This window comes from Streptomyces sp. NPDC006368 (assembly GCF_040612535.1).
Lineage (GTDB): Bacteria > Actinomycetota > Actinomycetes > Streptomycetales > Streptomycetaceae > Streptomyces.
The window spans coordinates 111,201-336,377 of sequence record NZ_JBEXQK010000001.1 but is presented as its reverse complement, the minus strand read 5'-3'; the positions used below and the strand labels follow the sequence as shown (position 1 = coordinate 336,377).

The 225,177-nt window shown below is 71.7% G+C and carries 213 protein-coding genes, 4 tRNA genes, 2 pseudogenes and 2 riboswitches (2 of these 221 running past the window's edge); of the genes and pseudogenes, 72 read left to right on the top strand and 147 right to left on the bottom strand.

Going from position 1 to position 225,177, the window contains the following annotated elements; translation table 11 throughout:
* The 6 genes from sdhA to ABZZ38_RS01615 form a co-directional block, all read left to right on the top strand.
* Positions 1–1,521, top strand: partial view of a succinate dehydrogenase flavoprotein subunit gene (sdhA, locus tag ABZZ38_RS01640; RefSeq protein WP_356734556.1) — the 3' portion only. 234 nt of this gene lie to the left of the window's left edge; only the last 1,521 of its 1,755 coding nucleotides appear in the window; the start codon falls outside the window, past its left edge; it ends in the stop codon at positions 1,519–1,521.
* A complete protein-coding gene (locus ABZZ38_RS01635) occupies positions 1,521–2,279 on the top strand; it encodes a succinate dehydrogenase iron-sulfur subunit (RefSeq protein ID WP_356734554.1) in 759 nt (252 codons plus the stop codon). The genes sdhA and ABZZ38_RS01635 overlap by 1 nt, the downstream gene beginning before the upstream one ends.
* A gap of 96 nt (positions 2,280–2,375) precedes the next feature.
* A complete protein-coding gene (locus ABZZ38_RS01630; protein ID WP_356734552.1) occupies positions 2,376–2,861 on the top strand; it encodes a hypothetical protein in 486 nt (161 codons plus the stop codon).
* Positions 2,862–3,047: 186 nt separating this feature from the next.
* Positions 3,048–4,238 carry a cytochrome P450 gene (locus ABZZ38_RS01625; RefSeq protein ID WP_356734550.1) on the top strand — a complete coding sequence of 397 codons (1,191 nt, stop codon included), beginning with the start codon at positions 3,048–3,050 and terminating at the stop codon, positions 4,236–4,238.
* 13 nt (positions 4,239–4,251) lie between these two features.
* Positions 4,252–4,446 (top strand): ferredoxin, encoded by a 195-nt coding sequence (locus tag ABZZ38_RS01620; RefSeq protein WP_356734647.1) that lies wholly within the window; start codon positions 4,252–4,254, stop codon positions 4,444–4,446.
* A 25-nt stretch (positions 4,447–4,471) separates the two neighbouring features.
* Positions 4,472–5,215, top strand: coding sequence for a TetR family transcriptional regulator (locus ABZZ38_RS01615; RefSeq protein ID WP_356734548.1), 744 nt, complete (start codon positions 4,472–4,474; stop codon positions 5,213–5,215).
* Between the two features lie 9 nt (positions 5,216–5,224).
* Here ABZZ38_RS01615 and ABZZ38_RS01610 read toward each other — a convergent pair whose 3' ends face one another.
* Positions 5,225–6,580 (bottom strand): metallophosphoesterase, encoded by a 1,356-nt coding sequence (locus ABZZ38_RS01610; protein WP_356734645.1) that lies wholly within the window; start codon positions 6,578–6,580, stop codon positions 5,225–5,227.
* A gap of 20 nt (positions 6,581–6,600) precedes the next feature.
* A complete protein-coding gene (locus ABZZ38_RS01605) occupies positions 6,601–6,849 on the bottom strand; it encodes a hypothetical protein (RefSeq protein WP_356734546.1) in 249 nt (82 codons plus the stop codon).
* A gap of 91 nt (positions 6,850–6,940) precedes the next feature.
* On the opposite strand from ABZZ38_RS01605, the gene ABZZ38_RS01600 reads away from it, so the two are divergent.
* Complete coding sequence (locus tag ABZZ38_RS01600) at positions 6,941–8,176, top strand: D-alanyl-D-alanine carboxypeptidase (RefSeq protein WP_356734544.1); 1,236 nt, start codon at positions 6,941–6,943, stop codon at positions 8,174–8,176.
* Here ABZZ38_RS01600 and ABZZ38_RS01595 read toward each other — a convergent pair.
* Genes ABZZ38_RS01595 through ABZZ38_RS01580 form a run of 4 tightly spaced genes read right to left on the bottom strand, consistent with a single transcriptional unit; the run spans position 8,115 to position 10,893 of the window.
* A complete protein-coding gene (locus ABZZ38_RS01595) occupies positions 8,115–9,014 on the bottom strand; it encodes a YihY/virulence factor BrkB family protein (RefSeq protein WP_356734542.1) in 900 nt (299 codons plus the stop codon). The two genes, ABZZ38_RS01600 and ABZZ38_RS01595, sit on opposite strands and share 62 nt — an antisense overlap.
* A gap of 9 nt (positions 9,015–9,023) precedes the next feature.
* Entirely contained in the window at positions 9,024–9,449 is a 426-nt protein-coding gene (locus tag ABZZ38_RS01590) for a GtrA family protein (RefSeq protein ID WP_356734540.1), read from the bottom strand.
* The gene (locus ABZZ38_RS01585) at positions 9,410–10,330 is read right to left on the bottom strand and encodes a decaprenyl-phosphate phosphoribosyltransferase (protein WP_356734538.1); all 921 of its coding nucleotides are present in this window, start codon (positions 10,328–10,330) and stop codon (positions 9,410–9,412) included. Before ABZZ38_RS01585 ends, ABZZ38_RS01590 begins: the two co-directional genes overlap by 40 nt.
* 56 nt (positions 10,331–10,386) lie before the next feature.
* Positions 10,387–10,893, bottom strand: a complete 507-nt coding sequence (locus ABZZ38_RS01580) for a phosphatase PAP2 family protein (RefSeq protein WP_356734536.1) — start codon at positions 10,891–10,893, stop codon at positions 10,387–10,389.
* 150 nt (positions 10,894–11,043) lie between these two features.
* Between ABZZ38_RS01580 and ABZZ38_RS01575 the strand changes: the two genes are divergently transcribed.
* A complete protein-coding gene (locus ABZZ38_RS01575) occupies positions 11,044–12,390 on the top strand; it encodes an FAD-binding oxidoreductase (RefSeq protein WP_356734534.1) in 1,347 nt (448 codons plus the stop codon).
* Positions 12,391–12,402: 12 nt separating this feature from the next.
* On the top strand, positions 12,403–13,158 hold the full coding sequence (locus ABZZ38_RS01570; RefSeq protein ID WP_356734532.1) for a decaprenylphospho-beta-D-erythro-pentofuranosid-2-ulose 2-reductase: 756 nt from the start codon (positions 12,403–12,405) through the stop codon (positions 13,156–13,158).
* Positions 13,159–13,393: 235 nt separating this feature from the next.
* Here the strand turns inward: ABZZ38_RS01570 and ABZZ38_RS01565 are convergent, their stop codons facing one another.
* From ABZZ38_RS01565 to glyA, 3 genes are all read right to left on the bottom strand, one after another.
* Positions 13,394–13,984 carry a 2'-5' RNA ligase family protein gene (locus ABZZ38_RS01565; protein ID WP_356734530.1) on the bottom strand — a complete coding sequence of 197 codons (591 nt, stop codon included), beginning with the start codon at positions 13,982–13,984 and terminating at the stop codon, positions 13,394–13,396.
* A 100-nt stretch (positions 13,985–14,084) separates the two neighbouring features.
* Complete coding sequence (gene trpS, locus ABZZ38_RS01560; protein ID WP_356734528.1) at positions 14,085–15,095, bottom strand: tryptophan--tRNA ligase; 1,011 nt, start codon at positions 15,093–15,095, stop codon at positions 14,085–14,087.
* A 221-nt stretch (positions 15,096–15,316) separates the two neighbouring features.
* On the bottom strand, positions 15,317–16,594 hold the full coding sequence (gene glyA / locus ABZZ38_RS01555) for a serine hydroxymethyltransferase (protein WP_356734526.1): 1,278 nt from the start codon (positions 16,592–16,594) through the stop codon (positions 15,317–15,319).
* A 99-nt stretch (positions 16,595–16,693) separates the two neighbouring features.
* Positions 16,694–16,784: riboswitch (ZMP/ZTP riboswitch) on the bottom strand.
* 106 nt (positions 16,785–16,890) lie between these two features.
* Here glyA and rocD point away from each other — a divergent pair.
* Positions 16,891–18,093 (top strand): ornithine--oxo-acid transaminase, encoded by a 1,203-nt coding sequence (gene rocD, locus ABZZ38_RS01550; protein ID WP_356734524.1) that lies wholly within the window; start codon positions 16,891–16,893, stop codon positions 18,091–18,093.
* Positions 18,094–18,121: 28 nt separating this feature from the next.
* Here the strand turns inward: rocD and ABZZ38_RS01545 are convergent, their stop codons facing one another.
* From ABZZ38_RS01545 to ABZZ38_RS01535, 3 genes are all read right to left on the bottom strand, one after another.
* Complete coding sequence (locus ABZZ38_RS01545) at positions 18,122–19,309, bottom strand: glutathionylspermidine synthase family protein (protein WP_356734522.1); 1,188 nt, start codon at positions 19,307–19,309, stop codon at positions 18,122–18,124.
* Positions 19,310–19,327: 18 nt separating this feature from the next.
* On the bottom strand, positions 19,328–19,615 hold the full coding sequence (locus ABZZ38_RS01540; RefSeq protein ID WP_356734520.1) for a hypothetical protein: 288 nt from the start codon (positions 19,613–19,615) through the stop codon (positions 19,328–19,330).
* Positions 19,616–19,778: 163 nt separating this feature from the next.
* On the bottom strand, positions 19,779–21,341 hold the full coding sequence (locus ABZZ38_RS01535; RefSeq protein ID WP_356734518.1) for a PLP-dependent aminotransferase family protein: 1,563 nt from the start codon (positions 21,339–21,341) through the stop codon (positions 19,779–19,781).
* A 47-nt stretch (positions 21,342–21,388) separates the two neighbouring features.
* On the opposite strand from ABZZ38_RS01535, the gene ABZZ38_RS01530 reads away from it, so the two are divergent.
* Both ABZZ38_RS01530 and ABZZ38_RS01525 read left to right on the top strand, forming a co-directional pair.
* On the top strand, positions 21,389–21,898 hold the full coding sequence (locus ABZZ38_RS01530) for a carboxymuconolactone decarboxylase family protein (RefSeq protein ID WP_356734516.1): 510 nt from the start codon (positions 21,389–21,391) through the stop codon (positions 21,896–21,898).
* Between the two features lie 61 nt (positions 21,899–21,959).
* Positions 21,960–22,694 carry an isocitrate lyase/phosphoenolpyruvate mutase family protein gene (locus ABZZ38_RS01525; RefSeq protein ID WP_356734514.1) on the top strand — a complete coding sequence of 245 codons (735 nt, stop codon included), beginning with the start codon at positions 21,960–21,962 and terminating at the stop codon, positions 22,692–22,694.
* 121 nt (positions 22,695–22,815) lie between these two features.
* Here ABZZ38_RS01525 and ABZZ38_RS01520 read toward each other — a convergent pair whose 3' ends face one another.
* Positions 22,816–23,370 carry a GNAT family N-acetyltransferase gene (locus tag ABZZ38_RS01520; protein WP_356734512.1) on the bottom strand — a complete coding sequence of 185 codons (555 nt, stop codon included), beginning with the start codon at positions 23,368–23,370 and terminating at the stop codon, positions 22,816–22,818.
* Between the two features lie 51 nt (positions 23,371–23,421).
* Between ABZZ38_RS01520 and ABZZ38_RS01515 the strand changes: the two genes are divergently transcribed.
* The 3 genes from ABZZ38_RS01515 to ABZZ38_RS01505 all read left to right on the top strand — a co-directional run bounded on the left by ABZZ38_RS01515 (position 23,422) and on the right by ABZZ38_RS01505 (position 29,581).
* Positions 23,422–23,931, top strand: a complete 510-nt coding sequence (locus tag ABZZ38_RS01515; RefSeq protein ID WP_356734510.1) for a DinB family protein — start codon at positions 23,422–23,424, stop codon at positions 23,929–23,931.
* Between the two features lie 187 nt (positions 23,932–24,118).
* On the top strand, positions 24,119–27,106 hold the full coding sequence (locus ABZZ38_RS01510) for a SpoIIE family protein phosphatase (RefSeq protein WP_356734508.1): 2,988 nt from the start codon (positions 24,119–24,121) through the stop codon (positions 27,104–27,106).
* Between the two features lie 360 nt (positions 27,107–27,466).
* Positions 27,467–29,581: a SpoIIE family protein phosphatase gene (locus ABZZ38_RS01505; RefSeq protein ID WP_356734643.1), complete on the top strand. Its 2,115-nt coding sequence runs from the start codon at positions 27,467–27,469 to the stop codon at positions 29,579–29,581.
* A gap of 10 nt (positions 29,582–29,591) precedes the next feature.
* Here ABZZ38_RS01505 and ABZZ38_RS01500 read toward each other — a convergent pair whose 3' ends face one another.
* From ABZZ38_RS01500 to ABZZ38_RS01470, 7 genes are all read right to left on the bottom strand, one after another.
* Entirely contained in the window at positions 29,592–30,551 is a 960-nt protein-coding gene (locus tag ABZZ38_RS01500; protein WP_356734506.1) for an ABC transporter substrate-binding protein, read from the bottom strand.
* Position 30,552: 1 nt separating this feature from the next.
* Positions 30,553–32,454 carry an ABC transporter permease subunit gene (locus ABZZ38_RS01495; protein ID WP_356734504.1) on the bottom strand — a complete coding sequence of 634 codons (1,902 nt, stop codon included), beginning with the start codon at positions 32,452–32,454 and terminating at the stop codon, positions 30,553–30,555.
* On the bottom strand, positions 32,451–33,545 hold the full coding sequence (locus ABZZ38_RS01490; protein ID WP_356734502.1) for a glycine betaine/L-proline ABC transporter ATP-binding protein: 1,095 nt from the start codon (positions 33,543–33,545) through the stop codon (positions 32,451–32,453). The genes ABZZ38_RS01495 and ABZZ38_RS01490 overlap by 4 nt, the downstream gene beginning before the upstream one ends.
* Positions 33,545–35,083: a GMC oxidoreductase gene (locus ABZZ38_RS01485; protein WP_356734500.1), complete on the bottom strand. Its 1,539-nt coding sequence runs from the start codon at positions 35,081–35,083 to the stop codon at positions 33,545–33,547. Before ABZZ38_RS01485 ends, ABZZ38_RS01490 begins: the two co-directional genes overlap by 1 nt.
* A 15-nt stretch (positions 35,084–35,098) precedes the next feature.
* Positions 35,099–36,595, bottom strand: a complete 1,497-nt coding sequence (locus ABZZ38_RS01480; protein ID WP_356734498.1) for an aldehyde dehydrogenase family protein — start codon at positions 36,593–36,595, stop codon at positions 35,099–35,101.
* Positions 36,596–36,713: 118 nt separating this feature from the next.
* Complete coding sequence (locus ABZZ38_RS01475; protein WP_356734496.1) at positions 36,714–37,229, bottom strand: hypothetical protein; 516 nt, start codon at positions 37,227–37,229, stop codon at positions 36,714–36,716.
* Positions 37,230–37,231: 2 nt separating this feature from the next.
* On the bottom strand, positions 37,232–37,486 hold the full coding sequence (locus ABZZ38_RS01470; RefSeq protein WP_356734494.1) for a helix-turn-helix transcriptional regulator: 255 nt from the start codon (positions 37,484–37,486) through the stop codon (positions 37,232–37,234).
* 106 nt (positions 37,487–37,592) lie between these two features.
* Here ABZZ38_RS01470 and ABZZ38_RS01465 point away from each other — a divergent pair, with 106 nt between their 5' ends.
* Positions 37,593–38,750: an acyltransferase gene (locus ABZZ38_RS01465; RefSeq protein ID WP_356734492.1), complete on the top strand. Its 1,158-nt coding sequence runs from the start codon at positions 37,593–37,595 to the stop codon at positions 38,748–38,750.
* Between the two features lie 40 nt (positions 38,751–38,790).
* Here ABZZ38_RS01465 and ABZZ38_RS01460 read toward each other — a convergent pair whose 3' ends face one another.
* From ABZZ38_RS01460 to ABZZ38_RS01445, 4 genes are all read right to left on the bottom strand, one after another.
* Positions 38,791–39,780 carry a malate dehydrogenase gene (locus tag ABZZ38_RS01460; protein WP_356734490.1) on the bottom strand — a complete coding sequence of 330 codons (990 nt, stop codon included), beginning with the start codon at positions 39,778–39,780 and terminating at the stop codon, positions 38,791–38,793.
* Positions 39,781–40,071: 291 nt separating this feature from the next.
* On the bottom strand, positions 40,072–41,055 hold the full coding sequence (locus ABZZ38_RS01455; RefSeq protein WP_356734488.1) for a DUF2690 domain-containing protein: 984 nt from the start codon (positions 41,053–41,055) through the stop codon (positions 40,072–40,074).
* Positions 41,056–41,389: 334 nt separating this feature from the next.
* Complete coding sequence (locus ABZZ38_RS01450; RefSeq protein ID WP_356734486.1) at positions 41,390–42,166, bottom strand: DUF3017 domain-containing protein; 777 nt, start codon at positions 42,164–42,166, stop codon at positions 41,390–41,392.
* Between the two features lie 23 nt (positions 42,167–42,189).
* Positions 42,190–43,056, bottom strand: coding sequence for a bifunctional methylenetetrahydrofolate dehydrogenase/methenyltetrahydrofolate cyclohydrolase (locus ABZZ38_RS01445; RefSeq protein ID WP_356734484.1), 867 nt, complete (start codon positions 43,054–43,056; stop codon positions 42,190–42,192).
* 247 nt (positions 43,057–43,303) lie between these two features.
* Here ABZZ38_RS01445 and ABZZ38_RS01440 point away from each other — a divergent pair, with 247 nt between their 5' ends.
* A complete protein-coding gene (locus ABZZ38_RS01440) occupies positions 43,304–43,879 on the top strand; it encodes a hypothetical protein (RefSeq protein ID WP_356734482.1) in 576 nt (191 codons plus the stop codon).
* A 132-nt stretch (positions 43,880–44,011) separates the two neighbouring features.
* Here the strand turns inward: ABZZ38_RS01440 and purH are convergent, their stop codons facing one another.
* Positions 44,012–45,565: a bifunctional phosphoribosylaminoimidazolecarboxamide formyltransferase/IMP cyclohydrolase gene (purH, locus tag ABZZ38_RS01435; protein ID WP_356734480.1), complete on the bottom strand. Its 1,554-nt coding sequence runs from the start codon at positions 45,563–45,565 to the stop codon at positions 44,012–44,014.
* The gene (gene purN / locus ABZZ38_RS01430; RefSeq protein WP_356734478.1) at positions 45,552–46,169 is read right to left on the bottom strand and encodes a phosphoribosylglycinamide formyltransferase; all 618 of its coding nucleotides are present in this window, start codon (positions 46,167–46,169) and stop codon (positions 45,552–45,554) included. The genes purH and purN overlap by 14 nt, the downstream gene beginning before the upstream one ends.
* 230 nt (positions 46,170–46,399) lie before the next feature.
* Between purN and ABZZ38_RS01425 the strand changes: the two genes are divergently transcribed.
* The gene (locus tag ABZZ38_RS01425; protein WP_356734476.1) at positions 46,400–47,149 is read left to right on the top strand and encodes a hypothetical protein; all 750 of its coding nucleotides are present in this window, start codon (positions 46,400–46,402) and stop codon (positions 47,147–47,149) included.
* Positions 47,150–47,184: 35 nt separating this feature from the next.
* On the opposite strand, the gene ABZZ38_RS01420 is transcribed toward ABZZ38_RS01425, so the two are convergent.
* Positions 47,185–48,807, bottom strand: a complete 1,623-nt coding sequence (locus ABZZ38_RS01420; RefSeq protein WP_356734474.1) for a DUF6350 family protein — start codon at positions 48,805–48,807, stop codon at positions 47,185–47,187.
* Positions 48,808–48,923: 116 nt separating this feature from the next.
* Between ABZZ38_RS01420 and ABZZ38_RS01415 the strand changes: the two genes are divergently transcribed.
* Positions 48,924–50,333: a helix-turn-helix domain-containing protein gene (locus ABZZ38_RS01415; RefSeq protein ID WP_356734472.1), complete on the top strand. Its 1,410-nt coding sequence runs from the start codon at positions 48,924–48,926 to the stop codon at positions 50,331–50,333.
* A gap of 88 nt (positions 50,334–50,421) precedes the next feature.
* On the opposite strand, the gene sucD is transcribed toward ABZZ38_RS01415, so the two are convergent.
* The 8 genes from sucD to ABZZ38_RS01375 all read right to left on the bottom strand — a co-directional run bounded on the left by sucD (position 50,422) and on the right by ABZZ38_RS01375 (position 60,238).
* On the bottom strand, positions 50,422–51,306 hold the full coding sequence (gene sucD / locus ABZZ38_RS01410) for a succinate--CoA ligase subunit alpha (RefSeq protein WP_356734470.1): 885 nt from the start codon (positions 51,304–51,306) through the stop codon (positions 50,422–50,424).
* A 20-nt stretch (positions 51,307–51,326) separates the two neighbouring features.
* Positions 51,327–52,505: an ADP-forming succinate--CoA ligase subunit beta gene (gene sucC, locus ABZZ38_RS01405; protein WP_356734468.1), complete on the bottom strand. Its 1,179-nt coding sequence runs from the start codon at positions 52,503–52,505 to the stop codon at positions 51,327–51,329.
* 313 nt (positions 52,506–52,818) lie between these two features.
* Positions 52,819–53,778, bottom strand: a complete 960-nt coding sequence (locus ABZZ38_RS01400; protein WP_356734466.1) for a hypothetical protein — start codon at positions 53,776–53,778, stop codon at positions 52,819–52,821.
* 108 nt (positions 53,779–53,886) lie between these two features.
* Positions 53,887–54,918, bottom strand: coding sequence for a hypothetical protein (locus tag ABZZ38_RS01395; RefSeq protein ID WP_356734464.1), 1,032 nt, complete (start codon positions 54,916–54,918; stop codon positions 53,887–53,889).
* A gap of 100 nt (positions 54,919–55,018) precedes the next feature.
* Positions 55,019–56,182: a VWA domain-containing protein gene (locus ABZZ38_RS01390; RefSeq protein WP_356734462.1), complete on the bottom strand. Its 1,164-nt coding sequence runs from the start codon at positions 56,180–56,182 to the stop codon at positions 55,019–55,021.
* Positions 56,179–58,539, bottom strand: coding sequence for a DUF5682 family protein (locus ABZZ38_RS01385; protein ID WP_356734460.1), 2,361 nt, complete (start codon positions 58,537–58,539; stop codon positions 56,179–56,181). The genes ABZZ38_RS01390 and ABZZ38_RS01385 overlap by 4 nt, the downstream gene beginning before the upstream one ends.
* A complete protein-coding gene (locus ABZZ38_RS01380; RefSeq protein ID WP_356734458.1) occupies positions 58,536–59,702 on the bottom strand; it encodes an AAA family ATPase in 1,167 nt (388 codons plus the stop codon). The genes ABZZ38_RS01385 and ABZZ38_RS01380 overlap by 4 nt, the downstream gene beginning before the upstream one ends.
* Positions 59,703–59,815: 113 nt before the next feature.
* The gene (locus ABZZ38_RS01375; RefSeq protein WP_356734456.1) at positions 59,816–60,238 is read right to left on the bottom strand and encodes an MmpS family transport accessory protein; all 423 of its coding nucleotides are present in this window, start codon (positions 60,236–60,238) and stop codon (positions 59,816–59,818) included.
* Positions 60,239–60,368: 130 nt separating this feature from the next.
* Between ABZZ38_RS01375 and ABZZ38_RS01370 the strand changes: the two genes are divergently transcribed.
* Entirely contained in the window at positions 60,369–61,727 is a 1,359-nt protein-coding gene (locus ABZZ38_RS01370; protein WP_356734454.1) for an SWIM zinc finger family protein, read from the top strand.
* Between the two features lie 15 nt (positions 61,728–61,742).
* A complete protein-coding gene (locus ABZZ38_RS01365) occupies positions 61,743–63,332 on the top strand; it encodes a DUF5691 domain-containing protein (RefSeq protein ID WP_356734452.1) in 1,590 nt (529 codons plus the stop codon).
* A 461-nt stretch (positions 63,333–63,793) separates the two neighbouring features.
* On the opposite strand, the gene ABZZ38_RS01360 is transcribed toward ABZZ38_RS01365, so the two are convergent.
* Positions 63,794–64,207, bottom strand: coding sequence for a cobalamin B12-binding domain-containing protein (locus ABZZ38_RS01360; RefSeq protein WP_356734450.1), 414 nt, complete (start codon positions 64,205–64,207; stop codon positions 63,794–63,796).
* A gap of 291 nt (positions 64,208–64,498) precedes the next feature.
* Between ABZZ38_RS01360 and ABZZ38_RS01355 the strand changes: the two genes are divergently transcribed.
* Together ABZZ38_RS01355 and ABZZ38_RS01350 are read left to right on the top strand one after the other, a co-directional pair.
* Positions 64,499–65,254 carry an alpha/beta fold hydrolase gene (locus ABZZ38_RS01355; RefSeq protein WP_356734448.1) on the top strand — a complete coding sequence of 252 codons (756 nt, stop codon included), beginning with the start codon at positions 64,499–64,501 and terminating at the stop codon, positions 65,252–65,254.
* A 228-nt stretch (positions 65,255–65,482) separates the two neighbouring features.
* Positions 65,483–66,913, top strand: a complete 1,431-nt coding sequence (locus tag ABZZ38_RS01350; protein WP_356734446.1) for a M23 family metallopeptidase — start codon at positions 65,483–65,485, stop codon at positions 66,911–66,913.
* A 25-nt stretch (positions 66,914–66,938) separates the two neighbouring features.
* On the opposite strand, the gene pcrA is transcribed toward ABZZ38_RS01350, so the two are convergent.
* Entirely contained in the window at positions 66,939–69,395 is a 2,457-nt protein-coding gene (gene pcrA / locus ABZZ38_RS01345; protein WP_356734444.1) for a DNA helicase PcrA, read from the bottom strand.
* 199 nt (positions 69,396–69,594) lie between these two features.
* A riboswitch (cyclic di-AMP (ydaO/yuaA leader) is annotated at positions 69,595–69,752 on the top strand.
* On the opposite strand from pcrA, the gene ABZZ38_RS01340 reads away from it, so the two are divergent.
* Positions 69,751–71,001 carry an NlpC/P60 family protein gene (locus tag ABZZ38_RS01340; protein WP_356734442.1) on the top strand — a complete coding sequence of 417 codons (1,251 nt, stop codon included), beginning with the start codon at positions 69,751–69,753 and terminating at the stop codon, positions 70,999–71,001. Its footprint overlaps the riboswitch before it by 2 nt.
* Before the next feature lie 13 nt (positions 71,002–71,014).
* Here the strand turns inward: ABZZ38_RS01340 and ABZZ38_RS01335 are convergent, their stop codons facing one another.
* Positions 71,015–71,368, bottom strand: a complete 354-nt coding sequence (locus ABZZ38_RS01335; protein WP_356734440.1) for a hypothetical protein — start codon at positions 71,366–71,368, stop codon at positions 71,015–71,017.
* Between the two features lie 288 nt (positions 71,369–71,656).
* On the opposite strand from ABZZ38_RS01335, the gene ABZZ38_RS01330 reads away from it, so the two are divergent.
* Positions 71,657–72,733: an NlpC/P60 family protein gene (locus ABZZ38_RS01330; protein WP_356734641.1), complete on the top strand. Its 1,077-nt coding sequence runs from the start codon at positions 71,657–71,659 to the stop codon at positions 72,731–72,733.
* Positions 72,734–73,007: 274 nt separating this feature from the next.
* Here the strand turns inward: ABZZ38_RS01330 and ABZZ38_RS01325 are convergent, their stop codons facing one another.
* Together ABZZ38_RS01325 and ABZZ38_RS01320 are read right to left on the bottom strand one after the other, a co-directional pair.
* Positions 73,008–73,703, bottom strand: coding sequence for a response regulator transcription factor (locus ABZZ38_RS01325; protein WP_356734438.1), 696 nt, complete (start codon positions 73,701–73,703; stop codon positions 73,008–73,010).
* On the bottom strand, positions 73,700–74,971 hold the full coding sequence (locus ABZZ38_RS01320; RefSeq protein ID WP_356734436.1) for a PspC domain-containing protein: 1,272 nt from the start codon (positions 74,969–74,971) through the stop codon (positions 73,700–73,702). Before ABZZ38_RS01320 ends, ABZZ38_RS01325 begins: the two co-directional genes overlap by 4 nt.
* Positions 74,972–75,135: 164 nt before the next feature.
* Here ABZZ38_RS01320 and ABZZ38_RS01315 point away from each other — a divergent pair, with 164 nt between their 5' ends.
* Both ABZZ38_RS01315 and ABZZ38_RS01310 read left to right on the top strand, forming a co-directional pair.
* Positions 75,136–76,509 carry a PspC domain-containing protein gene (locus ABZZ38_RS01315; RefSeq protein WP_356734435.1) on the top strand — a complete coding sequence of 458 codons (1,374 nt, stop codon included), beginning with the start codon at positions 75,136–75,138 and terminating at the stop codon, positions 76,507–76,509.
* Positions 76,496–76,756 (top strand): hypothetical protein, encoded by a 261-nt coding sequence (locus tag ABZZ38_RS01310; protein ID WP_356734433.1) that lies wholly within the window; start codon positions 76,496–76,498, stop codon positions 76,754–76,756. Before ABZZ38_RS01315 ends, ABZZ38_RS01310 begins: the two co-directional genes overlap by 14 nt.
* On the opposite strand, the gene ABZZ38_RS01305 is transcribed toward ABZZ38_RS01310, so the two are convergent.
* Positions 76,666–77,190: a DoxX family membrane protein gene (locus ABZZ38_RS01305; RefSeq protein WP_356734431.1), complete on the bottom strand. Its 525-nt coding sequence runs from the start codon at positions 77,188–77,190 to the stop codon at positions 76,666–76,668. The genes ABZZ38_RS01310 and ABZZ38_RS01305 overlap by 91 nt on opposite strands.
* 139 nt (positions 77,191–77,329) lie before the next feature.
* On the opposite strand from ABZZ38_RS01305, the gene ABZZ38_RS01300 reads away from it, so the two are divergent.
* Positions 77,330–77,782, top strand: coding sequence for a cupin domain-containing protein (locus tag ABZZ38_RS01300; protein WP_356734429.1), 453 nt, complete (start codon positions 77,330–77,332; stop codon positions 77,780–77,782).
* 64 nt (positions 77,783–77,846) lie between these two features.
* Here the strand turns inward: ABZZ38_RS01300 and guaA are convergent, their stop codons facing one another.
* Positions 77,847–79,430, bottom strand: a complete 1,584-nt coding sequence (gene guaA, locus ABZZ38_RS01295; protein WP_356734427.1) for a glutamine-hydrolyzing GMP synthase — start codon at positions 79,428–79,430, stop codon at positions 77,847–77,849.
* 304 nt (positions 79,431–79,734) lie between these two features.
* Here guaA and ABZZ38_RS01290 point away from each other — a divergent pair, with 304 nt between their 5' ends.
* Both ABZZ38_RS01290 and ABZZ38_RS01285 read left to right on the top strand, forming a co-directional pair.
* On the top strand, positions 79,735–80,055 hold the full coding sequence (locus tag ABZZ38_RS01290; RefSeq protein WP_356734425.1) for a chorismate mutase: 321 nt from the start codon (positions 79,735–79,737) through the stop codon (positions 80,053–80,055).
* 626 nt (positions 80,056–80,681) lie between these two features.
* Positions 80,682–81,791: an LPXTG cell wall anchor domain-containing protein gene (locus ABZZ38_RS01285; protein ID WP_356734423.1), complete on the top strand. Its 1,110-nt coding sequence runs from the start codon at positions 80,682–80,684 to the stop codon at positions 81,789–81,791.
* A gap of 70 nt (positions 81,792–81,861) precedes the next feature.
* On the opposite strand, the gene ABZZ38_RS01280 is transcribed toward ABZZ38_RS01285, so the two are convergent.
* The 6 genes from ABZZ38_RS01280 to ABZZ38_RS01255 all read right to left on the bottom strand — a co-directional run bounded on the left by ABZZ38_RS01280 (position 81,862) and on the right by ABZZ38_RS01255 (position 94,198).
* Positions 81,862–83,664: a GMC family oxidoreductase gene (locus ABZZ38_RS01280; protein ID WP_356734422.1), complete on the bottom strand. Its 1,803-nt coding sequence runs from the start codon at positions 83,662–83,664 to the stop codon at positions 81,862–81,864.
* A 39-nt stretch (positions 83,665–83,703) separates the two neighbouring features.
* Positions 83,704–85,341: a succinic semialdehyde dehydrogenase gene (locus ABZZ38_RS01275; RefSeq protein ID WP_356734421.1), complete on the bottom strand. Its 1,638-nt coding sequence runs from the start codon at positions 85,339–85,341 to the stop codon at positions 83,704–83,706.
* Between the two features lie 103 nt (positions 85,342–85,444).
* Positions 85,445–87,127 (bottom strand): serine/threonine-protein kinase, encoded by a 1,683-nt coding sequence (locus ABZZ38_RS01270; RefSeq protein ID WP_356734420.1) that lies wholly within the window; start codon positions 87,125–87,127, stop codon positions 85,445–85,447.
* A gap of 27 nt (positions 87,128–87,154) precedes the next feature.
* Entirely contained in the window at positions 87,155–88,852 is a 1,698-nt protein-coding gene (locus ABZZ38_RS01265; protein WP_356734419.1) for a protein kinase, read from the bottom strand.
* 118 nt (positions 88,853–88,970) lie between these two features.
* Positions 88,971–91,532, bottom strand: a complete 2,562-nt coding sequence (locus tag ABZZ38_RS01260) for a protein kinase (RefSeq protein WP_356734418.1) — start codon at positions 91,530–91,532, stop codon at positions 88,971–88,973.
* 134 nt (positions 91,533–91,666) lie between these two features.
* A complete protein-coding gene (locus ABZZ38_RS01255; protein WP_356734417.1) occupies positions 91,667–94,198 on the bottom strand; it encodes a serine/threonine-protein kinase in 2,532 nt (843 codons plus the stop codon).
* 160 nt (positions 94,199–94,358) lie between these two features.
* On the opposite strand from ABZZ38_RS01255, the gene ABZZ38_RS01250 reads away from it, so the two are divergent.
* Positions 94,359–95,537: a serine hydrolase domain-containing protein gene (locus tag ABZZ38_RS01250; protein WP_356734416.1), complete on the top strand. Its 1,179-nt coding sequence runs from the start codon at positions 94,359–94,361 to the stop codon at positions 95,535–95,537.
* On the opposite strand, the gene ABZZ38_RS01245 is transcribed toward ABZZ38_RS01250, so the two are convergent.
* Positions 95,534–97,240: a glycerol-3-phosphate dehydrogenase/oxidase gene (locus ABZZ38_RS01245; protein WP_356734415.1), complete on the bottom strand. Its 1,707-nt coding sequence runs from the start codon at positions 97,238–97,240 to the stop codon at positions 95,534–95,536. The two genes, ABZZ38_RS01250 and ABZZ38_RS01245, sit on opposite strands and share 4 nt — an antisense overlap.
* Before the next feature lie 224 nt (positions 97,241–97,464).
* Here ABZZ38_RS01245 and ABZZ38_RS01240 point away from each other — a divergent pair, with 224 nt between their 5' ends.
* Entirely contained in the window at positions 97,465–98,706 is a 1,242-nt protein-coding gene (locus ABZZ38_RS01240; RefSeq protein WP_356734414.1) for a nucleotide sugar dehydrogenase, read from the top strand.
* A gap of 156 nt (positions 98,707–98,862) precedes the next feature.
* Positions 98,863–99,342, top strand: a complete 480-nt coding sequence (locus ABZZ38_RS01235; RefSeq protein WP_356734413.1) for a hypothetical protein — start codon at positions 98,863–98,865, stop codon at positions 99,340–99,342.
* A 73-nt stretch (positions 99,343–99,415) separates the two neighbouring features.
* Here the strand turns inward: ABZZ38_RS01235 and ABZZ38_RS01230 are convergent, their stop codons facing one another.
* From ABZZ38_RS01230 to ABZZ38_RS01215, 4 genes are all read right to left on the bottom strand, one after another.
* Positions 99,416–100,540, bottom strand: coding sequence for a GuaB3 family IMP dehydrogenase-related protein (locus ABZZ38_RS01230; RefSeq protein WP_356734412.1), 1,125 nt, complete (start codon positions 100,538–100,540; stop codon positions 99,416–99,418).
* A gap of 114 nt (positions 100,541–100,654) precedes the next feature.
* Entirely contained in the window at positions 100,655–102,160 is a 1,506-nt protein-coding gene (guaB, locus tag ABZZ38_RS01225) for an IMP dehydrogenase (protein ID WP_356734411.1), read from the bottom strand.
* A 161-nt stretch (positions 102,161–102,321) separates the two neighbouring features.
* Entirely contained in the window at positions 102,322–102,930 is a 609-nt protein-coding gene (locus ABZZ38_RS01220; protein WP_356734410.1) for a sigma-70 family RNA polymerase sigma factor, read from the bottom strand.
* 233 nt (positions 102,931–103,163) lie between these two features.
* A complete protein-coding gene (locus ABZZ38_RS01215) occupies positions 103,164–103,775 on the bottom strand; it encodes a response regulator transcription factor (protein ID WP_003948568.1) in 612 nt (203 codons plus the stop codon).
* Positions 103,776–104,190: 415 nt separating this feature from the next.
* Here ABZZ38_RS01215 and ABZZ38_RS01210 point away from each other — a divergent pair, with 415 nt between their 5' ends.
* Positions 104,191–104,529: a WhiB family transcriptional regulator gene (locus ABZZ38_RS01210; protein WP_356734409.1), complete on the top strand. Its 339-nt coding sequence runs from the start codon at positions 104,191–104,193 to the stop codon at positions 104,527–104,529.
* A gap of 182 nt (positions 104,530–104,711) precedes the next feature.
* On the opposite strand, the gene ABZZ38_RS01205 is transcribed toward ABZZ38_RS01210, so the two are convergent.
* A complete protein-coding gene (locus ABZZ38_RS01205) occupies positions 104,712–105,605 on the bottom strand; it encodes a LysR family transcriptional regulator (protein WP_356734408.1) in 894 nt (297 codons plus the stop codon).
* Between the two features lie 80 nt (positions 105,606–105,685).
* Here ABZZ38_RS01205 and ABZZ38_RS01200 point away from each other — a divergent pair, with 80 nt between their 5' ends.
* The 7 genes from ABZZ38_RS01200 to ABZZ38_RS01170 all read left to right on the top strand — a co-directional run bounded on the left by ABZZ38_RS01200 (position 105,686) and on the right by ABZZ38_RS01170 (position 113,154).
* Positions 105,686–106,354, top strand: coding sequence for an MOSC domain-containing protein (locus tag ABZZ38_RS01200; protein ID WP_356734407.1), 669 nt, complete (start codon positions 105,686–105,688; stop codon positions 106,352–106,354).
* A gap of 70 nt (positions 106,355–106,424) precedes the next feature.
* A complete protein-coding gene (locus ABZZ38_RS01195; protein ID WP_356734406.1) occupies positions 106,425–107,198 on the top strand; it encodes an SDR family oxidoreductase in 774 nt (257 codons plus the stop codon).
* Positions 107,199–107,585: 387 nt separating this feature from the next.
* Positions 107,586–108,713 carry a substrate-binding domain-containing protein gene (locus tag ABZZ38_RS01190; RefSeq protein ID WP_356734405.1) on the top strand — a complete coding sequence of 376 codons (1,128 nt, stop codon included), beginning with the start codon at positions 107,586–107,588 and terminating at the stop codon, positions 108,711–108,713.
* 239 nt (positions 108,714–108,952) lie between these two features.
* Positions 108,953–110,284, top strand: coding sequence for a sugar ABC transporter substrate-binding protein (locus ABZZ38_RS01185; RefSeq protein ID WP_356734404.1), 1,332 nt, complete (start codon positions 108,953–108,955; stop codon positions 110,282–110,284).
* A gap of 5 nt (positions 110,285–110,289) precedes the next feature.
* Positions 110,290–111,276: a sugar ABC transporter permease gene (locus ABZZ38_RS01180; RefSeq protein ID WP_356734403.1), complete on the top strand. Its 987-nt coding sequence runs from the start codon at positions 110,290–110,292 to the stop codon at positions 111,274–111,276.
* On the top strand, positions 111,273–112,109 hold the full coding sequence (locus ABZZ38_RS01175) for a carbohydrate ABC transporter permease (protein WP_356734402.1): 837 nt from the start codon (positions 111,273–111,275) through the stop codon (positions 112,107–112,109). Before ABZZ38_RS01180 ends, ABZZ38_RS01175 begins: the two co-directional genes overlap by 4 nt.
* Before the next feature lie 16 nt (positions 112,110–112,125).
* Positions 112,126–113,154: a hydroxyacid dehydrogenase gene (locus tag ABZZ38_RS01170; protein ID WP_356734401.1), complete on the top strand. Its 1,029-nt coding sequence runs from the start codon at positions 112,126–112,128 to the stop codon at positions 113,152–113,154.
* Between the two features lie 73 nt (positions 113,155–113,227).
* Here the strand turns inward: ABZZ38_RS01170 and groL are convergent, their stop codons facing one another.
* The 3 genes from groL to ABZZ38_RS01155 all read right to left on the bottom strand — a co-directional run bounded on the left by groL (position 113,228) and on the right by ABZZ38_RS01155 (position 116,507).
* Positions 113,228–114,856 (bottom strand): chaperonin GroEL, encoded by a 1,629-nt coding sequence (groL, locus tag ABZZ38_RS01165; RefSeq protein WP_356734400.1) that lies wholly within the window; start codon positions 114,854–114,856, stop codon positions 113,228–113,230.
* 152 nt (positions 114,857–115,008) lie between these two features.
* The gene (gene groES, locus ABZZ38_RS01160) at positions 115,009–115,317 is read right to left on the bottom strand and encodes a co-chaperone GroES (RefSeq protein ID WP_189529651.1); all 309 of its coding nucleotides are present in this window, start codon (positions 115,315–115,317) and stop codon (positions 115,009–115,011) included.
* Positions 115,318–115,586: 269 nt separating this feature from the next.
* Positions 115,587–116,507 (bottom strand): polysaccharide deacetylase family protein, encoded by a 921-nt coding sequence (locus ABZZ38_RS01155; RefSeq protein ID WP_356734399.1) that lies wholly within the window; start codon positions 116,505–116,507, stop codon positions 115,587–115,589.
* Positions 116,508–116,616: 109 nt separating this feature from the next.
* Here ABZZ38_RS01155 and ABZZ38_RS01150 point away from each other — a divergent pair, with 109 nt between their 5' ends.
* Positions 116,617–117,795 carry a methyltransferase domain-containing protein gene (locus ABZZ38_RS01150; RefSeq protein WP_356734639.1) on the top strand — a complete coding sequence of 393 codons (1,179 nt, stop codon included), beginning with the start codon at positions 116,617–116,619 and terminating at the stop codon, positions 117,793–117,795.
* A 12-nt stretch (positions 117,796–117,807) separates the two neighbouring features.
* Here the strand turns inward: ABZZ38_RS01150 and ABZZ38_RS01145 are convergent, their stop codons facing one another.
* The 6 genes from ABZZ38_RS01145 to tsaB all read right to left on the bottom strand — a co-directional run bounded on the left by ABZZ38_RS01145 (position 117,808) and on the right by tsaB (position 122,180).
* Positions 117,808–117,942, bottom strand: a complete 135-nt coding sequence (locus ABZZ38_RS01145) for a hypothetical protein (RefSeq protein ID WP_356734398.1) — start codon at positions 117,940–117,942, stop codon at positions 117,808–117,810.
* A 797-nt stretch (positions 117,943–118,739) separates the two neighbouring features.
* Positions 118,740–119,573, bottom strand: a complete 834-nt coding sequence (locus ABZZ38_RS01140) for a polysaccharide deacetylase family protein (protein WP_356734397.1) — start codon at positions 119,571–119,573, stop codon at positions 118,740–118,742.
* 70 nt (positions 119,574–119,643) lie between these two features.
* A complete protein-coding gene (locus ABZZ38_RS01135) occupies positions 119,644–119,898 on the bottom strand; it encodes a hypothetical protein (protein ID WP_356734396.1) in 255 nt (84 codons plus the stop codon).
* The gene (gene tsaD / locus ABZZ38_RS01130; protein WP_356734395.1) at positions 119,895–120,998 is read right to left on the bottom strand and encodes a tRNA (adenosine(37)-N6)-threonylcarbamoyltransferase complex transferase subunit TsaD; all 1,104 of its coding nucleotides are present in this window, start codon (positions 120,996–120,998) and stop codon (positions 119,895–119,897) included. Before tsaD ends, ABZZ38_RS01135 begins: the two co-directional genes overlap by 4 nt.
* A complete protein-coding gene (gene rimI / locus ABZZ38_RS01125) occupies positions 120,991–121,479 on the bottom strand; it encodes a ribosomal protein S18-alanine N-acetyltransferase (protein ID WP_356734637.1) in 489 nt (162 codons plus the stop codon). The genes tsaD and rimI overlap by 8 nt, the downstream gene beginning before the upstream one ends.
* Positions 121,480–121,523: 44 nt before the next feature.
* Complete coding sequence (gene tsaB / locus ABZZ38_RS01120) at positions 121,524–122,180, bottom strand: tRNA (adenosine(37)-N6)-threonylcarbamoyltransferase complex dimerization subunit type 1 TsaB (protein WP_356734394.1); 657 nt, start codon at positions 122,178–122,180, stop codon at positions 121,524–121,526.
* A 105-nt stretch (positions 122,181–122,285) separates the two neighbouring features.
* Here tsaB and ABZZ38_RS01115 point away from each other — a divergent pair, with 105 nt between their 5' ends.
* Positions 122,286–122,849, top strand: coding sequence for a hypothetical protein (locus tag ABZZ38_RS01115; RefSeq protein WP_356734393.1), 564 nt, complete (start codon positions 122,286–122,288; stop codon positions 122,847–122,849).
* Positions 122,850–122,871: 22 nt separating this feature from the next.
* Here ABZZ38_RS01115 and ABZZ38_RS01110 read toward each other — a convergent pair whose 3' ends face one another.
* The 9 genes from ABZZ38_RS01110 to ABZZ38_RS01070 all read right to left on the bottom strand — a co-directional run bounded on the left by ABZZ38_RS01110 (position 122,872) and on the right by ABZZ38_RS01070 (position 131,794).
* Positions 122,872–123,057: a hypothetical protein gene (locus ABZZ38_RS01110; protein ID WP_356734392.1), complete on the bottom strand. Its 186-nt coding sequence runs from the start codon at positions 123,055–123,057 to the stop codon at positions 122,872–122,874.
* 129 nt (positions 123,058–123,186) lie between these two features.
* The gene (gene tsaE / locus ABZZ38_RS01105; protein ID WP_356734391.1) at positions 123,187–123,702 is read right to left on the bottom strand and encodes a tRNA (adenosine(37)-N6)-threonylcarbamoyltransferase complex ATPase subunit type 1 TsaE; all 516 of its coding nucleotides are present in this window, start codon (positions 123,700–123,702) and stop codon (positions 123,187–123,189) included.
* A complete protein-coding gene (locus ABZZ38_RS01100; RefSeq protein WP_356734390.1) occupies positions 123,674–124,900 on the bottom strand; it encodes an alpha/beta hydrolase in 1,227 nt (408 codons plus the stop codon). The genes tsaE and ABZZ38_RS01100 overlap by 29 nt, the downstream gene beginning before the upstream one ends.
* 19 nt (positions 124,901–124,919) lie before the next feature.
* A complete protein-coding gene (gene alr / locus ABZZ38_RS01095; protein ID WP_356734389.1) occupies positions 124,920–126,113 on the bottom strand; it encodes an alanine racemase in 1,194 nt (397 codons plus the stop codon).
* A 108-nt stretch (positions 126,114–126,221) separates the two neighbouring features.
* Positions 126,222–127,643: an NAD(P)H-hydrate dehydratase gene (locus tag ABZZ38_RS01090; RefSeq protein ID WP_356734388.1), complete on the bottom strand. Its 1,422-nt coding sequence runs from the start codon at positions 127,641–127,643 to the stop codon at positions 126,222–126,224.
* Positions 127,644–127,647: 4 nt separating this feature from the next.
* Positions 127,648–128,016, bottom strand: a complete 369-nt coding sequence (locus tag ABZZ38_RS01085) for a holo-ACP synthase (RefSeq protein ID WP_356734387.1) — start codon at positions 128,014–128,016, stop codon at positions 127,648–127,650.
* Positions 128,017–128,026: 10 nt separating this feature from the next.
* Positions 128,027–129,874, bottom strand: a complete 1,848-nt coding sequence (gene glmS, locus ABZZ38_RS01080; protein WP_356734386.1) for a glutamine--fructose-6-phosphate transaminase (isomerizing) — start codon at positions 129,872–129,874, stop codon at positions 128,027–128,029.
* Positions 129,875–129,980: 106 nt separating this feature from the next.
* Entirely contained in the window at positions 129,981–130,793 is an 813-nt protein-coding gene (locus ABZZ38_RS01075) for an ABC transporter permease (protein WP_356734385.1), read from the bottom strand.
* The gene (locus ABZZ38_RS01070; RefSeq protein WP_356734384.1) at positions 130,790–131,794 is read right to left on the bottom strand and encodes an ATP-binding cassette domain-containing protein; all 1,005 of its coding nucleotides are present in this window, start codon (positions 131,792–131,794) and stop codon (positions 130,790–130,792) included. Before ABZZ38_RS01070 ends, ABZZ38_RS01075 begins: the two co-directional genes overlap by 4 nt.
* 162 nt (positions 131,795–131,956) lie before the next feature.
* Between ABZZ38_RS01070 and coaA the strand changes: the two genes are divergently transcribed.
* A complete protein-coding gene (gene coaA, locus ABZZ38_RS01065; protein WP_356734383.1) occupies positions 131,957–132,949 on the top strand; it encodes a type I pantothenate kinase in 993 nt (330 codons plus the stop codon).
* Positions 132,950–132,973: 24 nt separating this feature from the next.
* Positions 132,974–133,912 (top strand): DUF389 domain-containing protein, encoded by a 939-nt coding sequence (locus ABZZ38_RS01060; protein WP_356734382.1) that lies wholly within the window; start codon positions 132,974–132,976, stop codon positions 133,910–133,912.
* A gap of 64 nt (positions 133,913–133,976) precedes the next feature.
* On the opposite strand, the gene glmM is transcribed toward ABZZ38_RS01060, so the two are convergent.
* The 9 genes from glmM to ABZZ38_RS01015 form a co-directional block, all read right to left on the bottom strand.
* The gene (glmM, locus tag ABZZ38_RS01055; RefSeq protein ID WP_356734381.1) at positions 133,977–135,335 is read right to left on the bottom strand and encodes a phosphoglucosamine mutase; all 1,359 of its coding nucleotides are present in this window, start codon (positions 135,333–135,335) and stop codon (positions 133,977–133,979) included.
* A gap of 108 nt (positions 135,336–135,443) precedes the next feature.
* Entirely contained in the window at positions 135,444–135,962 is a 519-nt protein-coding gene (rpsI, locus tag ABZZ38_RS01050; protein ID WP_356734380.1) for a 30S ribosomal protein S9, read from the bottom strand.
* A gap of 41 nt (positions 135,963–136,003) precedes the next feature.
* Positions 136,004–136,447 (bottom strand): 50S ribosomal protein L13, encoded by a 444-nt coding sequence (gene rplM, locus ABZZ38_RS01045; RefSeq protein ID WP_105868316.1) that lies wholly within the window; start codon positions 136,445–136,447, stop codon positions 136,004–136,006.
* Positions 136,448–136,800: 353 nt separating this feature from the next.
* Entirely contained in the window at positions 136,801–138,096 is a 1,296-nt protein-coding gene (locus ABZZ38_RS01040) for an ATP-grasp domain-containing protein (RefSeq protein WP_356734379.1), read from the bottom strand.
* Positions 138,097–138,107: 11 nt separating this feature from the next.
* Entirely contained in the window at positions 138,108–139,070 is a 963-nt protein-coding gene (locus tag ABZZ38_RS01035) for a quinone oxidoreductase (RefSeq protein ID WP_356734378.1), read from the bottom strand.
* A 54-nt stretch (positions 139,071–139,124) separates the two neighbouring features.
* On the bottom strand, positions 139,125–140,501 hold the full coding sequence (locus ABZZ38_RS01030; RefSeq protein ID WP_356734377.1) for a methylaspartate mutase: 1,377 nt from the start codon (positions 140,499–140,501) through the stop codon (positions 139,125–139,127).
* The gene (locus ABZZ38_RS01025; RefSeq protein ID WP_356734376.1) at positions 140,498–140,953 is read right to left on the bottom strand and encodes a cobalamin-dependent protein; all 456 of its coding nucleotides are present in this window, start codon (positions 140,951–140,953) and stop codon (positions 140,498–140,500) included. The genes ABZZ38_RS01030 and ABZZ38_RS01025 overlap by 4 nt, the downstream gene beginning before the upstream one ends.
* A 58-nt stretch (positions 140,954–141,011) precedes the next feature.
* A complete protein-coding gene (locus tag ABZZ38_RS01020; RefSeq protein ID WP_356734375.1) occupies positions 141,012–142,160 on the bottom strand; it encodes a stearoyl-CoA 9-desaturase in 1,149 nt (382 codons plus the stop codon).
* A 262-nt stretch (positions 142,161–142,422) separates the two neighbouring features.
* Positions 142,423–143,688 (bottom strand): MFS transporter, encoded by a 1,266-nt coding sequence (locus ABZZ38_RS01015; protein WP_356734374.1) that lies wholly within the window; start codon positions 143,686–143,688, stop codon positions 142,423–142,425.
* Between the two features lie 561 nt (positions 143,689–144,249).
* On the opposite strand from ABZZ38_RS01015, the gene ABZZ38_RS01010 reads away from it, so the two are divergent.
* The 10 genes from ABZZ38_RS01010 to ABZZ38_RS00965 all read left to right on the top strand — a co-directional run bounded on the left by ABZZ38_RS01010 (position 144,250) and on the right by ABZZ38_RS00965 (position 154,556).
* Positions 144,250–144,996: an SDR family oxidoreductase gene (locus ABZZ38_RS01010; protein WP_356734373.1), complete on the top strand. Its 747-nt coding sequence runs from the start codon at positions 144,250–144,252 to the stop codon at positions 144,994–144,996.
* A gap of 46 nt (positions 144,997–145,042) precedes the next feature.
* Positions 145,043–145,369, top strand: coding sequence for a YciI family protein (locus ABZZ38_RS01005; RefSeq protein WP_356734372.1), 327 nt, complete (start codon positions 145,043–145,045; stop codon positions 145,367–145,369).
* Between the two features lie 61 nt (positions 145,370–145,430).
* Complete coding sequence (locus ABZZ38_RS01000; protein ID WP_356734371.1) at positions 145,431–146,681, top strand: PLP-dependent aminotransferase family protein; 1,251 nt, start codon at positions 145,431–145,433, stop codon at positions 146,679–146,681.
* On the top strand, positions 146,678–147,964 hold the full coding sequence (locus tag ABZZ38_RS00995) for an ATP-grasp domain-containing protein (protein ID WP_356734370.1): 1,287 nt from the start codon (positions 146,678–146,680) through the stop codon (positions 147,962–147,964). The genes ABZZ38_RS01000 and ABZZ38_RS00995 overlap by 4 nt, the downstream gene beginning before the upstream one ends.
* A gap of 51 nt (positions 147,965–148,015) precedes the next feature.
* Complete coding sequence (locus tag ABZZ38_RS00990) at positions 148,016–149,128, top strand: LLM class flavin-dependent oxidoreductase (protein WP_356734369.1); 1,113 nt, start codon at positions 148,016–148,018, stop codon at positions 149,126–149,128.
* 155 nt (positions 149,129–149,283) lie between these two features.
* Complete coding sequence (locus ABZZ38_RS00985) at positions 149,284–149,787, top strand: flavin reductase family protein (protein ID WP_356734368.1); 504 nt, start codon at positions 149,284–149,286, stop codon at positions 149,785–149,787.
* A gap of 90 nt (positions 149,788–149,877) precedes the next feature.
* Positions 149,878–151,566, top strand: a complete 1,689-nt coding sequence (locus ABZZ38_RS00980; protein WP_356734367.1) for a GH3 auxin-responsive promoter family protein — start codon at positions 149,878–149,880, stop codon at positions 151,564–151,566.
* Positions 151,563–152,459: an alpha/beta fold hydrolase gene (locus ABZZ38_RS00975; protein ID WP_356734366.1), complete on the top strand. Its 897-nt coding sequence runs from the start codon at positions 151,563–151,565 to the stop codon at positions 152,457–152,459. The genes ABZZ38_RS00980 and ABZZ38_RS00975 overlap by 4 nt, the downstream gene beginning before the upstream one ends.
* Positions 152,452–153,705, top strand: coding sequence for an enolase C-terminal domain-like protein (locus ABZZ38_RS00970; protein WP_356734365.1), 1,254 nt, complete (start codon positions 152,452–152,454; stop codon positions 153,703–153,705). The genes ABZZ38_RS00975 and ABZZ38_RS00970 overlap by 8 nt, the downstream gene beginning before the upstream one ends.
* Positions 153,702–154,556: an FAH family protein gene (locus ABZZ38_RS00965; RefSeq protein ID WP_356734364.1), complete on the top strand. Its 855-nt coding sequence runs from the start codon at positions 153,702–153,704 to the stop codon at positions 154,554–154,556. Before ABZZ38_RS00970 ends, ABZZ38_RS00965 begins: the two co-directional genes overlap by 4 nt.
* A gap of 42 nt (positions 154,557–154,598) precedes the next feature.
* Here the strand turns inward: ABZZ38_RS00965 and ABZZ38_RS00960 are convergent, their stop codons facing one another.
* Positions 154,599–156,221: an ATP-binding cassette domain-containing protein gene (locus ABZZ38_RS00960; RefSeq protein ID WP_356734363.1), complete on the bottom strand. Its 1,623-nt coding sequence runs from the start codon at positions 156,219–156,221 to the stop codon at positions 154,599–154,601.
* Between the two features lie 55 nt (positions 156,222–156,276).
* Between ABZZ38_RS00960 and ABZZ38_RS00955 the strand changes: the two genes are divergently transcribed.
* Complete coding sequence (locus ABZZ38_RS00955; protein ID WP_356734362.1) at positions 156,277–157,143, top strand: hypothetical protein; 867 nt, start codon at positions 156,277–156,279, stop codon at positions 157,141–157,143.
* On the opposite strand, the gene truA is transcribed toward ABZZ38_RS00955, so the two are convergent.
* From truA to rpsJ, 31 genes are all read right to left on the bottom strand, one after another.
* Entirely contained in the window at positions 157,117–157,971 is an 855-nt protein-coding gene (gene truA / locus ABZZ38_RS00950) for a tRNA pseudouridine(38-40) synthase TruA (RefSeq protein ID WP_356734361.1), read from the bottom strand. The genes ABZZ38_RS00955 and truA overlap by 27 nt on opposite strands.
* A 97-nt stretch (positions 157,972–158,068) precedes the next feature.
* Entirely contained in the window at positions 158,069–158,581 is a 513-nt protein-coding gene (gene rplQ, locus ABZZ38_RS00945) for a 50S ribosomal protein L17 (protein ID WP_290111863.1), read from the bottom strand.
* Positions 158,582–158,670: 89 nt separating this feature from the next.
* On the bottom strand, positions 158,671–159,693 hold the full coding sequence (locus ABZZ38_RS00940; protein ID WP_003956430.1) for a DNA-directed RNA polymerase subunit alpha: 1,023 nt from the start codon (positions 159,691–159,693) through the stop codon (positions 158,671–158,673).
* Between the two features lie 118 nt (positions 159,694–159,811).
* The gene (gene rpsK / locus ABZZ38_RS00935; RefSeq protein ID WP_003956432.1) at positions 159,812–160,216 is read right to left on the bottom strand and encodes a 30S ribosomal protein S11; all 405 of its coding nucleotides are present in this window, start codon (positions 160,214–160,216) and stop codon (positions 159,812–159,814) included.
* 65 nt (positions 160,217–160,281) lie between these two features.
* Complete coding sequence (gene rpsM, locus ABZZ38_RS00930) at positions 160,282–160,662, bottom strand: 30S ribosomal protein S13 (RefSeq protein ID WP_031076692.1); 381 nt, start codon at positions 160,660–160,662, stop codon at positions 160,282–160,284.
* Between the two features lie 184 nt (positions 160,663–160,846).
* Entirely contained in the window at positions 160,847–160,960 is a 114-nt protein-coding gene (gene rpmJ / locus ABZZ38_RS00925; RefSeq protein WP_003956441.1) for a 50S ribosomal protein L36, read from the bottom strand.
* A gap of 62 nt (positions 160,961–161,022) precedes the next feature.
* Positions 161,023–161,244, bottom strand: a complete 222-nt coding sequence (infA, locus tag ABZZ38_RS00920) for a translation initiation factor IF-1 (protein WP_003956442.1) — start codon at positions 161,242–161,244, stop codon at positions 161,023–161,025.
* 235 nt (positions 161,245–161,479) lie between these two features.
* The gene (map, locus tag ABZZ38_RS00915; RefSeq protein ID WP_356734360.1) at positions 161,480–162,316 is read right to left on the bottom strand and encodes a type I methionyl aminopeptidase; all 837 of its coding nucleotides are present in this window, start codon (positions 162,314–162,316) and stop codon (positions 161,480–161,482) included.
* A 117-nt stretch (positions 162,317–162,433) separates the two neighbouring features.
* Positions 162,434–163,099: an adenylate kinase gene (locus ABZZ38_RS00910; RefSeq protein ID WP_356734359.1), complete on the bottom strand. Its 666-nt coding sequence runs from the start codon at positions 163,097–163,099 to the stop codon at positions 162,434–162,436.
* Positions 163,099–164,418 carry a preprotein translocase subunit SecY gene (gene secY / locus ABZZ38_RS00905; RefSeq protein ID WP_356734358.1) on the bottom strand — a complete coding sequence of 440 codons (1,320 nt, stop codon included), beginning with the start codon at positions 164,416–164,418 and terminating at the stop codon, positions 163,099–163,101. Before secY ends, ABZZ38_RS00910 begins: the two co-directional genes overlap by 1 nt.
* A gap of 280 nt (positions 164,419–164,698) precedes the next feature.
* Complete coding sequence (gene rplO, locus ABZZ38_RS00900; RefSeq protein WP_356734357.1) at positions 164,699–165,154, bottom strand: 50S ribosomal protein L15; 456 nt, start codon at positions 165,152–165,154, stop codon at positions 164,699–164,701.
* 1 nt (position 165,155) lies between these two features.
* Complete coding sequence (rpmD, locus tag ABZZ38_RS00895) at positions 165,156–165,338, bottom strand: 50S ribosomal protein L30 (RefSeq protein ID WP_010473936.1); 183 nt, start codon at positions 165,336–165,338, stop codon at positions 165,156–165,158.
* On the bottom strand, positions 165,338–165,943 hold the full coding sequence (gene rpsE / locus ABZZ38_RS00890; RefSeq protein ID WP_290111857.1) for a 30S ribosomal protein S5: 606 nt from the start codon (positions 165,941–165,943) through the stop codon (positions 165,338–165,340). Before rpsE ends, rpmD begins: the two co-directional genes overlap by 1 nt.
* A gap of 40 nt (positions 165,944–165,983) precedes the next feature.
* Entirely contained in the window at positions 165,984–166,367 is a 384-nt protein-coding gene (gene rplR / locus ABZZ38_RS00885) for a 50S ribosomal protein L18 (protein WP_356734356.1), read from the bottom strand.
* Between the two features lie 2 nt (positions 166,368–166,369).
* Positions 166,370–166,909, bottom strand: a complete 540-nt coding sequence (rplF, locus tag ABZZ38_RS00880) for a 50S ribosomal protein L6 (protein ID WP_356734355.1) — start codon at positions 166,907–166,909, stop codon at positions 166,370–166,372.
* Between the two features lie 21 nt (positions 166,910–166,930).
* The gene (rpsH, locus tag ABZZ38_RS00875; protein WP_031076677.1) at positions 166,931–167,329 is read right to left on the bottom strand and encodes a 30S ribosomal protein S8; all 399 of its coding nucleotides are present in this window, start codon (positions 167,327–167,329) and stop codon (positions 166,931–166,933) included.
* Between the two features lie 208 nt (positions 167,330–167,537).
* A complete protein-coding gene (locus ABZZ38_RS00870; RefSeq protein WP_003956452.1) occupies positions 167,538–167,723 on the bottom strand; it encodes a type Z 30S ribosomal protein S14 in 186 nt (61 codons plus the stop codon).
* A 5-nt stretch (positions 167,724–167,728) separates the two neighbouring features.
* Positions 167,729–168,286, bottom strand: coding sequence for a 50S ribosomal protein L5 (gene rplE, locus ABZZ38_RS00865; RefSeq protein WP_004984522.1), 558 nt, complete (start codon positions 168,284–168,286; stop codon positions 167,729–167,731).
* Positions 168,286–168,609 (bottom strand): 50S ribosomal protein L24, encoded by a 324-nt coding sequence (rplX, locus tag ABZZ38_RS00860; RefSeq protein ID WP_031076675.1) that lies wholly within the window; start codon positions 168,607–168,609, stop codon positions 168,286–168,288. The genes rplE and rplX overlap by 1 nt, the downstream gene beginning before the upstream one ends.
* Before the next feature lie 2 nt (positions 168,610–168,611).
* Positions 168,612–168,980 carry a 50S ribosomal protein L14 gene (gene rplN / locus ABZZ38_RS00855; RefSeq protein ID WP_003956455.1) on the bottom strand — a complete coding sequence of 123 codons (369 nt, stop codon included), beginning with the start codon at positions 168,978–168,980 and terminating at the stop codon, positions 168,612–168,614.
* 97 nt (positions 168,981–169,077) lie between these two features.
* Positions 169,078–169,386 carry a 30S ribosomal protein S17 gene (rpsQ, locus tag ABZZ38_RS00850; RefSeq protein WP_356734354.1) on the bottom strand — a complete coding sequence of 103 codons (309 nt, stop codon included), beginning with the start codon at positions 169,384–169,386 and terminating at the stop codon, positions 169,078–169,080.
* Positions 169,386–169,610 (bottom strand): 50S ribosomal protein L29, encoded by a 225-nt coding sequence (rpmC, locus tag ABZZ38_RS00845; RefSeq protein ID WP_067163159.1) that lies wholly within the window; start codon positions 169,608–169,610, stop codon positions 169,386–169,388. The genes rpsQ and rpmC overlap by 1 nt, the downstream gene beginning before the upstream one ends.
* Complete coding sequence (gene rplP / locus ABZZ38_RS00840; RefSeq protein WP_017949658.1) at positions 169,610–170,029, bottom strand: 50S ribosomal protein L16; 420 nt, start codon at positions 170,027–170,029, stop codon at positions 169,610–169,612. The genes rpmC and rplP overlap by 1 nt, the downstream gene beginning before the upstream one ends.
* A 5-nt stretch (positions 170,030–170,034) precedes the next feature.
* A complete protein-coding gene (rpsC, locus tag ABZZ38_RS00835) occupies positions 170,035–170,871 on the bottom strand; it encodes a 30S ribosomal protein S3 (protein ID WP_356734353.1) in 837 nt (278 codons plus the stop codon).
* Complete coding sequence (rplV, locus tag ABZZ38_RS00830) at positions 170,871–171,218, bottom strand: 50S ribosomal protein L22 (protein ID WP_030685471.1); 348 nt, start codon at positions 171,216–171,218, stop codon at positions 170,871–170,873. The genes rpsC and rplV overlap by 1 nt, the downstream gene beginning before the upstream one ends.
* A gap of 49 nt (positions 171,219–171,267) precedes the next feature.
* Entirely contained in the window at positions 171,268–171,549 is a 282-nt protein-coding gene (gene rpsS, locus ABZZ38_RS00825) for a 30S ribosomal protein S19 (protein ID WP_031076666.1), read from the bottom strand.
* Between the two features lie 12 nt (positions 171,550–171,561).
* Complete coding sequence (rplB, locus tag ABZZ38_RS00820; RefSeq protein ID WP_356734352.1) at positions 171,562–172,398, bottom strand: 50S ribosomal protein L2; 837 nt, start codon at positions 172,396–172,398, stop codon at positions 171,562–171,564.
* Positions 172,399–172,439: 41 nt separating this feature from the next.
* Entirely contained in the window at positions 172,440–172,757 is a 318-nt protein-coding gene (gene rplW, locus ABZZ38_RS00815; RefSeq protein ID WP_356734351.1) for a 50S ribosomal protein L23, read from the bottom strand.
* A complete protein-coding gene (gene rplD / locus ABZZ38_RS00810) occupies positions 172,757–173,407 on the bottom strand; it encodes a 50S ribosomal protein L4 (protein WP_356734350.1) in 651 nt (216 codons plus the stop codon). The genes rplW and rplD overlap by 1 nt, the downstream gene beginning before the upstream one ends.
* Positions 173,408–173,414: 7 nt before the next feature.
* The gene (gene rplC / locus ABZZ38_RS00805) at positions 173,415–174,059 is read right to left on the bottom strand and encodes a 50S ribosomal protein L3 (RefSeq protein ID WP_058942728.1); all 645 of its coding nucleotides are present in this window, start codon (positions 174,057–174,059) and stop codon (positions 173,415–173,417) included.
* A gap of 13 nt (positions 174,060–174,072) precedes the next feature.
* Positions 174,073–174,381, bottom strand: coding sequence for a 30S ribosomal protein S10 (rpsJ, locus tag ABZZ38_RS00800; protein WP_003948644.1), 309 nt, complete (start codon positions 174,379–174,381; stop codon positions 174,073–174,075).
* Positions 174,382–175,032: 651 nt separating this feature from the next.
* On the opposite strand from rpsJ, the gene ABZZ38_RS00795 reads away from it, so the two are divergent.
* Positions 175,033–175,737, top strand: a complete 705-nt coding sequence (locus tag ABZZ38_RS00795) for a DUF5819 family protein (RefSeq protein WP_356734349.1) — start codon at positions 175,033–175,035, stop codon at positions 175,735–175,737.
* Here the strand turns inward: ABZZ38_RS00795 and ABZZ38_RS00790 are convergent.
* On the bottom strand, positions 175,722–176,696 hold the full coding sequence (locus tag ABZZ38_RS00790) for a TetR/AcrR family transcriptional regulator C-terminal domain-containing protein (RefSeq protein WP_356734348.1): 975 nt from the start codon (positions 176,694–176,696) through the stop codon (positions 175,722–175,724). The two genes, ABZZ38_RS00795 and ABZZ38_RS00790, sit on opposite strands and share 16 nt — an antisense overlap.
* 161 nt (positions 176,697–176,857) lie before the next feature.
* Here ABZZ38_RS00790 and ABZZ38_RS00785 point away from each other — a divergent pair, with 161 nt between their 5' ends.
* The 5 genes and pseudogenes from ABZZ38_RS00785 to ABZZ38_RS00765 all read left to right on the top strand — a co-directional run bounded on the left by ABZZ38_RS00785 (position 176,858) and on the right by ABZZ38_RS00765 (position 182,462).
* Entirely contained in the window at positions 176,858–178,009 is a 1,152-nt protein-coding gene (locus ABZZ38_RS00785) for an FAD-dependent monooxygenase (RefSeq protein WP_356734347.1), read from the top strand.
* Positions 178,010–178,184: 175 nt separating this feature from the next.
* A pseudogene (locus tag ABZZ38_RS00780) lies at positions 178,185–178,733 on the top strand (polynucleotide adenylyltransferase); the annotation flags it as partial.
* 152 nt (positions 178,734–178,885) lie between these two features.
* Positions 178,886–179,794, top strand: coding sequence for a hypothetical protein (locus ABZZ38_RS00775; protein WP_356734635.1), 909 nt, complete (start codon positions 178,886–178,888; stop codon positions 179,792–179,794).
* 89 nt (positions 179,795–179,883) lie between these two features.
* On the top strand, positions 179,884–180,147 hold the full coding sequence (locus ABZZ38_RS00770; protein ID WP_356734346.1) for a hypothetical protein: 264 nt from the start codon (positions 179,884–179,886) through the stop codon (positions 180,145–180,147).
* 239 nt (positions 180,148–180,386) lie between these two features.
* Positions 180,387–182,462 (top strand): PIG-L family deacetylase, encoded by a 2,076-nt coding sequence (locus tag ABZZ38_RS00765; protein WP_356734633.1) that lies wholly within the window; start codon positions 180,387–180,389, stop codon positions 182,460–182,462.
* Between the two features lie 113 nt (positions 182,463–182,575).
* Here the strand turns inward: ABZZ38_RS00765 and tuf are convergent, their stop codons facing one another.
* The 4 genes from tuf to rpsL all read right to left on the bottom strand — a co-directional run bounded on the left by tuf (position 182,576) and on the right by rpsL (position 186,929).
* Complete coding sequence (gene tuf / locus ABZZ38_RS00760; protein ID WP_356734345.1) at positions 182,576–183,769, bottom strand: elongation factor Tu; 1,194 nt, start codon at positions 183,767–183,769, stop codon at positions 182,576–182,578.
* 150 nt (positions 183,770–183,919) lie between these two features.
* Positions 183,920–186,046, bottom strand: coding sequence for an elongation factor G (fusA, locus tag ABZZ38_RS00755; protein WP_356734344.1), 2,127 nt, complete (start codon positions 186,044–186,046; stop codon positions 183,920–183,922).
* Between the two features lie 38 nt (positions 186,047–186,084).
* Positions 186,085–186,555: a 30S ribosomal protein S7 gene (gene rpsG / locus ABZZ38_RS00750; RefSeq protein WP_031076642.1), complete on the bottom strand. Its 471-nt coding sequence runs from the start codon at positions 186,553–186,555 to the stop codon at positions 186,085–186,087.
* A gap of 2 nt (positions 186,556–186,557) precedes the next feature.
* Positions 186,558–186,929, bottom strand: coding sequence for a 30S ribosomal protein S12 (gene rpsL, locus ABZZ38_RS00745; RefSeq protein WP_003948652.1), 372 nt, complete (start codon positions 186,927–186,929; stop codon positions 186,558–186,560).
* Between the two features lie 1,230 nt (positions 186,930–188,159).
* Here rpsL and ABZZ38_RS00740 point away from each other — a divergent pair.
* Positions 188,160–188,460: pseudogene (locus ABZZ38_RS00740) on the top strand (hypothetical protein).
* Between the two features lie 63 nt (positions 188,461–188,523).
* Here the strand turns inward: ABZZ38_RS00740 and ABZZ38_RS00735 are convergent.
* The 9 genes from ABZZ38_RS00735 to ABZZ38_RS00695 form a co-directional block, all read right to left on the bottom strand.
* Positions 188,524–192,438, bottom strand: coding sequence for a DNA-directed RNA polymerase subunit beta' (locus tag ABZZ38_RS00735; RefSeq protein ID WP_356734343.1), 3,915 nt, complete (start codon positions 192,436–192,438; stop codon positions 188,524–188,526).
* Between the two features lie 128 nt (positions 192,439–192,566).
* Positions 192,567–196,052, bottom strand: a complete 3,486-nt coding sequence (rpoB, locus tag ABZZ38_RS00730; protein ID WP_356734342.1) for a DNA-directed RNA polymerase subunit beta — start codon at positions 196,050–196,052, stop codon at positions 192,567–192,569.
* Between the two features lie 528 nt (positions 196,053–196,580).
* Positions 196,581–196,964 (bottom strand): 50S ribosomal protein L7/L12, encoded by a 384-nt coding sequence (gene rplL / locus ABZZ38_RS00725; RefSeq protein ID WP_356734341.1) that lies wholly within the window; start codon positions 196,962–196,964, stop codon positions 196,581–196,583.
* Positions 196,965–197,077: 113 nt separating this feature from the next.
* Entirely contained in the window at positions 197,078–197,608 is a 531-nt protein-coding gene (rplJ, locus tag ABZZ38_RS00720; protein WP_351809052.1) for a 50S ribosomal protein L10, read from the bottom strand.
* Positions 197,609–198,200: 592 nt separating this feature from the next.
* Complete coding sequence (rplA, locus tag ABZZ38_RS00715; RefSeq protein WP_356734340.1) at positions 198,201–198,923, bottom strand: 50S ribosomal protein L1; 723 nt, start codon at positions 198,921–198,923, stop codon at positions 198,201–198,203.
* Positions 198,924–199,002: 79 nt separating this feature from the next.
* Positions 199,003–199,437 (bottom strand): 50S ribosomal protein L11, encoded by a 435-nt coding sequence (rplK, locus tag ABZZ38_RS00710; protein ID WP_064069966.1) that lies wholly within the window; start codon positions 199,435–199,437, stop codon positions 199,003–199,005.
* A 159-nt stretch (positions 199,438–199,596) separates the two neighbouring features.
* A complete protein-coding gene (nusG, locus tag ABZZ38_RS00705; RefSeq protein ID WP_356734339.1) occupies positions 199,597–200,544 on the bottom strand; it encodes a transcription termination/antitermination protein NusG in 948 nt (315 codons plus the stop codon).
* 38 nt (positions 200,545–200,582) lie between these two features.
* Positions 200,583–200,861, bottom strand: coding sequence for a preprotein translocase subunit SecE (gene secE, locus ABZZ38_RS00700; protein ID WP_356734338.1), 279 nt, complete (start codon positions 200,859–200,861; stop codon positions 200,583–200,585).
* Between the two features lie 102 nt (positions 200,862–200,963).
* Positions 200,964–201,036: transfer RNA gene (locus ABZZ38_RS00695), tRNA-Trp, on the bottom strand.
* A 216-nt stretch (positions 201,037–201,252) separates the two neighbouring features.
* On the opposite strand from ABZZ38_RS00695, the gene ABZZ38_RS00690 reads away from it, so the two are divergent.
* Complete coding sequence (locus ABZZ38_RS00690; RefSeq protein ID WP_356734337.1) at positions 201,253–202,479, top strand: pyridoxal phosphate-dependent aminotransferase; 1,227 nt, start codon at positions 201,253–201,255, stop codon at positions 202,477–202,479.
* A gap of 162 nt (positions 202,480–202,641) precedes the next feature.
* Entirely contained in the window at positions 202,642–203,706 is a 1,065-nt protein-coding gene (locus ABZZ38_RS00685) for an adenosine deaminase (RefSeq protein ID WP_356734336.1), read from the top strand.
* A gap of 76 nt (positions 203,707–203,782) precedes the next feature.
* Here the strand turns inward: ABZZ38_RS00685 and ABZZ38_RS00680 are convergent, their stop codons facing one another.
* From ABZZ38_RS00680 to ABZZ38_RS00655, 6 genes are all read right to left on the bottom strand, one after another.
* Complete coding sequence (locus ABZZ38_RS00680; protein WP_356734335.1) at positions 203,783–204,838, bottom strand: UDP-N-acetylmuramate dehydrogenase; 1,056 nt, start codon at positions 204,836–204,838, stop codon at positions 203,783–203,785.
* A gap of 423 nt (positions 204,839–205,261) precedes the next feature.
* Positions 205,262–205,690, bottom strand: a complete 429-nt coding sequence (locus ABZZ38_RS00675; protein ID WP_356734334.1) for a MaoC family dehydratase — start codon at positions 205,688–205,690, stop codon at positions 205,262–205,264.
* Positions 205,691–205,694: 4 nt separating this feature from the next.
* Positions 205,695–206,147, bottom strand: a complete 453-nt coding sequence (locus ABZZ38_RS00670) for a MaoC family dehydratase N-terminal domain-containing protein (protein WP_356734333.1) — start codon at positions 206,145–206,147, stop codon at positions 205,695–205,697.
* A 140-nt stretch (positions 206,148–206,287) separates the two neighbouring features.
* Positions 206,288–206,452 (bottom strand): 50S ribosomal protein L33, encoded by a 165-nt coding sequence (gene rpmG / locus ABZZ38_RS00665; protein ID WP_003948671.1) that lies wholly within the window; start codon positions 206,450–206,452, stop codon positions 206,288–206,290.
* Between the two features lie 93 nt (positions 206,453–206,545).
* Positions 206,546–206,618 (bottom strand) — tRNA-Met (locus ABZZ38_RS00660).
* Positions 206,619–206,664: 46 nt separating this feature from the next.
* A tRNA-Thr gene (locus ABZZ38_RS00655) sits at positions 206,665–206,737 on the bottom strand.
* Between the two features lie 316 nt (positions 206,738–207,053).
* On the opposite strand from ABZZ38_RS00655, the gene ABZZ38_RS00650 reads away from it, so the two are divergent.
* The 3 genes from ABZZ38_RS00650 to ABZZ38_RS00640 all read left to right on the top strand — a co-directional run bounded on the left by ABZZ38_RS00650 (position 207,054) and on the right by ABZZ38_RS00640 (position 209,543).
* Positions 207,054–208,286, top strand: coding sequence for an amidohydrolase family protein (locus ABZZ38_RS00650; RefSeq protein ID WP_356734332.1), 1,233 nt, complete (start codon positions 207,054–207,056; stop codon positions 208,284–208,286).
* 103 nt (positions 208,287–208,389) lie between these two features.
* Positions 208,390–209,046 (top strand): SDR family oxidoreductase, encoded by a 657-nt coding sequence (locus ABZZ38_RS00645; RefSeq protein WP_356734331.1) that lies wholly within the window; start codon positions 208,390–208,392, stop codon positions 209,044–209,046.
* Positions 209,046–209,543, top strand: a complete 498-nt coding sequence (locus ABZZ38_RS00640; protein ID WP_356734330.1) for a GyrI-like domain-containing protein — start codon at positions 209,046–209,048, stop codon at positions 209,541–209,543. The genes ABZZ38_RS00645 and ABZZ38_RS00640 overlap by 1 nt, the downstream gene beginning before the upstream one ends.
* 705 nt (positions 209,544–210,248) lie before the next feature.
* On the opposite strand, the gene ABZZ38_RS00635 is transcribed toward ABZZ38_RS00640, so the two are convergent.
* Positions 210,249–210,330: transfer RNA gene (locus ABZZ38_RS00635), tRNA-Tyr, on the bottom strand.
* A 213-nt stretch (positions 210,331–210,543) separates the two neighbouring features.
* Between ABZZ38_RS00635 and ABZZ38_RS00630 the strand changes: the two genes are divergently transcribed.
* The 3 genes from ABZZ38_RS00630 to ABZZ38_RS00620 all read left to right on the top strand — a co-directional run bounded on the left by ABZZ38_RS00630 (position 210,544) and on the right by ABZZ38_RS00620 (position 212,417).
* A complete protein-coding gene (locus tag ABZZ38_RS00630; protein WP_356734329.1) occupies positions 210,544–211,032 on the top strand; it encodes a YajQ family cyclic di-GMP-binding protein in 489 nt (162 codons plus the stop codon).
* 225 nt (positions 211,033–211,257) lie between these two features.
* Positions 211,258–211,764 (top strand): methylated-DNA--[protein]-cysteine S-methyltransferase, encoded by a 507-nt coding sequence (locus ABZZ38_RS00625; protein ID WP_356734328.1) that lies wholly within the window; start codon positions 211,258–211,260, stop codon positions 211,762–211,764.
* The gene (locus ABZZ38_RS00620) at positions 211,761–212,417 is read left to right on the top strand and encodes an alpha-ketoglutarate-dependent dioxygenase AlkB (RefSeq protein ID WP_356734327.1); all 657 of its coding nucleotides are present in this window, start codon (positions 211,761–211,763) and stop codon (positions 212,415–212,417) included. Before ABZZ38_RS00625 ends, ABZZ38_RS00620 begins: the two co-directional genes overlap by 4 nt.
* 39 nt (positions 212,418–212,456) lie before the next feature.
* On the opposite strand, the gene ABZZ38_RS00615 is transcribed toward ABZZ38_RS00620, so the two are convergent.
* Positions 212,457–212,726 carry a GlsB/YeaQ/YmgE family stress response membrane protein gene (locus ABZZ38_RS00615; RefSeq protein WP_356734326.1) on the bottom strand — a complete coding sequence of 90 codons (270 nt, stop codon included), beginning with the start codon at positions 212,724–212,726 and terminating at the stop codon, positions 212,457–212,459.
* Between the two features lie 85 nt (positions 212,727–212,811).
* On the opposite strand from ABZZ38_RS00615, the gene ABZZ38_RS00610 reads away from it, so the two are divergent.
* The gene (locus ABZZ38_RS00610) at positions 212,812–214,026 is read left to right on the top strand and encodes an amino acid permease (RefSeq protein ID WP_356734325.1); all 1,215 of its coding nucleotides are present in this window, start codon (positions 212,812–212,814) and stop codon (positions 214,024–214,026) included.
* A gap of 188 nt (positions 214,027–214,214) precedes the next feature.
* Here the strand turns inward: ABZZ38_RS00610 and ABZZ38_RS00605 are convergent, their stop codons facing one another.
* From ABZZ38_RS00605 to ABZZ38_RS00550, 12 genes are all read right to left on the bottom strand, one after another.
* Positions 214,215–214,607 carry a YccF domain-containing protein gene (locus ABZZ38_RS00605; protein WP_356734324.1) on the bottom strand — a complete coding sequence of 131 codons (393 nt, stop codon included), beginning with the start codon at positions 214,605–214,607 and terminating at the stop codon, positions 214,215–214,217.
* On the bottom strand, positions 214,604–215,467 hold the full coding sequence (gene htpX / locus ABZZ38_RS00600; protein ID WP_356734323.1) for a zinc metalloprotease HtpX: 864 nt from the start codon (positions 215,465–215,467) through the stop codon (positions 214,604–214,606). Before htpX ends, ABZZ38_RS00605 begins: the two co-directional genes overlap by 4 nt.
* 157 nt (positions 215,468–215,624) lie before the next feature.
* Entirely contained in the window at positions 215,625–216,083 is a 459-nt protein-coding gene (locus tag ABZZ38_RS00595) for an MscL family protein (RefSeq protein WP_356734322.1), read from the bottom strand.
* Between the two features lie 58 nt (positions 216,084–216,141).
* Positions 216,142–217,665, bottom strand: coding sequence for an NADH-quinone oxidoreductase subunit N (locus tag ABZZ38_RS00590; protein WP_356734321.1), 1,524 nt, complete (start codon positions 217,663–217,665; stop codon positions 216,142–216,144).
* Entirely contained in the window at positions 217,662–219,239 is a 1,578-nt protein-coding gene (locus tag ABZZ38_RS00585) for an NADH-quinone oxidoreductase subunit M (RefSeq protein ID WP_356734320.1), read from the bottom strand. The genes ABZZ38_RS00590 and ABZZ38_RS00585 overlap by 4 nt, the downstream gene beginning before the upstream one ends.
* 3 nt (positions 219,240–219,242) lie before the next feature.
* On the bottom strand, positions 219,243–221,243 hold the full coding sequence (locus ABZZ38_RS00580; RefSeq protein ID WP_356734319.1) for an NADH-quinone oxidoreductase subunit L: 2,001 nt from the start codon (positions 221,241–221,243) through the stop codon (positions 219,243–219,245).
* On the bottom strand, positions 221,240–221,581 hold the full coding sequence (gene nuoK, locus ABZZ38_RS00575) for an NADH-quinone oxidoreductase subunit NuoK (RefSeq protein ID WP_356734318.1): 342 nt from the start codon (positions 221,579–221,581) through the stop codon (positions 221,240–221,242). Before nuoK ends, ABZZ38_RS00580 begins: the two co-directional genes overlap by 4 nt.
* On the bottom strand, positions 221,581–222,135 hold the full coding sequence (locus ABZZ38_RS00570; RefSeq protein ID WP_356734317.1) for an NADH-quinone oxidoreductase subunit J: 555 nt from the start codon (positions 222,133–222,135) through the stop codon (positions 221,581–221,583). Before ABZZ38_RS00570 ends, nuoK begins: the two co-directional genes overlap by 1 nt.
* Positions 222,132–222,728: an NADH-quinone oxidoreductase subunit I gene (locus ABZZ38_RS00565; protein ID WP_356734316.1), complete on the bottom strand. Its 597-nt coding sequence runs from the start codon at positions 222,726–222,728 to the stop codon at positions 222,132–222,134. Before ABZZ38_RS00565 ends, ABZZ38_RS00570 begins: the two co-directional genes overlap by 4 nt.
* The gene (locus tag ABZZ38_RS00560) at positions 222,728–223,696 is read right to left on the bottom strand and encodes a complex I subunit 1 family protein (RefSeq protein ID WP_356734315.1); all 969 of its coding nucleotides are present in this window, start codon (positions 223,694–223,696) and stop codon (positions 222,728–222,730) included. Before ABZZ38_RS00560 ends, ABZZ38_RS00565 begins: the two co-directional genes overlap by 1 nt.
* Positions 223,693–224,784: an NADH-quinone oxidoreductase subunit C gene (locus ABZZ38_RS00555; RefSeq protein ID WP_356734314.1), complete on the bottom strand. Its 1,092-nt coding sequence runs from the start codon at positions 224,782–224,784 to the stop codon at positions 223,693–223,695. The genes ABZZ38_RS00560 and ABZZ38_RS00555 overlap by 4 nt, the downstream gene beginning before the upstream one ends.
* On the bottom strand, positions 224,781–225,177 hold the 3' portion of the coding sequence (locus ABZZ38_RS00550; RefSeq protein ID WP_356734313.1) for an NADH-quinone oxidoreductase subunit B family protein. 260 nt of this gene lie beyond the right edge of the window; only the last 397 of its 657 coding nucleotides appear in the window; the start codon falls outside the window, past its right edge; it ends in the stop codon at positions 224,781–224,783. Before ABZZ38_RS00550 ends, ABZZ38_RS00555 begins: the two co-directional genes overlap by 4 nt.

The window sequence follows — 225,177 nt, the reverse complement described above, 5'->3', positions numbered from 1 at the left end:
CAGGACGCCGCCGAGATCCTGGCGAAGGAGGCCATCGACGCCGTCCTCGACCTGGAGAAGATGGGCCTGCCGTTCAACCGGACCCCGGACGGCACCATCGACCAGCGCCGCTTCGGCGGTCACTCCCGCAACCACGGCGAGGCCCCGGTCCGCCGGTCCTGCTACGCCGCGGACCGCACCGGTCACATGATCCTCCAGACGCTGTACCAGAACTGCGTCAAGGAGGGCGTGGAGTTCTTCAACGAGTTCTACGTCCTGGACCAGCTGATCACCGAGATCGACGGCGTGCGCACGTCCGCCGGTGTGGTCGCCTACGAGCTGGCCACCGGCGAGATCCACGTCTTCCAGGCGAAGGCCGTGATCTACGCGTCCGGCGGCACCGGCAAGTTCTTCAAGGTGACCTCCAACGCGCACACCCTGACCGGTGACGGCCAGGCCGCCTGCTACCGGCGCGGTCTGCCGCTGGAGGACATGGAGTTCTTCCAGTTCCACCCGACGGGCATCTGGCGCATGGGCATCCTGCTGACGGAGGGCGCCCGTGGTGAGGGCGGCATCCTCCGCAACAAGGACGGCGAGCGCTTCATGGAGAAGTACGCGCCCGTCATGAAGGACCTGGCGTCGCGTGACGTCGTCTCGCGCTCCATCTACACAGAGATCCGCGAGGGCCGCGGCTGCGGCCCCGAGGGCGACCACGTCTACCTCGACCTCACCCACCTGCCGCCGGAGCAGCTGGACGCGAAGCTCCCGGACATCACCGAGTTCGCGCGGACGTACCTGGGCATCGAGCCCTACACGGACCCGATCCCGATCCAGCCCACCGCGCACTACGCCATGGGCGGCATCCCGACCAACGTCATGGGTGAGGTCCTCGCGGACAACACCACCGTCGTGCCGGGTCTGTACGCCGCCGGTGAGGTCGCCTGCGTGTCGGTGCACGGCGCCAACCGCCTGGGCACCAACTCGCTGCTCGACATCAACGTCTTCGGCAAGCGGGCCGGTATCGCCGCCGCCGAGTACTCGGCCACGGCCGACTACGTCGAGCTGCCGGACGACCCGGCCTCCTTCGTCCGGGCGCAGGTCGAGCGGCTGCGCAACTCCACCGGCACCGAGCGGGTGGCCGAGCTGCGCCGCGAGCTGCAGGAGACGATGGACGCCAACGTGATGGTGTTCCGCACCGAGCAGACGATCAAGACCGCGGTCGAGAAGATCGCGGAGCTGCGCGAGCGGTACCGGAACGTGGCCATCCAGGACAAGGGCAAGCGCTACAACACGGACCTGCTGGAGGCCATCGAGCTGGGCAACCTGCTCGACCTGGCCGAGGTCATGGCCGTCTCCGCCCTGGCCCGCAAGGAGTCGCGCGGCGGTCACTACCGCGAGGACTACCCGAACCGCGACGACGTCAACTTCATGCGCCACACCATGGCGTACCGCGAGGTCGGCGACGACGGCACCGAGACCGTCCGCCTCGACTACAAGCCGGTCGTCCAGACCCGCTACCAGCCGATGGAGCGTAAGTACTGATGGCTACCCCCGTACTGGAAAAGGCCGAGGCGGGCTTCGCCGACTCGCCGTACATCACGGTCACCTTCCGGATCCGCCGGTTCAACCCGGAGATCTCGGACGAGGCGACCTGGCAGGACTTCCAGATCGAGATCGACCCGAAGGAGCGCGTGCTCGACGGTCTCCACAAGATCAAGTGGGACGTCGACGGCTCGCTCACCTTCCGGCGCTCGTGCGCGCACGGCATCTGCGGCTCCGACGCGATGCGGATCAACGGCAAGAACAGGCTCGCCTGCAAGACGCTGATCAAGGACATCAACCCGGAGAAGCCGATCACGATCGAGGCCATAAAGGGCCTGACGGTCCTCAAGGACCTGGTCGTGGACATGGAGCCGTTCTTCCAGGCCTACCGCGATGTGATGCCCTTCCTGATCACCAAGGGCAACGAGCCCACGCGTGAGCGGCTGCAGTCCGCCGAGGACCGCGAGCGGTTCGACGACACCACCAAGTGCATCCTGTGCGCCGCGTGCACGTCGTCCTGCCCGGTCTTCTGGAACGACGGCCAGTACTTCGGCCCGGCCGCGATCGTCAACGCGCACCGCTTCATCTTCGACTCGCGCGACGAGGCCGGGGAGCAGCGGCTGGAGATCCTCAACGACAAGGACGGTGTGTGGCGCTGCCGCACCACGTTCAACTGCACGGATGCCTGCCCGCGCGGTATCGAGATCACCAAGGCGATCCAGGAAGTGAAGCGCGCGCTCATCACGCGCCGCTACTGATACGCCTGACGCTTTCTCAGAAGGCCCGCTTCTGTACGCTCACCCGTACAGGAGCGGGCCTTCGCCCCTTCACACGCGAACCTGAGGACGGGGAAGATGAGCGAGCCGAATCCGTACGCGGACGGGGAGTACACGTGGGGCCCGGCACAGCCTCCGGGAGCGGGGTACGGATACCCGGGCGGCGCCCCGGGCCACGGCTACCCGCAGCACTACCCGCCGGTCCCGACGGGCGGCGCCGGGACGCCGCTCGTGGCCATCGGTGACATCACCGTGCTGCCGGACTCCATCGTCACGCCCGCCGGCACGATGCCGCTCAAGGGCGCGGTGTGGAACGCCACCGACATGTCGCGCACGGAGGAGAAGATGCCCACCCACGCGATCGTGCTGGCGGTCGTCTTCTTCGTGTTCTGCTTCCTGGGACTGCTCTTCCTGCTGATGAAGGAGAAGACCACGACGGGCTTCATCCAGGTCACCGTCACCAGCGGCGGACGCCACCACTCGACGATGATTCCGGCCACCGGCCCGGACACGTTCCACATGGTGATGGGGCAGATCAACTACGCCCGTTCGCTGAGCGTGTAGGCGTACCAGCCCTCCCGGACCCCCTCTTTCGGGTACGACCGATCCGGGTGCGTCCCGTCCGGTACGTCCCTTCCGGTGGTTTGGCCGAACTGCGCGTAGACCGGATGCGTGTGACGGGCATGTAGTGGAGCTCGGCACGACCGATTACGGCCGCTGCGTCGCCGATTCGTCGCCTGTGAGGCCACCATGACGGAAACCGTCGCGTTCCCCCAGGACCGTACCTGCCCCTACCACCCGCCCACCGCCTACGACCCCTTGCGCGACAAGCGGCCACTGTCCCGGGTCACGCTGTACGACGGCCGCTCGGTGTGGATCGTCACCGGGCACGGCGCCGCGCGCCGGCTCCTGTCCGACCAGCGGCTGTCCACGGACACCACCCATGAGGCGTTCCCGCTCCCCACGGAGCGGTTCGCCGCCGTACGCAACCGCCGCCGGGCCGCCCTGCTCGGCTGGGACGACCCCGAGCACAACGTCCAGCGGCGGATGCTGATCCCGAGCTTCTCGCTCAAGCGCACGGCCGACCTGCGCCCGCGCATCCAGCGGACCGTGGACCAGCTGCTCGACGCGATGGTCGAGCGGGGGTCGCCGGCCGAGCTGGTGTCGGCGTTCGCGCTGCCCGTGCCGTCCGTCGTGATCTGCGATCTGCTCGGGGTGCCGTACGCCGACCACGACTTCTTCGAGCTCCAGTCGCGCCGGCTCCTGCGCGGCCCGACGGCCCGGGACACCGAGGACGCCCGCGACCGGCTGGAGGGCTACCTCGGCGATCTGATCGAGTCCAAACGCGACAAGCCCGGGGACGGCGTACTCGACGACCTGATCGCCCAGCAGCTCGCCCACGGCCACATCGACAAGCAGGAGCTCATCGAGCTGGCCACGATCCTGCTCGTCGCCGGTCACGAGACCACGGCGAACATGATCTCGCTGGGAACGTTCACGCTGCTCCAGCACCCGGAGCAGCTCGCGGAGCTGAAGGCCGACCCGGCGCTGATGCCCGCCGCCGTCGAGGAGCTGCTGCGGTTCCTGTCGATCGCCGACGGAATGCTCCGGCTGGCGAAAGAGGACATCGACATCGCCGGGACGGTGATCCGGGCGGGTGACGGGGTCGTCTTCTCGACCTCCATCATCAACCGGGACACGGCCGCCTACGCCGACCCCGACACGCTCGACTGGCACCGGTCGGCCCGCCACCATGTCGCGTTCGGCTTCGGCATCCACCAGTGCCTGGGGCAGAACCTGGCCCGGGCGGAGATGGAGATCGCCCTGCGCACGCTCTTCGACCGGCTGCCGGGGCTGCGGCTGGCGGCACCGCCCGAGGAGATCCCCTTCAAGCCGGGCGACACGATCCAGGGGATGCTGGAACTCCCCGTGGCCTGGTGAGTTGATGTCCGGTATGCGAATCACGATCAACAGGGATGCCTGTATCGGCGCCGGACAGTGCGCGCTGACCGCACCCGGTGTCTTCACCCAGGACGACGACGGCTTCAGCGAGGTGCTTCCGGGGCGGGAGGACGGGGGCGGTGACCCGCTGCTACGGGAAGCGGCACGCTCCTGCCCGGTGAGCGCCATCTCCGTGGCGGAGGACTAGAAGGCCCCGGTTAGGCTCGGGCACCGTGAAGGACGAGACGGCCGACCCCGGGCCCAAGACCGCGAGGACCTCCAGAGCCGCCAGGACCTCCAGGAGCGAGCACACCCGCGCCCTCATCCTCGAAACCGCGCTCCGCCTGTTCCAGGAGCGCGGTTACGACAGGACGACGATGCGGGCCATCGCCCAGGAGGCGGGCGTCTCCGTCGGCAACGCGTACTACTACTACTCGTCCAAGGAGCACCTGGTCCAGGGCTTCTACGACCGGCTGGCCGCCGAGCACGAGGCGGCGGTCCAGCCGGTCCTGGCCGGCGACAGGGACCTCGCCGTCCGCGTCCGGGGCGCCCTCATGACGTGGCTGGACGTGGCGGAGCCGTACCACCGGTTCGCCACGCAGTTCTTCAAGAACGCCGCGGACCCCGAGAGCCCGCTCAGTCCCTTCTCACCCGAATCGGCAGCCGCGCGCGAGGCCGCGATCTCCATCCAGGAGCGGGTGCTCCACGGCTCGGACACCAGGGCCGCGCCCGAACTGTCCGACCAGCTCCCGCACCTGATGTGGCTGATGCAGATGGGGCTCGTGCTGTTCTGGGTGTACGACCGGACGGAGGGCACCGAGCGCAGCCGCCGCCTGGTCGAGCGCACCGCGCCCCTCGTGGCCCGCGCCATCGCGCTCTCCCGCTTCCGGCTGCTGCGCCCCTTGGTGCGCCAGGTGCACGAAGTGCTGGAGGAGTTCCTGCCGGGCGCGGCGGCGACCCGGGCGACGCGGGTGTAGCTCCGCGGGCTAGGCGTTCTTCGAGGCGAGCTCGACGACCGTGATGTCCGAGGGGGCGCCGACCCGGACCGGGGGTCCCCAGGCGCCGGCGCCGCGTGACACGTACAACTGGGTGTCGCCGTACCGCTCCAGGCCCGCGAGGGTCGGGTTGGCGAGGTCCGCGATGAGGTTGCCGGGCCAGAGCTGGCCGCCGTGGGTGTGGCCGGACAGCTGGAGGTCGACCCCGTGGCGTACGGCGTCGTGGATGACGACCGGCTGGTGCGCGAGCAGGACGGCGGCCCGGCCGCGGTCGCGGTCGCCGAGGGCACGGGCGAAGTCGGGGCCGTCGTCGTGCGCGGTGCCGGCGACGTCGTTGACCCCGGCGAGGTCGAACCCGGCGATCTCGACGCGCTGGTTGCGCAGCGGGTGGAGGCCCAGCTCACGGACGTGGTCGACCCACTCCTCGGCGCCGGAGAAGTACTCGTGGTTGCCGGTGACGAAGTACGCGCCGTCGCGGGCGCGGAGCCGGGCGAGCGGCTCGGCGGCCGGGCCGAGGTTCTCGACGCTGCCGTCGACCAGGTCGCCGACGACTGCGATGAGATCGGGCTGGGTGGCGTTGATCGTGTCGACGATCCGCTGGGTGTGACCGCGCCCGAGGATGGGTCCGAGGTGGATGTCGCTCACCACGGCGATCCGGTACCCGTGCGCGCCGCGCGCCAGCTTGGCCAGCGGCACGGTGACCCGCTTGACGCGGGGGCCGCTCAGCACGCCGTACGTCCCGTACCCGACGGTCCCGAGCGCGACGGCGGCCGCGGTGCCGCCGACGACGCGGGAGACGAAGAGCCGCCGCGAGACGTCGCCGCCGGACGGGGCGGGGGCGCCGGGTGCCGTGTGGTCGTTTCCGGGTGCCGTGGGGTCGGGCTCCGTCGGGAGGGCGGTCACCGCGGCGGGTGCGGCCCCGGCGGGGCGTGCCCCGGCCGGTTCGGGCACCCCGGCGACCGCGGCCGGGACGGGGTCCCTCGTCGTATCAGGCACCCCGGCGGTCCCGGCCGGCTCCCCCGCCGCCGCCCGCCGTGCCGCCAGGCGGCGCAGCACGGGCCGTACCGCCTCGCCCGCCACCAGGGCCAGCACGACGTACAGCAGCAGGGCCAGCCACAGGAAGCCCGGCCAGGCCAGCACCCGCTGGAGCCAGAAGGGCGCCCCCGAGCGGCCGGCCGTCAGCGCGCCGAGCGACAGCAGTGGCAGGACGATCAGGATGACCGTGCCCGCTCGCCGGGCCACGCTCCCGGGCAGCGTCACATCGCGCACCAGGCGCCGCCACACGTACCAGTGCACACCACCCAGCAGGCCGATGACGGCGACGAGCACCAGCAGGACGAGCACCACGGACCCCACGACCCAACCCCTTACGGACGGCGCGAGCCGCGCAGCGCGCGTACACCACGCAACCCGATGACGCCCACCACCGTCCCCAGAACAAAGGACACCACCGCGAGCAGCAGATGAACCCAGAAGTACGCCGTCGGGTCACCCGCGTCGTCGAAGGCGAGACCGCTCGCGTCGTTCCACAGATTCTTGACGAAAGTGATCCAGATGACCCAGCTCCACACCCCGAAGGCGAGCAAGAACCAGGAGGCGGAGCGGCTGAGCTTCATGCAGCCAGTATCACCGCCGCCGGTGGCACGTCACGCGCCGGGTCGGGTGTGGATGTCTCCATCCTCGGACAGTCCCTGTACGTTCTCGATCGTGTCTGCACTGAAAAAGACCGCATTGACGGTCGCTGCCGTCGCATTGCTGCCCCTCCTGTCCACCACGCCCGCGTCGGCGGACTCCAGGGAGGACAAGCAGCCGAAGCCGCCGGCCCTCATGTCGACCGTCGGCGGGAAGGCGCTCGGCAGGCCGGGCACCCAGGTGAATCTGGCGGCCGGAGTACCGGTGCTGCCCAAGGAGGTGACGGGCCGCTCCTGGATCGTCGCGGACGCGGAGAGCGGCGACGTGCTGGCGTCGCACAACGCGCACTGGCGGCTGCCCCCCGCGTCCACCCTCAAGATGCTCTTCGCGGACACGCTCCTGCCGAAGCTGCCCCGGACGCGGTCGCACCTCGTGGTCCCCCAGGAGCTGGCGAAGGTCGGCCCGGGCTCCAGCCTGGTGGGGGTCAAGGAGAAGCAGACGTACACCGTCCACGACCTGTGGCTGGGTGTGTTCCTTCGCTCCGGCAACGACGCCGTGCACGTCCTGTCCCACCTGAACGGCGGCATCGAGAAGACCGTCAAGGACATGAACGACCGCGCCGCCGAGCTCCAGGCGCTCGACACCCACGTCGTCTCACCGGACGGCTACGACGCCCAGGGCCAGGTGTCGTCCGCGTACGACCTCACGCTCATCGCGCGCAGCGGCATGCAGAACAAGGACTTCCGGGAGTACTGCTCGACACCCCGGGCGACGTTCCCCGGCGAGCTGAAGCCCGGCGGCAAGAAGCGCGAGTCGTTCGAGATCCAGAACACCAACCGGCTGCTGACGGGGGCCCTGGGCATCACGCCGTACCAGGGCATCGCGGGCGTGAAGAACGGCAGCACGACGCACGCCGGTTCCACCTTCACCGGCGTCGCCGAGCGGAACGGCAAGGTGCTGCTGGTGACGGTCATGAACCCGTCGTCGAAGGAGGGCCACGCCGTCTACAAGGAGGCGGCGCGGCTGCTGGACTGGGGCTTCGCGGCGGCGGGGAAGGTGAAGCCGGTCGGTGAGCTGGTGCCGCCGAGGTCCGCGCGCACGGGGGGCGACACGACGAAGCAGATCGAGACGGGCAACGGCGAGGCGACCAAGGCGCCGGTCGCCGCGTCGCACGCCGGTGGCGGCGCCGGGACCGCGCTGGCGGTGGCCGGCGGGGTGCTGCTGCTGCTGGTGGGTGCGGGCTACCTGGTCAACCGGCGCTGGCCGCTGCCGGAACTGGGACGTCGCCGACGTCAGCCTCCCGCCGCCTAGTCGCCGTCCACGCGGCGCAGAAGAGCAGCAGCCTGGCGGTGAGGTTGATCCACAGCATCAGGGCGACCGGCACGCCGAACGCCCCGTACATCGACTTCGACGCCACCCCGCTCATATAGCCGCCGAGCAGCAGCTTCAGCGCCTCGAAGCCGACCGCGCCGATCAGCCCGGCGACGACGAGGTGGCGGCGGTGCGGGTGCACACCGGGCAGCAGGGTGAGGACGTACAGCAGGATCACGAAGTCGGCGAGGACGGCGGCCACGAGGGCGCCGGCCTGGAGGAGGACGCCACCGGCGCCGTCGCCGGGGATGCCGAGCCGTCCGGCCGCCCAGTCGATGGCGGTGGAGCCGAAGGCGGAGGCGGCGAGCGAGACGAGGCCGGTCACACCGAGGCCGGCGAGGACGACGGCGTCCTTGCCCTTGCGTACGAAGGGGTTGCCGTCGTCGCCGTCGTCGCACTCCCAGACGGCGCGCAGGCACTCCCGCATGGAGCCGACCCACCCGACCCCGGTGAGGAGCAGCAGCGCTCCGGCGACGACGCCGACCGTACCGGCGTTGGCGACGAGACCGGTGATGTCGAGCTGGTCGGAGATGCCGGGGACCTGCTCGGCGAGCCTGTTCTCGATGGTGCGCAGCTGCCCGTCGCTCAGGAGCGCGGCGCCGACGGCGGCGGTGAGGGTGATCAGCGGGAAGAGCGCGAGGAAGCTCAGGAACGTGATCGCGGCGGCGAGACGGGTCCAGTGGACGCGGTCGAGGGTCTCGTACGAGCGCCACACGTGCGTGCGCATGAGGCGGGCGGCCCAGGGGCCGATGAGGGGCAGCTTCGTCAGCCAGTCCATGGGCTGCGCCTACCCCCGGAAGACCAGGGTGCTCGTCCCCCAGAAGCGCAGACAGGTCGCGAGGACCATGCCGACGCCGAGACCGGAGACGGTGTCCGCGCGGGCGGACGTCAGCCCCAGCCCGTAGTGCGACACGCCGAGGCAGGCCATCTGCACGGCGGCGCCCGCCAGATTGACGCCGAAGAAGGCGGCGTACTCGCGCAGCGTCACCGCCCTGCGGCGATAGGTCGCCAGGGCGTTGCCGAGGTAGGCGACGGTGCAGCCGGCGAGGAACGCGAGGGCCTTGGCGGGAAGCGGGTCGACGGCGCCCCGGAGGGCGAGGAAGAGGGCGAGGTCGGCTCCGTACGCGACGCTCCCGACGGCGAGGAAGCCGGCGAGCTCGCGTCCGCGCCCGCTCACAGGTCGGCGACCGCCATCCCGTACATCGCCGTCCATACGACTCCGATGACGGCGAGCGGCCGGTCGCGCAGGACGACGTCCTCGGGGGCACCGGCGGTGCCCCGGTCGGCGAAGACGGCGTAGCGCAGGACGGCGAGGATGAACGCGACCATGGAGAGCTGGCGCCAGGGGAGGGACGAGCCGTTGGGGGCGGAGCCGCTCTCCAGCGCCCACAGGCAGTAGCCGAGCACGGCCACACCGGCGGCGAGCTGCCACACGAAACGCAGGTACCCGGTCGTGTACTCGGTGAGCAGGACGCGCGTCTCGCCCTTCCGCCCCGCCATCTGCACCGCCTCCGAATACCGCTTCGCGGAGACCATGAACAGGGCGCCGAAGCCGGTGGTGATGAGGAACCAGCGCGAGAGCGGAATGGAGAGGGCGACACCGCCGATCATGGCGCGCATCAGGAAACCCGTCGTGACGACGGCGAGGTCGACGACGAGGACGTGCTTGAGGCGCAGGCAGTACGCGAACTGCATGGCGAGGTACGCGGCGAGGAGCGCGGCGGTCATGGCGTTGCACAGCGCGGCCCCGCCGACCACGGCCGCGAGCGCGAGAACGCCGCCGGCGCCGTACGCCACGGACACGGGCACCTCGCCGGCGGCCACCGGACGGCGGCACTTGACGGGGTGCGCGCGGTCCGCTTCGACGTCGAGGGCGTCGTTGACCAGGTACACCGCCGACGCGGCGGCGGTGAACAGCAGGAAGACGACGCCGAGCCGGAGGGCGGTGTGCAGGGACACGAGCTCCCCGGCGGCGGCGGGGGCGGCGACGACGAGCACGTTCTTGACCCACTGCCGCGGTCGCGCGGCCCGCAGCACACCGAGCCCGAACCCCCGCGGCAGCACCTCCACCACGAGCACGGAACGCTCACCCACGGCACGCCCCCCGCCCCGCGCGCGGCGTCGTCCCGGGCGCGCCGCCCGGATGGTCCTCACGCATCGCCTCGCACCGCCCAGCGCGTGCCCGCCGTGGCCGTGGCCGCGCCGAGGAGGGCGCCGGCCGCGATGTCCGTGGGGTAGTGGACGCCCAGCACCAGACGGGAGAGGCACATCGCGGCGGCGACCGGCGCGGCCAGGTGGCGCGCCGGAGGGCGCAGCGCGCCGAAGAGCACCGCCGCGGCGGTCGCCGAGGTGGCGTGGGAGCTGGGGAAGGAGTGCCGCCCCACGGGGTACGCCGACGCCGAGCCGTCCGGCCGGGGGCGCCGCACCACCCGCTTCACGCCCATGCTCGCGAGGTGCGCCGCACCGATCAGCGCCGTGGTCCGCAGCCACGCCGCGCGCCGGGCGGGGTCGGACACCGCGCCCGCGAGGCCGGCCGCGAGCCACAGCGCACCGTGCTCACCGCTGAACGACAACGCCCGCGCGGCCGCCGCCACTCCCGGCCCACGGCGCCCGCAGTCGCGCGCGGCGGCCAGCAGGCGGTGGTCGACGTATCGCATCTGCCACCCCTTTCTGCACCAGAGGCGACTCTCACCCGACGCGCGTCCCGTCGCACGGCAATCTTTCCTGACACTCGTTTAATCACCCATTTCGGCGAGTCAGCCAGAAAACCCCATCAACCGGACCTTTGCGTGGTTACCGTCGACCCCATGCCCATCGAGCCCCTGACCGGCTGGGGCCGTACCGCCCCCACCGTCGCCCGCGTCGTACGCCCCCGCAGTTACGACGAGGCCGCCGCCGCCGTCCGCGGCTGCGGAGCGCGCGGCGGCATCGCCCGCGGCCTCGGCCGGGCGTACGGCGACGCCGCGCAGAACGCCGGTGGCGCCGTCCTCGACATGACCTCCCTCGACCGGGTCCGCCGCATCGACGCGGAGGCGGGGGTCGTCGTCTGCGACGCGGGCGTGAGCCTGCACCGCCTGATGGAGGTCCTCCTCCCGCTCGGCTGGTTCGTCCCGGTCACCCCCGGCACCCGCTACGTCACCGTCGGCGGGGCCGTCGGCGCCGACATCCACGGCAAGAATCACCACGTCTCCGGGTCCTTCACCCGCCACGTGCACGCCCTGGACCTGCTCACCGCCGACGGCGGCATCCGTACCGTCCGGCCCGGCGACGACCTCTTCGACGCCACGGCCGGCGGCATGGGCCTCACCGGCGTGGTCCTCGCGGCGACCATCGGCCTGCTGCCCGTTGAGACGTCCCTGATGTCCGTCGACACCGAGCGGGCCACCGACCTCGACGACCTCATGGCGCGGCTGACCGCCACCGACCACCGCCACCGCTACTCCGTCGCCTGGATCGACCTGCTCGCGCGCGGCGCCGCGACCGGCCGCGCCGTCATGACCCGCGGCGACCACGCCCCGTACGACGCCCTCCCGGCAGGGCCGCGACGCGACCCGCTCGCCTTCCGCACCGGGCAGCTCCCCCCGGCGCCCCGTCTCGTCCCCGAGGGGCTGCTCAACCGCTCCACCGTCCGCGCGTTCAACGAGCTCTGGTACCGCAAGGCCCCCCGCCGGCCCCGCACGGGACAGCTGCAGAAGATCTCCACCTTCTTCCACCCCCTCGACGGCGTCCCCCACTGGAACCGCGTCTACGGTCGCGCCGGGTTCGTCCAGTACCAGTTCGTCGTCCCGTACGGGCAGGAGGACGCCCTGCGCCGCATCGTGCGCCGGATCTCCCGCCGGGGCTGCCCGTCCTTCCTCGCCGTCCTCAAACGGTTCGGCGAGGCCGACCCCGGCTGGCTGTCCTTCCCCATGCCGGGCTGGACGCTGGCGCTCGACATCCCCGCCGGGCTGCCCGGCCTGGGCGCGTTCCTCGACGCGCTCGACGAGGAGGTGGCGGGGGCGGGCGGCCGGGTGTACCTCGCCAAGGACTCCCGGCTGCGTCCGGACACCCTGCGCGCCATGTACCCCCGGCTGCCCGCGTTCCTCGCCCTGCGGGCCGAGCTGGACCCGCGCTCCGTCTTCACCTCGGACCTCGCCCGCCGCCTCGCGCTCTAGGAGTACGCCCCCATGAAGGACGCCTTCGGCATCCCCCAGTCCCTCCTCGTCCTCGGCGGTACGTCCGAGATCGCCCTGGCCACCGCGCGGCGCCTGGTCGCCCGCCGCACCCGTACCGTCCACCTGGCCGGCCGCCCCTCCCCCGCCCTGGAGGCCGCCGCCGCGTCCCTGCGGGACCTCGGGGCACAGGCCGGCACCGTGCCGTTCGACGCGCTCGACACCGCCGCGCACGAGGAGACGCTGGGCAAGCTGTTCGCGGAGGGCGACATCGACATGGTGCTGCTGGCCTTCGGCGTGCTGGGCGACCAGGCCCACGACGAGGCCACGCCCTCCGCGGCCGTCCGGGTCGCCCAGACGAACTACACCGGCGCCGTCTCAGCCGGGCTGACCTGCGGGAACGCGCTGCGGGCGCAGGGACACGGCTCGCTCGTCGTCCTGTCGTCCGTCGCCGCCGAACGCGCCCGCCGCGCCAACTTCGTCTACGGCTCCAGCAAGGCCGGGCTGGACGCCTTCGCCCAGGGCCTGGGGGACGCCCTGCACGGGACGGGCGTGCACGTCATGGTCGTCCGGCCCGGCTTCGTACGGACGAGGATGACGGCGGGCCTCCCCGAGGCGCCGCTCGCCACGACCCCGGAGGCCGTGGCGCACGCGATCGAGCAGGGGCTGCGGCGCCGCACGGAGACCGTCTGGGTGCCGGGCGCCCTGCGTCCCGTCATGTCGGTGCTGCGGCACCTGCCGCGCCCGCTGTTCCGCCGGCTGCCGGTCTAGGGCCCGTCTTCTGGATCGGGCCGGATCAGGGAGCGGGGTCCGGTGCCGTGGATCGCGAGGCGGAGGAGGGAGTCACCGCGGTGGGGGCACCCTTGTGCCCGAAGGGCTACGGGGGACATCGGCGACCGACGACAACGCCGCGAGGCGCGGGTGCCGGGGCACGCGAGCCCGGCAGGATCCGAAAGACAGGCGCGGGGGGGGCCGCCCGGCCGCCGTGTCCCCGGTGGGCCGTGGCTCAGCCGCGGGAGGTGGCCGGTTCGTCGACGGGTGAGCCCTGCGCGGGCACGCCCTTCGCCGCCCGGCCGACGCCGAACTCGTACTCGGACAGCTTGCGCCACACGCCGTCCGCGCCCTGCTCGTAGAGGGCGAAGGAGCCCACGGTCCACTGCGCCTCGAAGCGGGCCAGCTCCTCGAACGCCCGGTCCATCGCCTCCTCGGCGATGCCGTGCGCCACCGTGACGTGCGGGTGGTACGGGAAGGCCAGCTCCCGCACGAGCGGCCCCGACGGGTCCCGCACCTGCTGCTGGAGCCAGGAGCATGCCGACGCGCCCTCGACGACCCGGACGTACACGACGGGTGACAGCGGGCGGAACGTGCCCGTGCCGCTCAGCCGCATCGTGAAGGCGCGCCCGGCCGCGGCGACGGCGGCGAGATGGGCCCGGACGGCGGGCAGCCGCGCCGTCTCGACCTCGGTCGGCGGGAGCAGGGTGACGTGCGTGGGGATGCCGTGCGCGGCGGGATCCCCGAAGCCGGCGCGCCGCTCCTGGAGCAGGCTGCCGTAGGGCTCCGGGACCGCGATCGAAACGCCGAGCGTTACGGTCCCCACGTCGTTCTCCTCATCAGTCGTCCGGTGCAGCGCCAGTGTGGCGGCTGTACCCACCGCATGGCCAGGGTCTTCGGACCCGGCCGTCCGGTCCGTACGGTGCTCAGTGCTTGGCGGGCAGGAAGCCCACCTTCTCGTAGGTTCGCGCGAGTGTCTCGCCGGCGACCGCCCGCGCCTTCTCCGCGCCCTTGGCCAGGATCGAGTCCAGCGTCTCCGGGTCGTCCAGATATTCCTGCGTGCGGGCCCTGAACGGAGTGACGAATTCCACCATGACCTCGGCGAGGTCGGTCTTCAGGGCGCCGTACATCTTGCCCTCGTACGACCGCTCCAGGTCGGTGACGGAGGTGCCCGTGAGGGTGGACATGATGGTCAGCAGGTTGCTGACGCCCGGCTTGTCCGCCGGGTCGAAGCGGATCACGGTGTCGGTGTCGGTCACCGCGCTCTTGACCTTCTTCGCGGTGGTCTTCGGCTCGTCGAGCAGGTTGATCAGTCCCTTCGGCGTGGACGCCGACTTGCTCATCTTGATCGACGGGTCCTGGAGGTCGTAGATCTTCGCCGTCTCTTTGAGGATGTACGGAGCGGGGACCGTGAACGTCTCACCGAAGCGGGTGTTGAACCGCTCGGCCAGGTCGCGCGTCAGCTCGATGTGCTGGCGCTGGTCCTCACCGACCGGGACCTGATGGGCCTGGTAGAGGAGGATGTCCGCCACCTGAAGGATCGGGTAGGTGAAGAGGCCGACGGTGGCGCGGTCGGCGCCCTGCTTGGCGGCCTTGTCCTTGAACTGCGTCATCCGGCCGGCCTCCCCGAAGCCGGTGAGGCAGTTCATCACCCAGCCGAGCTGCGCGTGCTCGGGGACGTGGCTCTGGACGAAGAGGGTGCAGCGCTCGGGGTCGAGACCGGCGGCGAGCAGCTGGGCGGCGGCGAGCCGGGTGTTGGCGCGCAGCTCGGCGGGGTCCTGCGGGACGGTGATCGCGTGCAGGTCGACGACCATGTAGAAGGCGTCGTGGCTCTCCTGGAGGGCGACCCACTGGCGGACCGCGCCGAGGTAGTTGCCGAGGTGGAACGAGCCCGCGGTGGGCTGGATTCCGGAGAGCACACGAGGACGACGCTGCATGGACGAGCCATTCCCCTGAGGGTCGTGGTGGGCGGCGGGCGCGCGATCGGAGGCCATGTCCCTCATTCTCTCAGGTGCCGCCGACAGCTCGGGAACGGATGCGGTGTGAGGGGGTCGACGGGGTGGGCCCCGGAACACCGCGCGCTCCGGCGCCCGGTCGGCGCGCTCCGGGGACCCGGACCCGCGCCGACCGTGCGGGGGCGCGCGTGCGGCCGGAGGGGCTAGACCGGGAGACCCGGCGCGGGGTGGGCGGCCATCAGGTCGGCGACCTCCGCGCGGATCTTGGCCAGGGTGTCCTCGTCGCCGGTGCGGGCCGCGGTGACGCCCCGGTCGATCCACTCGGCGACGAGCGGCATGTGCCGCGTACCGAGGCCGCGGGAGGTGAGCGACGGGGTGCCGATGCGGATGCCCGAGGGGTCGAAGGGCTTCCTCGGGTCGTAGGGGACGGTGTTGTGGTTGACCACGATCCCGGCCCGGTCGAGCGCCTTCGCGGCGACCTTGCCCGGCACGTCCTTGCGGGTGAGGTCGATGAGGATCAGGTGATTGTCGGTGCCGCCGGAGACCAGGTCGAAGCCACGGGCGAGCAGCTCGGCCGCCAGGGCCCCGGCGTTGGCGACGACCGCGTGGGCGTAGTCGCGGAAGGACGGCTGGGCGGCCTCGTGGAGGGCCACGGCGATGGCGGCGGTGGTCTGGTTGTGGGGGCCTCCCTGGAGGCCGGGGAAGACCGCCTTGTCGATGGCCTTGGCGTGCTCCTCGCGGCACATCAGCATCGCGCCGCGCGGTCCGCGCAGCGTCTTGTGGGTGGTCGTGGAGATCACGTCGGCGTACGGGGTGGGCGACGGGTGGGCGCCGCCCGCGATCAGGCCGGCGATGTGGGCGACGTCGGCGACGAGCACGGCGCCGGCCTCGCGGGCGACCTCCGCGAAGGCGGCGAAGTCGATGGTGCGGGGCAGGGCGGTACCGCCGCAGAAAATGATCCTGGGGCGCTCGGTGAGGGCGAGGTCACGCACCTGGTCGAAGTCGATCAGCCCGGTGTCGCGCCGTACGCCGTACTGCACGCCGCGGAACCACTTCCCGGTCGCCGAGACGCCCCAGCCGTGGGTGAGGTGGCCGCCCATCGGGAGGGCCATGCCCATCACGGTGTCACCGGGTTCGGCGAAGGCGAGGTGGACGGCGAGGTTGGCCGGGGAGCCGGAGTAGGGCTGGACGTTGGCGTGGTCGACGCCGAAGAGCGCCTTGGCCCGGCCCACGGCGAGCAGCTCGACCCGGTCGATGTTCTGCTGGCCCTCGTAGTAGCGGCGGCCGGCGTAACCCTCGCTGTACTTGTTCTGCAGGACGGTGCCGGAGGCTTCCAGGACGGCGTGCGAGACGTAGTTCTCGCTGGGGATCAGGCGCAGGGTGTCGGCCTGCAGGCGCTCCTCGGCCCCGACGAGCGCGGCGAGTTCGGGGTCGGCGGCGCTGAGAGCGGGGTGGTGCGCGGGAAGGGGCGGGGTGGTCATGGCGTCCTCCGGGGGGCCGGCAGCGGTCGTCTCGTCCGAGGTGCTGCCGGGCGTCCCCGCCGCAGGGCGGGGGGAGGGCGGCACCCACACGGTGTGTGTGCGAAGTGCCCAGGCGGGCGGCACCTCGTGCGGTCTGCCGCGCACGGCTTCCCCGGGGTTGTCTCCCCGTGCGCCAGTCGCCGCGCGTACGGACCACCTTAACGGGCGGGCCCGTCGGAGGTTTCCCCGTCCGCATCCCGAGCGACGATAGAGAAGGGTCCACCCCCGGCCCCGGCCGCAGGACGAACGGAGATCCCGTGTCGAGAACGCAAGACGCGATCGCATCCGCCGAGGCGCGCAGCGCGCACAACTACCACCCCTTGCCCGTCGTCGTCTCCTCGGCGGAGGGCGCGTGGATGACCGATGTCGAGGGGCGCCGCTACCTGGACATGCTCGCCGGGTACTCGGCGCTCAACTTCGGGCACGGCAACCGCCGGCTGATCGAGGCCGCCAAGGCCCAGCTGGAGCGGGTGACGCTGACCTCCCGCGCCTTCCACCACGACCGGTTCGCGGACTTCTGCGAGCGGTTGGCGGAGCTGTGCGGCATGGAGATGGTGCTTCCGATGAACACGGGGGCGGAGGCGGTGGAGACCGCCGTGAAGACCGCCCGCAAGTGGGGCTATCGCGTCAAGGGCGTCCCGGACGGCGCGGCCGAGATCATCGTGGCGGCGGGCAACTTCCACGGCCGGACGACCACGATCGTCAGCTTCTCGACCGACCCGGAGGCCCGGGCGGACTACGGCCCGTACACGCCGGGCTTCAGGATCGTCCCGTACGGCGACCCGGCCGCCGTCGAGGAGGCGATGACGGACCACACGGTGGCCGTGCTGCTGGAGCCGATCCAGGGCGAGGCGGGGGTGCTCGTGCCGCCGCCCGGCTATCTCGCCGGTGTCCGGGAGCTGACCCGTGAGCGGGGCGTGCTGTTCATCGCGGACGAGATCCAGTCGGGTCTGGGGCGCACCGGACGCACGTTCGCGTGCGAGCACGAGGGTGTCGTGCCCGACATGTACGTGCTGGGCAAGGCGCTGGGCGGCGGTGTGGTTCCGGTGTCGGCCGTCGTGTCGAGTACGGCGGTGCTCGGCGTCCACCGGCCGGGCGAGCACGGCTCGACGTTCGGCGGGAACCCCCTCGCCTGCGCCGTGGCGCTGGAGGTGATCGCGATGCTGCGCGACGGCGAGTACCAGCAGCGGGCGGCCGAGCTGGGCGACCACCTCCACCACGAGCTGGGGCTCATGGTGGGCGGCGGCGCCGTGGAGGAGGTCCGGGGGCGGGGCCTGTGGGCGGGCGTCGACATCGTCCCGGCCCTCGGCACCGGCCGGGAGATCTCGGAGAAGCTGATGGAACGCGGCGTCCTGGTGAAGGACACGCACGGCTCGACCATCCGGATCGCCCCACCCCTGGTGATCAGCAAGGAGGACCTGGACTGGGGCCTGGAGCAGCTGCGCCAGGTGCTGCGGTGACCGCCCGCGGGTGCGCGGGAGGGCGGGCTCAGAGGATGACGTGCGGCACGAAGCGGGCGTACTCGTCCGTGACCAGTCCCGCCGACTCCCGGATGCCGAGCCCCGCCGCCTCGTCCTCGACGACCCACGCGCCGAGCACCACGTGGTTGCCCTCGAAGGCGGGCAGTGGGGCCAGTTGCTGGTAGCAGCACCGTTCGTCCCGGATCACGGGAGCGGCGCCGGGCTCATGGAGGGTGACCCCGGCGCCCTCCCGGCCGAGGAGCGGCTTGGCGACATAGCCGGGGCCGGGGGCGTCGGCCAGTTCGCGCGGGCCGTCGAGGTAGGCGGGGAGCAGGTTGGGGTGCCCGGGGTAGAGCTCCCACAGGACGGCAAGCAGGGCCTTGTTGGACAGGAGCATCTTCCAGGCGGGTTCGATCCAGCAGGTGGTGCCGGTGCCGCCGCCGTTGTCGAGGGTGTCGATGACGTGCGGGCCGAAGGGGTCGGTGGTCAGCCACTCCCACGGGTAGAGCTTGAAGCAGCTGCGGATGAAGCGCAGCCGGTCGTCGACGAAGCGGCCGGACAGCCGGTCCCAGCCGATCCGCTCCACCGACAGCGCCTCGGTGACCAGCCCGGCCTGCTGCGCGGTCTCCCGCAGGTACGCGACGGTCATCAGGTCCTCGCCGAGTTCGTCGCCGTCGGAGTGCACGAAGTGCAGCGGGCCGGGCGGCAGCAGCGCGGCCTGCCGCTTCCAGGCGTCGACGAGCCGCTCGTGGAGGGAGTTCCACTGGTCGGCGCCGGGGAAGCGTTCCTCCATCCAGAACCACTGGGGGCTGGCGGCCTCCACGAGGGAGGTGGGGGTGTCGGCGTTGTACTCCAGCATCTTGGCCGGGCCCGTGCCGTCGTAGCGCAGGTCGAACCGTCCGTAGAGGGAGGGCAGTTCGGCGCGGCGCCGCCAGGACTCGGCGACGCGCGCGGCGAGCCCCGGGTCGGTGATGCCGAGGTCGGCGAACCGGTCGTGCGCGACGATGTGCTCGGCCGCCGCCAGGCACATGGCGTGCAGCTCCTCGACGGTCTCCTCCAGCGCCTCGACCTCGGGCAGCGAGAAGACGTAGTAGGCGCTCTCGTCCCAGTAGGGGCGCAGTGAGCCGTCCGGGAAGCGGGTGAGCGGGTAGACGAGCCCCTGCTCCTCGACGGTCCGCTGCCAGTGGGGGCGGGGCTCGATGGTGTGACGCCGCATCGGTGACCCTCGTCCGGCTCAGCCGCCGCCGGAGCCGGACGACGAGCAGCCGAAGCCGCCGCGCTCGACGGCCGACTTGTCGAAACTGCCGCCGGAGACCTTGCCGTTGCTGACGCTGCCGCCGTAGTAGTACGTGCCGCGGGCGGTGCCGCCGCCACTGCCGCCGTCGCACTCGTAGCTGGGGAGCTTGTCGCGCGTGACGGGGTCGACGCAGCGCCTGTCCGGCTCGGAGCCGCAGGACGTGATCGTCGCCGCGAGCACCCCCATGCCGCCGAGCACCACCGTGCTCGACCTCAGCCTGCGCATGCGCTCACCCTCCCGTCGACCCTCCGGACCATGGACGGCACAGACTAGATGCCCGCCCCGGCCACCCGTACGCCCGGGCCGTCGCGCGTCCCGTTCGCCTGACTTTCCCGCCGTTTCGGCACCGCTCAGGCGCCGCGGCCGCGGTGCCCCGCTCACGCGCCGCTCACGAGTCCTGGGGGAGGACCCGGCACAGGGCGTCCAGCGCGCCCGCCCAGGCACTGTCGGTCGGGGTGCCGTACCCGACGACCAGCCCGTCGCGTCCGCGCCCCACATCGGGGTGTCGGAAACGGTCCAGGCCCTGGACGGCGAGGCCCTGCCAGGCGGCGGCCTGGATGACGGACCGTTCGGTGCCGGGCGGCAGTTCCAGTACGGCGTGCAGGCCGGCCGCGATGCCGCTGACGCGGATGTGCGGCGCCCGTTCGGCGAGCGCCGCCACGAGCTGGTCGCGGCGCCTGCGGTAGCGCAGCCGCATGGAGCGTACGTGCCGGTCGTACGCGCCCGAGGCGATGAACTCGGCCAGCGTCAGCTGGTCCAGCGCGCTGGACACCCAGTCGACGGAGCCCTTGGCCGCCACCACCTCGTCCACCAGGTCCTCCGGGACGACCATCCACGCCAGCCGCAGCCCGGGGGTCAGGGACTTGCTCGCCGTCCCCAGGTACACCACGCGCCCGGGGTCCAGGCCCTGGAGGGCGCCCACCGGCTGCCGGTCGTAGCGGAACTCACCGTCGTAGTCGTCCTCCAGGACCAGCCCGCCGGTGCGGCGCGCCCAGTCGACGACGGCCGTCCGCCGCTCCGGCGGCAGCGCCCCGCCGAGCGGGAACTGGTGCGCGGGCGTCAGCAGCGCCGCGCCCTGGCGGCGCAACGCGCCGGTGTGCGTGCCGTGTTCGTCGAGCGGCAGGGGCGGGGTGCGCAGGCCGGCCTCGGTCAGGAGGTTCCAGTGGACGTCGAGGCCGTACGACTCGACGGCGACGTCCCGTACGCGGCGGGCCCACAGCACCTTGCCCAGCAGCATCAGGCCGTGGACGAAGCCGGAGCAGATCACGATCCGGCCGGGGTCCGCGTGGACGCCGCGCGCCCGGGCGAGGTAGTCGGCCAGGACGGTGCGCAGCTCGGGGCGGCCCCGGGGATGGCCGTAGCCGAACGCCTCGTGCGGGGCGGTCGACAGGGCGCGGCGGGCCGCCTTGAGCCACTCGCCGCGCGGGAACGAGCCGAGGTCGGGCGTGCCGGGGTGCAGGCTGTGCGCGGCGGGCCGGCGGAGGCGCGGGGCGGGGCGTGGTGCGGGGCGCGCGGCACGGGCCTGGAGGGCGCCCCGGCGGACCGGTGCGGCGCCGGGGGCGGGGGACGGGGTGGCGCCGGGGACGCGGGCGGGGGCGGCGCCCGAGGTGGGGACCGGTGCGGCGCGCGCGGTGCGGGTCGGGGTGGCGCGCGCGGCGGGTGGGGGTGGCAGCGGGCGCGGGGCGGCGGCGCGGCGGGCCACGCGCGTGCCGGAGCCCTGGCGGGCGGTGAGCCAGCCCTCGGCGACGAGCTCGGCGTACGCGTCGGCGACGGTGTTGCGGGCGACGCCCAGGTCGGCGGCGAGCGAGCGGGAGGACGGCAACCGGGTGCCGGGAGCGAGCCGCCCGCTCCGTACGGCCTCGCGCAGGGCCTCCATGAGACCGGCGCGCAGCCCCGGGCCGCGTATCTCCAGATGCAGGTCGGCACCGAAAGTGGCCCAGGAATCCGTCATGGAAGTGGACCATACCCGTGCGCCACGCGCCCCGTACGGTCGAAGCCATGACGACGACGAACGAGCACACCTCCCGCGAACTCTGCCCCGAGCACACGCCCCGCCTCGCCTGGTCGACGCACGCGCCCCAGGTCTACAAGGCCATGATCACGCTGGACGCGGCATCCCGTCAGGGCCTCGACCCGGTCCTCCTCGAACTGGTCAAGATCCGCGCCTCGCAGCTCAACCACTGCGCCTTCTGCCTCGACATGCACACCAAGGACGCGCTGGCGGCGGGCGAGTCGGTGGAGCGGATCATCCAGCTCGCCGCCTGGGAGGAGTCGCGGCACTTCTACACCGAGCGGGAGGCGGCGGCGATCGAACTGACCGAGGCCATCACGGTGCTGACGGACGGTTTCGTCCCGGACGAGGTGTACGAGAAGGCCGCGAAGAACTTCGACGAGAAGGAACTGGCCCAGCTGATCGCCGCGATCACGGTCATCAACGCCTGGAACCGCTTCGGTGTGGCGACCCGCATGGTGGCGGGCCACTACACGCCCGGCCAGTTCAAGCACTGACGGGCACTCACCGGACCATGACGTCCCGCACCCCGCTCCGTACCCGTCCCGGAGGCCCCGTATGGCGCTGACGCCCGTCGCCACCTTCCGCGCACTGCACCACGGGCGCCCGCCCGGGGACCCCCTGGTCCTGCCCGGACCGTGGGACGCCGCGAGCGCCCGCGCCTTCGAGGCCGCCGGGTTCCCCGCCCTGGCGACGCCGAGCGCGGGGGTGTCGGCGTCGCTCGGGTACGAGGACGGCGCGACGCCGGCGGACGAGATGTTCGCCGCCGTGGCCCGTATCGCCCGGTCGGTGTCCGTCCCGGTCTCGGCGGACGTGGAGGGCGGCTACGGCCTGGCGCCGAAGGAGCTGGTGGCGCGCGTCCTGGAGACCGGTGCCGTCGGCGTGAACCTGGAGGACTCCGAGGCGGGCGCGCTGAAGGACCCGCGCCGGCACGCCGACTGGCTCGCGGAGGTACGGGCGGAGGCGGGCGACGCCCTCTTCGTCAACGCCCGCGTCGACACGTACCTGCGCGGCGTGAGGGAGGTGTCCGAGACGATCGGCCGGTGCCGCCTGTACGTGGAGGCGGGCGCCGACTGCGTCTATCCGATCACCATCCCGCCCGAGCACCTTCCGCTCCTGCGCGCGCGGTTCGCGGCCCCCGTCAACGTGGCCCCCCTTCCCGGCGGCCCGCCGATCGCGGACCTCGCCCGCCTGGGCGCCACCCGTGTCACCTTCGGCCCCGGCCTCCTGCACCGCGCGCTGGCGGCGGTACGGGACATCGCCGATGAGGTACGGGGCGCGGCCGGGGGGTAGCAGGGGGCAAGGCCCGCATCGGGGTCGTGGCCGGGGTCGCGCGGCTGGGGTCCGGGGCGGCTCCGGGCGGGAGCGCGAGTGGGGCGGAGGGCCGGAACCCGAGGCGGGTGCCGACACCGGCTTACGGGCCTGCGGGCTCGGGGGTCGGCGCGGGCTCGGGGGTCGGCGCGGGCTCGGGGGTCGGCGCGGGCTCGGGCGCCGCGTAACAGTGCACGGTCACCGTGCGGCCGGGGCCCCACTCCTGGTCGGCGGTGGTCAGCCGCTCCCAGCCCAGCCGTTCGTAGAGCGCCCGGGCCGCCGTGTCGGTGGCGAGGACGTCGAGGACCGGCCGCAGCCCGCGCGCCCGCGCCTCCCGGACGGCGTGCTCGACCAGCCGCGCGCCGAGCCCGTTGCCGCGCGCGCCGGGGGCGACGAACAGCCGCCCGACGACGGCGGCACGCCCGGCGGTGACGAACGCGGGCGCGACGTCCCCGGCCCCGGCCCGCGACAGGGCGATGTGCCCGGCGATCCGTCCGTCCGACACGGCGACCCACGCCCCGATGAGCGCCTGCGGGGTCAGCCAACGGGCAGGATCCGCAGGCCAGTCGGCCGGATACCCGTCCCTCTCGTGCACCGCGGCGAGGACGTGGACACAGGCGTCGATATCCGCTGGGTCGCGTGGCCCGAGGTGATCCATCCTGGGATCAAAACACGGCACGCCGCCCCCACCGAAGGGATTTTCCCCGCCATGACCACCGAGCGCCCGGACCCGCCGCTCGTCGGCGACGAGCGCGCCATGCTGCGCGCCTTCCTCGACCACCACCGCGCCACCCTCGCGATGAAGTGCGACGGTCTCTCCGACGAGGATCTGCGCCGCCGGTCGATGCCGCCGTCGACGCTGTCGCTCCTCGGTCTGGTCCGCCACATGGCCGAGGTCGAACGCGCCTGGTTCCGCCGGACCATCAACGGCGAGGAGGACATCCCGCTCGTCTGGTCGCCGGACGGCGACTACCAGGCGGCGTACGACGCCACGGGGTCGACCCGCTCGGAGGCGTTCGCCGCCTGGCAGGCGGAGGTCGAGGAGTCGCGCCGTATCGAGCGCGAGGCCCCGTCCCTGGACGTGACCGGTCACAACAGGCGGTGGGACGTGGAGGTCTCGTTGCGCCACGTCATGCTGCACCTGATCCACGAGTACGCCCGCCACAACGGCCACGCCGACTTCCTCCGCGAGGGCGTCGACGGCACGGTGGGGGCGTAACGGGCATTCCCCGTCGGCGCGTGACGCCGCTCAGGCCGGGGCGGAAGCCGGGTGCGGGCGTGGGGAGCCGGGTGCGGGCGCGCGCCGCGCCCAGGTGCTCGGCCACGGTGTCCCGGTGGCGGGTCCCCGGCGTGATCGAACCCGCCCCGGCAGGTGAATGACCCTTTTGTCCCATTATCCTGGTTTCGTGGATGCGTATCCAACGCCTGCGGGGGCCGATCCCGGCGGGCAGCCGCGCGGCGCGGGCGTGCGTGCGGAGATCCTCGCCTCGTGGCAGCGTTCGGTGTCGCTCGGCGTCGCCAGCGAGGGTGTCGCACTGCCCATCGACTACGACGTCGACCCGGACTCGCGACTGATCAGGGCCGCCGCGCCGGTGCTGGAGCGGCTGTGCCACCGGTTCTCCGGCGTGCCGGTCACCGTGACGCTGACCGACGCGCGGGCGAACATCGTGGACCGGCGGGGCACCCCGGTGGGGCTGGAGCTGATGGACGCCGCCTCTCTGGTGCCGGGCGCCAACGTCGACGAGCGGTACATGGGCACCAGCAGCGTCAGCATGGTGCTGAGCACCAGGGCGCCGTTCGTGGTCGTCGGCCATGAGCACTTCCTGCACAACCTCAAGGCGCTGACCTGCATGGCCGCCCCGGTGCGCGACCCCGTGGGCGGCACCGTGCAGGGCGCCGTCAACCTCTCCGTACCCGAGGGGCTCGCCGAGCCCGGCATGGCGCTCGTGCTCCAGGACGCCACCGAGCGCATCGGCCGGCGTCTGCTGGAGCTGAGCTCGGCCCGGGAGAAGGACCTGGTGAGCTCCTTCCTGCGGGACAGGGCGCGCGGCGGGCACGCCGAGCTGGACCTCGGCTCCGGCGAGCTGGCCCACCCCCGGGGGCAGGCGCCCCGGCTGTCCCGTCAGGAGCGGCTGGCGCTGCTGGAGGCCGCGGTCGGGCTGATCTCCTCGAACGAGGAGTCCTTCGCCGAGGTGCCGCTGGGGGGCGGGCGGGTGGCGTCGCTGCGCCGCAAGCAGCTGCGCCACGGCGACGCGGAGGGCGCGGCCGTCGAGGTCAGCTTCCGGGAGTCCCGGGGCACCCCCTGGATGAGTACGGCGAGCAGGGCGAGTACGGCGAGCGCGGACGCGGCGACGAGCGGCGGGGCGACGGCGGCCCCGACCAGGGTGACCGCCCCCGACGGCCGGGAGGTACCGCTGCTGCGCCGTCCGCCCGGCCCGGCCGCCACGGAGCCGCCGGCCCTGCCGGAGCCGGAGGGCGCGCCGGAGCCGCATGCCGTACCGGCGCCGCACGCCACGCGTGACGACGACGCGCCGGACGCCACCGACCCGGACGGGCGGCCCGACGCGTGGCTGCTGCTGGTGGGCGAGCCGGGTGTCGGCCGCCTCGCCGCCGAGGCGCGCGGGCGACTGTCCCTGCTGAACGAGGCGGGCGTACGCGTCGGCACCACGCTGGACATGCGGCGCACCGCCGAGGAGCTCGCGGAGATCGCCGTACCGCGCTTCGCCGATCTCGTCGTGGTGGACCTGCTCGACAGCGTCCTGGCGGGCGACGAGCCGCTGCCGGGACGGCTGGCCGCCGACGCCACGCTGCGCCGGGTCGCCGCCCGGCCGGACGAGCCCCGGCCCCCTGATCACCGGCCCCACGGCGACCCGCCCAGCGGCGTCGGCGGCCCCGTCTCCTACCCCGCCGGGACCCCCCAGGCCCGGTGCCTCGGCGGCGGGCAGCCGGTCGCCGACTCCGTCTCCGTCGTGACCGGCGCCCTGGCGCCCCCGGCCCTCGAAGGCGTCCACCCGGTGGAGCTGCTCGGCGCGGGCGAGCACTCCTACCTCGGCGCCCCGCTGTGCGCCAGGGGCGCGATCCTGGGGCTGGCCGGTTTCTACCGGCGCGGCCGGGCCAAGCCGTACGAGCAGGACGACCTCACCCTGGCGGGCGAACTGGCGGCCCGGGCCGCGATCAGCGTGGACAACGCCCGCCGCTTCAGCCGGGAGCGCCACGCCTCGCTCACCCTCCAGCGCAGCCTGCTGCCGCGCGAGATGCCCCGGCTCACCGGGGTCGACCTCGCCTCCCGCTACCTGCCCGCCGACGCCGGAACCGGCGTGGGCGTGGGCGGTGACTGGTTCGACGCGATCCCGCTCTCCGGCCTGCGGGTGGCGCTGGTCGTCGGGGACGTGGCGGGCCACGGTCTGCAGGCCGCGGCCACCATGGGCCGGCTGCGTACGGCGGTGCGCACCCTGGCCGGGCTCGACCTGATGCCCGAGGAGGTCCTGGCCCACCTGGACGACCTCGTGGGCCGCGCCTCCGACGCCCCGGTCGCCGAGCAGGACCCGGCCACCGCGGCGACCTGCCTGTACGCGGTGTACGACCCGGTGTCCTGCCGCTGTACGGCCGCCCGCGCCGGCCACCCGCCCCCGGCGGTGGTGCCGCCCGGCGGCGCGGCGCGGCTGATCGACCTGCCGGCCGGCCCGCCGCTCGGGCTCGGCGGGGTCCAGCCGTACGAGTCCGCGACCGTCGAGCTGGACCCGGGCAGCCTGCTGGCCCTGTACACCGACGGCCTGCTGAAGGAAGGACGCGGTTACGGCTCCGGCGACGCGCGGACCGGGCAGTTGCTGGCGGCGCTGGGCGGAGGCGACGGCACGCCGCTGGAGGGCATCTGCGACCGGGTCACCGGCGCCCTGGCGCCCGGCGGCGCGCGCGACGACGTGGCCCTGCTGCTGGCCCGCGTGCACGCGCTGCCCGAGGACAGGGTGGCGTCCTGGGAGCTGCCGTCCGACCCGTCGGTGGTCGCCCGGGCGCGGGCGCTGGTGCGGCGGCAACTCGCCGACTGGGACCTGATGGAGCTGGAGTTCACCACCGGCCTGGTGGTCAGCGAGCTGGTCACCAACGCCGTCCGGTACGGCGGCCAGGGGCCGGTGAGCCTGCGGATGCTGCGCGACGGTGCGCTGATCTGCGAGGTGTCCGACCGCAGCAACAGCTCCCCGCGCATCCGTCGCGCGGCCACGACCGAGGAGGGCGGACGCGGTCTGTTCCTGGTGGCGCAGTTCACCAGGAGCTGGGGCGCCCGCTACATGCCGCAGGGCAAGACGGTGTGGGCGGAGCAGGTGCCGCACGCCCCGCGGCAGACGCCGGAGGCGGACGAGGGTGCCCTGCTGGCCATGTTCGACGACCTGGGCTGACCGGCCCCGGGCCGAACCACCCCGCGCCGGCCGCCGGCCGGCCGGCCCGCCCCGCCGCGCGGGGGACGGTCACCGGGCCGTTCCGCCAGGCCCCTCCGCGCCACGCCCGGCCCCGGCCGGTCGGCCACCGCCACGCCCGGCCCCACCCCGTTTGTCGCCCTCCCGCCCGGTCCCCGCCCGCTCCGTCCGCCGGCATGCGACCGGCCCCGGGCGGGCGTACCGTCCCGGTATGCGCGAGGGCGGCCGGGCCCGGTGCGGAGCGTCGCCGCCAGGGCCGAGGGACGGCAGGAGGACCCTCCGGTGACCGGCGTCGACGACCGGGTGCGCGCCGGAGGTCTGGACGCGGCGCTGCGCGACACGATGCGCCGCACCGGCGCGTCCGTCGGCGCCTTCTACCTGCTGCTCCCGGAGGAGCGACTGCTGCGCCTCGTGGTGATCGGCGGGGTTCCCTCCAGGCTCGCCGCGCCGTGGGCGCGGGTCCCCCTGTCCGCCCCGGCTCCCGTGGCGGACGCGGTCCGCGACAACCGCCTCGTCTGGGTCAGCCGCCAGGAGGAGCTGGCCCGTACGTACCCTCGGGCGGCCGTCGCGCTGCCCTACCCGCTCGCACTGGCCGCCGTCCCCGTCACCGGGGAGCGTCGCTGGGGCGCCCTGCTCCTGCTGTGGCCGGGCACCCATCCCCCGCGTACGACCCGGCGGCAGCGCGGCAACATCGCCCTCAGCAGCCGGCGGCTGGCCCGGCTGCTGGACGAGGCCGTCCACGCGGGACGGCCCGTGACGCCACCCGAGGAACCGCTCGTACTGGCCGCGGAGACGGCCGCCCGGCCGCCGTCGCCCGCGTCGCAGACCGCCCTGGCCGCCGCCGATTTCACCGAGCGGCTCCCCGAGGGCTGCTGCGGGCTGGACCTCCAGGGGCGGATCACCTTCCTGAACGCCCGGGGCGCCGCACTGCTCGGCCGCGCCGCCGACGAACTGCTGGGCACACAGCCGTGGCTCGCCCTGCCGTGGCTGGACGACCCGGTCCACGAGGACCGCTACCGCGCCGCGCTCCTCAGCCGCCGGCCCGTGTCGTTCACCGCCTGCCGCCCGCCCGACCGGTGGCTGGACTTCCGGCTGTACCCCGACGCGAGCGGCATCAGCGTGCGCATCACCCCGGCCGGCACCGGGATGCGTCCCCCCGCGAACCCCGCCACGGACACCGCCCCGCTCCCCTCCACGGACCGGGAGCCCGGCCCGGACCAGCCGCTGCCCACCCCCGCACCGGCGCGGGCCGGGCAGCTGTACCAGCTGATGCACCTGGCCGCCGCGCTCACCGAGGCCGTCGGGGTGCGGGACGTGGTGGACATGGTCGCCGACCAGATCATGCCGGCGTTCGGGGCCCAGGGTCTGGTGCTGTCCGCCGCCGAGGCCGGGCGGCTGCGGATCACCGGCTCGCGCGGGTACCCCCCGCACGTCGTCGAACGCCTCGACGGGCTGCCACTGGACACGGGGTTCACACCCGCCGGGCAGGCCCTCGCCGGCGGTGTCCCCGCGTTCTTCACGCACCCCGAGGAGATGGCGCGGATCTATCCAGAAGCCCCGCTGATCAGCGGGAAGCAGGCGTGGGCGTTCCTGCCGCTGGTGATCTCCGGGCGGCCGGTCGGCTGCTGCGTCCTGTCGTACGACCGCCCCCGCGCCTTCCCCGCCGAGGAACGCGCCGTCCTGACCTCGCTCGCCGGTCTCATCGCCCAGGCCCTGGACCGCGCCCGGCTGTACGACGCCAAGCACCAGCTCGCCCACGGGCTCCAGCAGGCCCTGCTGCCCCACCGCCTCCCCGCCGTCACCGGTCTCCAGGTCGCCGCCCGCTATCTGCCCGCCACCCTGGGCATGGACATCGGCGGCGACTTCTACGACCTCATCCGCCTCGACGCCACCACCGCGGCGGCGGTGATCGGCGACGTCCAGGGCCACAACGTCGCCGCCGCGGCCCTCATGGGCCAGGTCCGTACCGCCGTCCACACCCACGCGACCGCCGGCGCGACGCCCGACCAGGTGCTCACCCGCACCAACCGCTTCCTGCTGGACCTCGATCCGGGTCTGTTCACCACCTGCCTGTACGTCCGCATCGACCTCGCCGGCCACCGCGCGCGCCTCGTCAGCGCGGGCCACCCACCGCCGCTGGTACGGCCTCCCGGCCGGCGGGCCCGGCCCGTCGACGTGACGCCCGGCCCGGTCCTGGGCGTGGACCCGCGCGCCGCGTACCCCGTGACCGAGATCCCCCTGCCCGCCGGCGCGGTGCTCGCCCTCTACACCGACGGGCTCGTCGAAAGCGCCGGCACGGACATCGAGGAGGCCATCGCCGGCCTCGCCGATCACCTGTCGGACGCCGGCGAGGACGACCTCGACCTCCTCCTGGAGTCCGTACTGCGCCGGGGCCGCCCCGCGGATCAGCGCACGGACGACATCGCGCTCCTCCTGCTCCGGCCCACGCCGCCCTGACCGGTCCGGCTCAGGACGGGATCCAGGGCCGCCAGGTCGACTCGTTGGCCTTGACCCACTTCTCGGCGGCCTCCCGCGGGGAGAGCTTCTGCTCGGCGATCATCAGCGCGACGTCGTTCTGCGCCTCGGTCGTCCACCGGAAGTTCTTCAGGAAGGCGGCGGCCTTCCCGCCCTTCTCCGCGAAGTCCGCGTTGAGGAACTTCTGGAGCGGGGTGTGCGGGTAGGCGCAGGCGACCTTCTCCGGGTCGGCGTCGCAGCCCTCCTTGTACGCGGGCAGTTTCACCTCCGTCATCGGCACCTTCTCGAAGAGCCACTGCGGCTTGTACCAGTACGTCAGGAACGGTTTGCGCTCCTTGGCGAACTGCTTGATCTGGGTGATCTGCGCCGCCTCGGACCCCGCGAAGACGACCTGGTAGTCGAGGTCGAGGTTCTTCACGAGCGCCTTGTCGTTGGTGACGTAGGACGGGGAGCCGTCGAGCAGTTGGCCCTTGCCGCCGCTCTCCGCGGTGCGAAGCCGGTCCGCGTACGTGTTGAGGTTCTTCCAGTCCGTGACGTCCGGGTGGGCCTCGGCGAAGTACGTGGGGACGAACCAGCCGATGTGGCCGGTCACGCCCAGGCCCCCGCCCCGGATGATCGTCTTCTTGTCGTCGACGTACCGCTTCTCCTGCTCCGGGTGGCCCCAGTCCTCCAGGAGGGCGTCCACCCGGCCCTGGCTGAGCGCGTCCCAGGCGGGGACCTCGTCGATCTGCACGGTGTCGACGCGGTAGCCCAGCTCGTGTTCCAGCAGGTACTGCGCCACGGCCACATTGGCCTGCGCGCCCACCCACGACTGGACGGAGAGCGTGACCGTCTTCGCGCCCTGGGCGGCGGCGTACGGGGACGCCTGCCTGGTCATGTCGGCCGCGCCGCAGCCGGTGAGGGCCAGCAGGGCGAGGGCCGCCGCCGCGGCGGTGACACGGGTCGTACGCATGTCAGGCCTTCTTTCCGGTCGGCTGGGTCACCCGGTCGAGCATCAGGCCCAGGCAGACGATCGCGGCGCCCGCGACGAGCCCGGTGGCCAGGTCGCCCTGCGCGAGGCCGAACACCACGTCGTAGCCGAGCGCACCGCCGCCGACCAGGCCGCCGATGATGACGACGGCGAGGACCAGGACGACCGCCTGGTTGACGGCGAGCAGCAGCGCGGGCCGGGCGAGCGGCACCTGGACCTGGCGGAGTTGCTGCCAGCCCGTGGCGCCGAGCGACCGGGCGGACTCCAGCGCCACCGGGTCGACGCCCCGCAGGCCCTGCGTGGTGATGCGGACGACGGCGGGCAGCGCGTACACCACGGCGGCGGCGACCGCCGGGGCGCGGCCCACGCCGAACAGCGCGACGACGGGGATCAGGTACACGAACTGCGGCATGGTCTGGAAGACGTCGAGGACGGGCCGCAGTGCGCGCTCCACACGGGTGGAGCGCGCCGCCGCCACCGCGATGGAGAAGCCCAGCGCCAGCGTGACCGCGACGGCGGCCAGCACCTGCGAGAGGGTGTCGAGGGACGCGTCCCACACGCCGAGGACGCCGATGGCGGCCATCGCCGCGACGGCCGTCAGCGCCGTGCGCCAGGTGCCGACGAGCAGCGCGAGCGCGCCGACCACCAGCAGCAGCGCCCACCAGGGCAGCGCCTGGAGGCCGCCGCGCACCGGGTCGAGCACCCACCGGGTGAAGCCCGCGGCCCAGTCGCCGGTGCCGCCGATGACGGGGACGCCGGAGTAGAGGTGGGCGGTCATCCAGTCGACGGCGCGGTTCACCGGCTCGGCGATGTTCACGTGCCAGGCCTCGGGCCAGCTGAGCGCGCCGGTCAGGCGGCCGGTCACGGCGGCGGCGACCACGGCGACACCACAGGCGGCCCAGCCGCGGGCCGAACCGGCGCGCGTCCGCGCGCCCGTCGCGGTGCGGTCCAGCACCACCGCGAGCAGCACGATCGGGATGCCGGCGGCGAGTGCCGCGCCCACGTCGACCGAGGCGAGAGCCTGGTAGACCCGGTCGCCGAGGCCGCCCGCGCCGATGACGGAGGCGATGACGGCCATCGACAGCGCCATCATGATCGACTGGTTGACGCCGAGGAGGAGTTCCTTGCGGGCCAGCGGGAGGCGCGCGGTCAGCAGCCGCTGCCCGCCCGTCGCGCCGAGGGAGGATGCGGCCTCCAGGACGCCGGGGTCGGCGCCGCGCAGGCCGAGCGCGGTGAGGCGGGCCATGGGCGGCGCGGCGTAGACGACGGTGGCGAGGACGGCCGCGGGGACACCGATGCCGAAGATCAGCACCACGGGGAGCAGGTACGCGAAGGCGGGCAGCACCTGCATGGTGTCGAGCACGGGCCGCAGCGCCCGGTACGTACGGTCGGAGAGCCCGGCGGCGAGGCCGAGCACCGCCCCGAGCAGGACGGACGCGGCCACCGCGACGGCCATGAGGGCGAGGGTCTGCATGGTGGGGACCCACATCCCGAGCAGCCCGCACACGGCGAAGGAGGCGAGGGCGGTGAGCGCGAGGCGCGGGCCCGCGACGCGCCAGGCGATCAGCCCGGCGGCGGCGGTGACGCCGGCCCATCCGGCGGCGAGGAGCAGCAGGTAGACGCCGCGCACCGCGAGCACGACGGCGTTGCTGATGTGCCCGAAGAAGTACAGGAACAGCGGGTGGCTGTCCCGGTGGTCGATGATCCAGTCGCCGGTGGCACCGAGCGGTCCGGTCAGGTCGACGGAGAGCGCGGCGGGCCAGCTGCCGCCGCCGGCGACGAGGAAGCCGACCGGGATGAGCGCGAGGGCGGCGGCCACCGGCCAGTACCTGCGCGCGGCGGCCGGCAGACGGGGCTGTACGGGGGCGGTGACGGCTGCGGTCATGCCGCCGCCTTCCCGGCCGGGACGCCGGCGACGACCGACAGCAGGCTCTCGTGGTCCACGACGCCGACCCACCGCCCGCCGTCGACGACACGCACCGGGCCGCCGGTGCGGGCGACGGCCTCGATGGCCTCGGACACGGTCGCGCCGGGGGCGACCGCCGGCCCGGCCGCGGCGTCGCCGTCCGCGTCGCAAGGGGGCCGCATGGCGGTGCGGACCGTGATGACCTGCTCGCGGGGCACGTCGCGCACGAAGTCGCGGACGTAGTCGTCGGCGGGCGCGCCGACGATCTCCTCCGGTGTGCCGAGCTGCACGATCCGCCCGTCCCGCATCAGCGCGATGCGGTCGCCGAGGCGCAGGGCCTCGTTGAGGTCATGGGTGATGAAGATCATCGTGCGGCCCTCCTCGCGGTGGAGCCGGATGACCTCCTCCTGCATGTCGCGCCGGATGAGCGGGTCGAGCGCGCTGAACGGCTCGTCGAACAGGAGCACTTCGGGGTCGACGGCGAGGGCCCGGGCGAGGCCGACGCGCTGCTGCTGGCCGCCGGAGAGCTGACCGGGCCTTCGGTCCTCCATGCCTTCCAGGCCGACCTTGGCGACCATCTCGGCGGCTCGGGCGCGGCGCTCGGCGCGGCCCATGCCCTGGATCTCCAGCCCGTAGGCGACGTTGTCGACGACGGAGCGGTGCGGGAGCAGGCCGAAGTGCTGGAAGACCATGGCGGCGCGGTGGCGGCGCAGTTCGCGCAGCCGGCCCTTGTCCATGGACAGGACGTCCTCGCCGTCGATGGCGACGGTGCCGGAGGTCGGTTCGATGAGCCGGGTCAGGCAGCGGACGAGGGTGGACTTGCCGGAACCGGACAGGCCCATGACGACGAAGACCTCGCCCTTGCGCACGTCGAAGGAGACGTCGCGGACGGCGGCGGTGCAGCCGGTGCGCTCGCGCAGCTCGGTCGCGGGGAGGTCCGCGAGCTCGGAGCCGGGGACGCGGCCGGCCTTGGGGCCGAAGACCTTCCACAGGCCGTCCACGGAGAAGACGGGGGGATCGGCGGGTGCGCTCACGGAGGTCTGTACGGGCGTACTCACAGGGGTGCTCATCAGGCACCGCCTCCCAGTAGGTCGGCGGCCTTCTCACCGACCATGAGCACCCCGATCATGGGGTTCACGGCGGGGATGGTCGGGAAGACGGACGCGTCGGCGATGCGGATGCCCTGAAGGCCCCGCACGGTCAGGTCGGGGGCGACGACGGCCCGCTCGTCGTCGGCGGCGCCCATGCGGCAGGTGCCGGCCGGGTGGTAGACGGTGTGGGCGACCTTGCGGGCGTACTCGCTCAGCTCCTCGTCGCCGGTGACGTCCGGGCCGGGGCAGACCTCGCGCTTGAGCCAGCCGGCGAGCGGCTCGGCCTTGGCGATCTCGCGGGCGATGCGGATGCCGTCGACGAGCGTGCGGCCGTCGTAGTCGTCCTCGTCCGTGAAGTAGCGGAAGTCGAGGGCGGGCTTGACGTCCGGGTCGGCGCTGGTCAGGTAGAGGCGGCCGCGGCTGCGGGGCTTGGGTATGTTCGGCGTCATCGACACGCCGTGCGCGGGCCGTTCGTAGCCCAGCCGCTCGGGGTTGTCGGTGAACGGGATCTGGTAGAAGTGGAACATCAGGTCCGGACCGGGTGAGTCCGGGTCGCGGCGCACGAAGAGTCCCGCGTCGCTGTCCATCGCGGAGTTCTCGGGGATCGGTCCGTGGGTCTCCCAGACGATGACCGACTCGGGGTGGTCGAGCAGGTTCTCGCCGACGCCCGGCAGGTCGTGGACGACCGGGATGCCCAGCTTCTCCAGGTCCGCCTTGGGGCCGATGCCGGAGTGCAGCAGCAGCCGGGGCGTGTCGACGGCGCCCGCGCAGACGACGACTTCGCGCCGCGCCGTGACGAGCCGCTCCTCGCCGTCCTTCGTACGGACGTGGACGCCGCGCGCCCGGGTCCCGTCGAGCTCCAGCCGGTACGCCCAGGTCTCCAGCATCAGACGCAGGTTGGGCCGCTGATCCATGATCGGGTGGAGGTACGCGACCGAGGCGGACGAGCGCTTGTTGTCCTCCGGGTGGTACGCGAGGTCGAAGAAGCCGACGCCCTCGTGGAACGGCTCGCTGTTGAAGCCCTCGACGCGCGGGACGCCGAGCGCGGCCTGCGCCGCGTCGACGAAGTCGCGGGCGATGGCGTTCCGGTCCTTCTCGTCGACGGAGACGATGTTGTTGAGGAGCCTGTCGAAGTACGGGTCCATGGTGGCCGCGTTCCAGCCCTCGGCCCCGGCCTCCTCCCACTCGTCCCAGTCGGACGGCAGGGGCTTGAAGGAGATGAGGGTGTTGTGCGAGGAGCAGCCGCCCAGCACCCGGGCGCGGCTGTGCCGGATGTGCGAGTTGCCGCGCGGCTGTTCGGTCGTGGGGTAGTCGTAGTCGAGGTCGCCGCCGAGCAGGCCCATCCAGCGGCGCAGCGTCAGGACGTCGGGGCGGTCGACGTCGGACGGCCCGCCTTCGATGACGGCGACGGTGACGTCGGGGTCGGCGGTGAGGCGGTGGGCGATGACGGACCCGGCGGTGCCGCCTCCGACGACGACATAGTCGTACTCGTGCTCGAGCGCGTAGTCGGTGTTCACAGGTTCCTCTCCTCGTCAGCCCGCGAACCAGCGCACGGCGCGCGGGGCGAGGTTCTGGTAGACGTGCTTGGTCTCGCGGTACTCGGCGAGCCCGGAGGGGCCCAGTTCGCGGCCGATGCCGCTCTTGCCGAAGCCACCCCACTCCGCCTGCGGCAGGTAGGGGTGGAAGTCGTTGATCCAGACGGTGCCGTGGCGCAGCCGTCCGGCGACGCGCCGCGCGCGGCCCGGGTCGGCGGACCAGACGCCGCCGGCCAGGCCGTACTCGGTGTCGTTGGCGAGGGCGACGGCCTCGTCCTCCGTGCGGAACGTCTCGACGGTCAGGACCGGGCCGAAGACCTCTTCGCGCACGACGCGCATGGTGCGGTGGCAGTGGTCGAGGACGGTCGGGCGGTAGAAGTAGCCGTTCGCGTACTGCGGGCCTTCGGGACGTTCGCCGCCGGCGCGCAGGACGGCGCCTTCGGCGAGGGCGGAGGCGACGTACTCCTCGGTGCGGGCGAGCTGCCGGGCGGAGACGAGAGGGCCGCACTCGACGCCCTGGTCGGTGCCGCGGCCGATACGGATCCTCTCGGCGCGGCGGGCGAGTTCGGCGACGAACCGCTCGCGCAGGGACTCCTCGACGATCAGGCGGGAGCCGGCCGAGCACACCTGGCCGCTGTGGATGAACGCGGCGTTGAGCGCCTGGTCGACGGCGGTGTCGAAGCCCTCTTCGGTGGCGCAGGCGTCGGCGAAGACGACGTTGGGGTTCTTGCCGCCGAGTTCCAGGGCGACCTTCTTGACGGTGTCGGCGGCGGCGCGCATCACCTTCGTACCGCTGACGAGTCCGCCGGTGAAGGACACCAGGTCGACGTCGGGGTGTTCGGCCATGCGCGCGCCGACGGGGTCGCCGGGGCCGGTGACGAGGTTGGCGACGCCGGCCGGGAGGCCCGCCTCCACCAGCAGGTCGATGAGCGCGACCGTGGTCAGCGGGGTGATCTCGCTCGGCTTGATCACCAGCGTGTTGCCCGCCGCCAGCGCCGGGGCGATCTTCCAACTGGCCTGGAGCAGCGGGTAGTTCCACGGCGTGATCAGGGCGCAGACCCCGACGGGCTCGTGGACGACGACGCTGTGGATGTCGGGCGATCCGGCGTCGACGACCCGGCCGCCGCTCTCGTTCACGACGAGGTCGGCGAAGTAGCGGAACGCGTCGGTGACGCAGTCGACGTCGACGCGGCCCTCTTCGAGTGTCTTCCCGGCGTCGCGGCTCTCCAGCAGGCCGAGCTTCTCGCGGTCGCGCTGGAGCAGGTCGGCGACGCGGCGCAGCAGTGCGGCCCGTTCGGCGACGGGGGTGCGCGGCCAGGGCCCCTCGTCGAAGGCCGTACGGGCGGCGGCGACGGCGGCGTCGGTGTCCTCTGCCCCGCCCTCCGCCACGACGGCGAGGGTCGTGGCGTCGGCCGGGTCCAGGATGTCTCGCGTGGCTCCGGAGGCGGCGGCTCGCCACTCTCCGCCCACGTGGATGGTGTGTTGTTCCGCCACGGTCGCGTTCTGCCTTCCGTTCCCGATTCGATCGTCGTCACCGACGGTGGTCGACGACCGGGGACCCTGCCCGGAGGGACGGAAAGCATGCGTAACGCGTGACCGAAAGTGGGTTTAGTCACTCACGAACGGGGTCCTCGGAGGGGTCGTCCTGTACGCGGAGACCGGCCACCCACAGCGGCATCAGCCAGTGCAGCACCAGGGCCGTGAACAGGGCGGAGAAGACCATGCCCCCGGTGAGGCGGACGTCCCCCAGCCAGCCGGCCGCGCCCGTCCCGGCGGCTCCGGCGGCCAGCACGCCGGTGGTGATCCGGTGGGCCAGCGCGCGCACCCGGTCACGCTCCGTGAGCTGCCGCTCGTCCAGCATGCGCCCGCGCAGTTCGAGCAGGCCGCGGGTGGCGGCGTTGAGGGTGCCGGTGGCGAACATCCACGGGAGGAGCAGGGAGACCATCGCGAAGAGGGTCCCGAACCCGTCGCCGTGGATCGTGCCGAGCCAGGCCGCCGCCGCGGCGACGGTGAGCACGACATGGACGGCGACCACCGCGCGCCTGCGCGCCGCGGTGGCGTACAGGGCCCTCCCTTCACGCCTGTTCATGATCGCGTACATCCGCCGGTCGTACCGCGTCGCGGTCATCGTCACCGCTTCCTCCCGTTTGCCCCGTAGACCTCATCGGTGAGCGGCTGGAACGGCTCCAGCGAGAACAGCGCCTCCACGGGCAGCCCGAAGTGACGGGCCGCCTTCAACGCCAGGTCGAGGCTCGGGTTGTACTGCCCCCGCTCGATGTAGCCGATGGTCTGGTAGTGGACCCCCAGGGCTTCGGCGAGTGCCTGACGCGACACCTTCCGCTCCGCCCGGACCACGGCCAGCCTGTTGTGAACCTGCTCGCTCATGTATAAGAAGTACTACATCTCTTAGTACTTTCGCAATGATCCGAATGGATGGTCGGTGCGGGCGTCGCTCCCCGTCCCGGCGCCCGCACCGGCCTAGGGTGCGTCCATGCGCAGCAGCGACGACCGCGTCTACCTCGCCCCCGTCGACCATCTGCGGGCCGTCGCCGCCGCGCTGGTCGTGCTCTACCACGGGTGCCAGCTGATCGGCGCGCGCGCCGAGGGACGGCGCTTCGTCCCGGTGACGGACTGGCTGTACTCGGCGAACCCCGCCGCCACCCTCGTCCTCGAAGGGCACACCGGCGTGGCCCTCTTCATGGTCCTGTCCGGCTTCATCCTCACCGTCGGCGCGCACGGCAGGCCCGTCCGCTACGGCCGCTTCCTGACCAACCGGCTGCTGCGCGTCTACCCGCTCTACCTCGTCGTTGCCGTCCTCGGGCTCGCCACCCACGTCTCCCTGCCGGCCTTCCCGGACCTGCTGCGCATCCTGACGTTCGCGACACCGAGCCAGCCGTACGGGGGCGTCTTCTGGACGCTCTGCGTCGAGATGCAGTTCTATCTCGTCTTCCCGCTGCTCAACCGGCTCCTGACGGAGCGTGGACCGGGTGCCCTGCTGCGGCTGCTGGCCGCCGTCTGCCTGCTGCGGGCGCTGGTCTGGCTGAGCAGCCCGGCGCCCGAGCCGCACACGGCGGCGCTCTACCTGGGCCTGGCCGGGCGCATCGACCAGTTCCTGCTCGGCATGCTGGCCGCCTGGGTGTACCTGCGCCACCGGGACCGGCTGCGCGCCCGATGGCTGCTCCCGGTGGCGCTGGGCGCCGCCCTGGGCGCCCTCTGGACGTACAACCAGCTCCACGGCTTCGTCTCCGACAGCCCGCTGAAGCTGGTGTGGAGCGGCACGGAGGGGGCCGTCTGGGCGCTGGTGGTGGTCGCGTACGCGGCGGCCGGTCCGGCCGAGGGCCTGCTGTCGCGGGGGCTGGCCCGGCTCGGGGAGGTCAGCTTCTCGGTGTACCTGACGCACTTCATGGTGCTGACGGTGCTCTGCGAGTGGTACGGCGCGTGGACCCTGCCCCCGGCGCTGCCGCCGGTGTGGGGCGCCTTCCTCGTCACGCTGCTGGTGGCGCTGCCGCTGACGGTCGCGGTCTCCTTGGTGACGTACCACGCCATCGAACTGCCGTTCCTGAGGCTGCGGCGCCCGTACGTGGAGGCCGTGGTCCCGGTCGCGGAAACACCGCGCCCCCGGCAGCGGGAGAGCTACCGGGGGCGCTGACGCCGTACGCCGTACGCCGTACGGGCAGATCGGGTGGGGGTCAGATCAGGCCGAGACCGCGGACCGCGTCGCGCTCCTCGGCGAGCTCCTGCACCGACGCGTCGATGCGCGTACGCGAGAACTCGTTGATGTCCAGGCCCTGGACGATCTCGTACTTGCCGTCCTTGCAGGTGACCGGGAAGGACGAGATGAGGCCCTCCGGCACGCCGTAGGAGCCGTCCGACGGGATGCCCATGGAGGTCCAGTCGCCCTCGGCGGTGCCGTTCACCCAGGTGTGGACGTGGTCGATCGCGGCGTTGGCGGCGGAGGCGGCCGAGGACGCGCCCCGCGCCTCGATGATCGCGGCACCGCGCTTGGCGACGGTCGGGATGAAGGTGTCGGCCAGCCACTGCTGGTCGTCCACGACCTCGGCGGCGTTCTTGCCCGCGATCTCCGCGTGGAAGATGTCCGGGTACTGGGTCGCCGAGTGGTTGCCCCAGATGGTGAGGCGCTTGATGTCGGTGACCGGAGCGCCGGTCTTCTTCGCGAGCTGCGAGATCGCGCGGTTGTGGTCGAGGCGGGTCATCGCGGTGAAGCGCTCGGCCGGTACGTCCGGCGCGGCGGCCTGGGCGATGAGCGCGTTGGTGTTGGCCGGGTTGCCGACGACGAGGACCTTGATGTCGTCCGCGGCGTTGTCGTTGATGGCCTTGCCCTGCGGCTTGAAGATGCCGCCGTTGGCCTCCAGCAGGTCGCCGCGCTCCATGCCCTTGGTACGGGGGCGGGCGCCGACGAGGAGGGCGACGTTGGCGCCGTCGAAGGCGACATTCGGGTCGTCGGTGATCTCGATGCCGCGCAGCAGCGGGAACGCGCAGTCGTCGAGCTCCATGGCGGTGCCCTCGGCGGCCTTGAGACCCTGCGGGATCTCCAGGAGGCGGAGCTTGACCGGCACGTCCGCGCCGAGCAGGTGGCCGGAGGCGATGCGGAAGAGCAGCGCGTAACCGATCTGGCCGGCCGCGCCGGTCACGGTGACATTCACGGGAGTGCGGGTCATGGCGATCTCCGTAAGACAGCTGGCGGTGGGGGTCCCTGCCCCTGGTGCTGGACATCCCCTGTGATCGATCGGTGTCTCGACGTGAAGAGATATCCGCGGTCAGGCTATCCGACCCGGCCCCCCACGAACCCCCGCCCCCTTGTGTCGCGCCTCACTGCCCCCGGCGCCCGCGCGCGCCACGGTTCCCCACTGCGGCGCGGGCGCGGGGGCGTGGGGTGCGGGGGCGTGGGGTGCGGCGCCGTGGGGTGCGGGGGCGTGGGGTGCGGCGCCGTGGGGCGGGCCGGCGCGGCGTCAGTTCGGCGTGGTGCAGCCCTCGGTGCCCGACGTCAGCGTGGCGCACGCCCTCGCGGCGCCCGCGGCGGTGGGCGCGGGGAGCATCGGGGTGTAGGCGTCCTCGTCGGTCTGCACCGCGCCGTCCCGGGTCGCGGCGCCGGACGTTATCCGGACGGTGTCCCCGGCGGCGGCCCGCGTGATGCGGGCCCAGACGGCGCCGCACGTCTCGCTGTACCGCACTTCGACCGTGGCGGTGCCGACGGTCGCGGAGGAGACGGTCGTGGCGTACGGGCCGCCGCAGCCCATGGCTTCCGGGTCCCGGCCGTCGCAGTCCGCGCCGCTGCACCTCACGCCCGCGGGTAGTCCCTGCGGGGCGCTGGTGGAAGGCGCGGCGGCCGGCGACTGCGCCACGGCCCCGCCGCCCCCGCCACCGCCCCCGCCGAAGTCGGTGAGACCGGTGGGGTCGGTGAGCAGGACGGCCGCGGCGACCACCAGCAGCGCGCCGACGACGCCCGCGACGAACAGGGTGGCCCTGCGCCTGCCACGGGGTGGCGCCTGCCGTTGCGGTACGGGCGGCGGGAGGGCGGCGGCCGGGGACGGCGGCGCTCCCGGGCCCTGGCGCGGGCCCCGGGGGGCGGGGCCGTTCGGTCCGCCGTCGGGCGGGATGACCGGTGGACGAGCGGCGCCCCGGCCGCCTGCGCCCCGGCCCGGGAGCGCCGCGCGGGACGTGGACGCGCGGTTCCAGGCGCGTTCCGCGAGCTCCCACATGGTGGTGAGGTGCACCGGGTTCGTCCCGGTCACCTCGGCGAGCGCGACGATCGCCCCCTTGGGCGCGAGGAGCCGACCGCTGAGAAAGCGCTCCCAGGACGTCTTGTTGTACCCGGTGCGGTCCGCGACCGCGGTGATGCTCAGTCCGCTGCGGTCGACCAGCCGGCGCAGTTGCTCCGCGAACTCCTTGACCTGCGGGTCGAGCTCGTCCGGTAACGCCTTCCAACGAGGCATTGCCTCCCCCTCGTCCCCCGTGTGTGCCTGCCCCCGCGCCGCCCCCTTCCCCCGGGGACGCGCGTCGTCAGGATCTCAGCTCCTCGGGCGGGGGCGCACGGGCGGGATCGGGACAGGGACGCGCCCCTCGCGCCGGGCCCGGCTGAACACCACCGCGGCGCACATCCGTTGCGGGCCGATCACACCATGCCGGAATGGTCACTTCCGCGCTACAGGGAACGGACATGCCTTGATCGCCCTTGGCGCGTGCATGACTCTTTACGCAGGTGGTGGCGCCCGTCCTGCTCGGGGGAGGGGACGGTCGCCGCCACCGCGTTCCCCCCGCCGGCTTCCTCTACCGCACCGCGAACCGGACGGCCTTCTCCAGGAACGGGATCTCCAGCCAGGGATTGGGCTGGGTCATCAGCGCGAGCAGCACGATGACCACGCCGAGCAGGCCGTACGTGAGCATGTCGGTGAACCGGGACCGTACGGCGAGCATTCCCACGGACGGTACGACGCGGCGCAGGGTGGCGCCCGTGAGCAGGGCGACACCGATGAGGATGACGCCGATGCGGGACGCCTGCGGGAAGGGATCGATCCCGACGACGACCAGCCCGAGGGCGACGATCCCGAGGACGGTCAGCAGCGGCCACTGGCGGGCGGGGGCGGGCGCGTCCCCGGGCGCGGCCCGGCCGCCACCCTCGGGGCGCGCGGTGTCCCGGGTCACGGTGGGCGGGCGCCGGGAGGTGCGCGTGGTCCGGTCGTCGCCGCCGGCGCTCCGTCCGGACGAGGCCCGCGCATGCCCGGCCGCGGCGCGCGCGACGGGGTCGGCGGGAACGGCGGGCGGGGCGGGCGCGGTTGCCCCGGCGGAGGGCGCGGGCTCCGGCCCGGACGCGTCCTCGCGGGCGGGTGCGTCGGCGGGTGCGCCCTCGTGGGTGGGCGCGGCACCGCCCGACGGCTCGGCGGCGTCCTCCGGGGGACCCGACGGGTCACCGTCCGCCGCACGGGCACCCTCATCAGGGGCACCCTCGTCGACGGCGCGCGTGCCGTCGACGCGCGTGCCGTCGGCGTCGGTCGCGCCGCCCGCGTTCGTCGTGGTCAGCGGGTCGTCGTCCGCCCGTACGCCCATGGGGTCGCCCTTTCCGGTCCGGCTCAGCTCGCGGTGGCGCCGACGGCGCGCTCGGCCGCCTCGACGACGTTGACCAGCAGCTGCGCGCGGGTCATCGGGCCCACGCCGCCCGGGTTCGGGGCGCGCCAGCCGGCCACCTCGTTGACGCCCGGGTGGACGTCGCCGACGATCTTGCCGCTCTCGTCGCGGCTGACGCCCACGTCCAGCACGGCGGCGCCCGGCTTGACGTCCTCGGGCTTGATCAGGTGCGGCACGCCCGCCGCGGCCACGATGATGTCCGCGCGCCGCAGATGCGCGGCGAGGTCCCGCGTACCCGTGTGGCACTGGGTGACCGTGGCGTTCTCGGACTTGCGGGTGAGCAGCAGCGGCATCGGGCGCCCGATGGTCGTGCCCCGGCCGACGACCACGACCTCCGCGCCGCCGATCTCGACACCGTGCGCGCGCAGCAGCGTGATGATGCCGTTCGGCGTGCAGGGCAGGGGGGCGGGCTCGTTGAGGACGAGGCGCCCGAGGTTCATCGGGTGCAGGCCGTCCGCGTCCTTGGCCGGGTCCATCAGCTCCAGGATGCGGTTCTCGTCGATGCCCTTGGGCAGCGGCAGCTGCACGATGTAGCCCGTGCAGGCGGGGTCCTCGTTCAGTTCGCGCACGACCGCCTCGATCTCGTCCTGCGTGGCGGTGGCGGGCAGTTCGCGCTGGATGGAGGCGATGCCGACCTCGGCGCAGTCGCGGTGCTTGCCCGCGACGTACTTCTGGCTGCCGGGGTCGTCACCGACCAGGATGGTGCCGAGGCCGGGCGTGACGCCCTTGGCCTTCAGGGCCGCCACGCGGGCGGTCAGGTCGGACTTGATCGCGGCTGCGGTGGCCTTGCCATCGAGAATCTGGGCGGTCATGGGCCCATCCTCGCGGATGACCCCTCCCCTGTTCCAATTCGCGGGCACCGGGCGGTGCGACACGCGTCACCCCAGGTTGCACTTGCACAACGCATAGGGAATCCGACTGGACAAAAAGTCGACGATACGACCACGATGAGCCGCGCAGTGCCGCGGGCAGTGCCGGGGGGCCAAACCGCTTGCATACATGTGAAAGTTCCTCCGCGCGGACCGCGTCGTCCCCGCACCACCAACGGAGGAACAAGCCATGAGTTTCGGCGACCCGAACAACCCCTACGGGCAGCCCCAGGGCGGCCAGCAGCAGCCGGGCTACGGCTACCCGCAGCAGCAGGGCCAGCAGCCGGGCTACGGCTACCCGCAGGCGCCGCCCGTCCAGCCCTACAGCGGCTACCCGGCCGGCCCGCAGGAGATGCCGGGTGGCGTCAAGGCCGCCCGCGTCATGATGTGGGTGATCGCCGGTCTCCAGGTGGTGGGCATCGTCCTGCTCGGCCTGGGCGTGGCCGCCGTCAGCAAGCTCAAGGAGGACCCGGAACTGCAGACCGAGGGCTTCGACGCCTTCGCGGACTTCTCCTCCGGCGTGCTCTACGCGCTCATCGCGCTGGCCATCGTCTACCTGGTCGCGTCCATCGCGCTGGCGCTGCAGTGCGGCAAGGGCGGCAGCGGCGCCCGCATCGGCATCATCGTCTACGCGTCGATCGGTCTGCTGCTGAGCATCTACCCGTTCTTCCCGCTCAGCATCGTCCACATCGTGCTGCTCATCCTGATCATCGTCTTCGTCGCGAAGCAGGACGGCACCGCCTGGTTCAAGCGCCCGCGCCACTGAGCCCCCGGGTAGCCCTCGGGTAGCCCTCGGGTAGCCCTCGCGTACGCGAAACGGCTGCGGCCCCACCGCCGGTGAGCGGTGGGGCCGCAGCCGTTTCGTCGTCAGCCGCCGTCAGTCGTCAGCCGTCAGCCGTCAGTGGAAGAAGTGGCGCGTGCCGGTGAAGTACATCGTCACGCCCGCCTTCTTCGCCGCCTCGACGACCAGCTCGTCGCGGACCGAACCGCCCGGCTGCACCACGGCCTTGACGCCGGCCGCGGTGAGGATCTCCAGACCGTCGGGGAACGGGAAGAACGCGTCGGACGCGGCGTACGAGCCGCGCGCCCGCTCCTCGCCGGCGCGCTCGACGGCCAGCTTGGCGGAGTCGACCCGGTTGACCTGGCCCATGCCGACGCCGACGCTCGCGCCGTCCTTGGCGAGCAGGATGGCGTTGGACTTGACGGCGCGGCAGGCCCGCCAGGCGAAGGCCAGCTCGGCGAGCTCCGCCCCGGACAGCGCCTCACCGGTGGCGAGGGTCCAGCCGGCCGGGTCGTCACCGTCCGCCTGGAGGCGGTCGGTGACCTGGAGCAGCGCGCCGCCGTCGACCGGCTTGACCTCGACCGGGGCGGAGGGGGCGCCGGGGGCGCGCAGGACGCGGATGTTCTTCTTGCGGGCCAGGACCTCGACCGCGCCGTCCTCGTAGTCGGGGGCGACGATGACCTCGGTGAAGATCTCCGCGACCTGCTCGGCCATCGCCACCGACACCGGGCGGTTGACGGCGATCACACCGCCGAAGGCGGACAGCGGGTCGCAGGCGTGCGCCTTGCGGTGCGCCTCGGCGACGTCGGCGCCGATCGCGATGCCGCACGGGTTGGCGTGCTTGATGATCGCGACGCAGGGCTCGGTGTGGTCGTACGCGGCCCGGCGCGCGGCGTCGGTGTCCGTGTAGTTGTTGTACGACATCTCCTTGCCGTGCAGCTGCTCGGCCTCGGCGAGGCCGCCCGTGCCGTCGACGTAGAGCGCGGCGCCCTGATGCGGGTTCTCGCCGTAGCGCAGGACGTTCTGGCGCGTGTAGGTGGTGCCGAGGAAGTCCGGGAAGCCGCTCTCGTCGGCCGCGGCGTAGTCGTCCGCGAACCAGGACGCGACGGCGACGTCGTACGCGGCGGTGTGCCGGAACGCCTCGGCGGCCAGGCGCTTGCGGGCGGTCAGGTCGAAGCCGCCCGCCCCGACCGCGTCGAGGACGTCGCCGTACCGGGCCGGGGAGGTGACGACGGCGACCGAGGGGTGGTTCTTGGCGGCGGCGCGGACCATCGACGGGCCGCCGATGTCGATCTGCTCGACGCACTCGTCGGGGGTGGCGCCGGAGGCGACCGTCTCCCGGAACGGGTACAGGTTCACGACGACCAGCTCGAACGGCTCCACGCCCAGCTCGGCGAGCTGCTCGCGGTGCGCGTCGAGCCGCAGGTCGGCGAGGATTCCCGCGTGCACGCGCGGGTGCAGCGTCTTGACGCGGCCGTCCAGGCACTCGGGGAAGCCGGTGAGCTCCTCGACCTTGGTGACCGGGACCCCGGCGGCGGCGATCCTCGCGGCGGTGGAGCCGGTGGAGACCAGCTCGACGCCGCCCTCGTGCAGCCCGCGGGCGAGCTCCTCCAGCCCCGTCTTGTCGTAGACACTGATCAACGCGCGACGGATGGGCTTATTCACCGACATGAACCTTTCGTCCCTCAATGCGGTAGCCGTGTCGGGCCAGGCGCCCCACGACCTCGACGAGCAGCGTGCGCTCGACTTCCTTGATGCGCTCATGGAGAGCGGCTTCGTCGTCCTCGTCCCGCACCTCGACCACGCCCTGGGCGATGATCGGGCCGGTGTCGACGCCGTCGTCGACGAAGTGGACGGTGCATCCGGTGACCTTCGCGCCGTACGCCAGCGCGTCCCGCACTCCGTGGGCACCGGGAAAACTGGGCAGCAGGGCCGGGTGCGTGTTCACGGTCCGCCCGCCGAAGCGCGCCAGGAACTCCTTGCCGACGATCTTCATGAACCCGGCCGAGACGACGAGGTCCGGCTCGTACGCGGCCGTCGCCTCGGTGAGCGCGCGGTCCCACTCGTCGCGGGTGGCGTAGTCCTTGACCTTGCGCACGAAGGTGGGCAGCCCGGCACGCTCGGCCCGCTCCAGCCCGGCGATGTTGTCACGGTCGGCACCGACGGCGACGACCCGCGCGCCGAAGCCTTCCGGATCGTCACCGATGGCGTCGAGCAGAGCTTGCAGGTTCGTCCCCGATCCGGAGACCAGGACGACGAGGCGGGCGGCAGCCACGGGGGGAGACTCCTTGCTTGTGTGGTCCTACGAACGAATCGCGCCCCTCGATACGGGGAACTCTACGAAGGAGCCGACCGTCAGCAACGATACCGGCACACCGAACCGCCCCCACGGGACGGGGGCGGAGCCGGGGGGTAGCGTCTGGGGACGGAGCCGTCCCCGACGGACGGACACGACGACACAAGACCCCCGCACGCACACGGGTCTGAGGGGAAGACGTTCACCAGATGCCGGACCGCCGCCAGTCCACGGAGTCCACGGACGAGAACAATCCGTTCGCCCCGCCGCCCGAGGGACGGCCGGACCAGCCGTGGCAGCCGCGCCGCCCCGAGAACGGCGACGACGACTCCCCCGGGTCCCCGGACTCGGGCTCCCCGGGCCGGGAGCGCCCGGCCTGGGGCAGCCAGTGGAGCCCGAAGCAGCCGGGGCGCTCCTCCGGCCCCTTCGGCACCCGCCCCGGCGGGGAGCAGCAGGGCCCCGGCAAGGGCGACCAGCAGGGCCCCGGCCTGCGCTGGGACCCGACCGACCCGGCCCAGCGGCGCGCCCGCTACGCGCTGCTGTCGGGCATGTGGGGCTTCTTCTTCGCGATCTTCGACTTCCCGGAGATCGCCCTTCTCCTGGGCGCCCTGGCGCTGTACTGGGGCATCAGTTCGCTGCGCGCCAAGCCCTCCGCGCCGCGCGACGGGGCCGCGACGGCCGCCACCGCTCCGGCGAACGCCTCGGCGAACACCCCGCCGGCGGGCACCGCGCCGGTGAACGCGGCGCCGGCGAACGCCCGCCCGCAGCGCACGGCGGCGGTGAGCGGTCTGGTGACGGCGGGGCTGGCGCTGGTGATCGTGGCGGCGACGTTCTCGGTCCAGCTGGTCTACCGGGACTACTACACGTGCGTGGACGACGCCCTGACGAAGACGGGCCAGCTCTCCTGCAACGAACTGCTCCCGGCCCCGCTGCGCGGCGTGTTCGGCGTCCAGGAGTAGGGGGCCGGCCTGACCGCCACCTCCGTGCGCGCGCCTCAGTCGGCGGAGGCCGGCTTCGGGTCGCCGGAGGTGCGGGGCGCGGCGTCGGGCGGCTCCGGGAAGGCCGGGAGCGGCGGGACGGGCGGGAGGGGCGGCGTGGGCGGGACGGACGGGGCGGGGGGAAAGCCACCCGGCCCGGTCGCCCCGGAGGGCGCCGCGGCCTCCCAGGTCGCCGGCAGCGCGTCGTACGGATCGAAGGCCGCCCCGTCGTCCACGGACCGCCCCGGCTCGGCCGGCTCCCCCAGGTCCAGCGGCTCGACGCTCCACCCGGGAACCGGCCCCACGGGCCCGAACGGGACCGCCGGAGCGGCCGGACCGGCCGGGCCCACCAGTCCCGCCGCGACCGGCTCCGGGGCGGGTTGCGGCACCGCGACCGCGGGCGTACCGCGCAGCCGCCACGCCCGCAGCGCCAGCGCCCCCGGCACGCCCACCACCGCGGTCCACGCCAGGGCCGCCGCACCCGTACGCCACCACACCGGCCCGAACTCCGTCAGCCGCCCCACCCCCAGCGGGCCGCCCGCGGCAGCCGCCAGCGCCCCGGCGCCCACCCCGCACAGCACCGCCGCCGCACACGCGGTCAGCGCCGTCTCACCCGCGCCCCCCAGAGCCTTCGCCCGCCCGGCGAACCACGCGACGACCGCCCCCGCCACCACGGGCACCCCCAGCGCCGCCCAGGTCGGCCAATCGCCACGCCCGCCCGCCGGAACCGCGGCGAGCAGCGGGAAGACCGGCACCGCCGGGTCGCCCGCCACCGCGAACGGGGTGGCCACCGCCCCCGTACCGAGGGAGAAGCCCGGGCCGAGCCCGTAGGACGCGCCCCACACCACCGCGTTCGGCACCAGCGCGAGCGCCAGCAGCAGGACCGCGGCGCGCCCCGGCCAGGCGCCGGACAGCCCGAGGAACGCCTGCCGCACCGCGCCCCCGTGCCACGCCAGTGAGACCGCCACCAGCAGCGCTCCCCCGGCCAGGAGCGTGGCGAGGGCGGCCCCCGCCGCGCGCGCCGCGACGCCCGTCCGGGAGCGGGCCGACTCCACCCGGAGCCGCTCCGGCAGCCACTCCGGCAGCCACTCCGGCAGTGGCCCGGCCGGGCGGCCGTTCGCCGTCCACGCCCCGGCCGCCGCCGCGAGCGCGACGACGAGCGGCAGGTGGAGCGCCGCGCTGAGCGGCTGGGGGGCGAGGGGACCGCCGAGCGCGTACGCCACCGCCCCGGCGCCGACGACCGCGTACCCCACGGTCACCCCGCCGACGACGCTGCCGCTGCCCGCGGTGTCCGGTGACGGGGCGGGGGACGCGTCCGGTGACGGGTCGGGGGGCGCGTCGCGTGCGGTGCGGTACGTCAGCCAGGCCGGCAGGGCGATGAGCAGCAGCGGGACGACGCCGAGCGGCACCGGGGACGCCCCGGGCGTCGGGCCGGGGCGCAGCAGCTCCGTGCCGTGGGCCAGCAGCCAGACGCCGGCGGCGACGCGCAGGGCTCCCTCCGGACCCCGGTCCGGATACGGGGAAGCGATCCACATCACCATGACGACGACGGTGACGGAACCCAGCCCGAGGCCCGCGGCGAGCGCGCCGCGCACGCAGCACGCGATGAACCTGGTGGTCATGGCAGTCGCGTGAGTCACGGCGCCATGCTGCCAACGACACGCGCTTTCTCTGCGTAACAGGCGAATACCGGCTGTGTCGCTCAATATACGGTTATGTACTTTTTCGTCGAGTGCAGCGCCGCGGGGGACAGCCCATGACCCAGAGCACGACCACCCGCTCCGCGCCGCCGCTTCCCTCACCCAAGGAGCGGCGGCGACTGCGCGAGGCGAGAGCGTTGAGCGAGAGCCAGGTCGCGGAGGTACTCGGGGTGACCCGGGCGACCGTGCGCTCCTGGGAGACGGGGCGCGCGAGCCCGCGGGGGCGCAAGCGCGAGGCGTACGTCAAGCTGCTGAACGCCGCACCGCCGAAGTCGACGCAGAAGACCGCGCCCAAGGGGCCGAAGGGCAGGCCCCGGCCACGCGCGAAGACCCCCCAGGGCCCCGCCCCCGCTCCCGCCCCCGCTCCCGACACGCAGGAACAGGCACCGCAGGCGCCGGAGGACGCCCCGAGCGCCGGGAGCGCCGACACCGGCGACAGCGGCGGCAATGGCGACGTCATCGAGCGCACCGGGAGCAGCGGGAGCGCCGAGAGCAACGAGGGCAGCGCCGAAGGCGACGCCGAGAGCAGCCCCGAAAGCCGCACCGAGGCCGCCCAGGAGACCGCCCCCCAGGACACCGAGGGCACCACCAGCACCACAGGCACCCCCGCCCCCAACGCCACCGTCGGCCCCAGCGCCGCCCCCGGCCCCAGGAAGCCCGGAAGACCCGAGACCGCCACCGACGCGTTCGACGCCCTGTACACGTGCGTCGCCCCCGCCCTCGTCCAGCAGGCCTATCTGCTCACCGGGCGGCGCCGGCTGGCCCGTGAGGCGGTCGAGTACGCCTTCCACCGGGCCTGGGAATGCTGGCCGCAGGTCGCCGTCGACCGCGACCCCGCCGGGTGGGTGCGGGCGGCGGCACACGAGTACGCCCTGTCGCCCTGGCACCGGCTGCGCCCCTCCCACCGGCACCCCGACCCGCCGACGACCGAACGCGCCGCTCAGGCCCTGCGCGGTGCCGTGCTGGACCTGCCACCACCGCATCGCCGCGCGCTGCTGCTGTACGACGGCCTCGGCATCGACCTGCCGGAGACCGCCGCCGAACTGGAGGCGTCCACCCCCGCCGCCGCCGGCCGTGTCATGCACGCCCGCGCGGCCGTCACCGAACGGCTCCCGGAGCTGACCGACCCGGCCGCGCTGCACGAGCGGCTGGCGGAGCTGCTCGCCAGGGGCCCGACGATGGTGCTGGCCACGGCCCGTACCGTCCGCACCGGCAGCGAGCGCCGCGCCAGGTTCCTGACCAGGGCGGCCATCGCGCTGACGACGGTCATCGTCGGGGCGACCGCGTTCACGCTGTCGACCGCGCCGACCCGGTACGAGCCGCCGCTCGCGCCGGGCGAGGCGATCGGCGGCGTACCGGTCCTGAGCGGCCCGCAGCGGCTGACCGCCCAGGACGAGGCGCTGCGCGACACCCTGCGGTCCAAGCCGTTCACCGGCCCGCCGCGCCTCGTACCCGACACCCGCTGAGCGGCCCGCGCGGACGCCGATGGGCCCGCCCCCGGACGTGAATCCGGGGGCGGGCCCATCCGCCTGTGCGGCTGCTTCGGGAAGCCGATCAGCCCGCGAGGATCGCGCGCGCCAGCTTGGCCGTCTCGGTCGGCGTCTTGCCGACCTTGACGCCCGCGGCCTCGAGGGCCTCCTTCTTCGCCTGCGCGGTGCCGGACGAACCGGACACGATCGCACCGGCGTGGCCCATCGTCTTGCCCTCGGGGGCGGTGAAGCCCGCGACGTAGCCGACGACCGGCTTGGTGACGTTCTTGGCGATGAAGTCGGCGGCCCGCTCCTCCGCGTCGCCACCGATCTCACCGATCATCACGATCAGCTCGGTCTCGGGGTCGGCCTCGAAGGCCGCGAGCGCGTCGATGTGGGTGGTGCCGATGACCGGGTCGCCACCGATGCCGACGGCAGAGGAGAAGCCGATGTCGCGCAGCTCGTACATCATCTGGTAGGTCAGCGTGCCCGACTTGGACACCAGACCGATCTTGCCGGGCTTGGTGATGTCGCCCGGGATGATGCCGGCGTTGGACTGGCCCGGCGTGATGAGGCCGGGGCAGTTCGGGCCGATGATCCGGGTCTTGTTGCCCTTCTCGACCGCGTACGCGTAGAAGGCGGCGGAGTCGTGGACCGCGATGCCCTCGGTGATGACGACGGCCAGCGGGATCTCGGCGTCGATGGCCTCGACGACGGCGGACTTGGCGAAGGCCGGCGGTACGAAGAGGACGGAGACGTCGGCGCCCGTCTTCTCCATCGCCTCCTTGACGGAGCCGAAGACGGGTACCTCGGTGCCGTCGAAGTCGACGGACGTGCCCGCCTTGCGGGGGTTCACGCCACCGACGATGTTGGTGCCGTCGCCCAGCATGAGCTTGGTGTGCTTCATGCCCGTGGCACCGGTCATGCCCTGGACGATGACCTTGGATTCCTTGGTCAGGAAGATAGCCATGGTGTTTCTGACCTCGTCCCTTACTTCGCAGCCGCGAGCTCGGCGGCCTTGTCGGCCGCGCCGTCCATGGTGTCCACGCGCTGCACGAGCGGGTGGTTGGCGTCGGACAGGATCTTGCGACCCAGCTCCGCGTTGTTGCCGTCGAGGCGCACGACCAGCGGCTTGGTGACCTCTTCGCCGCGCGAGGACAGCAGGTTCAGGGCCTGGACGATGCCGTTGGCGACCTCGTCGCAGGCGGTGATGCCGCCGAAGACGTTGACGAAGACGGACTTGACGTCCGGGTCCCCGAGGATGATCTCGAGGCCGTTCGCCATGACCTCGGCGGAGGCACCGCCACCGATGTCGAGGAAGTTGGCGGGCTTGACACCACCGTGCGCCTCACCGGCGTACGCGACGACGTCCAGGGTCGACATGACCAGGCCGGCGCCGTTGCCGATGATGCCGACCTCGCCGTCCAGCTTGACGTAGTTGAGGTTCTTGGCCTTGGCGGCAGCCTCGAGCGGGTTGGCTGCGGCCTTGTCCTCCAGCGCCTCGTGGTCGGGGTGGCGGAAGTCGGCGTTGGCGTCCAGGGACACCTTGCCGTCGAGGGCGATGACGCGGCCGTCGGCGACCTTGGCCAGCGGGTTGACCTCGACGAGGAGGGCGTCCTCGGCGACGAAGGTCTTCCACAGGGTCACGAGGATCTCGGCGACCTGGTCCTTGACCTCGGCCGGGAACTTCGCGGCCTCGACGATCTCGCGGGCCTTCGCCTCGGTGACACCCTCGTTGGCGTCGACGGGGATCTTCGCCAGGGCCTCGGGCTTGGTGGCCGCGACCTCCTCGATGTCCATGCCGCCCTCGACGGACGCCATGGCCAGGAAGGTGCGGTTGGTGCGGTCGAGGAGGTACGAGACGTAGTACTCCTCGGCGATCTCGGGCGCGGTCTCGGCGATCATCACCTTGTGGACCGTGTGGCCCTTGATGTCCATGCCGAGGATGTCCGTCGCGCGGGCGACGGCCTCGTCCGGGGTGGCGGCCAGCTTGACACCGCCGGCCTTGCCACGGCCGCCGACCTTGACCTGCGCCTTGACGACCGAACGGCCGCCCAGTCGCTCGGTCGCCTCGCGCGCCGCCTCAGGCGTGTCGATGACTTCACCGGCCAGCACCGGTACACCGTGCTTGGCGAAGAGGTCCCTCGCCTGGTACTCGAACAGGTCCACGCGCGTCCGTCCCTTTTCTGGTGATCGCGGTTGCGTTGTCTGCGTGGGCGTGCCGCGCGCCCGTCAGACGGGCGGAGGGCAACGTGACTGCGCTGTCACAAGGGAGGCGTACACGGTGTCCGTGGACGCGGCATGTCCGTCTCGCAGGTTATCCCCGGGAGAGCTGGGTCCCTAAATCACAGATCACACCGGAGCGGTGATACCTGTCACAGACACGGACCTCAAACGGGCGGCCCCACCGGATGTGAGACCGCCCGTAGCTACGGATTTCGTACCGAGGTATGGCGCACCGGCGTGACCGGTGCGTGACCGGTCAGCCGCCGTAAGGCAGGTAATCCGGGGTGACCGCGCCGACCGTGCCCTGGACGCCGGTGACGGCGTTGGTGGTCAGCGGCTGGACATCGCCGGTGAGGTGGGACGCCACGGCCTGCCCGAACGACTGCGCGTCGCCCGTCACCCCGTACGCGAACGGCTGCACCTCACCCGTCACGCCGTGCGCCAGACCGGTGGCGCTGCCGCCGACGCCCTGGGCGACCGGCTCGACCTGGTCCACGACGGCCTGGACGAGCGGCTGCACGGCGCCGGTGACCCCGTGCGCGAACGGCTGCACCTCACCCGTCACGCCGTACGCCAGCGGCTGGACGTCGGAGACCACGCCGTGCGCGAAGGGCTGGACGTCGGAGACGACGCCCTGGGCGAGGTACCCGGCGTCACCGGCGGCCTGGCCGGCGACCGGGAGGACTCCGGCGACGGCCCGGGCGGCGAGGGGCGGCAGGACGTCCTGGGCGACGCCGTGCACGACCGGGGCCGCGGTGCCGGCCGGGTCGCCGTGGAGGTCGTGCGCGAAGGCGGAGAGCGGGCCGAAGAGGTAGTCGACCTCGTCCCCGGCGGTCTGCGTGGCGGTGTCCACGGCCGGGGCGGCGACGCCCTGGACGTACCGGACATCGGCCTGGGCGTCCTGCGTGACGCCCTGGACGGTGTGCTGGGCGGTGCCCTGAACGGTGCTCTGCGCCTGGCCCGTGACGGTGGCCGCGTCGGCGGTGACGTCCTGCGTGACCTCCCGCGCGACATCCTGGGTGGCCTTCCGGGCGTCCTGCGTCACGTCGGAGACCGTGTCGTGGGCCGTGTCCTCGACCGCGTCGACGACCTTGTCGGGCGTCGACAGCGGCACCGAGACGTGCACCTCGGTAGCGCTCGCGGCGGCCGTGCCGATCGCCCACATGCCGGTGGCGGTGGCGGCGACGGCTATGGAACGGCGGATGTTCTTGTTCATGCGTGCGTCAGATCCTTCGAATTCACGTGTGTGGTTCACCTGAGTGGTGACGGCGGGCAGACCTGTCCCGCCCCCGCGCGGCAGGTCATGAGCGGGGGAAGGACTGCCCTAGCCGGGGAATTCGAGGACGTCGTGCGGTCGGTCGTGGGTGGGCGCGGCGGTCGCGGGCAGCCCGGCGCCGCGTACCGGTGCGGGATGCGGGACCGCCGCGGAGGCGACGGCGCACTGATCGCCCGCCGAGCGCTGCGAACCGCTGTCACCGGCACCCGCCGCGGAGTGACGGCACGCACCGCCACCGCACGGCTCGGGGGCCGCGGGCGGTGACACGGGAAGCGCGACGGCCGGGCGGAACGCGTCGTCCGTACGGTCGAAGCCGGAGCCCTCGTGGGCGTACGGCCACGCGGCGACGGCGGCGACGGCGATACGCGGCTGAGCGGCGTCCGCCTCCGCGGCACCGTCCGTCCGCGCGCCGGTGCCGAGGGCGCCGGTGTTGTGCGCGCCGGTGTTGTGCGCGCCGGTGTTGTGCGCGCCGGCGCCGTGGCCGGTCGGGTCGTCGGTTCCGGCCGTCCCGGTCGCCGCGGGCCGCGGCAGAGCGGGCGGCGCGGGCGGCGCGGGGACCTGAGGCGTGGCGGGCAGCCCGGGCGTCGTGGGAGCTCGGCCCGGCAGTTCGCCCGGGAGCCCCGCCGGCGCCGGGAGCTCTCCGGCGACCCGGCGTACCTCGTCGGTGACGCCGCCGGCGGTGGTGCCGGCCGTCTCGTGGAGCGGTTCGGCGACGTCCCGCACGGTTGCCGGTCCGGTTGCCGGTCTCGTGACGGGAGCGCCGGTGTGCGGGCCGGTGTCGGTGACACCGCGCAGCCGAGGGGCGGCGGGGGCGGCGGCCGGGTCGGCGAGCGTGTCACCCGCGGTGCCCCCGAGCCGCTCGGCGGTGACCGCCGGGGCCGTCCGTTCGGCCGGGTCCGTGCGCTCGGCGGCGTACGCCTGGCCGCCGCACAGGATACCGAGGGCCAGCAGGCCGCCCAGGAACAGGGCGACGCCCAGTGCCCGGGGGTGCGGCGCGTGGTGCCGCGGCGCATGCCGCCGGGCCGCTTCGCGCATCCTGCGCAAGGCGGCACCAGGCCGGGCAACTGCTGCGGCGGTCACGGTGTGCGGAGTCCTCCCAGATCGCTGCGTTCGACGTTCGAACGCCGCGTACGGCGGGCTGATGCTTGCACGAGCCTCCGGGGGTTGCGCAAGTCGCGCGTTACTGATGGGTCACCATGTCCGGTATGGGCAGTGGTCGTTTCTCGATCGCGGCCGCCATCACCTCCGGGAAGTGGTCGGGGGTGCAGGCGAACGCCGGCGCGCCGAGCGCCGCGAGCGCCGCCGCGTGGTCGCGGTCGTACGCCGGCGCCCCCTCGTCGGACAGCGCGAGCAGTGCCACGAACTGCACGCCCGACGCCTTCATCGCCGCCACCCGCTTGAGCATCTCGTCGCGTATGCCGCCCTCGTAGAGGTCGCTGATCAGGACGACGACGGTGTCGGCGGGGCGGGTGATCCGCGACTGGCAGTACGCCAGTGCCCGGTTGATGTCCGTGCCGCCGCCCAGCTGGGTGCCGAAGAGGACGTCGACGGGGTCGTCGAGCTGGTCGGTGAGGTCGACGACGGCGGTGTCGAAGACGACGAGCCGGGTGGCGATGGACCGCATCGACGCCAGCACCGCGCCGAAGACGGAGGCGTACACCACGGACGCCGCCATCGACCCGGACTGGTCGACGCACAGCACCACGTCCTTCTTCACGGACTGCGAGGCGCGGCCGTACCCGATGAGCCGTTCGGGCACCACGGTGCCGTACTCCGGCAGGTAGTTCTTCAGGTTCGTCCGGATCGTCCGGTTCCAGTCGATGTCGTGGTGGCGCGGCCGGCTGACGCGCGCGCTGCGGTCGAGGGCGCCGGTCAGCGTGGCGCGGGTGCGGGAGGCGAGCCGCTTCTCCAGGTCATCGACGACCTTGCGCACGACGGCCCGTGCCGTCTCCTTGGTCGTCTCGGGCATCGCCTTGTTGAGCGACAGGAGCGTGCCGACGAGGTGGACGTCCGCCTCGACCGCCTCGAGCATCTCCGGCTCCAGCAGCAGCGTCGACAGGCCGAGGCGGTCGATCGCGTCGCGCTGCATGACCTGGACGACGGAGCTCGGGAAGTACGTCCGGATGTCACCGAGCCAGCGGGCGACGGACGGTGCCGACGCCCCGAGGCCCGCCGCGCGGTCCCGCCCGGCCCGCCCCCGGCCCCCGCTCTCGCCGTACAGGGCGCCCAGGGCGCCGTCCATCGCGGCATCGGTGCCGTCGAGGGCGCGGCCGGTGCCGTCGGCCGCTCCCCCGCCGAGCACCAGCCGCCAGCGCCGCAGCCGCTCGTCGTCGCGCTCGCTCATCGCCCCGCCCCCACCAGGTTGTCGTCGTCCTCGTCCCGCGTCCCGAGCAGCAGCCGCACCAGCGGCACCACCGCGTCCGCCCGCGCCTCGTCGAGCCCCGGCCCGAAGCCGGGCGCGCCGGGCTCCCCGCCGCCACCCGCCCCCGGGACGCCCGCCGACGGGCCGCGCCGCACGAGCTCCCCCAGCGTGCGCCGTACACCCGGCTCGTACGCGGCGAACGTGCGGCGCAGCAGCGGCAGTACGTCGGTGAACGCGTCCGCGGGGACGCCGGTCAGCCAGGCGTCGACCAGGGCGAGGAGCCGCTCGTCGTGGACGAGCAGCATGCCGTCGCCGGAGGAGCCGGAGGCTCCCGGGCCACCACCGACGAACCCCTCGATCCAGGCCGCCGCGTCGGCGGGCGGGGTGCCGGGCGAGAGCGCGAGGCCCATCAGCCGGGCGGCCTCGTCCTCGGGGAGCCGCCCGTCGTCCAGCAGGAGCCGGGAGGCCCGGCCGCGGAGCACGCCCGGGGTGCTGTCCCGGCCGGCCAGCCCGCGCAGGACGGCGGCCCACCGGGCGGTTACCTCGTCGGCGTCCGGAAGGAGCCGGACGGCGCTGTGGACGCCGTCGAGGTGGCCGCGCATCTCGGCGGCGCCGTCCGCGTCGAGCCCCGTGCAGGCGGGCGGCAGGCCCACGCATATGCGCAGGGCCAGACCGGTCGCCACCTCGCCCAGGGCGGCGGTGTCCGTGGACCGTACGTCGCCGTACCGCAGGGAGCGGGCCAGTGCGGGCAGCGCCTGGGCGAGGTGGCCGACGTCCGCGTCGAGCGCGGCGCGGTCGGCGAGCGCCTTCATCACCACCGGCAGCGCGTCGGGCAGGGCGGCCAGCAGGCACCGCTCGGCGAGGGCGGTGACCTCGGCGAGCGTGGTCGCGGACACGGCCCGCGACTCGGCCTTGGCGGTTGCGGCGGCGAGCACGGTGGTGCCCCAGACCCCGGCCTCGGCGATCCGCACGTGCAGTTCCGGCTGCCAGCGCAGCCGCCAGCTCTCCCGGAACGTGCCGGTGCCGGTGCGCCCGGCGGCCGGCTCCCCCCAGTCGACGCCGAGCAGCCGCAGGCGGTGGAGCAGTCGGCTGCGGGCCGCGTCGGTCTCCTTGCGCAGGTCCAGGTCCAGTTCGCGGGCGAACGCCTCCGGCTTGAGGCGCAGGGTGCGCTGAAGTCGGGTCAGGTCGCGCTGAAGGGGCACGGCGGGAGCGCTGTCCGGCACCTCACCGAGCACATCGCCGACGATGAGCCGGTCCCTGATGAGGTCGAGCGGTACGTCGGAGCCGTCGCACATGACCGCCCGCACGGCGTCCATCGTCTCGGTCAGCCCCGCGAGGGGGCGGCCCCGCATGGCGGCGAGGGTCGCGGCGAGCCGTACGGCCTCGATCACGTGCGCGGAGGAGACGATGCGGTCCTCCGCGCGCAGCAGCCCGGCGATCCTGGTCATCCAGCGCTCGACGGGCCGGTCCGGTGCGGCGAACAGGTGCCCGTACCAGCCGGGTGAGTCGATGCCCGCGCCGTAGCCGGTGCGCCGGGCGAGGCGGCGGTGCGTCCAGGGCACCCAGGTGATGTCGGCCTTGACCTTGGGGAGGCCCTTGAGGAGGGCCCGGTCGGCGGTGGCGGTGGACTTCGCAGCGAGTGCGGGGACGTGCCAGGCCCCGCAGACGACGGCCACGCCGTCTCCGTACGTCTTGCGCGCGGCCCGCAGTTGGAGCCGCATGTACGCCTCGCGGATCGGGTCACGGCGGTGTCCGCCGTGCCCGTACGCCTCGCGCAGGGCGGTCATGGCCTCCGCGAGCCCGTCGAACACGGCGACCGGGTCGGTGCCCGCGGTGTCGCCCGGTGGGCCGTGGCGCGCCGAGACCACGGCCGTCCGGTGTTCGACGACGTCCTCCCACCACCGCTCGGGGTCGTCGTATCCGGCGGTCCCGGCGAGCACGGCGATGGGGTCGATCCGTACGCCGTCGACCTCGTCCTCCTCACCGTCGCCCCAGGTGGGATCGGATGCCATGGCCAGCGAGTGGGTGGCGGGCAGGTCGATGAGGCGGACGGCGGCGCCGTGGTCGAGCGCCCAGCGCAGGGCGACCCACTCCGGCGAGAACTCCGCCAGCGGCCAGAACGCTGCGCGTCCCGGATCGTCCACGGCGTGGGCGAGGAGGGCGACGGGCGGGCGCATCCGCTCGTCGGCGGCGAGCGGCAGCAGCGCGTCCGCCTCGGGCGGCCCCTCGATCAGTACGGCCGGGGGCTTGGCGGCGTCGAGCGCGGCCCTCACCGCGCGGGCCGATCCGGGGCCGTGGTGGCGTACGCCGAGCAGCAGGGGCCCTTCGCGTCCCGTCATGCCGACACCTCCCGGCACGCGCGGTAGAAGTCCTTCCAGCCGTCGCGCTCGCGGACGACCGTTTCGAGGTACTCCTGCCAGATGACACGGTCGGCCGCCGGGTCGCGGACGACCGCGCCGAGGATGCCGGCGGCCACGTCACCGGGCCGCAGCACTCCGTCACCGAAGTGGGCGGCCAGGGCGAGGCCGTTGGTGACGACGGAGATCGCCTCGGCCGTGGAGAGCGTCCCCGAGGGGGACTTGAGCTTGGTGCGGCCGTCGGTGGTGACGCCGTCGCGCAGTTCGCGGAAGACGGTGACGACCCGGCGGATCTCGTCGATGCCCTCGGGCGTGGCGGGCAGGTCGAGCGAGCGCCCTATCTGGTCGACGCGCCGCGAGACGATGTCCACCTCGGCGTCCGGTGTCGCGGGCAGGGGGAGGACGACGGTGTTGAAGCGGCGGCGCAGGGCGCTGGACAGGTCGTTGACGCCGCGGTCGCGGTCGTTGGCGGTGGCGATCAGGTTGAACCCCCGCACCGCCTGCACCTCCTGTCCCAGCTCCGGGATGGGCAGGGTCTTCTCGGACAGGATCGTGATCAGCGTGTCCTGCACGTCGGCCGGGATGCGGGTGAGCTCCTCGACCCGGGCGGTCATGCCGTCGGCCATGGCCCGCATCACCGGGCTGGGCACCAGCGCGTCCCGGCTGGGCCCGTGGGCGAGAAGCCGCGCGTAGTTCCAGCCGTACCGGATGGCCTCCTCGGGGGTGCCGGCCGTGCCCTGCACGAGCAGGGTGGAGTCACCGCTCACGGCCGCGGCGAGGTGTTCGGACACCCACGTCTTGGCGGTGCCGGGGACGCCGAGGAGGAGCAGGGCGCGGTCGGTGGCCAGCGTGGTGACGGCGACCTCGACGATGCGGCGCGGCCCGACGTACTTCGGTGTGATGACGGTGCCGTCGGCGAGGGTGCCGCCGAGCAGATAGGTGGCGACGGCCCACGGCGAGAGCCGCCAGCGGGCGGGGCGCGGCCGGTCGTCGGCCGCCGCGAGCGCCGTGAGCTCGTCGGCGAACGCGTCCTCGGCATGCGGCCGCAGGGCCTCTGTGCCGGTGGACGCGGCGGGCGCGACGGGCGCGATGTCGCCGGCGGAGCCGGTGGCTCGGGTGGCTTCGGTGGTTTCGGGCACGGTCATGGATCCCCCTCCAGATCGTGTTCGACCGGGTGTGGAACCAACCGTGCACCATGCCACTGACAATCGGCCGTCTCCGCGGGTGAGAAGCGGAAACGGCCGACGTCGGGCGGGACTCAGCCGGCGATCGGCGAGAGCGCGTTGCAGCCGGCCGCGGCGGCGACGCCCTTGCCGGTCTTCTCGTCGAGGACCTTGCCCTCGTGCGTGATCTTGCAGGTGATCTCGGCGCCGTTGACGTCGACGGCCACCGGCGTGACCAGCGGGGCCTCGATACCGCGCAGCTTCACCGTCTTCTTCCACGGCAGCGTCGGGTTGTCGACCGACTCGATCTTCGGGTTGGTCGCGTCACCGCCGCCGGCGTTGAACTGGATGGAGTCGATGCCCTTGCCGCTGACCTCGTACGTGACCTCGTACTCCTCGTTCACGGCCTTGTCGACCTGCTTGGTCGCCTCGTCCGCGACCTGCGAGCAGGCGCCGAGACCGAGCGCGAGCCCGCCGGCGATGAGCGTCGAGACGACGGTGCGGCTGATGCGGTTCATGCGTACCCCCCGGGCGAATGGACTGAACAAGCGCAGAGAACAGTAAAAGGAGAGCAAAGTCAACTCCTTGCCCTTCCAGCGAAATAGCAGGTCAGAGCGATTGTCAGTGGTGGGTCGTACCGTCGTTCCCATGAATCAGCAGGGGGTGCGCTGGACGGCGGAACAGGTGCTGGCTCTGGCTCCTGACGATGCCTCACGCAAGGCGGCGAGCAGACTCGGCACGCCGGGGACGTGGTCGGACACCGGCGGCAGCGGCGGGGGGGCCGTCTGGGGCCGGTGCAAGGGCAGTGGGAGCAGGCCGTACCAGACGGTCGTGGACATCACCGGCCCGGCGTACACGTGCAGTTGCCCGAGCCGGAAGTTCCCGTGCAAGCACGCGCTGGGGCTGCTGCTGCTCTGGGCGTCGGACGAGCGGGCCGTACCCGCCACCGGTGAGGCCGATGTGCCGGACTGGGCCGGGCAGTGGCTGGCGGGGCGGAGCGCACGGGCCGCCGGTGAAGGCGAAGGGGAGGGGGCCGGAGGGGCCGCGAGGACCGGTGACCCGCAGGCGGCGCGGCGCCGGGCGGAGCGCAGGTCCGCGCGGATCACCGCGGGCGCGCGGGAGTTGGAGCAGCGCCTTGCCGACCTGGTGCGCGGCGGGCTGGCCTCCGCCGAACAATCGGGGTACGGCCTGTGGGAGGAGACGGCGGCCCGGATGGTCGACGCGCAGGCGCCCGGGCTGGCGGGCCGGGTCAGGGAGCTGGGCGCGATACCGGCGTCGGGGCCCGGCTGGCCGGTGCGGCTGCTGGAGGAGTGCGCGCTGACACACCTCCTCGACCGGGCGTGGCTGAACATCGAGCGGCTGCCGGAGCCGCTGGCCGCGACGGTCCGTACCCGCGTCGGACTGACCGCCCCCGCCGACGGGCCGGCGGTGCGCGACCGCTGGACGGTGCTCGCGCGGTACGACACGTCGGACGGCAGGCTGACCACGCGCCGCGTCTGGTTGTACGGGCACGGCAGCGGGCGGACGGCGCTGCTGCTGTCCTTCGGGGCGGCCGGGCGGGCACCGCAGGTGGCGCTGCCCGTGGGCGTGGTCATCGACGCGCGGCTGACACCGCACACGGGCGCGGGACAGCTGCGCGCGGAGCTGGGCGAGCAGTTCTCGCCGCCGGTCCCGGCCGAGGGCCCACCGCCCGGCGGGACCGTGGCCGACGCGCTGACCGCGTACGGGCTCGCCCTGCGCGAGGACCCGTGGCTGGACGCGTGGCCGGTGACGCTGACCGACGTCATACCGGTGCCGTTGCCGGACGGCGGCTGGCAACTGGCCTCGGCCGACGGCCGGTCCGCGCTGCCCGTGGCCCCGGCCACGCCGGCCCGGGCCGGGCTGTGGCGACTGGTCGCCCTGTCCGGCGGCGGACCGGTCACCGTCTTCGGCGAGTGCGGGCACCGCGGTGTCACCCCGCTCACGGCCTGGTCGGCCCAGACACCCGAGACGGTTCAGCTCACCTGACGCACGGAGGACGCCATGACCACCACCACATCCTGGGACGACCTCGTGACCTCGGCGCTGCTGGGCACCGAGCGGCGGGCACCGGGCGCCGACGTCATGGCGGCCGGGCAGGACGCGCCGGTCGCGCTGCTGGACGCCGCCGCGCTCCAGACCGTACGGCGCCGGGCGGGCCTGCTTCCCGCGCCCGCCGCCGCCCCGCCCGAACCGGCGCCGCACGACGACCGGCCGCCCCTGCCCGAAGCGGCCCGGCGCCGGCTCGCCCAACTGCTGGCCGACCGGGCCGGACCGGCACAGGGCGGCGGGCGGCGCGGCGCGGTCCCCGACCTGACAGAGCTGCTGCCCCAGTGGCTGACGGCGGCGAACGAGCAGGGGTACCGGGCTCCGGCGTCCGTGCTGCCCGCGCTGCTGGACGCCGCCCGCGCCCGCACCGACCTGCGGCCCCTGGCGCTGACGTTCGCCGGGCCCCGCGGGCTGTGGCTCGCCCGCCTCAACCCGGAGTGGAGGTTCGCCCTGCGCGGCGCCTCCGGGAGCGCCGCGCTTCCCGCGCCGGACGACGCGGAGGGCGTGCGGCTGCTGTGGGAGGAGGGCCTGTTCGCCGAGCGGGTCGCCCTCCTGGGCGCCGTACGCGCCCACGACCCGGGCGCCGCGTTGACGTTGCTGTCCTCCACCTGGTCCACGGAGCGGGCCGAGGACCGGCTGATGTTCCTCGACTCGCTGCGCGCCGGGCTCCGCGCCGCGGACGAGCCGTTTCTGGAGCAGGCGCTCTCCGACCGCAGCCGCAACGTCCGGTCCACGGCCGCCGAACTGCTCTCCGCGCTGCCGCACTCGGCGCTGGCCCGCCGCATGGCCGGCCGCGCCTCGTCCTGCGTCGGCCTCGACCGTACGGGCGACGTCCCGACGATCTCCGTCGAAGCGCCGCACGAGTGCGACGCGGCCATGCAGCGCGACGGTGTCCTGCCCCACCCACCGGCGGGGCGCGGCGAGCGCTCCTGGTGGCTCGGCCAGCTCGTGGAGGCCGCACCGCTCTCCGTGTGGAGCACGCGGCTCGGCGGACGCACGCCCGACGAGATAGTCGCGCTGCCCGTCGCGGACGACTGGCGCGACGAGCTGCACGCGGCCTGGTGCCGGGCGGCGGTCCGGCAGCACGACGCGGCGTGGTCCCGGGCGCTGCTCGGGCCGCCGGCGACACCACCGGATTCGCTGGCCGAGCGGTCCAGGCTGCTGTCCACCCTGCCCGCGGACGAACGGGCCGTCTGGGTCGCCGACTTCATCGCCGCGCACGGTTTGTCGGAGGCGTTCCAGCTTCTCGGCGTCTGCGCGGTGCCGTGGTCGGAGCCGCTGGGCCGCGCGGTGGTCGACGCGCTCGACATCGCCCGCGACGCGGGGAGCTACCCGTGGAGCTTCAGCGGTGTGATGGGCCTGGCGGAACGCTGCCTCGACCCGGCGGAAGCGGCCCGCCTCGAAGTCCTGACGGCTGTCCCCGACGAACCGGAGGGCGCGTCGCCCGGCGCGGGCGGCTACTGGTCGGAAGCCTTCCAGCGCCTGGTCGCCACGCTCCGGCTCCGCGCGGCGATGCGCGCGGAACTCACCCCGGTGAGCACATGACGCAGGACCTGAGACCCGGGTGCGTGTGCCGACGCGACGGCGGCGTCGTCGCCGCGCGCCGGAGGTTGTCGGCGACGTCGGCGGCGGTCGTCCCGCCACCCTGGGCGGACGCGGAGGCCGTGCCCTGAGACGGCGTGGCGGCGTCCTGGCCCCGGCCGACGGGCGGAGCCGGAGCGCCCGCGCGGCCGGCGCGCGCACCGCGCGGCGACTCGACTCCGTACCCCGCGCGTGATCTTTCGCCGTACGGCCCGCGCCACGGGCTCTCGGCCGAGCGCATCGGCGCCGGTGCCTGACCGGGCCGGTGGCCTCCCGGGGCGGCCGGCCGCGCCCCGGGGCGCCTCGCCTCCGGGCACGGAGCATCAGCCCGCCCGCCCCCTGCGGCGGACCGCGTCAAAGGGGGCGGGAGGGGCGGAACGAAGCGAGGGGACGGAGCCGCCCCCCCGGCTCAACGGCTGGGGCTGCTACGCGCCGCTCGCCACGCGGACGTTGGCGTTGACCCAGTCGACGATCGACGCCGTCGTCGCGCCCGGCGTGAAGATCTCGGCGACACCCTTCTCCTTGAGCGGCGCGATGTCCGCGTCGGGGATGATGCCGCCGCCGAAGACCTTGATGTCCTCCGCCTCCCGCTCCTTCAGCAGCTCCAGCACCTTCGCGAACAGCGTGTTGTGCGCGCCCGAGAGGATCGAGAGGCCGATCGCGTCCGCGTCCTCCTGGATCGCGGTGTCCACGATCTGCTCCGGCGTCTGGTGCAGGCCGGTGTAGATGACCTCCATACCTGCGTCACGGAGCGCCCGCGCGATCACCTTCGCCCCGCGATCGTGGCCGTCGAGACCCGGCTTGGCCACCACCACGCGGATCGGACCGGTCACACCCATCACTGCCTCCACATGCGTCCCCCGTACCTGATTTCCGGGGAGGTGAACGAACGTTATCGACAGCATCCCGCAACCAGCCGTTTCACGGTGAATACCGAGGGGGAAATCACACGTGGGACATGTTCGTCACGCGCCGTACCCGTCCCGGGGGCGGCCCACCGGCCTCGTCGGCCCGTCACCGTGCCGACGAGGCCGCGATCGCCACGGCAGCCGCGCGAGGACACACGCACCAGGGCAAGCGGGGGGACCGAGCCGCGCCTTGCCTGCCGGTTCGGGAGGTCGAGGTCGGCCATGAGGGTCATCACGCTGTTCAAGGCCACCGCCCTGGAGCTGGCCATCCTCACCTGCCACCTGTTCCTCTATCCCACAGGTGTCGCGCAGGAGCGGCGCACCGCCCGGGCTCCGGCCGGGCGCGGCATCCCCGTCGTGCTGTTGCACGGGTTCATCGACAACCGCTCCGTCTTCATCCTGCTGCGCCGCTCCCTCACCCGGCACGGCCGGCGGCATCTGGAATCGCTCAACTATTCGCCGCTCACCTGCGATCTCCGGGGCGCCGCCGGGCTGCTCGGCCGCCATGTCGAGGACATCTGCGCCCGTACCGGACACGACCGGGTCGACATCGTCGGGCACAGCCTCGGCGGCCTCATCGCCCGGTACTACGTCCAGCGGCTCGGCGGCGACCAGCGGGTGCGCACCCTGGTCACGCTCGGCACGCCGCACTCCGGCACCACCGTCGCCCCGCTCGCCGGCGCGCATCCCCTGGTCCGCCAGATGCGCCCGGGGTCGGCGGTACTGCGCGAGCTGAGCGAGCCGGCACCCCACTGCCGCACCCGCTTCGTGAGCTTCTGGAGCGATCTCGACCGGCTGATGGTCCCGGTCGAGGCGGCGCGCCTGGACCATCCGGACCTGATCACGCGGAACATCCGCGTCACCGGCATCGGTCATCTCGCGCTTCCCGTCCACCCGGCCGTCGCGGCGGAGATCCGTCAGGTGCTCGACTCCGAGGATCCGGCGGCCGGAACGATCGGTTCCACCTCAGCGGCCTGACCGGAACACCCCTACGCTCGAACGCATTTCGAACGTAGGGCCAAGGCTCTGTGTGCGCTCCGCCGAAAGACGGCCGAATGCCCCTTTCAACCGGAACCAAAACTCCCGGAAGATTGTCGCTCGCGCGTACCGCCGGGTACAGTCGCGCCCACTGCTTTCCCCTCTGGGGTTCCCCTTCCGGGGGTCGCGCCCAGACCTGGTCCTGCTGCCGAGGCGAGAGAGAAGTTGGTGAACGACCAGCACCCCCACGCCGGGTACGTCGGAGACGACGCCTACACCACGGGCAGCCTCGGCACTGGCACGCACACCACCGGCGCGTACGACACCGGCAGTTACGGCACCAGCGGCTACGAGACCAACGGTCACGAGACCGGCAGCTTCGCGAACGACCCGCTCTTCGGCGCATTCCCGGGAACCGCCTCCGGTACACACGACAGCGGCCACCAAGGCGGTTACGAGGCCGGGCACAGCGGCCAGTACGACGCCACCCAGTGGGCCGGCGCCACGACCACGACGGCGACCACGCCGGCCGGCACCGCGGCCACCGCCACGCAGCAGTGGGACACCACCGGATACGTCGAGTACTCCGAGTACACCGGCCAGTGGGACGCCTCCGCGTGGAACGATCAAGCCCGGTTCGACACCGGCGCCCACGACGCCACCGCCTGGCACTATGCCCCCACCGAGACCTTCGTCCCGCAGCAGTTCGACTACGCGGCGGCGGACGCGCGGCAGTCCGAAGCCGAATCCGCGACCGAGCCGGAAGCGATGCCGGACGTCACGGCGGACACCGAGCCGGAGGTGCTCCCGGACGTGGAGTCGGCGCCCGACCCGGCGCGCCCGGAGACCGGAGCAGTGACCGGATCCGCGACCCTCACCCCTCGCTCCGCCCGCCGCTCCGGCGGGGGCGGCACCCGTGGCCGTCGCCGTACCCCTGCCAAACGGTCCGCTCTCCTCACCGTCGCCGTGCCGTCCGCCTGTGTGATGGGCGTCGCCGGTATCGCGGCCGCCTCCGTCAGCGGCCTCACCGAGGCCGACGAGAAGCCGACCGCCAAGCCGGTGACCGCCGCCGACACGCCCACCGTCAAGGCCGTCGCCGCCAACAGCGCGCTGGACACCCAGCTCGCCGCGCTGAGCGCCGAGGCCCGCGACTTCGGTGACCGCGCCAGCCGCACCCAGGAGCGCCTCGACCTCAAGGCCCGCCAGGAGGCGGAGCGCAAGAAGCGCGAGGCGGAGGCCGCGCGCAAGGAGGCGCTGCGCCCCAAGTTCGCACTCCCCGTCGAACTGCACCAGCTCAGCGCGTACTACGGGCAGGCGGGCGTCAACTGGATGTCCCTGCACAGCGGTATCGACTTCCCCGTGCAGTACGGCACGCCCGTGATGGCCGCCACCGACGGCACCGTGCGCACCCAGTGGAACAGCGCCTACGGGAACATGGCGATCGTGACCGCCAAGGACGGCACCGAGACCTGGTACTGCCACCTCAGCAGCACCAAGATCCGGTCCGGCGAGGTCAAGGCCGGGGACGTCATCGCGTACTCCGGCAACTCCGGCAACTCCACCGGACCGCACCTGCACTTCGAGGTACGGCCCGGCGGCGGCGCCGCGATCGACCCGCTGCCGTGGCTGCGCAGCCACGGCCTGAACCCCACGGGCTGACCGCCACGGCCGGGTCCCCCGGCGGCTACAGCTTCTCGACCGGCGCGTACCGCAGGAGCAGCCGCTTCGGCTTCTCGTCCCCGAAGTCGATCGTCGCCTGTGCGTCCGCGCCCACTCCGGTCACCGCCATCACGGTCCCCAGCCCGAACTGGTCGTGCGTGACCCGGTCCCCGACCGTGAGCGAGATCACCGGCTTGTCCGTGGTCCGCCGGGTGGCGAAGCCCGAAGGGCCGGAGCGGGAACGCGACGACGACAGCGAGGACGTGATCCCGGCGGTCGGACCGGCCGGAGCGGCCATCGGGCCCGTGCGCCGCCACTCCACGTACTGGCCCGGGATCTCCTCCAGGAACCGCGACGGCGGGTTGTACGAAGGCTGCCCCCAGGCGCTGCGCATCGACGACCGGGTCAGATAGAGCCGCTCACGGGCGCGCGTGATGCCGACGTACGCCAGGCGCCGCTCCTCCTCCAGCTCCTTGGTCTGGCCGAGGGCCCGCATGTGCGGGAAGACGCCGTCCTCCATGCCCGTCAGGAAGACGACCGGGAACTCCAGGCCCTTGGCGGTGTGCAGCGTCATCAGCGTGATGACGCCGGAGCCCTCCTCGTCCTCGTCCGGGATCTGGTCGGAGTCGGCGACGAGCGCGACCTGCTCCAGGAACTCCGCGAGGGTGCCGGGCTCCTCGCCCCGCTCCTGCTCGAACTCCAGGGCCACGGCGGCGAGCTCCTGCAGGTTCTCGATGCGGGTCTCGTCCTGCGGGTCGGTGGACGCCTGCAGCTCCGCCAGATAGCCCGTGCGCTCCAGGACCGCTTCGAGGACGACCGCCGGACCGGCGCCCGAGTCGGCGATCGTGCGCAACTCCTCCATCAGCGTGTTGAACCGCTTCACGGCGTTCGCGGACCGCGCCGCCATGCCGTACGCCTCGTCCACGCGCCGCAGCGCCTGCGGGAAGGTGATCTTCTCGCGCAGGGCCAGGGCCTCGATCATCGCCTCGGCGCGGTCACCGATGCCGCGCTTGGGCACGTTGAGAATGCGGCGCAGCGGGACGCTGTCCTCCGGGTTGGCGAGGACGCGCAGGTACGCCAGGACGTCCCGCACCTCCTTGCGCTCGTAGAAGCGCACACCGCCGACGACCTTGTACGGCAGGCCGACGCGGATGAAGATCTCCTCGAAGACGCGGGACTGGGCGTTCGTGCGGTAGAAGACGGCGACGTCGCCGGCCTTCGCGTCGCCCGCGTCCGTCAGCCGGTCGATCTCGTCGGCGACGAACTGCGCCTCGTCGTGCTCGGTGTCCGCGACGTACCCGATGATCCTGGAGCCCTCGCCGGCGTTGGTCCACAGGTTCTTGGGGCGGCGGCTCTCGTTGCGCTCGATCACCGCGTTGGCGGCCGACAGGATGGTCTGCGTGGAGCGGTAGTTCTGCTCCAGCAGGATCGTGGTGGCGTCCGGGTAGTCCTCCTCGAACTGGAGGATGTTGCGGATGGTCGCGCCGCGGAAGGCGTAGATCGACTGGTCGGCGTCACCGACGACGCACAGCTCGGCCGGGTCCAGGTCCTCGTACCCCGTGCCGACCAGCTCGCGTACGAGGGTGTACTGGGCGTGGTTGGTGTCCTGGTACTCGTCGACGAGGACGTGGCGGAAGCGGCGGCGGTAGTGCTCGGCGACGTCCGGGAACGCCTGGAGCAGGTGGACCGTCGTCATGATGATGTCGTCGAAGTCCAGGGCGTTGGCCTCGCGCAGCCGCGCCTGGTACATCCGGTACGCCTCGGCGAGCGTCTTCTCGAAACCGTCGGCGGCCTGGTCGGCGAAGGCCTCCTCGTCGATCAGCTCGTTCTTCAGGTTCGAGATCTTGGCGCTGAACGACTTCGGCGGGAAGCGCTTCGGGTCCAGGTCCAGGTCACGGCAGACCAGCGCCATGAGCCGCTTGGAGTCGGCGGCGTCGTAGATCGAGAACGACGACGTGAAGCCGAGCTTCTTCGACTCGCGGCGCAGGATGCGCACGCAGGCGCTGTGGAAGGTCATGACCCACATGGCGTTGGCGCGCGGGCCGACGAGCTGCTCGACGCGCTCCTTCATCTCGCCGGCGGCCTTGTTGGTGAAGGTGATCGCCAGTATCTGGCCGGGATGCACGTGGCGCGTGGCCAGCAGGTGGGCGATGCGGTGGGTGAGGACCCGGGTCTTGCCGGACCCGGCACCGGCGACGATGAGCAGCGGCGAGCCGGTGTGCGCGACGGCGGCGCGCTGCTGCTCGTTCAACCCCTCCAGCAGCGCGGCGGCGTCCACGACGGGGCGCGGGGCGCCGTCGCGGTAGTACGCGTCTGCCGCCTCCCGGGCCGGGGGCACGTCGAAGTGGTCCCCGAAGAGGTCATGCGGGACCTCCTCCGCGACCGGGGTGTGGTCATCGGAGTCCTCGGGCGGGGGCGGGGGCTCCTCGGAACCGTGGTTCCGGAGGCCCGCCAGGAAGCTGTCGTCAAAGAGGCTGCTCATCGCCTATCGAGTCTAGGCCGCCCCACCGACAGCCGTGGCCGAACCGGCTTCACCACCTCTTGCGTTCAGGACAACGCGGAGCGTCAAGGTCACGAAAATGTATCGGGCATATCGCACATCATCCTTCACAGCACCGCCACAGGTTGGCTAGCGTGCCTGCCCAAGCGGACCGTTCCCTCATCGGCGAACCACGCCGATCGGACCGCTCCCGCCGAATCCGGCCTCCCGCTCGGGGAGTTCGGAACCGGGGACCCACGTGCGTCATGGGGTGAATCGACCGTATCCGCGGGTCGTAGGGCACCTTCCGTTCCGCCCGAACCCGACAGCTAACCCGGTAGGCGGCCCATGGAAGGAGATGCCGGCCTTGGCGTCGCATCGCAAGCCGCGCAGCCGCACCACCCGCACGTTCGGTACGCACTCCCCCGCCGTCGGGGTCACGACGGCAGCCCTCGCCTCCGTCACGACCCTGCTGTCCTCGCAGTCCGCCGGCGCTTCCGTGCCCGTGCAGCCGACCGTCGAGGAGGTACAGCGGAAAGTCGACGATCTCTACCGGCAGGCGGGCAACACGGCGACGCAGCAGTACACCAAGGCCAACGAAGCCACCGACCGGCAGCGGCGCACGGTCGACGGGATATTCGACGGGGCCGCCGGACGCGCGCAGGCGGTGAACGAGACGCGCCGCGCCCTCGGTGATCACACGGCGGCACCGTCCCGGCCGGGAACGGCAGGAACGGCAGGGGCGTCAAGGGCGTCAGGAACGGCAGGGGCGCCAGGAACGCCGGGAACGCCGGGAACGCCGCGGACGATCGGCCCGGCCGCGGCGCTGGTCTTCGCGGACGACCCGCGGTCGTTCACCGACCGGACGCAGGTGAGGGACCGGATCGCCGAGCAGCGGCACCAGGCGTTCACCGACCTGCCGACGCAGCGGGTCGCGGCGGCCGAGCTGCGCGTCGAGGCGGCGAAGGGCTCGGAGTCGCTCGCCGCCTCCCCGGCATCCCTGCGGAGCAGCAAGCAGGCGGTGCAGCGCAAGCTGGCCGAGGCGCGCGCCCTGCTGTCACAGCTGACGGCGGAGGAGAGGGCGCGCCCGGAGGTGCCGACGCAGCGCGAGGCGGAGGCGGGGACGGGGGAACAGACGCAGGTCCGGGCCGTGGTGGAAGCGGCCTGCGGGCCGCGGCAGCGGGAGGCGCGAGAGCAGGAGCAGCGGGGCCGGAGGGAGGCCCGGCCGCCGGGGGAAGGCGGCCACGACGGCGCCTCCACCACCAAGGCGGACAAGGTGGTGGCCTTCGCCCGGGCCCAGATCGGCAAGCCGTACGTCCGGGGGGCGACCGGTCCGAGCTCGTACGACTGCTCCGGCCTCACCCAGGCGGCCTGGAAGGCGGCGGGCGTCGACCTGCCGCGCACCACGTGGGAGCAGGCCGAGGTCGGCACCCGGGTCCCGACCGATGAGCTGCGCCGCGGCGACCTGGTGTTCTTCCACGACGACAGCAGCCATGTCGGCATCTACCAGGGCGACGGCATGATGATCCACGCCTCGAAGCCGGGCACGAACGTGCGCGAGGAATCGATCTTCTTCATGCCGATCCACGGCGTCGTCCGCCCGGCCTGACGGGCGGCGGAGGTCAGGTCCAGAGCGTGGCGATGAAGATGTTCGCGACGGTCAGGCCGCCGACGGCGCCGAAGAGCGCCTTGTCGGCCCTCTCCTCGTCGCGCTTGACGTAGACCAGACCGAGGATGACGACCAGGACGGCCAGCTTCACACCGATCTTGATGTTGTTCACGGTCTGGTCGTCGGCCTGGTTGAGGCCGACCAGGGCCACACCCGTGACCAGCATGGTCAGCGCGCCGTGCAGCATCGCGGGCGTGAAGCGCGCCGTACCCGCGCCCATCGCCTTCATCTGGGCCAGGAACCCGCCCAGCAGGGAGGCGATGCCGATGATGTGCAACGCGACGAAGACATTGATGAGTACGTCCATGGGGCGGAGCCTAACCGGGGCCATATCACCGGCCGCCGGGCGGGGTTGTCTCATTCGCCGCATCGGTCACAGCTGATACGGAATGACGGATTCCGGCGGCATCGGCGCCAAAGAAACCGGGCCTCGAACTCTCACCTGCGACCAATAACGGTCACACCGTCTCCCCCTCCTGACCCACGCGTTTAGCGTCCTTCCGCAGGTGGCCGGCTCTCCCCACCGCCGCCCGGACTCCCGGGCGGCAGCCGGCCACCCCGCAGCAGGCTCAAGGGAAGGGAAGTGACCGCCCTCGTGGCAGCGCACCGGAAGCCCAGGCGACGGCCGCTGAGCGGATCGGCGGCCGGCCGCACCGCCGCCACGCTCGCCCTCGCCGGGGCCGCGACCGTCTCCCTCTTCGAGGGCGCCGGCCACGCCGAGCCCCGGCTCTCCCCCGCCGAGGTCAAGGCCAGGGTCGACCGGCTGTACCAGGAGGCCGAGGTGGCCACCGAGCGGTACAACGGCGCCAAGGAACAGGCGGACACCGCCCGCGCCGCCCTGGACGCCCTCCGCGACGAGGCCGCCCGCCGCACCCAGCGGCTCAACACCACCCGCAACGCCCTCGGCTCGGTGGCCACCGCCCAGTACCGCCAGGGCGGCCTCGACCCCGCCCTCCAGCTCGCGCTCTCCAGCGACCCCGACGCGTACCTCGAAGGCGCCGCCCTCGCCGACCGGGCCGGCGCCCGCCAGGCCGACACGATCAACGCCCTCCAGCGGCAGCTCACGGAGTTACGGCAACTGCGCGCCGAAGCCGACGGCCGGCTCCGCGAGCTCACGGCCCGGCAGGCCGAGCTCAGCCGCCACAAATCCACCGTCCGGCACAAGCTCGCCGCCGCCGAGCGGCTGCTCGACCGGCTCACCGCCGCCCAGCGCGCCCGGTACGACGACGCCGGGGGGAGCGCCGACCGCACCCCCTCACGCGGCACGGCCGCCACCGCGACCGCCACCGACGACCCCGGCCCGCGCGGCGTCCGGGCGCCCGGCGCCCGCGCCGCACAGGCCGTGGCGTACGCGTACGGAGCCCTCGGCAAGCCCTATGTGTGGGGCGCGACCGGGCCGTCGGCCTTCGACTGCTCCGGCCTCACCCAGGCCGCGTGGCGCTCCGCCGGAGTCTTTCTGCCGCGCACGACCTACACCCAGATCAACGCCGGACAGCGCGTCTCCCGGTCCCGGCTGGCCCCCGGTGACCTGGTGTTCTTCTACTCCGGGATCAGCCACGTCGGGCTCTACATCGGCGACGGCAGGATGATTCACGCGCCCCGGCCCGGCGCGCCCGTACGGATCGCGCCGATCGACGACATGCCGTGGGCGGGGGCGACCCGGGTCGCGTAGCGGTCGGCGCCGGCGGACCAGCCGGTGCCGGGGCCGGTGCCGGGACCCGGCTCAGGGCCGGTGCCGGGCTCGGTGCCGGGACCACACCAGCAGCGGCAGCACCACCGCGATCACGGCCAGCACGATCGCGGTCACGAGGAAGGGCGTACCCGTCAGGCTCATCACGCCCTGGAGGAGGGGCCCTCCGCGCGCGGGTTGCCACGGTTATGTACCGGTTACCTCACGAATGGCCGACAAAGCCTGCCACGGAGGTCACCCGAGGCTCGGACGAGGCTCAGACGAGGCGGCGTGCGGTGGCCCAGCGCGTCAGCTCGTGCCGGTTGGACAGCTGGAGCTTCCGGAGCACGGCCGAGACGTGCGACTCGACGGTCTTCACCGAGATGAACAGCTGCTTGGCGATCTCCTTGTACGCGTACCCGCGCGCGATCAGCCGCAGTACCTCCCGTTCCCGCTGCGTGAGCCGGTCCAGGTCCTCGTCGACCGGTGGCGCGTCCGTCGACGCGAAGGCGTCCAGCACGAACCCGGCCAGCCGGGGCGAGAACACCGCGTCGCCCTCCTGGACCCGGAAGATCGAGTCGACGAGGTCCGCGCCTGTGATCGTCTTGGTGACGTACCCGCGGGCGCCGCCCCGGATGACCCCGATGACGTCCTCGGCGGCGTCCGAGACGGACAGGGCCAGGAAGCGGACCGGGTGGTCGGCGTCCGCCATCAGGGGCGCGCAGCGGCGCAGCACCTCGACGCCGCCGCCGCCGGGGAGGTGGACGTCGAGGAGGACCACCTCGGGGCGGGTGGCGGTGATCACGGTGACGGCCTGGTCGACGTCGGCGGCCTCACCGACCACCTCCACGCCGGTCGTCTCGGTCCGGCCGATCTCGGCCTGCACGCCGGTGCGGAACATCCGGTGGTCGTCGACGAGCACCACCCGTGCGCGCCGTCCGCTGTCCGGCGCCGCCGTCGTCTCCTCGGTCATCCGTCCGCCCTCTCCATCTCGAGCTCCACTTCGGTGCCGTCACCGGGCACCGACCGCAGCCGCGCGGTGCCGCCGTTGCGCCGCATCCGGCCGATGATCGATTCTCGTACGCCCATCCGGTCGGCGGGTACGGAGTCGAGGTCGAAGCCCGGTCCCCGGTCCCGTACGGACACGAAGACCGTGCGACCCTCGACCTCCGCGTACACCTGAACGGCCCCGCCCTCGCCACCGTACTTGGCGGCGTTGACCATCGCCTCGCGCGCGGCCTGGAGCTGCGCGGTCAGCTTCTCGTCGAGCGGGCAGTCGCCGACGACCACGACCTCCAGGGGGACGCCGTGCTTGTCCTCGACCTCGGCGGCGGTCTTCTTGACGGCCTCGGCGAGGGTGTCGGGCTCCTCGTCCGCGTCCTTGCCGGTGCCTTCCGGTTTGTACAGCCAGTTGCGCAGCTCGCGCTCCTGGGCGCGGGCGAGGCGGCGGACCTCGCCCGGGTCGCCGGCGTTGCGCTGTATCAGGGTGAGGGTGTGCAGGACGGAGTCGTGGACGTGGGCGGCGACCTCGGCCCGCTCCTGGGCGCGGATGCGCATGGTGCGCTCCTCGGACAGGTCCTGGGACATCCGTACGAGCCAGGGTCCGGCGAGCAGTGTCATGCCGGCGAGCACGGCTATCGCGGCGGTGAGCGCGGTGCCGAGCTGGGCGGCCGAGCCGCGCACCACCATGAAGACGGTCAGGCCCATGCCGACGAGCGCGACGCCGGCGAGGCCGCGGGCGAGCTGGAAGAACCGCTTGCGGCGGCCGGGCTCGGTCCAGCGGGCGCGCCGCGCGTTGTCCACCTGCCGCCACACCAGGACGACGCCGACGGCGACGAGGAGGATCGGCCACACGTAGCGGTTGGCATCGCTGCCCGGGTTGACGTTGCCGACGAAGACGGCGGCGCCGATCATCAGCGCGATGAGCGCGACGACCTGGCCCCGGTCGGGCTTGCGGAGCCGGCGCCGCCCGTCGGGGGTGGTCTCGAAGACCGAACGCGGCTCGGCGGTCCTGCCGCCGACGCCCAGCGGGACGACGATCCAGAAGACGGCGTAGAGCAGCACGCCCAGGCCGTCGGCCATGAACAGGGCGAAGAAGACCAGCCGTACCCAGATGACGGGCAGCCCCAGGTGCCCGGCGAGCCCGCGCGCGACGCCACCCAGCATCCGCCCGTCGGCGCTGCGGTACAGCTTGCGCACGGGCGGTTCGTCGGTCTCGGGCGGACGGGCGGCGACGGGCATGCTCAGATCGTCACACGGCCCACCGGGCCCCGACATCAGGGGCGGCCCCCACGCGTCCCTTACTCGCCCCCGAGGGCCACCCCATGGGCAGGGCGGCCAATATCAGGGAACGGCCAGGGTCGGCCCGGGTGCCGCGGGGGAACGCGGCCCGCCACCATGGAGGTATGACGCGCAAGACCCCCGCCTCGCCCCCTCCCGAGGACGCTTCCGGGGACGCTCCCGCGGCGCCCCGGGACGCGGCTTCCAACCCTGCCGCGGCTTCCGGTGACCCGGCTGCCGGCCACCACCTTGTGCCGCTGCGGCGGTCGCCGCGGCACAAGGTGGTGGCCGGGGTGTGCGGCGGGCTCGGCCGCCACTTCGACCTCGACCCGGTGATCTTCCGGGTCGCGCTCGGTGTGCTCGCCGTGACCGGCGGCCTCGGCCTGCTCTTCTACGGGTTCGTCTGGCTGGCGATCCCCGCGGAGGGCGAGGAGGAGAACGAGGCCCGGCGGCTGCTGGCGGGCCGCGTCGACGGCGCCTCGCTCACCGCCGTGCTCATGGCGCTCGTCGGCTGCGGGCTGTTCCTGTCCATGCTGGGCAGCAGTGGCACGATCACCTTCTCCATGCTGCTGGTCATAGCGGTGTGCGGCGCGGCCGTGTGGTCGCAGCGCCGCCGGATGGCCGTCGACGCCGAGGTGCCGCTCGATCCGGCGGCGGCGCACGCGGTGGCGGAGGCGCCACCCGAGACGAAGGCCCCGCCCCCGCCCGCGGCCCCGTCCTGGTGGCGGGACCCGATCATCAAGGACGGTACGACGGGGCCGATCGCGCTCGGCTACCTGTGGGGGCCGGCGGACGGCGTCGGCGCGGAGGACGCGGTGCTCCGCCGTCCGGTCAAGAGCGCCTGGGCGCCGCCCGCCGAGACCCGCGGCCCGCGCTCCATCGGCGGCATGGTCCTGCTGCTGGCCCTGGCGGCCGGGGCGTTCGGCACGGGCCTGTCCTGGGGTTCGCAGCCGCTGGGCGTCTGTCTGCAGACCGGGCTGGCGTGCGCGCTGGCCGTCTTCGGGCTCGGCCTTGCGGCCAGTTCCTTCCTCGGCCGGACCGGCTTCGGCACGATCCTCATGACGGTGGTCACGGCCCTGCTGCTGGCGGGCGCGTCCCTGGTCCCCCGGCAGATCGACACGGAGTGGATACGCACCGACTGGAGCCCGGCCACCGTCGCCGACGTACGGCCCCGGTACGAACTGGGCACCGGCGTCGCCACCCTCGACCTGTCCCGGCTGGCCGTGCCGCCCGGGCGGTCCGTGCGCACCGCCGCCGAGGTGGGCGCCGGCCGGCTGGCGGTCGTCGTACCGAAGGACGTGACCGTGACGCTGCGCGCCGAGGTGGGCCTGGGCGACCTGCGGCTGCCGGGCGACCCGGCGGGCGACGTCGACGTCGCGCCGGGCCGTGAGGCGACCCGTACGATCGCCCCGCCCCAGGGCGCTCTCCCGGCGGGCACCCTGGACCTCACGCTGGAGACGGCCCTCGGACAGGTGGAGGTCACGCGTGCTGCTTCATGAGTTCCGCCCCGGTCGGCTGATCGCGGGCGCCACCGGCCTGGCCATCGCCGCCGTGTACGCGGGCGACGCCGCCGGCTCCTGGGACGCGCCCTGGTACGCGGTGCTGCCGCTGCTGTCGGCGGGCCTGTTCCTGGCGGGCGCGGCGACCTGGGTCGGCTACCGGCTGCGCCGCCGCCGCGCGAGGGCGGCGTCGACGGAGAGCACGGACGCGCCGGCGAGCACCAGCGGCAGCCACGCCATCAGATAGGCGAGGTCATTGCCGTAGTAGTACGGGTCGGACTGCCAGCTCACGGTGAGCCACAGGCTCAGCGAGATGAGCGCCCCACCGGCGGCCGCGAGCCGCGCGAGCAGCCCGATGAGCGTCCCTACGCCGACGGCCAGCTCGCCGAAGGCGATCGCGTACCCGAACGCCTCGGGGTTCTTCAGGGCCTGGTCGACCAGCCAGGGCACGGCGGAGGAGTCGCGGACGGACCGCATGAGCTCCCCGAGCGAGCCGGTGCCGGACGCGGCCAGGAAGCGGTCGTCGGTGAGCTTGTCCAGACCCGCGTAGACGAAGGTCACACCGAGGAAGAGCCGCAGCGGGAGGAGGGCGTACCGCGACGCGACCGCCCTCCGGCCGCGACGCGGTTCGCCGCCGGCACCCCCGTGGCCCGCCGCCGTCCGATACCTGTGCCCGCCCATCGCCGGCCCGCCTCTCCACCACATGGCTGTCCCCGGAGCCGATGGTCCTCGGCCCCCACACAGAGGGATACGCGCCGCGTGGGAGCCCGGTTCAGCACATCGGCGCCCGCCCGGCGGTCCCGCCGAGCAGAATGCGCGTATGACCGACACCTCACCGCTCGTCGCGCTCCTCGGCCTCGAACCCCATATCGAGGGCGGCTGGTTCAGGGAGACCTGGAGGACGGCGGGCTCCACCACCCCCGACGGCTACCCGGGCCCGCGCCCCTACGCGACCGGCATCCACTTCCTGCTCCACCCCGGTGAGACGTCCCGCTGGCACCGGGTGCGCTCCGACGAGCTGTGGCTCTGGCACCGCGGCGGTCCGCTGCGGCTGTCCCTGGGCGGTACGGACGCGTCCCCGTCCGCCGAGCCCGAGCGACTGCTCCTCGGACCGGCGGTCGAGTCGGGTGAGCGGCCGCAGCTGCTGGTCCCGGCCGGCTGCTGGCAGTCGGCGGAGCCGGCCGGCGACGAACCCGTCCTGGTCTCCTGCGTCGTCGCGCCGGGCTTCCACTACGACGACTTCACGCTCGAAGCCGCCGCCCACGAGAAGTGAGCGACGGCTTCGGTCAGACGTGCGGGGGAATCACTTCCGCTCGGGGGTCACTCCCGCTCGGGGGTCACTCCCACTCGATGGTGCCCGGCGGCTTGCTCGTCACGTCGAGCACGACCCGGTTGACGTCCTTCACCTCGTTGGTGATCCGCGTCGAGATCTTCGCCAGTACGTCGTACGGCATCCGCGTCCAGTCCGCGGTCATCGCGTCCTCGGACGAGACGGGGCGCAGGACGATCGGGTGTCCGTACGTGCGCCCGTCACCCTGCACACCCACCGATCGCACATCGGCGAGCAGGACGACCGGGCACTGCCAGATCTGGCCGTCCAGACCGGCCGCGGTGAGCTCCTCGCGGGCGATCGCGTCGGCTTCGCGCAGCAGGTCCAGGCGTTCCTTGGTGACCTCGCCGACGATACGGATGCCGAGGCCCGGGCCCGGGAACGGCTGGCGCTGGACGATCTCCTCCGGCAGGCCGAGCTCCTGGCCGACCATCCGGACCTCGTCCTTGAACAGCTTGCGCAGCGGCTCGATCAGCTTGAACTCGAGGTCCTCGGGGAGCCCGCCCACGTTGTGGTGGGACTTGATGTTGGCGGTGCCGGTGCCGCCGCCCGACTCGACCACGTCCGGGTAGAGCGTGCCCTGGACGAGGAACTCGACCGGGTGGTCGCCCGGGGCCTCGGCCACGATCTCCGCCTGGGCCTGCTCGAAGACGCGGATGAACTCACGGCCGATGATCTTCCGCTTCTCCTCGGGGTCGGACACCCCGGCGAGCGCCTTGAGGAACCGCTCCTGCGCGTCGACGACCTTCAGCTGCACGCCGGTCGCGGCCACGAAGTCCTTCTCGACCTGCTCGGTCTCACCCTTGCGCATCAGGCCGTGGTCGACGTACACGCAGGTCAGCTGGGAGCCGATGGCCTTCTGGACGAGGGCTGCGGCCACCGCCGAGTCGACGCCGCCGGACAGACCGCAGATCGCGCGCTTCTCGCCGACCTGCGCGCGGATGGCCTCGATCTGCTCCTCGATCACGTTGCCGGTGGTCCAGTCGGGACGGAGGCCGGCGCCGCGGTAGAGGAAGTGCTCCAGGATCTGCTGGCCGTGCGTGGAGTGCATCACCTCGGGGTGGTACTGCACGCCGTACAGCTTCTTCTCGTCGTTCTCGAAGGCGGCGACCGGCACGACGTCCGTGGACGCGGTGACGGTGAAGCCCTCCGGCGCGGCGGAGCAGGCGTCGCCGTGGGACATCCACACCGGCTGCTCGGCCGGGGTGCCCTCGAAGAGGGTGGAGGACGTCTTGGAGACGTGCAGCGGCGTGCGGCCGTACTCGCGGGCGCCGGTGTTGTCGACGGTGCCGCCGAGGGCCGTGGCCATCAGCTGGAAGCCGTAGCACATGCCGAAGACGGGGACACCGGCCTCGAAGAGCTCACGGTCGATCCGCGGGGCGCCGTCCTCGTACACGGAGGAGGGACCACCGGACAGGATGATCGCCTTGGGGTTCCTGGCCAGCATCTCGGCCACCGGCATGGTGGACGGGACGATCTCGCTGTAGACCCGGGCCTCACGGACGCGACGGGCGATGAGCTGGGCGTACTGCGCGCCGAAGTCGACGACGAGTACGGCGTCGGGCGCGGCAGCGGGATTCGCTGATGACACTACGGCGGCCTTCCGGCGGGAGGAGTCTGTATATCCGATTCTACCGGCGCCCCGGACCGACGGTTCGTCTCACCATCCGAACCCGTCCTCGTCCGCTGGGCGGATGGTCCATACTGGCCGCATGCACAAGCTCTCGACCTTCGTCTTTACCTATGGCACCGGGCCCGTCCGGCTGCCATGGTCGTGCTGCTTGAGCCACTGACAAGCAACTTCCCAGGCGCCCCGGGCCGACAAGGCCCGGGGCGTCTGTCGTTTCCGGGCCATGCCGATCCGGGGCAACGCTCACCGCATGAGGAGCCCCGCCATGACCGCCACCGCCACCACCTCCGCCGCCACGGCCACGGCCACGGCCACCGAGAAGACCGGCGCCCGCACCGACGACGCCGCGCAGGTGATCACGGGCGCGCGCGAACGCATCGACGCGCTCGACGACCGCATCATCGGCCTCATCCAGGAACGCATGGCGGTCTCGGCCGTCATCCAGGAGGCGCGGATCTCCTCCGGCGGCCGACGCGTGAACCTGGCCCGCGAGATGGAGGTCCTGGCCCACTACAGGGCGGCCCTCGGCAGGCCGGGCACGTCGCTGGCGATGACGATGCTGGAGCTGTGCCGGGGCCGTATCTGAGTTCGGTCACCGTCTCACCCGTACGGCGCGTGACCGCACCGGCCCGGGCTTCGTTGGTCCGGTTGTCCGTGTCATCCAGGGGCGGGCCGAGAAAACCACGCGTGGCTCCGCTGGGGCGTGTGGCGTACCCGCTGGGTACGTCGTGGGACCTCGCTCCAGCGTGCGTGACCGGACGGCAGGGGACAGCAACCCGGTCACCCGAAAAGGCGGTCGGCTCCGGGGACGCCCGGAGCCGACCGCACAGGGGTCCGGACCGTCCCGTTCGCACCCCGCTTCCCCACCTCCACCCCCACCCCGCCACCGTGCGGCGCTCCCCCTCCCCCGGCGCCGCCACCTCCGGCACGGCGCACCCTGACGCCACTGCCGACGACACGCAAGGGCCCCGCGGTACGGGACTACCGCGGGGCCCTTGTGGTGCGCCCGGACGCCCGGGTCGGCCGGCCCGAGGGCGCGACGGTCGAACATGTGACGCAGGCCACATAAGTTTTCTGTGAGTGATCGTGCAACCAATCCCACTGGTCACAGGTCATGCATGCGAAACAACGGCCACACCCGTGATACCCCCACCTCGGGAGGCCCCCAGACTCCGTGCCGTGTGACGCGGCACGCCAGACCCTGAGGTCTCAATGAACCTTCGCCGCGCCATGGCGGTCGCCGCCGCGACCGCTGTCATCGCCCCTGCCGCCTTCCTGGCGGCTCCGGCCGCGTACGCGACGGAAGACAACACCACCGGCACGACCTCGTCCGGCACCACCGGAGACCAGAACACCACCACGCCGGACACGGACGCGGGCGCGGACACGGCGGACGACACGACGACGCCGGACACGACGACCCCGGACACGGCGGACGACACCAAGCCGGGCGCCGACACGAAGCCCGCGGACGACACCGTGAAGCCGGGCACCGACACCAAGCCCGCGGAGGACACGGCGAAGGAGGGCGACAAGCCCGCCAAGGACACGGCGAAGGAGGGCGACAAGCCCGCCAAGGCCGAGGACCAGGAGCCGGCCGAGGGCGAGGGTGCCGAGGAGTGCCCGACCAACGAGGACGGCATCGACCTCGACAACAAGCTGGAGCTCGGCCTGAAGGGCCTGCCCGGCAAAATCACCGCGGGCAGCGGCTGGCACGAGTTCACGCTGCGTGCCACCAACTCCTCCGACAAGGCGCTGGGCACCGTCCAGTGGGCGCTCTTCGTGGACAACTACTCGGAGAGCGACAAGGAGAAGGACTGGCTGAGCGAGTACGCCAAGATCCAGTTCAAGAACGAGCACGGTAAGTGGGAGTCGATGGCCGATCTCGTCGGCAACGGCGCCTACTTCGGTGAGACGAACCTGGGCGCCAAGGCCTACGTCGACCTTGAGCTGCGGCTGAACATCACCGCCAAGGCCCCGGCCGGCGAGGGCTACGCCCTGGGTCTCGGTGCCTACCTGGACGCCGACAAGAACTGCTACCACGCCGCCTACTCGGACTGGACGTTCGAGGTGCTGAAGGCGGGCAGCGGCAACGAGGAGCCGGGTGAGGCCAAGCCGGGCAAGGGTGAGAAGCCGGACAGCAACGACGGCGGCACCAAGCCGCAGGGCGAGGCCAAGCCCATCCCCGTCACCGGGAACCTCGCCGAGACCGGTTCTTCGTCGATGCTGCCGACCATCGGGATCGCCGGTGGCATCGCCATCGTCGCCGGTGCCGGTGTCGTCTTCGCGCTGAAGCGGCGTAACAGCGGTGCCACCGCGTAACACGCGTACCGCATAGAGCAAGAGAGGCGCTGCACTCGGAGGGGGGTGCAGCGCCTCTCTCATGGCGTCGTCAGGGTTTGGGCGGGACCGTCGGCATGCCCAGGAACGGGAGCCTCAGGGCGCCGAAGGCCTCCGCCGGGACCGTCGGGGACTTCGGTTCGACGGGGGTCAGGCGTTCGTACGCGGCGCCCTGGGCCGGGCGGGGATCGGCCTCGCCCTTGTTGGGCCAGAAGGACATGGCGCGTTCCGCCTGGGCGGTGATGGTGAGGGACGGGTTCACGCCGAGGTTCGCGGAGACGGCCGCGCCGTCGACGACCGAGATGCCCGGGTGGCCGTAGAGGCGGTGGTACGGGTCGATGACGCCCTCCTCCGCGGAGGCGCCGATCACGCAGCCGCCCAGGAAGTGGGCGGTGAGCGGGGTGCCCATGAGTTCGCCGACGTTCGAGCCGGCGAAGCCGTTGATCTCCTCGGCGAGCAGCGAGGCGGCGCGCGTGCCCTCGGCGATCTGCTTGGGGTTGGGGGCGCCGTGGCCCTGGCGGGCGGTCAGGAGGCCCTTTCCGAGTCCGTAGCGCTTGCGGTACGTGGTGAGGGAGTTGTCCAGGGACTGCATGACCAGGCCGATGATGGTCCGCTCCGACCAGCGGCGGTTGGAGAGGGAGCGCAGCGCCTGGACGGGGTGGCGGGCGACGTTGCCGAGCCAGGCCGCCACCCGGCGCTCGGCGTAGGGCACCTGGAGGATGGACAGGGACCCCATGGCGTTGGAGCCCTTGCCGTAGCGGACCGGTTCGATGTGGGTGTTGGCGTCCGGGTGGATGGACGAGGTGATGGCGACACCCCGCGTGAAGTCGGCGCGGCGGTGGCCGTGGCGCTTGCGGTAGCGGCGGTCGGTGGTCTGGGAGCCGACCAGCGCCTCGGAGTTGGTACGGGTCAGCTCGCCGAGGCGGGAGGAGACGCGGGGGAGCTTCCCCTCGTCCCTCATCCGGTGCAGCAGGGTCTGGGTGCCGTACGTGCCGGCCGCGATGACGACGTACCGGGCGCGCAGGGTGCGCGGCGTGGCCTTGCGGCGGCGGTGCGTGGGGACGGTGGTGACGAGGTAGCCGTCGCCGGACGGGGCGTCGGTGACGGCGGTGACCGTGGTCATGGGGTGGATGACGGCGCCGGCCTTCTCGGCGAGGTGGAGGTAGTTCTCGGTGAGGGTGTTCTTGGCGCCGTGCCGGCAGCCGGTCATGCACTCGCCGCACTCGGCGCAGGCGCGGCGGTCCGGTCCCGCGCCGCCGAAGTAGGGGTCGGGGACCTTCCCGCCGGGGCGCGCCTTCGCCGTACCGTCGGCGTCCTCGCCGTCGCCGAAGAAGACGCCGACGGGGGCGAGGTGGAAGGTGTCGCCGACGCCCATGGCCTGGGCCGCCGCCTTGAGGTGGATGTCGGAGGGCGTCATGGTCGGGTTGAGGCGGACGCCGAGCATGCGCTTGGCCTGGTCGTAGTACGGGGCCAGCTCCGCCTGCCAGTCGGTTATGGACGCCCACTGCTTGTCCTGGAAGAAGGGCGCGGGCGGTACGTAGAGGGTGTTGGCGTAGTTGAGGGAGCCGCCGCCCACCCCGGCGCCTGCCAGGACCATGACATTGCCGAGCAGGTGGATGCGCTGGATGCCGAAGAGACCGAGGGCGGGGGCCCACAGGTAGTTCTTCACGTCCCAGGAGTTCTTGGGGAGCGTCTCGGGGGTGAAGCGGCGGCCCGCCTCCAGGACGCCGACCCGGTAGCCCTTCTCGGTCAGGCGCAGGGCGGAGACCGAGCCGCCGAAGCCGGAGCCGACGACGATGACGTCGTAGTCGAGGGCCGGTTCGTCCGCGTTCCGGGCAGGGGGGACCTGGGGCATGGGCTCTCCTCGTGCCAAAAAGGTGGGGTGAAGGGGTGTCTAGCGGAAGCGCAGCGCCTTCATCAGCCGCAGGCTGCGGCTCATGAACTCCGCGTACTTCTCGTCGTCCATGCCGAAGGACGGTGCGAGCGGGATCAGCCGCTGCTGTGCCACCGTCTGGGCCTCGGTGTACTTGAGGATGCCCTCGGAGCCGTGGCGGCGTCCGAGCCCGGAGTCCTTCATGCCGCCCATCGGGGACTGGACGCTGCCGTACGCGGGGCCGTACCCCTCGTTGATGTTGACCGTGCCGGTGCGCAGGCGGGCGGCGACCGCGTGGCCGCGGCGGCCGTCCTTGGTCCAGACGCTGGCGTTGAGCCCGTACGCGGTGGCGTTGGCGCGTTCGATGACCTCGTCCTCGTCCGTGAAGCGGTAGAGGGAGACGACGGGGCCGAAGGTCTCCTCGGAGCAGACCGCCATGGGCTCCTGCACGCCGTCGAGGATGGTCGGCTCGTAGAAGAGCGGGCCGATGTCGGGGCGGGCGACGCCGCCCGCGACGAGCGTGGCGCCCTTGGCGACGGCCTCCTCGACGTGCCGGGTGACGGTTTGGAGCTGGCGTTCGCCGACGAGTGAGCCCATGTCGGCGCCGTACGCGAGGGAGTTGCCGAGCCGCATGGCCTTCGTACGGGTGGCGAAGCGGTCGATGAAGTCATCGGCGATCGACTCGTGGACGTACAAGCGCTCGATGGAGATGCACAGTTGGCCGGCGGAGGAGAAGCAGGCGCGGATGGCGCCCGCCGCGGCCTTCTCGACGTCCGCGTCGTGGAGGACCAGCATGGCGTTCTTGCCGCCCAGTTCGAGGGAGACGCCGACGAGCCGGGCCGCCGCGCCCTGGGCGACCTCGCGGCCGGTGCGGGTGGAGCCGGTGAAGGAGACGTAGTCGGCGTGCTTGACGACCTCGGGGCCGACGACCGGGCCGTCGCCGAGCACCACCTGGAAGACCTCGGCCGGCAGCCCCGCCTCGACGAGCAGGTCACGCGCCCACAGGGCGGTCAGCGCCGTCTCCGTGTCGGGCTTCATCACGACCGCGTTGCCCGAGACGAACGCGGGCAGCGCGTCGCCGACGGACAGCTCCAGGGGGTAGTTCCAGGGCGCGATCTGGCCGACGACACCGCGCGGCTGGCGCAGCTCGGTCACCTTGGTGAGGGCCGGTACGACGCCGGTGTGTCGCTTGGGCTTGAGGTACGCGGCGGCGCGGCGGCCGTAGTGGCGGGCCGCGACGGCGACGGCCTGCACCTCCTCGTGGGCGTGCAGCCGCGCCTTGCCGGTCTCCAGCTGGATCAGGTCGAGGACCTCGGCCTGCCGCTCCAGGACCAGGTCGTGGAAGCGGAGGAGGACGGCGGCGCGGGCACGGACGGGGGTGGCGGCCCACACGGGCTGGGCGACGCGGGCGCGCGCGAACGCCTCGGCGACGTCCTCGGGGGTCGACTCGGGGAGTTCCGCGAGCCGCTCCCCCGTGAAGGGGCTGTGGTTGGCGGTGCGTCCGGAACCGACGACTCCGCGGGTGAGCTGGGCGACCACTTCGGGTGTGACCACGTCGGCGGCGGTCCGCGCACCGGTCGGGGCGGGGGCCACCGGGTTCGTGCCGAGGGGCGTGGCGGGAGCCTGCGTGTCCGTCGTGGAGCCGGTCGTGTCCGTCATGGGGGCGAGGGTATGCGGAATGGGACCGCCGCGGTACCCGCCGGTAACAGCTTTTCGCCGGACCCTCACACCGCGCCAGTGATCACTGGCACATAAGCCCTGATCAGGTGTGGCGTACCCGGAAGGAATCCAGAACGGTGTCGAAGTGGCGCTTCAGCTCGTCCAGGCGCGGCACCGGCGCCGACACCCACACGTTGTACATCCGGCCGCCTTCGTCCCAGCAGATGTCGTACGACCGCCGGGGCCCCGGCCCGCCCGGGAATCCGTCCCAGGTGAACTCGCGGAGGGCGGCGGGCAGGCCGTTGTGCGTGGTGGGGGTCACCTTGGCGTCGCGGTAGCCGGGCGTGCTGCCCGGCCCGTCGGCGTCGGCGCGGCGCATGGCCGCCAGCGGGCCGCCGTCGACGGGCTGCCGGACCCGGATACCGATCCGGAACGCCCGGTCGGGCGACATGTAGTACACCCGCTTGTCGTCGCTGCTGCGGACGTACCCCGCGGGGACGATCAGTGAGAAGCCGCCGGGGTCGGACACGGCGCGGTACCCGGCCGGTACGGGGGCGGACTGCGCGGGAGCGGGCGCCGACGGGGCGGGGCGGGTGGGGCCGTGGCCGGAGGGGGCCGGCCCCGTCGGGGTGGGGCCCGCCGGCGTGGGGCTCGGCCCGTCCTGGGGTGTGGCGGTCACCGTGGTCACGGGCGGTGGGCCACTACCGCCGCCCTCGCCGGGGTCGTCGTGCAGCAGGAGCATGCCTGCCGCGCCCGCCCCGGCGAGGGCGGCGGCGACCACGGCGGCGGCGACCACGGGCGTACGGGCGGGACGGTGCGGGGTGCGGCCGGGCGCCGGCGTGATCGGGGCCGTGAGGTCCCCGGCCGGGGCGTACGGGGAGGGCGGGGCGGCGTGCGGGGGGTGGAGCCGGGTACGCGGGCGGCGGGACGCGGTGCGCGGGCCGGGCGCGGGCTCGTACCGTTCGTACAGCGGGGTCGTCCCCGTCACGACGTACGCCTCCAGCAGCCGCTCCGCCTCCGCCGCGCCCATCCTGCGCTCCGGGTCGCGCTCCAGCAGCCCGCGTACGACCGGAAGCAGCGGCCCGGCCGCCTCGGGCGGTCTGACCTCCTCCTCCACGACCGCGTGCAGCACCCCGCCCAACGAGTCGCGGTGGAACGGGGACTGGCCGGTCAGCGCCGCGCACAGCAGCGCCCCCAGCGACCACAGGTCGGTCTCCGGCCCCGCCTGAGCGCCCTGCATCCTCTCGGGCGCGGTGTACTCGGGGGAGCCGACGAACATGCCCCTCTCGGTGAGGGTCGTGGACCCGGCGAGCTGCGCGATGCCGAAGTCGGTGAGGACGACGCGCCCGGTGCCGTCCTCCAGCAGGACGTTCGCGGGTTTCAGGTCCCGGTGCAGCACCCCCAGGGCGTGCGCGGCGCGCAGCGCGCCCAGCAGCGCGAGCCCGATGCGCGCCGCCTCGGCGGCGTCGACCGGGCCGTGCACCGCGAGCAGTTCGGCGAGCGAGACGCCCTCGACGAGCTCCATCACGATGTACGGGGTGCCGTCCTCCTCGACCACGTCGTGGACGCAGATGACGTGCGGATGGTGCACGCGCGCCACGGCACGCGCCTCACGCAGCGAGGAGTGAGGGGTGGTGCCGGCGTCGACGTGGATCTCCTTGACGGCGACGCGGCGGCCGAGCAGCTCGTCGTACGCCTTCCAGACCGTGCCCATGCCGCCCCGGCCGAGCCGGGCCTCCAACCGGTAGCGACCGGCGACCCGCCGCTGCTGCCCAAGTCCGGACACGGCACATCCCCTCTGCTCGCGCCGAGGTCACTCCTCGGCGGGACGCCAGCCGCGCAGCACGATGTCGAACTGCTCCCGTGTGGTGGCCCAGTCCTCGGCGGGAGACGACATGTACAGCGCGTACTCGGTTCCGTCGTCCGCGAAATACACCTGGTCGATGGCGTGTCGCTCCCCCGGGTTGTTCTTGGTCTCCGCCCAGGTGAACTCCCACAGACAGGATTCCAGTTGATCACGGAACGTGTTCGTCCGCAGCTGCTTCCGTGCATACTGCGGCAGCCGTTTCCGCAAACCTTTCTCGATGTCGCGCATGTGCGTGCACGGGCTTTCGAAGTCCGGTGAGGGATCGACGCTGATCCGGATGTGGTGGCGGCCGTTGTCCGGGGTGTAGTCGATCTGGTTGCCATCCATGCGGCGCTCCCACCCCACGGGCACGAAAAGGCTGAAACCCTCCGGGTCCTTGACGCGTTCCCAGCCGTCCGGGACGACCGCGACGCCGTGCGCGGAGGAGGAGGAGGAGGGCGACGCCGCGCGCGCCCCGCCGTCCGCGTACCGCATCACGGCGAAGCCCGCCGCGCTGCCGACGACGGCGGCGAGGACGACGACGAGGGCTGCCGCACGCCAGCGGCGGCCCATGGGCCCGTCCGGGGGCGCGGGGGCGGTCGTGGTGGGCCGGTCGGCCTCCACCTGCCAAGCGCGCGCTCCTGGTGCCTCCGGTGCCTTTGATGCCCTGAGCGACTCCGGCGCTGCCTGGGCGCGGTTCCGGCGGTCGTGCGGGGGGTGCGGGTCGCGCTCGTCGCGCGGGCGGGGCAGGGACTTCGTCGCGGCCGTACGGTCGGCCTCGTCGACGCGCTGCGTGGGGACGTACGCCTGGGCGGAGGCGGGCGTACGCCCCTCCATGGCCTCCAGCAGCATGTGTTCGGCCTCGACCGCGTCCGGACGGTCGGCGGGGTCCTTGCGCAGCAGCGCGGTGATGACGGGCGCGAGCGGACCGGCGTGCTCGGCGGGCGACGGCTCCTCGGTGACCACGGCCTGCATGGTGCTGATCGGGGACGTACGGCGGAAGGGTGACGTGCCCTCGACGGCCGTGTACAGCGTGGCGCCCAGCGACCACAGGTCGGAGGCCGGTCCGGGGGAACCGCCCCGGACCCGCTCGGGCGCCAGATAGTCGATGGAGCCGACGAGTTCCCCGGTCCGGGTGATGGTGGAGTCGCCCTCGATGGCGGCGATACCGAAGTCGGTGAGCAGCACGCGGCCGTCGCGGGCCAGCAGCACGTTGCCGGGCTTGACGTCACGGTGCAGCACTCCGGCGGCGTGCGCGGCGCGCAGGGCGCTCAGCACGTGCAGGCCGATGCGGGCCGCTTCCCGCGCCTCGATACGGCGGTTTTCGGCCTCCTTGGCGGCGTCCGCGAGGGAGGGCCCGTCGACGTACTGCATCACGATCCAGGGGCGGGCGTCGTGCTCCAGCACGTCGTGGACGGTGACGACGCCGGGGTGGGTGATGCGGGCGGCGGCGCGCGCCTCCTTCTGCGTACGGGCGTGCAGGACGCTCCGGTCCGCCTCGGAGACGTACTTACCCGCCGTCAACTCCTTGACCGCCACGATCCGGTGCAGCACCTCGTCATGGGCCCGCCATACCTTGCCCATGCCGCCGCGACCGATGGTTTCGGCCAGTCGGTAGCGCCCGGCCAGCACCTGACCCGCGCCCGTGTCCTCAGAATGTTCCACTTGCCCCCGCCCGTTGCTTCACCCGGCCAAGGTTACGGAGGGTGGTGGCCGGGGCGGAACCTCGGGGCCGTCACGGAGACCGCACTGTGATGCGGCACAGGGCGGTGGGGGCGGGGGTTCAGCGGGTCGCGCGGTAGGCGGTGACGGCCTGCTGGTAGATCTCGGTGACCTTGTCGCGCCGGTCGTCCGGGCCGATGACCTGGATGACGTGGTAGCGGTCGCCGATGATGAGGGCGAGGTTGCGGACGTACACCTCACGGCCGTTGCTGTCCTGCCAGGTGAACTGGCCCTCCGCCATGGCCTGGCGGCCGACGTCGATGCGGCGCATGCCCGTGACGGACGCCCAGGAGGAGTCACGCCAGGGCTGGAGCTCGCGCTCCTTGCCCCGCTGGTACTCCAGGGGATCGCTGCCGTTGGCCCGGACGGTGTCGCGGCCGGGGACGACGATCAGGGTGTAGTCACCACCGGCGTAGCGGACCTGGCCGACGTCGTTGATGGGGCTGCGGCGCCACGACTTGTCCACGGCGATCCGGAAGCCCTCCGGGTCGTCACGCACGGTGTACCCGGCGGCGACCACGGGTGGCGTGGGGGTGACGGTGTTGGGGGACGGGGCCGGGGTGGTGGGGGTCGGGGCGGTGCCGGACGGGTCGCCGCTGGTGGGCGGGTTCCCGCTGGTGGGCTGCGCGCTGCGCCGGGGCGCGCTCGCGCCGCCCTGCGGCTCGGACTCGGGCAGGAACAGCATGGCGTACGCGATGGCGGCGGCCAGCGCCAGCAGGATCACGAGCAGCAGGAGACGGCCCAGTGCCCGAGGGCTGCCGGAGCCGGTACGGGCGGGCCTGGCCGGTCCGGCACGCTCGCGGCGGTGGCGGGGGCGGCCGTGGGCCCGGCCGGGGGAGCCGGCGCGGCGCTTGCGCACGAGCTCGCCGCGGCGGCGCACGACGGGCAGGCGGGTCTCGTCGACGGACGGCATCGGGACGACCGCGAGACCCGCCTCCGGCTCGGGCGCGGACCGGATGAGGGAGCGCAGCCAGCCGCGCAGCTCCTCGAAGTCCGGGCGCTCCGTGGGGTCCTGGCGCAGCAACGACTCGACGACCGGGCGCAGGGGGCCGCACTCCTCGGCGAACGCGGGCGGCTCGGCGCACACCATCTGGACCAGCTCGGCGGCGCTCTCCTCGGGGTACGGGGCGTGGCCCTGGACCGCGCGGTAGAGCAGCGCGCCGAGGGCCCACAGGTCGGTGGCGGGCCCGATCGGTGGCGCAAGCTGCCAGGTGTCGTGGACGGGGCCCGCCTGTTCGGGCGCCCACCGCTCCGTCACGGCGCCGACGACGGCGATCCGGGCCTGGCGGGCGCGCTCGGCGGCCAGCGGGGTGGAGGGGCCCCGGTACGCGGCGGGCGGGCGGCTGCCCGCGACGGCCTCGTCCCAGTGTCCGGCGGTCCGCGGGGTGGCGTCGGGGGTGCGCTCGGAGGCGGGCCGGGGCACGCGCGTGTGGCGCCGGGTGTCGGCGCTCAGGGCGGCGGGGAAGGTGGGGTCGGGGCGGCGGGCGGCACCGCCCGGGCCCCCGGCCGCGCCTCCGCCGCCTGCCGGGACATGACCGGATCCCTGGCCGGGTCCGTCGTGCCAGGTGCCGGTCAGCAGGGCGCGCGGCGCCTCACCGCCGTGGTCGTCCTCGTGGAAGCCGTCGTCGAAACCGTCGTGGGAGTCGCCGACGTGATCGTCGTCCTCGTCGCCGTACAGGGTGTCATGGGCGCCGGCGACGGGCAGCCGGCTCCGGTCGGGCTCGTACCCGGGTGGCAGGGTCCCGCCGGGCGGCAGCGCCGCGGCGGCACCGGCCTCGTCGGCTCGGGCGGCGGCGCGCGCCCCGGCCCGGTACGCGGCGATGGCCCCGGACCTGACGGCTTGTGTCCGCAACGCGGGCGGCTCGTCCGGAGCCGTACGGAACGCCTGCTCGGGCACCCTGGGCGGCGAGGCCGGGGCGGGCGGCGCGGGCGGCGACGGCTCGGGGTGTGCGGAGGGTGAGGGCTCGTAGGGCGGCGAGGGGCCGTCCTCGTCGTCCGGCGGCGGCACCGGCGCGTACCCGCACAGCGCCTCCTCCGCCACGCCGGCCGCGAGGCCGGTCAGCACGACGCGCCCGTCGTCGCAGACGAGCACCGTGCGGGCGGTGATGTTGCGGTGGGTCCATCCGTGCGCGTGCAGGGCGCGCAGCGCCGTGAGTACGTCCGAGCCGATCTCGGCCGCCCGGTAGGGGTTCAGGGGCCGCTCGGCGAGCAGCGCCGCCAGGGGCCGGGCGGCGATCAGTTCACTCACTATCCAGAGCGATCCCGCCTCCGCGAACACGTCGAAGACCTGGTCGAGCCGCGGGTGGTCGGGGATTTGCGCCGCTGCCTGGGCGGCCTCGACGGCTCGCCGTACGGCCGGGTCGGCGGGCCGGCGGGTGGTCCGGCCGGACGCTCCGCGTGACGCCCCGGGGCTGCCCGGGGAACCGGCCGTACGCCCTGCCGCGGCCCCGTCGGAGTCGAGCACTTCGGCGTCGACGACCTCCGGCAGCGGCAGTTGCCGGACCAGGACCTCCTGCCCGCTGTACGTGTCAAAGGCGCGCGTCTCGACGAGTTCGTACTCCTCCGAGGGCGGCAAGGGCAGGCGGTAGCGGTCGGCGAGCACCCTTCCCGCGTAGTCGTCCACGACGCCTCCCCACGAGCACGCTGTCCCCCCGGTTCCGCGGGACGTCCGAAACCGTCAATTCCGCTGGGGACCCGTACCGTTCCTCACCGTTCCCGCTTCGTACGGTCCACGAACTCTCACGATACGTGCCCCGGTCAGTCCTTGGGCGTGAACGTCGCGAACGCCGTCTTCCGCAGCGTCACGCACTCCGCGCCGTTCCACTCGGACGACTTGCAGGTGATCATGATCGCGTAGCCGCGCCCGGCGTCGACCTTGAAACCCCTGTTGAGCACCCGTACCCGCTGACCGCCCTCATTGCGCTCGAACTCCCAGTCGGCGACGGTCGGGTAGCCGTTGTAGTCGACCTTCTTGATGCCGTGGTGCTGGTAGCCGTTGCTGGACGCCGACACCGCGCCGACCGCGGCGGCCCAGGCGGCGACGGCGTCGTCCTTCGGGCTGCTGCCGAAGTCGACCTGGATGCGCGGGTACCCGCCGTTGGCGCTGAATATCCCGCCGGAGTTCTGTCCCGCTATGCGGGTCAGGCGGAAGTTCGACGGCATGGCCATGGAGAAGTGGAACCGGTCGTTGGTGACGACCGTGTACCCGGCCGGGAGCACCGCCCCCGTGTCCGGTGTCCCGGACGGCTTTCCGCTGCCGCCGTCCTGCTGCCCGGTGGTGCCCTGGCCCCCCTGGTTGCCGGTGCCGGGCTGCTCGGTGCCCTGGTCGCCGTCGGGCTGGTCGCCGCTGCCGCCGGTGGAGTCGGTGGCACCGGCGGACGCCGTCCTGTCGCCGCCCTGGGGGCGGTCCTGCCCGTTGGTGCCCGGCTCGTCGTCACCGCTCAGCGCGAAGGCCAGGACGGCGACGAGAACCACGACGACGGCCACCGCGATGAGGACGAGCGTGCGGCGCGGTACCACATCGGTGAGCGGTGCCCGCACCGGCGCCTGGGGCCCGGCCGCCGTCTGCGGCTTGGGCTTCGGGTCGGGCCTGGCAGCGGCGTTCCGCACCGAGCGCAGCGCGCCGCGCATCCGCTCCGCCGCCGCGTCGGCCGTCTCCTTGGCCTTCTCGGTGGGGGCCGGGGGCAGCGGCACCACGCGCGTCGCCTCCGGCGACGGCTCGGGCACCGGCGGCGCGACGGCCGGCTCCGGCGCGTGGATGACGTCGTTGAGCAGCGCCCGCGCGCCGGCCTCGTCGAGCCGCTTCTCCGGGTTCTTGTGCAGCAGGCCGTAGATGACCTCCCCGAGCGGACCCGCGTTCCTCGGCGGGTCGAGCTGCTCGGTCATCACGGCGGTCAGCGTCGCGATGGCGGAGCCCTTGTCGTACGGCGGACAGCCCTCCACGCACGCGTAGAGCAGGCCCCCCAGCGACCACATGTCCGCGGCCGGGCCGGGCTTGTGGCCCCGGGCCCGCTCCGGGGAGATGTACGAGGGGGCGCCGACGAGCATGCCCGTCGAGGTGATGGACGGGTCTCCTTCGACCTGGGCGATGCCGAAGTCGGTGAGCACCACGCGGCCGTCCTCCGCGATGAGCACGTTGGACGGCTTCACGTCGCGGTGCAGGATGCCCTCGCGGTGCGCGGAGCGCAGGACGTCGAGGATGGCGAGACCGACCTCGGCGGCGCGCCTGGGGGTGAGCACGCCGTCCTGGCGGATGACGTCGGCGAGGGACTTGCCCTCGATGAGCTCCATGACGATCCAGGGGCGGTCGTCCTCGTCGACCACGTCGTAGACCGTCACGGCGCCGTTGTTGCGGATCCGGGCGATCGCCTTGGCCTCGCGGAGGGTGCGCGTGATGAGGCGGCGCTTCTCCTCCTCGTCGATGCTGTTGGGGAAGCGCAGCTCCTTGACGGCGACGGTACGGCCCAGCGTCTCGTCGACGGCCCGCCAGACGGTACCCATGCCGCCCCGCCCGAGCACCCCGCCCAGGCGGTAGCGCCCGGCGAGCAGCCGGCCCTCGGCCGTCCCCCGCGCCGGCGTCGCCGCGCCGGCCCTGCCGCCCGCGGCGGCGGACGGGCCGCCCGAGCGGGCACCGGGTACGGCGGCCTTCGGGGCACCGCCCGCGGCACCGGACGTGCGCAGATCGGGCTTTGCCGGTTCCGCGCCGCCGCTCGCGGCGGCCCCGGAGCCCGGCGCGGGGCTCTTGGCCGCGCCGGACGAACCGGCCGCCGAACCGGCCGCCGAACCCGCCGATGAACCGGCCGCCGAACCCGCCGACCGGGCGCCGGGCACGGCGCCCTTGGGCGCACCGGACACCCCGGACGGCCCGGAGGGCGCAGCCGCCCCGGCATCGTCCGCCGCAACCGGCGCGCCCGGGGCCTTTGAACGGGCGCCGGGGACCGTGCCCCGTGCACCCGACGCGGCGTCACCCTTCACGTCGTCCGCTCCGGTGGCCTCGTCCTGCTCCACGCCCCGCTTCACGTCCCGCTCGCCGCCCGACTCCACGGCCGCACCCTCGCCCGTTCCGATACCCGGCTCCCCGTCCGACCGGTCGCCCGGCTTCCTGTCCGGCTGACCGGCCGAGCCGTCACCCGGCTTCGCATCCTGGTCGCCGCCCGACCGGGCACCCGGCTGGGCACCCGTCCCGGCGGCCGGCTCCACACCCGGCCCCGCATCCGATTCGACGCCCGACTTCGCTGCGTCCCGCTGAGGTTCTCGCGCGGCGTCCCGCGACTGCTCCGCTTCCGACATGCGTCCCCTCTGCGATCCCTGATTCTCGCCCGCGCCTGCCGCTCCCCGCGCGATGCGGTAACCCGCCCTGGAAGAACGTCCATTGTCCCTCACTCCGGGACCGGCGGTTCTCCCGGGTCCATCGTGCGTCAGGATGGCCGCCGAGGAAGGGACCCGCACCATGTCAACACCCCTGTGGCGACTCGCCGTCACGCTGGTCACGGTCCTGCTCGGACTGGGCGCGCGCACCCTGTCCGACGTACCGGAACCGGCCCCTCCGGTGACCGCCCAGTCCTCACCGGATCCCTCCTCGCCCGGTCCGTCCTCACCGGATCCCTCCTCGCCCGGTCCGTCCTCACCGGTCCCGTCCCCGGAACTGGCCCGGCTGGTGACCCGGGGTCACGCACCGGCCGCCGCGCTGCTCGCCGGCTCACCCACCTCCTCCCGCTTCCTGTCCACCGGCCCGGGCATCGGCCGTGCCGATCACTTCCGCGCGGGCAGCATCACCAAGACGTTCATCGCGACGGTCGTCCTGCAGCTCGACGCGGAGGGCCGGCTGGACCTGGACGACCCGGTGCGCCGCCATCTGCCCGGTCTGCTGCCCGGCCCGTCCGGGCACCGCATCACACTGCGCACCCTGCTCACGCACACCAGTGGCCTCCCCGACTACACGACGGCCGCTCACGGCATCCCCGCGCCGCGCCTGCCGATCAGCCCGGTGGCCGCCGTCCGCAGCGCCCTGGCCCATCCGCTCCGCCCGCCCGGCTCGTACGCGTACTCCAACACCAACTACGCCGTGCTCGGCCTGGTCGTCGAGCAGGTCACCGGCCACTCCTACGCCGCCGAGGTCGGACATCGCATCATCACCCCCCTCCGCCTCACCGGTACCTCCTTCCCGGGCGCCCGCACCGACCTGCCCGCCCCGCACGGCCGCGCGTACGACGCGGACGGCCGCGACGTCACGGCTCTCGACCCGCGCACCGCGGGCGCGGCCGGCGAGCTGATCAGCACGCTCGCCGATCTGAACCGCTTCTACGCCGCCCTGCTCGGCGGCCGTCTCCTCCCCCCGGCCCAGCTGCGCGAGCTGCTCGACACCCGCCCCGCCCATGGCACCTACGGCATGGGCATCTACCCCCGCAGACTGTCCTGCGGCACCGTCGTGTGGGGCCACAACGGGCACATCACCGGCAGCTACGTCCGCGCAGCCGCCACCGCCGACGGCCGACGCGCCCTCACGTTCCGCGTGAACACGGACACCCTGGCCGACGGCACGCTCACGGCCCTCGAACCGGCGCTTCTCGACGCGGAGTTCTGCGGGGCGTCGCCGGCCGCGGCGGGAGGGGCTAGCTCGGGAGGCTAGATCGGCACGATGTCCGGGGCGCCGAGCCGTGCCGCGTCCGCCGTGAGGTCGTCCGGCTGCCGCTGCGACTCGCGTTCCGCCTCCACCCGCTTCTCGTAGTGCTCCACCTCCTTCTCGATGTGGCTCCGGTCCCAGCCCAGCACCGGCGCCATCAGTTCGGCGCACTCGCGGGCGCTGCGCGTGCCCCGGTCGAAGGTCTCGATCGAGATGCGGGTCCGCCGCGTCAGTACGTCGTCCAGGTGGAGCGCGCCCTCGTGGGACGCCGCGTAGACGATCTCGGCGCGCAGGTAGTCGTCGGCCGCGGCCAGGGGCTCACCGAGGCCCGCGTCGGCCGCGACGAGCTCCAGCACCTCCTCCGCCATCGACCCGTACCGGTTCAACAGGTGCTCGACACGCACCACGTGAAGGCCCGTCCGCGCCGCGATGCGCGCGCGGGCGTTCCACAGCGCGCGGTATCCCTCGGCGCCGACCAGCGGCACCTCCTCGGTGACGCAGGCCGCGACCCGTGTGTCGAGCCCGTGCACCGCCTCGTCCACCGCGTCCTTGGCCATCACCCGGTACGTCGTGTACTTGCCGCCCGCCACCACGACCAGGCCCGGCACGGGGTGGGCCACGGTGTGTTCGCGGGAGAGCTTGCTCGTGGCGTCGGACTCCCCGGCCAGCAGCGGCCGGAGGCCGGCGTACACGCCCTCCACGTCGTCCCGGGTGAGCGGCACGGCGAGCACGCTGTTCACGTGTTCCAGCAGATAGTCGATGTCCGCGCTGGACGCCGCCGGGTGGGCCTTGTCCAGATCCCAGTCGGTGTCCGTGGTGCCCACGATCCAGTGGCGGCCCCACGGGATCACGAACAGGACCGACTTCTCCGTGCGCAGGATCAGTCCGGTGTTCGAGTGAATCCGGTCCTTGGGCACCACCAGATGGATGCCCTTCGACGCCCGCACATGGAACTGGCCCCGCTCCCCGATCAGCGCCTGGGTGTCGTCCGTCCACACCCCCGTCGCGTTGACGACCTGCTTGGCCCGGACCTCGTACTCCCCGCCCCCTTCGACATCCTGCACCCTGGCGCCGACGACGCGTTCGCCCTCGCGCAGGAAGCCGATCACCCGCGCCCGGTTGGCGACCCGCGCGCCGTAGCTCGCCGCCGTCCGGACCAGCGTCGCCACGTACCGCGCGTCGTCCATCTGGGCGTCGTAGTACTGCAAGGCGCCGACCAGCGCGTCCCTCCGCAGCGCCGGAGCCACCCGCAGCGCCTTCCGCCGCGACAGGTGCCGGTGCATGGGCAGTCCGCGGCCGTGCCCCGAGGACACGGACATGGCGTCGTACAGCGCGACGCCGGAGCCGGCGTAGAACCGCTCCCAGCCCTTGTGCTGGAGCGGGTAGAGGAACGGCACCGGCTTGACCAGGTGCGGCGCCAGCCGCTCCAGCAGCAGCCCGCGTTCCTTCAGGGCCTCCCGCACGAGCGCGAAGTCCAGCATCTCCAGATAGCGCAGCCCGCCGTGGATCAGCTTGCTGGAGCGGCTGGACGTGCCGGACGCCCAGTCACGTGCCTCCACCAGTCCGGTGGCGAGCCCTCGGGTCGCCGCGTCGAGGGCGGTTCCGGCGCCGACCACTCCGCCGCCCACCACCAGCACGTCCAGTTCACGCTCGGCCATCGCCGCGAGCGCCTCGGCGCGCTCCGCGGGTCCCAGTGTCGCTGTCCTCACCGCTGCCTCCCGTCGTCCCCCCGTGTGGTCGGGCCCACAGCTTCGATTCTGTCCCCGCGCTCCGACTTCAGCCACCGCCTGTGGACAACACTCGGGCGTCCAGACACGCGCAATGCCGCATAACGGTCATATTTACGCCTAGTCTGACATTGCTCGCGCTCGTTCTGTCCACAGGACTTGCGCACCGCGTCCACTCCGGCTACTGGGAAGGACGGCATCACCCCATGCCCGCAGACCTCGCCGTCATCGGCCTCGGCCACCTCGGACTGCCCCTCGCCCAAGCCGCCACAGGCGCCGGTATCGGCACGATCGGCTACGACACCGACCCCCGCCCCGTCGCGGAACTCGCCGCCGGCCGCTCCCCGGTCGACGGCTCCCTTTCCGCCTCGGAAATCCGCCGGATGCTCTCGGGGGGCTTCCGGCCCACCACCAACCCCACCGAGCTCGGCCGGGTGCGCACCGCCGTCATCTGCGCCCCCACCCCGCTCGGCGCCGACCAGAACCTGGACCTCACCGCCGTCACCGGCGCCGCGCGCGCCCTGGCCGCCCGGCTGCGCCCGCACACCACGGTCCTGGTCGAATCGCCCGTGCACCCCGGGACCACCGAGGACGTCGTGCGCCCGCTCCTGGAGGAGGGTTCGGGCCTGCGCGCGGGCCGCGACTTCCACCTCGCCTACTCCCCCGGCCGCCTCGACCCCGGCAACCGCACGCACGACTACGCCCACATCCCGAAGGTCATCGGCGGCCTGACCCCCGCCTGCACCGAGTCCGCCGCCGCGTTCTACGGCCGCCTCACCGACAAGGTGGTACGCGCACGCGGGCCGCGCGAGGCGGAGACCGTCAAGCTGCTGGAAACCAACTTCCGCCACGTCAACATCGCCCTGGTGAACGAGATGGCCGTCCTCTGCCACGAGCTGGGCGTCGACCTCTGGGACGTCATCCGGTGCGCCGAGACCAAGCCCTTCGGCTTCCAGGCCTTCCGCCCCGGCCCGGGCGTCGGCGGCCACGGCGTCCCCGTCGACACCATCGGCCCGCACCGGCCCCTGCGGCTGGTCGAATTGGCCGGGCGCATCAACGAGCGCATGCCGCAGTACGTCATCCAGCGCTCCGCCACGCTCCTCAACGAGCACGGCAAATCGGCCCGCGGCGCGCGCGTGCTGCTGCTCGGCATCACCTACAAGCCGGACCTGGCCGACCAGGAGGGCGCCCCGGCGACCGAGATCGCCCGCCGCCTGATGGACATGGGCGCGGTGGTCAGCTACCACGATCCGTACGTCGCCGACTGGCGCGTGCGCGACCTGCCCGTGCCTCGCGCGGACTCGCTCTACGAGGCGGCGGCCGGGGCCGACCTGACGATCCTGCTCCAGCACCACCGTACGTACGACCTGCAAGGTCTCGCGGTGAAGGCGCAGCTCCTCCTGGACACGCGGGGAGCCACCCCGGTGGGGGCCGCCCACCGCCTGTGAACCCGCCCGTGCCGCCGGGCGCGCGAGGTTGTGCCGGAAATCCCCGGTGCCGGTGTCGGACCGGCCTGCTAGTGTCCGGCCCTCTGATTCACACGGATCTTATGCGCACACAGGTGCGCACAAACGTGTGCAGACCATCCCAGGGGGATCTCCAGCATGAGCCAGTCCGTTCCGCCGTCCGGCAACCCGTTCGCCGGCGCCCCGGTCACGCCCACCGCGCCCCCGGCGCCCGCCCGCGACAACGTCGGCCTCGGCCTGGTGGCCGCCCTCGTCGCCGCCCTCGTCGCGGCGGGCGCGTACGGCGCGATCGGCGGTGCGATCGAGCGTGAGATCGGGTATGCCGCGGTCGGCGTCGGCTTCCTGGTCGGCTTCGCCGCCGCCAAGGCAGGCGGCCGCAACCCCGCCCTGCCCGTGATGGCCGCGGTCTTCTCCATCGGCGCCGTCTATGCCGGGCAGCTGATCGCGATAGCGGTCATCCTCAGCGAGCTCGCCGGCGGTTCCTTCACGGAGATCCTCCTGGAGGACTTCGGCGCGCTGACCGACCTGTGGAAGGAAGCCTCGGACGCCATGACGTACGTCTTCCTCGTCATCGCGGCCGTCACCGCCTTCGCGGGCGCCAAGAAGGCCAACGCCTGACCCGTCGCCGCGTACGCGAAGGGGGCCCGCACCAGCCGGTGCGGGCCCCCTTCGCGTACTGCCGGGACAGCCCTCAGCGCTTGTGCTGCGCGTCCGCGACCGTGACCTCGACGCGCTGGAACTCCTTGAGCTCGCTGTAACCGGTCGTCGCCATCGCCCGGCGCAGCGCGCCGAAGAAGTTCATCGACCCGTCCGGCGAGTGCGAGGGACCGGCCAGGATCTCCTCCGTCGTGCCGACGATGCCCAGGTCGACCAGCTTGCCGCGCGGCACGTCCTCGTGGACGGCCTCCATGCCCCAGTGGTGGCCCTTGCCGGGCGCGTCGGTCGCGCGCGCCAGCGGGGAGCCGATCATCACCGCGTCGGCGCCGCAGGCGATGGCCTTGGGCAGGTCGCCGGACCAGCCCACGCCGCCGTCGGCGATGACGTGGACGTACCGGCCGCCGGACTCGTCCATGTAGTCCCGGCGGGCGGCGGCGACATCGGCCACCGCCGTCGCCATGGGCACCTGGATGCCCAGGACGTTACGGGTGGTGTGCGCGGCGCCGCCGCCGAAGCCCACCAGGACTCCCGCCGCGCCCGTGCGCATCAGGTGCAGGGCGGCCGTGTACGTGGCGCAGCCGCCCACGATGACCGGGACGTCCAGCTCGTAGATGAACTGCTTCAGGTTCAGCGGCTCGGCCGCGCCCGAGACGTGCTCGGCGGAGACGGTCGTCCCGCGGATGACGAAGATGTCCACACCGGCGTCCACCACGGCCTTGGAGAACTGGGCCGTGCGCTGCGGGGAGAGCGCGGCGGCGGTGACCACGCCCGAGTCGCGCACCTCCTTGATGCGCCGCCCGATCAGCTCCTCCTGGATGGGGGCCTCGTAGATCTCCTGCAGACGGCGGGTGGCGCTCTCCGTGGGCAGCTCGGCGATCTCGTCGAGCAGCGGCTGCGGGTCCTCGTAGCGGGTCCACAGGCCTTCCAGGTTCAGCACGCCGAGGCCGCCCAGCTGCCCGATGCGGATCGCGGTCTGCGGGGAGACCACCGAGTCCATGGGGGCGGCCAGGAACGGCAGCTCGAACCGGTAGGCGTCGATCTGCCAGGCGATCGAGACCTCCTTCGGGTCCCGGGTGCGCCGGCTCGGTACGACGGCGATGTCGTCGAACGCGTACGCCCTGCGGCCGCGCTTGCCGCGCCCGATCTCGATCTCAGTCACGATGTGTGGCCTTTCCCTCTACGTCTGCGCCTACCAGTATCCCCGACACGCGCGTGAGGGGCGGTTCCGGCCGTATCCCGGAATCGCCCCTCACGCGCGCGTGGGCTCCCGCCGTTACCTCTTGCTGCTGTAGTTGGGCGCCTCGACCGTCATCTGGATGTCGTGCGGGTGGCTCTCCTTGAGGCCCGCCGACGTGATCCGTACGAACCGGCCGCGCTCCTGGAGCTCCGGCACGGTCCGCCCGCCGACGTAGAACATCGACTGGCGCAGGCCGCCGACCAGCTGGTGGACGACCGCGGACAGCGGGCCGCGGAAGGGCACCTGGCCCTCGATGCCCTCGGGCACGAGCTTCTCGTCGGAGGCGACGCCCTCCTGGAAGTACCGGTCCTTGGAGAAGGAGCGCTGCTCGCCCCGGGACTGCATGGCCCCGAGCGAGCCCATGCCGCGGTACGACTTGAACTGCTTGCCGTTGATGAACATCAGCTCACCCGGCGACTCCTCGCAGCCCGCGAGCAGCGAGCCGAGCATCACCGTGTCGGCACCGGCGACCAGGGCCTTGGCGATGTCGCCGGAGTACTGCAGACCGCCGTCGCCGATGACCGGGACGCCGGCCGCCCTGGCGGCGAGCGAGGCCTCGTAGATGGCGGTGACCTGCGGGACGCCGATGCCGGCGACGACGCGGGTGGTGCAGATGGAGCCGGGGCCCACGCCGACCTTGATGCCGTCGGCGCCGGCGTCGACGAGCGCCTGGGCGCCGTCGCGGGTGGCGACGTTGCCGCCGATGACGTCCACCGACGCGTTCGACTTGATCTTGGCGATCATGTCGCCGACCAGCCTGGAGTGGCCGTGCGCGGTGTCGACGACGATGAAGTCGACGCCCGCCTCGATCAGCGCCTGGGCGCGCTCGTACGCGTCACCGGCGACGCCGACGGCGGCACCGACGAGGAGCCGGCCTTCCTTGTCCTTCGCGGCGTTCGGGTACTTCTCCGCCTTCACGAAGTCCTTGACCGTGATCAGGCCCTTGAGGATGCCGCCGTCGTCGACGAGCGGCAGCTTCTCGATCTTGTGGCGGCGCAGCAGCTCCATGGCGTCGACGCCGGAGATGCCGACCTTGCCGGTGACGAGCGGCATGGGCGTCATGACGTCGCGCACCTGCTGGCCGCGGTCCGTCTCGAAGGCCATGTCGCGGTTGGTGACGATGCCGAGCAGCTTGCCCGCCGGGTCGGTGACGGGGACGCCGCTGATGCGGAACTTCGCGCAGATGGCGTCGGCCTCGGCGAGCGTCGCCTCCGGGCGGACCGTGATCGGGTCGGTGACCATGCCGGACTCGGAGCGCTTCACCAGGTCGACCTGGTTGGCCTGGTCCGCGATGGAGAGGTTGCGGTGGAGGACACCGACACCGCCCTGGCGCGCCATCGCGATCGCCATGCGGGCCTCGGTGACCTTGTCCATCGCTGCGGACAGCAGCGGGATGTTCACCCGTACGTTCTTGGAGATGTACGAGGAAGTGTCGATCTGGTCGGGAGCCATGTCGGACGCGCCCGGCAGCAGCAGCACGTCGTCGTAGGTCAGCCCGAGTGTCGCGAATTTCTCGGGCACTCCGTCGACGTTGGCAGTCATGACACCTTCCCCAAATGGCCTTGATCGGTGCGGATGTCCATGCTAACGGGCTGCGGCCGTGTCTCATTCCACGAGCAAGATCACCCGGAAGGTTTGTACGTTCACACGTACGTATGCGGCCATACGGCTCATCGCCTCACCGGCTCGCACCGGTCGCGCTCTCACTGCTCGGCGAGCGCCCGCAGCCGGCTGAGCGCCCGGTGCTGCGCGACCCGCACCGCCCCCGGGGACATGCCCAGCATCTGGCCCGTCTCCTCGGCCGTGAGCCCGACCGCGACCCGCAGCACGAGCAGCTCCCGCTGGGTCTCGGGAAGGTTGGCGAGGAGTTTCCTGGCCCACTCGGCGTCGTCGCTGAGCAGCGCCCGCTCCTCCGGCCCGAGCGAGTCGTCGGGGCGCTCGGGCATCTCGTCGGACGGCACGGCGGTGGACCCCGGGTGCCGCATGGCGGCCCGCTGGAGGTCCGCGACCTTGTGGCCGGCGATCGCGAAGACGAACGCCTCGAAGGGCCGCCCGGTGTCCTTGTAGCGCGGCAGGGCCATCAGCACCGCGACGCAGACCTCCTGGGCGAGGTCCTCGACGAAGTGGCGCGCGTCGCCGGGCAGCCTGCTGAGCCGCGTACGGCAGTACCGCAGGGCCAGGGGGTGGACGTGGGCCAGGAGGTCGTGCGTGGCCTGCTCGTCCCCCTCGACGGCGCGATGGACGAGCGCGCCGATCACCCCGGCGCCCGCTCCAGCGGACAGGGCGGACCCCTGCGTCTCGTCATCGCGCATCGGTCCATGGTGCCTTGACGTCTGCCGCTCCGTGGCACCGCGTCCGTAGTTGTGCACCGAAGCGTTATGAGCAGGTGCGCCGGATGTCATCTCCTGCGCCCTCCCCTCCCGCTCGATCGACTCGTCCCCGAGGAACTCCACATCTCAAGGATGCGGCATCGAGCCGGAAACAGACATCGCGCCTCCGCCACCCCGTCCGCCGGGCGGCGGACGGGGATCCGAACGGTCACGTGCTAGCGCACCAGACCCCAGCGGAATCCGAGCGCGACCGCGTGCGCCCGGTCCGAGGCGCCCAGCTTCTTGAACAGCCGCCGGGCGTGGGTCTTGACGGTGTCCTCGGAGAGGAACAGCTCGCGGCCGATCTCCGCGTTGGAGCGGCCGTGGCTCATGCCTTCGAGGACCTGGATCTCACGCGCGGTGAGCGTGGGCGCGGCCCCCATCTCGGCCGAACGCAGCCGGCGGGGGGCGAGCCGCCAGGTCGGGTCGGCGAGCGCCTGGGTGACGGTGGCCCGCAGCTCGGCGCGCGAGGCGTCCTTGTGCAGGTAACCGCGGGCACCGGCGGCGACGGCGAGCGCGACCCCGTCGAGGTCCTCCGCGACGGTGAGCATGATGATGCGGGCGCCGGGGTCCGCGGAGAGCAGTCGGCGGACGGTCTCCACGCCACCCAGACCGGGCATGCGCACGTCCATCAGAATCAGGTCCGAGCGGTCCGCGCCCCAGCGGCGGAGGACTTCCTCGCCGTTGGCCGCGGTCGTCACGCGCTCGACGCCGGGCACTGTGGCGACGGCGCGGCGGAGCGCTTCTCGGGCAAGCGGGGAGTCGTCGCAGACGAGGACGGATGTCATGGCCGTCCTCCGCAGCTGATGCGCGTCACCTTGGGCCTCCAGGCTGGTTACGTATCTTCACCTGTGCGGTTGACGCCCCCGGACACTTGCCCGAGCGCTTGTCGTTTCAACCGCCTCCGCACTCTCAACGATGGTCACTCGAAAGAGTTACGGGTCCGCTCTCCCGGTTCGGCACGCTCCGTGAGGAGGCGGACACAGAGGAGAGCGGCGCAGGTCACCATTGCTTCACCGAGAGCTATGCCCCATTTAGCGGCTTTTCCTTCACTTTGTCGGTGTCTGTAGCTAGATTCGCAATGAGTCATATTTACATCTACTTAGACAGTAGTTGTACGGTCGTGGCTGTATCGGGCCCCGTCGGGAGCCCAGCCGGCAGCCCACTCATCCGCTCAGCACCGGTTTCAAGGGGACATGCGCTATGGCAGATTTCTCCCGCCTTCCCGGACCCAACGCCGACCTGTGGGACTGGCAGCTCCTCGCGGCCTGCCGCGGGGTCGACAGTTCGCTCTTCTTCCACCCCGAGGGAGAGCGCGGCGCGGCACGGAGCGCGCGCGAGAACTCGGCGAAAGAGGTCTGCATGAGGTGCCCGGTCCGCGCGCAGTGCGCGGCGCACGCACTGGCCGTGCGGGAGCCCTACGGCGTATGGGGCGGCCTCACGGAGGACGAGCGCGAGGAGCTCATGGGGCGGGCCCGCAATCGTCTGATCTCCACGTCGGCGACGTCGGCGACATCCGCGACGTCGGCGGCGCACGGCTGAAACAGCGGCGCACACGTGAAGGAACGTTTCTGCGAGGGGCGACCCGGGGATGGGGCGCCCTTTTGCGTGGGTACGCGCGCCGTCGGCACGCGTGTCCATGAGCACGCGCTTGACGTAAGCGCGCGTTTTCCGGCTCCACGCGCGCGTGGAGAGGCTGCTGACGGACGGAGGCCGGGGCCGCGTCACACCCGGGCGGCCGCTCGCGCCAGGTGGTCCAGCGTGGCGGCCACCGCCGGGACCTGGGCGAGGTCGGGCAGTGTGAGGGCGACGATCTCCCGCTCCACGGGCGGCTCCAGCGCGACCATCCGGGCCCCCCGGGGGCGGACGGATTCGATGGCCAGCTCGGGCAGCACGGCAACGCCGAGGCCGGCGCCGACCAGGCCGATCACCGCCGGGTAGTCATCGGTCGCGAAGTCGATGCGCGGGGTGAACCCGGCGCCCTCGCACACGCTGACCAACTGGCGGCGGCAGCGCGGGCAGCCCGCGATCCACGACTCATCGGCCAGCTCCCCGATCGCGACGGACTCCGCGTCCGCGAGGCGGTGCCCCTCGGGCACCAGGCCGACCAGGCGGTCGGCGAGGAGCGGGCGTACGACCAGGTCGTCCCACTCGGCGGCGGCCGGGCGGTACCGGAAGGCGAGCGCCACGTCGCAGTCGCCCTCGCGCAGCATCTCGACCGAGCGCGGCGGCTCGGCCTCGACGAGCGAGACGCGGGTGCCCGGATGGGCGGCGCGCAGCTCGGCGAGGGCGGTGGGCACGAGGGTGGAGCTGCCGCTGGGGAAGGAGACGAGGCGGACGCGCCCGGCCCTCAGGCCCGCGATGGCGGCGACCTCCTCCTCGGCGGCGGTGAGCCCGGCGAGGATGCCGGCGGCGTGGCGGACGAGGGCCTCGCCTGCCTGGGTGAGCCGCATCTCGCGGCCCGTACGCACCAGCAGCGGGGTGCCTGCGGACGCTTCCAGCGCCTTCATCTGCTGGCTGACGGCGGGCTGGGTGCAGCCCAGTTCGCGCGCGGCGGCGGAGAAGGAGCCGGTGCCGGCCACGGCACGCAGGACCCGGAGATGACGGGCTTCGATCACCCTCCCACCATAAGCGTTGCTTGGCTCCGGGGCGAAGTATTCACCCTCCTCTTTGAGGCATAGGGCGTTACCGTGCCGCCATGAAAATTCTGACCGTGAACGTGGGGCGGCCGAAGGCCGTGACGTACACCGACGCGCCGAGCGGCATGACGGGGATCGACAAGCGGCCCACGGACGCCGCGGTGTGGGTGGCCGACCCGGGCCCCCGGGGCGTGGGCGCGAGCGGGCTGGCCGGTGACGCGGTCTGCGATCTGCGCTTCCACGGCGGGACCCATCAGGCGGTGTACGCCTTCGCGCGCGAGGACCTGGACCAGTGGGAGGCCGAGCTGGGACGCCCGCTGTCCAACGGCGTGTTCGGGGAGAACCTCACCACGTCCGGTATCGAGGTGAGCGGGGCGCTGATCGGCGAGCGGTGGCGGATCGGGACGGGGCCGGTCCTGGAGGTCGCGTCCGGGCGGGTCCCGTGCCGCACGTTCGCGGACTGGCTCGGCGAGAAGGGCTGGGTGAGGCGGTTCACCCGGCGGGCCGGGGCGGGCGCGTATCTCCGGGTGATCGAACCGGGGGAGATACGCGCGGGCGACCCGGTCGAGATCGTGCACCGGCCCGACCACGAGGTGACCGCCTCGTTCGCCTTCCGGGCCCACACCCTGGAGCGGGAGTTGCTGCCGCGCACGCTGGCGGCGGGGGACGCGCTGGACCCCGGGATCAGGGAAGCGGCACTGAAGTACGCCGCGCGGTCTGCCTCGTGAGCCCGGCCGGCCGCGCCGGTCCCACCCCGCGGCGCACTGCGCTCCGCCGCGGGGCACTAACGTGCCGCGTATGACGACTGCACTGATTACGGGCGCGACGGCGGGAATCGGGGCTGCCTTCGCGCGGCGGCTGGCGGCGGAGGGCCGCAACGTGGTGCTCGTGGCCCGCGATGTGAAACGGCTCCGGGAACAGGCGACCGAGCTGCACGACCGGCACGGCGTCGAGGCGGAGGTGCTGGCCGCGGACCTCTCGCAGGACGACGGGATCGCCGCCGTGGAGGCGCGGCTGTCCGACGCCAGGCATCCGGTGGACCTGCTGGTGAACAACGCCGGCTTCGGCAACAAGGGCCGGTTCCTCGAGGTCTCGATGGCCGACGAGCTGAAGATGCTGAAGGTGCACTGCGAGGCGGTGCTGCGGCTGACGGCGGCGGCGACGGGGCCGATGCGGGAGCGGGGGCGGGGCGGCGTGGTGAACGTCGCGTCGGTCGCCGCCTTCCTGCCGCGCGGCACGTACGGCGCGTCCAAGGCGTGGGTCGTGCAGTTCACGCAGGGCGCGGCGCGGGATATGGCGGGGAGCGGGGTGCGGCTGATGGCGCTGTGCCCCGGCTTCGTGCGGACCGAGTTCCACCAGCGGGCCGGGATGGGGACGGACAACATCCCCAACTGGATGTGGCTGGACGCCGACAAGCTCGTACGGGAGGCGCTGGCGGACCTGGCGCGCGGCAGGACGCTGTCCATCCCGGACCCGCGGTACAAGGCGCTGATGGGTGTGGTGAAGCTGGCACCGCGCGGCCTGCTGGGTGCCGTGAGCTCCCGGGCGGGCCGCACGTACGGGCCGCAGTAGCGGAACTGCGGCTCCGCTCCTGGCAGGTTGACGCCATCCCCTCGTCCGCGCGGAGGTGCGGGGCCGGCGTCGAAGGCACGCCGTTGCCGAAGCAGCCCTGACCGCCTTTGCCGTCCATGACGGCATCCCCCCTCCGCGGTCAGGGCCGGGGAGCCGGTGCCGAGCCCGACGTCGGGGCGGAGCACCGGGTCCGCCGTGTCGCGCCCCCTGTCCCCCTCCTGCCACTGCCGTTGCCGCTGTCGCACCCCGGGTGGTCGGCACCTCCCGGAATCAGCAGGCGTGCCTGGTCGACATCAACGCGTCAGATCGAATGATCGAAACTCCCCCCGTTCGATCATCTGGATTAGGGTCTGAAGAGCCACCACGACCTCAAGGGGGACTTCCGCCGTGCGTGAGAGCGCTGTTGCCCGTCATGACCGACTGCTCGCCCTGGTCCGGGAGCGCGGCACGGCGCGGGTCTCGGACCTGGCCGCCCACCTGGGCGTCTCCCCGGTCACCGCGCGCCGCGACGTGGAGGCCCTGGCCGCGAGGGGGCTGCTCGACCGGGCGCACGGCCAGGTCTCCTGGCCGCGACGTCCGGGCGCGGGAGAGCGCCTGACCAGCGGCGACGGCGGTGTCGGTCCGGTACTCGGGCTGCTCGCGCCCTCCGCCACCTACTACTTCGCGGAGATCATCCGTGGAGCGCGCGAGGCCGCCGCCGGGGCCGGTGCCCGGCTGATCCTGCGCATCTGCGACTACCGGCCGGAGGACGACCGGTCGCGCACCGAGGGCCTGCTCGCCGCCGGTGCGGAAGGGCTGCTGGTCGCCCCGGGGTGGCGGGGGGCAGGTGACCAGGCCGAGCACAGCGACTGGATCGCCGACCTGCCCGTACCGACCGTGCTGCTGGAGCGGCGCGCCATGCCCGGCTCGCCGCTGGACGGTCTGGACCGGGTGTCGTCGGACCACCGGCACGGAGTGGTCCTCGCCGTACGCCATCTTGTCGGCCTGGGGCATGGGGCGCCGCTGCTGGTGGCCCGCTCGGACAGTCCGACCGCGCTCGCGGTGCGCGCCGGGTACACGGAGGCGCTGGCCGCGCTGGGGCTCACGAGCCCCGGCCCGGTGATCGACTCGGTACCGGGGGAGCTGGACCCGGAGGGGTTCGAGGCGGCGGTACGCGCGCTGAGCGCCGCGATCACGTCGGGCGGGGCGACGGCGGCCCTGGTCCACAACGACGTGGACGCCATCCAGATGGTGCAGCGCCTCGCCGAGCTGGGCGTACGGGTGCCGCGGGACCTGGCGCTGATCGCGTACGACGACGAGGTCGCCGCCCTTGCCGACACACCGCTGACCGCGGTCGCCCCGCCCAAGCGCCACGTCGGCCGGCTGGCCACGGAGTTGTTGGTCGAGCGGCTCACCGGCGGCGCGGAATCCGAGGACGGCCGGGGCGACGAGGAGCCGAGGCGGCACCTCTCCCTGCTGCCGACGCTGCGCGTCCGGGCGTCGTGCGGCGCGAAGAGCGCGACGACTTCCCGCTGACGCGCCGGTCGGTGTCGGCACGCGCCCGGCCGGCCGGCCACCGGCTGAACCTCACCGACCGCGCCGTGAGCCACCCCGCCGGCCGCGCCCGCGGCCAACCCTCCGACCCCCATGCAAGGCGCGAACCGTTCTGATCTTTTTTCGATCAAACAATCTTTCGCTCTTGACTTCGCTCATGAGTGCCCCAAGTATCGCGGCCACACCGTCCGTCCGTGTCGCCGTCCGTACAGGAGCCCGTCATGAGCCGCAGCGTGAGAAGCACTCCGCCCGTCATAGCCCTCCTCGCCGCCGCCACCGCCCTCGCCGTGCTCACGGGGTGCGGCGGCGGTGGCGGTGGCGACGCGTCAGCGCCGGGGGGCGACGGCAAGCCGGTCACCATCACCTTCTGGGGCTGGGCCAAGGGCTCCAAGGAGGTCGTCGACGCGTTCAACGCGTCGCACAAGGACATCCAGGTGACGTTCGAGGAGATCCCGGCCGGTGCCGCCGGTGGTTACGCCAAGATCTCCAACGCGGTGAAGGCCGGCAACGCGCCCGACCTGGTCTCCATCGAGTACCCCTCGCTCCCCGAGTTCGTCAGCCAGGGCGCGCTCCAGGACATAAGCGCCCACTTCCCGGACGCCGACAGGAAGAAGCTGTTGCCGCAGGCCGTCGAGCTCACCACGCTCGGCGGGAAGATCTGGGCCGTCCCCTTCGACGCCGCGCCGCAGGCGTTCTACTACCGCAAGGACCTGTTCGCGAAGTACGGCATCGAGACCCCCGCGACCTGGGCCGCGTTCCGGACGGCGGCGGAGAAGGTGAAGAAGGCCGACGCCAAGGCCCGTATCGCCACCTTCTTCCCCGACGACCCGACCACGTTCCAGGCGATGGCCTGGCAGGCGGGCGCCCAGTGGTTCAAGGCCGAGGGCGACACCTGGAAGATCACCACCACCGACCCGGCCACCACCAGGGTCGCCGCCTACTGGCAGGGCCTGCTCGACGCCGACCTCGTCCACAACGACGCCTCCTTCAGCCCCGAGTGGACCGGCTCCCTCAAGAACGGCACCACCCTCGGCTACCTCGGCGCCTCCTGGGGCGCGGGCGTCCTCAAGGGCACCCTGCCCGAGCAGAGCGGCAAGTGGGCCGTCGCCCCGGTGCCCAGCTGGGACGGCAAGCCCGCCGGCGGCATGCTCGGCGGCTCCACCTTCGCCGTCACCAAGGACAGCGAGAAGGCTGAGGCGGCGGTCGAGTTCGCCACCTGGATGGCGACCACCGAGGAGGGCGTCAAGGCCCGCATCGCCTCCGGCACCTCCAGCGCCTTCCCCGCCGCCACCGAGCTGCGCCCGGTCGCCAAGAAGGCCTTCGACGCCGGCTTCTACGGCGGCCAGGACATCTACCGGCTCTTCGAGCGGGCCGGTGCCGCCATCAGCCCCCACTGGGCCTGGGGCCCGGCCACCGGCACGACCAACACCGCCATCAAGGACCGGTTCGGCAAGGTCGCGAGCGGCGGCACCACCATCGCCGAGGCCGTGAAGACCGGCCATGACGCGACCGTCGCCGAGCTGAAGAGGCGCGGTCTGAAGGTCGAGGGCTGACACCGATGAAGGCCCGCGTCGCCCCAGCCCCAGCCCTCACCACCACGACCGCCGCCACCACGACCGCCACCGCCGGTACGCGTACGGCCGCCCGTACCCACGGCCGTGCCCGGGCCGGGGCCGCCGCCCTCCTGCTGGCGCCCTTCTTCGCCCTGTTCACCGCGGTGATGGTGGTGCCGATCGGATACGCGGTCCGGCTGAGCCTGTTCACCGAGAAGCAGTCCGGGCTGGGCTTCGGTGGCACCGACACCGTCTTCGTCGGGCTCGGAAACTACGGGGCGGCGCTGGCCGACCGGGCCTTCCGCGAGGGCTTCGGCGTTCTCCTCGGATACTGCCTGTTCTACATTCCGCTGCTGCTCGCCGGAGCGCTCTCCCTCGCCCTGCTGCTCGACTCGGCGCTCGCCCGCGCCCGCCGCTTCTTCCAGCTGGCGCTCTTCCTGCCGCACGCCGTGCCCGGCATCATCGCCGCACTGATCTGGGTCTACCTCTACACACCCCAGCTCAGCCCGGTCGTGCGGGCCATGGAGGCCGGCGGCATCGGCTTCGACTTCTTCTCCCCCGAGGGCTCCCTCCCCTCCGTGGTCAACATCGCGCTGTGGGAGTGGCTGGGCTACAACCTGGTGATCTTCTACGCCGCGCTCCAGGCCATCGACCGGTCCGTCCTCGAAGCGGCCACGGTCGACGGCGCCGGCGCCTGGCGCGTCGCGTTCAGCGTCAAGGTCCCGCTGATCCGCGCGTCGCTGGGGATGGTCGCCCTGTTCACCGTCATCGGCTCGCTGCAGCTGTTCACCGAGCCGCTCATCCTCAGCAGGGGCACGGGCTCCGCCGTCACCTCCACCTGGACACCGAACATGTACGCGTACTCCGCGGCCTTCGACCGCAACGACTACGGGCTCGCGGCCGCCGCCTCCGTGCTCCTCGCGCTCACCGCCGCGCTGCTGTCCTTCGCCGTCACCCGCCTCACCGGCCGCCGGAAGGAGAGGCACGCATGAGTCGCCTGCTGTCGCGCACCGCCGTCAACGGAGCCCTGGCCCTGTCGGCGGCGTACATGCTCTTCCCCCTCGTCTGGCTGGTCACCGCCGCCACCAAGGACGCGGGCGGCCTGCTGGCCGGCGACGCCTTCTCCTTCGACGGCTTCGACCTCGGCGGCAACCTGGCCCGCCTGGCCGAGCACGGCGACGGGGTGTACTTCCGCTGGTACCTCAACAGCCTGCTGTACGCGGGAGGCGGCGCCGCCGTCTGCTCCCTCATCTGCGTCGCCGCGGGCTACGCCTTCGACACGTACGACTTCCGGGGCAAGGAGAAGCTCTTCGGCGTCGTCCTGCTGGGCGTGCTGGTGCCCACCACCGCGCTCGCCCTGCCCATGTACCTGCTCGCCAGCGAGACGGGGCTCGTCAACACCTACTGGGCCGTGCTGATCCCCGCCCTCGTCAACCCCTTCGGCGTCTACCTCTCCCGCGTCTTCAGCGCCGGCTACATCCCGAAGGAGGCCCTGGAGGCCGCCCGTATCGACGGGGCCGGCGAGCTGCGCGCCTTCTGGTCCATCGGGCTGCGCATGCTCATGCCGGGCCTCGTGACGGTCTTCCTCTTCCAGTTCACCGCCATCTGGAACAACTTCTTCCTCCCCCTGGTGATGCTCTCGGACCAGAACCTCTTCCCGCTGAGCCTCGGCCTGTACGCATGGAACAGCAACGCCCATGCCGAACCCGGCTTCTACCCCCTGGTCGTCACCGGCTCCCTGCTGGCCGTCGTCCCCCTGGTCGTTGCCTTCGTCTCGCTCCAGCGCCACTGGAAGTCCGGTCTGACCGCCGGCAGCGTCAAGTGAGGAGCCCGGTTCCCCCATGCGCCACACCACCGACCACCGGCCCGCTCTGCTGCTCGCCATGGGCCCCGGCATCGCGGACCGCCTGCTCACCGACGCCCACCGTGCCCGTCTCACCGCCCTGACGCGCACCGACCCCCGGCTCGTCGCGCACGACCTGGCCGCGCCCGAGCCGCCCGTCGCGGCGGCGCTCGCCGAGGCGGAGGTCCTCCTCACCTGCTGGGGCGCCACCCCCCTGACGGCCGGTGTCCTGGAGCGGGCCCCCCGGCTGCGCGCCGTCGTCCACGCCGCGGGCTCGGTCAAGCACCACGTCACGGAGGCCTGCTGGGCGCGCGGGATCGCCGTCACCTCGGCCGCCGCCGCGAACGCGCTGCCCGTCGCCGAGTACACGCTCGCCGCGATCCTCCTCGCCGGCAAGCACGTCCTGCGCGCCGCCCGGCGCTACGCGGAGCTGCGCACCGCCCACGACTGGCAGGGGGAGCTCGCCACGAGCGGCAACTACCGCCGCGCCGTCGGCGTCGTCGGCGCGTCCCGCATCGGCCGCCGTGTGATCGAACTGCTGCGCCCCTTCGACGTACAGGTGCTGCTGTACGACCCGTACGTGACGGCCGGCGAGGCCGCCGCCCTCGGTGTCGTGCCCATGTCCCTGGACGACCTGTGTGCCCGCGCGGACATCGTCTCGGTCCACGCGCCGCAGCTGCCCGCCACCCACCACTTGATCGGCGCCGCCCAACTGGCCCTGATGCCCGACGGAGCGACGCTCATCAACACCTCACGCGGCTCCCTCATCGACGGGACGGCGCTCCTGCCGCACCTCACCGCCGGGCGCCTCCACGCGGTCCTGGACGTCACCGACCCCGAGCCGCCGCCCCCGGATTCGCCCCTCTACCGCCTTCCCAACGTCCTGCTGACCCCGCACATCGCCGGCTCCCTCGGCAACGAGCTGCACCGCATGGCGGACCAGGCCCTGGACGAGCTGGAGCGCTACGTGCGGGGGGTGCCGTTCGCCGATCCGGTACGGCCGTCGGAGCTGAGCCGCTCGGCATAGGCCCACGTCAACGAGCGAGGCCCGGTGCCCCCGCGACGGGGGCACCGGGCCTCGGCTCTCGTTACCGGGCGTGTCAGTGGGAGTGGCCGTGACCGTGGCCGTGACCCGCGTCCGCCGGCTCCTCTTCCTTCTTCTCCACCACGAGGGTCTCGGTGGTGAGGAGGAGGGAGGCGATCGACGCGGCGTTCTCCAGCGCCGAGCGCGTGACCTTGACCGGGTCGATGACGCCGGCCTTCACCAGGTCGCCGTACTCGCCGGTCGCGGCGTTGAAGCCCTGGCCCTTGTCGAGCTCCGCCACCTTCGCGGTGATGACGTAGCCCTCGAGGCCGGCGTTCTCGGCGATCCAGCGCAGCGGCTCGACCGCGGCGCGGCGGACGACCGCGACACCGGTGGCCTCGTCGCCGGTCTTGCCGAGGTTGTCCTCCAGGACCTTGACGGCGTGGACCAGAGCGGAGCCACCACCGGAGACGATGCCCTCCTCGACCGCGGCGCGGGTCGCGGAGATGGCGTCCTCCAGACGGTGCTTCTTCTCCTTCAGCTCCACCTCGGTGGCGGCGCCGACCTTGATCACGCACACGCCGCCGGCCAGCTTCGCGAGGCGCTCCTGGAGCTTCTCGCGGTCCCAGTCGGAGTCCGTGGACTCGATCTCGGCCTTGATCTGGTTGATCCGACCGACGACGTCCTCGGACTTGCCGCCGCCGTCGACGATCGTGGTGTCGTCCTTGCTGACGGTCACGCGGCGCGCGGTGCCGAGCACCTCCAGGCCGGCCTGGTCCAGCTTGAGACCGACCTCCTCGGCGATGACGGTGGCGCCGGTGAGGGCGGCCATGTCGCCGAGCATCGCCTTGCGGCGGTCACCGAAGCCGGGCGCCTTGACGGCGACCGCGTTGAAGGTGCCGCGGATCTTGTTGACGACCAGGGTCGACAGGGCCTCGCCCTCGACGTCCTCGGCGATGATCAGCAGCGGCTTGGAGGAGCCGGCCTGGATGATCTTCTCCAGGAGCGGGAGCAGGTCCGTGATCGCGGAGATCTTGCCCTGGTGGATCAGGATGTACGGGTCGTCGAGGACGGCCTCCATACGCTCCTGGTCGGTCACCATGTACGGGGACAGGTAACCCTTGTCGAAGGCCATGCCCTCGGTGAAGTCCAGCTCCAGACCGAAGGTGTTGGACTCCTCGACGGTGATGACACCGTCCTTGCCGACCTTGTCCATCGCCTCGGCGATGAGCTCGCCGACCTGCTGGTCCTGCGCGGAGAGCGCGGCCACGGCGGCGATGTCGGCCTTGTCCTCGATCGGGCGGGCGGTGGCGAGGAGCTCCTCGGAGACCGCCTTGACCGCGGCGTCGATGCCCTTCTTCAGGGCAGCCGGGGAGGCGCCGGCGGCGACGTTGCGCAGACCCTCGCGGACGAGCGCCTGGGCCAGGACGGTGGCGGTGGTGGTGCCGTCACCCGCGATGTCGTTGGTCTTGGTCGCCACCTCCTTCACCAGCTGGGCGCCGAGGTTCTCGTACGGGTCCTCGATCTCGACCTCGCGGGCGATCGTGACACCGTCGTTGGTGATGGTGGGCGCGCCGAACTTCTTGTCGATGACGACGTTGCGGCCCTTGGGGCCGATGGTCACCTTGACGGTGTCGGCGAGCTTGTTGACGCCGCGCTCGAGGGCGCGACGGGCGTCCTCGTCGAACTTCAGGATCTTCGCCATGGGGCTGAATCAGTCCTCTCGATTGCGATCCTCGGCCGCGCCTGTAACGGCCGCCATCGCGTGAAACGAACCGCGCCCCTCGCAGCCCGGCGGTATGGAATCAGCGGGGCGGCCAGGGGCGCAGCTCAAAGCATTCTCTGCTTCGGGGTGACTTACTTCTCGACGATCGCGAGCACGTCGCGAGCCGAGAGGACGAGGTACTCCTCGCCGCTGTACTTCACCTCGGTGCCGCCGTACTTGCTGTACAGCACGATGTCGCCGGCCTTGACGTCGAGCGGCAGGCGCTCGCCGTTCTCGAAGCGGCCCGGGCCCACGGCCAGGACGACGCCCTCCTGGGGCTTCTCCTTCGCGGTGTCCGGAATGACCAGGCCAGAGGCGGTGGTCTGCTCGGCGTCGAGCGGCTGGACCACAATGCGGTCCTCAAGCGGCTTGATGGCAACCTTGGAGCTGGTGGTCGTCACGATCCGACCTCCCCCTTCGGAGATCTCGGGGTCAACTGTCTGAGGTGGCGACCAGGTGGATCCGTCGTCGCGGGTGCCGGACCTGCCCGTCGCTGTGTTGGCACTCTCCTGCGGGGAGTGCCAGAGCCGAGACTATGGCCGCGGTTAGCACTCGGTCAAGCGGAGTGCCAATTCACGACGGCGCGGCGTTTCGCGCGGGGCGCCCCGGAGCGCGTGGCGCGGGCGCTCCGGAGCGCGTGGCGCGGGGCTTTCCGGACGGCGTCGCGGGCCTACACGTAGTCCTCGAGCCGGGCCACCGCGTACCCCTTGGTCGTGACGACGTTCATCACGTGCCGGATCATGTCCGCCATGCTGCCGTTCCACTCCTGCTTGCCGCGGAAGTGGGTGAGGATGATGTCGCCGGGGTGCAGGTCCCGGTCCCATTCGCGCCACTCCATGTGGTCGGGGAACGCCTCCGCCGCCCACAGGGGCACGGCCTTGACGCCGCAGGCCCGGGCCGCCCGCAGCGTGTCGGCGTTGTAGTTGCCGTAGGGGGGCCGGAAGAGCGCGGGGCGCTTGCCGTACCGCTTCTCGATGATGTCCTGCTGGCCGCAGATCTCCTGCTTCTGCTCCGCGTACGAGAGGGCGGGCATGTAGCGGTGGTTGAGGGTGTGGTTGTGCAGGGCGGTGCCGCCGTCCCGCATCTTCTTGAAGTAGCCGTAGTCGTCCTTGACCACGTAGTCGCTGAGGAAGGCGCTGTACGGGATGTCGAGTTCGGTCATCATCCGCAGCAGCTCGGGGTCCTTCTCCGCACCGTCGTCGATCGTGAGGAAGACGATCCGCTCCTTGGTGGGGACGGTGGTGAAGACCGGCGGCAGGGTGGCGTCGCCGACCTCGAAGCCCTTACGGAACGTGATCTTCGGCTTGTCGGCGGGCGCGGGGGGCGGCGGCGCGAGCAGCGGGGCCTGCCGCAGTCCCCACTTGCGGGCGACGACGGCGCGGGCGGCGTGTGCGCGCCTGACCCTCTCCACGTACGCGCTGAGCGCGCCGGCCGGTCCGGCGGCGGCGCCCCGCTGCGGCTCGGGCTGACCGGCGGCGGGGGTGACCTCGTCGCCGGACCGCGTCGCGCAGGCCGAGGCGATCGTGGCGAGAAGCAGGGCGGTGAGCGTCAGACGCGCCCGCCGCCACCCCAACCGCCGACCATTACTCATTTGTGCTGTTTGTCTTACTAGCTGCATGGCGCCGCATCCTGTCAGCGCCGCGGCCCGCCGCCCGGCCGACACCGCCGCCCCGCGCGCACCATCCCCCTCCTGGCCCACAATGGGCCGGGTGACCGATCTCGCCGCCTTCTCCGCGCTCCTCACCGACGAGGGCCGAACCCTGCTCGCCGCCCTGCGCGACCACGACCCCGCACAGGAACTGGCCGTCGCCTCCCGGCTGCGCCGCGAACACCCGGCCGAGCTGGTCACGGCGGCGATCGGGCAGGCGCGGCTGCGGCAGCGGGCGGTGGCCAAGTTCGGCGCGCGGGACGCGTACCGGATGTACTTCACGCCCCACGGGGTCGAGCAGTCGACGCGGGCGACGGTCGCCGCCCACCGGGCCGCGCGCTTCCGGGACCTCGGGGTGCGCAGCGTGGCGGACCTGTGCTCCGGAATCGGCGGCGACGCCCTCGCGCTCGCCCGCGCCGGGATCCGCGTCCTGGCCGTCGACCGCGACCCGCTGACCGTCGAGGCCGCCCGTGCGAACGCCGAGGCACTGGGGCTGGCCGACCTGATCGAGGTGCGCTGCGCGGACGTCACTCAGGTCGACACCTCGGCGTACGACGCGGTGTTCGTCGACCCGGCCCGGCGCGGCGGACGTGGCCGGATCTTCGACCCCGAGGCGTACTCGCCGCCGCTCTCCTGGGCCGTCCGGGCGGCCCGTGAGGCACCGCACGCCGCGCTGAAGATCGCCCCCGGCATCCCGCACGAGGCGATCCCGGACGTGGCCGAGGCCGAGTGGATCTCGGACTCCGGTGACGTGAAGGAGGCGGTCCTCTGGTTCGGCACCCGCCCCGGCGCGATCACCGCCACGCTCCTGCCCGGCCCGCGCACCCTGACCGGCCGCGGCCTGCCGAACCCGCCGGTCCGCGAGGTCGGCGGCTACCTGTACGAGCCCGACGGCGCCGTGATCCGCGCCCACCTGGTCGCGGAGGTCGCCGAGGAGCTCGGCGGCGGGCTGATCGACGAGTCGATCGCGTACATCACCTCGGATGTGCTGCGCCCCACCCCGTACGCCACGGCCTACGAGATCACCGACCGGCTGCCCTTCAACGTGAAGAAGCTGAAGGCCCTCCTGCGCGAGCGCGAGGTCGGCACCCTGACGGTGAAGAAGCGCGGCTCGGCGGTCGAACCGGAGGAACTCCGCCGCAAGGTGAAGCCGAAGGGCCGCAACGCGGCGACGGTGTTCCTGACCCGGGTGGCGGGGGCGCCGACGATGCTGATCGGCCGTCCCGCGTAGCCGCCCGCCGGGTCAGCGGCGCGCGCCCGCCCCGGGCGCCCCGCCGACCGGGGTCGCCGTCACCGGGCGGACCGCCCAGCGGTAGTGGCCCACCGCCTTGGCCACGGCGATCAGGCCGTGCACCCAGAGGATGAGTCCGGCGCCCATGGCGTTTCGCGACCTCGGTGTACGTGTCCGAGCCCGGGCGGGCCGAGGCCGGGACGGCGAAGCAGAGCCACAGGCCCCACGCGCACAGCGCGAACCCGAGCAGCAGCCAGACGAGGCTGAGCACGGGCGCCCGGAAGCGGGCGTCGCGCTCGGGGTCACCGGCCGGCGCCGACCACTCGGCGAGCAGTGCGCGCGCCGCCCGGTCCCGGCGGACGGCGAACGCCACGACGAAGCCGGACCCGATCAGGGCGGCCGGCCCCGGACACACCCCGAAGACCGCCGACATGCCCACGAGGGGGTCCACCAGGTCGTCGTCCAGCGACATGCGCGGCGCCGACGAGCAACCAGCACCACTGCAGTACCGCCAGCATCGACAGGAACGACGTCAGCCGCCTGCCGCCCAGAATCCGCCGCACCAGGCTTTCCATGGCCCGCGCCCGGTCGGCGAGCAGGGCGTCGCGCTCCGGCCGGGTGCGCGAACGCGCGGGCGGAGGGGGCGGGGGCAGGGGGTCACGGCGCATGGCCCGAGGCCGGCGTCCGTGATCGTTCGATCGGCAGGGCCCTCTCCCGCGCGTCGCGCGTGAGCGACGACGCCCGTTCGAGCTCCGCCCCGCCTCGGCCGGCTCGGGGCTGCGGCCCCCGGGGGGCGTGTTCTTCTCGTCGGTGCGGATCATCGTCGGACAGCGCGGCACGGCCGTCTCCTCGGGTGCGGGAGCGGGGCTGTTCCCCGTCTTTCGACTCCTCCGTCGAACGGGGAGCGGCCGGATCGGCACCCGGCGCGGAGAACATGGGGATTCTCAGACGTAGTCCTCGAGGCGGGCGACGGTGAAGCCCTGCTCCTGGATGTGGCGCAGCATGTTGGCCGTCATCCCGGTCATCGACGTGCCCTTCAGATCCCGCGGTCCGCGGAAGTGGGCCAGGACGATGTCGCCGGGCCGGAGCTTCCTGTCGGCGCGCTGGTACTGCATGTTGGTGATCTGCATCGACTCGCGCCACAGCACGATCGCCTCGACACCGCACCGGGCCGCCGCGGCCCGCGTGTCCTCGTTCCAGTTGCCGTAGGGCGGGCGGAAGAGGCGGGGGGTGGTGCCGTACGTCCTCCCGAGCTTCTCCTGCTGGCCGCAGATCTCCCGCTGCTGGGCCGCGGCCCCGAGGGTGCGGAGGTTCGGGTGGGTCAGGGTGTGGTTGGCGACCCCGGCCCCGTCCAGCTTGCTCAGCGGCGTGAAGTAGCCGTAGTCGCCGCGTATGGCCGCGTCGGTCAGGAACATCGTGAAGGGGACCTTCAGGTCCCGCATCATCGTGACGAACTCCGGGTCCTTCTCGGCCCCGTCGTCGAAGGTGAGGAAGACGACCTTGTCCTTGGTCGGTATCTCACTGATGACGGGTACGTGCCCGCCGCCGGTCTTCACGGGCTTGACCCCGGGCGGCGCGGGCGGCGCCGCGAAGGGCTTGAGCCCCCACTTCCCGTACGCCGCCGCCGAGCGGTCCGGCGCCCCGTCCTGTGCCTTGGGCGGCGCGGCGGTGACGGCGGTGGGCGCGGGCGCCGGTGCGGCGGCGCTCCGCGCCGTACAGCCCGATATGAGCAGGGCGGCGACGGCCAGTGCCGCCGCGCCCGCGATGTTCTTCCCCACCCTGCAACCCCATGTTCGTACGCCTGATCACTGCGTACTGCTTGACGGCTGATCCGGGCGCGGGGTTGCGTCACGTCCCGTGGGACTCGAAACGCCAGCGGTGCACGGGGCGGGTGACCAGGCCGGCGGCCGGTTCGGGGAGTTCGGGGAGGTCCGCGTCGTAGGGGGCGTCCCACCAGGTGAGCACCAGCACGCGGTCGCCGGGCGCCGTGAACGTCTCCCGGCGTACCGGCTCGGCGGCGAGGTCCCGCGCCCGCGCCCACTCCAGCAGTTCGGCGCCCCGGCCGGGAACCGCGCGGGCCTCCCACATCAGGGTGACCGTCACGAGTACAGGTTCTCCTTGCTGACCTCGTGCACGTGGTCGTGGTCGTGGTCGTGGCCGTGACCGGGTACGTGGGGGTCGGTCACCGGCAGGGAGGAGTCCGCCGACAGCTCCAGGTCGGAGGCCGGCCGGTTGCGCGCCACCATCTCGGCGCCCAGCGCCGCGACCATCGCGCCGTTGTCCGTGCAGAGCCCCGGCCGGGGCACCCGCAGCCGGATCCCGGCCCGCTCGCACCGCTCCTCGGCGAGCGCCCGCAGCCGCGAGTTGGCCGCCACACCGCCGCCGATCATCAGGTGGTCGACGCCCTCGTCCTTGCAGGCCCGTACGGCCTTGCGGGTCAGCACGTCGACGACGGCCTCCTGGAAGGACGCCGCCACGTCCCGTACCGGCACCTCCTCGCCCGCGTTGCGCTTGGCCTCGATCCAGCGGGCCACGGCGGTCTTCAGGCCGGAGAAGGAGAAGTCGTACGCGGGGTCGCGCGGCCCGCTCAGCCCGCGCGGGAAGGCGATGGCGTCCGGGTCGCCCTCCCGGGCCAGCCGGTCGATCACCGGTCCGCCGGGGAAGCCCAGGTCCAGCACGCGGGCGATCTTGTCGAACGCCTCGCCCGCCGCGTCGTCGATGGTCGAGCCCAACGGCCGCACGTCCGCGGTGATGTCGGGCGCGAGCAGCAGGGAGGAGTGGCCGCCGGAGACCAGCAGGGCCATCGTCGGCTCGGGCAGCGGGCCGTGCTCCAGCTGGTCGACGCAGATGTGCGAGGCCAGGTGGTTCACGCCGTACAGCGGCTTGTTCAGGGCGTACGCGTACGCCTTCGCCGCCGAGACGCCGACGAGGAGCGCGCCCGCGAGGCCGGGGCCGGCCGTGACCGCGATGCCGTCGAGGTCCCGGGCGGAGACGCCCGCCTGCTTCAGGGCGCGCTCGATGGTCGGGACCATCGCCTCCAGGTGGGCGCGGGAGGCGATCTCGGGTACGACGCCGCCGTACCGGGCGTGGGTGTCGACGCTGGACGCGACGGCGTCCGCGAGCAGGGTCGTGCCCCGGACGATGCCGACGCCGGTCTCGTCGCAGGAGGTCTCGATGCCGAGGACGAGGGGTTCGTCAGCCATGAGTCTCAGTTCCTTGTACGTCTGGTGCGTCCGGTGCGTCCTGTACGCGCAGGCGCATGACGAGCGCGTCGATGTTGCCCGGCTGGTAGTAGCCGCGCCGGAAGCCGATCGGTTCGAAGCCGAAGCGCTCGTACAGCTTCTGGGCGCGGGTGTTGTCCACGCGCACCTCGAGGAGCACCTCGTCGCACTCGAAGGCGGTGGCGTGCTGGAGCAGATCGGTCAGGAGCCGGGCCCCGAGGCCCGTCCCCCACTGGTCGCGGGCGACGGCGATGGTCTGGACGTCGCCGAGGCCGCCGGCCGCGGCGAGGCCCGCGTAGCCGACGAGCCGGCCGCCCGGGGTCTCGGCGACCACATAGCGGCGGGTGGCCCCCGGCCCGCGGGCATGGGCGAGTTCGGACCAGAACATGCCCTCCGACCAGGCGTCCTCGGGGAACAGCTCCCGCTCCAGCTCCAGGACCGGTGCGATGTCCCACCAGCGCATCTCACGGAGCGTGGCCAGGGCGGGGGCCGCAGGGGTCGTGGGGGTCACTTCGGGGTGACCACCTTGTAGTTCTTGGGCACCTGCGCGTCGGGGCGCCGCAGGTAGAGCGGCCTGGGCTCCTCGAACGGCTCCCCCGCCCTCAGCCGGGCGGCGGCGAGCGCGGCGAGGGCGGATGCCGACTGGTGCTCGGGGTCGCGGGCGTCCGGGAACACCTCGCCGTACAGCCGCGCGCCGGCGCCGACCGCCGGGAAGCCGGCGACCTGGTCGGCAATGTCGGCGGGGCGGTCGACGGCGGGGCCGGTGACGCGGGTGCGGCTGTTGTCGTACCGCGCCCAGTAGACCTCCTTGCGGCGGGCGTCCGTCGCGACGACGAACGGCTCGTCGATCCCGGAGGCGTACGCGAGCCCGTCCAGCGTGCACAGCCCGTGCACCGGTACGCCGCCGAGGGCGGACGCGAACGTGGCGGCGGTGACGAGCCCGACCCGCAGCCCCGTGTACGGGCCGGGGCCGACGCCCACGACGATGCCGGTCACGGCGTCGAGCTCCCGGCCGGCCTCCCGGAGCACCCGGTGGACGGCGGGCAGCAGCAGCTCCCCGTGGCGGCGGGCGTCGACCTGGCTCGACTCGGCGATGACGGAGTCCCCGTCGTGGAGGGCGACGGTGACGGCGGGCGTGGCGGTATCCATGGCGAGCAACAGCACGCGAACAGCCTACGGCTCCGCGGGCCGGGGCACGGCGCCCCGGTCCTCAGGTGTGCTGCTGCTACCGTCACATCAATACGTACGGGTCGAGAGGTGGGCAGCAGGGTGGCAAGGAGCAGCTCGGGATTCGTGGCCGGGCTCACCGCGGCGGCGCTGGCGGTGGTCGGCTTCCTCGCCTACCAGGCCTCGGCGAACGCCCCCGCCGACCTCGCGGCCGCCCCGTCCGCCCCCAGCTCGTCGCCGTCGGCTCCCGCGCCGGGCGGCCCGAAGCAGCCGGCGGAGGACCCGGCGGCCCTGCCGCTGAAGTCGGGCACCGGTACGCGGGTCGTGTACGCGCTGGGCGAGAAGCGGGTCTGGCTCGTGGACGGGAAGAACCGGGTGACGCGCACCTTCACGGTGGCGCCGAGCACCGTGCACCCGAAGCCGGGTACGTACACGGTGACGTCCCGCTCGGGCCAGGTGCCCGGCTCCGACGGCGTCCCGATCGAGCACGTGGTGCGGTTCGCGCACATCGACGGGGTGACGATCGGTTTCAGCGCGGCGGTGGACGGCACGATGCCCACCCCGGACCCGGCGCGCAGGACGGGCGGGATCCGGATGACGCGGCCGGACGGCGACGCGATGTGGACGTTCGCGACGGTCAACTCGAAGGTCGTCGTCGTCCCGTAACGGGTGACCTCCCGCACGGGCGCTACGCGGCCTCGGGCGTCTCGTCCCGCTCCTCCGGTGCGTCACGCCCGTCGTGTACGTCCTGTACGCCCCGCACGCCCTCGTCGTCGCCTTCCGCGCCTGCCCGGGGCGGCGTGGACACGGCGCTGGCCGCCGCGCACGACGCCAGCAGATCACGCATGGACACATCCTGCTTCGACGTCGTCATGGTCGCCTCCTCGGCTCCGGGGCGGGCGTAGTTAGGTAGACCTAACCAGGTCCTGGTATCCATGTGACCACGCGTCGGAGGTACGGCGCAACATTGTGCCGACGTCTTGTCGGAAAGTACGGCGTGCCGTTACCGCAGGGTCAGATCCACGCCCGCCCAGCGCGTCCCGAGCCCGGTGAGCGTCACCACGCGCCGGTCGTCGTCGGTCGCGCCGACGACCCGGTGGATCACCACGTGCAGCCGGTCCTCGGTCAGGTCCTCGACCTTGCCCTCGCCCCACTCCACGACCACCACGGAGTCGGGCAGGGAGACGTCCAGGTCGAGGTCCTCCATCTCGTCGAGGCCGCCGCCCAGCCGGTACGCGTCGACGTGGACAAGCGCGGGTCCGCCCACCAGCGAGGGGTGGACGCGCGCGATGACGAAGGTCGGGGACGTCACCGCCCCGCGCACGCCGAGCCCCTCGCCGAGCCCGCGCGTCAGGGTCGTCTTGCCCGCGCCGAGCTCTCCGTTGAGCATGACCAGGTCACCGGGGCGCAGCAGCTTCGCGAGCGCGCGACCGAGCTCCTGCGTCTCCTCGGGCGTGTGAAGGGTGAATCGGGCGGTGGCCTCGGCCGGCTCAGCCGCCGGGCTGTGCGGTGCTTCCATAGGTGCCAACGTTAGTCGCTGCCGGCACCGCGCCCACCCGCACCAGCAGGTCGGCGAGGCGGTCGGTGACCACCTCCGGGTGCTCCAGCATCACCAGGTGCCCGCCGTCCTCCACGATGACCAGCTCCGCGTCCGGCAGCAGATCGGCGATGGACTCGGTGTGCGAGCTCGGTGTGACCAGGTCCTTGTCGCCCGCCAGGGCGAGGGCCGGCACCTCGGCGAAGACGCCCAGCGCGTCCGACTTGTCATGGTCGGTGAACGCCGGGTAGAACTCCGCCACCACGTCGATCGGCGTGCCCTCGATCATCCGCTCCGCGAACCGGACGATCGCCGGGTCCACGTCCCGCGACGAGAACGAGTACCGCTTGATGAGCCCCGCGAAGAGGTCCGCGGTGGCCCCGCGGGCCCGCTCCACCAGCTGCGCCTGTGAGCCGAGCGCCCGCAGGACGCCCGGCAGCACGCGCCGTACGGCGTTGACGCCCGCCACCGGAAGCCCGTAGTTCACCTCGCCGAGCCGGCCGCACGACGTACCGACGAACGCGACGCCGACGACCCGCTCGCGGATCAGTTCCGGGTACTGGTCGGCCAGCGCCATCACCGTCATGCCGCCCATCGAGTGCCCGACCAGGACGAGCGGCCCCTCGGGCGCCGCCGCGTCGATGACGGCCTTCAGGTCGCGGCCGAGCTGGTCGATGGAGACCGGCACCGAGTCCGGTCCCAGCCGCTGGGCGACACCGCGCCCGGAGCGGCCGTGGCTGCGCTGGTCCCAGTGCACGGTGCGCACCAGGCCGCGCAGGGCGGCGCGCTGGAAGTGCCAGGAGTCCTGGTTGAGGCAGTAGCCGTGGCTGAAGACGACGGTGACGGGCGTCGGCGTCCTGCTGCCGAACAGACGGCGCCGGCGCGGTGCGGGCGCGCCGCTCTCCGCCGTGCTCTCCGCCTCGGCCTCGTCGACCTCGTAGTACAGCTCGGTGCCGTCGTCGGCGGCGGCGCGGCCCGGGGTGCCGCGCAGCGCGCCGTAGGGGCCCGCCGCGTCCAGCGCGAGGCGCGCCTTCCTGCGCATGCCGCGCCCGACCGTGAGCCGCTCCATGGCCACGCCGGCCGCCGCGCCCGCCGCGACGACGCCTATCGCGGTACCGGCGAAACCGGCGCGGCGCCAGTTGCCGGCCGCCGCGGCCTCCACCGCGCTGGTCTCACTCACCACGCCTGCTCCTCGTCGGTCAGGTCCCGCTCGCGTGCGACGCGTCCGTGGGCGTCACATCCGTGGGCGTCACGTCCGTATAGACGCGTGGTACCCGCGATCCAATCCGGGTCACGATCTCGTACGCGATCGTGTCCGCGGCCCGGGCCCAGTCCTCGGCGGTCGGCTCACCCTGGTCGCCTGCCCCGAACAGCACGACTTGTGCACCCGGCTCGACGACATCCCCTCCGAGGTCGACGACGAACTGGTCCATCGCGACCCGCCCGGCGACCGTCCGCACCTTGTCGCCGACCAGCACCGTCCCCCGGCCCGAGGCGTGCCGGGGGACGCCGTCGGCATACCCCAGGGGGACGAGACCCAGCGTGGTCTCGCGCTCGGTGACGTAGTGGTGGCCGTAGCTGACGCCGTGCCCGCCCGGCACGTTCTTCACCAGCGCGAGGCTCCCCACCAGCCGCATCACGGCTCGCAGGCCGAAGTCCGCGGCCGGACCGATCTCCGAGCTCGGCGAGACGCCGTACATGGCGATCCCGGGCCGGACGAGGTCGAAGTGCGTCTCGGGGAGGGTGAGAGTGGCCGGGGAGTTGGCCATGTGCCGCACCTCGGGCTCCACACCGGCCTTCTCGGCGTGGGCCAGCATCTCGTGGAACGTGTCCAGCTGGGCGGTGATGGAGGGGTGTCCGGGCTCGTCCGCGCACGCGAAGTGGGACCAGAGGCCGGTGACCCGGATCAGCCCCTCGGACTGCGCCTTGAGCGCCTCGCCGACGAGCCGGGGCCAGTCGGCGGGCTGGCAGCCGTTCCGCCCGAGGCCGGTGTCGGCCTTGAGCTGGACGCGTGCGACCCGGCCGGCCTCGCGCGCCGCGCGGGTGACCTCCTCCAGGGCCCACAGGCCGCTCACCGTCATGTCGAGCCGGGCCTCGATCCCCGCCCGCCACGGGCCGCCGGGCGTCCACAGCCAGCACAGGACGGGCGCGTCGATGCCGGCCGCCCGCAGGGCGAGCGCCTCGTGCGGCGTGGCGGTGCCGAGCCAGGTGGCCCCGCCCTCCAACGCCGCCCGTGCGCAGGGCACGGCCCCGTGTCCGTACGCGTCGGCCTTCACGACGCCCATGACCTGAACGTCCGTCCCCACGCGCCGCCGCAGGGCACGCACATTGGCGCGCAGCGCCCCGAGGTCGATCTCGGCGCGGGCGCGAAGGGTCTCCGGTGTCTCACTCATCGCGCCCAGTCTCTCAGGTGCCCGCCCCGGTTCTTCCGGTGTCCCCGCCCCGACAGGCGCGCCCCCGCCGCGTCGGAGGCGCACCCCGGCCGCGTCGGGGTCGCGCGCTCAGCCCACCACGTCCCGCCACGCCCCCGGCAGCGCGTCCGCCACGTCGTGGGCCGCGATCGGAGCCGAGCGGGCGGCGCGGCGGGCCGCCAGGCCGTGGAGGTAGGCGGCCACCGACGCGGCGTCGCCCGGCGCCAGGCCCGCCGCCAGCAGGGAGCCCGCCAGGCCCGACAGGACGTCACCGCTCCCGGCCGTGGCCAGCCACGCCGTACCCGTGGGGTTGACCCGGACCGGCCGCGCCGCGTCGGCCGGGGCGATCAGCGTGGTCGAGCCCTTGAGCAGTACCGTCGCGCCGTACCGTGCCGCCAGTTCCCGCACCGCCTCCAGGCGCCCGGCCTCCACCTGCTCGCGGGCGACGCCGAGCAGCGCGGCGGCCTCGCCGGCGTGCGGGGTGAGGACCGTCGGCGCCGGGCGGGACCGGACCGCGCCCGGCTCCAGGTGCCGCAGGCCGTCGGCGTCGACCAGAACCGGTACGTCCGAGGCCAGCACGTCCTCGACGCCCGGGGTGTCGCCGAGACCGGGTCCGATCACCCACGCCTGGACCCGTCCCGCCTTCGCCGGCGGCCCGGTGTGCACCAGCGTCTCCGGGTAGCGCGCGAGCACCGCGTCGCCCGCGGGCCCGACGTACCGCACGGCTCCGGCGCCGCCCCGCAGCGCGCCGGACACGGCCAGGACCGCCGCGCCCGGGTAGCGCGCCGACCCGGCGACCACGCCGACCACTCCGCGCCGGTACTTGTCGCTCTCCCCGGCCGGAACGGGCAGCAGCCGGGCCACGTCGGCGTGCTGGAGGGCCTCCAGCTCCGGCGCCCCGGGCAGCGACAGCCCGATGTCGACGAGCCGGACCGCCCCCGCGTACGCGCGCGCCGGGTCGATGAGCAGCCCGGGCTTGTACGCGCCGAACGTCACCGTCGCGTCCGCCCGTACCGCCTCCCCCGCGACCTCGCCGGTGTCGGCGTCCACGCCGCTCGGCAGGTCGACCGCGACCACGACCGCGCCGCAGTCGCGCGCCGCCCGCGCCACGGGCACCGCGTCGGGGCGCAGCCCGCCGCGCCCGCCGATGCCGGTGATGCCGTCCATGACGAGGTCGGCCCGCTCCAGGGCGGCGTACGGGTCGTGGGCGACCCGGCCGCCCGCGCCGCGCAGCGCCGCCAGACCGCCCTCGTGGGCCCGCGACCCGAGGAGCACCGCCGTCACGCCGGCTCCGCGCCGCGCCAGGCGGGCGCCCGCGTACAGCGCGTCGCCGCCGTTGTCGCCGCTGCCGACGAGCAGGACGACCCGCGCTCCGTAGACGCGGCGCAGCAGGCCCGCGCAGGCCGCCGCCAGGCCCGCAGCGGCCCGCTGCATCAGCGCGCCCTCGGGCAGACGCGCCATCAACTCGGCCTCGGCGGCCCGTACGGTTTCCACACGGTAAGCGGTACGCATGAGGTCAACCCTCCGCGATCACCACCGCCGACGCCACCCCCGCGTCGTGGCTGAGCGACACGTGCCAGTGCCGTACGCCCAGCTCGGCCGCCCGGGCGGCCACCGTCCCGCGCACCCGCAGCCGCGGCTGCCCGCTGTCCTCGACGTACACCTCGGCGTCCGTCCAGTGCAGCCCGGCCGGCGCACCGAGCGCCTTCGCGATGGCCTCCTTCGCGGCGAACCGCGCCGCGAGCGACGCGACACCGCGCCGCTCCCCGCTCGGCAGCAGCAGCTCACGCTCCAGGAACAGCCGCTGGGCCATGCTCGGCGTACGCTCCAGCGCCGCCGCGAAGCGGTCGATCTCGGCCACGTCGATCCCCACCCCGATGATCATCTGCTCCCACTCACTCCACCGTCACGGACTTCGCGAGGTTCCGCGGCTGGTCCACCTCGTTGCCGCGGGCCGTGGCGAGCTCGCAGGCGAAGACCTGGAGCGGAACCGTCGACACCATCGGCTGGAGCAGCACCGGTGTCACCGGGACGCGGATCAGGTGGTCCGCGTACGGCACGACCGCTTCGTCGCCCTCCTCGGCGATCACGATCGTACGCGCGCCCCTGGCGCGGATCTCCTGGATGTTCGACACGATCTTGTCGTGGATCACGGACCGCCCGCGCGGCGAGGGCACCACGACGACGACCGGCAGGTCCTCCTCGATCAGCGCGATCGGCCCGTGCTTGAGCTCGCCGGCCGCGAAGCCCTCGGCGTGCATGTAGGCGAGCTCCTTCAGCTTCAGCGCGCCTTCGAGGGCCACCGGGTGGCCGACGTGCCGGCCCAGGAACAGCACGGTGTTCTTGTGCGCCAGCGAACGCGCCAGTTCCCGCACCGGCTCCATGGTCTCCAGGACCCGCTCGACGTCGTCCGCGATCCCGGCCAGGTCCCTGACCACGGCCCGGATCTCGTCGCCCCACTTGGTGCCGCGCACCTGCGCCAGGTACAGCGCGAGCAGGTACACGGCGACGAGCTGCGTGAGGAACGCCTTGGTGGAGGCGACCGCCACCTCCGGTCCCGCGTGCGTGTACAGCACCGCGTCCGACTCACGGGGGATCGTCGACCCGTTGGTGTTGGAGATCGCCAGCACCTTCGCGCCCTGCTCGCGGGCGTGCCGCAGCGCCATGAGGGTGTCCATGGTCTCTCCGGACTGGGAGATGGCGATCACCAGCGTCCGGTCGTCCAGGATCGGGTCGCGGTAGCGGAACTCGCTGGCGAGCTCCACCTCGCACGGGACGCGCGTCCAGTGCTCGATGGCGTACTTGGCGATCAGCGCCGCGTGGAACGCGGTCCCGCACGCCACGACCACGACCTTGTCGGCCTCGCGCAGCACCTCGTCGGGGATGCGGACCTCGTCCAGCGTCAGCGACCCGCTCCCGTCGATCCGCCCCAGCAGGGTGTCGGCGACCGCCTTCGGCTGCTCGGCGATCTCCTTGAGCATGAAGTAGTCGTAGCCGCCCTTCTCGGCCGCCGAGGCGTCCCAGTCGACGTGGTACGACCGCACGTCGGCGGGCGTCCCGTCGAAGCCGGTGACCGTCACCCCGTCCCGGCGCACCTCCACCACCTGGTCCTGCCCGAGCTCGATCGCCGAGCGGGTGTGGTCGATGAAGGCGGCCACGTCCGAGGCGAGGAACGCCTCGCCCTGCCCGACGCCGACGACGAGGGGAGAGTTGCGCCGGGCGCCGACGACCACGTCGGGCTCGTCGGCGTGGACGGCCACCAGCGTGAAGGCTCCCTCCAGGCGCCGGCACACCAGCCGCATCGCCTCCGCGAGGTCACCGCAGGACGAGAACGACTCGGCCAGCAGATGGGAGACGACCTCGGTGTCCGTCTCCGACGCGAGGTCGTGCCCGCGACGGGTCAGCTCGGCGCGCAGCGCGGCGAAGTTCTCGATGATGCCGTTGTGGACGACGGCGACGCGCCCGGCGTTGTCCAGGTGCGGATGCGCGTTGGCGTCGGTCGGCCCGCCGTGCGTCGCCCACCGGGTGTGCCCGATGCCCGTCGAACCGGTCGGCAGGGGCCGGGTGTCCAGCTCCTTCTCCAGATTGACCAGCTTGCCCGCCTTCTTCGCCGCGGCCATCCCGCCGTCGGCGAGCACCGCGACGCCGGCCGAGTCGTAGCCCCGGTACTCCAGCCGCTTGAGGCCCGCGATCACCACATCAAGCGCCGACTGCCCGCCGACGTAACCCACGATTCCGCACATGGCGGCAGCCTAAGCCCGGCCGCGGGGAGGGAGCAGGAGGCCGAGCCCGGGCACGCGGAGCGAGCGACGGGGCGGCGGGCCGCGTGTCGAGCGCGCGGGGGCCGCGTCACGCCTTCGCGCGGTACGCCCGCATCGCCAGCGGGAAGAACACCAGCGCGATCCCCGCCGCCCACACCAGCGACCACAGCACCGGCCGGCCCACCTCGCCGCCCAGCAGCAGCCCGCGGAAGGCGTCCGACAGATGGGTCACCGGGTTGACGTTCACCCACGCCTGGAGCCAGCCGGGCATGGTGTCGACGCGGACGAACGCGCTGCTGGTGAAGGTGATCGGGAAGACCAGGGTGAAGCCGAAGGCCTGCACCTTCTCCGCGTCGCCCGCCAGCATCCCGATGAGCACCGCGACCCAGGAGACGGCCGCGGCGAAGGTGATGAGCAGCAGCGTCCCCGCCAGGAAACCGCCGGCGCCGCCGGTGATGCGGAAGCCGAGCGCCAGCCCGAGGGCGATCATCAGGATCACCGCCCACAGGTGCTTGGCCAGGTCGGCGGTGATCCGGCCGATCAGCGGCGCGGACCGGGCTATCGGCAGGCTCCGCAACCGGTCGAACACGCCCTTGGTCAGGTCGGTGTTGAGGGCCATCGCCGTGTAGATGGTCATGAAGAGCGTGTTCTGGACGATGATCCCCGGCAGCGCGTACTTCAGGTACGCGTCGGGCGACCCGGCCATCTGCCCGCCCATCACGTACGTGAAGAGGAACACGAACATGATCGGCGTGATGCTGTAGTCGACGAGCTCCAGCGGGTTGTGCTTGACGGCCACCAGGCTCCGCCACGCCATGGTGGCGGTCTGCCGGAGCGCCGCGCCCGTCCGCACCCGGCCGCTCGCGGTGACGGCCGGGCTCACGCCCGTCACGGCGGTCATGCCGAACTCACCGCCTTCTCGATGTCGCTGTCGTCCGGCTCGGGCGTCGACCCGGGGGTCTCCGGCCCGGCGCGGTGGCCGGTCAGCGCCAGGAACACCTCGTCCAGGGACGAGCGGCGCAGGGTCAGCTCACCCACCGCGATCCCCGCCCCGTCCAGCCGCCGGACGACCGCGGGCATCAGCTCCGGGTCGTTCACCGGGACGGTGATCACCTCGCCCTCGATCTGGGTCTGCGCCCCGGTGGTCTGCGCCACCAGGGCGTGGGCCGCCGCCAGGTCCCCGCCGTGCACCGGCCGCACCTGGAGGACCTGTCCGCCCACCTGTGACTTCAGCTCGTCGGGGGTGCCCTCGGCGATGACCCGGCCCCGGTCGATCACCACGATGTCGTCGGCGAGCATGTCCGCCTCGTTCAGATACTGCGTGGTGAGCAGGGCCGTCACCCCCTCCGCGACCAGCCCGCGCAACATGTCCCACAGCTCACCGCGGCTGCGCGGGTCCAGGCCGGTCGTCGGCTCGTCGAGGAAGAGGATCCGCGGCCGGCCCACCAGGCTCGCCGCCAGGTCCAGCCGGCGCCGCATGCCGCCGGAGTACGTCTTCACGGCGCGTCCCGCCGCGTCGGTCAGCCCGAACCGCTCCAGCAGCTCCGCCCCCCGCGCCTTTGCCTCACGCCGCGGTATCCCGAGCAGCCGCCCGATGAGCAGCAGGTTCTCCGTGCCGGTGAGGTTCTCGTCGACCGCGGCGTACTGCCCGGTCAGGCCGACCAGGGAGCGCACCACGCCCGCCTCCCGGACCACGTCGTGCCCGGCGACGGCCGCCCGGCCCGCGTCGGGCTGGAGCAGCGTGGCGAAGATCCGTACGGCGGTGGTCTTGCCCGCGCCATTGGGCCCCAGCAGCCCCAGTACCGTCCCGGTGCGGGCGGCCAGGTCCACGCCGTCCAGCGCCCGGGTCTCCTTGAACCGTTTGGCCAGGCCCTCGGCCTGGATCGCGTACGCGTACGTCATGAGAGGTTCCCCTCGGCTCGGGGTGTGCTCCGCAGGGCGGCGGCCGTCGGGCGCCGACGCCCACCCTTCCCACAACTGTGACGCACGCCACTGACATTCCACCGCGGGGAGGGTGACCGAGCCCACCCCCCACGGCGCCCCCGCACCACCGACAATGGCCAGGTGATCACCTCGCCGACACGAAGCGCCGCCGCCCCCCGCCGCCCGGAGGCCACGCCGTACGTCGATCTCACCCGCGCCGAGTGGAGCGCCCTGCGCGAGAAGACCCCGCTTCCGCTGACCGCCGAGGAGGTCGAGCGGCTGCGCGGCCTGGGTGACGTGATCGACCTGGACGAGGTGCGCGACATCTACCTGCCGCTCTCCCGTCTCCTCAACCTGTACGTCGGCGCCACCGCCAATCTGCGCGGCGCGCTGAACACCTTCCTCGGCGACGTCGGCGAGAAGAGCGCCCAGCGCGGCACGCCCTTCGTGATAGGGGTCGCGGGCTCCGTCGCCGTCGGCAAGTCGACCGTCGCCCGTCTCCTCCAGGCGCTGCTCGCCCGCTGGCCCGAGCACCCGCGCGTCGAACTGGTCACCACCGACGGCTTCCTGCTCCCCATGAAGGAGCTCAGGGAGCGGGGCCTGATGTCGCGCAAGGGCTTCCCCGAGTCGTACGACCGGCGCGCGCTGACCCGGTTCGTCGCCGACATCAAGGCGGGCAAGGACGAGGTGACCGCGCCCGTCTACTCCCACCTCATCTACGACATCGTGCCCGGCAAGCGCCTGACGGTCCGCCGCCCCGACATCCTCATCGTCGAGGGCCTCAACGTCCTCCAGCCCGCGCTGCCCGGCAAGGACGGCCGCACCCGCGTCGGCCTCGCCGACTACTTCGACTTCTCCGTGTACGTCGACGCCCGCACCGAGGACATCGAGTCCTGGTACCTGAATCGTTTCCGCAAGCTGCGCGAGACGGCCTTCCAGAACCCCTCCTCGTACTTCCGGAAGTACACCCAGGTCGGTGAGGAGGAGGCCCTCGCGTACGCCCGTACGACCTGGCGGACCATCAACAAGCCCAACCTGGTGGAGAATGTGGCGCCGACGCGCGGCCGTGCGACCCTCGTGGTGCGCAAGGGCCCGGACCACAAGGTCCAGCGGCTCTCCCTCCGCAAGCTCTGACACTCCCGAAGGGACCGCGGACACGTGCTGCATCTGCGCCTGATCGTGCCGGCCGACCGCACGGACGAGGTCGTCCGCACGATCGAGAAGAGGGTCGGCACGACCCACCTGGTCGTCCTCGCGGGCGCCGCCCGCGACCCGTCGGGCGACGTGGTCGAGTGCGACGTGGCGCGCGAGGCCGGGGACGAACTGATCAACGACCTGTGCGCGCTGGGCATCAACGACTCCGGGGCGATCAGCGTCGACGACGTCGGGCTGTCGCTGTCGAAACGCGCGGAGAAGGCGGAGAAGGACGCGCCGGGCGAGGGCGCCGACGCGGTGGTGTGGGAGCAGCTGACGGAGGCGACGCACGAGGAGTCGACGCTCAGCGTCACCTACGTCGCGTTCCTGTCCCTGGCCACGATGATCGCGGCCTGCGGTGTGGTGCTGGACAACGCCATCCTCATCGTGGGCGCGATGGCGGTCGGCCCCGAGTTCGGCCCGCTGGCCGGCATCTGCACGGCGCTGGTGCAGCGCCGGCCGCGCCTGGCCGTCCGGTCGCTGGTCGCCCTGGTGGTCGGGTTCGCCATGGCGATGGCGCTGACGGTGGTCTTCAGCCTCGGGATGAACGCGACGGGCCTGTTCACCGCGACCATGCTGCACGGCGACCGCCCCAACACCGGATTCATCTACGCACCGGACTGGTTCTCGTTCGTCGTCGGCCTGCTCGCGGGCGCCGCCGGAACGCTGTCGCTGACGTCGGCGAAGTCGGGCGCGCTGGTCGGGGTGGCCATCTCCGTCACCACCGTCCCGGCGGCGGCGAACGCCGCCGTGGCGCTGGGTTACGGCGACCTCGTCCAGACGAAGGGCTCGGTCGAGCAGCTGCTGCTGAACCTGCTGGCGATCATCGTCGCCGGCACGCTGACGCTGCTGACGCAGAAGTACTTCTGGGCGCGGCAGCGCCGGCGTACGCTCCCCGCCTGACGCCACGACGCGAAAGGGCGCCCCACCGGCGACGGCGGGGCGCCCTTTCGCGTCTCGCCGGTGCTCAGCCGAGGGCGGACTTGACCACGTCGGCGAGCTGTCCGGCGACCGCGCGGGCCTGCTCGATGTCGGCGGCCTCGACCATCACCCGTACGAGCGGCTCCGTGCCCGAGGGGCGCAGCAGTACGCGCCCGGTGGAGCCGAGCTCGCGCTCGGCCTGGGCGACGGCGGTGCCCAGCTCGGCGGAGGTCGTCACCCGCGACTTGTCGACGTCCTTCACATTGATCAGCACCTGCGGCAGCCGCTCCATGACCCGGGCCAGCTCGGCCAGCGGGCGCCCGGTGGCGGCCACGCGCGCGGCCAGCAGCAGGCCGGTCAGGGTGCCGTCACCGGTGGTCGCGTGGTCCAGGACGATGACGTGCCCGGACTGCTCGCCGCCGAGCGCGTACCCGTGCTCCTTCATCGACTCCAGGACGTACCGGTCGCCGACCGCCGTCTGGACGAGCTGGAGGCCCTCGCGCTCCATGGCCAGCTTGAAGCCCAGGTTCGACATGACGGTGGCGACAACGGTGTCGCCGCGCAGCGTCCCGGCCTCGCGCATGGCGAGCGCGAGCACGGCGAGGATCTGGTCCCCGTCGACCTCGGCGCCGGTGTGGTCCACGGCCAGGCAGCGGTCGGCGTCCCCGTCGTGGGCGATGCCCAGGTCCGCACCGTGCTCGACGACGGCGGCCTTCAGCATCTCCAGGTGGGTGGAGCCGCAGCCGTCGTTGATGTTGAGGCCGTCCGGGGTGGCGCCGATGGTGATGATCTCGGCCCCGGCCTGCTGGAACGCCGCGGGCGAGACGCCCGACGCGGCGCCGTGCGCCTCGTCGAGGACGACCTTGAGCCCGTCGAGGCGGTTGGGCAGGACGTTCATGAGGTGGGCGACGTACTGGTCGAAGCCCTCGTGGTAGTCGGCGACGCGGCCGACCCCGGCGCCGGTCGGCCGGTCCCACGGCTCACCGTTGCGGTGCTGGTCGTACACGGCCTCGATCCGGTCCTCCAGCTCGTCGGCCAGCTTGTGGCCGCCGCGCGCGAAGAACTTGATGCCGTTGTCCGGCATGGCGTTGTGGCTCGCGGAGAGCATCACGCCCAGGTCGGCGCCGAGCGCGCCGGTGAGGTACGCCACGGCCGGCGTGGGGAGCACCCCCACCCGCATGACGTCGACGCCCGCGCTGGCGAGACCGGCCACGACGGCGGCCTCCAGGAACTCTCCCGACGCACGCGGGTCCCGCCCGACCACGGCGGTCGGCCGGTGTCCTTCAAAGGTCCCCGCTTCGGCGAGCACATGCGCCGCCGCGACCGACAGGCCGAGCGCGAGCTCCGCCGTCAGATCCGCGTTGGCGACACCGCGCACGCCGTCCGTGCCGAAGAGTCGTCCCACAGCTGTCCTCCGAGTCACTCCGAAAAAGCAAGGTAAAGAGTAAAGACGTACGCCCCGGCAGCACGGAGGTGCCGCCGGGGCGTACGGATGAGCAGACCGAGCAGGCGATTAGCGCTTGCTGTACTGCGGGGCCTTGCGGGCCTTCTTCAGACCGGCCTTCTTGCGCTCGACGGCACGGTCGTCGCGGCTCAGGAAGCCGGCCTTCTTGAGGGCGCCGCGGTTGTTGTCCACGTCGGCCTCGTTCAGCGCGCGGGCCACGCCGAGGCGCAGGGCGCCGGCCTGGCCGGAGACGCCGCCACCCGAGATGCGGGCGATGACGTCGTAGCGGTTGTCGAGCTCGAGCACCTTGAAGGGCTCGTTGACTTCCTGCTGGTGCACCTTGTTCGGGAAGTAGTCCTCGAGGGTGCGACCGTTGATCTTCCACTTGCCGGTGCCCGGGACGATCCGGACGCGGGCGATGGCGTTCTTGCGACGGCCCAGGCCGGCGGCCGGCTGCGGCTCGCCGAAGCGGGACGCCACGGACTCGGAGGTGTACTCACCCTCGACGGGCACCTCGGACTCGAAGGTGGTGACCTCGGCGTAGGTCTCCTCGCCCTCGATGGGGTTCTCAACAGTGGTCTCGGCCACGATGCTCCTCAGATTCTTTTCGTCTTAGGGGGTGGCCGGACTTACTGCGCGACCTGGGTGATCTCGAACGGAACCGGCTGCTGGGCAGCGTGCGGGTGGTTCTCGCCCGCGTAGACCTTCAGCTTCGAGAGCATCTGACGGCCGAGGGTGTTCTTGGGGAGCATGCCCTTGACGGCCTTCTCGACAGCCTTCTCGGGGTTCTTCTCGAGCAGCTCGTCGTAACGGACGGACCGCAGACCACCCGGGTAACCGGAGTGGCGGTAGGCCATCTTCTGGGTCCGCTTGTTGCCGGACAGATGCACCTTGTCGGCGTTGATGATGATGACGAAGTCACCAGCGTCGACGTGCGGCGCATAGATCGGCTTGTGCTTGCCCCGCAGAAGGGTGGCGGCGGTGGTCGCCAGACGGCCCAGGACGATGTCCTGCGCGTCGATGATGTGCCACTGGCGCGTCACATCGCCGGGCTTGGGGCTGTACGTACGCACGGTCGTAGCCTTCGCTTCTTCAGTGAGTGTGTCCTGACAAGGCCACCCGGACGATCACGACAGCCTTGACCGCACGTCGGGGACGCAACCCGAGTGCGTGTCGCTGGTCATCGGCCCGGTGGACCGGCGTAGCGGCCTCTCACGTGAGAACGAGCAAGCCAATACGCATAACGAACCAGAAGGATACTCGCGCGCCCCCACCCGGGTCAAAAGCGCCCCTTGCGGCAGCGGGGGCCGCACCCTCCACGGGAGCCGCCGGCGCGCGGGCGGCACGCGGTCATCGGCTACACCGGCGGCCCGTCCCCGCCCCGGCCGAGGGCCGCCTGCGGCGCGCCGGCCTCATGCCGCGGTCGTCACGGGGCCGGGGCCTCCACCGGCTCCGTGACGAAGCGGACGGAGGCCTCCAGCTTGCGGGCCAGGGCCTGGGCCTCCTCCGAGGTGTCGGCGCCGACCGCGATGTGGGCGACGCGGTTGCCGACCGAGCGGTGTTCCTCGATGACGTCGCCCGGGGCGACGGCCAGCTCCGCGTGGATCAGGTTGGGGTGGGCCAGCACCTCGTCCCACCCCTCCACCGCCACCAGCCGGCCCGTCGGCGGGGTGAGGAAGCGGATCGCGGAGCCGCGCACCGGCTTCAGGGCCGCCGTGTCGACGGGGTTGCCGAGGACGTCGTCGAACACCAGCCCGAACCACTCCAGGCCGGGGATGACGTGCGCCAGCATGCGGTGGATCCAGCCACCCGCGTTGCGCACGTGGACCTCGCCGAGGACGGCGCCGCGCTCGGTCCACCACAGCTCGACGTGGAACTGCCCGTAGCGCAGCTCCAGCGCCGTGAGGGCGGCGACGACCTGGCGTTCTATCTCCCGGGCGGTGTCCTCCGGGAGGATCGCCGGGATGACGTACTCGGTCTCGAAGAAGTTCGGCGGCGGCAGCAGCTCCTTGGAGGTGAGGGCGAGGACGCGCGGCACGCCGTCCACGAAGACGCCCTCCGCGCTGTACTCGGGCCCTTCCACGAACTCCTCGACGATGAAGGAGCCCCGGCCCTCCTCCGGCAGGAAGTCCAGCGCCGCCGCGAGGTCCTCCGGGCCGTCGATCCGGGTGACGCCCTCACTGCCCATGGCGTCGCGCGGCTTGACCACCCACGGCCCGGTGGACCCGCCGAGGAACGCGCGGGCCTCCGCCTCGTCGGCGCAGACCCGGAACCGCGGCTGGAGGAAGCCGGCGGCGGCCAGGGCCGCTCGCGCCTCGTCCTTGGTACGGACCCGGTGGACGGCGTGCGGGGGGTTCCCCGGTCGCCCGAGCGCGTCCGCGGCCTCGGCGACCGCCTCCTGCGCCATCTCCCGTACGCCGAAGACGACGTCGAAACGGTCGCCGGCCGCCGCCCGCTCGCGCACCCAGGCCGCGGTCGCGCCGGGCGCCTCGAAGTCGACGGCCGACGCCGCGTCGGCGAGGGCGGTGATCGTCGGGGTGGCGGCGAGGGTCCCTTCCTGGTTGGTGACGTGAATCCGCAGTCCGCGCTTGCGGGCCTGGCGTATCGCTGTCTCGACGACGTCGACGGCGAGGGTGGCGTTCCCGGCGCCGCCGACGAAGAGAAGCTGGGGGGTGGCCGGCTCGGCCATCTGTGCTCCCGGGGTGGTGATGTGTGCAGACATGGTTCGGTCGGTCAGATCGTGAGCAGAAGTTTTCCGGTCGTCGCCCGGCTCTCCAGGAGTCGGTGCGCCTCGGCGGCGTCCCGGAGGGGCAGCGTCGCGTGCAGGCGCGGTGTGATGACGCCGTCCGCCAGGTGGCCGAAGACGGCGCCGCCCGCGGCGCGCAGCGTCTCGGCGTCGTACACGTAGTCCTTCATGGTGGGACGGGTGACGAACAGGGAGCCCCCGCCACGCAGCTGCTCGATGTCGAGCGGCGGCACGGGACCGCTGGACAGCCCGCACAGCGCGAGCAGACCGCGCCGGCCCAGGGAGCGCAGGCTGGTGAGGTACGTCGCCGCGCCGACCGAGTCGTACACCACCCGGGCGCCCCGGCCGTTCGTCAGGTCCCGCACGGCGGTGTCGAAGCCGTCGTATCCGATGGCGTGGTGCGCGCCGGCCTCGCGCGCGGCCTTCTGCTTCTCGGCGGTGGAGGCGACCGCGATCACGGTCGCCCCGCGGGCCGCCGCCAGCTGGACGAGGAAGCGCCCGAGACCGCCCGCCGCCGCCAGCACCACCACGGTGTCGCCCTCGGCCACCGGGTGGGTCTGGTGGGTGAGGTAGTACGCCGCCAGGCCCTGGAGCGTGACGGCCGCCGCCGCGGCCAGGTCGACGCCGTCCGGTACGGGGATCAGCTTGTCCTGGTGGACCACGGTGTACTCGGCGTAGGCGCCGAGCTGGGTGGCGTAGGCGACCCGGGCGCCCTCCGCGAACGCCGTGACGCCCTCGCCGAGGGCCGTGATCACACCGGCGGCCTCCTGACCCGGGGTGAACGGGGCCTCGGCCGGGTAGCTGCCGTTGCGGTAGTAGACGTCGATGAAGTTGACGCCGGCCGCGGTGTTGCGGACCAGGACCTCGCCCCTGCCCGGTACGGGCACCTCGGTGTCCGCGAGGGTGAGCGCGGAGGGCCCGCCGGGGCTGGTGACGCTGATGGACTGCATGCTCTTCCCACTCCAGGTCGTGCTGTGGCCGCCGGGTGCCGGCAGCCACCGGGTTCAGGACGGTGCCGCGGGACTCTCGCCGAAGACGTTCAGGAAGTAGTTGATGTCCGACGTCAGCCCCTTCACCATGTCGCCGATGCGGGTGGCGCCTCCGGTGGCGGCGAGGCCGGCCTCGTTGCGTCGGCGCGTACGGTCGGAGAAGGGGAGTAACCCCGGGTCCAGGTAGCGTATGGCACCGTCGGCCGCGCGGCGGGGAATCACCTCGGAGCGGGCGTAACGACTGGCGCTGAAGGGGATGTCCAGCCGTCCCTCCGCGAAGGCGGCCTCGATCTCCTTGTGGACGCAGGCGGTTGCCAGGACCGGTTCCACGATCTCCGCCACCTCCTCGAGGATCCACTCCAGTTCGTGGCCCACCCGGTCCTCGTCGAGCGCGATGAAGTCCAGCAGCGGGGAGTTGGCGCGGGAGGCGAGCAGCAGCCCGTCGATGTTGGCGCGGGTGTCGGGGATGCCGTAGGCCTCCAGGTACGTCTTGGTGATCAGCTTGCTGGCGCCGCCCAGCCGGGCGACCAGCGCGCCGTAGAGGATGAGGTCCTCGGCGTGGGACCGCTCCCTGGGGAAGACGCCCATGAACTCGTGGAGCACGGCGTGGACTTCGACGCCCTCGGGGAGGTAGCGGGCCGCGAGGAGGGGGATCGCCCGCAGCGCGGCCACGTCCTGTTCGACGTGGCCGCCCTGGGGGTACGCCACCGAGATGCACCGCACCCCTTCGCGCGCGGCGGCCACGGCCTCCAGGACGCTGATGGCCAGCGAGATCGACGGGGGTACGAGCACGGCGGTGAGCGTGCCGAACAGCTCCCGGTCGATGACGAGTCCGCGCCCGGCGAGGTCGCCGCAGAGCGCGTCCACCTCCCGCCAGGCGGCCAGCGATTCGCTCAGCGGAACGGCCTTCGAGTACGGCAGGTTGTACGAGATCCCGCCGCCCTCGAAGGAGGTGATGCCGGAGGCCACCGAGGTTTCGAACAGCAGCCGCGCGTCCGGGGAGCCGTGCCGCACCTCCAGGGGCGCGGACACGGCTTCGTTCAGTTCGCGGCCCCGTTGCCACCCGTGGGTGACGAGGGGGTAGCCGTTGAGCTCGGCCGAGTTGCGCAGCAGTGCGGCCCGGGCGTTGTCGAATCGTTTCAGCCGGGTGTGCGAGTCGATGGTGAGCGTGAGGATGTCCGGTTTGGCGTGCCGTTCCAGGTCCCGCAGCAGGGTCATCATCTGGGCGTGCGAGCCGACACCGCAGCGCGGCTGCAGGGCGACGCGCCCGGCGGAACGCGCCGCGCGCAGCACCTCGGCGGCGGTCGGCTTCCCCCGCTGCCGGACGTAGGCGACGGACTCGTCCGGCGTGGGGAGCTCCGGGGGCACCGGCGGTGGGACGGCGTCGTTCATGAGGCGGACGAGGCGGACGAGGCGGTGGTCGGCCGTGCGGTACGGGCACGGAGCTCATCGAGGGTGGCCGGCAGGAGCTCCGGGTCGGACAGGACGACGTCGACGCCGATGCCGTGGAACCGCTCGATGTCGGCGGGGTTCTTGTAGCTGCCCACGGAGAGGTTGCCGCCGAGGATCACCGGGCAGTCCAGCAGGCCCTGGGCGCGGGCCGCGGGCAGGTCCTGGAGGTCCTCGTAGGCGTGTCCGTTGAGGCTGCCGATGATCACTGCCTCGGCCTCGGGGTGGTCGGCGTACGCGGCGGCGAACTCGGCGACCGAGGTGCAGGTGCCGACATTGACGACATGGAATCCCTGGGCGCGCAGGGCATGGGCGATGAGCTGGTTGGCCACGACATGGGCGTCGCTGGCCGCCACACCGAGAATGACGGTGCGTTTGACGTTTTCGTGCCGCATGGAGAACCCCCGGATGTCTTGTGGACGGAATTACTTCTCAGAACGGCGAACTCGGATATCAGTCGTCGAACGCGGCGAAGAGTTCACGCTTACTGACCTCACGCAGCCGTGCGACGTTGTATTCCTCGGGGTCGGCGACGGACAGCGAGTCGAAGACCAGGTTGATCGCGGCCACCAGCCCCCAGGCGTGATGGTATTCCGGCCACCCGGGACTGCCTTTGTCGGCGTCCGCCTGGCGCTCGAAGATGTAATTCGCCCATTTCGGCGTCGAGGGGTAGCGGTGGTGGAAATCGTGGACCACGGTGTCGCCGGTCAGGACGAGGTAGCGCGCGGGCGCGTGCACGAACAGCATCCGCGCCGTCCACCTGCACCAGGCGGTGACGCGCCGCACCGGCGGCAGGGCCGGGGACGGTGCCGCCTCGCCGATGAAGATGGCGTTGGTCAGACTGCCGAAGTACTGCTTGCCGCGGCGCTCGGTGACGTCCGCCGCCGGGAAGGTGTGCTTCACGCACAGCCGCAGCGTGTTGCTCACCTGGAACAGCGGGAAGAGCGGCACGAGCCAGCCGACGATCAGCATCGGCCAGGTGCCGGTGGCGACGGTCGCGGCCACGGCGACACCGTAGAGGCCGACGCTCGTCACCTTCTCGCTGGTGTCCGAGGCGTGCCAGAAGGAACGGGCGCGTGCCACGGCGAAGTTGAGGTGGAACCAGGGGGAGAAGATCTTGCCCAGCACGCGCCGCCACATCTGCCGGCGCTCCATGCCCGGGTGCAGGTCCAGGCTGACGAGGAAGGCCTGGACCGTGGGGTCCCGCAGCGTCATGTGGTGGGCCGCGTGGTGGTCGCTGACGTGCTCACGGCTGTAGCGGGCGAAGTTCTGGATGATCAGCAGGCTGGAGGTGGCCCGGCCGATCGCGGCGTCCAGCCGGCGCTTGCGGTACATGTTCCGGTGCGAGCACTGGTGGTAGATCATCATCCGCAGGTTGCGCATGCCGTGCAGGGTGATGGCCCAGCCCGGCAGGACGAGCAGCAGCCAGGGGCCGGCCAGGCTCATGCCGGTGCAGCTGATCGCGAGACCGAGCAGCATGGACAGACCGGCGGTGGTCAGGTGAAATCCGGGAGTCCACCAGGACAGGGGTCCCTGCCCGGCGATCGGCTTTCCCGTGAATATGGTGAGCGGATACTGGAGGAACCGAGGCAGGGCGCGCATGGTTTCGCGGGGATCTGAGTAATCCGCAATGCCTTCGGTTCGGAAGCCACTTTCGATGGCCGCCATCGCACTCCTCAAGGTCAGGGATCAAATCGGCGCCGGAGAGGGAGAGGCGCTGTCTGCGCGTCCGGTATCGGCGCCACATAAACTCTGTGACTGGGTGCGTCATTGATCTTTGCAGGCGGTCGCTGCCGAGGTCAACACTTTATCGAGAGGTCAGGATGCCTCCCTGCCGGACTGCCGAAATTAATTCGGCGTGAATTCATGCCGTCGTGTTATGGGCCTGCTGCTCGGGCAACTCGCGCCGGGAGCGCACCGGGGAAAGGAAGACCGGCAGGAAGGCCGTCGCCATGAACACTCCGCCGACCCACAGGGTGGCCTGCACGCCGGCCAGCTCGCCCAGCACACCGGACATCGCGGCGCCGACGGCCAGAGCCCCCGTCAGCAGGAAACGGAAGGTGGCGTTCATCCGGCCGAGCAGCACATCGGCGGTCATCCGCTGACGGAGGCTGACACCGATCACGTTGTCCATGCCGACCTTGAACATGGCCACGAACCATCCGGCTCCGGCCAGGAAGAGCCAGGGCCCCCGGTCGACCAGCGGGACGAGCAGTCCGGCGGGCGCCAGACACAGCCCGGCGAGGCCGAGGGTGCGCCCGTAGCCCACGCGGGTCGCGACCGGCCGGGCGCAGCGGGCGCCGACCAGCAGCCCCGCCCCGCCGGCGGCCCAGAACAGACCGAGCGCGCCGGGCGAGAGGCCGAGTTCGCGGACGAACCAGACCGGAAGCATGGTGTTCACCACCGCTGAGCCCAGATTGCCCAGAGCCGCGGTGAGCGCGAGCGCCCGGAGCTCGGGGTTGCCGAAGACGTGCCGTACGCCCTCCGCGATCTGTGTCCGCAGCCCGGCGGCCTTCACTCCGGCCGGGGTGACCGGGGCGGCCGGGGCGGGGGTTCGCCGGATGGCGGTGAGCCGCAGGGCCGAGGCCAGGTGCGCCCCGGCGGTGACGAGAACGGCCACCGGCGCCGTGAGCAGGGCGACCAGCCCGCCGCCCGCGCCGCGTCCGGCCACGTTGCCCGCCGCGATCAGGGTGTTGATGTCGGCGTTGGCCTGAACCAGACCGTCCCGGCCGACCAATTGGGGCAGGACGCTCTGCGAGCCGACGTCGAAGAAGACGGTGGCGCAGCCGTTCAGCAGGACCACGGCGTAGAGCTGGCCGAGAGTGAGCACATCCAGCCACCAGGCCAGCGGCACGGTGGCGAACAGGATCGCCCGGCACAGATCGGCCGTGATCAGTACGCGCCGGTGGCTGAGCCGGTCCACCCAGGCCCCGGCCGGCAGGCCGATGACCAGGAAGGCGACGGTGCTGAGGGTGGCCAGCGCACCCACCTGGCCGGGGCGTGCGTCCAGGGCTGCCACGGCCACGAGCGGCACGGCCACATAGCCGATGTTGGTGCCGAGCTGGCTGAGCGCGGACGCGGTGAAAAGGGTGCGGAAGTCACGTAGTCGCCACGGAGAGTTGGGTCGCATGGTCCGTTCATCCGGTGGTTGGTCCGGAACCGCCGGTGTACGGAGGTTCCGTCGGAGCGGGGAGGGTGGGCCCCGGTTCGCCAGGCTTCGCGGGTACGGGAGGCGGCCGGAATTGGCCAGAAACAGATGCGGCTGAAAAGAGCGGCTGGATGGCTGAATTCTCGCCATACGGATTCGGCCACGCCCACCCCCCTCGCCCAGTCCGGGCGTTACTCGGACACGTCAGTCGGCAAGGATTGACGATATCTCGGCCTTGCGCAAGAGATCCATGTCACGAACCCGGTGTTGTTGACTCCTTTACGAACATTGGACGAACGAACCGCCTTAACGCGTTGACATGCGCTGAGGGTTGGTGTGATGGTCTGGGAGGTGTCGACCGGGGGGCGGCTTACCCTCCCCTGGCCTGCTGCCATGCGTGGAAATCGGGAAGCCCTCATTCCGCCAAAGTGATCTCCGCCGGCAAATCGGCCGAACCGGCATGAGGCGCTGTTCAACCCCCACAAAGGGCCCTGCACTGCCCGTTCAGGGTCACGAACCCAGACAAGCCAGGTGAGAAGTAGAGTGACCGCACGTACTGCGCTCCTGATCGGTGCCGCCGGTGGAATTCTCTCGGAGACCGCCCGAGGACTGGCCGAGGAAGGGCACTCGCTCGTCCTCTTCGACAGGAACGAGGACGCCGTCAGGCGTCTCGCGGACGAGCTCGCCCCCAGGACCAAGGTCGAGGTGGTCGTCGGGGACATCACCGACATCCCCGCCGCCGAGCGCCTGCTGACCTCCGTCGTCGAGCGGCACGCACCCTCCATCCTCGTCAACGGCGTCGGCGGGGACACCCGCGTCATCGGCTACGCCGACCTGGAGCGCGGCCACTTCGAGGAGACGTACCTGGAGAACGTGGTCAGCACCTGGATCGCGATCAAGGTGTGCGCCCCCCGGATGGTGCGGGACGGTTACGGACGCATCGTCAACTTCGCTTCGGCGGGCGGGCGTACGTACAGCCACTTCAACAATGCCGCCTATGTCGGGGCCAAGGCGGCCGTCATCGGCATGACGAAGCAGATGGGGTACGAACTGGCCGGCACCGGCGTGGTGGTGAACGTGGTGGCCCACGGCCCCATCGCCACCGAGCGCGTGGCACGGGCCTTCGAACTCCGCGACGAGGAATCGAAGAAGGCGGTGCTGTCCCGGCTGCCCATGGGCCGCTACGGCACGGTGACCGAAGCCGTCGGCAGCGTGCTGCACCTGTGCTCCGAGAGCGCCGGCTACTCCACGGGCTCCGTCATCGACATCAACGGCGGCCTCTACATGTGAGGGGCGTCCCCACCCCTCGGTAAGAAAAAGCGCACAAGGAGCTGGTGTGGCGAAGTTTGTCGTCGAATTCGAGTACAACGTCGACCGGGCCGGCCGCCAGGGCCTGCACCCGGCGCATGCCGAGAACCTCTACCGGCTGGCCGACAGCGGTGTCCTGCTGCTCGGCGGCCCGCTCGTGGGCGAGAACGCCGGACTCCTGCTCTACGAGGCGGCCGACCGCGACGAACTCCAGCGGATTCTGGACGACGAGCCCTATGTCAAAGGCGGAATCGTGGCGAGCACTCGAATCCGGGAATGGGAACCGGGTAAAGGCAGCTGGATATCCGCGCTGAACCGGTCGGAAGAGGGCTCCAGTGCGGAAGGAAACCACTGACATGCTTTCATTCCAGCAGGATGCACTGCACGGGGGAATCGCCGACCCCGAGATGGATTCCATGCGAATCCTCAGCGAGACGGCACTGAGATTCCCCGACGCCCTGTCGTTCTCATCGGGCGCTCCGTACGACGGCAACCACGACCTGAACAATCTCACCCATTACGTGGACCGCTATATCGAGCACCTGCGTGACGAAGGTGTGCCGGAGCAGCGCATCACCCGGCTCCTCTTCCAGTACGGGCCGGTGAACGGCCTGATCCAGGACGAGGTCGCCCGCATGCTGAAGCAGGACGAGAACATCGACGTCCCGGCCGAAGCGATCATGATCACGCACGGCTTCCAGGAGGCGGCCCTGGTGGCCCTGCGCGGCCTGTTCGCCTCCCCCGACGACGTGCTGCTGTCCGTCTCCCCCGCCTACGTCGGCATCCGGGGCGCGGCGCGCATGCTCGACATCCCGATCCGCGGCATTCTCGAAGGGCCGGACGGGCTCGACCCCGAGGCCGTGGCCGAGGCCGCCCGCGCGGTACGGGCCGAGGGCAAGCGCGCGGTCGCCCTCTACCTGGTGCCCGACTTCTCCAACCCGTCCGGCACGGTGCTGCCGCTGGAGGCGCGCGAGCGGCTTCTGGAGGTGGCCGCCGAAGAGGACTTCGTGGTCCTGGAGGACAACCCCTACGGCCTCTTCGCCCGTGACGGCGAGTCGATGCCCACCCTGAAGTCCCTGGACACCCGCCGCCGGGTCGTCTACCTCGGCTCGTTCGCCAAGTCCGCCTTCCCGGGCGCCCGCCTCGGCTACCTGGTCGCCGACCAGGAGGTCACCGACGCCACCGGGGCCACCCGCACCCTCGCCCAGAGCCTCTCCAAGGCCAAGGCGATGTTCACGGTCGGGTCCTCCACCCTCTCCCAGGCGGTGATCGGCGGAATCCTCGTCGAGAACGGCTACGACCTGCGCTCCGCCACCCGTGAGCTCGCCGCGGTCTACCTGGAGCGGCTGGACGCCACCCTGGAGGCGCTGGCCGAGCACTTCCCGGCCGGCGAGGACCACGGGGTGACCTGGAACACCCCGCGCGGCGGTTTCTTCCTCACCCTGACCGTCCCCTTCACCGCGGACCTCGCGGCGATGGAACGTTCCGCCAGGGACTACCGGGTGAGCTGGGCGCCGATGAGCATGTTCTACCTCGACGGCGGCGGCCGGCGGGAAATGCGGCTCGGCTTCAGCAACCTGGCCCCGGAGGCGATCCGCGAGGGCATCTCGCGCCTCGCCCGCTTCATCAAGGAGACCCCGCGCGAGACTCCGGAGGAACAGGCATGAGCACCTCCCCGTCACCCGCCGCCCCGGCGCCCGGCACCACGCCGCCGACCGCCGTCGTCGTGGACGGCTACTCGGCCGGCAACTTCTACCCGGCGGCCTTCACCGCGGTCGGCGCCCGCGTGATCCACGTGCAGAGCACGCCGGAGCTCATCCCGACGATGCTCGCGCCGGACCTCACCGCGTACGCCGAGAACATCGTCTGCTCCGAGGAGGACCGGCTCGTCGAGCTGCTCCGCCCGTACTCCCCCGTCGCCGTCGTGCCCGGCCAGGAGTCCGCGGTGCAGCCGGCGGACCGGCTCTCCGAGGCGCTCGGGGTGAAGTCCAACGGCACCGCGCTCTCCGCGGCCCGCCGTGACAAGTACGAGATGATCGAGGCCCTGCGCCGGGCCGGGGTGCGCTGCGCGGACCAGTACAAGAGCGACGACGCGGAACTGCTCGTCAAGTGGGCGCAGGACCACGGCAGCTGGCCCGTGGTGGTCAAGCCGATCAGCTCCGCCGCCTCCGACGGCGTGTTCATCTGCGACAGCGCCGAGGAGGTGCGCGCCGCCGCCCGGCACGTCCTGGACACCCGCGACATCTTCGGCTTCGCCAACGCCGAGGCGCTCGTCCAGTCGTACCTCAGGGGCACGGAGTACGTCGTCGACACGGTCAGCTGCGACGGGCGGCGCTTCGTCTCCGGTGTCTGGCAGTACGACAAGGTCCTGCTGCCCTCCGGCCAGAACATCTACAACCGCGACATCCTCCTGTCCCCGGACGAGGACCCCGTCCCCGCGCTGATCGACTACATCCACGAGGTGCTCGCGGCGCTGGACGTCCGCTGGGGCCCCGCCCACGCCGAGGTCATCGTCACCGACCGGGGGCCGGTCCTGGTCGAGATCGCCACACGGCTCAACGGCCAGCTCAACCCCGGCTTCCAGGAACTGTGCCTGGGCGCCGACCAGGCCGGGCTCACCGCGCTGGCCTACACCCGCCCGGAGGAGTTCCTCCGGGAGTACGCCGGCCGGGTCTACCGCAAGCTGCGGTCCGCGTACAGCTACAACCCGGGTACCACCCTCGACGGTGTCGTGGCGGAGGTCGACCAGGAGATCGTCGCCCGGATCAACGCGCTGCCCAGCGTGTTCCTCACGAGCGTCAAGTACGCGCCGGGGGCCCGTATCCGCCCGACCACCGACCTGCTGACGGCCGCGATGAGGATCTACCTGACCTCGGCCGACGACGAGCAGCTGGTCGCCGACTACGAGACGGCGCGTGAGCTGAAGGACTCGGTCTACCGCCTGGCGTGACCTCACGCCCCTTCGCCTTCCCCACCACACCACCCATGCTGGAGGACAGCAGTGCACAGCCGTATCGGCCTCTTCCTGTCACCCGTCCACGAGACGGGGCAGGACCCGCATCTGGCGATTCACCGCAATCTCGACCTGGTGGAGCACGCCGACCGCCTGAACTTCGACGAGGCATGGTTCGGTGAGCACCACACCCTGGGCTGGGGTCTCGTCGGCGCGCCGGAGACCATGATCGCCGCCGCGAGCCAGCGCACCCGGCAGATCAAGCTCGCGCACGGCGTGGTCCCGCTCTCCGGGCACCACCCCTTCCACGTCGCCAGCCGCGCGGTGCACCTGCACCACCTCGCCCGGGGCCGCTACATCCTGGGCGTGGGCCCCGGTGTGCCCTTCGACGCCGGCATGTTCGGCCTCGACCCGAAGGTGCAGCGCAAGCGGCTCGACGAGGCCCTGCCGACCGTCCTCGAACTGGTCAACGGTGACGAGCGCGTCACCCAGAAGACCGACTGGTACGAGCTGAAGGACGCCAAGCTCCAGCTGCCCCGGTTCGGCCCCGGCCCGATCGAGGTGGCCATGGCCACCTCCGGCACCTCGGTGACCAGCCCCCGGCTCGTCGGCCGGTACGGGCTGAGCATGACGTCCTTCGCGCTGCCGTTCGCCCTGATGACACCGGGTGCGCCGGACCACATCGGGCTGGCCCAGCAGTGGAAGCACGCCGAGGAGGCCGCCGACGAGTTCGGGCAGACCCTGCGCCGCGAGGACTGGCGCATCGCCCTGCCGGTGCATGTCGCCGAGACCAGCAAGCAGGCGTTCGCCGAGGTCCGCGAGGGCTACGACCGCTGGCTCTTCGAGTACTTCGGCAAGGCCGCCGGCCGTGAGGTCCAGCCCCCCGGAACCCCGCGGGAGAAGCTCCTGGAGGCCCGGGTGGAGGCGGGCGGCGCGCTGGTCGGCTCCGTCGACGAGGTGGTCGCCGGAATCCGCCGCATGCAGGAGGCCACCGGCGGTTTCGGCACCCTGCTGGTGTACGTGGCGGACTGGACCTCGTACGAGAACACCAACCGCAGCCTGGAGCTGCTCGCCCGGCACGTGGCACCGCGGATCACCGGTGCCGCGGCCCGTCCGCAGGAGGCCGTCGACTGGGCGATCGCCGGTCGCGCGGCGCGGTAGCCGCAGCCGATTTCCCGCGTCTCGGGCCTGATCCCAAGGACAGGCCCCAACGGCGGCGCGGGCGTCCCGGCAATCCCGGGACTCCGCGCCGCCGGTGATCCGAGGCCCTCACCGCCGACCAAGACCGTCCGCCGGACCGAGTGGAAACGCATCGCATGCTGCAACAGACCGAGCCGGTACAACACCCCCTGGATCAGCGCTCGTTCCGTGACATTCTGGGCCGTTTCACCACCGGAGTCGTGCTCGTGACCGCACAGGCGGCGCACGGCCCCGTGGGGATGGCCGTCAACTCGTTCACCTCCGTCTCGCTCGACCCGCCGCTCGTCGCGCTGTGCGCGGCGTACACCTCGACCACCTGGCCGGACATCCGGGCGACGGGGAGCTTCGCGGTCACCATCCTCGGCGAACGCCACGCCGGGCTGTGCCGCCTGTTCAGCGAGCGCGGTGCCGACCGGTTCGCGGGCCGTGACTGGGCGTACACCCGGGCCGGACATCCCATTCCGGCCGACGGACTGGGCTGGCTGGACTGCGAGATCACCGCGATTCACCCGACCGGTGACCACGAACTGGTCGTCGCGTCGGCAGCCGAGGGCGCCCTGGCCGACTCCGCGGAGCCGCTCGTGTTCCACGCGGGCCGGTTCCGCGGGCTCGTCGCCTGAGCCATCCGCGGCCACCGCGGCCACGTGAGCCACCGGGGTCATGACTGACCGGCACCACTGTCAGAACGAGTTGAGGGAGAAACCGAAGCCGTGGGCAGTTCGCACTGGCACGAGCACTGGAACGCGCGCCGCAGCCCATTCATCGAGGAGTGCCGGCAGGCCCGCGCGACCCTGCTGGCGGACCTCAAGGACCCCTACGGGGCGCAGGAACGGGTCCTGAACGACATCATCGCCCTGTGCGCCGACTCGCTGCGATGGAAGGAGCGCGGTTACGACGCCGTCACCGCCGACCCGACGACGTTCCGCGACGTCGTCCCGGTGATGCGGTACAGCGACTTCACCGCGGACATCGACCGCGAGACCCGCACCAAGGGCGGTGTCCTGTCGTGCAGCCCGGTGCTGCGCTGGCTGAAGACCAGCGGAACGACCGACGTCCCGAAGCGGATCCCGTACACCCTGCACTGGCTGCTCACCTACCGCATCCCGGCGATGCAGGCCATGTGGGGCACGTACATGGAGCACCACCCCGAGATCCTCGCTCACCCGCACGCCACACTCGACACCCAGACCGTGTACGACAACGTCGACGACTTCCTGTATGGCGTCCAGTACCAGGCGATCAGCAACCGCCACCCGCGGATCAACAGCCGGGACTGGAACCCGCCGTGGTCCGCGGCCCCGTGGTTCGGCACCGAGGCGCCGTCCTCGCACGCCGGGCGGATGTACCACCGGATCCGCCACCTCGTGGGCAAGAAGCTGCACTTCATCTCGGCGATCAATCCGAGCACCCTGATCTCGCTGCGGGACCTGATCGCCGCGCACGGTGCCGAGCTGGTCCGTGACCTCGCCGAGGGCACGCTGGAGGGCAGGCCGTACACCGACCCGGACCCCGAGGCGGCCCGCCACCTCCAAGGCGTCCTGGACCGGGGCGAGTTCGCCCTCACGGACGTCTGGCCCTCGCTGCGGCTCTACAGCTGCTGGCTGTCGTCCTCCGCCGGGCTCTACCAGTCCCGGCTGGACGCCGTGCTGCCGGGCGTCGCCGGCATGCCGTTCATGAGCTGCGGCACCGAGGGAGTGACCACCGTCCCGGTCGACGACTCCCTCGACAGCCAGCCCCTCGCGGTGAACCAGGCCTTCTTCGAGTTCGTACCGGCCGAGGTGGAGCTGGGCGCGCTGCTGGACGCGGGCCAGCGGGTCGACACCCTGCTGTTCGACGAGGTGGTGGAGGGCCGCGACTACCACCTGATCATGACGCAGGCCAATGGCCTGCACCGGCTGTGGAGCGGGGACATCTACCGCGTCGACCGGATCACGGACGGCACACCGTGGGTGCACTTCGTCCACCGCAACGACATCTACCACTCCTTCACCGGCGAGAAGATCACCGAAGCGCAGGTCACCCAGGCCATCGAACAGGCCCTGGCGGACCTGGGGCTGCCGGTCGGGCTCTACATGTGCGGGCCGCAGTGGGCCGAACCGCCCCACTACGTGGTGGTCGGCGAGACCACCGAGCCGGGGCCGGAGCTGGACCGGGCGCTGTCGGAGACGGTCGACCGCGCGCTGGGGACCATCAACATCGAGTACGCGTCCAAGCGGAGCAGCGGCCGGCTCGGCCCGCTGTCCTTCGCCACGGTCCCGCACGGCGCCATCGCGGCCTACGCCGAATCACGCCGCCAGCAGGGCAACGCCACCCAGTACAAGTACAAGCCCTTCCAGAAGGACACCGACTTCGCCGCCGACCTCCTCGGCGTCACGGCAGCGACGGGAGCGCACCGGTGATCGAGACGAAGAGGCCGCCGCAGAACCTCCGCCGGGAGATCATCACGCTCCCGGCCGACGACGGCACCGAACTGGCACTCCACCTGTGGCAGCCCAGGCAGCGGGCCAAGGGAGCGATCTTCTACTTCCACGGACTGCAGAGCCACGCCGGCTGGCTGTGGGAGGTGGGTCCGCGATTCGCCGACAACGACATCGCGTTCTTCGTCCTGGACCGGCGCGGCAGTGGCATCAGCGGCGGACCGCGCCACGAGGTCCCCGATGTGGACACCGTGATCGCCGACTACACCGGCGCGCTGGCCCACGTACGGGAGCTGATCGGCGACGAGATCCCGCTGACCCTGTTCGGGCACTGCCTGGGCGGCTCGTTCCTGGCCGCCCTGCTGCACCACCGCGCCTTCACCGTCCGTTACGACGCCGCGGTCTACTGCTCGACGTGGCTGGGGCGGCTGCACTCGCTGCTGGGCGGGGAGGAGCGCGCGGCGCTGGCCGCCGAGCGCTCCACGGAGCTGTGGGACGCGGGGCTGAAGTCGCAGGACTTCACCGACGACCCGCGCTACCGGCACTTCATCGACCACGACGACCTGGCCCTGCGGGAGATCACCCGCCGGTCCCGCGCCACCCTGCTGGGCCTGGAACGCCTCTACCTGGACCCGCACCACCCGGACCGGCGGGAACTGCCGGACGTGCCCGCGGCGTTCGTGTCCGGTCTGACCGACCCCATCATCGATCTCGACGACACCCACCGGGTGTTCAACCGGATGGTCTCCGACGGGGGCATGATCATCAAGTTCCCGACCGACCGGCACTACCTCTTCTACACCGATGTCCGCGACGACGTGGTCGACTGGGCGTCGGCGTACACCCTGCTCCAGGCCGTGGACCGCGATGTCTGAGGCCGAGGCGCGGCTGTACCGGGTGGCGCTGCCGATGCGCATCGGCTTCGACCACCCGGCGGCCCGCCGCTCCACCAGCGACAGCCTCGTGCTGAGCCTGACCGTCGACGGGGTGACCGGCCTCGGGGAGTGCGCGCCGCGGTCGTACGTCACGGGCGAGACGACCGCGAGTGTCACCGAGGCCCTGCGCCGCGTCCCGATGGACCGGCTGTTCGCCCGGCTGCGGGAGGCGGCGCCGCAGGAGCTTCTGGCGCGTCTGCGGGAGGACGGCTTCGAGGCGGCCCTCGGCCTGGACCTGACGGGCGCCGGGGCCGCCCGGCCGGAGGACGGCGCGGGACCGGAGGGCCCGGAGCGGCCCGGCGCGCACAACAACCTGGTCTGCCTGCTGGAGACGGCGGTCCTGGACCTCCTCGGCCACCGGCTCTCCGCCCCGGCCGCCGAGCTCCTCCCCGCCACCGCTTCGGGAGCCGCCGGCCCGGCCACCCTGCCGGTGTCGCAGGTCCTCGACCTCAGCATCGAAGTGGAGGAGTTCCTGGACACCCGGGGCCCCTTCCACTTCGTCAAGGTCAAGGCCTCCGAGGACATCGACCGGGACGCCCGCACGGTCACCGCCATCCGGGACCGGCTCGGCCCGAAAATTCCCGTCATGGTCGACGCCAACATGAGCTGGACCCCCGCCACCGCCGTGCCGTACGCGCGGCGGCTGCGCGACGCCGGGGTCGACCTCGTGGAGGAGCCACTGCCCCGGCGCTCCTGGGAGGCCCTGCGCACGCTGCGCCGCGCCTCCGGCATCCGCGTGATGCTCGACGAATCGGTGTGCACGCTCGCGGACGCCCGCGCCGCGGTGGCCGCCGAGGCGTGCGACGCCGTGAACGTACGCGTCGCGAAGAACGGCGGCCTGCTGAACGCCGCGCGCCTGGTCGCGTACGCGCGGAGCGCGGGCCTCGCCTTCCAGATCGGCGTGCAGGTCGCGGAGACGGGCCCGCTCATCAACGCCGGCCGGGCGCTGGCCTTCCGCAGCCCCGACGCCCTGACCGTCGAGGCCGGCCAGTCCGACCGGTTCTTCCCCGGCCCCGAGATGATCGTCTCACCGCGCCCCCTGGTGGACCGCCGGGCCAACACCCTCGCCCCGCCCCCCGGCCCGGGCTTCGGGATGCGCCTGACCCCCGCGGCCGCCCGCTGGGCGGTCCTGACCTGGGCCCATGGCCACTGGTATCCCACCACCCCCGAGGAGAACTCACGATGACGGTTCTGTACGAGTGCGTCCACCAGGGCGAACGGCACTTCGGTCTCGGCTCGCCCGAGGACACCGTCCTCGGGCTGTACCCGCTGGGCGACACCGACCTGCGCGGCGCCCTGCTCGCGGCGGGCGGCGACACGGAGGCGTTCATCAACGCCGTGACCGAGGGCCGCACACCGCTCCCGGTCCCGGCCACCGACGTACGCTTCCGGCCCCCGCTGCTGCCGGAGTCCGTCGGCGACGCCCTGGTCAGCGGTTTCATGGCCACCCACAACGTCAAGGTCGACGACAGCACGCAGACGCAGCCCAACTGGTTCTTCAAGGGCCTCGGCGACGTACTGAAGGTCCCCGGCGAACCGCTGCGCGCGCCGGCCGGCTCCGTCGCGCTGACCGAGGAGGCGGAGGTCGTCCTCGTCTACCTCACCGACGAGCACCGCACCCCGCACTACGCCGGATACACCTTCGGCAACGACCTCACCGACATCGGCCGCTTCAAGCGCCACAACGGCCACCTGTCGTACGCCAAGCTCTGCGACGCCGGCGTGGCCCCCTGGCTGTTCCTGGGCACCCCGCCCCGCCACGTCGCCGGCCACGTCACCATCGAACGCGACTCCACCCCGGCCTGGGAAGGCACGTTCACCACCGGGATCAAGGCTCTCCACTACGGCCTGCGGGACATGATGTCCGGCCTCTTCTCCCACGAGGCCCTGCTCCACCCCGGCCGGGTGCACTACGTCTACCTCGGCGCCGACCGCAGCAGCTTCCACGGCGGCTTCACCATGGCCGACGGTGACCGGGTCGAGATGCGGTTCACCACGCACGGTGTCCGGCTGTCGAACCCGGTGTCCGCCCCCTGACCGTCGACGCGGCCCGGCCCCGGCGCGGTGGGGCGGCGTGCCCTACCGCGCCCGGTCCACCCTCCGCTCGTCCCACACCGGCTCCGACGTCTCCCGGACGACACCATCGGCGCCGAACACCAGGAAGCGGTCGAAGGCCCGCGCGAACCAGCGGTCGTGCGTGACGGCGAGGACCGTGCCCTCGTACGCCTCCAACCCCACCTGAAGCGCCTCGGCCGACTCCAGGTCCAGGTTGTCCGTCGGCTCGTCCAGCAGGAGCGCGGTGGTCCCGGCCAGCTCCAGCAGCAGGATCTGGAACCGGGCCTGCTGCCCGCCGGAGAGCCGGTCGAAGACCTGGTCGCCCTGGCGCTCCAGCTCGTACCGCCGCAGGGCCGACATCGCGCCGCCCCGGTCCTTGGCGTGCTCGGTCCACAGGATGTCCACCAAGGACCTCCCCGCCGGCTCGGGGTGGGCGTGCGTCTGGGCGAAGTGCCCGGGCACCACCCGCGCGCCCAGCTTCCACTCACCCCGGTACGCCACCGACGGGTCCCCCGCCAGGAGCCGCAGGAAGTGCGACTTGCCGGACCCGTTCGAGCCGAGCACGGCCACCCGCTCCCCGTAGAAGACCTCCAGCGAGAACGGCTTCATCAGCCCCGTGAGCTCCAGGTCCGCGCACGTCACCGCCCGCACCCCCGTGCGGCCGCCGCGCAGCCGCATCCGGATGTCCTGCTCGCGCGGCGGCTCCGGCGGCGGACCGGCCTCCTCGAACTTCCGCAGCCGGGTCTGGGCGGCCTGGTAGCGGGAAGCGAGCCCGTCGTTGTACGCGGCCTTGTTCTTCAAGGTGTGGACCAGCTGCTTGAGTTGCGCGTGTTTCTCCTCCCAGCGCCGTTTCAGCTCCTCGAACCGCGCGAACCGCTCCCGCCGCGCCTCGTGGAAGGTCGCGAAGCCGCCTCCGTGCACCCACACGTCGGACCCCGCGGGCCCCGGCTCCACGGCGACGATCTTCTCCGCGGCCCGCGCCAACAGCTCCCGGTCGTGCGAGACGAACAGCACGGTCTTGCGGGTCTCGGCGAGCCGCTCCTCCAGCCACCGCTTGCCCGGGACGTCGAGGTAGTTGTCCGGCTCGTCCAGCAGGAGGACCTCCTCCGGGCCGCGCAGCAGCGCCTCCAGGACGAGCCGCTTCTGCTCTCCCCCGCTCAGCGTCCGCACGTCCCGGAACTGCGCCTTCTCGTAGGGGACGCCCAGCGCGGCCATGGTGCACATGTCCCAGACGGTCTCGGCCTCGTACCCCCGCGCCTCCGCCCAGTCGCTCAGCGCCTGCGCGTACCGCATCTGCGCCCTCTCGTCGTCGACGGTCATGATCAGGTGCTCGGCCTCGTCGACCACTGCCGCCGCCTCGCGGATCCGGGCGGGCGCGACCGACACCAGCAGGTCGCGCACCGTCCGCTCGTCCCGTACGGACCCGACGAACTGCGGCATCACCCCCAGCCCGCCGCCGACGGTCACCGTGCCCCCGTGCGGCTGGAGCTCCCCCGAGATCAACCGCAGCAGCGTCGTCTTACCGGCGCCGTTCGCGCCCACGAGCGCCACGACGGCACCCTCGCCCACCCGGAACGACACGTCACCGAGCAGCACCCGCCCGTCCGGCAGGTAGTACTCCAGATGCGCGACCTCTACATGACCCATGCCGCGATTGTCGCCGGGGAACGGTCGCGGTCCCAACCGGTTTAGGATGCGCGGCATGAGCTTTGGGGGATCGCAGTGGCCGCAGGAGCCGCACCAGCAGAACCAGACGTACGGACAGCAGGCCCATACGCCGGACTGGAGCGCGCTCGCCGAAGCCTCGGCCGCCCGCCAGCGCCGTAGGCGATGGCTCCTCATCGGCGGCGGCGCGCTCGCGACGGCCCTCATCGGCACGATCATCGCGGTCGCGATCGTCTCCACGAACAACGGCACCACCGATGACAACAGGGTGGCGGGCGACACCACCGCCCCCGAGCTCCCGGACGCCACCACCGAACCGCAGCCGTCCTTCTCGTCGGTCGCTCCCCCGCCCCCGCCGAACCCGATGGACTTCATCAACAGCGCCCGGAAGGACAGGGCACCGCTCACCCCGGAGTCCCTCTTCCCGGGCAAGAAGCTCACGGTGGGCGACCGCGTCTACAAGAAGGGTGCTCTCGCCTCCACCACCACGTGCGCGGCCGCCGCCGAGGACGGTCTCGGCGCGATCCTGCAGAAGCACGGCTGCACCCGCGTGATCCGCGCCACCTACGAGAGGGACGGTGTGGCGATCACCGTCGGTGTCGCGCTGTTCGACACCCAGGCCGCCGCCACCAAGGCCAAGGAGGAGGTGCGGGGCGGTGTGCTCCCGCTGGCCGGCTCCGGCGTCGACGGCTTCTGCCGCTCCCAGACGGTGTGCCTGCGCCGCGCCAACGCGCTCGGCCGGTACGCGTACTACACGCAGGCCGGCTTCACCAGCGGCAAGAAGGTCACCAAGGCCGACGACGCCGTCTTCAAGACCAGCGACGACCTCGGCACCTTCGCCTTCAACCAGATCTACGCCCGCGGTCGCGCCCAGGCGTCAGCAGCAGCCGCCGGCGGCCAGTGACCGCTTGTTGCGGGCCTCCAGGTTGCGGGCGGCCAGCAGCTCGTCGGCCGGGTAGCCGACCTCCTCCAGCGTGAGGCCGTGCGGCCGTACGACATGGACGGCCGAGTCCCGGACCCCCGCGGCCAGCACCTTCCCCGGCCACTCCACCGGCCGGTGCCCGTCGCCGACGAAGAGCAGCGCCCCGACCAGCGAGCGCACCATGTTGTGGCAGAAGGCGTCGGCCCGGACCGTCGCCTCCAGGACGCCGGACGGCAGCCGCTCCCACCGCAGCTCCTGGAGCGTACGGATGGTGGTGGCGCCCTCGCGCCGCTTGCAGTAGGCCGCGAAGTCGTGCTCGCCGACGAGCCGCTCGGCGGCGGCGTTCATGGCGTCCACGTCCAGCGGCCAGTCGTGCCACAGGACGTGCCCGCGCAGCAGCGGGTCGACGCCACCGGGGTTGTCGGTCACCCGGTACGCGTACCGCCGCCAGATCGCCGAGAACCGCGCGTTGAAGCCGCTCGGTGCCTCCGCGACGCGCCAGATCCGCACATCGTGCGCCAGCCGCCCGGCGAGCCGCCGCAGCAGCTTGTCCCGGTGCTCGGCCCACAGCGTCTCCGGCAGGTCGACATGGGCGACCTGCCCGCGCGCGTGGACACCCGCGTCGGTCCGGCCGGCCACGGTCAGCTCGTACGTCTCGGACGACCGCGTCACGGTGCGCAGCGCGTCCTCGATCTCCCCCTGGACGGTGCGCTGACCGCCGGCCTGCTTGGCCCAGCCGTGGAAGTCCTTGCCGTCGTACGACAGGTCCAGCCGCACCCGTACGTAACCGGGCTCCACCTCATCGCTCACGCGACAGATCCTCTCAGAGCAGTACAACGCGGAACGGGCCCGCCCCCGTGAGGGAGCGGACCCGTCCGTCAGCCTTCAGAAGCCCTCGGAACGCGGTTCAGGCGTCCTTGGACTCGTCGGCCTTGGCCTCGTCAGCCTTGGCCTCCGCCTCGTCGGCCTTCGCCTCGTCGGCCTTGGCGTTGGCCTCGTCGGCTTCCTTCACCGCGCGCTTGGTCGCGGCCTCGGCCTCGGCGACGGTCGCCTTCTTCGCGATCTCGCCCTCGACCAGCTCGATCACGGCCATCGGGGCGTTGTCGCCACGACGGTTGCCGATCTTGGTGATGCGGGTGTAGCCACCCGGGCGCTCGGCGTAGCGCGGGGCGATCTCGGTGAAGAGCGTGTGGACGATGCCCTTGTCCGTGATCGTCTGCAGCACCAGGCGACGGTTGTGGATGTCGCCCTTCTTCGCCTTGGTGATCAGGCGCTCGGCGACCGGACGCAGGCGGCGGGCCTTGGCCTCGGTCGTGGTGATGCGGCCGTGCTCGAACAGCGACTTCGCGAGGTTCGCGAGAAGCAGCTTCTCGTGCGCGGCGCTGCCGCCCAGACGGGCACCCTTGGCGGGCTTCGGCATGGTGTTTCTCCTTGTGATCTGCACCGGCCGTATCAGGTACCGGTGTCAGGACCCCACAGGCGGACGCCTGCGGGCAGCGATCGCAGCTACTAGTACTGCTCGGTCTCGACGAAGCCCGCGTCCGCGTCGTCGTCCGCGCCGAAGGCGTCGGCGGCGGCGGTCGGGTCGAATCCGGGCGGGCTGTCCTTGAGGGCCAGGCCCATGCCGGCCAGCTTCGCCTTGACCTCGTCGATCGACTTCGCACCGAAGTTGCGGATGTCGAGCAGGTCGGCCTCGGAGCGCGCCACGAGCTCACCCACGGAGTGGATGCCCTCACGCTTGAGGCAGTTGTAGGAGCGGACCGTGAGCTCCAGCTCCTCGATCGGCAGCGCCAGGTCGGCGGCGAGCGCGGCGTCCGTCGGGGACGGACCCATGTCGATGCCCTCGGCGTCGATGTTGAGCTCGCGGGCCAGACCGAACAGCTCGACCAGGGTCTTACCGGCCGACGCCATGGCGTCACGGGGACGCATGGCCTGCTTGGTCTCGACGTCGACGATCAGCTTGTCGAAGTCGGTCCGCTGCTCGACTCGGGTCGCCTCGACCTTGTAGGTGACCTTGAGGACCGGCGAGTAGATGGAGTCGACCGGGATACGGCCGATCTCCTGGCCCACCTGCTTGTTCTGGACGGCGGAGACGTAGCCGCGACCGCGCTCGACGGTCAGCTCCATCTCCAGCTTGCCCTTGCCGTTCAGCGTGGCGAGCACCAGGTCGGGGTTGTGCACCTCGACACCGGCCGGCGGGGCGATGTCGGCCGCGGTCACGAGGCCCGGGCCCTGCTTGCGCAGGTACATCACGACCGGCTCGTCGTGCTCGCTCGACACGACCAGCTGCTTGATGTTGAGGATGAGGTCGGTGACGTCCTCCTTGACGCCCGGCACGGTGGTGAACTCGTGCAGGACACCGTCGATGCGGATGGACGTGACCGCCGCACCCGGGATCGAGGAGAGGAGCGTACGGCGAAGCGAGTTGCCGAGCGTGTAGCCGAAGCCCGGCTCCAGCGGCTCGATGACGAACCGCGAGCGGTACTCGTCGACAACCTCTTCGGTCAGCGAGGGGCGCTGAGCGATAAGCATGGTGTGTTTCCTTCAGTCGTGGACGCCCGCTATTTGACGTCCTCGGATACTGCAAGGGTACGGGCGGTACGCCCCCGAAGGGCCGTACCGCCCGGAACCCCGCAAAAACAGCCGTGCGTCAGACGCGGCGGCGCTTCGGCGGACGGCAGCCGTTGTGCGGCGTGGGGGTGACGTCCTGGATCGAGCCGACCTCGAGGCCGGTGGCCTGGAGGGAGCGGATCGCGGTCTCACGGCCGGAGCCGGGACCCTTGACGAAGACGTCGACCTTGCGCATGCCGTGCTCCTGCGCGCGGCGGGCGGCCGACTCGGCGGCCATCTGCGCGGCGAAGGGGGTGGACTTGCGCGAGCCCTTGAAGCCGACGTGGCCGGCGGAGGCCCAGGAGATCACGTTGCCGGACGGGTCCGTGATCGAGACGATCGTGTTGTTGAACGTGCTCTTGATGTGCGCGTGGCCGTGAGCGACGTTCTTCTTTTCCTTGCGGCGCACCTTCTTGGCAGCGCCCTGACGTCCCTTGGGGGGCATGTCTTAACTCCTACGGGAGGTGGTCGGTCCTACAGCGAAGACCGTGGACAGTCGTCCGCTGCGGACTACTTCTTGCCCGGCTTCTTCTTGCCGGCGATGGCGCGACGCGGGCCCTTGCGGGTACGGGCGTTCGTGCTGGTGCGCTGACCGCGGACCGGCAGGCCACGGCGGTGACGCAGACCCTGGTACGTGCCGATCTCGACCTTGCGGCGGATGTCGGCCTGGATCTCGCGACGGAGGTCACCCTCGGTCTTGAGGTTGGCGTCCACGTACTCGCGGATCTTGACCAGGTCCTCTTCGGACAGGTCACGAACGCGGGTGTTCGGGTTCACACCGGTGGAGGCGAGGGTCTCCTTCGCCAGGGTGCGGCCGATGCCGAAGACGTAAGTGAGTGCGACCTCCACGCGCTTGTCGCGCGGGATGTCAACACCGGAAACGCGTGCCATTCAATGGCTCCTGTGTGATCGGGGGTCTTCCGCAGCGCCGTTCTCTGGCCGCCGTACGAGGTACGGACCAGGTCCCCGGCCCCCGCCGGAGGTGTCGCCGGCCCTGTCAGGGCTTGGCGGGCGCTGCGTATGTACGAATTCGCTTGCGTCGCGCGAAGAACTGCGAGGTGCAGGTCGGCGTGCGTCAGCCCTGGCGCTGCTTGTGGCGCAGGTTGTCGCAGATGACCATGACCCGACCGTGACGGCGGATCACCTTGCACTTGTCGCAGATCTTCTTGACGCTCGGCTTGACCTTCATGGGATGTGAGGTTCTCCGGGTCAGTGCCACCACCCGCGCGGAAAGCGGGGTGCGGGCAAGATCTACTTGTAGCGGTAGACGATCCGCCCACGCGTCAGGTCGTACGGAGACAGCTCCACGACGACCCGGTCGTCCGGGAGGATACGGATGTAGTGCATCCGCATCTTGCCGGAGATGTGCGCGAGGACCTTGTGACCGTTCTGGAGCTCCACCTTGAACATGGCGTTCGGCAGGGACTCGATCACGGTGCCCTCAATTTCGATGGCACCTTGCTTCTTGGCCACGCTTCGCCCTTCGAATCGGCTACCTTGATCGACTCTCACACCCCGGGTGTGGACACACGGATGCACGAGAGCCGACGCATCAGTCTACGTCAGGGCATGGGAAAAGACGAATCGGGGAAGTGTGCCCACCCCGGAAGATCGTTACGCGGCTCGGCGGGGGCCGGTACGGGCCGGGCGAGCGGGGGCGATCCCCACGCCGGCCTCCGGCCGACGGGGGCGGCTCGGCGAGGGCCGGTCAGGCGAGCGGGTCGGGGGCCGCCGTGACGCCCAGCTCCGCCAGCTTCGCCTTGCCTCCGTCGGGGGCCGTCAGGACCAGCGGGCCGTCTTCCGTGAGGGCCACGGAGTGCTCCCAGTGGGAGGACCAGGTGCCGTCCGTCGTGATGACGGTCCACTCGTCCTCCAGGACCTCCGTACGCGGGGTGCCGAGGGACACCATCGGCTCGATGGCCAGGCAGAAGCCCGGGACCAGCTTGGGACCCTTGCCGCGCTTGCGGGAGACGTAGTTCAGCAGGTGCGGGTCCATGTGCATCTCGGTGCCGATGCCGTGGCCGCCGTACTCCTCGATGATCCCGTACTTGCCGCCGCCCGGCTTCGGCTGGCGGCGGATGTACGTCTCGATCGCCCGGGAGATGTCGACCAGCCGGTTGCCGTTCCTCATCGCGGCGATGCCCTGCCACATCGACTCCTCGGTCACCCGGGAGAGCTCCAGCAGTTCCGGCGCGTGACCGGAGCCGACGAAGGCCGTGTAGGCCGCGTCGCCGTGCCAGCCGTCGACGACCGCGCCGCAGTCGATCGAGATCACGTCGCCGTTCTTCAGGACCACCTCGTCGCTGGGGATGCCGTGGACGACGACCTCGTTCACGGAGGTGCAGATGGTGGCGGGGAACCCGCCGTACCCCAGGAAGTTCGACTTGGCCCCGTACTCGGCGAGGACCTTGCGCGCCACCTCGTCCAGGTCCTTGGTGGTGGCCCCGGGCACCGCGGCCTCGCGCGTCGCCGCGTGGATGGCGGCGACGACCAGCCCCGCCTCGCGCATCTTCGCGATCTGCTCGGGAGTCTTGATCTGCACCATGACGGCTGACGCCTTTCGAACGGAGAACGGGGTGACCTCACAACGATACGGCCGCACGACATCGGCCGCGGCGCCCCGAGGGGCACCGCGGCCGAGGTACGACACGTACGGGAGGAACTACGCGGCCTGCTCGCCCCGGCCCCGCAGCGCCTCCATGGCCCGCCCGGTCACGTCATTGACCTTGCCGAGCGCGGAGATGGTGACCACCAGGCCCTGGGCCTTGTAGTAGTCGATGATCGGCTCGGTCTGCGTGTGGTAGACCTCGAGTCGCTTGCGCACCGTCTGCTCGGAGTCGTCGTCGCGCTGGTACAGATCGCCGCCGCAGACGTCGCAGACGCCCTCGGTCCTGGGCTGCGAGTACGTCACGTGGAAGACGTGCGCACTGTCGTTGCGGCAGATGCGGCGGCCCGCGATCCGCTTCACGACCTCGTCCTCGGGGACCTCCAGGTCCAGGACCGCGTCCAGCTTCATGGACTCGGAGTCCAGCATGGCGTCCAGCGCCTCGGCCTGGGCCACGTTGCGCGGGAAGCCGTCCAGCAGGAAGCCGTTCACGGCGTCCGGCTGTTCCATGCGGTCCTTGGCCATACCGATGGTCACCTCGTCGGGCACCAGGTTGCCGGCGTCCATGTACGCCTTGGCCTGCTTGCCCAGCTCCGTGCCCTGGCTGATGTTGGCACGGAAGAGGTCGCCCGTGGAGATGTGCGGAATCGACAGGTTCTTGGCAAGGAACGCGGCCTGCGTTCCCTTGCCCGCACCGGGCGGTCCGACGAGGACGATTCGCATCAGCGGAGGAACCCTTCGTAGTTGCGCTGCTGGAGCTGGCTCTCGATCTGCTTCACGGTCTCCAGACCCACACCCACGATGATCAGGATGCTCGTCCCGCCGAACGGGAAGTTCTGGTTCGCGCCACCGAAGCCCGCCAACGCCATCGTCGGCACAAGAGCGATCAGACCCAGATACAGCGAGCCCGGCCAGGTGATCCGGTTGAGCACGTAGCTCAAGTACTCGGCAGTAGGTCGACCAGCCCGGATACCCGGGATGAAGCCACCATACTTCTTCATGTTGTCCGCGACTTCGTCGGGGTTGAACGAGATGGCCACGTAGAAGAACGCGAAGAACACGATCAGGAGGAAGTACACGGTGATGTAGTACGGGTGGTCACCCTTCACGAAGTGCGCTTCGATCCAGGTCTTCCAGCCCGCGGTGGAGCTCGAGAACTGCGCGATCAGTGCCGGGATGTAGAGCAGCGACGACGCGAAGATGACGGGAATCACACCCGCCTGGTTCACCTTGAGCGGGATGTACGTGGACGTACCGCCGTAGGAGCGCCGGCCGATCATGCGCTTCGCGTACTGCACGGGGATCCGGCGCTGGGCCTGCTCGACGAAGACGACGAGCGCGACCATCACGAAGCCGATCAGGATGACCGTGCCGAACTCGATCCAGCCCTTGGCGAGCTTGCCGCTCTCCTTGATGGCCCACAGCGCGCCCGGGAAGCCGGCCGCGATCGAGATGAACATCAGGATCGACATGCCGTTGCCGATGCCGCGGTCGGTGATGAGCTCACCGAGCCACATGACCATGGCGGTTCCGGCGGTCATGGTGATGACCATGACGATGGTGACGAAGATCGACTGGTCGGGTACGACCTCGCCCGCGACCGTGCAGCCGCTGAAGAGGGCGCCGGTACGGGCGGTGGCGACGAGGCCGGTGCCCTGGAGGATCGCCAGCGCGACCGTGAGGTAGCGGGTGTACTGCGTGATCTTCGCCGTGCCCGACTGGCCCTCCTTCTTGAGGGCCTCCAGGCGTGGGATGACCACGGTCAGCAGCTGCAGGATGATGCTCGCCGTGATGTACGGCATGATGCCGAGCGCGAAGATCGTGATCTGCAGCAGCGCCCCGCCACTGAACATGTTCACGAGGCCGAACAGGCTGTTGTTGCCCTGCTGGGCCTGGTCCACACACATCTGGACCTTCTCGTAGCTGACCCCGGGCACGGGGATGTGCGCCCCGAGCCGGTACAGCACGATGATGCCCAGCGTGAAGAGCAGCTTCTTGCGCAGGTCGGGCGTCTTGAACGCCCGGGCGAACGCGGTGAGCACGGTGCCTCCTGCGACCCCCGCGCTATGCGTCAGAGGTGACGGTCTTGAGGATCGACGAATACGTATCAGTCAAAACCGCGTGGCCCGGCCCATGAGTTCCCATGAGTTCCCATGAGTTTCCACGAGCGGACCGCGCGGCCCGGGGCCGGGGCCCCAAGTCATTCATTACAGCAACAGTGCACGCCACCTTACCGGCGGACATGCCCCCCTAGGAACGACCAACCGGGGATGCCCCTTTTGAGAGGCATCCCCGGTCGGATGTTCAAGCCATCGAGTCGTCTCAGACGAGCTCGGTGACGGTACCGCCGGCGGCGGTGATCTTCTCCTTGGCGGAGCCGGAGACGGCGTCAACCGAAACCTGCAGCGCCACGGAGATCTCGCCCTGGCCCAGGACCTTGACGAGCTGGTTCTTGCGCACCGCGCCCTTGGCGACCAGGTCGGCCACCGTGACCTCGCCACCCTGCGGGTAGAGCGAGGCCAGCTTGTCCAGGTTCACGACCTGGTACTCGGTGCGGAAGGGGTTCTTGAAGCCCTTCAGCTTCGGGAGACGCATGTGGAGGGGCATCTGGCCACCCTCGAAGCGCTCCGGAACCTGGTAACGGGCCTTCGTGCCCTTGGTACCACGACCGGCCGTCTTACCCTTCGACGCCTCACCACGACCGACACGGGTCTTGGCGGTCTTGGCGCCCGGGGCGGGACGGAGGTTGTGGACCTTCAGCGGGTTCTGCTCCGCCATGTCAGTCGACCTCCTCGACCGTCACGAGGTGGCGGACGGTGTGCACCATTCCGCGGAACTCGGGGCGGTCCTCCTTGACGACCTGCGTGTTGATCCCCTTGAGGCCAAGGGAGCGCAGGGTGTCGCGGTGGTTCTGCTTGCTGCCGATGTACGACTTCGTCTGCGTGATCTTGAGGCGGGCCATTACGCACCCGCCCCGGCACGCGCACGGAGAAGAGCCGCGGGGGCGACGTCCTCGAGGGGCAGACCACGGCGAGCCGCGATCTCCTCGGGACGCTGCAGGCCCTTGAGGGCCGCCACGGTCGCGTGCACGATGTTGATCGCGTTGGACGAGCCAAGCGACTTCGACAGGATGTCGTGAACGCCGGCGCACTCGAGCACGGCACGCACCGGACCACCGGCGATAACGCCGGTACCCGGGGAAGCCGGCTTGAGCATGACGACGCCCGCGGCCTTCTCACCCTGGATGGGGTGCGGGATGGTGCCCTGGATACGGGGGACCTTGAAGAAGTGCTTCTTGGCCTCCTCCACACCCTTGGCGATGGCGGCCGGCACCTCCTTGGCCTTGCCGTAACCGACACCCACGGTGCCGTCACCGTCGCCCACCACGACCAGCGCGGTGAAGCTGAAGCGACGACCACCCTTCACAACCTTGGCGACGCGGTTGATCGCGACGACGCGCTCAACGTACGCGGTCTTCTCGGCGGCAGCAGCGCCGCCGTCACGGCCCTTCCGGTCCCGCCGCTCGCCGCCACCGGCACCGCTTCCGCGGCGCTGGGGTCCAGCCATTGGACTTTCCCTTCCTAGTCTTCCTACGTGCGGAACCGGCTCAGAACTTCAGGCCGGCTTCACGGGCGGCGTCCGCCAGGGCGGCGATGCGCCCGGCGTACTGGTTGCCGCCACGGTCGAACACGACAGCCTCGATACCGGCGGCCTTGGCACGCTCGGCCACGAGCTGGCCGACCTGCTTCGCCTTCGCCGACTTGTCGCCTTCGCCGCCGCGGATGGACGAGTCCAGGGTGGACGCCGACGCGAGCGTGTGGCCCGCGACGTCGTCGATGACCTGAGCCGTGATCCCGCGGTTGGACCGCGTGACGACCAGGCGCGGACGCTCGGTCGTACCCGCGATCTTCTTGCGGATGCGGATGTGGCGACGCTTCAGGGCAGCGCCCTTGTAGGCCTTGCCCTTGGCAATCTTTACGCCGTATGCCATGGCTACTTACCAGCCTTTCCGACCTTGCGGCGGATGACCTCACCCGCGTACTTCACGCCCTTGGCCTTGTAGGGGTCGGGCTTGCGAAGCTTGCGGATGTTCGCGGCGACCTCGCCGACCTTCTGCTTGTCGATGCCCTCGACCGAGAACTTGGTCGGCGACTCGACCTTGAAGGAGATGCCCTCGGGGGCCTCCACCAGGATCGGGTGGCTGTAACCGAGCTGGAACTCCAGGTCGGAGCCCTTCGCGGCGACGCGGTAACCGACACCGCTGATCTCGAGCGCCTTCGTGTACCCCGCGGTCACACCGGTGATCATGTTGGCCACCAGCGTGCGGGACAGGCCGTGCAGGGCCTTGTTCTGACGCTCGTCGTTGGGGCGGGTGACGTTGAGAACGCCGTCCTCACCCTTAACGATCTCGATCGGCGCGGCAACGGTGTGGGAGAGGGAGCCCTTGGGGCCCTTCACCTGGACCGTACGGCCATCGATGGTGACGTCCACGCCGGCGGGAACCGTGATGGGGAGCTTGCCAATACGCGACATTAGCTATTCCTCCGTTCCCGACTACCAGACGTAGGCGAGGACTTCCCCACCCACGCCCTTCTTCTGCGCCTGCTGGCCGGTCAGGAGACCGTGGGACGTGGAGATGATCGCCACGCCCAGGCCGCCGAGGACCTTCGGCAGGTTGGTGGACTTCGCGTAAACCCGCAGACCGGGCTTCGAGATCCGCTTGATGCCCGCGATGGAGCGCTCACGGTTCGGGCCGAACTTCAGCTCGAGGACGAGGTTCTTGCCGACCTCGGCGTCCTCGACCTTCCAGCCCGTGATGAAGCCCTCCTGCTGGAGGATTTCCGCGATGTGAGACTTGATCTTGCTGTGCGGCATCGTCACGGTGTCGTGGTACGCCGAGTTCGCGTTACGCAGACGAGTCAGCATGTCTGCGATGGGATCAGTCATGGTCATGAATTGGCCTTCGGCCTCTCTCGCCGGGGTTTCCTATGTGCGCCATCCCTCTCCCCACTCAGTGGCGGGACGGGTGCGGTGCGGGGACCTACGGCGTAGTAAGTCGTACGGGCGGCAGGCGCCCAACCCCACAAGCCTACGTCATGCGGGGAAGGGCTCCTGCCGACCAGATGCTTACCGAGAGACTCCGGTCATCCCAACTGGGGGATTACCAGGAGCTCTTGGTCACGCCCGGCAGCTCGCCACGGTGAGCCATCTCACGGAGGCACACGCGGCACAGGCCGAACTTGCGGTAGACGGAGTGCGGACGACCGCAGCGCTGGCAGCGGGTGTACGCGCGCACGCCGAACTTGGGCTTGCGAGCAGCCTTCGCGATGAGAGCCTTCTTCGCCATCTCGCTTACGCCTCCTTGAAGGGGAAGCCGAGGTGACGGAGGAGCGCGCGGCCCTCTTCGTCGTTGGTCGCCGTGGTCACCACGGTGATGTCCATACCCCGGACACGGTCGATCTTGTCCTGGTCGATCTCGTGGAACATGACCTGCTCCGTGAGACCGAAGGTGTAGTTGCCACGGCCGTCGAACTGCTTGGGGGACAGGCCGCGGAAGTCGCGGATGCGCGGAAGCGCCAGCGACAGGGTGCGGTCCAGGAACTCCCACATGCGGTCGCCACGGAGCGTGACGTGGGCGCCGATCGGCTGGCCCTCACGCAGCTTGAACTGCGCGATGGACTTGCGAGCCTTGGTGACGGCCGGCTTCTGACCGGTGATCGTGGTGAGGTCGCGGATGGCGCCCTCGATCAGCTTGGAGTCGCGGGCGGCGTCGCCCACACCCATGTTGACCACGATCTTGACGAGGCCGGGGACCTGCATGACGTTCTCGTACGAGAACTCCTCACGCAGCTTGCCCGCGATCTCCTCGCGGTACTTCGTCTTCAGACGCGGAGTGGTGGTGGTAGCCATCAGATGTCCTCACCCGTCCGCTTGGCAACGCGGATCTTGTTGCCCTCGTCGTCGAAGCGGTAACCGACGCGGGTCACGACCTTCTTGCCGTCCTTCTCCACGACGAGCTGAACGTTGCTCACGTGGATGGGGGCCTCGGTGGTGATGATCCCGCCGGTCTGCGAGCCACGAGCGGTCTGGCCGGCCTTGGTGTGCTTCTTGACCCGGTTGACACCCTCGACCAGGACGCGGTCCTCGCGGGGGAAGGCCGCGATGACCTTGCCCTGCTTGCCCTTGTCCTTACCGGTGATGACCTGGACCAGGTCGCCCTTCTTGATCTTCATGCTTACAGCACCTCCGGCGCGAGCGAGATGATCTTCATGAACTTCTTCTCGCGCAGCTCACGGCCCACGGGGCCGAAGATACGGGTGCCGCGAGGGTCGCCGTCGTTCTTCAGAATGACGGCGGCGTTCTCGTCGAAGCGGATGTACGAGCCGTCCTGGCGGCGGCGCTCCTTCACGGTGCGAACGATGACCGCCTTGACGACGTCACCCTTCTTCACGTTGCCACCGGGGATCGCATCCTTGACGGTGGCGACGATGACGTCACCGATGCCCGCGTAGCGGCGACCGGAACCACCGAGAACACGGATGCAAAGGATCTCCTTGGCACCAGTGTTGTCGGCGACACGCAGTCGCGACTCCTGCTGGATCACGTCTATCTCCTGATTGTCTGCCGGTTCCCGGTGGGGTGCCGTGCGGCACCCCACCGAGCCTGGCGGAACGAACTCGAAGGGTTACCCCTGCGAGCGATTACTTGGCCTTCTCGAGGATCTCGACGACGCGCCAGCGCTTCGTCGCGGACAGCGGCCGGGTCTCCATGAGGAGGACGCGGTCGCCGACACCCGCGGCGTTCTGCTCGTCGTGCGCCTTGAGCTTGTTGGTACGGCGGATGACCTTGCCGTACAGCGCGTGCTTGACGCGGTCCTCGACGGCGACGACGACGGTCTTGTCCATCTTGTCGCTGACGACCAGACCCTCACGGGTCTTGCGGAATCCGCGGGAGCCCGCGGCGGAGCCGCTGTCGGTTGCAGTGTTCTCGGTCACGTTGTTCTCGCTCATCAGGCGCTCTCCACCGTCTCGATGCCCAGCTCGCGCTCACGCATCAGGGTGTAGATCCGGGCGATGTCCTTACGGACGGACTTGAGCCGACCGTGGTTCTCGAGCTGCCCGGTCGCCGCCTGGAAGCGGAGGTTGAACAGCTCTTCCTTGGCCTCGCTGAGCTTGGCAACAAGCTCCTCGTTGCCCAGCTCGCGCAGCTCGGACGCCTTGGTTCCGGCCGACATCACGCCTCACCTGCCTCGCGCCGAACGATGCGGCACTTCATCGGAAGCTTGTGAGCAGCGCGGGTGAGCGCCTCACGAGCAATCTTCTCGTTCGGGTAGGACAGCTCGAACATCACCCGACCGGGCTTGACGTTCGCGACCCACCACTCCGGGGATCCCTTACCGGAACCCATGCGGGTCTCGGCGGGCTTCTTCGTCAGCGGGCGGTCCGGGTAGATGTTGATCCAGACCTTGCCGCCACGCTTGATGTGGCGGGTCATCGCGATACGAGCCGCCTCGATCTGGCGGTTGGTCACGTACGCCGGAGTGAGGGCCTGGATGCCGTACTCGCCGAACGCAACCTGCGTACCACCCTTGGACATACCGCTGCGCTTCGGGTGGTGCTGCTTGCGGTGCTTGACCCTACGGGGGATCAGCATTTCGGTCAGGCCTCCGTTCCGGTGCTCTCAGCAGCCGGAGCAGGGGCAGCAGCCTCGGCCTTGGGGGCCTCGGCGGCGGAACCAGCCTGCTGCGGCTTGCGACCGCGACCGCCACGCTCGCCACCGCGGCCACCACGGCCGGCGGGGCGGTCAGCGCCACCGCGGGCCGGGCGGTTGCCGGCGCGGGCAGCGGCGTTCTCGGCGCGAACCTCGGCGATGTTCTTGACGTCGCCCTTGTAGATCCAGACCTTCACGCCGATGCGGCCGAAGGTGGTCTTGGCCTCGAAGAAGCCGTACTCGACGTTCGCGCGGAGCGTGTGCAGGGGCACACGACCCTCACGGTAGAACTCCGAGCGGGACATCTCGGCGCCGCCGAGACGGCCACCACACTGGATCTTGATGCCCTTGGCGCCCGCCTTCATCGCCGACTGCATGCTCTTACGCATGGCGCGGCGGAAGGAGACGCGGGAGGACAGCTGCTCCGCCACGGCCTGGGCCACGAGCTGAGCGTCGACCTCGGGGTTCTTGACCTCGAGGATGTTCAGCTGGACCTGCTTGCCCGTGAGCTTCTCGAGGTCGCCGCGGATGCGGTCGGCCTCGGCGCCACGGCGGCCGATGACGATGCCGGGACGCGCGGTGTGGATGTCCACCCGCACGCGGTCACGGGTGCGCTCGATCTCAACCTTCGAGATACCGGCGCGCTCCATGCCGGACGTCATCATCCGACGGATGGCGACGTCTTCCTTGACGTAGTCCTTGTACAGCTTGTCGGCGTACCAGCGCGACTTGAAGTCGGTGGTGATGCCGAGCCGGAACCCGTGCGGGTTTACCTTCTGGCCCATTACCGGGTTCCTTCCTTGCTGCTGACGACCACGGTGATGTGGCTGGTCCGCTTGCGGATCCGGTAGGCACGGCCCTGGGCACGCGGACGGAACCGCTTCAGGGTCGGGCCCTCGTCTACGTACGCCTCGCTGATGTACAGCGAAGAGGCGTCCGTGTGGTCGTAGTTGTGCGCGGCGTTGGCAATGGCGCTGTCCAGCACCTTGCCCACCGGCACGCTCGCGGCCTGCGGGGCGAAACGCAGGACCGCCTGAGCCTCCGTGGCGTCCATGCCACGGATGAGGTCCACCACGCGGCGGGCCTTCATGGGCGTGACGCGGATGTACCGCGCCTGGGCCCTGGCTTCCATGGTTGTCCCTTCAGTGTCTGACACGTTCGTCATGGTCTGTCACCCCGCGTTAGCGGCGCTTCGACTTCCGGTCGTCCTTGACGTGGCCGCGGAAGGTGCGAGTCGGCGAGAACTCGCCGAGCTTGTGGCCGACCATCGACTCGGTGACGAACACCGGGATGTGGGTCTTGCCGTTGTGCACCGCGATCGTGTGGCCGAGCATGGCCGGGACGATCATCGAGCGACGGGACCAGGTCTTGATGACGTTCTTGGTGCCGGCTTCGTTCTGCGAATCCACCTTCTTGATCAGGTGGTCGTCGACGAAGGGCCCCTTCTTGAGACTACGCGGCATCTAAACCCGCTCCTAGCGCTTCTTGTTCGTCTTGCGGCGGCGGACGATGTACTTGTTGCTCGCCTTCTTGGGAGAACGAGTACGACCCTCCTTCTGACCCCACGGGGAGACCGGGTGGCGACCACCGGAGGTCTTGCCCTCACCACCACCGTGCGGGTGGTCGACCGGGTTCATGGCGACACCACGGACGGTCGGGCGAACGCCCAGCCAGCGCTTACGGCCGGCCTTGCCCCAGTTGATGTTCGACTGCTCGGCGTTGCCGACCTCGCCGATGGTGGCGCGGCAGCGGACGTCGACCAGACGGATCTCACCGGACGGCATGCGCAGGTGGGCCATCTGGCCCTCCTTCGCGAGCAGCTGCACGGAGGCACCCGCGGAGCGGGCGAACTTCGCGCCGCCGCCGGGACGGAGCTCGATCGCGTGGATCGTGGTACCGACCGGGATGTTGCGCAGGGCCAGGTTGTTGCCCGGCTTGATGTCGGCGCCGGGGCCGTTCTCGACCCGGTCGCCCTGGCTCAGGCCACGCGGGGCGATGATGTAGCGCTTCTCGCCGTCCACGTAGTGGAGCAGCGCGATGCGCGCGGTGCGGTTCGGGTCGTACTCGATGTGAGCGACCTTGGCCGGCACGCCGTCCTTGTCGTGACGACGGAAGTCGATCACGCGGTAGGCGCGCTTGTGGCCACCGCCCTGGTGACGGACGGTCACACGACCGGTGTTGTTACGGCCGCCCTTGCTGTGCAGGGGGCGGACCAGCGACTTCTCCGGCGTGGACCGCGTGATCTCGACAAAGTCGGCGACGCTGGAGCCACGACGGCCCGGAGTCGTCGGCTTGTACTTGCGGATACCCATTTCTCAGTCCTCGTCCGATATTCGGACGATCCAGACCGCCGTTAGGCGGTCGGACCGCCGAAGATGTCGATACGGCTGCCCTCAGCAAGGGTCACGATGGCGCGCTTGGTGTTCGCGCGCTTACCGAAACCGGTGCGGGTGCGCTTGCGCTTGCCCTGACGGTTGATCGTGTTCACCGACGTGACCTTGACCGAGAAGACCGCCTCGACGGCCTGCTTGATCTGGGTCTTGTTCGCGGTGGGCGCCACGATGAACGTGTACTTGTTCTCGTCGAGCAGCGCGTAGCTCTTCTCGGAGACAACCGGCTTGACGAGAACGTCGCGCGGGTCGGAGAAGGTCTTGCTGGTGATCTCGGCCATCAGGCCTCGCTCCCCTCGTTGTCAGCGGCCTTGGGGCCAGACACGAAGGACTCGAAGGCGGCCTTGGTGAAGACCACGTCGTCGGAGACGATCACGTCGTACGTGTTCAGCTGGCCCGGCTCCAGGATGTGCACCTGGGGCAGGTTGCGGGCGGACAGCCACGCGGCCTCGTCGGCGCGCTCGACGACCAGGAGCAGGTTCTTGCGCTCCGAGATCTTGCCGAACAGCGTCTTGGCGGCCTTGGTGGAGACCTCGCCCTCGACCACGCCGGTGACGACGTGGATGCGGGAGTGACGCGCCCGGTCCGAGAGGGCACCGCGGAGGGCGGCGGCCTTCATCTTCTTCGGGGTGCGCTGCGAGTAGTCACGCGGCACGGGGCCGTGGACGACGCCACCGCCGGCGAACTGCGGGGCGCGGGTCGAGCCCTGACGGGCGCGGCCGGTGCCCTTCTGGCGGTACGGCTTCTTGCCACCACCGCGGACTTCGCCACGGGTCTTGGTCTTGTGCGTGCCCTGACGGGCAGCGGCCAGCTGTGCGACGACGACCTGGTGGATCAGCGGAACGCTGGTCTTCGCGTCGAAGATCTCCGCGGGGAGCTCGACGGTACCGGCCTTGTCGCCTGCCGGCGAAAGGATGTCAATGGTGCTCATCGTTACCTCAGGCCCCCTTGGCCGCGGTACGGACCAGGACGAGGCCGCCGTTCGGACCGGGGACCGCGCCCTTGATGAGCAGCAGACCCTTCTCCGCGTCAACGGCGTGGACGGTCAGGTTCTGGGTGGTGACCCGCTCGTTGCCCATACGGCCCGCCATGCGGAGGCCCTTGAACACACGGCCCGGGGTGGCGCAGCCACCGATGGAACCGGGGGAGCGGTGCTTGCGCTGGGTGCCGTGACCGGCGCCGAGGCCCTTGAAGTTGTGACGCTTCATGACACCGGCGAAGCCCTTGCCCTTGCTCTTGCCGGTGACGTCGACCTTGACGCCCGACTCGAACACGGCAGCGGTGATCTCCTGGCCGAGCGTGTACTCGCTGGCGTCAGCGGTACGCAGCTCCACCAGGTGGCGGCGCGGGGTGACGTCGGCCTTGGCGAAGTGACCCTTGAGGGGCTTGTTCACCTTGCGCGGGTCGATCTCGCCGAAGGCGATCTGGACCGACTCGTAGCCGTCGATGTCGTTCGTGCGGACCTGGGTGACGACGCAGGGCCCGGCCTTGACGACGGTCACCGGGACAACCCGGTTGTTCTCGTCCCAGACCTGGGTCATGCCGAGCTTCTCGCCCAGGACGCCCTTAATGTTCTTTGCCATCTCGCGCGTCACCTCAGAGCTTGATCTCGATGTCGACGCCGGCCGGCAGGTCGAGACGCATGAGCGAGTCAACCGTCTTCGGCGTGGGGTCGAGGATGTCGATGAGGCGCTTGTGCGTGCGCATCTCGAAGTGCTCGCGCGAGTCCTTGTACTTGTGCGGCGACTTGATGACGCAGTACACGTTCTTCTCAGTGGGCAGCGGCACCGGGCCCGCGACCGACGCACCGGTACGGGTCACCGTCTCGACGATCTTCTTCGCCGAGGAATCGATGACCTCGTGGTCGTAGGCCTTGAGCCGGATGCGGATCTTCTGTCCCGCCATGGCTACTCAGTAGTCCTGTCTCTCGTAACGCTCTGGTACCTGGTGGGCTGTGCTGTACAGAAGCCCCGTCCTGATCTCCGACCCACGCGGTCGGGCGTGTCGCATCCCCTCTACGTAGAAGTCCCGAAGGATTTCCCAACCAAGGGGGTGCGGGCCCGAGGACCGCGAGCCGGGGGTCGAACACCCACCGGGTGCCTGGTCGGCGCCCCGCTGACACTTCCCGGAAGATTCCCGTACGTCCGCCCCTGATCAGAGACGACGAGTACTGTGGGACTTGCTTCCGGTCCTCCCGGCGGGAGGCGCGCAGCATCGGCACTCAACCGAGCAACCCGGACAGTCTGCCATACGGGTACGAGCCGACGCCAATCGAGCCCATGAGATTACCCCGCGGGGGTTGCGTGTCAAACCCTGGCACGCATGGAACGCCACGCTCCGCACACGGGGCCCGGCCGGGTCCCGCAAGGCGTCGCCCCTGTGCGACCGGCTCCCCTTGACCGGAATCCACCCGGGCCACGGCCCGCGTCGACCGGGGTGGGCGTGTCCCATGGCCCAGTCGGCTCACCGGCGAGGGTGACTGCTTGCGCCACTCGTCGCTTCCGGCCGTCGGCAACCGTATTTTCCTTTCGCCCGGGGGAAAGGACTTCCATGCGAATGGAAGCGCCCCACTCCCGCCCCGCGGAAGACACGGAAGACCCGGAAGACACGCGAATCGCGGAAGACACCGTAGCGGCCCGTGCCCGGCCATGGCCGCCCTGGGCCCTGGGCACGCTGATCGGGGCCGGGCTCGTCCTCGCCGGCGCCGTCGTCGTCCACCTGGGCGTGGTCTCCCTCGACATCGCGCCGTCCAACGCCGCCGCCGGGCATCGGGACGCGGTCGACGCGTACCTCCAGCGCGCTTCGGGCCAGGACCACAGGCCGTTCGCGGCCGATCCCGCGCGGCGCAAGGAGTCCCTCGGCGTCCGGCTGCGCACGCGGGGCGAGGACGGCGCCCCGGTCGTCTCCGAGTGGATCGACCTCACTCTCCAGGACGCCGCCGCGACCGGGGGTGCCCCGGCCGGCCTGGCGTACCGGAACACACTCCGCCGCGCCTGGGACAGCTTCGTCGACCACCACGGCCACAACGGCGCGCCGACCGGTGACCCGAAGGGTGAGCTGTCCACGGCGTACTTGAAGCGGGCCGTCCTCCAGCGGATCGGACGCGAGTGGCGGGGCCGGCCGGTCATCGCTCTCCAGGTCGCCGTCCGTTTCGCGGCGGTGCCGCGGCCGTCGTGGCGCACGGAGGACCCCCCGGCCACCACCACCCACCGGATGCTGCCGTGGTGGTGGGTGACGGACCACGACTACCGGGCGCCGTGAGCCGGGCCACCCTCGATGATCCCGGCGATGCCGTCGAGCAGCGGCCGCAGCCCGAAGGTGAAGAGCGCGTCCAGGTCGAGGTCGTATCCGTCCTGGAAACCGGCGAGGGTGCGGGCGAAGGCGGGGTAGCGCCCCGAGTCGACGACGTCCCGCAGGGCCGCCTCCTGGCGGTCCATCCACTCGTCCTCCGTGAGACCGGTCGCGGCCTGCGCCTGGGTCTCGCGCTCCAGGTTGACCGCCAGCCCGTGGACGTAGCCGTAGACCAGCAGGTGGATGTCGAACCTCGTCCTGGCGTCGAGGCCATGGCCTTCCAGAGCGCCGAGCAGCCAGTCGCCGTGGGCGATCAGGTTCGGCAGGACCAGCGGTCGGTTGAGCGGCCCGATCTGGGCGACCCACGGGTGGCGGCGGCACACCTGCCACAGGGCGCGCGCCCCCGCCTCCAGCCGGGGACGCCAGCCGTCGGGCGGTACGGCGGGGAGTGCCACCTCGCCGTAGGCGGCGTCGGCCATCAGCGCGACGAGGTCGTCCTTGCCGGTGACGTAGCGGTACGGGGACATGGCCGCCACGCCCAGGCGGGCCGCGACGCCACGCATGGAGAGCGCGGTGAGCCCCTCGGCGTCGGCGATCTCGATCGCGGCGCGGACGATCCGGTCCCGGGTGAGCTCGGGGTGCTGCCCGCCGCCGTGCGGGGGCTGCCTCCGGGGTTCCGCCTCCCGCCCCGTCGCGTTCGGGCGCTGCCGTGCCGCGACGACCGTGCCGACGCGCGGGCGGGCTTCCACCTGGCCTTCGAGGCGCAGGGTGGTCAGCGCCTTGGTGGCGGTGGCGAGCGCCACGCCCCAGTCCCGGGCGATCCGTCGCGTCGAGGGGATCCGGTCGCCGGGGAGCAGCTCGCCCTCGGTGATACGCCGCCGGATGTCGGCGGCGATGCGCAGATAGGGCGGCTGGGACGCCTCGGCCACGGATCTTCTCCTCGTCTCTTCCTGTACTAGGGCAGACGCTACCAGCGGCAACCTCGTCACGTCACCTCTCTGCCCTAGTACAGAGGCGGGATTCCACCCTTGCCGCAGCCTGCATATACGTCGTACATTCAGCGGCGTACACCGTACGGAGGGGGTAGGACATGAGGACGGTTCTGATTTCGGGCGGCGGCATCGCCGGTGCCGCGCTGGCCCTGCTGCTGCGTCGCCGCGGCTTCGCGCCGACGGTCGTGGAGCGGGCTCCCGAGGTGCGCCCCGGCGGACAGGCGGTCGACATCCGGGGCGTCGCGCTCGACGTCGTCGACCGGATGGGCCTGCTCGCGGAGGCGTGGGAGCTGCGGACGCGGATACGGGGCATGTCGGTGCTCGCCGCCGACGGCACGGAGATCGAACGGTCGACCGACTACGCCCTCAGCAGCGGGCGGCTCGACGGCGACGACATCGAGGTGCTGCGCGAGGACCTGGTCCGGCTGCTGTACCGGCACACGCGTGACGACGTCGAGTACCTCTTCGGCGACACCATCACCGCCCTGGAGGAGCACGAGGACGGTGTACGCGCGCACTTCGCCCATGGCCCCTCGCGGGACGCGGACGTGGTGGTGGGCGCGGACGGGCAGCACTCGGCGGTGCGGCGGCTCGCCTTCGGCCCGGCCGAGGACGTCACCCACCACCTGGGCAGTTACCTGTCCGTCTTCAGCGCCGACAACTTCCTCGGCCTGGACAACTGGCAGCTCTGGCTCCGCGACGGCGACGCGGGCTTCGGCATCATGCCGGTGCGCGACAACAGCGAACTGCGCGTCGCCTTCGGCTTCCGGTCGGCCAAGCTGGACGGCGACCACCGCGACGTGGAGTGGCTGCGCCGGCTCACCGCCGACCGGCTCTCCGGCCTGCGCTGGGAGGCCGGCAGGCTGACGAAGGCCGCGTTGGAGGCCCCGGACTTCCACTGCGACTCCATGGCCCAGATCCGTATGGACCACTGGTCGCGGGGCCGGACGGTCCTGCTCGGCGACGCCGGCTACTGCGCCTCGCCGTTCTCGGGACAGGGCACCGGTCTCGCCCTGGTGGGCGCGTACGTCCTGGCGGAGGAGCTGGCCGGCGGCGGCCACGCGTCCGCCTTCGCCCGGTACACCTCCCGCATGCGGCCCTTCGTCGAGCTGAACCAGGCGCTGGCGACGGAGAACCCGGACGGGCCGCCGTCGGAGGCGTCGCTGACGCGGGCGAAGAACGCCCTCACGCTCGACGGCTGTGCGCCGGTGCGGACGGCCGCGTACGGGCGGAGTCGCCCCACCGGGTGACGAGCGGGCCGATGGCATATGCCGACGGCCTGGTGGACCTCCCGTCCGCCCCATGACCAGTTCCTCGTACGAGGTGATGCACCGGCTCCTCCGGGAAGACCCGGGAAGTCTCGCCCGGACCCTTCGGACCCTGGGCATCCCGCTCCCCCAGCCCGCGGCGGTCTGCCTGCCGCCCGGGGAGCTGCTCCGGCGCTTCTTCGCCACGTGGGCTGCCTGGGACTGGCGCGAGCCGGTTGGCGCCCCCGCGCCCCCCGCGGTCGCCGGTCGCGCTCATGACCCGACCGAGCCGGTACGGGCCTGCACCGACCAGGTCGGCGCCGGTGGCCGGGACCTGCTGACGCACGAGCTCTTCCGGGCCTGGGACACCCTGGAGACGGCGGCCGCGTCCGGCGCCGACCCCTGGCCCGCCCTGCTGGCCCCGCCCGTGCTGCACCGCCGCCACGCCGCCTGGGCCGTCCTCACGGTGCCCGACTCCGAACACGGCCGGGTGCGGGGCCGGATGCGCGCGCTCCTGGCGGACCTGGAGGAGGCGGGAGCGCCGGACGCCCACGCCTGGCCCCGCCCCTTCGCCACGTCCCGGTCCTCTGCCCGCTACGCGATCGGCCTCGGCACCACCCCACCGGACGCCCACCGCCTGGCCCGCATCGCGGAACACCGCCTGCGGGGCCTGCCGGGCACCACCCTCACCAGGGCGGAGCGCGGGGACGTCCCCACGCTCCGGTGACCGCGGAGAGCCTCACTCCCCCGGGTGAACCTTCCCAACTTCCCTTGTCAGGGCCCTGGTTGGGCGACCTACGGTTGTGCCCGTACACGTCACGCATACGCCATCGGCATATGCATGACCCTCCACCCACCCCGCAGTTCGACAGGACCCGCATGGTCAGCTCACCCCACGAGGCGATGCACCGCATCTTCCAGGAGTACCCGGGGCTCTTCTCACGCGTCTCCGAGGTGCTCGGCGTCGCCATCCCCGCGCCCACCTCGGTCACCATCCTTCCCACCGACCTCAGCGAACCCCGCCCCCTCGAACGCCGCGTCGACACGCTGCTGCGTTTCGACACGGAGACGGACGGCTCCTTCCTGCTCGCCGTGGAGGCGCAGGGCAAGAAGGACCCCGCCAAACCGGCCAGCTGGGCGTATTACCTCTCCTACCTGCACACCAAGTACCAGCTGCCGCCCTTGCTGCTGGTCGTCTGCCAGGACCGCGCCACCGCCGAGTGGGCCGCCCAGCCGGTCCACATCGGCCCCGCCCAGTGGGCCGCGCTGACCCTCCGCCCACTCGTCGCGGGCCCGCACAACATGCCCGTGATCACCAACACCGCCGAGGCCCGCAAGGACCTGGCGCTGTCCACACTGGCCGCGATCACACACGCCGGCGATCCGGAGGTCGGTGCCATACTGAAGGCACTCTCCGCCGCCCTGCGCGACACACCTGAAGATCTCGCCCACCCCCTCGCGGAACTCATCGCACAAGGCCTGGGCAGGCGCCCAGCCGCACACCAGTGGAGGCACCTGATGGCCGTCGACCTGTCCTTCTACAAGTCGCCCATCTCCCAGGAGATCCGAGAAGAAGGCCGCGCAGAAGGCCGAGAAGAAGGCCGCACCCAGGGCCGCGCGGAGAGTCGCGCAGAGGACCTCCTCCTCGTCCTCGAACAGCGCGGCATGGACATCCCCGACGGCGCCCGCGAACGCATCACCCACTGCGACGACGCCGAACTCCTGCGCCACTGGCTCACCCGCGCCGTCACCGCACCCACCCTGGAAGACGTCTTCACCGAGGACTAGACCCGGTTCCGTCCAGGCACCCGGTCAGGGACCGTCCCGTGATCACGGGCCCTGACCGGCGCCCAGCCGCACACCAGTGGAGGCACCTGATGGCCGTCGACCTGTCCTTCTACAAGTCGCCCATCTCCCAGGAGATCCGAGAAGAAGGCCGCACCCGAGAAGAAGGCCGCACCCAGGGCCGCGCGGAGAGTCGCGCAGAGGACCTCCTCCTCGTCCTCGAACAGCGCGGCATGGACATCCCCGACGGCGCCCGCGAACGCATCACCCACTGCGACGACGCCGAACGCCTGCGCCACTGGCTCACCCGCGCCGTCACCGCACCCACCCTGGAAGACGTCTTCACCGAGGACTAGCGGAAAGCAGCCGCGCGCCGCGGCCGGCGGCGCCCTGAAGGCGCTCGCAGGTCGCGGCCCTCGGGCGTGCCACCTGCCCTCCCCCTCCCCCCCTGCGTCGCAGGCAACCCGGTCCGCCGATAATCCGTCTAGACGATCGCGGAGGGCGGCTTCGGTCAGCCCCGCGCCACTCGGGGACGACGTACGCAGACGGGGGCACCGCTGCGGGGGAAGCGGACGGAGCGCAACACGTGAAGGACATACGGGGGGCAGGGCTGCGCCCTGCCGGTTTCCGGCGGCGGGGGGTCCTCGCGTCGGCCGCCGCACTCGCCGTCGCCGGTCTCGCCGGGTGCACCGTACCGGCGCCGCGGCGCAAGGGGCCCACCGCCGACCCGGCGCCGGGGATACCGATCACCAGCTCGCGGCGCGCCCAGCTCATGCAGATAGCCGCGCACCCGGACGACGACCTGTACTTCATGAACCCGGACACCCAGCGCATGGTCGACGCCGGTGTCCCCCTGGTCTCCGTCTACGTCACCGCCGGCGAGCACGACGGCAAGAACCACATACCCGGCCGCAAGGACGTCGTCGCCGACAAGTCCGCCTACTCCTCCGCCCGCCACCAGGGCCTGCGCCAGGCGTACGCGGCGATGCTCGGGCTCGACACGTTCACGCCCTGGCAGAAGGGCGTGATCACCCTCCGCGGTGACCGCCGCGCCGAGATCAACACGCTCACCCACGGCAACCGCCGGGTCGAGCTGATCTTCCTCAACCTCGCGATGCACACGCCCCGCCGCTGGATGGCGCTGCCCAGCCTGTGGCAGGACCGCCGGCTGGGCCTGCGCACCGTCGTCGCCGCCGACTCCCCCGTACGCAAGGCCGACGACTACGACCACGACCGGCTGATCGACGTACTCGTCGGGCTGATGGAACAGTACCGCCCGACGGTCATCCACACCCTGGACCCGGACCCGGACATCCAGCACAGCGACGAGCGGACCCGCAAGAAGGACTCCGAGCAGCCCGGCTACTCGGACCACGCCGACCACACCGCCGTCGCGTCGTTCAGCTGGGCCGCCATGGTCCGCTGGGTGGCGCACGCGACGCAGGACGGCGGTGCGATACCCGCCTTCGTCACCACCGCCTTCCGCGGCTACTACAACCGCCACTGGCCCAAGAACCTCCCGGCGCCGGTCCTGAAGGAGAAGGCCGCGCACCTCGTCCCGTACGGCGGCGACCCCTCCTGGCAGTGCGGCAACGCCGGCGGCTGCGGCGACTACAACGTCGGCGGCGACCGCCCGCTCACCAACAAGAAGGGCTGGGTACGGGCCACCCACTACCGTTACCCGGACCCCGGCCCGGTCGTCGTGACCGAGCCGGACGGGCGGCTCGCGGTGTACGGGGTGCTGGGCCTGCGCGCGGTGCGCTGGCACGAGACCGAGGCCGGCAGCGGCCAGTGGGGCGACCCGGACGACCTGGGCGGCGGGCCGCTCGCGCCCGGGCTCGGCGCCGCGGCTCTCGGGGACGGGCGCCATCTGCTGTTCGGGCTCCGTTTCTCGGCGCTCGGCGGGCACGGCGGCCCCAACAGGCGCGAGATCGTGCTGCTGGAGCAGCGCACCGCGGGTGGGCCGTTCCTCGCCTGGCGCGGGCTCGGCAACCCGGAGCACGGTGACGACCGCGGGCGCCGGATCGGCACCCCGGTGGCGGTCACGGCCCAGGACGGCCGGGTCCATCTCTTCGTACGCAACGCCGACAAGGGCGTCAGCAGCCGGGTACGGCAGCCCGACGGCAGCTGGGGCCCATGGCGCGACCTGGGCGGCGCCGAGGTGCAGGACGGCCTGGCCGCCGGGGTGGACCACTCCGGTCGCGTCCACCTCTTCGCGGCCGGGCGGGAGAGCGTCCACCACTGGGCGCAGGACGCGCCGGGCGGGCCGGTCGCCTTCCGCCCCGACAGCGGCCTGCCCGTCTCCGGCGACCCGGTCGCGGTCGCCGCCACGCCCGACGGTGACCTGGAGCTGTACTACCGCGCGCCCACCCGGCAGAAGCTGACGGTGGTACGGGCCGACGGCGGCGCCCCCAGCCGCGTCGCCCTCGACGGGTACGGGCCGGTCAGCGCCGCCGCCACCCCCAAGGGCCCCGTGCTGCTCGGCAAGGACCTGCGCGGCCGGGTCAGTATCCGCAACCGCGACGGCCACCTGGCCACCCGTACGCAAGGGGCCGTGCCCCTGGAGTCGGCCACCCTGCACCCGCACCGCCGGCACGGCTTCCTCGCGATCGGGCTGGGCGCGGACGCCCACCCGTGGGCGTGGGCGCCGGAGCCGCGCACCGAAGGCTGACCGTCCGCGGCACAGCGCGGACGCGGAGAACCGGGACATGCGAAAGGGCCCCGCACCGAAAGGTGCGGGGCCCTCGCTGATGCTCCGGGGAGCAACCAGGTCGGATCAGAAGATTACTTCGTGATCTTGGTGACCTGGCCGGCGCCGACGGTCCGGCCACCCTCACGGATGGCGAACTTGAGGCCCTCCTCCATGGCGACCGGCTGGATCAGCTGGACGGACATGGTGGTGTTGTCGCCCGGCATGACCATCTCGGTGCCCTCGGGGAGGGTCACGACGCCGGTCACGTCCGTGGTACGGAAGTAGAACTGCGGGCGGTAGTTGTTGAAGAACGGCGTGTGACGGCCACCCTCGTCCTTGGACAGGATGTAGGCCTGCGCCTCGAACTCGGTGTGCGGGGTGACCGAGCCCGGCTTGATGATGCACTGGCCGCGCTCGACGTCCTCGCGCTTGATGCCACGGAGGAGCAGACCGACGTTCTCACCGGCCTGGCCCTCGTCGAGCAGCTTGCGGAACATCTCGATACCGGTGACCGTGGTGGTGGTCTTCTCGGTCTTGATGCCGATGATGTCGACGGTCTCGTTGACCTTCAGGACACCACGCTCGATACGGCCGGTGACGACCGTACCGCGACCGGTGATCGTGAAGACGTCCTCGATGGGCATGAGGAACGGCTTGTCGACGTCACGCTCGGGCTGCGGGATGGCCTCGTCGACGGCGTTCATCAGGTTGAGGACGGACTCGCCCCACTCCTTGTCGCCCTCGAGCGCCTTGAGCGCCGAGACCTTGACGACCGGAACGTCGTCGCCCGGGAACTCGTACTCGGTGAGGAGCTCACGGACCTCGAGCTCGACGAGCTCCAGGATCTCCTCGTCGTCCACCATGTCGGCCTTGTTCAGCGCGACGACGATGTAGGGGACGCCGACCTGGCGGGCCAGGAGGACGTGCTCCTTGGTCTGCGGCATCGGGCCGTCGGTGGCGGCGACCACGAGGATGGCACCGTCCATCTGGGCCGCACCGGTGATCATGTTCTTGATGTAGTCCGCGTGACCCGGGCAGTCGACGTGCGCGTAGTGACGCGACTCCGTCTGGTACTCGACGTGCGCGATGGAGATGGTGATACCGCGCTGACGCTCCTCAGGAGCCTTGTCGATCTGATCGAAGGCCGAAGCCTCGTTCAGGTCCGGGTACTTGTCGTGCAGCACCTTGGTAATGGCGGCCGTGAGGGTCGTCTTACCGTGGTCGATGTGACCGATGGTGCCGATGTTGACGTGCGGCTTAGTCCGCTCGAACTTCGCCTTCGCCACTGGGGTCCTCCTGTGGAGTGGTTCTGTACGCCTTACTCATCGGCGCCAGGTGATCTTTGCTGGGGTGCCATCCGCCGGGGTGCTTCCCTCGGGGTTCGGGGGTCGAACCCCGGCGGACGGTGTCAAGCCTAAAGCGTGAACTCGGGTGAGTTACTCGCCCTTGGCCTTCGCGATGATCTCCTCGGCGACGTTCCGCGGAACCTCGGCGTAGGAGTCGAACTGCATCGAGTAGCTTGCGCGACCCGAGGTCTTGCTGCGGAGGTCGCCGACGTAGCCGAACATCTCCGAAAGCGGCACCAGGCCCTTGACGACCCGGGCACCCGCCCGCTCCTCCATGGCCTGGATCTGGCCACGGCGGGAGTTGATGTCGCCGATGACCTCACCCATGTAGTCCTCGGGCGTGGTGACCTCAACGGCCATCATCGGCTCGAGCAGCACGGGGCTGGCCTTGCGCGCGGCCTCCTTGAAGGCCTGCGATCCGGCGATCTTGAACGCGAGCTCGGAGGAGTCGACCTCGTGGTAGGCACCGTCGAGAAGCGTGACGCGAACGCCCGTCATCTCGTAGCCCGCGAGGATGCCGAACTGCATGGCCTCCTGCGCACCGGCGTCCACCGAAGGGATGTATTCCTTCGGGATGCGGCCACCGGTGACCTTGTTGACGAACTCGTACGAGGCGTCGCCGCCCTCGATGGGCTCGATCGCGATCTGCACCTTGGCGAACTGACCGGTACCACCGGTCTGCTTCTTGTGGGTGTAGTCCACGCGCTCGACGGTCTTGCGGATCGTCTCGCGGTACGCGACCTGCGGCTTGCCGACGTTGGCCTCGACCTTGAACTCGCGCTTCATGCGGTCGACGAGCACCTCGAGGTGAAGCTCACCCATACCGCCGATGACGGTCTGGCCGGTCTCCTCGTTGGTGTGCACCTGGAAGGAGGGGTCCTCCTCCGCGAGACGCTGGATGGCGACACCCAGCTTCTCCTGGTCACCCTTGGACTTGGGCTCGATGGCGACCTCGATGACCGGCGCCGGGAAGTCCATGGACTCCAGGATCACCGGGTTCTTCTCGTCGCACAGCGTCTCACCGGTCGTGGTCTGCTTCAGACCCATGACGGCGATGATGTCGCCGGCGCCCACCGACTCGATCTCCTCACGCTTGTTCGCGTGCATGCGGTAGATCTTGCCGATGCGCTCCCTCTTGCCCTTGACCGAGTTCAGCACCGAGGTGCCGGACTCCAGGCGACCGGAGTAGATCCGGACGAAGGTGAGCTTGCCCAGGTGCGGGTCGCTCATGATCTTGAACGCCAGCGCCGACAGCGGCTCGTCGTCGGACGGCTTGCGCTTGACGACCGTCTCCGCGTCCTTGACGTCGTGGCCCTCGATGGCCTCGATGTCGACGGGCGAGGGCAGGTAGCGCACGACCGCGTCGAGCAGGGGCTGGACGCCCTTGTTCTTGAACGCGGTACCGCAGAACACCGGGGTGACCGTGGTGTCCTTGGACTTGCCGGAGGCGATGGTGATACGGCGGATCGCCGCGTACAGCTGCTCCTCGGACGGCTCCTCGCCGTTGAGGTACAGCTCCATGACCTCGTCGTCGTTCTCGGCGACCGTCTCGAGCAGCTTGCCGCGCCACTCGTCGGCGGCCTCGGTGTGCGTGGCCGGGATGTCGACGATGTCGTACATCTCGCCCTTGGCCGCCTCGGCGGACCACACCAGGGCCTTCATGCGCACCAGGTCGATGACGCCCTTGAAGTCGGCCTCGGCGCCGATCGGCAGCTGCATGACGATCGGCGTCGCGCCCAGGCGGTCGCTGATCATGTCGACGCAGCGGTGGAACTCGGCGCCGGTGCGGTCCAGCTTGTTGACGAAGCAGATACGCGGCACGCCGTAGCGGTCCGCCTGACGCCACACGGTCTCGGACTGCGGCTCAACGCCGGCGACGCCGTCGAACACCGTCACAGCACCGTCGAGCACGCGGAGCGAACGCTCCACCTCGACGGTGAAGTCGACGTGGCCCGGGGTGTCGATGATGTTGATGGTGTGGTCAACGTCTTCCAGCGGCCAGTGGCAGGTCGTCGCGGCAGACGTGATCGTGATGCCGCGCTCCTGCTCCTGCTCCATCCAGTCCATGGTGGCAGCGCCGTCGTGGACTTCACCGATCTTGTACGAGACACCGGTGTAGAACAGGATCCGCTCGGTGGTGGTCGTCTTGCCCGCGTCGATGTGGGCCATGATCCCGATGTTGCGGACCTTGGCCAGGTCAAGCGAAGTGGTAGCCATAAGGCTTCAGTCTTCTCTCGGTCTCGATGTGGGTGCGACTACCAGCGGTAGTGCGCGAAGGCCTTGTTGGACTCGGCCATCTTGTGCGTGTCCTCACGCTTCTTGACCGAAGCACCGAGGCCGTTGGAGGCGTCGAGGAGCTCGTTCATGAGGCGCTCGGTCATGGTCTTCTCACGACGGGCGCGGGAGTAACCCACGAGCCAGCGCAGCGCGAGCGTGGAGGCACGACCGGGCTTGACCTCGATCGGCACCTGGTACGTGGCGCCACCGACGCGGCGGGACTTGACCTCGAGGGACGGCTTCACGTTCTCGAGGGCGCGCTTCAGCGTGATGACCGGGTCGTTGCCGGTCTTCTCGCGGAGGCCTTCCATGGCGCCGTAGACGATCCGCTCGGCGGTGGAGCGCTTGCCGTTCAGCAGAATCTTGTTGATGAGCGAGGTCACCAGAGGAGAACCGTAAACCGGGTCGATGATGACCGGGCGCTTCGGGGCGGGGCCCTTACGAGGCATTCTTACTTCTCCTTCTTGGCGCCGTAGCGGCTGCGGGCCTGCTTGCGGTTCTTGACACCCTGGGTGTCGAGCGAACCGCGGATGATCTTGTACCGAACACCCGGCAGGTCCTTCACACGGCCACCACGCACGAGCACGATGGAGTGCTCCTGCAGGTTGTGTCCCTCACCCGGAATGTAAGCCGTGACCTCGATCCCGCTGGTCAGACGCACACGCGCGACCTTGCGGAGGGCCGAGTTCGGCTTCTTCGGGGTGGTCGTGAACACACGCGTGCAGACGCCGCGGCGCTGAGGGGAACCCTCGAGTGCGGGCGTCTTGTTCTTCTCGACCTTGTCCTGCCGGCCCTTCCGGACCAGCTGCTGGATCGTAGGCACTACTTCTCCGGTTTCTGTGTGCCGTTAGTAAAGCTAACCTGGAACATCGCCGACCCACGCGGTCGGGTGTGTCGAATACTGCGCACCCCCGCCGCAAGGCGGACGTGGGCGCAGATTGCGGTGGCCGTTCGCGACTCGCCATGCGGTTGCAGACACGCACACGAGCCCAGGCACACCCCAGGCACAAGGTCTGAGCGTACCTACCGTATGGAGCTGGGTCAAAACAAATGACCTTGCCACGGAGCGGGCCGCCCCGCAGCCGCGGCGCGGCGCCTCGGGGATGGCCCCCGGGGCTCCGGCGGCGGGCCGGAAGCCGCGGGGGCGTGGGCGCCCTGGACGTGCGGGACTTGGCGACCGGACCGGGCCTGACGGTGCGGCTTCCGGCTGCTCCGGCGCCGGGGGTGTCGCCTCCTGGCGTCCGCGGGACGTTCCGGTACGGCGCTCCCGGCGGTCGTCGGCCTCCCGGGAGCGGCGGCGGCCCGACGGGGGCCTCGTTGCCGCCCCCCCGGCCCGGCGCGGGCCCTCACGGGTGGAGTCGCGCCCGGTGCCGGACGGCGACGGGGCGCGCCGGCTGCGCTTGCGGGCGGGCGGTGGGCCGGTCGGGGTGGGGCGCGGCGCCGGGACCGTCCGGACCGGTGGCCGGTCCGGCATCCGCACCGCTGTCGTCCGCTCCGGGCGCCCCCGGGGCCTGGAGGCCCCCACTGTACGGGTCCTCGCCGTGGCGGCCCTCACCGTGGGGGAAGAGGATGACCGCGGCCTGGCCGGGGGCGCGGCCGACGAGCCGCAGTCGGCGGCTCCCACCGGGCAGCCGGTGCGCGTCACCCCCCGAACATCCCGACCGCCAGGCTGCACGAACAGGTAGGCGAAGATGTTCACACCCGCCCACGGCACGGGGCGCCGCAGCTCGTACCGGGTACGCGAGAGCCCGGGGCGTTTCGGGGCGTGGACCACGGACACGGGCCGGCCCCGCTCCAAAATGGGCAGCGGATAGGGCTTCTGGGAGTAGTCGTGATGAGACTCACCCTCGCTGTCGACATATCGATAGGCGCACACCCATCGCCCGTTGCTTCGGTGGGCGTGGTCGCACGCCGCCTCCACAGGCACCCCCTTGCGGCGCCGGCGCAGATGCACGTGGAGCGAAGCCGCGGCTATCGGGCTGACGACCACGGCGGGCCCGAGCAGGGGGATCCACGAGTCCACGGTCGGCGAACACGGTCCCCCCGCAGAGCGATGGGCCGGCCCGAGCACCCTGCAACGAAGCACGCCGCGGGCACCCCGCCGACCCTCCCCCGCGTCGCCGTCGCCCTGGAACCGCAACGGCTGCGGGGCACCCTGGAGGCCGGGTGCGCCCGGAGCGACGCGGTACTCGCCCTGCTGGTCCAGCGCGTCGACCGGACCCGACCGGCAGCTCACCGGCCACGAGACCCGCCTCGACGCCCTGGCGCGCTGGCGCCGGGCCGTCGCCGGCATCGCCGCGCTCACCGCCGGCAGCGGGCTGATGCTCGCGCTGTGGGAGCCGGCCGGGCGCTGACGGTACGCCGAAGGGCGGCCACCCCGTACGAAACGGGGTGACCGCCCTTCTCAAGCAGCTCGCTTACTGGTTGTACGGACCGTAGTCGTAGTCCTCCAGCGGAACGGCCTGGCCGGAGCCGGTGCCGAACGGCGAGTAGTCGATGTCGTCGTAGCCGACGGCCGAGTACATCGCGGCCTTGGCCTCCTCGGTCGGCTCGACCCGGATGTTGCGGTAGCGGGACAGGCCCGTACCGGCCGGGATGAGCTTACCGATGATGACGTTCTCCTTGAGGCCGATCAGGGAGTCGGACTTGGCGTTGATCGCCGCGTCCGTCAGGACCCTGGTCGTCTCCTGGAAGGAGGCCGCGGACAGCCACGACTCCGTCGCCAGCGACGCCTTGGTGATACCCATCAGCTGCGGACGGCCGGAGGCGGGGTGACCGCCCTCGGTGACCACACGACGGTTCTCGGACTCGAACTTCGACCGCTCGACCAGCTCGCCCGGCAGGAGCTCCGCGTCGCCGGACTCGATGATCGTCACACGGCGCAGCATCTGCCGGATGATGATCTCGATGTGCTTGTCGTGGATCGACACGCCCTGCGAGTTGTAGACCTTCTGGACCTCGCCGACCAGGTGGACCTGGACGGCGCGCTGGCCGAGGATGCGCAGCACGTCGTGCGGGTTGGTGGCACCCGCGGTGAGCTTCTGGCCCACCTCGACGTGGTCGCCCTCGGACACCAGGACCTTGGCGCGCTTCGAGATCGGGTAGGCCGTCTCGTCGCTGCCGTCGTCCGGGGTGACGACGATCTTCTTGGTCTTCTCGGTCTCCTCGATCCGCACGCGGCCGGAGGCCTCGGAGATCGGGGCGACACCCTTCGGCGTACGGGCTTCGAAGAGCTCGACGACACGGGGCAGACCCTGGGTGATGTCGTCACCGGCCACACCACCGGTGTGGAAGGTACGCATCGTCAGCTGGGTACCGGGCTCACCGATGGACTGGGCGGCGATGATGCCGACCGCCTCACCGATGTCGACCAGCTTGCCGGTGGCGAGCGAACGGCCGTAGCAGTACGCACACGTGCCGACCGCCGACTCACAGGTCAGGACCGAGCGGGTCTTGACCTCCTCGACGCCCGCGGCGACCAGCTGGTCGATGAGCACGTCACCCAGGTCGACGTTGGCCGGCGCGATGACCTTGCCGTCCACGACGACGTCCTCGGCGAGCATCCGCGCGTACACGGACGTCTCGACGTCGTCCGCCTTGCGCAGCACGCCCGTCTCGTCCTTGGCCGCGATCCGCAGCTTCAGACCGCGCTCGGTGCCGCAGTCCTCCTCGCGGATGATCACGTCCTGCGAGACGTCCACCAGACGACGGGTCAGGTAACCCGAGTCGGCGGTACGCAGAGCGGTGTCGGCGAGACCCTTACGGGCACCGTGCGTGGAGATGAAGTACTCCAGCACGGACAGGCCCTCACGGAAGGACGCCTTGATCGGACGCGGGATCGTCTCGTTCTTCGCGTTCGACACCAGACCACGCATACCGGCGATCTGCCGCATCTGCATCATGTTTCCTCGGGCACCCGAGTCAACCATCATGAAGATGGGGTTCGTCTTGGGGAAGTTCGCGTTCATCGCCTCGGCGACCTCGTTGGTCGCCTTGGTCCAGATCGCGATGAGCTCCTGCGTGCGCTCTTCCTTGGTGATCAGACCGCGCTCGTACTGCTTCTGGACCTTCTCGTCCTGAGCCTCGTACGACTTGACGATCTCCTTCTTCGCCTCGGGAACGACGACGTCGGAGATGGCGACGGTGACACCGGAACGGGTCGCCCAGTAGAAGCCGGCCGCCTTCAGGTTGTCGAGCGTCGCCGCCACGATGACCTTGGGGTAGCGCTCGGCGAGGTCGTTGACGATCTCGGAGAGCTGCTTCTTGCCGACCGAGTAGTCGACGAACGGGTAGTCCTCGGGCAGCAGCTCGTTGAAGAGCGCGCGGCCCAGGGTCGTCCGCAGGCGGAACGAGTCACCCTGCTGCCACGCCCCTGCTCCGACGGAGTCGTCACCCTCCTCTTCCACCGGCGGGGTCCAGCCACGCGGCGGGACGGTGCCGATCGGGAAGCGGATGTCGATCTTCGCCTGGAGCGAGAGCTCGCCCATGTCGAAGGCCATGATCGCTTCGGCGGTGGAGTTGAAGGCCCGGCCCTCGCCCTTGACCTCGCGCTCCTCCTCGTCCGTGGTGAGGAAGAAGAGGCCCAGCACCATGTCCTGGGTCGGCATGGTGACCGGCCGGCCGTCGGCCGGCTTGAGGATGTTGTTCGAGGACAGCATCAGGATGCGGGCCTCGGCCTGCGCCTCCGCGGACAGCGGCAGGTGCACGGCCATCTGGTCGCCGTCGAAGTCCGCGTTGAACGCGGTGCAGACGAGCGGGTGGATCTGGATGGCCTTGCCCTCGACCAGCTGCGGCTCGAAGGCCTGGATGCCGAGGCGGTGCAGCGTGGGCGCACGGTTCAGCAGCACCGGGTGCTCGGCGATGACCTCTTCGAGGACGTCGTACACGACGGTGCGGCCACGCTCGACCATGCGCTTGGCCGACTTGATGTTCTGCGCGTGGTTCAGGTCCACCAGGCGCTTCATCACGAACGGCTTGAAGAGCTCCAGCGCCATGGCCTTGGGCAGACCGCACTGGTGCAGCTTCAGCTGCGGGCCGACGACGATGACGGAACGCGCCGAGTAGTCGACTCGCTTACCGAGCAGGTTCTGACGGAATCGGCCCTGCTTGCCCTTCAGCATGTCGCTGAGGGACTTCAGCGGGCGGTTACCGGGACCGGTGACCGGGCGACCGCGGCGGCCGTTGTCGAACAGCGCGTCGACGGCCTCCTGCAGCATCCGCTTCTCGTTGTTCACGATGATCTCGGGGGCACCGAGGTCAAGGAGACGCTTGAGGCGGTTGTTGCGGTTGATCACGCGGCGGTACAGGTCGTTCAGGTCGGAGGTCGCGAAGCGGCCACCGTCCAGCTGCACCATCGGACGCAGGTCCGGCGGGATGACCGGCACGCAGTCGAGCACCATGCCCTTGGGGCTGTTGCTGGTCTGCAGGAACGCGGAGACGACCTTCAGGCGCTTGAGCGCACGGGTCTTCTTCTGGCCCTTGCCGGTACGGATGATCTCGCGGAGGCGCTCGGCCTCCTCCTCCAGGTCGAAGGACTCCAGGCGCTTCTGCAGCGCCGCGGCACCCATCGAACCGTCGAAGTACGTGCCGAAGCGGTCGCGCAGCTCGCGGTAGAGCAGCTCGTCGCCCTCGAGGTCCTGGACCTTGAGGTTCTTGAAGCGGTTCCACACCTCGTCGAGACGGTCGATCTCGCGCTGGGCACGGTCACGCAGCTGCTTCATCTCACGCTCGGCGCCCTCGCGCACCTTGCGGCGCACGTCGGCCTTGGCACCCTCGGCCTCGAGCTCGGCCAGGTCGGTCTCGAGCTTCTTGGCGCGGGCCTCGAGGTCGGCGTCGCGGCGGTTCTCGATCTGCTGGCGCTCGACGGAGACGTGGGCCTCCAGCGACGGCAGGTCGCGCGTGCGGCGCTCGTCGTCGACGTACGTGATCATGTACGCCGCGAAGTAGATGACCTTCTCCAGGTCCTTCGGGGCGAGGTCCAGCAGGTAGCCCAGCCGGGACGGGACGCCCTTGAAGTACCAGATGTGGGTGACGGGGGCGGCGAGCTCGATGTGGCCCATCCGCTCGCGGCGCACCTTGGCGCGGGTGACCTCGACGCCACACCGCTCACAGATGATGCCCTTGAAGCGGACGCGCTTGTACTTGCCGCAGTAGCACTCCCAGTCCCGGGTCGGACCGAAGATCTTCTCGCAGAAGAGTCCGTCCTTTTCGGGCTTGAGGGTGCGGTAGTTGATGGTCTCCGGCTTCTTGACCTCGCCGTGGGACCACTGACGGATGTCGTCCGCGGTGGCCAGGCCGATCCGCAGCTCGTCGAAGAAGTTGACGTCGAGCACTATGCGTCAATCCCTCTCAGGGTTGAGTCTCAATCATGGTCTGATGGGCCCCCCACGCCCGCCAGGGCGTAGGGGGAGGGTCCGGGGGGAGGGTCCGGGACCTCACGAGGAGGCCCCGACCAGACCCGTCAGACCTCTTCGACGCTGCTCGGCTCTCGCCGGGACAGGTCGATACCGAGCTCCTCCGCAGCGCGGAAGACGTCCTCGTCGGTGTCGCGCATCTCGATGGACATGCCGTCCGAGGACAGCACCTCCACGTTGAGGCACAGGGACTGCATCTCCTTGATGAGCACCTTGAAGGACTCGGGGATGCCGGGCTCGGGGATGTTCTCGCCCTTGACGATGGCCTCGTAGACCTTCACGCGGCCGGTGACGTCGTCGGACTTGATGGTCAGCAGCTCCTGGAGGGCGTACGCGGCGCCATAAGCCTCCAGCGCCCACACCTCCATCTCACCGAAGCGCTGGCCACCGAACTGAGCCTTACCACCCAGCGGCTGCTGGGTGATCATCGAGTACGGACCGGTCGAACGCGCGTGGAGCTTGTCGTCGACCAGGTGGTGGAGCTTGAGGATGTACATGTAGCCGACCGAGATCGGCTCCGGGAACGGCTCACCGGAGCGGCCGTCGAACAGCCGCGCCTTGCCGGACGGGAGCACCATGCGCTCGCCGTCGCGGTTCGGGACGGTGTGCTGGAGCAGACCCGCGAGCTCGTCCTCACGCGCACCGTCGAAGACGGGGGTGGCGACGTTGGTGCCCGGCTCGACGCGGTCGGCGCCGATGGCCTGGAGGCGCTCGGCCCACTCGTCCGCGAGGCCGGAGACGTCCCAGCCGCGGCTGGCGAGCCAGCCGAGGTGGATCTCCAGGACCTGTCCCGGGTTCATTCGGGACGGGACACCCAGCGGGTTGAGGATGATGTCGACCGGGGTGCCGTCCTCCAGGAACGGCATGTCCTCGATCGGCAGGATCTTGGAGATGACGCCCTTGTTGCCGTGACGGCCGGCGAGCTTGTCACCGTCGGTGATCTTGCGCTTCTGCGCGACGTACACGCGCACCAGCTGGTTCACACCGGGGGGAAGCTCGTCGCCCTCCTCGCGGTCGAAGACGCGCACGCCGATGACCTTGCCGGTCTCGCCGTGCGGCACCTTCAGCGAGGTGTCACGGACCTCACGGGCCTTCTCGCCGAAGATCGCGCGGAGCAGGCGCTCCTCCGGGGTCAGCTCGGTCTCACCCTTGGGCGTGACCTTGCCGACGAGGATGTCGCCGGCGACGACCTCGGCACCGATCCGGATGATGCCGCGCTCGTCGAGGTCGGCGAGGACCTCCTCGGAGACGTTCGGGATGTCCCGGGTGATCTCCTCCGGGCCGAGCTTGGTGTCACGGGCGTCGACCTCGTGCTCCTCGATGTGGATCGAGGAGAGGACGTCGTCCTGCACGAGGCGCTGCGACAGGATGATCGCGTCCTCGTAGTTGTGACCCTCCCACGGCATGAACGCGACCAGCAGGTTCTTGCCGAGGGCCATCTCACCGTTCTCGGTGGCCGGGCCGTCGGCGAGGACCTGGCCCTCGATCACACGGTCACCCTCGGAGACGATGACCTTCTGGTTGACCGAGGTGCCCTGGTTGGAGCGGGAGAACTTGGCGACGCGGTACGTGGTGTACGTGCCGTCGTCGTTGGCGACGGTGATGTAGTCGGCCGAAACCTCCTGGATCACACCGTCCTTCTCGGCCTTGATGACGTCGCCGGCGTCGGTGGCACAGCGGTACTCCATGCCGGTACCGACGAGCGGCGCCTCCGCCTTGATGAGCGGAACGGCCTGGCGCATCATGTTCGCGCCCATGAGGGCACGGTTGGCGTCGTCGTGCTCGAGGAACGGGATCATGGCGGTCGCGACCGACACCATCTGGCGCGGCGAGACGTCCATGTAGTCCACGTCGTCGGGCGCGACGTAGTCGACCTCGCCACCACGGCGGCGGACCAGGACGCGGCTCTCGGCGAACCGGAGCTCGTCGGTCAGCGGCGCGTTGGCCTGGGCGATGACGAAGCGGTCCTCCTCGTCGGCGGTCAGGTAGTCGACCTCGTCGGTGACCTGGCCCTCGACGACCTTGCGGTACGGCGTCTCGACGAAGCCGAACGCGTTGACCCGTCCGTACGAGGCGAGCGAGCCGATCAGACCGATGTTCGGGCCTTCGGGGGTCTCGATCGGGCACATACGGCCGTAGTGCGACGGGTGCACGTCACGGACCTCGAAGCCGGCCCGCTCACGCGAGAGACCACCCGGACCGAGCGCCGACAGACGGCGCTTGTGGGTGAGACCCGACAGCGGGTTGTTCTGGTCCATGAACTGCGACAGCTGGCTGGTGCCGAAGAACTCCTTGATGGAGGCGACGACCGGCCGGATGTTGATCAGGGTCTGCGGCGTGATCGCCTCGACGTCCTGGGTCGTCATGCGCTCGCGCACGACGCGCTCCATCCGCGCCAGACCCGTGCGGACCTGGTTCTGGATGAGCTCGCCGACGTTGCGCAGACGGCGGTTGCCGAAGTGGTCGATGTCGTCGGTCTCGACGACGATCTGGGAGCCGTTCTCGCCGATCGTCTCGGTCTCGCCCGCGTGGAGCTTCACCAGGTACTTGATCGTCGCGATGATGTCGTCGGTGGTGAGGACACCGGCGTCCAGCGGCTCGTCGGCGCCGAGCTTCTTGTTCACCTTGTAGCGGCCGACCTTGGCGAGGTCGTAGCGCTTGGGGTTGAAGTAGAGGTTCTCGAGCAGCGTCTGAGCGGCCTCGCGCGTCGGCGGCTCGCCGGGACGCAGCTTGCGGTAGATGTCGAGCAGCGCGTCGTCCTGACCCTGGGTGTGGTCCTTCTCCAGGGTGGCGCGCATGGACTCGTACTCGCCGAACTCCTGCAGGATCTGCTCGGTGGTCCAGCCGAGCGCCTTGAGGAGGACGGTGACGGACTGCTTGCGCTTGCGGTCGATGCGGACACCGACCATGTCGCGCTTGTCGATCTCCATCTCCAGCCAGGCACCCCGGGACGGGATGATCTTGGCGGAGAAGATGTCCTTGTCGGACGTCTTGTCGATGGAGGAGTCGAAGTAGACACCCGGCGAGCGCACGAGCTGCGACACCACGACACGCTCGGTGCCGTTGATGACGAAGGTGCCCTTGTTGGTCATGAGCGGGAAATCGCCCATGAAGACCGTCTGGGACTTGATCTCGCCGGTCTCGTTGTTGGTGAACTCGGCCGTGACGAAGAGCGGGGCGGCGTACGTGAAGTCGCGCTCCTTGCACTCGTCGATGGAGTTCTTGGGAGGCTCGAAGCGGTGGTCGCGGAAAGTCAGCGACATCGACCCGGAGAAGTCCTCGATCGGCGAGATCTCCTCGAAGATCTCCTCCAGACCGGACTTGGTGGGAACGTCCTGTCCGGACTCCAGAGCCGCCTCGACACGAGCCTTCCACGCGGCGTTGCCGAGCAGCCAGTCAAAGCTCTCGGTCTGCAGCGCGAGGAGGTTCGGAACCTCGAGGGGCTCCTTGATCTTTGCAAAGGAGATGCGCAGCGGGGCGGTGCTTGCGCCGTTGTTCGTATTCGCGGTCGAGGCGTTGCGCGAGGCGGCCAAGAGGGGGTCCTTCCGAGGGCTCGGACTCACTACGCGCGTACCGGTCCCTCGCCGAGTACAAGGACAGATGCTCCCGATTCAGCCAAAAGGCCTGGTCAGGGCAGTCGGTCAACTGTGCTCTTGCGAGAGTATGCCCCTGGTGACGGGCAGGAGGCAGCTAACAGGCAGCGCAAAGGGTCAGTGTAGCCACTTGGCCCACTGATGTCCAGGGCGGGTAAATCGCGACCCTCGTTCTTCTCAACTCCGCGGCACCTCGCGCTGTTGCGCACATCGATACTGCCCGTTCGTCCGTCGATCCATGCCTCGGATCCGGATCGTCGTGACGACGCGTCCTGAGAATTGCGCGCGGCGTGCGGTTCGTCAAGGCCCCCGGGTGAGCGGGGCGCACGGCGAAGATCACCATACTCGCCGTGGAGCCCAGTGCAAGGCAGGCGTCGCGGGTACGCCGAAGGGCGACCACCCGTATGGGTGATCGCCCTTCGAGACGCCCCCTGAGGGGCGTCAGAACGAGTCAGGAGACTCGCGAGGTCACTTGACCTCGACGGAGGCGCCGGCGCCCTTGAGGGACTCGGCGGCCTTCTCGGCCTGCTCCTTGTTGACCTTCTCGAGGACCGGCTTCGGGGTGCCGTCGACGAGGTCCTTGGCCTCCTTCAGGCCCAGGGAGGTCAGCTCACGCACGACCTTGATGACCTGGATCTTCTTGTCGCCCGCACCGGTGAGGATGACGTCGAACTCGTCCTTCTCCTCCTCGGCCTCGGCCGGGGCACCCGGGCCCGCGACGCCGGCAACGGCGACCGGGGCGGCGGCGGTGACGTCGAACTTCTCCTCGAACGCCTTCACGAACTCGGAGAGCTCGATGAGGGTCATCTCCTCGAACTGCGCGAGCAGGTCTTCCTGAGACAGCTTCGCCATGATGGCGGTCCTTCCACTAAATCGGCTGGTGCCGGGTGTACATGTGAGGCGGGCGTACGTTGGGCCCGCTACGACCCGCGCCGCGAGCGGCACGGATCAATGCGCGAGCCGAATTACTCGGCACCGCCCTGCTCGGCCTGCTTGGCACGAAGCGCCTCCGCGGTGCGGACGAACTTCGAGGGAAGCGCCTGGAAGAGCGCGGCAGTCTGGGACTGCTTGCCCTTCATGGCGCCCGCCAGCTTGGCGAGCAGAACCTCGCGGGACTCGAGGTCCGCAAGCTTCTTGATCTCATCGGCGGACAGCGCCTTGCCGTCAAGGACACCGCCCTTGATGATGAGGTTGGGGTTCTCCTTGGCGAAGTCACGAAGACCCTTCGCCGACTCCACCGGGTCACCGGTGATGAAGGCGACAGCCGTCGGACCAGCGAACTGGTCGTCCAGCGTCGTGATCCCGGCCTCGTTGGCCGCAATCTTGGTCAGCGTGTTCTTCACCACGGCGTACTGGGCGTTCTCACCGAGCGAACGGCGCAGCTGCTTGAGCTGCGCCACGGTGAGACCGCGGTACTCGGTCAGCACGGCGGCGTTCGAGCTGCGGAACTTGTCCGTCAGCTCGGCAACCGCGGCGGACTTGTCGGGCCTCGCCATGAGCCTCGGCCTCCTTCCGGGTGATTCGGACCGCGTTGGCTGAAGGAAGGAGACTGGGCAAAACGAAACGCCCCGGCGCAGGCGCACGGGGCGTGACTCGACCGGACACAGAACGTCCGGGAGCTACATCCACAGTCACCTGCGCGGGTCGTCCGCAGCTAGCGGATCCTTCGGCCGCCACGCCCCTTGAAGGGCGCGGCAACGACCAGCGGTCTTTGGCTTCTGTGGAAGAGTACGCGAACGGTTCGCCGTCAAGCAAATCGGGCCATCCGGGGGATCGGCCGTCCCCGCCGGCGCCCCCGCCCGGCCTCCGCCACGGGGCCGTGGGGGGTGGACGCGAGCGGGGCCTCGGCCCTGCCCGTGCCGGCGTGCCTTCGGCGCGGGGCCCTCGCGCTCGGGACCGGGAGCCGGTGTCGAGTCCGAGCCGCTCCTCGGCGTTCGCGCGCCATGTGGCCGCCCGTCAAAGGAGCGCGGGAAGGCCGTGCCGGGGAGCCGCCCCGGGAGCCCCGCGCATGAGAAAACGGCCCCCGCCGCTCCTGGGAGCCGCGGAGGCCGTTTCCGTACGCGTACGCGCCCGGGACTGCCGTCAGGATCAGACGGCGGCCGGGTCCTCCTCGACGAGGAGGTTGCGGGTGCGGTTCGGGTCCAGCGGGATGCCGGGGCCCATCGTGGTGGTGAGGGTCGCCTTCTTGATGTAGCGGCCCTTCGCGGCGGACGGCTTCAGACGGAGGATCTCCTCCAGCGCCGCGCCGTAGTTCTCGACCAGCTTGGTCTCGTCGAAGGAGACCTTGCCGATGATGAAGTGCAGGTTCGCGTGCTTGTCGACACGGAACTCGATCTTGCCGCCCTTGATCTCGGTGACGGCCTTGGCGACGTCCATCGTGACGGTGCCGGTCTTCGGGTTCGGCATCAGACCACGGGGGCCGAGGACGCGGCCGAGGCGGCCGACCTTGCCCATGAGGTCCGGGGTGGCGACGACGGCGTCGAAGTCCAGACGGCCCTTCGCGACCTCGTCGATCAGTTCGTCGGAGCCGACGATGTCGGCGCCCGCGGCTTCCGCGGCCGCAGCACGGTCACCGGTCGCGAAGACCAGGACCCGGGCGGTCTTACCGGTGCCGTGCGGAAGGTTCACGGTGCCACGGACCATCTGGTCGGCCTTGCGCGGGTCGACGCCCAGGCGGAAGGCGACCTCGACGGTGCCGTCGAACTTGGTGGCGGCGGTGTCCTTGGCGAGACGGACGGCCTCGAGGGGGGCGTAGTTGCGCTCCCGGTCGATCTTGGCGTCCGCGCCGCGGAGAGCCTTGCTGCGCTTCACTTCTTCTCCTGGTGGTGTTCAGGTACGGAGTTGTGGTCCGGGCCAGCGCGGGCCCTCCCACAGGGTCAGACGGGGCTGATCAGCCCTCGACCGTGATGCCCATGGAGCGGGCGGTGCCGGCGATGATCTTCTCGGCGGCGTCCAGGTCGTTGGCGTTCAGGTCGGGCAGCTTGACCGAGGCGATCTCGCGGACCTGGGCGCTCGTGAGCTTCGCGACCTTGGTCTTGTGCGGCTCGCCGGAGCCCTTGTCCACACCCGCGGCCTTGAGGATCAGCTTGGCGGCCGGCGGAGTCTTGGTGATGAAGGTGAAGGAACGGTCCTCGTAGACCGTGATCTCCACCGGCACGACCATGCCACGCTGCGACTCGGTCGCGGCGTTGTAGGCCTTGCAGAACTCCATGATGTTGACGCCGTGCTGACCCAGCGCGGGGCCGACCGGCGGAGCCGGGTTGGCGGCGCCGGCCTGGATCTGGAGCTTGATAAGCCCCGTGACCTTCTTCTTCTTGGGAGGCATTGCTCTCTCCGGGTCCTAGTGAGAGTTTTCGGCCACCATCCGGGTCATCCGGATGGAGGCATACCGCACAACGATAACGGGTATAGCTGCGCGGCCAAAAACCGAGCAGGTCAGAGCAGCCGCGACAGCTGATCTGACCTGGTCGGAAACCTTTACGGGTTAGTTCTTCTGGATCTGGTCGAAGCTCAGCTCGACCGGGGTCTCGCGGCCGAAGATCTCGACGAGGCCCTTGACCTTCTTCGAGTCGGCGTTGATCTCGTTGATCGTGGCCTGCAGGGTGGCGAAGGGGCCGTCGGTGACGGTGACCGAGTCGCCGACCTCGAAGTCCAGCACCTGGACCTCGACCTTGCGGGCCGGAGCCGGCTTGCCCTCGGCCTCGGCGGCCTCGCGGGCGGCCTTCTCCTCGGCCTCCGGGGCGAGCATCTTGACGATCTCGTCCAGGGTGAGCGGGTACGGGTCGTAGGCGTTGCCCACGAAGCCGGTGACGCCCGGAGTGTTGCGGACGACGCCCCAGGACTCGTTCGTCAGATCCATGCGGACGAGCACGTAACCGGGCAGCTTGTTCTGCCGCACGTTCTTGCGCTCGCCGTTCTTGATCTGGACGATCTCTTCCTCGGGCACCTCGGCCTGGTAGATGAAGTCCTCGACGTTCAGCGAGACCGCGCGCTGCTCCAGGTTGGCCTTCACGCGCTTCTCGTAGCCCGCGTAGGTGTGGATCACGTACCACTCGCCGGGGAGACCGCGCAGCTCGTCGCGGAGGGCGGCGACGGGGTCGGCCGGGGCCTCCGGCTCCGCGGCGGCCTCCTCGGTCTCGTCCTCGTCGGCCTCGTCCGCGACGACCTCGTCCGTGGTCTCTTCCGCGGCGGTCTCGTCCTCGTCGGCCACGACGGCCTCGGCGTCGCCCTCGTCCTCGACGGCCCGGTCCGCGTCCTCGTCCTCGACGTGGAGCGCGGCCTCCTCGGCCGCCTCGCCGGCAGCGGCGTCCGCAGCTTCCGCCTGGTCCTCGTCGGCCGCCTCGACGATGTCGAGTTCGTCCTGGGCGGACTCGTTCAGGTTCGGGTCAGACACGGTGGCTGCTTCTTCCTGGATACAGATGGGGTGGAACATGCGAAAAGGGGCGCCGGGGTGGGCGCCCTCCGCGGGAATCAGCCGAAGACGTACTTGACTGCTTCCTGGAAGCCGAGGTCGATCACGGTCACCAGACCGATCATGATCACGACGAAGATGATGACGACGGTGGTGTACGTCGACAACTGGCTGCGTGTGGGCCAGACGACCTTGCGCAGCTCGGCGACGATCTGCCGGTAGAAGAGCGCGAGACGGCCCAGTGGGCCCTTCTTTCCGCGCTTGCCGCCCTTGCGGTTCTTCTTGGGGGCCTCGTCTTCGGCATCAGGCATGTCGATGGAGCCTACGGCGTCCGTCACGTCTCTCACCTGATTCCGGGTCGGCCGTGCCGCGCCCGGGTGGAGCCGCACGGCGGTGCAATGACATACATACCTGCGCACACATCCTGGCGGTGTGTGTAGCAGGGCCGGAGGGACTTGAACCCCCAACCGCCGGTTTTGGAGACCGGTGCTCTACCAATTGAGCTACGACCCTTTGTGGTTCTCCCCCAACCTACCGCATCCGTGGATGTGGTCGGTGAGGGCCAACGAGCAGAGAGTGTACGTGGTCAGCGGCGCCGCGTCGAACAGATACCTGCGGACGCGGCGGAGGGTACCCGCGGACGCGGCGGGCGGACGGGCTGAGGTCCCGTCCGTCCGTACCGCGAAACTCGTGTACCGAGCCCCTTCACGGTCTGCGACGATGGGCCGCATGAGCGCTGCAACTCCTCCCACCGACCGCCGGGTCTCCGCCCGAGTCGGCGCGATCTCCGAGTCCGCGACCCTCGCCGTCGACGCCAAGGCGAAGGCCCTCAAGGCCGCCGGGCGTCCGGTGATCGGCTTCGGCGCCGGTGAGCCCGATTTCCCGACGCCCGAGTACATCGTCGAGGCCGCGATCGAGGCCTGCCGCAACCCGAAGTACCACCGCTACACCCCGGCCGGCGGTCTGCCCGAGCTGAAGAAGGCCATCGCCGAGAAGACACTGCGCGACTCCGGCTACGAGGTCGACGCCTCCCAGGTCCTGGTGACCAACGGCGGCAAGCAGGCGATCTACGAGGCGTTCGCCGCGATCCTGGACCCGGGCGACGAGGTCATCGTCCCGGCCCCCTACTGGACGACGTACCCCGAGTCGATCCGCCTGGCGGGCGGTGTACCGGTGGAGGTCGTGGCCGACGAGACCACCGGCTACCGCGTGTCCGTGGAGCAGCTGGAGGCGGCGCGCACGGAGAGGACCAAGGTGGTCCTGTTCGTCTCCCCGTCCAACCCGACCGGCGCCGTCTACAGCCAGGCGGACGCCGAGGCGATCGGCCGCTGGGCCCTCGAACACGGCCTGTGGGTCCTGACGGACGAGATCTACGAGCACCTCGTCTACGGCGACGCGACGTTCACCTCGCTGCCGACACTGGTGCCCGAGCTGCGCGACAAGTGCATCGTGGTCAACGGTGTGGCCAAGACGTACGCCATGACCGGCTGGCGCGTGGGGTGGATCGTCGGCCCGAAGGACGTGGTGAAGGCCGCGACCAACCTCCAGTCGCACGCCACGTCCAACGTGTCGAACGTCGCGCAGGTCGCCGCCCTGGCGGCCGTCTCCGGCAGCCTGGACGCGGTGGCCGAGATGCGGACGGCGTTCGACCGCCGCCGCCGGACCATCGTGCGGATGCTCAACGAGATCGAGGGCGTGTACTGCCCGACGCCGGAGGGCGCGTTCTACGCGTACCCGTCGGTGAAGGGGCTGCTGGGCAAGGAGATCCGCGGCAAGCGCCCGCAGACCTCCGTGGAGCTGGCGGCGCTCATCCTGGACGAGGCCGAGGTGGCGGTCGTACCGGGCGAGGCGTTCGGCACGCCGGGCTATCTGCGCCTGTCGTACGCGCTGGGCGACGAGGACCTGGTGGAGGGTGTCTCGCGGATGCAGAAGCTGCTCGCCGAGGCGCGGGACTGAAACGGTCACTGGATCCAGCCGCTCGGTCACCGCACCCGGCGACCGATGAGCGGGCCTCCGGCTTCGGCCGGGGGCCCGCTTCTTCGTTCCCGCACCCACCCGATCGGTGAAAGGGACCGAAAGGGGCTGCCGCGCGGGCGGCCGGTTTGGCAAGATCCCTGAATGCTGCGTCTTCCAGATGGACACCCCCCGAACCCCCCGTACGTCCGAGATCTGCGGCTGCTGCCCAAGGCCCATCTGCACCTGCACTTCACCGGGTCGATGCGCCCCACGACGCTGCTGGAGCTGGCCGACAAGTACGGCGTCCACCTGCCCGAGGCGCTGACCGGTGAGGAGCCGCCCAAGCTGCGGGCGACCGATGAGCGGGGCTGGTTCCGTTTCCAGCGGCTGTACGACGCCGCCCGGTCGTGTCTGCGCGAGCCGGAGGACATCCGGCGGCTGGTGCGCGAGACGGCCGAGGAGGACGTCAGGGACGGGTCGGGATGGCTGGAGATCCAGGTGGACCCGACCTCGTACGCCCCACGTCTGGGTGGCCTGATCTCCGCGCTGGAGATCATCCTGGACGCGGTGGAGAGCGCCTCGCGGGAGACCGGTCTCGGGATGCGGGTGCTCGTCGCCGCGAACCGCGTGAAGCACCCCTTGGACGCCCGTACGCTCGCTCGCCTCGCCGTCCGGTACGCGGACCGGGGGGTGGTCGGGTTCGGCCTGTCCAACGACGAGCGGCGCGGGATGGCGCGCGACTTCGACCGGGCGTTCGCGATCGCGCGGGAGGGCGGACTGCTGGCGGCGCCGCACGGCGGCGAGCTGACCGGGCCCGCTTCCGTACGGGACTGCCTGGACGACCTGCGGGCGGCGCGCATCGGGCACGGGGTGCGGGCTGCGGAGGACCCGCGGCTGCTGCGGCGGCTGGCCGAGAAGGGCGTGACGTGCGAGGTGTGCCCGGCGTCGAACGTGGCGCTCGGTGTGTACGAGAAGCCCGAGCACGTGCCTTTGCGGACGCTGTACGACGCCGGGGTACCGATGGCGCTGGGCGCGGACGACCCGCTGCTGTTCGGGTCGCGGCTGGCGGCGCAGTACGAGATCGCGCGCGGGCACCACGGTTTCACCGACGAGGAGCTCGCCGAGCTGGCCCGCCAGTCGGTGCGCGCCTCGGCGGCGCCGGAGGACGTCAGGGCGAAGCTCCTGGCCGGTATCGACGACTGGCTGGCGGTCGGCCCGGTGGCCTGAGTGGGCGCCGTGCGCCGGGGCGTGACCGACTGGGCCGCGGTACGGCCTCCCGGCCGGGCCGGGGAGGCGGGGGTGGTCAGATGCTGACGCCGACCGTCACCGGCTCGTTGACGAGGGTGACGCCGAAGGCGTCCCGGACGCCCGCGACGACCTCGCGGGCCAGGGCCAGGAGGTCCTCGGTGGTGGCCTCGCCGCGGTTGGTGAGGGCCAGGGTGTGCTTGGTCGAGATACGGGCCGGGCCGGAGCCGTATCCCTTGGTGAAGCCCGCCTTGTCGATCAGCCAGGCCGCCGACGTCTTGACCCGGCCGTCGCCCGCCGGGAAGGCCGGCGGGGTGACGTCCGGGCCGAGGCAGTCGTGGACGCGGGTCAGGAAGGTCTCGTACTCCGCCTCCCCGAGGATGGGGTTGGTGAAGAACGACCCGGCCGACCAGGTGTCGTGGTCCTCGGGGTCCAGGACCATGCCCTTGCCGGCGCGGAGCTCCAGGACCTTCTCGCGCGCGGCGGCCACCGGGACGCGGTCGCCGGGCTCGACACCGAGCGCCCGGGCCGTCTCCGCGTACTTGATCGGCGCGCTCATGCCGTGGGCGTCCTCCAGCTCGAACCGGACGCGCAGCACCACGAACCGGTCCGGGTCGGCCTTGAAGCGGCTGTGGCGGTAAGCGAAGTCGCACGCGGCGTTCGGGATGGTCACCGTCTCGTCCGTGCGGCGGTCGTACGCCACGACCTCCGTGATCGTGGACGAGACCTCCTGGCCGTACGCCCCCACGTTCTGGATCGGGGTGGCGCCGGCCGAGCCGGGGATGCCGGCCATGCACTCGATGCCCGCGAGCCCGGCCTCGACCGTCCGCGCGACCGCGTCCGACCAGACCTCGCCGGCCGCCAGCTCCAGCCGGGTGCCGTCCAGGGCGAAACCCCGGGTGGCGATGCGCAGGGCCGTGCCGTCGAATCCCTTGTCGCCGATGATCAGGTTGGAGCCGCCGCCGATGATCAGCAGCGGGGTCCCGGTGGCATCGGCCTCGCGCACGGTGGCGACGACCTCGTCGTCGGTGGTGGCCGTGACGAGCCGGGTGGCGGGCCCGCCGAGCCGGAAGGTGGTCAGCGGGGCGAGGGGGGCGTCGTGGAGTTCCTGCACGGGCTCAAGACTACGGGTCGGGTGGGACAGCGAACGCGCCTCGGCCCCGCCACGGGTACCGGGGCCGAGGTGCCCGCCAGGTCGGACGGCCGGCGGACGGTCACCCGGGGCGGAGCCTCGTCTGGTCCCGGCGCCTGTACCGGCCCGGCGTCTTGCGCGGCCCGGGGCCGGGTCACGCGCCGGGGCGGTGGCCGGCCGGGGCGGGCAGTGGGGGCCGGGACGGGGCAGCGGTGGCCGCCCGTCCGGCAGGAGCAGCGGTCCGCCAGGCGGCGCCCAGCCGGACTCGTCCGCGACGATCTCCTCGTCCGTGCCGCCCGCCGCCGCGGTGACCAGCGCCGCGTCCGCCCACAGCGCGGGCGCGAGCCCGTCGGCGAAGCCCCCGCCCCGACGCCAAACCGTCCGGCCCGGAGAGGGACCGTGCCCTCAGGCGAGCCGGACCACGGCCCGCGACATGCCGAGGACCTTCTGGCCCGCGCTCATCGCGGTCAGGTCCACGCGCACCTGGTGGTCGTCCAGCTTGGCGCCCACCTTGGCGCTGACCTCGATCAGCGCGCCCGTCTCGTCGTTCGGCACGACGACCGGCTTGGTGAAGCGCACCCCGTACTCGACGACCGAGCCCGGGTCGCCCGTCCAGTCCGTCACCACCCGGATCGCCTCCGCCATGGTGAACATGCCGTGCGCGATGACGTCCGGCAGGCCGACCTCGACGGCGAACTTCTCGTTCCAGTGGATCGGGTTGAAGTCGCCGGAGGCGCCCGCGTACTGCACCAGCGTGGCGCGGGTCACGGGGAAGCTCTGCGCCGGCAGCTCCGTGCCGACCTCGACGTCGTCGTAAGAGATCTTCGCGGTCATCGCCTCACGCCTCCTCGGCGGCCCGCGCCACCAGCTTCGTCCACGCGGTCACGACATGCTCGCCGGCCTCGTCACGCACCTCACCCCGGATGTCCAGGATGTCGTTCCCGGCGAGCGACTTGATGGCCTCGATCGTCGAGGTGACCGTCAGCCGGTCCCCCGCCCGTACCGGACGGCTGTACGCGAACTTCTGGTCGCCGTGCACCACCCGGTTGTAGTCCAGGCCGAGCTGCGGGTCCTGGACGACCTGCCGCGCCGCCGTGAACGTGATGGCGAACACAAAGGTCGGCGGAGCGATCACCTCGGGGTGGCCGAGCGCCTTGGCGGCCTCCGTGTCCGTGTACACGGGATTCGCGTCGCCGACCGCTTCGGCGAATTCGCGGATCTTTTCCCGGCCGACCTCGTACGGCGCGGTGGGCGGGTAAGTCCGCCCCACGAAGGACTGGTCGAGCGCCATGGACTCGCTACCTCCTGCTGATTTCTGTGAACAAACGCGCTGCGGGGGCGCCGGGGTCGGCGCCACGGTATGCGTGAGCGCGTGGACAAACGACACGAGGCCGCCCCCTGGGTGGGGACGGCCTCGTGTACGAGCCTGATTCAGCGCGTCTCGCGGTGCGCGGTGTGCGCGTTGCAACGCGGGCAGTGCTTCTTCATCTCAAGACGGTCCGGGTTGTTACGCCGGTTCTTCTTGGTGATGTAGTTCCGCTCCTTGCACTCCACGCAGGCCAGCGTGATCTTCGGGCGGACGTCGGTGGCAGCCACGTGAGTGCTCCTATGACGGACGGATGGACGGGTGAACGCATAAAAGAGTAGCCGATCGAAGGACCGACCCTACAATCGGCTACCGAGAGTAAGTAGCGGTGACCGGACTTGAACCGGTGACACAGCGATTATGAGCCGCTTGCTCTACCGACTGAGCTACACCGCTGTGATGCTGGATCCCCTCGCCCGAAGGCGAGGATCACCGACACCAGAGCCCCAATACGGAATCGAACCGTAGACCTTCTCCTTACCATGGAGACGCTCTGCCGACTGAGCTATTGGGGCGAGCGATGAAGACATTACACGGTCGGTCGCCGTTCGCCCAAATCCGATTCCGGGCCGGTACCTCCCCCTTCCCGTAGGCCACTCGCGCCCCACGCCGGTACGACTATTGCGCTCCTCCTCGAAGCCCCGCCGGACGGCCCCTAGGCTCGCCTCACGCTGCGTGATCTTGCTTGTGATCTTGCGTGTGATCTGCACCCGATCCTCGCGTGATCCCGCACGTGATCCCCGTCTGATCCCCGTGCCGAGCACACCGGAGATCCCCGTGCCGAGCACGCCAGAGCCCGCCCCGAGCCCCGCCCGTCCGGACAGGAGCCCGATGTCCTCCGACAGCCAGCAGCCGCAGCCACCCGAGGGCGCCACCGCCGACAGCACCGCCCTGCTGCTGTGCGGCGCCCGCCTCGCCGACGGACGGACCGTCGACGTGCGGCTGAGCGGCGGACGCATCGAGGCCGTCGGCACCGCGGGCAGCCTGCCCACCCTCGGCGCCCGCGTCGACCTCAGCGGCTACCTGCTGCTGCCGGCGCCCGCCGAGCCGCACGCCCATGCCGACACCGCGCTCAGCGCCGACGTCCCCGGCCCCGTCTCGTACGCCACCGAGGACGTCCAGCGCCGCGCCACCGAGGCCGCGCTGCTCCAGCTCGGCCATGGGGCGACCGCGCTGCGCGCCCATGTGCGGATCGGCGACGTGCAGGGGCTCGGGCCGCTGGAGGCCGTCCTCCAGGCCCGCCGCTCGCTGCGCGGGCTGGTCGACCTGGCGGCGGTCGCCGTGCCACGGCTGCTGACCGGTGTGGCGGGGGCGGACGGGCTCGCGATGCTGCGCGACGCGGTGAAGATGGGCGTTTCCGTCATCGGCGGCTGCCCCGACCTGGACCCCGATCCTGCGGGGTACGCGGAGGCCGTGCTGGAGCTGGCGGCCGAACACGGTTGCCCCGTGGACCTGCACACCGACGGGGACGACCCCGCACGGCTCGCCCGGCTGGCGGCGATGGCCGGCGGGCTGCGGCCCGGGGTCACCATCGGCCCGTGCGGGGCGCTGGGGCGGCTGCCCGAGGAGATGGTGGCCCGGGCCGCGGACCAGCTCGCGGCGGCGGGTGTGACCGTCGTGTGCCTGCCGCAGGGCGGCTGCGCGGGTACGGAGGTGCGGGGCGCCGCACCCGTACGTCTGCTGCGGGCGGCGGGGGTGCGGCTCGCTGCCGGGAGCGGGGCGCTGCGCGACGTGGCCAATCCGGTGGGGCGGGGTGATCCGCTGGAGGCGGCGTACCTGCTGGCCTCGCAGGGCGGGCTGCCGGCGCGGGAGGCGTACGGGGCGGTGAGCGCGGCCGCGCGGAAGGCGATGGGGCTGCCCGCCGTGCGGGTGGAGGCGGGTTTCCCCGCGGAGCTGCTGGCGGTGCGGGGTGAGCGCCTGTCGGGCGTGCTGTCACTGGCGTACAGCCGGATCGTGGTGCACCGGGGGCGCGTGGTGGCGCGGACGAGCGCGGTGCGGGAGTACTGCGACTCGGCGGCAGCCCTGGAACTGCCGCGCCAGGGGCGGCCCGACGCCCGCCCCTGAAGCGGTGTGCCGGTCTGCCGTCCAGCCCCGGCGGCCGGTCTGACGTCGTGTCCGGCCCCTCGCTTCTGCGCACTTTGCGCTCCGGAGCCGTACGGTCGAGAGCATGCGCATTGTCATCGCTGGAGGACACGGTCAGATCGCCCTGCGGCTGGAGCGGCTGCTCTCGGCAGGCGGGCACGAGGTCGCAGGCGTCATCCGCAAGCCGGAACAGGCGGACGACCTGCGCGAGGCGGGCGCCGAACCGGTCGTACTGGACCTGGAGTCGGCTTCGGTGGAGGACGTCGCTCAGGTGCTGACCGGCGCGGACGTGGCGGTCTTCGCGGCGGGCGCGGGACCGGGGAGCGGCGTCGAGCGCAAGGACACCGTGGACCGGGGCGCGGCGGTCCTCTTCGCGGACGCGGCGGAGCGGGCGGGCGTCCGGCGCTACATCGTCGTCTCCTCGATGGGCGCCGACCCGGAGCACGCGGGGGACGAGATCTTCGACGCGTATCTGCGGGCGAAGGGCGCGGCGGACGCGTACGTGCGGGCCAAGCGGGGCTTGGACTGGACGATCCTGAAGCCCGGCATCCTGACGAACGACGCCGGTACCGGGCTCGTACGCCTGGAGGCGTCGACCGGGCGGGGACCGGTGCCGCGCGACGACGTGGCGGCCGTGCTGGCGGAGTTGGCGGAGACGTCGGCGACGGCGGGCCTGACACTGGAGCTGGTCAGCGGTTCGGTGCCGGTGACGGTGGCGGTCAAGGCCGTGGCGGGCAACTGATGGGCGCCGAACCGGTGGTGGTGGAGCGCGGGGAGCGGCCGTACGTCTTCCAGCGCCGTTCGGTGACGCCGGACGGTTTCGCCGAGATCGCCGACCGGCTGCCCGAGCTCGTCGGGTGGCTGGCGGCACGGGGCGTCGATGCCGCGGACGCGCCGTTCTTCCGGTACAACACCGTCGTCGCGGGTGGTGGCGAGTGGGAAGTGGAGGCTGGTGTTCCGGTGGCTTCGCTCCCGGAGCCGGAGGGCGATGTGGGCGTGGCCCTGCTCCCGGCGGGCCGGTACGCGACGCTGACCCATGTCGGCCACCCGAAGGGGCTGTCGGCGGCGACCACGGCCCTGCTGGAGTGGGCGCGGGAGCGCGGCCTGGAGTGGGACATGCGGGTGGTGGACGGCACGGAGCGGTGGGGCTGCCGCGTCGAGTCGTACCGCACCGACCCGCGCGTGGAGCCGGATCCGGCCCGGTGGGAGGTGGAGCTGGCGTTCCGTCTCTCCGACTGAGCGTCTCCCCGACCGGCCGTCAGGGGAGGCCGTGCGGTGGCGGGGTGAGACCTGCCGATGTGCCGTCGCTGTGGCACGTACGCCTGACGAGCGGAGCGGTGCTCCAGGTGTGGGCGGACGGGTACGCGGCCGACGGACCCGGCTTACGTCTTCGACGTCCTCGCGGACCTCACGCCCGCCGAACAGTCCCTGGTCGAGCTGACCGCCACCACCCCGTCCGCCCCGGAGCACGCCTGCGTCACCGTCGCCCGCCTCCCCCGCGCCGCGGCGACCGCCGTCCATACGGCGACCACGGGCGCGTACCAACGGGTTGTGGGTGCCCAGTCCCCCGTGGTCGTCCCTGGGGCGGCCTCCACACGGAACGGCACACCGGGCCGGCGCGTACAGCGGCGGCGGCATCGGCCGGGAGCACCACGGCCGCGGGTCGTCCCATCCAGTTGCCGGGGTGGGACAGCCCTGTCGTCACGAGCAGCGTCGTACCGGGTTCGGTGGCGTGCTCGACGGCATAGGACAGCGGGCTCCAGCCCATGCCGTGGCTGTATGTCAGGCGCCGGCGCACGCGCCACCGGTACGGCACGCCGTCGGCGACGATCAGCCGTGACCGCTTCTTCGGCAGTGCCATGACACGTCCCCACGCGCCTCGTACGGATGTGAGAAAACCCCCGCCCATCCACGTTTCCGCGGATGTACGGGGGTCTCACCGTGTGGCGGCGCCAGGATTCGAACCTGGGTAGGCTAAGCCGACGGATTTACAGTCCGCTCCCATTGGCCACTCGGGCACACCGCCATGGGATGTCGCCGTGGAGGTGGCCGCTTTTCGGCGGTGCTCCGTGGCAACGACGTAAACGATACCCGATGCCGGGGGGTGCTTCGCCACCGGATTGATCAGCGCTCCGGGCGGGTGCGGGTGACTAGGCTTTGAGGTGGCGGTCCGGGGGGACCCGGTCGTGCCGCTACGCATACGCACCGATACGCACCCGACCCAAGGAGCCACAAGGACATGGCCGACTCCAGTTTCGACATCGTCTCGAAGGTCGAGCGGCAGGAGGTCGACAACGCCCTCAACCAGGCGGCTAAGGAGATCTCGCAGCGCTACGACTTCAAGAACGTCGGGGCGTCCATCGCCTGGTCCGGCGAGAAGATCCTGATGCAGGCGAACTCCGAGGAGCGGGTCAAGGCGATCCTCGACGTCTTCGAGTCCAAGCTGATCAAGCGCGGCATCTCCCTGAAGTCGCTGGACGCCGGTGAGCCGCAGCTGTCCGGCAAGGAGTACAAGATCTTCGCCTCGATCGAGGAAGGCATCTCCCAGGAGAACGCCAAGAAGGTGGCGAAGATCATCCGCGACCAGGGGCCCAAGGGTGTCAAGGCGCAGGTGCAGGGCGACGAGCTGCGCGTGAGCTCCAAGAGCCGGGACGACCTGCAGGCCGTGATCGCGCTGCTGAAGCAGCAGGACTTCGACTTCGCGCTCCAGTTCGTGAACTACCGCTAGGGCGGACGGGGCGGGTTCGACGGACGGACCGGGGGCGGGCGCGGCTGTGGGCCGGTCCGCCCCCGCCCTGTGTCCGCCGCCCTGTGTCCGGCCCTACCCGCTGTCCGGTACTGCCCGGTGTCCCGGCGGTCGGGAGCGTCGTGTCCGATTTCCGCCAGCTCCCGGGTGGCACCGGGACGAAACTGGGGTCGGAGCGCCACGCTGCGAGGAAGGAAAGACCGAGCCATGACGGTGTACGCGTACGTCGACGGCCCGCTGGGCGAGATGCTGCTGGTCGGCGAGGAGACCACCCCGGAGAGGGGCGGCACCGCGCTCTCCTCGCTCTCCCTGCCGGGCCAGAAGGGCGGCGCGGTCGTCCGTGAGGGGTGGCGGCACGCGCCGGAGGCGTTCGAGGGGATCGCCGCGCAGCTCGCCGCGTACTTCGCGGGCCGGCGGACGCGCTTCGACATCCCGTACGTGAGCGGGGCCGGCACGGAGTTCCAGCGGCGGGTGTGGCGGGCGCTGGAGGAGATCCCGTACGGCGAGACCGTGACGTACGGGCGGATCGCCGCGCGCGTCGGTGCCCCGGGGGCCGGGGTGCGGGCGGTGGGGACCGCCATCGGGCGCAATCCGCTGCTCGTCGTACGGCCGTGCCACCGGGTGATCGGGGCGGACGGGGCGCTGCGGGGGTACGCGGGCGGGCTGGAGCGCAAGCAGCGGCTGCTCGGGCTCGAAGGCGCGCTCACGCCGTGACGGACGGGCTGTTCCCGCTCCGGCGCGAGCGGGCGGAGGTCGCCCCGGGGGCGGTGCATGTACCGGGGTGGCTGTCGGTGGAGCGGCAGCGGGAGTTGGTCGAGGCGTGCCGGGGGTGGGCGCGCGGGCCGGTGCCGATGCGGCACACCGCACTGCCGGGCGGTGGGGTGATGTCCGTGCGGACGGTGTGCGTGGGCTGGCATTGGCAGCCGTACCGCTACACCCGTACCGCGGACGACGTGAACGGCGCGCGCGTGGCGCGGTTCCCGGCCTGGCTGGTGGAGTTGGGCCGGGCGGCGCTGGTGGAGGCGTACGGGGACGACGGGGGCTACGCCCCTGACACCGCACTGGTCAACTTTTACGAGCGCGGTGCCAGGATGGGCATGCACCAGGACAAGGAGGAGCGGTCGGGTGCGCCGGTGGTGTCGCTGAGCATCGGGGATCGTTGCGTCTTCCGGTTCGGGAACACCGAGACGCGCGGGCGGCCCTACACGGACGTGGAGCTGGTGTCGGGGGATCTCTTCGTCTTCGGCGGCCCGTCGCGTTTCGCCCACCACGGTGTGCCGAAGGTCTACCCGGACACGGGCGACCCCGCCACCGGTCTGGCCGCCGGCAGGCTGAACATCACCCTGCGGGAGACGGGGCTGTCCTGACGGGAGACGGGGATGTCCTGACGGGAGACCGGGCCTGTCCTAGCGCGAGCGGGAGTGGCCGAACAGGATGCGGTACGCGATCAGCAGCACGAGCGAGCCGCCTATGGCCGCCGCCCAGGTCGCGCCGTCGTAGAACTCGTTGCTGATGGGCCGGTCCAGGAAACGGGCCGACAGCCAGCCGCCGACGAAGGCGCCCGCGACACCGATGACCGTGGTGCCGATCAGACCGCCCGGGTCGCGGCCGGGCAGCAGGATCTTGGCGATGATCCCGGCCAGCAGCCCGAGGACGATCCAGCTGATGATGGTCATGCCATGACCTGCCTTTCGTACGGTGTTGTCCGGGAAGACGCCTTGGGCGCACGGGGTGGTTGCGGCGATCAGTAGGGTGCGGCGCATGGCAGAGGAATTGCGGCGGTCCCTGGGGGTTTTCGACGCGGTTGTCATCGGGCTGGGGTCGATGGTCGGGGCGGGGATCTTCGCCGCGCTCGGGCCCGCGGCCGGGGCGGCCGGCAGCGGGTTGCTGCTGGGGCTCGCGCTGGCCGCGGCCGTGGCGTACTGCAATGCCATGGCGTCGGCGCGGCTGGCGGGCCGCTACCCGGCGTCGGGCGGCACCTATGTGTACGGCCGCGAACGGCTCGGTCCTTTCTGGGGTTACCTCGCGGGCTGGGCCTTCGTCGTCGGGAAGACCGCTTCGTGCGCGGCGATGGCGCTGACGGTCGGGGCGTACGTATGGCCTGGGCAGGCGCGCGCGGTGGCGGTCGCGGCGGTGGTGGTACTGACCGCCGTGAACTACCGGGGCGTACAGAAGTCGGCGCTGCTGACCCGCGCCATCGTCGCCGTGGTGCTGGCGGTCCTGGTGGCGGTGACCGTCTCCTCCCTCGGGTCGGGGGCGGCGGACTTCGGGCGGCTGGAGCCGGGCGGCGACGCGTCCGTGGGGGGTGTGCTGCAGGCGGCGGGGCTGCTGTTCTTCGCGTTCGCGGGGTACGCGCGGATCGCCACGCTCGGCGAGGAGGTCAGGGATCCGGCACGGACCATCCCCCGGGCGATCCCTGTGGCGCTGGCCATCGCGCTGGTGGTTTATGTGGGTGTGGCGGTCTCCGTCCTGGTGGTGCTGGGCGCGCCGGAGCTGGGCGGGGCGACGGCGCCGCTCGCGGACGCGGCACGGGCGGCGGGTGCCGGGTGGATGGTGCCCGTGGTGCGGGTGGGGGCGGCGGTGGCCGCGCTCGGCTCGCTGCTGGCGCTGATCCTCGGGGTCTCCCGTACGACGCTGGCGATGGCGCGCGACGGCCACCTGCCGGGCACCCTCGCCGCCGTCCACCCCCGCTTCCGGGTACCGCACCACGCGGACCTGGCGGTGGGCGCGGTCGTCGCGGTGGTGGCGGCGACGGTGGACGTGCGCGGGGCGATCGGCTTCTCGTCGTTCGGCGTGCTGGCGTACTACGCCATCGCCAACGCCTCGGCGTGGACGCTCGGCTCGGGCCGCGCCCTGGCGGCGGCCGGGGCGGCGGGCTGCCTGCTGCTCGCGTTCGCCCTGCCCGTGTCGTCCGTCCTGGCGGGCGCGGCGGTGCTGGCGGCGGGCGCGGTGATGTACGCGGTGCGGCGGACCTAGGCAGGCCAGGCCGTCATATTCGGGCGGCGTGCGCGTCCGCGCACGGGGCTGCGTACTGCTCGCGATCGTTCATGTGTTCATGGTGAACCACGCCACTGACAATCGGCCCCGGCCGGGCTGCCGACCGCGTCGTCACCACGTCGACACCACGTCGTCACCGTCGTCGGCGCGGCTCGTCAGCGTGCTCGTCAGCGTGGAGCGAAGGGCCGGTCGGTCGGGACGATCTCCTTGCCCAGGGGCAGCAGCGAGACCGGGATGAGCTTGAAGTTCGCGATGCCCAGCGGAATGCCGATGATCGTGACGCACAGGGCGGCGCCCGTGACGACATGGCCGATCGCGAGCCACCAGCCGGCCAGCACGAGCCACAGCACGTTGCCGACGCAGGACGCCGCACCCGCGTCGCGGCGGTCCACCACCGTCTGGCCGAAGGGCCACAGCGCGTACAGGCCGATGCGGAACGCCGCCAGGCCGAACGGGATGCCGATGATCGTGATGCAGAGAAGCAGCCCGGCCGCGAGGTAACCGAGGCAGAGCCAGAAACCGCTCAGCACCAGCCAGATGACGTTGAGGATTGTCTTCACGGGCGGTGGCCTGCCATCTGTTCGAGCCGGGCGATACGTTCCGCCATCGGCGGGTGGGTGGAGAACATCCGGGCGAACCCCTGGCCCCGCCGGAAGGGGTTCGCGATCATCATGTGGCTCGCGGTCTCGATCCTGGGCTCCGGCGGCAGCGGGAGGCGCTTCGCGCCCGCCTCCAGCTTGCGCAGCGCGCTGGCGAGGGCCAGCGGGTCACCGGTGAGCTGCGCGCCCGAGGCGTCCGCCTCGTACTCCCGGGAACGGCTGATCGCTAGCTGGATGACCGACGCGGCGAGCGGGCCGAGAATCATGATCAGGAGCAGGCCCAGCAGGCCGGGGCCGTCGTCGTCGTCCGTGCGCCCCACCGGGATCAGCCAGGCGAAGTTCACCAGGAACATGATCACCGAAGCGAGGGCGCCGGCCACCGAAGAGATCAGGATGTCCCGGTTGTAGACGTGGCTGAGCTCATGGCCGATCACTCCGCGCAGCTCCCGCTCGTCGAGGATCTGCAGGATGCCCTCGGTGCAGCAGACCGCCGCGGTGCGCGGGTTGCGGCCGGTGGCGAACGCGTTGGGTGCCTGGGTGGGTGAGATGTAGAGCCGCGGCATGGGCTGCCGCGCCTGCGTCGACAGCTCGCGCACCATCCGGTACAGCTCCGGCGCCTGGAACTCGCTCACCGGGCGGGCACGCATGGCGCGCAGCGCGAGCTTGTCGCTGTTCCAGTACGCGTACGCGTTGGTGCCCAGCGCCACGAGGAGCGCGACGATCAGGCCCGTACGCCCGAAGAGGCTGCCGATCAGGATGATGAGTGCGGACAGTCCCCCGAGGAGTACGGCGGTCCTCAGCCCGTTGTGCCGGCGGTGCACGGTACGCCCTCCAAGTGGTGCGGCAGGGGAACCCTTTGCGTGGTGCTGGCCCACATCCACTGTCCAGTGGACCCTCCCGTACTGGTCAACGCCAGGCGGGAGTGCCTGGTTCCCTGGTGCCCACGGGCGGCGGGCTGGGCCGTCCGGGTGACCCGGGTTACTGGCGCGGGGCGGGGAGGCCGGCCTTGGCGAGGACTTCGGGGACCGGCTCGACCTCGCTGGTGCAGTGGCGGCAGCGGCTGGCGACGGCCGGGATCTCCGAGTAGCAGCGGGGGCAGTCGCGCAGCGCCGCCTTGATGTCGAAGGGCTGGTCGCGCGTGAAGCGGCTCTGGATCTTCATCATCGGGGCGACGACGCAGAAGTACAGCACGGCGGCCGTGATCACGAACGCGAGGGCGGCGCTGATGAACAGGCCGTACGGGAACTTGGCGCCCTCGACCACGAAGACGGCCTTGCTGTAGTCGCCGATGGAACCGGTGGCGAGGCCGATGAGCGGCACGACGAAGGCGTTGCTGAAGGCGGTGACGACGGCGGTGAAGGCGGCTCCCACGGCCAGGCCGATCGCCATGGAGATGACGTTTCCGCGCAGGATGAAGTCCTTGAAACCGCTCAGCACGGCCTTGCTCCTCGGTGGTGGCGGGGGTCCCGGAGGTCGGAACAGGGGGTCCCGGAGGTCAGAACAGGGTGGTGGCGGCGAAGCGCAGCACCAGCTGGGGATAGCCGGACAGCAGCACACCGCCCACGGCCGTCAGGCCGATGGTGAGGGTGACCGGCGCGGGGGCCGCGCGGTGCGCCAGGGGGGCTTCGGCGCCCTCGGGCGCGCGGAAGAGCACCGCCGTCCACTGCAGGTAGTAGTAGAGGGCGATGACCACGTTGAGGCCCATGACGACCGCGAGCCAGCCCAGACCGGCGTCGACCGCCGACGAGAAGACGGTGACCTTGGCGAAGAGGCCGATGATCCCGGGCGGCAGGCCCGCCAGGCAGAGCAGGAAGAAGGCCATGACCAGTGCGGTGACGGGCCGGGCGGCGTACAGGCCGCGGTAGTCGGTGATCCGGTTGAGCGGGTGCGTACGGGCGACCAGGGCGGCGACCGCGAAGGCGCCGAGGTTCACGACGGCGTACATCAGCGCGTACGAGACGGTGGCACCGATCTGGTCGTCGCTGGAGTACGCGGCGGCCGCGATCGGCACCAGGAGGTACCCGGCCTGGGCCACGGAGGACCAGGCGAGCAGCCGTACCGCGCTCCACGCGCGCGTGGGGACCTGCCGCAGGGCGGCGACGTTGCCGACGGTCATGGTCAGCGCGGCCAGGACGGACAGGGCGGGGCCCCAGACGTCGGCGTACGACGGGAACGCGACGACGGTCACCAGGATGAGACCGGTGAAGCCGACCGCCTTGCCGACCACGGACAGATAGGCGGCGACGGGCAGTGGCGCGCCGACATAGGTGTCGGGCACCCAGAAGTGGAAGGGGACGGCGGCCGTCTTGAAGGCGAAGCCCACGAGGGTGAGGACGACGCCCGCCTGGGCGAGGGTGGCGAGCTGCGCCGGGGTGTCGTCCAGCGCCTGGGCGATCTCCGTCAGGTGGAGGGTGCCGGCCGAGGCGTACACGAAGCTGACGCCGAGCAGCGTCACGGCGGTCGCGGTGACGGAGGAGAGGAAGAACTTCAGCGCGGCCTCGCCGGACATGCGGTCGCCCCGCTTGAGGCCGACGAGCGCGAAGGCCGGCAACGAGGCGACCTCCAGGGCGACGACGAGGGTGGCCAGGTCCCTGGACGCGGGCAGCAGCGCGGCGCCCGCGACCGAGGAGAGCAGCAGGAACCAGTACTCCCCGGCGGGCAGCTTCTCCTCGGTGTCGGTCAGGGACAGCAGGGCCGTCAGGAGCGCGCCGCCGAGGACCAGGAACTGGATGGCCAGGGTGAAGTGGTCGGCGGTGTAGCTGCACGCGTGGGCGTCGGTGGTCAGGCAGAAGGTGGAGCGGTCGCCCGTGCGCAGCGGCACCAGCGTGACGAGCGCCGCCACGAGTCCGGCGATCGACACCCAGCCGAGGACGCGCCGCCGCTCCTTTGGTACGAAGAGGTCGGCGACGAGTACGGCGAGGCCGGTGACGGCTGCGATGGTCGGTGGCGCGATGGCGGCCCAGTCGACGGACTGGACGAGACCTGCCGCGCTCGTGGCACTCGTGGCTGCCAGGGTCACGACTTTCCTCCTGCGAGGAGCTTCTGCACGGCCGGGTCGGTCAGGCCGAGGAGGAGCGCGGGCCAGAGGCCCGCGATGACGGTGAGGGCGGCGAGCGGCGTCCAGGCGGCGTACTCGTACGGCCGGATGTCGTCGAGCGGCGCCTGGTCGGCGGCGGGCTTGGCACCCATGCAGACGCGGCGTACGACGACGAGGAGGTAGGCGGCGGTGAGCAGCGTACCGAAGGCGCCGATGGCCATGAAGGTGAGGAAGGCCGGGCGGCTGAGGCCGTCGGCGGGGTCGAACGCCCCGAACAGCGCGAGCATCTCACCCCAGAAGCCGGCGAGGCCGGGCAGGCCGAGCGAGGCGACGGCCGCGAAGGCGAGCAGTCCGCCGAGGCGCGGCGCGCGGCCGTAGAGCGCGGCGCCGGTGGCCCCGGCGAGGGTGTCGAGGTCGGCGGTGCCGTACCGCTCCTTGACCGCGCCGACCAGGAAGAACAGCAGGCCGGTGATGAGGCCGTGGGCGATGTTGGCGAACAGCGCGCCGTTGACGCCGGTGGGCGTCATGGTGGCGATGCCGAGGAGGACGAAGCCCATGTGGCCGACGGAGGAGTACGCGATCAGGCGCTTGAGGTCGCCTCTGGCGCCGCTCCTGGCCAGGGCGAGGCAGGCGAGTGATCCGTAGATGACGCCCGCGACGGCGAAGGCGGCGAGGTAGGGCGCGAAGACCCGCATGCCGTCGGGTGCGATCGGGAGGACGATCCGGACGAATCCGTACGTACCCATCTTCAGCAGGACACCGGCGAGGAGGACGGAGCCGACGGTCGGCGCGGCGGTGTGCGCGTCGGGCAGCCAGCTGTGCAGGGGCCACATCGGGGTCTTCACCGCGAGGCCGACGCCGATCGCGAGGACGGCGATGACCTGCGCGGATGTGGTGAGGTCACGGCCGTTGTCAGTGGCGAGTGCCACCATGTCGAACGTGCCGGCCTTCAGCCCGATGAGGAGCAGGCCGAGCAGCATGACGACCGAGCCGAGCAGCGTGTAGAGGATGAACCGCCAGGCGGCCTGCCGCCTGCCCTCGCCGCCCCAGCGGGCGATGAGGAAGTACATCGGGATGAGCACCATCTCGAAGGCCAGGAAGAACAGCAGCAGATCGAGGACGGCGAAGGTCGCCAGCGTGCCGGACTCGAGGACCAGGATCAGGGCGACGAATGCCTTCGGGGAAGGGCCCGCGGGCATGTTGCGGTAGCTGTACAGCGCGCAGAGGAAGGTCAGCAGCGCCGTCAGGAGCAGGAGGGGGAGGGAAATGCCGTCGATGCCGAGGTGGATGCGCACGTCGAGTGCGGGGATCCAGCTGATGTCCGTCGTGGCCTGCATCTTCGACGGGTGGTCGTGGTCGAAGCCGAGCGTGAGGACGATCGCGGCGGCGAGGATCGCGCCCGTGACGATCACGCCGTGGCGGAGCACGGCCTGGTCCGGGGACTTCCCCTTCAGTCCGGGCGGGGCCGGGAGGAGGGCCGCGGCGGCGCCGATGAGCGGGCCGACGACGACGAACGCAAGAAGGAACTGCGTCACGGATTCGCTGATATCGATCACGGCTCACGATCCGGCGTTGGCGTTGGCAAGGACGACGGCGGCGATCGCCAGGACGACGGAGCCGGCGAGCAGGACGCTCAGGTAGGTCTGCACGTTGCCCGTCTGGGCACGGCGGACGGCCCGGCCGAGCAGGTGCGTGCCGCTGCCCGCGCCGCGTACGTACGTCTCGACGACTTCCCGGTCGAGGAAGCCGACCAGGGACGCCGCGGCCCGGACGGGGCGTACGAACAGCGCGGAGTAGACGGCGTCGACGTGGAAGCCGGCGGCGGCGTGGCGGTGCAGCGGCCCGAGCAGCACGCGCCCGGGGTCGGCGGGGTCGGGCGCAGCCGCGATGTCGCCGTAGGCGGGGGTGTGGGTGGCGATGGCCTCCGCCTCGGAGACGGCCGGCTCCTCCCGGGGGTGCGCGGCGACCGCGCCGAGCGGGGCCCTGGCGGCCATGGCGGTGGTGTGCCGCCAGGTGGCGTAGGTGACCAGTCCGCCGACGAGGGCGATGCCCGTACCGAGGACGGCCGTGGTGACGGTCGGGGTCAGGGCGTGGCCGTCGAACCAGTCGTCGAGCACGACGGCGGTCAGGCCGAAGGCGAGGGAGGGGAGCGCCAGTACCCACAGCACGGCGTTCATGACGACGGGCTCCCTGCCGTGGTCGGGGGCTTCGACGCCCCGGCCCCGGAAGGCCAGCAGCCACAGGCGGGTCGCGTAGGCGGCCGTGAGGAGGGCGGTGAGCAGACCGGAGACGAGGACGATCCAGCCCGCGCCGGCCGGCGCGACGGCCCGGTCCCCGAGGGCGGTGTGCTCGGCGGCCACGAGGACGGCTTCCTTGGAGAAGAAGCCGGCGAACGGGGGGATCGCGGCGAGCGCGAGCAGCGCGACCGTCATCGTCCAGTACGCGTCGGGGACGCGGGCGGCGAGGCCCCGCATACGGGACATGGCGGCCAGCGAGTTGGTGCCGGCGGCGTGGATGACCACGCCGGCGGCGAGGAACAGCAGCGCCTTGAAGGCGCCGTGCGACAGGAGGTGGAAGACGGCCGCGCCACGGTCACCGACGGCCAGGGCGCCCGACATGTAGCCGAGCTGGCCGATCGTCGAGTACGCGAGCACCCGCTTGATGTCGTCCTGGGCGAGCGCGGCGAGCGCGGAACCGACCATCGTGACCGCGGCCATCACGGCGAGCACGGTCATGGCCGCCGCGGAGGCGGCGAAGAGGGGAAGGAGGCGGGCCACGAAGTAGATACCGGCGGCGACCATCGTCGCGGCGTGGATCAGCGCGGAGACCGGCGTGGGGCCGGCCATCGCGTCGGGCAGCCAGGTGTGCAGGGGGAACTGCGCGGACTTGCCCGCCACACCCGCGAGGAGCAGCAGCGCCACCAGGGTCGGATGGTCGATGCCGCCGGTGGCGACGGCGCCGAGGACCCCGGTGATCCGGAACGTGCCGGCGTCGGCGGCCAGCGCGAACAGGCCGATCAGGAAGGGGACGTCGCCCAGCTTGGTGACCAGGAACGCCTTCAGGGAGGCGGCCCGCGCCTCGGGGGTCTCCCAGTAGTGGCCGACCAGGAAGTACGAGCAGATGCCCATGATCTCCCAGCCGACCAGCAGCACCATCAGGTCGCCGGAGTAGACGACGAGCAGCATCGCGGAGGTGAAGAGGGAGATGAGCGCCGCGTAGGACGGGTAGCGGGGGTCGTCGCGCAGGTAGGCCGTCGAGTAGAGCTGCACGCAGGAGGCGACCAGGCCCACGAGGACGGCCGTGAGGACCGCGAAGCCGTCCAGGTGGAGGGCGAGGTCGATGGGGACCGACCCGGTCGGGGTGAGCTGGGTGGCCGCGTCGATCGCCCGGCCGCCGCCCTGGCGTACGGCCACGAGGACGGCGAGCACGAAAGCGGCGAGCGTCGGAAGGACGGCGAGCGGGCGGACGAAGCCGGGCGCGCCACGGCCGAGCAGCAGCCCGGCGAGTGCGCTCAGGAACGGAAGGAGGGGGACGAGGACGGCGAGGGTCGTGGTGGTCACGCGGTGGCCTCAGCCTTCTCGTCGGGGCCCGCCGACTCGGCGTTGTCACGAAGCTTGTCGATGTCCGAGGTGCCGCGGTTCCGGTACACCATCAGGACGATCGCCAGACCGATGCCGATCTCGGCGGCGGCGATGGCGATGGTGAAGAGGGTGAGCGCCTGGCCGGCGTGCAGGGTGTCGCGGAGCCAGACGTCGAAGGCGACCAGGTTGAGGTTGACGGCGTTGAGCATCAGCTCGACGGACATCAGGACCAGGATCGCGTTGCGGCGCGCGAGCACTCCGTACAGCCCCGTGCAGAACAGCAGGACGGCCAGCACGGCGGGATAGGCGAGGTGCATCAGCGTTCCCCTTCCCGGTCCTTGCGGGACAGGACGATCGCGCCGACGAGCGCGGCGAGCAGGAGGACGGAGAGCGCCTCGAAGGGCAGGACCCAGTGCCGGAAGAGGATCGCGCCGGACACCTTGGTGGAGCCCTGCGCGGGCCCGTCGAGGTCGATCCAGGTGGCGCGGAAGGCGTCGACGACCACCCAGACGAGGGCGGCCGCGGCGGCGAGGGCGACCACGAGGGCGGCGGGGCGATTGCCCGAGTCGGCGTCCGGGGAGCGGCCGATGGGTGCCTTGGTGAGCATCAAACCGAAGAGGAGGAGGACGACGACGGAACCGACGTAGATCAGCACCTGCACCCAGGCGACGAACTCCGCCGTGAGGAGGAGGTACTCGACGGCGATGCCGCCGAGCGCCACGACCAGCCAGAGGGCGGCGTGCACCAGCTGCTTGGTCGTGACCGTGATGACGGCCGCGCCGAGGGTGACGATGCCGACCAGGAGGAAGGCGATCTCGACGCCGGTGGGCGACAGGAAGCCGGGGGCGGCGTTCGCGGTGGCGAGCGTCACTCGGTGCCTCCCTCGGCCGGGCGCGGCGGCGGCTCGCTGCCGGCGGCGGGCGTGTCCGTCTCGGCAGCCCGGGCGGCCGCCAGCTTCTCGGCGCTCTTGCGAGCGGCGGCGATCTCCTTGGGCTCCTCGGCGCCGGGGTCGAGGGCGGGCGGCTCGGGGACCGTCCACATCCACTCGCGGAGCTTGTCCCGCTCGTGGGTGAGGTCGTGGATGTCCGTCTCCGCGTACTCGAACTCGGGCGACCAGAACAGCGCGTCGAAAGGACAGACCTCGATGCAGATACCGCAGTACATGCAGAGCGCGAAGTCGATGGCGAACCGGTCGAGGACGTTGCGGCTGCGCTCACGGCCGCCGGGGGCGGCGGCGGGGATCGTCTCCTTGTGGGAGTCGATGTAGATGCACCAGTCGGGGCATTCGCGGGCGCAGAGCATGCAGACCGTGCAGTTCTCCTCGAACAGTCCGATCACGCCACGGGTACGCGGCGGGAGCTCGGGCTGGGCGTCGGGGTACTGCGCGGTGTGGCTCTTCTTCGTCATCGTGCGGAGGGTGACGGCCAGGCCCTTGGCCAGGCCGCTGCCCGGGATCGGAGCCATTACTGGATCACCACCTTGACGACGCCGGTGAGGGCGATCTGAGCGAGGGCGAGCGGGACGAGCGTGGTCCAGGCGAGCTTCTGCAGCTGGTCCTCGCGCAGCCGCGGGTAGCTCACGCGCAGCCAGATCACGATGAAGGCGAGCACGGCCGTCTTGAGCAGGGTCCAGACCCAGCCGAGGCCCTCGGCCCCGAACGGGCCGTGCCAGCCGCCGAGGAAGAGGACGGTGGTCAGACCGCACAGCACGACGATGCCCGCGTACTCGGCGAGCAGGAACAGCGCGAAGCGCAGGCCGGTGTACTCGGTGTACGCGCCGAAGATGATCTCGGAATCGGCGACCGGCATGTCGAAGGGCGGTCGCTGCAGCTCGGCGAGGCCCGCGATGAAGAACACCAGCGCGCCGACGATCTGCCACGGCAGCCACCACCACTCGAAGGCGTCGAGGATGCCGGGGAGGGAGACCGTGCCGGCCGCCATCGCGACGGAGGCGGCGGCGAGCAGCATGGGCAGTTCGTAGGCGAGGAGCTGCGCGGCGGTGCGCAGGCCGCCCAGGAGGGAGAACTTGTTGGCGGACGCCCAGCCCGCCATGAGCGAGCCGAGCACGCCGACGCCCATGACGGCGAGGACGAAGAAGATGCCCGCGTCGACGATCTCGCCGACGGCGCCCTCGCCCGGGCCGATCGGGATGGCGACCAGGACCAGGAGGTACGGGAGGAGGGCGACGGCCGGCGCGAGCTGGAAGATGCGCCGGTCGGCGTTGGCCGGGACGATGTCCTCCTTCTGCGCGAACTTCACCCCGTCCGCGACGAGCTGGGCCCAGCCGTGGAAGCCGCCGGCGTACATGGGGCCGAGGCGGCCCTGCATGTGGGCCATGACCTTGTGCTCGGTCTGCCCGATCACCAACGGCATGACCAGGAACACGCCGAGGACGATGACCAGCCGGAGGGCGACGTCGAGTACGTCGTTCACGCGTCTCCTTCAGGTCGCCGCTGCTCTTCGGGGCGGGGGGTGTCGGGTGCGTCCGCCGGTTCCGGGGCGGGAGCGGGCTCGCGGCTCGGCTCGCCCCCGGGTTCCGGGGCGGGAGCCGGTTCCGGAGCGGGGGCGGGCTCACTGCTCGGCTCGCCCCCGGGTTCCGGAGCGGCAACCGGTTCCGGGGCCGGGGTGTCCTCGAAGGCGGGGCGCGGGTTGTTCCAGGGTGCGTCCGCGCTGCGGGTGCGCGTGGGCCGCGGGGCGGCGTCCTCCCGCGCGGTGCGCGGCTCGCGCGTCTGGCTCGCCGACCCCTCGCCCGCCGTACGCGTACGGCGGGGCCGTACGGCAGGGGCGTCCGCACCCGGGGCCTGCGAGGCCCCCGGGGTCTCCGGGGTCTCCGGGGCGGTCTGGCTCGCCGAGCCCTCGCCCGCCGTGCGGGTGCGGCGTACCGGGCGGTCGCCGGCGGCGCGGGCCGGGCGTTCGCGGGTGGGGCGCGCCGGGGCAGGGGGGAGCTGGCCCTTGAGCGGGCCCCACTCGTTGGGGTCGGGCACGCCCGGGGGCAGCATCTGACGGCGCTTGGGCCCGCCGCCGTGCTCGGACTCCCCCGGCTCCTTCGCGCCGGGCCAGGCCTTGGCCACGCGGGCGGCGAGTACGAAGTCCTTGCGCAGCGGGTGGCCCTCGAAGCCGTCCGGCAACAGCAGCGGCACCAGGTGCGGGTGGTCGGTGAACGTCACGCCGAACATCTCGTGCGTCTCACGTTCGTGCCAGGCCGCGCCCGCGTAGACGCCGACGGCGGTGGGCAGTGCGGGCGCGTGGTGCGGCACGGTCGTGCGCAGCAGCAGTCGCCGCACCTGGCGGCCTTCCAGGGCCACGACATGGGCGCACACCCGGAAGCCCGTACCCGGTTCGTCGACGGCGCTCAGCCAGTCGAAGTAGGTGCAGCCCAGCGTGTCACGGGCCGTTTCGAGGGCTGCGGTCCAGGAGCCGGCCGGGACGTCGACCGTGAGCAGGTCGAACGCGCGCTCGGCCGTGGCCTCCTCGCCGAAGACCTCGGTGACGGCCTCGGGGAGGCGGTCGTACGCGTTCACACCGTGCCCCCCGGCGGCGGGGTCACCAGGCCGCTGCGGAGCTCGGCGACCGAGGACGACCGCCCGTACCGCTCGTCGAGCGACTCGCGGGCGATCTTCTCCTGGAGCTTGAGGATGCCCTGGAGCAGCGCCTCGGGGCGCGGCGGGCAGCCCGGTACGTACACGTCGACCGGGATGATCTGGTCGACGCCCTTGGTGACGGCGTACGAATCCCAGTACGGCCCGCCGCAGTTGGAGCAGGCGCCGAAGGAGATGACGTACTTGGGCTCCGGCATCTGCTCGTACAGCCGCTTCACGGCCGGGGCCATCTTGTCGGTGACCGTCCCGGACACGACCATGAGGTCGGCCTGGCGCGGCCCGGGCGCGAAGGGGATCACGCCCAGCCGGATGAAG

Coding starts and splice junctions, on each gene's coding strand:
- ABZZ38_RS00675 (WP_356734334.1), bottom strand. CDS start 205,690: ATGACCGCGAAGATCTCTTACGACGACGTCGAGGTCGGCACGGAGCTG.
- ABZZ38_RS01075 (WP_356734385.1), bottom strand. CDS start 130,793: ATGACCGCCGTGACGGGCGTGAGCCCGGCCGTCACCGCGAGCGGCCGG.
- ABZZ38_RS01620 (WP_356734647.1), top strand. CDS start 4,252: ATGCGAATCACGATCAACAGGGATGCCTGTATCGGCGCCGGACAGTGC.
- ABZZ38_RS00650 (WP_356734332.1), top strand. CDS start 207,054: ATGTCCTCCGACAGCCAGCAGCCGCAGCCACCCGAGGGCGCCACCGCC.
- ABZZ38_RS01365 (WP_356734452.1), top strand. CDS start 61,743: ATGACCACCACCACATCCTGGGACGACCTCGTGACCTCGGCGCTGCTG.
- ABZZ38_RS01535 (WP_356734518.1), bottom strand. CDS start 21,341: ATGACGGATTCCTGGGCCACTTTCGGTGCCGACCTGCATCTGGAGATA.
- rplO (WP_356734357.1), bottom strand. CDS start 165,154: ATGGCGGAGCAGAACCCGCTGAAGGTCCACAACCTCCGTCCCGCCCCG.
- tsaE (WP_356734391.1), bottom strand. CDS start 123,702: ATGGAAGCACCGCACAGCCCGGCGGCTGAGCCGGCCGAGGCCACCGCC.
- rpsH (WP_031076677.1), bottom strand. CDS start 167,329: ATGACCATGACTGATCCCATCGCAGACATGCTGACTCGTCTGCGTAAC.
- ABZZ38_RS00770 (WP_356734346.1), top strand. CDS start 179,884: ATGGCCGTCGACCTGTCCTTCTACAAGTCGCCCATCTCCCAGGAGATC.
- ABZZ38_RS01505 (WP_356734643.1), top strand. CDS start 27,467: ATGCGCCGCACCGGCGCGTCCGTCGGCGCCTTCTACCTGCTGCTCCCG.
- rpsS (WP_031076666.1), bottom strand. CDS start 171,549: ATGCCGCGTAGTCTCAAGAAGGGGCCCTTCGTCGACGACCACCTGATC.
- ABZZ38_RS01020 (WP_356734375.1), bottom strand. CDS start 142,160: ATGCGCGCCCTGCCTCGGTTCCTCCAGTATCCGCTCACCATATTCACG.
- ABZZ38_RS00995 (WP_356734370.1), top strand. CDS start 146,678: ATGAGCACCTCCCCGTCACCCGCCGCCCCGGCGCCCGGCACCACGCCG.
- ABZZ38_RS01280 (WP_356734422.1), bottom strand. CDS start 83,664: ATGCCCCAGGTCCCCCCTGCCCGGAACGCGGACGAACCGGCCCTCGAC.
- ABZZ38_RS01300 (WP_356734429.1), top strand. CDS start 77,330: ATGACCGACACCTCACCGCTCGTCGCGCTCCTCGGCCTCGAACCCCAT.
- rpsC (WP_356734353.1), bottom strand. CDS start 170,871: ATGGGCCAGAAGGTAAACCCGCACGGGTTCCGGCTCGGCATCACCACC.
- ABZZ38_RS01325 (WP_356734438.1), bottom strand. CDS start 73,703: ATGACCGAGGAGACGACGGCGGCGCCGGACAGCGGACGGCGCGCACGG.
- ABZZ38_RS01340 (WP_356734442.1), top strand. CDS start 69,751: ATGCCGGCCTTGGCGTCGCATCGCAAGCCGCGCAGCCGCACCACCCGC.
- ABZZ38_RS01305 (WP_356734431.1), bottom strand. CDS start 77,190: ATGGGCGGGCACAGGTATCGGACGGCGGCGGGCCACGGGGGTGCCGGC.
- ABZZ38_RS01540 (WP_356734520.1), bottom strand. CDS start 19,615: ATGCGCAGGCTGAGGTCGAGCACGGTGGTGCTCGGCGGCATGGGGGTG.
- ABZZ38_RS01255 (WP_356734417.1), bottom strand. CDS start 94,198: ATGTCGGAAGCGGAGCAGTCGCGGGACGCCGCGCGAGAACCTCAGCGG.
- rpmD (WP_010473936.1), bottom strand. CDS start 165,338: ATGGCCCGCCTCAAGATCACGCAGACGAAGTCGTACATCGGCAGCAAG.
- ABZZ38_RS01580 (WP_356734536.1), bottom strand. CDS start 10,893: ATGCGATACGTCGACCACCGCCTGCTGGCCGCCGCGCGCGACTGCGGG.
- glyA (WP_356734526.1), bottom strand. CDS start 16,594: ATGACCACCCCGCCCCTTCCCGCGCACCACCCCGCTCTCAGCGCCGCC.
- ABZZ38_RS01030 (WP_356734377.1), bottom strand. CDS start 140,501: ATGAACGACGCCGTCCCACCGCCGGTGCCCCCGGAGCTCCCCACGCCG.
- ABZZ38_RS00970 (WP_356734365.1), top strand. CDS start 152,452: ATGTCTGAGGCCGAGGCGCGGCTGTACCGGGTGGCGCTGCCGATGCGC.
- ABZZ38_RS01285 (WP_356734423.1), top strand. CDS start 80,682: ATGAACCTTCGCCGCGCCATGGCGGTCGCCGCCGCGACCGCTGTCATC.
- rpsK (WP_003956432.1), bottom strand. CDS start 160,216: ATGCCCCCCAAGGGACGTCAGGGCGCTGCCAAGAAGGTGCGCCGCAAG.
- rplJ (WP_351809052.1), bottom strand. CDS start 197,608: ATGGCGAGGCCCGACAAGTCCGCCGCGGTTGCCGAGCTGACGGACAAG.
- ABZZ38_RS01200 (WP_356734407.1), top strand. CDS start 105,686: ATGAAAATTCTGACCGTGAACGTGGGGCGGCCGAAGGCCGTGACGTAC.
- rpsJ (WP_003948644.1), bottom strand. CDS start 174,381: ATGGCGGGACAGAAGATCCGCATCCGGCTCAAGGCCTACGACCACGAG.
- ABZZ38_RS01235 (WP_356734413.1), top strand. CDS start 98,863: ATGAGCCAGTCCGTTCCGCCGTCCGGCAACCCGTTCGCCGGCGCCCCG.
- ABZZ38_RS00645 (WP_356734331.1), top strand. CDS start 208,390: ATGCGCATTGTCATCGCTGGAGGACACGGTCAGATCGCCCTGCGGCTG.
- guaB (WP_356734411.1), bottom strand. CDS start 102,160: ATGACTGCCAACGTCGACGGAGTGCCCGAGAAATTCGCGACACTCGGG.
- purH (WP_356734480.1), bottom strand. CDS start 45,565: ATGTCGGTGAATAAGCCCATCCGTCGCGCGTTGATCAGTGTCTACGAC.
- ABZZ38_RS01290 (WP_356734425.1), top strand. CDS start 79,735: ATGACCGCCACCGCCACCACCTCCGCCGCCACGGCCACGGCCACGGCC.
- ABZZ38_RS01145 (WP_356734398.1), bottom strand. CDS start 117,942: ATGGGCGCCGGACTCATCCTCTGGGTGCACGGCCTGATCGCCGTGGCC.
- ABZZ38_RS01520 (WP_356734512.1), bottom strand. CDS start 23,370: ATGGATCACCTCGGGCCACGCGACCCAGCGGATATCGACGCCTGTGTC.
- ABZZ38_RS00565 (WP_356734316.1), bottom strand. CDS start 222,728: ATGGCTCCGATCCCGGGCAGCGGCCTGGCCAAGGGCCTGGCCGTCACC.
- ABZZ38_RS01570 (WP_356734532.1), top strand. CDS start 12,403: ATGAAGGACGCCTTCGGCATCCCCCAGTCCCTCCTCGTCCTCGGCGGT.
- ABZZ38_RS01470 (WP_356734494.1), bottom strand. CDS start 37,486: ATGAGCGAGCAGGTTCACAACAGGCTGGCCGTGGTCCGGGCGGAGCGG.
- ABZZ38_RS01175 (WP_356734402.1), top strand. CDS start 111,273: ATGAGTCGCCTGCTGTCGCGCACCGCCGTCAACGGAGCCCTGGCCCTG.
- ABZZ38_RS01595 (WP_356734542.1), bottom strand. CDS start 9,014: ATGGACTGGCTGACGAAGCTGCCCCTCATCGGCCCCTGGGCCGCCCGC.
- nuoK (WP_356734318.1), bottom strand. CDS start 221,581: ATGCACCTCGCCTATCCCGCCGTGCTGGCCGTCCTGCTGTTCTGCACG.
- ABZZ38_RS00670 (WP_356734333.1), bottom strand. CDS start 206,147: ATGGCGCTCGACCAGTCCTTCGTGGGGCGGACTTACCCGCCCACCGCG.
- rpmJ (WP_003956441.1), bottom strand. CDS start 160,960: ATGAAGGTCAAGCCGAGCGTCAAGAAGATCTGCGACAAGTGCAAGGTG.
- rpsG (WP_031076642.1), bottom strand. CDS start 186,555: ATGCCTCGTAAGGGCCCCGCCCCGAAGCGCCCGGTCATCATCGACCCG.
- ABZZ38_RS01630 (WP_356734552.1), top strand. CDS start 2,376: ATGAGCGAGCCGAATCCGTACGCGGACGGGGAGTACACGTGGGGCCCG.
- ABZZ38_RS01385 (WP_356734460.1), bottom strand. CDS start 58,539: ATGACGGGACGCGAAGGGCCCCTGCTGCTCGGCGTACGCCACCACGGC.
- ABZZ38_RS01460 (WP_356734490.1), bottom strand. CDS start 39,780: ATGACCCGCACTCCCGTGAATGTCACCGTGACCGGCGCGGCCGGCCAG.
- ABZZ38_RS01090 (WP_356734388.1), bottom strand. CDS start 127,643: ATGCGTACCGCTTACCGTGTGGAAACCGTACGGGCCGCCGAGGCCGAG.
- ABZZ38_RS00685 (WP_356734336.1), top strand. CDS start 202,642: ATGCTGCGTCTTCCAGATGGACACCCCCCGAACCCCCCGTACGTCCGA.
- ABZZ38_RS01635 (WP_356734554.1), top strand. CDS start 1,521: ATGGCTACCCCCGTACTGGAAAAGGCCGAGGCGGGCTTCGCCGACTCG.
- rplC (WP_058942728.1), bottom strand. CDS start 174,059: ATGGCAAAGAACATTAAGGGCGTCCTGGGCGAGAAGCTCGGCATGACC.
- alr (WP_356734389.1), bottom strand. CDS start 126,113: ATGAGTGAGACACCGGAGACCCTTCGCGCCCGCGCCGAGATCGACCTC.
- ABZZ38_RS01025 (WP_356734376.1), bottom strand. CDS start 140,953: ATGCGGCACGAAAACGTCAAACGCACCGTCATTCTCGGTGTGGCGGCC.
- ABZZ38_RS01375 (WP_356734456.1), bottom strand. CDS start 60,238: ATGAACCGCATCAGCCGCACCGTCGTCTCGACGCTCATCGCCGGCGGG.
- rplB (WP_356734352.1), bottom strand. CDS start 172,398: ATGGGTATCCGCAAGTACAAGCCGACGACTCCGGGCCGTCGTGGCTCC.
- rplR (WP_356734356.1), bottom strand. CDS start 166,367: ATGGCATACGGCGTAAAGATTGCCAAGGGCAAGGCCTACAAGGGCGCT.
- ABZZ38_RS01605 (WP_356734546.1), bottom strand. CDS start 6,849: ATGAAGCTCAGCCGCTCCGCCTCCTGGTTCTTGCTCGCCTTCGGGGTG.
- ABZZ38_RS01335 (WP_356734440.1), bottom strand. CDS start 71,368: ATGGACGTACTCATCAATGTCTTCGTCGCGTTGCACATCATCGGCATC.
- ABZZ38_RS01495 (WP_356734504.1), bottom strand. CDS start 32,454: ATGACCGCAGCCGTCACCGCCCCCGTACAGCCCCGTCTGCCGGCCGCC.
- ABZZ38_RS01390 (WP_356734462.1), bottom strand. CDS start 56,182: ATGAGCGAGCGCGACGACGAGCGGCTGCGGCGCTGGCGGCTGGTGCTC.
- ABZZ38_RS01210 (WP_356734409.1), top strand. CDS start 104,191: ATGGCAGATTTCTCCCGCCTTCCCGGACCCAACGCCGACCTGTGGGAC.
- ABZZ38_RS00960 (WP_356734363.1), bottom strand. CDS start 156,221: ATGGGTCATGTAGAGGTCGCGCATCTGGAGTACTACCTGCCGGACGGG.
- rplF (WP_356734355.1), bottom strand. CDS start 166,909: ATGTCGCGTATTGGCAAGCTCCCCATCACGGTTCCCGCCGGCGTGGAC.
- ABZZ38_RS01425 (WP_356734476.1), top strand. CDS start 46,400: ATGCCGGACCGCCGCCAGTCCACGGAGTCCACGGACGAGAACAATCCG.
- ABZZ38_RS01355 (WP_356734448.1), top strand. CDS start 64,499: ATGAGGGTCATCACGCTGTTCAAGGCCACCGCCCTGGAGCTGGCCATC.
- ABZZ38_RS00610 (WP_356734325.1), top strand. CDS start 212,812: ATGGCAGAGGAATTGCGGCGGTCCCTGGGGGTTTTCGACGCGGTTGTC.
- ABZZ38_RS01070 (WP_356734384.1), bottom strand. CDS start 131,794: ATGACGTACGCGTACGCGATCCAGGCCGAGGGCCTGGCCAAACGGTTC.
- rpsM (WP_031076692.1), bottom strand. CDS start 160,662: ATGGCACGCGTTTCCGGTGTTGACATCCCGCGCGACAAGCGCGTGGAG.
- ABZZ38_RS01170 (WP_356734401.1), top strand. CDS start 112,126: ATGCGCCACACCACCGACCACCGGCCCGCTCTGCTGCTCGCCATGGGC.
- ABZZ38_RS01000 (WP_356734371.1), top strand. CDS start 145,431: ATGCGAATCCTCAGCGAGACGGCACTGAGATTCCCCGACGCCCTGTCG.
- ABZZ38_RS01195 (WP_356734406.1), top strand. CDS start 106,425: ATGACGACTGCACTGATTACGGGCGCGACGGCGGGAATCGGGGCTGCC.
- ABZZ38_RS01185 (WP_356734404.1), top strand. CDS start 108,953: ATGAGCCGCAGCGTGAGAAGCACTCCGCCCGTCATAGCCCTCCTCGCC.
- nusG (WP_356734339.1), bottom strand. CDS start 200,544: ATGTTCCACCCCATCTGTATCCAGGAAGAAGCAGCCACCGTGTCTGAC.
- ABZZ38_RS01440 (WP_356734482.1), top strand. CDS start 43,304: ATGAGTTTCGGCGACCCGAACAACCCCTACGGGCAGCCCCAGGGCGGC.
- ABZZ38_RS00955 (WP_356734362.1), top strand. CDS start 156,277: ATGAGCTTTGGGGGATCGCAGTGGCCGCAGGAGCCGCACCAGCAGAAC.
- rplD (WP_356734350.1), bottom strand. CDS start 173,407: ATGAGCACCATTGACATCCTTTCGCCGGCAGGCGACAAGGCCGGTACC.
- ABZZ38_RS01500 (WP_356734506.1), bottom strand. CDS start 30,551: ATGCGTACGACCCGTGTCACCGCCGCGGCGGCGGCCCTCGCCCTGCTG.
- ABZZ38_RS00785 (WP_356734347.1), top strand. CDS start 176,858: ATGAGGACGGTTCTGATTTCGGGCGGCGGCATCGCCGGTGCCGCGCTG.
- ABZZ38_RS01040 (WP_356734379.1), bottom strand. CDS start 138,096: ATGTCTGCACACATCACCACCCCGGGAGCACAGATGGCCGAGCCGGCC.
- rplV (WP_030685471.1), bottom strand. CDS start 171,218: ATGGAAGCCAGGGCCCAGGCGCGGTACATCCGCGTCACGCCCATGAAG.
- ABZZ38_RS01450 (WP_356734486.1), bottom strand. CDS start 42,166: ATGGGCGTACGGGCGGACGACGACCCGCTGACCACGACGAACGCGGGC.
- ABZZ38_RS01525 (WP_356734514.1), top strand. CDS start 21,960: ATGGCGCTGACGCCCGTCGCCACCTTCCGCGCACTGCACCACGGGCGC.
- rpsE (WP_290111857.1), bottom strand. CDS start 165,943: ATGGCTGGACCCCAGCGCCGCGGAAGCGGTGCCGGTGGCGGCGAGCGG.
- ABZZ38_RS00910 (WP_356734359.1), bottom strand. CDS start 163,099: ATGCGAATCGTCCTCGTCGGACCGCCCGGTGCGGGCAAGGGAACGCAG.
- ABZZ38_RS01320 (WP_356734436.1), bottom strand. CDS start 74,971: ATGCCCGTCGCCGCCCGTCCGCCCGAGACCGACGAACCGCCCGTGCGC.
- ABZZ38_RS00630 (WP_356734329.1), top strand. CDS start 210,544: ATGGCCGACTCCAGTTTCGACATCGTCTCGAAGGTCGAGCGGCAGGAG.
- map (WP_356734360.1), bottom strand. CDS start 162,316: ATGGTGCAGATCAAGACTCCCGAGCAGATCGCGAAGATGCGCGAGGCG.
- trpS (WP_356734528.1), bottom strand. CDS start 15,095: ATGCAGCGTCGTCCTCGTGTGCTCTCCGGAATCCAGCCCACCGCGGGC.
- rplL (WP_356734341.1), bottom strand. CDS start 196,964: ATGGCGAAGCTGTCTCAGGAAGACCTGCTCGCGCAGTTCGAGGAGATG.
- rpmC (WP_067163159.1), bottom strand. CDS start 169,610: ATGTCGGCCGGAACCAAGGCGTCCGAGCTGCGCGAGCTGGGCAACGAG.
- ABZZ38_RS01475 (WP_356734496.1), bottom strand. CDS start 37,229: ATGACCGCGACGCGGTACGACCGGCGGATGTACGCGATCATGAACAGG.
- rplE (WP_004984522.1), bottom strand. CDS start 168,286: ATGGCTACCACCACCACTCCGCGTCTGAAGACGAAGTACCGCGAGGAG.
- ABZZ38_RS01455 (WP_356734488.1), bottom strand. CDS start 41,055: ATGCCTCGTTGGAAGGCGTTACCGGACGAGCTCGACCCGCAGGTCAAG.
- ABZZ38_RS01180 (WP_356734403.1), top strand. CDS start 110,290: ATGAAGGCCCGCGTCGCCCCAGCCCCAGCCCTCACCACCACGACCGCC.
- ABZZ38_RS01590 (WP_356734540.1), bottom strand. CDS start 9,449: ATGGACGGCGATGTACGGGATGGCGGTCGCCGACCTGTGAGCGGGCGC.
- ABZZ38_RS00775 (WP_356734635.1), top strand. CDS start 178,886: ATGGTCAGCTCACCCCACGAGGCGATGCACCGCATCTTCCAGGAGTAC.
- ABZZ38_RS01240 (WP_356734414.1), top strand. CDS start 97,465: ATGCCCGCAGACCTCGCCGTCATCGGCCTCGGCCACCTCGGACTGCCC.
- ABZZ38_RS00870 (WP_003956452.1), bottom strand. CDS start 167,723: ATGGCGAAGAAGGCTCTCATCGCGAAGGCTGCTCGCAAGCCCAAGTTC.
- ABZZ38_RS00615 (WP_356734326.1), bottom strand. CDS start 212,726: ATGACCATCATCAGCTGGATCGTCCTCGGGCTGCTGGCCGGGATCATC.
- ABZZ38_RS01035 (WP_356734378.1), bottom strand. CDS start 139,070: ATGCAGTCCATCAGCGTCACCAGCCCCGGCGGGCCCTCCGCGCTCACC.
- ABZZ38_RS00795 (WP_356734349.1), top strand. CDS start 175,033: ATGGAAGCGCCCCACTCCCGCCCCGCGGAAGACACGGAAGACCCGGAA.
- glmS (WP_356734386.1), bottom strand. CDS start 129,874: ATGTGCGGAATCGTGGGTTACGTCGGCGGGCAGTCGGCGCTTGATGTG.
- rimI (WP_356734637.1), bottom strand. CDS start 121,479: ATGCGCTGGTGGGACATCGCACCGGTCCTGGAGCTGGAGCGGGAGCTG.
- ABZZ38_RS00625 (WP_356734328.1), top strand. CDS start 211,258: ATGACGGTGTACGCGTACGTCGACGGCCCGCTGGGCGAGATGCTGCTG.
- ABZZ38_RS01155 (WP_356734399.1), bottom strand. CDS start 116,507: ATGAGTAATGGTCGGCGGTTGGGGTGGCGGCGGGCGCGTCTGACGCTC.
- ABZZ38_RS01110 (WP_356734392.1), bottom strand. CDS start 123,057: ATGACGACGTCGAAGCAGGATGTGTCCATGCGTGATCTGCTGGCGTCG.
- ABZZ38_RS00690 (WP_356734337.1), top strand. CDS start 201,253: ATGAGCGCTGCAACTCCTCCCACCGACCGCCGGGTCTCCGCCCGAGTC.
- fusA (WP_356734344.1), bottom strand. CDS start 186,046: ATGGCTACCACTTCGCTTGACCTGGCCAAGGTCCGCAACATCGGGATC.
- ABZZ38_RS01085 (WP_356734387.1), bottom strand. CDS start 128,016: ATGATCATCGGGGTGGGGATCGACGTGGCCGAGATCGACCGCTTCGCG.
- rplP (WP_017949658.1), bottom strand. CDS start 170,029: ATGCTGATCCCCCGTAGGGTCAAGCACCGCAAGCAGCACCACCCGAAG.
- ABZZ38_RS01220 (WP_356734410.1), bottom strand. CDS start 102,930: ATGCGCGATGACGAGACGCAGGGGTCCGCCCTGTCCGCTGGAGCGGGC.
- ABZZ38_RS01415 (WP_356734472.1), top strand. CDS start 48,924: ATGACCCAGAGCACGACCACCCGCTCCGCGCCGCCGCTTCCCTCACCC.
- ABZZ38_RS01465 (WP_356734492.1), top strand. CDS start 37,593: ATGCGCAGCAGCGACGACCGCGTCTACCTCGCCCCCGTCGACCATCTG.
- ABZZ38_RS00940 (WP_003956430.1), bottom strand. CDS start 159,693: ATGCTTATCGCTCAGCGCCCCTCGCTGACCGAAGAGGTTGTCGACGAG.
- ABZZ38_RS01380 (WP_356734458.1), bottom strand. CDS start 59,702: ATGACCGTGCCCGAAACCACCGAAGCCACCCGAGCCACCGGCTCCGCC.
- ABZZ38_RS01360 (WP_356734450.1), bottom strand. CDS start 64,207: ATGGGTGTGACCGGTCCGATCCGCGTGGTGGTGGCCAAGCCGGGTCTC.
- groL (WP_356734400.1), bottom strand. CDS start 114,856: ATGGCGAAGATCCTGAAGTTCGACGAGGACGCCCGTCGCGCCCTCGAG.
- ABZZ38_RS01370 (WP_356734454.1), top strand. CDS start 60,369: ATGAATCAGCAGGGGGTGCGCTGGACGGCGGAACAGGTGCTGGCTCTG.
- rplX (WP_031076675.1), bottom strand. CDS start 168,609: ATGAAGATCAAGAAGGGCGACCTGGTCCAGGTCATCACCGGTAAGGAC.
- ABZZ38_RS01445 (WP_356734484.1), bottom strand. CDS start 43,056: ATGACCGCCCAGATTCTCGATGGCAAGGCCACCGCAGCCGCGATCAAG.
- rplK (WP_064069966.1), bottom strand. CDS start 199,437: ATGCCTCCCAAGAAGAAGAAGGTCACGGGGCTTATCAAGCTCCAGATC.
- pcrA (WP_356734444.1), bottom strand. CDS start 69,395: ATGAGCAGCCTCTTTGACGACAGCTTCCTGGCGGGCCTCCGGAACCAC.
- ABZZ38_RS01275 (WP_356734421.1), bottom strand. CDS start 85,341: ATGACGGACACGACCGGCTCCACGACGGACACGCAGGCTCCCGCCACG.
- ABZZ38_RS01215 (WP_003948568.1), bottom strand. CDS start 103,775: ATGACATCCGTCCTCGTCTGCGACGACTCCCCGCTTGCCCGAGAAGCG.
- tsaD (WP_356734395.1), bottom strand. CDS start 120,998: ATGGCTGACGAACCCCTCGTCCTCGGCATCGAGACCTCCTGCGACGAG.
- rplW (WP_356734351.1), bottom strand. CDS start 172,757: ATGGCCGAGATCACCAGCAAGACCTTCTCCGACCCGCGCGACGTTCTC.
- ABZZ38_RS01490 (WP_356734502.1), bottom strand. CDS start 33,545: ATGAGCACCCCTGTGAGTACGCCCGTACAGACCTCCGTGAGCGCACCC.
- ABZZ38_RS01400 (WP_356734466.1), bottom strand. CDS start 53,778: ATGAACAAGAACATCCGCCGTTCCATAGCCGTCGCCGCCACCGCCACC.
- sucD (WP_356734470.1), bottom strand. CDS start 51,306: ATGGCTATCTTCCTGACCAAGGAATCCAAGGTCATCGTCCAGGGCATG.
- ABZZ38_RS01150 (WP_356734639.1), top strand. CDS start 116,617: ATGGGCCGGGTGACCGATCTCGCCGCCTTCTCCGCGCTCCTCACCGAC.
- ABZZ38_RS01530 (WP_356734516.1), top strand. CDS start 21,389: ATGACGACGACGAACGAGCACACCTCCCGCGAACTCTGCCCCGAGCAC.
- ABZZ38_RS01545 (WP_356734522.1), bottom strand. CDS start 19,309: ATGCGGCGTCACACCATCGAGCCCCGCCCCCACTGGCAGCGGACCGTC.
- ABZZ38_RS01315 (WP_356734435.1), top strand. CDS start 75,136: ATGACGCGCAAGACCCCCGCCTCGCCCCCTCCCGAGGACGCTTCCGGG.
- ABZZ38_RS01575 (WP_356734534.1), top strand. CDS start 11,044: ATGCCCATCGAGCCCCTGACCGGCTGGGGCCGTACCGCCCCCACCGTC.
- rplQ (WP_290111863.1), bottom strand. CDS start 158,581: ATGCCGAAGCCCGCCAAGGGTGCCCGTCTGGGCGGCAGCGCCGCGCAC.
- ABZZ38_RS00640 (WP_356734330.1), top strand. CDS start 209,046: ATGGGCGCCGAACCGGTGGTGGTGGAGCGCGGGGAGCGGCCGTACGTC.
- ABZZ38_RS01515 (WP_356734510.1), top strand. CDS start 23,422: ATGACCACCGAGCGCCCGGACCCGCCGCTCGTCGGCGACGAGCGCGCC.
- ABZZ38_RS01250 (WP_356734416.1), top strand. CDS start 94,359: ATGTCAACACCCCTGTGGCGACTCGCCGTCACGCTGGTCACGGTCCTG.
- ABZZ38_RS00965 (WP_356734364.1), top strand. CDS start 153,702: ATGACGGTTCTGTACGAGTGCGTCCACCAGGGCGAACGGCACTTCGGT.
- ABZZ38_RS01625 (WP_356734550.1), top strand. CDS start 3,048: ATGACGGAAACCGTCGCGTTCCCCCAGGACCGTACCTGCCCCTACCAC.
- ABZZ38_RS01015 (WP_356734374.1), bottom strand. CDS start 143,688: ATGCGACCCAACTCTCCGTGGCGACTACGTGACTTCCGCACCCTTTTC.
- rpsQ (WP_356734354.1), bottom strand. CDS start 169,386: ATGAGCGAGAACAACGTGACCGAGAACACTGCAACCGACAGCGGCTCC.
- ABZZ38_RS00985 (WP_356734368.1), top strand. CDS start 149,284: ATGCTGCAACAGACCGAGCCGGTACAACACCCCCTGGATCAGCGCTCG.